Genomic DNA, 184,813 nt, shown 5'->3' on the forward strand with positions numbered 1-184,813 from the left:
TAGCCCAGGCTCAGCGCGATGGCCTGCATGCGTTGATTCATCTGGTGGGTGTCAATTCGAAAATTTCGAATGCCGGTTTGGTAGGCCGCGCTGATCAGATTTGAGAAGAAGAAGTGACTGAGATGTTGGCCGGCAAAGGCCTTACCCAGCGCGATCCGATGGATAGTGGCGTAGGGGTCCTGCTGGTTCTGCCAACCTGTGCCGCCGGTAATCTCGTGATAGTTGGCGTCGTCGCCGATGACCTGCGCGGCGGTGCCGGCCACCTGCCCATCGACCATGAGGACCCAACTCTGCTGGGCCATGATGTCTTGTTGGATGGCCGTTTCATCCGGGTAGCCGTCCTGCCACTGCGGACTCCCATCGGCCTTCAAGAGGGCCTTAGCGTCGGCGATAATCGCCATAATCGCGGGGACGTCCGCCCGGGTTGCGTGTCGTAAATAAACTAAGCTCATAAGCTAGCCTCCTGCCAGTAAATTTAACTTCTAGAATACCACTTTCCTACCGGGAGACGGTACTTATTTTACCATCGGCCGTCATCCCGGCACAGCAACGGGTAACGGGACTTTTACGCGAAATTTTGGTAAGGTTTGGGTAAACGAATAGGGTGAGGGTACCGTTATTTTAGGAAACGCTTACCTCAAAGGAGTGTTTAACTTGGTCAAAATTACGGCTTACGGCGTGCGGGAACTGGAGGAACCCTACTTCAATCGCCTGAATACCATGGGGTTCGAGCTGACCTACGTCCGCGACCTCTTAACGCATGAAAATGTGGATGCGGCGGCCGGGAGCGATGCCGTGCTGGTCCGGGGCAACTGCGTGGTCGACCGGCAAAATTTACAAGTCTTCGCGACTCAGGGTATCCGGGCGGTCTTCACCCGTTCGGTGGGCTTTAACCACCTTGACTTACAGGCGGCGGCCGACCTGGGCATCGCGCTGGCTCGGGTCCCCGGTTACTCGCCGTATGCGGTGGCCGAATTGGCCTTTACGCTAGGCATGACGCTGTTTCGCCACGTGAACCTGGCCCTTGACCAGACCCGTCAGGCCGATTTCACGGTGGGGAGCCAGTTGTTTAGCAAAGAAATTCACACGGCCACCGTGGGTATCGTGGGCGCTGGCCGAATCGGCTTGACGGAGGCCAAACTCTATCGCGGTTTGGGCGCCCGTGTCTTGGGATATGATCATCGGCCGTCCGCGGCGGCACAGGCCATCGTTGACTTGACGACCCTACCGGACCTATTGGCCCACAGCGATATTGTCTCGCTCCACGTGCCGTATTTTCCCGGCCAAAACGATAATTTAATGGACGCCGCATTTGTTGCCCAAATGAAGCCCGGCGCCGTCTTGATTAACACGGCGCGCGGGGAATTGGCGGACGTTGCGGCCATCCTTGCCGCCGTGGAGGCCGGCCAACTCGCCGGGTACGGCACCGATGTCGTGCGCGGAGAGACGGCGATTCTAGGGCAACGCTTCGCCAGCCGCGAGGCGATTCCCAACGCGGAGATTCGTCAGCTTCTGGCCGCCGGTCCCCGCGTCCTCGTCACGCCACACGTGGGGTCTTACACGGAACCGGCGCTGGAAGACATGATTCGAATTAGCTACCAGAATTTCCAGGACTTCTTCACGACCGGCCACACCGCCAACGCGATTACCCTGAAGTCGAACTAGTCCAGTCCGCCCCCAATTGCGGCTATCATCCGCTATACTTTCGCAAATCAAAAATACAGCCCATCCTGGCTTGAACCTGGATGGGCTGTATTTTTAGTCGTGACTGGATTCTAGTCTAAATTCAACTCGAAAGCTAGGCGCGAGGCATCGCGGGTCTGTTCGTCCACGTAGATGGTGCCGCGATGCTTGTAGCCGAAGCTTCTAGCGATCGCCTGCATCTGTTGGTTCTTGACGTGAGTGTCCATGCGGAAATTCCGAACGCCCTCGTGGTAGGCCTGGCTAATCAAGTTTGAGAAGAAGTAATGGCTCAGGTGCTGACCGCCAAATCCCGCGCCAATCGCAATCCGGTGGATGGTGGCGTAGGGGTCCTGGCTATTCTGCCACTGACCGTCTTCGATGTGCCGGTAGTTGGGGTCGTCACCGATGACCATGGTGGCCGTTCCAGCGACTTGGCCGTCTACCACCAGTAACCAGCACTGCTGAGCGTCTACGTCTCGTCTCAGCGCTGCGGCATCCGGATAGCCATCTTGCCATTGAGGGCTTTCGGCGGCCTTTAGCTGGGCCTTGGCGTGGTTAATAATGGCCATGATGGTGGGTAAGTCGCGCAACGTGGCGCGTTTGATGAAGATTAAGCTCATCGTGATGCCTCCTCAGAAGAAATTCCTAGAATCTAGAATACCACTTGCGCGGAGGGACTAGAAGGAATTCATGAAGCTAGAATAGTTACTTTGGATGAAGTTCACGATGGATCCCCCCACGATGCTTCCGGCGATGTAGGTGAAGATCAGAAAGGCAATTGCCAAAGCGGCTTCGGCCAGCAGTAACGTGTAGAATTTATCCAACCGGGGATGGTGGACATCGTGAATGATGATGAAGATGTAGCCCACATTTAGGATGACGCTGGTTGGAATCATGAAGAGAATCATGAGACTGTAACTGGAGAAGTTGGCCCCGCTGGTGATGAGGCTTAATAAGAAGGTGATGAGGTTGAAAATCAGAATCAGGTTGGTGATTCCGGCGAATTGATTGGTGAATTCCCAGAAGTTGACGGGCGCCTGGTCGTCAATCAGACGCCGGAAGCCATAGCTGAGGCTGACGTAGACGGCGGCCCCTAACAGGATGAGGCAGAAGACAATCAGTCCGAATTTAAATAAAATACCGTTGACGTTAATCATGTTGGCCACGGCCTGGCTGACATCGCTACTGTACAAGCCCATCAGTCGTTTGCCCAGAGACACCAGCATCAAGACGGTGAGCAGGTCTTCTAAGGCCAGCGCAATCACCCCAAAGGAGCGGTTGGCGTTGGGGATGACCTGACTCGGATGGCGGACCGTCGCGACCCACCAGCTGAAGAAGTTCCCGGAGAAACGTTTCACATCGTCAAATGAGTGATTGGTTGCGGTATCCGCACCTTCTGACGCGGCGGCCTGTTCGCGGGTCTGTGGCTGGTCAGCGGGTTGTTCGTCCGGCGTGGGGGTGGCGTCTAGTGCGTAGCCACACTTGGGGCAGAACCGCGCCTCAGGTTTAATCTCAGTCCCGCAGTGCGGGCAAAACTTTTTCGTGTTATCCATACTTAATCTCCTTAGTCGTCCGAATCTTCGTGGTAGTCGTTAACCTTTTGACTGCCGGAAATCTTGTTAATCTCATAGCTTTGCGAGGCGTTGTCGTCACTGGCCGGTTTCAACGTGGCAGTGTACTGGTAAGTCTGGATGTGATCGTAGTCGTCTAACGTAAAGTCATATTTAACCGTGTAAGTAACCAGGCTGGTTTCGTCAGGACCCGGCTTGACACTCTTGATGTCGGTACTCATCTCGATGTAGTTCAAGTCATCATCCTTGTAGTAGCCCTCGGCCATCTGTTTCAATTGCGCATACTCGGCATTGCTGCTCCCGTTGGCAAAGAAGTCGGCCATCGCATCGTCATTGTCGTCGGTCGCATCATCGATATCGCCTTGGTCGGACAGGTTCTGCACGGCCGTGAAGAGGTTGTCGAAGAAGTCATCGGCATCGCTCTGTTCAATCAGGCCGTTGTAGTCCAAGTCGACATCAGATTGATCGTCACTCTTGCGAATGTGAACGGATGGGGTGGTGGCCTTGCCGGCGCTAGATGAGTATTGGGCGTAGGCGGACATATCCGATGACCACGGCTCGTCATTTAGGGTGTACATGCCACTGTCGTCGGCGTTGCCAATCTTTTTACCATTCAGATAAATGGCGGAGGCGGGCACCGTGTTGAAGGTGACGGAGACGGTGGTCAGCTCCAAATCATAGATCTTGTTGGACGTGATGTGGTAGTCGCCACTGTTGGTGAGGTGGTGACTGCCAATTTTTCCGCTGGATTGCAGGTGGTATTCACCGGGGACCAGGGCGCCCAGCTTCTTGGTGTAATCGTCGCTGGTGGCCGTGGCAATCTTCTTGTTATTTAATTTAATCACGTTACCGGTATGGTTCGTGGTGACGGTCGGGTAGACCGGGCTCACGCTAATCTGATATTTCGGGAAGAAGAGCAGGTGGTTTCCAGTCTTCTTATATGTAAAGTTGCCGTCGTTGCTGGAACCGCTGGTATCCAGTTCGGTCTTCAACGTGGCGAGGTCTTTGGCGTGTTCGCCGTAGTAGCGGTTAACCGGCAGGAGCTTGGTCTTGCTGAGCTTGAGGTCAGAACTGCCACTGGTAAAGGTCGTGGTGAGGTGCTTGCCGGACTTGATGCTGGCCATCTCGCGGTCTAGCGTGGCCGCACGTGAGTAGTGGTGATTGCCCCACACGAAGAACAGAATCAATAGGACGAGGACGCCGCCGATGCTCCACCACTGAATCTTCTTGGCCTTGGTCATCGGTTGCCGCGGTCGGCGCGTGGGCTGGCTTGGCGTCGGCGCTTGCCGGGTGGGTTGTTCCTGAGCGTCGGTCGTGGCGCCAGCACCAGTGTTGGCCTTGGCGTTGACCGACTGCAGGTTATACCCACAGTTTTGGCAGAAGATGTCGTCCGGCGAGATGGGATGACCACAGTTCGGGCAGAAACGATTTTGGCCGCCGCCGGGTTGATTGTCGGCCGGGGCCATCAAGACTGATAAATGCATGAATTTTACCTCCAAATTTTAGTGTCGATTATCTGGGATTAAGGCTTCGCCAAACAGGCTGAGCTGACTGGGATTCGTGGGTTGGGGCTGAATGGTAATGCGGGCAGCACCGGCGTAATTCTTAGCCAGAAGCAGGGCGTAGAGGTGTTTCATCAGGTCCTCCCAGGCGGCCTTCTCACCGGCCTGCGGGGCCACATTACTTTCAGCAAAGATCAACCCGGCGCTACGATAACCCGTGGGTAGCTGCGTATCTGCGGTGACGATGAAGGTCTTGGTGAGGGCTACCTCATCCGGTGTGAGCTCCAGGTCGAAGAGGGGAAATGATTGGTCGGCGGCGTGGGGAATCAAGACGTATTCGTCCGCGGTTGACAGGGTGTTCCCGCACTTCAGGCAGAAGTTGGCATCCGCCGCGTTCTGGTTGCCGCATTGAGAACAGATGCGATAGTAAGTTTGTTTCATCATGATCGTCCTTTCAGTTAATCGTTGGTTTCGAATTTAGCGGTCTCGGGATTGTATTCACTGACGATATCGTGGCGCTGGTCGTAGCGAAAGGTCCCTTCGTGTTGGCCGGAAGGCTTGTCGTACGCTTTGATTTCTAGCATATAGTCCGCCGGAATGGTGACGGTGTAGGTGTTGTCGTCCACGTTGAAATCGTAGACATCGCTCGCTGCGTCAACGGCCGTCTGTTCTTGCGTGGACAGGGCGTCGGCCGATTGACCGGTGTGGTCGCTGGTATCGGTGACCTGGCTGCTATCGCTCGAGTCTTCATCGGTCGTGGTGTCGGGATCCGTGGCCGTGCTGGTGAGCAGGCTAATCTGCCGATGAACATCGTTATTTTTCATCAGATTGACCCGTGCGGTTGCCCGCGAACGGGTCCCGGAGAGCTTGAACGTGTAGTGACCCGGGAAGAGCGGCCCGGCCGTGTAGGTAAAGTGATCGTTCTTGGCCGTCACCAGTGGCTCCCCGTTGGCCTCGAGGGTCGCGTTGGCCACGTTGGTCGAAAGCACGGGATGCATGGTGCGCACGCGCAACTTATAAATGGGAAAAATCAACAGGGTGTGGCCGGCCGTTTCCAGCTTGAAGGTCTGGTCCCGCGTTTCCCCGGTGTTCAACAATTCTTGCTGGAACGTCTTGGTATAGCCGTGGTGTTGTCGAGCATACGTTAATAAGGGCTGGACGGTATCGCCGGTGATTTTAAGATTCGGATTATCGCTGACCAACACTTTGGCGAGGTCGTTGCTTTGGTTATTCGCAATCATATCGGCCATGTTCGCCACCTGTTGTTCCTTACCGGCCTGCTTATTATAAAAGGAATACCCCAGCGCACCGACGGCGACCACAGCCGCGGCTAGGATGCTCCACACGGCGCGATTTAGCCATTTCGTGTGTTTTGCCGGCTTATCGGTGGTGTGTCGGCGGTGTGGCTTAGCCGGGGCCTGGCGGAGGTCGAAGCCACAGTTTTCACAAAAGGTACTGCCAGGCGTCACGGGCTGGTGGCAGTGTGGACACTTCTGCATACGTTTTCACTCCTTGAAAATAGGACGATGTGGGCGCACGTTAAAAAACTTCAGCCACGGGTCGGCGCGGCCCAGATGAACTGAAGTCGATGGAAAATGATGATGAATTATGTATGGCCTTGCCGAAAGAAAGACTTGTGTGCGCGGGCCCGGCCCACTGTCGCCATATTAATTTTTTGTTATGTTTTTATTATACGCTAATATTAAGTTTGCCGACATAAAATTCGCTGAATTAATTGCCCCGGTATACGGATAGTTTCTCCGATGAATAGTTATCTGAAGGTTGAAAGTAAAACGCGGTAACGTCACTCGCCAAACAAAGACGGCCGTTAGTTTCACAGGGGTGGGGTCAACGTGCTAGTTTGAAGCTAAATTCGATGGGAGGTGGCGGCCATGTTTTTTAAATTTAACCGATATTTTTACCGGACGGTAGCCTTTTGGTTGGGAATTCTTTGCAGCATCGTCGAGCTGGGACTGTGGTCGGCAGATGGCGTGGCCTTACGCGCGTTGGGCTTGGGAACTAGCGCTTTCCTAATCCTAATTGGTCTGGGTTGGGATACGAAATAAAAAGGTTGCCGGACCAGGAGTTGGCCGACAACCTCGAAAATGATTTAGTTTTGTGCCGCGAAGTAGTCTCGACCGGCCGCCAGCATGTCCGCCGTCTGTTGATTCAACAGGGGTGGAAGTTGGTCGAACGGGAAGTATTGTAGGTCTAGGGTTTCATCCGTGGCCGTTTGCAGGGTGTGGCCGCCGACCGGTTTAACCAGATAGAGCCGCGAGATCACTTGGGTCTGGTCGCCGTTGGGGTACGTGGTGAAGCCCTGGTCGAACAACCCCAGTGGCTTGACGATTTCGACGTCTAATCCGGCGTCTTCCTTATACTCGCGAACGCAAGCCTGATCGAAGGTTTCGCCATATTCCAGGTAACCGCCGGGCAGGCTCCAGTTGTGGGTGTCCGTTCGCAGGTTGAGCAGAACTTCCTGCCGGTCGTTGACCAGAATGGCGCCCGCCGCGTTGAGAATAAGTGGCCGGTGACCCACGAGCCCTCGGATTTCTTGAATGTAATTTGCCATTAGCGCATGACCTACTTTCTCTTAGTTTAAGATCTAGTATGCCACAAAATGCCGAGCGCGCAAAAAAACTGGCCACCCGACGGCTTCAAAACCGTAGATGGCCAGTTCGTTTAACGCTAAGAACACACAACTGTAAGTTTGGCCGCCTTGCCGTTCGTCCAGGATGAGCTGGAACGCGGTGGGCGGACGTTCCGAGCCAAAGGGCGGTCTCGAAACTCGCTTGGAACCGCAGCCCACGTTTCCAAGACGCCATTCCCTAACCGGCGAGAACCAGCCGCTAAGGGAATCCCACGGCTGAGCTCATCCTGGCCTTCACTCTCGGCTACGGCAGTAACGTCCAAAAGCAATCGGCTAAATATGTGGTCTCAGCCAAGGCTTCGGATGGCCACGACGGGACTAGCTTTGAGTGACACTATCTCTGGCAGGTGCAGGCTCCTGTTTCCATCAATTTTAGTGGACAGCACACGGCCGTTACGGGAGTCAGCACGCTACTTCTTGATGCGTTGGTAGTTGGCGTCGAAGTACTTGCCGGCGCGGATGTCGTCGGGGAGGCCGGCGTAAGGCGCTTCGCTAATGACGTCCTCGTTGTTTTGGCCGGCATCGCCCATGTAGGTAATCTTGGCGAATTCGGGTACCACGAGCTTCGGGTAAGTGGCATACTTTTCGCGAGCGGCTTCCATCACGTCAATGTGCTCGTTTTGGTAAGTGACCGTGATTTCGGGATGATCCTGAACCCACTTTGGGAAGAAGATCGTGCCGTTTAACTTGCCTTCGTTAGGCACGAAGTCCAGAGCAACGTCGGTTCCGGTCGGTTCCGTCCAAGCGACCTTGTAGATGCCGGGAACTAGCATGACGATGTTGGCTTCCTGATCGGTGACCCACCGACCGGCGACCATGCCGCCGTGAATTCGATAATCAACGGTGTGGTCATTCTTAGCGTACCATTCGTATTCCCAGCCGTTGTCGTAAGTGTAAATAAAGTGGGTACCTAAAAAGTCATCTAAAGTTTTAAATTCTTTGGTCATCTTAATCGAGCTCCTTCTATTCTGCGATTGAACATGTAATTAATTACATGTTTTAATTTACTTGATTAGTGTAGTCGGTATTGAAATAATTGTCAACAACTTTTGCTTGAACTTTGCCGATGAAACTGGTTGAATGAAGGTAGCTAAACGGACGAGAATAAGGGGGATCAGCACCATCGGACAGCGAAATCGACTGCAATATATCATTTTAGGCTTGTTAAATCAGCGGCCACAGACCGGCTATGATTTGGCGAAGGCCTTTGAAAACGAGATTGGTGAGTTCTGGCAAGCCCAGCATAGCCAGATTTACCCGATGCTCAAGCGGCTGGAAGCGGCCGGCGAGATTACCCACGAGAATACGGTTGCCGGGGAGAAGCTTGCCAAGAAACAGTACACGCTGACGCCGGCCGGCCGGGAGAAATTGGTGGCGTGGGTCAGTGAACCCTCACCAGAATTGACGCCGAATAAGGACGAATTCATCTTGAAGCTGTACTTTATCAAGACCGCCGATGACCCGCGGATTCAGCCCATGTTGCGTGAACAATACCAGCTTCATCAGGCACAACTCCACCACCTGCAGCAGCGCTACGAGACGGTTTTCAACAATCAAGCCACGATTGATCAAGCTTACGGGCACTACCTGATTTTGGACCACGCGATTGAGCGGGAAGCCCACTACGTTGAGTGGTTAGCGCAGTATTTGGAAAAATAAAGCGGCACGACAAAAGCCCCGCCACAGCACGAAATCTTTGTGTGTGACGGGGCTTTTCATCTGTATTCTATTAACACGCTGCTTCCCGTAACGACGGTGTTCTGTCCACTAAAATTAGCGAAACCAGGAGCCTACGCCTGCCAAGGGTTCCGCCTGTTATGGGGGACACCTTCAGCCTGGGAAACGGGCTTCCGGTTCGCTTGGAAGTCTTGTAAAACCCACAAGTCTTCCAAGTCGCCCCACGCTGTAAGCTGAGAAAGAACCTCAGCTAACACCGTCGACACAGCCGGCTCCACCCCTGGCGATCTCCGGCAAGGTGGTGCTTACCAGCAACAGTAAGGTTTATCGGCAAATCAGTCGTTATGTCGAGTTAAGCCGTTGGTTGCTGGCCAGCACTCTCGTAGCCGTGAGTGAGCCAAATATGGGTTCAGCCGTGGGAGTTCCCTTAGTGGCACGGTTCACCGCCGCTTAGGGAACTGGCGTCTTTGAGACGTGATCTTTCGGCTCAAAGCGAGGCCGAGACCGCCTCTCAGGCTCGGTCCGGTCCGCCCACCGCGATCCAACCCATATTTGGCGAACGGTAAGGCGACCGCTTTCCGCTACGAAATTGCAAACAACTAATATTAATGCGATGACCATAGTCTTAGTCAATCTCTATCTTTCAACCTTAAGATGTATTTTTAGTTTACTTGAAGCGATAAACCTTGGTTTCGTATGGCCGTAGCGTGGTGCCCAGGTCATCGGTGTAGTTGCCGATTAGCTGTTCGTCCGCGTTGGCTTGCTGGTAGTCGCGGGTGACGGTCTGGTCGGTGAAGTTACTGATGACCAGCAGCGTCTGTCCCTGATAGTGCCGGCGGTAGGCGAAGACTTGGTCGTCATCGGGATCGAGCGCCTCGTAGGACCCGTGAACGATGAGATCGCTGTTGTGCCGCAATGCGATTAGCCGTTGATAATAGCTGAAGACCGAGTCTGGTTGGCCAATTTCGGCCGCCGCGTTAATCGTGGTGTAGTTGGGATTTAGGGCGAACCACGGCTTGGCCTGTGAGAAGCCGGCATTGGTTGAATTATCCCACTGCATTGGCGTCCGCGCATTGTCTCGTGAAATGTGGGACAGGTACTTCAGCATTTTTGGCCCGTCGACGATTTTCTCCTGTTCCACGAGTTGGTGGTAAGCGTTGATACTTTCCAAATCCTCGTACTGGTCGAGTTGGGTGTAGTGAACGTTGGTTTCGCCCAATTCTTCACCCTCGTAAATGTAGGGCGTTCCCTGCATCATGTGCAGGGTGGTGGCCAGCATCTTGGCAGACAATTCGCGGTACTGTGGCGAATCGTTGCCAAAACGGGAGACAACGCGGGGCTGGTCGTGGTTGTTCCAGTAGAGACTGTTCCACCCACGGCCATCCAAAGCCGTCTGCCATTGCGAGAGCGAGGCCTTGAGGTCCGTTAGTTTCACCGGCACATCGTTCCACTTGCCCAGGCGTTCGTCGGGGTTAGGCGTCAGCGAAACGTGCTGGAATTGGAAGACCATGTTGAGCTCGTGGGCGTCAAAACCGGTATAGTTCAGGGCGTCCTCCGGCGTCGAGCTTGGCATTTCACCCACGGTCATGATGTCGTAGTGGGAGAGAACTTGTTCATTCATTTCCTTGAGGTAATCGTTAAGCTTAGGTCCATCGGCAACCAGTGGTTCAACGTTGCCGTACAGGGCGCCTGGGGCCTTAGGACCGTCGGGGAGACCAGCTGGCTTCGAAATCAGGTTGATGACGTCCATGCGGAAACCGTCGACGCCCTTATCCAGCCAGAATTTCATGAGGCTGTAGACCTCTTGGCGAACCTGCGGATTTTCCCAATTGAGATCGGGTTGACCGGGGGCGAAGAGGTGCAGGTAGTATTGTTGCCGCTTGGGCTCAAAGGTCCACGCGGAGCCACTAAAGTAGGAGCCCCAGTTGTTAGGTTCGTGGCCGTCTACCGGGTCTCGCCAAATGTAGTAATCGGCGTAAGGATTGTCGCGGGATTGGCGACTCTGCTGGAACCAATCGTGTTGGTCCGAGGTGTGGTTAACGACCAGGTCCATCAGGAGTTTCAGCCCCTGTTGGTGAGCGCTAGCCAGCATGTGGTCGAATTCGGCCATGGTGCCGTAGACGGGTTGGATATTCCGATAATCACTGATATCGTAGCCGTTATCTTTATCGGGTGACTTGTAGATCGGGTTGAGCCAGATCACATCGGCGCCGAGTTGTTTAATATAAGGGAGCCGTTGCGTCAGACCGGCTAAGTCCCCGACACCATCGTTGTTGCTGTCCTGAAAACTTCGGGGATAGACCTGATAAACGACCGCATTTTTCCACCATTGTGTTGACATAAAGATAACCTCCCAGATTTTAGGGTACACGTGAGTTTCGGGTTACTTGAGCGGCGCCCGCGCAGGCGTTGATTGTTCAAGTAACCGCTTTCATTAACAAATACTAACACTTTACACAAACGTTCGCAATGTCTTTAAATAGGAACAGCAAACGTTTGTGTAAACTTAATAAATTCCGCCAGAGTTCGCTTTGTTATTTCAGACGGTTAACGGTAGAATGAAAGGGAAACCGTTAAGCGGTGAAAGGAGGGTATCCGGATGGCGGCAACGATTAAAGATATTGCGAAATTGGCCGGTGTGTCGCCCGGCACGGTCTCGCGGGTCCTTGCGCATAAGACGGCATTCTTCAGCGAAGAGACCGGGGCGAAGGTGCGGGCGGCCGCAGCACAATTGGGATATCGAAAGAATACGGCGGCGGCCGAGCTGGTGACGCGGCAGAGCAAGGTCATCGCGGCGATTGTCAATTCAACGAAGACGAATTTTGCCAGCCCGATTATTGAGGGCATTCAGGCGGAAGCCCACCGCCGCGATTTAAACGTGATCATCCTGTACGCCGGTGATGGGGACCCCGAGCAACAGCGGCGGGCCCTCACCACGGTGATTGAACGGCCGGTCCGTGCGATTCTGCTCTTGTCAGTGGACCTGGCGCCGGAGAATCTGCCCCTATTACAAGCGGCGAAGATTCCATTTTGCTTTCTCTCCATTTCCTTCGACGATGTCCGGGTGCCGTACGTCACTTCGGATGATTGGCAGGTAGGGTATCAAGCCACGCGGACGTTGCTAAAATGCGGGCATCGGCGGATTGGTCTGGCCGGAGTCGACCGTGACTTTCACACCGGCCGACAACGAGTGGCGGGTTACCGTCAAGCCCTGCAGGAGGCGGGGATGACACCACACGCCGACTGGATTCAGCTGGGCGACTACAGTTATGCCGCGGGGCAGGCGGCCATGCGGTCGTACGGCGCCCAGACCGACTTGACGGCCATCATCGGGGCCAGCGACATGGCGGCCGTGGGCGTGCTGAATCAGGCCAGAAGCTTGGGCCGCCGAGTGCCGGACGACCTTTCAATCTTAGCCATTGACGGCACGGCCATCTGTGAATTGGTTCAGCCGGCCCTGTCGAGTGTGTCCCAGAACTTCTATGAAATGGGTGTGGCGGGTGTTCAACAGTTAGTTAATGAAGGATCAACTACCCAAAAGATTACACCCATTAAGGTCGTCGAGCGTAGCAGTATTCGCCGGCTTAATCACTCTGAGAAATGATGGTTTTGGCGATTTTGATTTATTGGGGCTGGTCGCCTTACCGTTCGCCAAATTTGGCCTGGAACGCTGTGGGTAGGACGGAAAAAGCCAGAGCCCGGTCTTTTTCCTCGCTTTGAGCCGACGCCCCACGTCTCAAAGTCGCCATTTTCCCAAGCAGAACACTTGGGAAAATCCCACGGCTGAGGCCAAATTTGACTCACTCACGGCTACGTGGGGCCTACGATTGAATGAATCCGCTTTCTGGCAATGGTCGTGCAGATCAGTCTTGTGGTCTTCATCCGTCGTAACCGGATGTCGTCAAAGGCGGATGTAGCCGTGACAGTGCCGGGATCTTGGTGGCCGTAGGTGGTCAATAGCGTTTAATCTAAAGGCTTCAGGCTACAGCAGGCAGAACTGCTGGTAACATGATTAAATTAAGATGAAGGCGCTATCCTTAACCGTTGGGATAGCGCCTTTAAGCTAAAATCTAAAGAGTGAACGTAGATTTAACGCGCTGATGCCCGTAGCAACGGTGTTTTGGCCACTAAAATTAGTGAAACTAGGAGCCTGCGCCTGCCAGGGATTCCGCCCACCGCGATCCAACCCCAATTTGGCGAACGGTAAGGTGATCAATCTCCACTACGAAACTGTAAACAACTAAGATTAACGTCATGAATTGCACGATGACTATAGCTTTAGTTGAGCGTTATCTTTCAACCTGCAACTGGACTTTATGAGTGAGTTAGCATGGAAAACTAATAAAGTCCCCTAATGAGTGAATCCCATCAGTATCGGTTATGATTGGGGCAGTAACGAGGTTGGTTTGTCAATTTTGTCCAACAAATTTTGATTTGTGGACAAGGTGGTTAGAAAAGGTAAGTTGGAAGCCAAAAAGGGGGATTAACTGGGCGGACAGAAACCGGTATGCTATACATGTAAGCGGTTACAAGAAAGACGGTAAAATTTCATTGGGGGAGGGGTTCATCATGAGTAAAATGCAATTATGGAAACAGCGATTCTTCTACGGTGCAACTGACATGGCTGGTAACCTGATTTGGCAAATCGTCGGGCTCTACCTGTTGTTCTACTACACCACGGTTGTAGGCATTTCACCGGCGTTTGTGGGGACTTTGTTCTTCGTAGTTCGGATTATTGATGCTTTTGATGGCGTGGTCTATGGTTTCCTGATTGACCACACGCATTCTAAATACGGGAAGGCGCGGCCATACTTCTTATGGTTCGGGATTCCATTAGGGATTTTGACCATGTTACTGTTCTTCAATCCATCATTTGGGGGCAACAAAGCCTTTCAACTCGCTTGGATTTCCATTGTTTACACGCTATTCAGTTTAGTTTATTCTGGGGCCAACACGCCAATCACGGCGATCCTGCCTAGCTTGACCAAGGACCCGGACGAACGGACAAACTTAGCCAGTGCCCGGATGGTCATGACCAATATCGGGACGGCGGTCATCGGGGCGGTTTCACTGCCGATGGTTGCTAAGTTGGGTGGTAAGAATGCCGAAAAGGGCTGGATGATTTGGGGCTTCTTCATTGGTCTGGCGATTATCGCGTTGTTCCTGAGTTCATTTGCCAACCTGCGTGAAAAGGATGATATCGTTGACGACGTGGAAAATGCGCCGGAAATCAAGGGCCATTTATCTGTCAAGGAATCTCTGAAGGGGGCCGTTAAGAACAAGCCATGGGTCGCCCTGAGTGTTAGCTTTATCCTGCTACAAACTTTCTGGGTTATCCGGATGCAGACCGCCGTTTACTACCTGACTTACGTGTTCCGGCGGGCCGACTTGGTGGGGGCGTTCAACGGCTTGGTCATCGTCGCCGTTGCCGGGAACCTTTCCGTACCGTTGCTCAGCAAGTTCATGAAGCATCGGAACGTGATGATTCTGTCGTTAGTCACGTTTGGGATTGGTGAAGTCATCATGGCCGTCAAGAATATTCCAATGCTCTTTATCGGAAACATCGTGGCACTGGTTGCCATGGGGGCGGCCTTCTCCATTTCCTTCGTCATGATTGCCGATACCGTTGAATACTCACGGTCCGAACTGCATATTGATGAACCCGGTATTCTTTCTTCCGTCCCTATGGTTGGGGCGAAGTTAGGCATGGGCTTCGGGGGCTTAGTCTCCGGCTGGTTACTCTCCTGGGGTGGCTTCCAAGCCTCCGCTAAGATTCAGGGGGCCAAGGCGGTCACGGCCATCAGCACGAGCTTTGTCTGGTTACCGATTATCTTGGCCTTACTGATTGTTGGCATTCTCTACGTCTTCTATCAACTGGACGAAGACGAGATCACGTCGGCCAAGGTGGCTAAGGGGTCTGCCGAAAAAAAAGTCGAGAAAGCCGATAAATTAGACGATGAAGGTATCTAAATTTACCTGCGGGTTGTCGGCCTATCCCGTTCACGTCACGCTTTACCAACCGGCCGCCATCGCCGACTTTCCGTCGCAGCGGCGGCCGTTGGTGATTCTCTTGCCGGGAGGGGGCTACGCGTTTTATTCGGATCGGGAGGGTGAAATCATGGCCCTCCAGTACTTGGCCCAGGGGTTTGCGGTGGCCCAGGTCGCTTATCGGCTGCGCGACCAGCCACCGGTGTTACCCACGGCCCTGTATCAATTAGCCGGTGTGGTTCGCGAATTCCGCCAACACGCGCTGGCGTACGGAATTAGTGCCGAACACATTTTGCTGGTCGGGTTCTCCGCGGGCGGCCACGTTGCTGCCCTGTACGCCGACTTGTGGCCCAGCCTGGCCCACGACTTGAATTTACCGCCGATGTGTCTGGCAGTGAGTGCCCTGACGCTGGGGTATCCGGTCATCGGATTGCGGTTGGGTTGGCCAGCCACCCAGACGGAATGCCAAACCATTACCGGGAATTGGCGCGAGCATGAGGCGGATCGGCTGGTCACCCCGCAGAATCCACCGACCTTTATCTGGACCACCGCCGATGATGAACTGATTGCCGCGGAGAACACGCGGCGGTATGCCCAGGCTTTGCAGCAACAACGGGTTTCAACCGAAATGATAATTTACCCGCACGGCCCCCACGGACTGAGTCTAGCCCGAGCCGTGACGGCATTTCCAGTGAGCTTTGCTCCGGCAGATCCGGCCTTTGGGGAACGTTTTATCCGACCGGATGTGGCGGGCTGGTTCGACCGACAATTGCGTTGGCTAGATGACCTATGGGATCTTAAACGCTTTTGGCGGCAACAATGATTTCCACGAGAGGGGTAATGGATTATGTTGAATGATACGACAACGAAGCAGTCCTTGGGGTATGCGGACGAGCTTAAACGTTTAGCGAAGATGGATCCAACCGAAGTCGTCGACGGGGTCACAAAGTGGATTAAGGAACGCGACCCGGCTCACACCTACGAGCCGTTAGTTTGGGAAACGGTGGCCGAGATCGAAGAAGATCCCCAACTGCCAACGGACCTCTTTAGCCTCCGTCAGGGGACCGAAACGTCCGGGCAAAAGGACCTGACGACCGTTGACATGAAGATTGAGATGCAGCAGATTGTGGCGATGAATCGGCGGGTGCGGGTCATCCGGATTGCCCGGATGGACCATCTGACCGCGGACAAGGCCCTGATTTATTTCCACGGCGGCGCCTACTACGGCGGGACGCCCGAGGATGTCTTGCTGGCCCTGAAATACGTGGCGGAGCAAGCCAACTGCGTGGTCTACAACGTGGATTACGCGTTGGCCCCCGAGCAGCCTTATCCAGCGGGGATTCTGGATGGGTTGGCCGTGGTCGCCGCTATGACCAAGGACTACCACCACATTTCGGTTGGCGGGGACTCCGCCGGCGGCTCGATTGCGCTGGGCGTCAGTCAGCTCTGCCAGGCCATGGGCATTTGCACGATTGACTCGCATCTGCTGTTCTATCCGACCGTGATTCAGGGCTCGGACCTAGGCGGCTCCCTGTGGGACGATGATCAGATTGACATTGTTGACGAACAGCGCGATGCTTTACACAGAAGCTACCAGCTGTTCGAGCAACTGGATGAAATTATGAGTGGTTACTACGTGGCCGACCAACCGGTAGATTTGACGGCGCCGCTCCTGTCACCGCTGCTGGCCGATCCGCAAATCTTTAAGAAGACCACGCTGCTAGTGGGTGAGTACGATCCGTTCCGGCTGCAGGGTGAGGCGTTCATCGATCAAGTCGGCCGGGCCAACGGGGATGCGAACTACATCCGCTACGGCGGGATTAGCCACGCCTTCCTGAACTTTACCGGTAACGTGCCGGCGGTCCAAGATGCGTTACGTTCGGCGGCAAAATTAATCTAAGGTTTTAACTTAATTGGGGGAGATTATTGCGACTTTACGCGACTATCATTTGACGTTAAACGATGTTTCGGATCAACAACCAGAATATTTGGAAACGGTCTTTTCGCTGGGAAACGGGCACTTTGGCGTTCGCGCTAACGACCCCATCAGCGGTAATCCCATTACGGGAACCTTGATTAACGGGTTTTATGAAACCGCCCCCATTACGTATGGTGAAGCCGGCATCGGCTACGCCCAGCGGCATCAGACCATCTTGAATTTACCAGACTTGCGGCACGTCCACGTTTCCACGAGCAGTGGCCATCAGTTTACCCACAGCGAACGCACGGCGGTCGATTTGGACCTGGGTACCGGTACCCTAACGGAACGGTATCAGATTAAGACCGATCAAGGTGAAACGATTACGATGGATGTCGAATCCGTGATGGGGCAGAGCCAGACCAGCCTGTGGGGCATTGGCTACACCTTCACCGCGGGCAACTATGCCGGTGGCCTGCTGGTCAGCAAGTCGATTGCGGTGCCGGCCGAAGCCGAAGCCATTCCGTCGGCCGATCCGCGTAAGACCCGGATGGCGGGCCTGCCCATCTGTGAGACGGCCTTTATCGCCCAAGACCTACAGCGCTACCACGTGAAGACGCGGATTACCAAGCAGGCGGTGACCCTGTATCTGGGGATCCTGGTGGCCCACGGGCAGTTGTTGCAACAGCCGGTGGACCTGAGCGATGAGCAACCGCATACGTTGACCTATGAGGCCTACGTGGGCGAGGTGGGCCAGCAGAACACGATTGACCCGGCCGCGATGTTCATGGCCAGTTCGCTGTCGGCGTTGACGGTGGACAGCAGTGAGTTCTGGCAAGGCGTGTGGGACCGCAGTGAGGTCAGCGTGGGCGGTAATGATGAGCTGGACTTGGCGATTCACTACAATATTTTCCAGCTGAACCAGGCGGCCGGTCGCGATGGCCGAACGAACATTTCGGCCAAGGGACTCAGCGGTTCCGGCTACGAGGGCCACTACTTCTGGGATACGGAAATGTATATGTTGCCGTACTTCACCTATACCAATCAACAGATGGCCCGGCAGTTACTGCTCTACCGCTATCAAATCCTGCCGCAAGCCAGAGAACGGGCCCGGGCACTGGGGGTGGATCAGGGCGCGCTGTTTGCTTGGCGGACCATTAATGGTGAAGAGGCCTCGGCCTACTTCCCAGCTGGGACGGCCCAGTACCACATCGACGCCGATATCGCCTACGCCGTGGGGAAATATTTCGAGATTACCCGGGACCTGGACTTCATCATCCAATGTGGCTTTGAGATGGTCCTGGAGACGGCGCGCTTCTGGGAAAACTTCGGTTCCTGGCGGCAGGTTGGGAATGACTGCCGCTTTGAATTCCACACGGTAACTGGCCCCGACGAGTATACGGCCTTAGTCAACAACAATTACTACACCAACCGTTTGGCCAAGCACAACTTCGAATTGGTCGTTGAATTGGCTCATCAAATGATGAAGCGGTCGCCACAGTTACTGGCCAAGTTTGGCCTCAGTGAATCCGACCTCGACGTTTACCAGAACCTGGCTGATCACGTTTACCTGCCGTACAGTCGGGAACTCGGGATTAACGAGCAGGACGATAGTTTTCTGGATAAGCCGCGCTGGCCGGCGGAAAAATCAACCCCGGAAAACTTTCCATTACTGTTGCACTACCATCCGCTGACCATTTACCGCTATCAAGTGGCCAAGCAGGCTGATACCTTACTGGCCGACTATCTGTTCCCAGAGGATATGCCGCTGGATCAGCTGAAGCGGGAGTACAACTACTATGAAGGCGTGACGACCCACGACTCCTCGCTGTCCCGGTCAATCTTCAGCATCTTGGCGGCGCGGATGAACGACCCGGAAAAGGCCTACCGTTACTTCATGGATACGGCCCGGATGGATCTGGTTAATTTGCAAAAGAACACGGCGGATGGCCTGCATCTAGCGAACCTGGGCGGTAGCTGGTTAGCGCTGGTTGCTGGGTTCTCGGGCTTCTACGTTCAAGATGAAGTGGTCCATTTTGCCAACCATCTGCCGACCGAATTAACCCGGTTGACTTATCGGATGAAGATTGCTGAGAGCGTCTTGGAAATTGACCTCACCGCGGATAACCTGGATGTACGTGTTATCAGTGGGCCCATCCCAACCTACGGCGTCAGCGTGAATGGTAAATTGATTTCTTTAGTGAAGGTTAGCTAGCGGATTGGAAGCTGGCTAAAAATAGCGGCGTCACCACATCAATCGTTTCGGATTGGCGTGGTGGCGCCGCTTTAGTGTGAAAATTTCAAAGAATTCGCTTAAGATGCCGGCCGCTTAGGGCTATACTGAAAGCAAATCCAAACTGAGAGGAAGTTTTAATCGTGACCCTAACCATTAAACCCGCCGAACCACAAGATTTAGACCAGATTATGACCATTGAGAATGCCGGCTTTTCACCAGCGGAAGCGGCGACCCGCGCCAGCATGGCCGAGCGGATTCGGCAGATTGCCGATACCTTTTTGGTGGCCAAGCAGGGGGCAACCGTGGTGGGCTATATCGTGGGGCCGGCGTTTGATCAACGCTACCTAACCGATGGCTTGTTCGAAGCGGTCAGGCCAAACGCAGCGGGGGATGCCTACCAGACGGTTCTGAGTTTGGCCGTGAGCCCGGCACATCAAGGCGCGGGGATTGCCAGTCGACTCTTGACCGCGCTAGCTCAGGTGGCACGTGCCCAGCACCGTCAGGCCCTGACCCTCACCTGCCTACAACGTCTGGTGCCCTTCTACGAGCGCAACGGCTACGTCAACGAGGGTGTCTCCGACTCTACGCACGCCGGCGAGACCTGGTACAATCTGGTCTTGCCCTTAGCTGATGAGCTTCAGGCCCATGACGGCCACGAGAATGACGGCGACCCAGAGTAGTTTCCGCCAGTTCTTAGATTCGCCGAAGAAGAGCATGCCCGTGATGACGCCGCCCGCGGCACCGATCCCGGTCCAAACGGCATAGGCGGTCCCCATCGGCAAGGTTTGTAGGGCCAGGTCCAGGAAGCCAAAGCTCAGCCCGTAGCCCAGGATCATGGCGGCCCACAACGGCCAGGTTCTCCGGTGAATTGCCCAGTTCATGAAGGTGACGCCCAGCATTTCGCAGAGTCCTGCGATGATGAGAAAGATCCAAGCCATATTAGTTGCCCTCCTTAGTGGTGACGGTCTGTAGGCCGCCAATGCCGATGAGTAACAGGCCAATCAGGGCCACCTTGGCGAGACTAACGGGTTCGCCAAAGGCCAAGATGCCGACGATCGTGGTGCCCAGCGTTCCCAGCCCCACGAACACGGCGTACGCTGTCCCGGCTGGCAGGACTTCGCCGGCCTTGATTAAGAAATAAAAACTCAGATAAACGGCAAGGGCGGTGAGCCCCCATTCCCCAAGTGTGGCGGCGTGCTTGAAGCCCACGACCCAACCGACTTCGAAGAATGCGCCGTAAACCACGCGTAACCAGTGTTTAACCATCAAAATCTACCTCCTGTAGTCCCAAAAAAAGCCTGAGAAATGTTGTCGTGATGACAACATCTCCCAGGCTTTTTCCCTTCCGTGTCTACGGATAATCCCGTAGGTTCCCTCTCGGACCAGACCCGGCGGACCGGCGGAACCCTAGAGAACAAAATATGCGATTAATTCAATAGCGCTAGTCTAGCACGGATTGCTTGGTGAGGCAACTGTCGGGATTGAAAACGACAGGTAAAAGGTTTCACGCAACCCGTTTTTGGGACCGTAAGTGACCTTTTTCACTAAAAAACGGAATCGATTGCATTTCTGATATATCTTGATTTTGGCGACTTTTCTGAAAACTTTCGGGGCAAAAAAGTCCTTAAACTCGGTAATTGCGATGCTATACTGAAACCGATTTAAAAATGACTGGACTGGTCATTCATCGTTCAGTAATTAAGTGTCGCGGATCACGGCTCCGCGGCCACAGATGGAGGTCGCGACTATGCAACTCGGAAGTATTGAAGCGGGTGGAACCAAGTTTGTTTGTGCAATCGGTAACGAAGACTATCGCACGGATAACCGGGTTATCATTCCGACTACCACCCCGGAAGAAACGTTAAGTCAATGTATTGCGTACTTTAAACAGTATCCAGATTTAAAGGCAATTGGGATTTCATCCTTTGGCCCGATTGAATTACGACGCAACGCCCCAAAATACGGGTACGTTACGGATACGCCGAAGCCTCACTGGTCTAACACGGACTTTCTGGGGCGGTTGAAACAGGATTTAGACGTGCCCATGGCGTGGACCACGGATGTGAATGGATCGGCTTACGGCGAATACGTGGTTTCCACGTTGTTCAACGAAAAGATTCAGTCACTGGTCTACTTCACGATCGGTACGGGCGTTGGGGCCGGCGCCATCGTTGACGGTAAGTTTGTTGGGACGATGGGCCACCCCGAAATGGGGCACGTGCGGTTGAAACGCCATCCGGATGACCTGGACTTCAAGGGCATCTGCCCATTCCACGGCGATTGTCTGGAGGGCCTGGTCAGTGGGCCAACGTTTGAGGCTCGGCTGGGAAAACACGGCCATGAAGTGCCGTTGACTGACCACGTCTGGGACATCATGGCCTATTACGTGGCTCAGGCAGCCCTGCAAGAAACGCTAATGCTACGGCCCGACAAGATTGTCTTCGGCGGTGGCGTGGTCAGCGAGGCCTTCCTGGTGAAGGTGCGCGCCGAATTTACCAAACTATTAAATGGTTACGTGGACGTGGGTAACGTTGAAAACTACATCGTTATGCCGTCCGTCAAAGAGAATGGATCAGCCACGCTGGGCGACTTCGCCTTGGCGCTGAAAGAATACAACAAATAAGAGAGGGAGAAATTTAACTTATGAAAGCTTTAGTCCTAACGGGAACCAAGAAGATGGAGATCCAAGATTTACCTACGCCGGAGGTCAAGCCAAACGAAGTGTTAGTGAACACGGCCTACGCCGGAATTTGTGGGACTGACCGGGCCCTTTACGCTGGCCTCCCAGGTTCTGCCGATGCTGTGCCACCCATCGTTTTAGGGCATGAAAACTCCGGAATCGTTGCTGCCATTGGTAGCGAAGTCACCAACGTCAAGGTTGGCGATCGGGTAACCGTTGACCCGAACATCTACTGTGGCGAATGCGAATACTGCCGGACTGACCGCCCAGAACTCTGTGACAACCTGTCCGCCGTTGGGGTAACGCGTGACGGTGGTTTGGAACACGCCTTCACCGCACCGGCTTCCGTGGTTTATCCTTTGCCAGATAGCGTTTCTTTGAAGGCCGCTGCCACGACCGAACCCATCTCCTGCGCCGTCCACGGGGTTAAATTATTGGATTTGACGCCCTACCAAAAGGCTTTGGTCATCGGTGATGGCTTCATGGGGCAGATCTTCGTTCAATTATTGCAAGCTTACGGCGTTCACCAAGTGGATTTTGCCGGTTTAAACGATAAGAAGTTGGCCTTCAACAAGGAAAAGTTTGGCGTTACCAACACCTTCAACACCAAGCGTGAAAGCATTCCTGCCGACTACGATGTGGTCATCGAAGCCGTTGGGTTACCTCAAACCCAAGAACAAGCCGTTGAAGCGACTAAGAAGGGCGCTCAAGTCCTGATGTTTGGGGTCGGCAAGCCGGACCAAACTTTCTCCATGAACACGTATGAAGTTTACCAAAAGCAATTGAAGATTCAAGGAGCCTTCATCAACCCGTACGCCTTCGAAGACGCTATCGCTTTGTTAGCTAGCGGCCAATTGGATGTTGAATCACTCATCAGCCATGAAGTCAGCCTAGAACAAGTCGAAGATGTCTTGAACGGCAAGGTCGCAGGCGTCAGCAAGGCCGTTGTTAAAGTTAGTGACTAAGTAGAAGCTAAGTAAAGGTAAGGGATTATTGTGAAAGTTGAAGCAGAAACTGTTAACGAGGGGGCGCCGTCCGTGGAACTTGAAAGTGGCCGAACCATTTCGATGTCGAAGTCGATTGCCTACTTCGCCTTGTCGCTGGTGATTAACTCCGCCGGCAATGTGTTGACGCTGGTGACCAGCGCGAAGATTCACCCGTCCTTTCTGGGGGCGGCCTATTGGTCAGCGGCCGAAGCCAATTTGGGGACCGCATTTCACTGGAACCTCTTCTGGGCGTTCCTTATCATGGGATTCCTGACGGCGGTTCTAAACGCCATTCTAATCCATCATTGGGACTGGAAGCGGATTGCCGGGAACATGGTCTTCATGGTGCCGTTCTCCGCGTTGATTCAGGTCTTCGAGGACTTCTTTGATGGCAAATATCCGGCGCTCTTTGCTGGCTTGCCGGAAGCGCACAGTACGGGGATGGTGATTCTCTACGTGGCGCTGAACTTCTTAGGGGTGGCCTTTATTGCCACGGCGATTTCAATCTATCAGCGGGTCAACTTGGTCTTGCATCCGGCCGATGACTTGATGCAGATTCTCCGGTTCCGCTACTTTAAGGGGAACGCGGCCAAAGCCATGTGGGCTTCATACATTCCGCCAACCATTATGGCGATTATCGCCATCGTGATTACCCGGACGTTTACTAACTTTGGGTTGGGAACGATCTTTGCCTTCGTGGCCCAAGGTGGTATCACGGGAATCGCGGACAAAACGATCTTCCCTAAGTTAAAGCACCAAGCCGTCGATGTCGGTAAATAAGCTGGACAAGTCAAAAGGAGTAAATGAAATTATGGCAGTTCAAGATTTTATTACGGGAATTCAACACGTCGGGATTCCTTCTCGCGATTTAGATAAGACGATTGCGTTTTACAAGTCGATTGGCTTTGAACAAGCCGGGTTATTCCCTAACGGTGACAATCGCTGTGCCTTTATGCGGCTAGGAAACTTGACGATTGAAACCTGGGAGGGCGACCCAACTAATCCGGAAGCCGGGGCCATCAATCATATTTCGTTGAATACCACGGATATTGATCAGGCCTTCGCTGCGGCTAAGCAACAGGGATTAGATCTGGTTAACGATGAGATTCAATCCATTCCCACGTTCTGGGCTAAGGGGATTCGGTTCTTCAACATTTTAGGCCCCAACCACGAAACGATTGAATTTTGCCAAATCTTGGCTTAATTTAGGCTAGAGAGTAAAGAGAATTGCATGAGATGGAGACGCCGCGTTGGCAGAACGCGGCGTCTTTTTTTGGGGTGGCAACTGTGCTCGCGCTGGCCGTTGACTAACTGGGAGGTGATTAGAAGTGTGTGGTAAGCGCTTACACCAAGTGGCCAATGTTTGGAAGCTCCACCTAAGCTTTTCGTCAAATCGGCAGACTGAAAAGAATCACCGATTTACACCCGAAAAATACAATCGATTACATTTTGACTGTCACGCGGCTAATGACCGTTTTCTGAAAAAAGTCGTGGCGGAGAGGACCGTTAAGGGGGCGATTTCGATGGTATACTGAAAGCGCTTTAAAGGTGAACCAGCTAGTCATTCACAGCAATTATTAACCCTAGGTTATGACAACCCGTGATGGGATTTGGAGGCAGTAATCATGCAACTCGGAAGTATCGAAGCTGGGGGAACAAAATTCGTCTGTGCCATTGGTAATGAAGATTATCGGGTTCAAGACAAGGTGCGCATTCCAACCACGACCCCGGAAGAAACGTTAAGTAAAACCATCGCTTATTTCAAGAAGTTTCCGGATGTGAAAGCCATTGCGATTTCATCGTTTGGCCCCATCGAACTGCGGCATAATTCGCCGAAGTACGGTTACATTACGGATACGCCGAAAAAGGGCTGGGCGAACACGGATTTCGTGGGGCGGCTCAAACAAGACCTGGACGTGCCGATGTACTGGACGTCCGATGTCAATGGGTCGGCTTACGGCGAATACGTCATGTCGACGCTCTTCAATGAAAAGATCAACTCGTTGGTTTACTTTACGATTGGCACGGGCGTCGGCGCCGGGGCGATTATCGATGGCCATTTTCTCGGGAGCCGCGGTCACCCCGAAATGGGGCACGTGCGGTTGAAACGGCATCCGGATGATCTGAATTTTCCGGGCATCTGTCCGTTTCACGGCGATTGCTTGGAGGGCTTGGTCAGTGGCCCCACGTTTGAGGCGCGACTCGGAAAGCCCGGTAAAGACGTGCCTTTGACGGATCACGTCTGGGATATTATGGCGTACTACGTGGCCCAGGCGGCCCTGCAGGAAACGCTGATGTTGCGGCCAGATAAGATTGTCTTTGGTGGCGGCGTGGTGAGTGAGGCCTTCCTAGTCAAGGTTCGCGCCGAGTTTGATAAGCTGCTGAATCATTACGTGGCTGTCGGCAAGTTGGAAGATTACCTGGTGATGCCAACCGTGAAGAATAACGGGTCGGCTACCCTCGGGGACTTTGCCCTCGCGTTGAATGAATATAAAAAATAGAAAGGAAGAGCTCATTTATGAAAGCCTTAGTTTTAACGGGAACCAAACAGATGGAAATCAAGGATGTCAAGCGGCCAGAGGTTAAGCCCAATGAGGTCTTGGTCAACACGGCCTATGCCGGCATCTGTGGTACGGATCGGGCTCTGTATGCTGGTCTACCGGGATCCGCTAACGCCGTGCCACCGATTGTTCTGGGGCATGAGAACTCCGGGATTGTGGCGGCCGTTGGGCAAGATGTCACCAACGTTAAAGTCGGCGACCGGGTCACCGTCGATCCGAATATTTACTGTGGCCAATGCCAGTATTGCCGGACGGATCGGCCAGAACTCTGCGATCACTTGTCGGCCGTCGGGGTCACCCGTGACGGGGGTTTGGAAGAAGCCTTCACGGCCCCGGCTTCCGTTGTTTACCCGATTCCTGAAAGCGTTTCCTTAAAAGACGCGGCCACCGCGGAACCCATCTCTTGCGCAGTTCACGGCATGAGCCTGATCGACGTTAAGCCCTATCAAAAGGCGTTGGTCATTGGCGATGGGTTCATGGGTCAATTGTTCGTTCAATTACTTCAAGCCTATGGCGTTCACCAAGTGGATTTTGCCGGGATTATTGATGAGAAATTAGCCTTCAACAAGGAAAAATTCGGCGTGACAAATACGTACAACACCAAGCGGGACAGCATTCCAGCGGACTATGATGTGGTCATCGAAGCCGTTGGGTTGCCCGAAACCCAGGAACAAGCCGTGGAAGCCACGAAGAAGGGCGCGCAGGTCTTGATGTTTGGTGTGGGGAAGCCTAATCAGACCTTCTCCATGAACACCTACGAGGTCTACCAAAAACAATTGAAGATTCAAGGGGCCTTCATCAACCCGTACGCCTTCGAGGATGCCATTGCGCTGTTGGCTAGCGGCGAGTTGGACGTTGATTCCCTGATTAGCCATGAAGTCGGTTTGGAACAAGTTGAAGACGTGCTTAACGGCAAGGTTAAGGGCGTCAGCAAGGCGGTCGTCAAGGTTGGCAACTAGTAAAAAGTGAGGCAGAAAAACATGAGAGTTGAAGCAGTCGGTCATTTGAATGGTGACGATCAGCGGGCGGCGTTAACGGATGGTCGTACGCTGTCAATGTCCCAATCGCTCGGATTCTTTGCATTATCAATCGTCGTCAATTCGGTTGGAAACGTCTTGACTCTCGTGACGAGCGCTAAGATTCACCCGTCCTTTCTGGGGGCAGCGTACTGGTCGGCGGCCGAGGCCAACTTCGGTGCGGCCTTCCATTGGAATCTGTTTTGGGCGTTTCTGATTTTAGGATTTTTGACATCGGTCCTGAACGCCGTGCTGATTCACCATTGGGATTGGAAACGCGTTGCGGGAAACATGGCGTTTATGGTACCGTTCTCCGCGTTGATTCAAGTCTTTGCCGACTTTTTCAATGGAAAATACGCGATGTTTGCGGGACTCCCCGAGGCGCACGGTGCCGGGATGGTTACGCTCTACGTGGCGCTGAACTTTCTGGGCGTTGCGTTGATTGGCACGGCCATCTCCATTTATCAGCGGGTAAACCTGGTGCTCCATCCAGCCGATGATCTCATGCAGATTCTCCGCTTCCGTTACTTCAAGGGAGACGCGGCTAAGGCCATGTGGGCGTCGTATATTCCGCCGACCCTGGTGGCCATTGTCGCCTTGCTCATCACCCATTCGTTCGTGAACTTCGGCCTGGGCACAGTCTTCGCCTTTCTCGCCCAAGGTGGGATTACGGGTATCGCCGACCGGTTAGTCTTTCCTAAGCTACATCACCAACAAGTGGATGTCGGCAAGTAGCCGATAGAGGGATTCGGTTTCCGAGTATCCTGAAATCGGACCACGAGACCATTGAAATTTAGCAGATCTTAGCTTAAAAAATTCCTCGTCAGTGATGGCGAGGAATTTTTATTGGCCGCTTAATGAAATGCCCGATTTAGGGATGACGCGTGTCGACGGGGCGAGGAATGATGGTGGCGGCTAGTCGAAATTCTTGCGTGGGCAGTTGGTCGTCAGTCACACGGGCCAACAAGCGCTCCACGGAAATTTTTCCCAGCTCGGCAATGGGCTGTTTGGCGGTCACGATGGGTTGCGGGAGAAAGTCGAACCAGTCGTTATCGTCGAAGGCCCCCAACTGAAAATTCGTTAGATCTAGGTCGGGCAGTTTGCGCAGAACGCCCGTCATGATGGTATTGTCGGCCGCAAACAGCGCATCGCATTTCTGATTAACCAATAATTGCCGGGCCATCTGAGGGACGTTGCTACCATCGGTCCGGGCGGTGGCTTCGATTGCGGGGTCCGGGGTTAGGTGAGCGGCGGCTAATGCTTGATGATACCCGCGTAGCCGTTCCGTAGCGGTGGTTGAGACCGCGCTGTTGATGATACCAATGCGCTGGGCGCCGCGGCCAATCAGGCAATTGATGATGTCCTGTGTGCCCTGAACGTTGTCCACCAGTACCCGATCGTACTGTGAGACCACGGCGGCTGGCGGCATACGGTCAACGAAGACGGCTGGGGTGGCACCGAGCATCTTCGGGTAGTCCGTGGAGGCGCCAGCACTGGTGATAATTAAGCCGTCGACCTGCTTTTCAAGCATCAGGTTGATGGCCTTCGCTTCTTTTTGGAGGTGCTCATCCGTGTTGACGATGAGCACGTCATAGCCGGCTTGGCTGGCGGCGTCTTCGATGGCCCGGCTGAGTTGGGTGAAGAAGCCGTTGAGGATATCGGGGATGATCATGCCTAACGTGTGGCTCTTTTGGACGCGAATGCTCCGCGCCAGGCCGTTGGGCCGATATCCCAGATTACGCGCGATCTCTTGAATTTTTTGGCGCGTATCGGGCTTGACTTGCGGGCTGTCGTTGAGTGCCCGTGAAACGGTGGCTTCTGAGACTCCCGCCTGTTTGGCGACATCTTTAATGGTAATATGGTTGGACATTAGGATTCACTTCTTTATTATTAATAATTTAGTTATTAATTTTAATTTAGGCAATTCGATCTAGTAATTACTGTTCATAGAATGAGTTATGTTTATCGTAGCGGTTATAGCCGGCGGCCGTCAACTATTTATCCCAGCGATTGCAAAATATTTAAAAAAAGGGTTGCAATCACCTAGGGGTAGATGATAAAATTATTCTCTGTTGGGGTCAGTAACTATCCAACTTATTGGGCTATAGCCAAGTGGTAAGGCAACGGGTTTTGATCCCGTGATGCGCTGGTTCGAACCCAGCTAGCCCAATCGAATATTTTCTACGGTAACCGTCTTTGCGCCTGTTGGTGTAGGGGCGGTTTTTTTGATTCTTGATGGAAATGGATATGGTGTATCCGGTTTTATGATATTGGTTCTTTGGGTTCTATGATATTTGGTGTTGATGGAGAAATCCATCGACACCATTTTTATATAAAAAAGAGGCATACCACCTCTGTGCTACAATCAAGTCGACGAAAACCAATTGAAAGCGAGAAGAATGATATGGCCCAAGACCAGTCTACTAGATTTTTACTTCAAATTAAAGATGAAAATGTTACTGATTTCAGAGTTGACGATACATCTAAAGATGCTTTACGAATTTACGCCAATCTTTCTTACAATCTCGATGTCTGTCCGAATTGTGACGGCCATGATATCGTCAAAAATGGGTTTAAAACCGTAAGCATCCGAATCCCTAATATTAGTGAGCACGCGGCTTTACTGATTCTGCGGAAGCAACGTTTTCGTTGTAAATCCTGTGGACAAACTCAGATTGCCCAAACAACTCTAGTTGAAAAACAACATCAGATTTCAGTAAACACACTACACGCCATGATTGGCGCCCTATCAGAGGACCGGACAATGACTAGCATTGCCTCTCAATTCAACGTCTCGACTAATACCGTGTGCCGGCAACTAGAACGCCTTGGAGAACAGACTAGGCCGGCCTACAACGGCCTGCCCACCAGCCTTTGTATCGACGAATTCCGATCCACTGGTAAGCAGATGAGCTTTATCGCCACCAACGCTAAAAATCACGATATTATAACCATCTTACCTGGCCGACGTAACCAGGATATGAAGGACTTTTTCCTTACCCACTATTCGCTAAAAAACAGAGAAAAGGTCACGCGCGTGGTGATGGACTTCAATGCACAATACCAGTCTGTCATTGAACTGATTTTTCCTAACGCCAAGATAGTCGCGGATAACTTTCACTTAGTCCAAATGGCTTTGCGATCGCTTAACCAGACGAGGGTTCAGCTGATAAAACAATTTAACAAGAAGAGCAGACAATACCGTGTTTTTAAGTATCATTGGCGCTTGTTTTTGAAAAGTTACGAAGATTTGGAGAAAGACAAAACACAATGGTTCCCACACCTAAAAGACCGTTTAACGCAGGAACAAGTCGTCTGGGAAGGATTAGACCTTAGCGAGGAATTTCAGAATACCTATTTCTCCGCCCATGGATTAGTCGAATCCATTCGAAATCGTAATTATAAAGCGTTTATAGAGACTTTAGGACTCGTCGAGAACGTCAGTCCTCAACTCGAAGAAACGATTAAAACGTTCATTCGAAAGAAAACATTCATCCAAAATATGATGAGTTGCGCCTTGTCCAATGGTCCAATAGAGGGTATCAATCGCAGAATCAAGCAAATTAAGCGGACGGGCTATGGCTATAAAAACTGGACCCATTTTATCTACCGAATTCAGGTTGAATTCAAGATTAGAGTGAAGAAAAGGAACCCAATTCGAAAATGAATTTGAGTTCCCAATATCTCCTCATCAACACCGGTTGACAAAGAGCCGCTCTTTGTCAACAGTGTTGATGGGAAGGTATTTGAGAACTCGCCATTCAGTAAATAAAGTGATTTTTATGTCTAATTGTAAGGGTTCGGTTCGCTTCAATGTAGTGGTAGTATGCTTTTTTATACAAAAATAGTGTCAATGGATTTCTCCATCGACACCAAATATTATAGAACCAAGGATGAAAGATATGAACTATCAAAATTGAAATTTGTATCTAGCCGTGGGTTCATGTCATAATCTAAAGGTTGAAAGTTAAAAAGTACAGTAAAAGCCCGGTACGCCGGTCTTTTACTGTACAAAATAGACATGGATTGCTCCACGAGTATAATTGAGTCGTCTAAAACCAATATACAAGGAGAATTCATGTCCATATCTAATATACATCATTCAAGTACTGATTTTCACTATTCTTTTAAGCATTTTTCCAAATTAGTCCACTTACCAGCCATTTTACGCCGTTCTAATGTTCTGAAAACCAAGGGTGTTTCGGTATTGATTTTGCTGGAATGGCTTTTAGATACAGTTTTTCAGCGGTACTCTATCTTTCGGGCATTACCTGCTAAATTTTCTAAACGGACTGTTCGCAATTGTTTGAACGATCCTCGAACTAATTGGCAACGGTTAGTCGTTATCCTTGCCGTTCATCTTATCCAATACGTACAACACTTTACCGATGCTAGAAGGCGACAAGCTCTGATTATTGATGACTCCTTATTTAAACGCGAGTTTTCGAAGAAAACCGAACTACTATCTCGGGTCTTCGACCACGATAAGCAAGTCTATTTCAAAGGCTTTCGAGCTTTAACTCTAGGGTGGAGTGATGGTAATACCTTTTTGCCAGTTCACTTTGCACTAATTGTCTTCTCACAAACCACAAAATCAGCTAGGACTCTTCAAATCTTTCGATAATCGCTCCTTGGCAGCTCAACGTCGTGCCCAAGCCCAACGAAAAATGAATGATGTTGCTCTGGAGTTAGTGGACTCAGCACTAGACGCTGGGATTAAGGCCCACTATGTCTTGTTTGATAGCTGGTACACCTCTCCTCATATGTTCGCTGAATTACTGAAGCGTGGTCGGTATGGTATTGGTGTGTTGAAAAAATCTAAAAAGGTTTACTTTCGCTATCGTGGTCGCCAGATGGATGTCAAAACCTTGTATGACGTACTTCGCCGCAGTAAGTGGCCGACCAAAGGCCGCTACTTGCATAGTCCCATCGTTACGTTTGACGTTTCAGGTCAGATGATGCCCGTCAAATTGGTCTTTGTCACGAAAAGGGATCTGCCAACGACTATCTAGTTCTAGGCACCACCAAAATTGGCCTTCATCCGCAAGAGATTATTCAAATGTATGCGCGGCGCTGGCAGATTGAAGGTTACTTTAAAGTGGCTAAGCAGTACCTACAATTCGATCGAACACAAATTCAAAGCTATGATAGCCTTTGCGGTCACATGGCGGGCGTTATAGTAGGCTACGATATTTTATTGGCACAACGAGAAAACTCAGATGACCGAACGTATGGTGACCTATTCTATGATTATAGTCGGCCCTTACCAGATATAAAATTTGCTAATGCATTGAGTTGGTTGATGAAAACCTTAACTGGTATAGGTAAGAAGTTCGACATGAACGAAGAGATTATCAGCACCGTTTTCGATGAATTTATAAAAGCCTTGCCTAATAATCTGGTCAGATTATTAGGCAAGGCTCAATGACGCCAAATGACTATATTTATTAGCCTCAGTACAGCTTTATCAAGGGCTAAGGTCTATTTTCGTACTTTCAACCTTTAGTCATAATTCCAAATGACTGTGAGAGACTGCCACTGAGAATTTTTCTGAGGAATAATTTGTTCTTGGTTAGATTATGGTTTATGAACTACCTATTCATTGTAGAAGAATTTGAATGAATTAGAGACATTATTTCTTTTTCAGAGGCTAGGTTAAAATCGCCGTGCACGGTTAACTTATTTACACTATTTGCGATAGCAAAGTCCAATTGTTGTTGAGGCGCATAATGATGGATTAATCCATGCATTAGTCCGGCTGAAAATGCATCGCCAGCTGCTACGCCTTCAAGTACATGTATTTTATACTTGGAACTCTCAAAAAAAGTATTGTTTTCAAAAAGCAAAGCCATCCATTCGCTGGATTCTACTGAGTAAATGTTACGTAATACCGAGCCGAATATTTGAACGTTTGGATACTGTTTAGTTAGTTGAGTAATTGCTGTTTCAAATTGTTCTTTTTGACTAATTCCGTTTGTCATATCACCGTTGAAAGCCGGTATACCAAAAGAAGACTCGAAATCTTCATCATGTGCAAAACAAATTGAAACAAATGGCATTATTTTTCTTGAAAATGATTGTGCTTCCTGAGTTGACCACATTTTTCCACGATAGTTAGCATCATAAATTACGATTATTCCTTTTTTTTGACAATAAGCTACTGCTTCAAGGACAATGTGCTGAAGTTCTGTGGATATTGCTGGGGTAATACCTGAGACGTAAAAATAATCTGTATCTTTTAAAATTATGGACCAATCATAATCAGTGATCAGCGAGGTAGAAAAAGCACTATTTTTACGGTCGTATATAACATTGGTGTTTCGCACGCTTGCTCCACTTTCAAAGAAATAAATTCCGAGTCTGTTCCCTCCGCGAACGATTTGTGTGGTGTCAACACCTAGACCACGTAGTCGATATAACGCTGCGTTTCCCAATAGATTGTCTGGCAATTTTGTAACGTAAGATGTTTGATCACCTAATAAGCTCAATGAGACGGCTACATTTGATTCTGCGCCACCATATTGAACGTCAAAGTTAGTCGATTGGATGATACGGTTGGAGTTATTAGGCTGAAGGCGAAGCATGATTTCGCCAAAGGATGTAAGTTTCATAAAATCACTCCCAAATGTTTGCGCTTACATCAATTGTATATTAATATATCAATTTGTCAATGAAATATAAATGAGCCATTGACAAGAAACTGATATATTAATATACTTTAGTTGAATAAAAATGATGAGGGTGATTTTTTTGAAAAGATTAGAGATCTTGAGAGATATGCAGCAGGCAGGAATTATTGCAGTTGTTCGTAGTGAGACAACACAAGAAGCGTTAAAAACAGTGCATGCTATTGTGGCTGGTGGAGTGAAAGGAATTGAGTTAACGTTTACTGTTCCAGGAGCTGAAAGCGTTATCAGATCGTTAAGCAGTGAGTATAGAAGTACTGATACAGTGATTGGAGCGGGAACTGTACTGGATGCGCACACAGCGCGAATCGCAATTTTAGCTGGTGCAGAATTTATTGTAAGCCCTTCCTTTGATGCTGATGTGGCAAAAATTTCCAACTTATATCAGGTCCCGTATATTCCTGGAATTTTTACAAGTACAGAAGTTCAAACAGCATTGGAAGCTGGAGTTGATATTGTAAAACTCTTTCCGGGGAGTATTGCAGGACCTGATGCTATTCGTGAGATACATGGTCCCTTCCCATACGTCAGTATTATGCCGTCAGGCGGCATAAACAGTAAAAATCTCAACGAATGGAAGTCCGCAGGCGCATTACTCGTTGGTGTTGGTGGATCTTTAAGTGCACCTGCTAAAGAAGGTGACTTTGCAGAGGTTGAAAAGAACGCAAAAGAACTGGTGCAATGTTGGCAAAGTTAATTTATTTTTATAATGCTTGAGCTGCATACTACTCAATATTGTAAATATAAAAGTGCTGATAGACTCAATGCTTTTTGAAATTTATGATTAAAACGTGTAATTACTTTATGATCTAGTGGATATAAAATAATCGGGATATTTGGATAGTACCTCATCCTTTTCCGATAACATTAAGTCCAAGTGGTGTCCAACAAGCTTAACAGCTTGCTGGGCATCTCCAGTTTTTAATGCATGTACAATTGCTATGTGTTCTTCAACCAGTATGTCGAAGGAGAGATCCTTATCGCGCAGACGTAGGGCACGAAAACGGTTTAAGTCATAATTGAAGGTTAATAACCATTTCCATAGATTAGTCTTGTCAGCAAGCAAATAAATGGTTGCATGAAACTTTTCGTCAAGTTCGAAAAACCTTTTTGAGTTCATCTTTAGAATAGTTCTCTTTTGAGAATTAATTATTTGGATTAGTAAAAAGAGGTCGTCGGGATCTATATTGGCGCAGAGTTCAGCAATAATTGACTCTTCTAATACTTTACGTGCATATCGTGCATCAAGGGCTTTTTGCATGTCGATTTTGGTGATATAGGTTCCGCTCTGTGGGACGGAATGTAGAAGACCATTGCGAGTGAGTTGCATGAGTGCTTCTCTTACGGGAGTACGACTCATATCTAATTGCTTTTCAAAATCTTTATCGAAAACACGTTGACCTGGAAGTAGATCGAGTGAAATGATTTGCGTGAGAATAGTGGTATAAGCTTTTTCCTGTAAACTTTCCATAAATAAATGACCTTCCTTTGTACTTGACTAGTAATATATTAGCATTTTATAAAGCTAATAGGGTAGTAAATACGATGTGGATTAACATATTGCAAGAAAGATTGTATAATACAACCATAATTTTTGGAGGAGATTTCTAATATGTTGAAAATGGGATTTCGATGGTTTGGCGCGGAAGACGATCCAATTACTTTAAATGAGATACGTCAAATACCTGGAACGGATCAGGTAGTGGGAGCATTATATGATGTTCCTGTGGGTGAAGTGTGGCCAAAAGAAAAGATTGCTTCATTGGTGGATAAAGTTCACAAATCAGGGCTAAAAATGGAGGTAATTGAATCAGTTAATATTCATGATGATATTAAGATTGGGCTACCTTCACGTGATCAATACATCGAGAATTACAAGACAACAATAAAAAATCTATCAAGCTTTGGGATAAAAGTCATTTGTTATAATTTTATGCCGGTCTTTGATTGGCTCAGAACTGACTTACATGAACAGCTAGAAGACGGATCAAATGCCATGTCTTATGATCCATCAAAAATTGCAGAAGATCCTAATGAAATGATCTCACGAATTCAAAGTGATTCAAAAGGTTTTAAATTACCTGGATGGGAACCCGAAAGATTGAAAAGTATCAAATCACTGTTTGATGCATATAAAGGGATAGATACCGAAAAATTGACTGCGAACTTAAAGTATTTCCTAGATGCTATCATTCCTACGTGTGAGAAGTATGATGTTCGAATGGCAATGCACCCCGATGATCCGCCATTTCCACTCTTTGGACTACCTAGAATATATAAAAATAGAGAAGATATGGTTAAAATTGAACAATTATATGAGTCTCCTTATAATGCGTTTACTATTTGCACTGGTAGTCTGGGTGAAAATCCAAATAACAATTTGCCAGCTATTATCCGTGAATTTGTAAAAAAAGATCGTGCACCATTTATTCATGTGAGAAATATTAAATTTACCAATCCCGGAAAAACGCAATTTCATGAGTCAGCACACCTTTCGGCGGAAGGTTCAATTGATATGTATGGAATTATGGAAGCATTAATAGATACTGGGTTTGACGGGTATATCCGGCCAGATCATGGGCGAAATATTTGGGGAGAAAATGGTAGACCCGGATATGGGCTGTATGATCGTGCATTGGGTATTACGTATCTGCTTGGACTATGGGAAGCAATTTCAAAAGATCGTGAGGAATATGTCTAGATAATATATAAGTAATTCGAAAAGAATGAAACACGGGCCGAAATTGTCTTAAATGTTCCTACTAGAAATGTGCGTATCTACGAACATATTTCATTAAAACACTTTTTGATGGCTTAGAAGCTGTAGTCGGTTAAAACGGACGATTGTTAAGCCAACAAATTAATTTCTAGAATAGGAGCTGTTCCCATGAAAAAGATAATTATGGACTGTGACCCCGGTCACGATGACGCGCTGGCCATGATGCTGGCGTTGGCTAATCCCGAGATTGAGCTATTGGCGGTGACCACTTCCGCCGGGAACCAAACACCGGAGAAAACCTTAAACAATGCTATGCGCCTACTGACGCTTATGCACCATCAAGAAATTCCCGTGGCCGGTGGTAACCGGACGCCGCTCATGAAACCGTTGGAAACGGCGGGCAACGTTCACGGCAAGTCCGGACTGGACGGCGCCGACTTGCCCGACCCCGACTTCGCGGTTCAGAAACTGACGGCCATCGAGCTCATTGCGCAAACGCTCCGGGAGAGCACCGACCCCGTCACGCTGGTCGTTACCGGACCGATGACCAACATCGCCCTATTCTTACGGGTTTACCCCGAACTCAAGTCTAAGATTGACCGGATCGTCTTCATGGGTGGTGCCATGGGTCTGGGTAACTGGACGCCTTCCGTGGAATTCAACATTTACGTTGATCCCGAGGCCGCCAAGATTGTCCTCAATGCCGGCATTCCATTGACCATGGCCCCGTTGAATGTGACGCACAAAGCCCAGATTCTCAAGCCAGAAATCGCGGCGATTGGCGCCATCGACAATCCGGTGGCCCGCGCTTTCGAAGGACTCCTGAATTTCTTTGAGGTCTACCACGAGAATCCAAAATGGGGCTTCAAGGGCGCGCCACTCCACGACCCCTGCACCATCGCTTGGCTCCTCCATCCCGAAATGTTTGAGAGTGAGCTGATGAACGTGGATGTCGAGACGCAGGGAGAATTGGTTCGCGGCGAAACGGTTTGCGATTACTATGAATTGACCGGCAAACCGAAGAATACCGACGTCTTATTAGATATCGATCGCACGGCCTTCATTCAGTTGATTACGGATTCTTTAAAGACTTTTAAATAGCCAGCTAAACCCAGCCACAGCAACAACGCACGCCGTTGTCGCTGTGGCTTTTGGTCGCACTTAACCAAAACTCAAGCAATTTAGGCTACACTATTTGAACGCAGAAAGTTCAGAGAGGGGAATTGCATTGAGACAGACAACTTATCCCGTTTACGAGCAGTTACTGTTTGGCTGTGGCTTGGCCATGGTTGCGGGGGCGCTAGACGCTTACGCCTACTTGGAACACGGCGCCGTCTTCGTCGGATTACAGACCGGGAATCTCGTTTTACTCGGCGTCAGCCTGGGCCACTTTCAATTGGCTACCGTGGAGCGCTATCTCGCCGCGTTGGTGGCCTTTGTGGTCGGAGTTCTCATCGTTCGCGTTCTACAACATTTACTCGAGCGGTCGCGCGTGAGCTCACAGCTGGTGGTACTAGGCTACATGTTAGGTCTGCTACTGATCGTTTTCTTTCTAAATAACCACCTATCCAGTCCGATTGCGGTGGCCCTCTTGTCGTTGGTCGCCGCTGCCGAGCTACAGGAATTTCGGCAGACAAAGGGTGTCCCACTGATGATAACGGGCAACGTCCGGGAGCTTTTCAACGCGCTATCCACCCGTGACCGCGACGCACGGACCAAGGCTTGGGATGCCGGTGCCTTGCTATTGAGCTTTATCGCTGGCGCCATGATCGTCGCGGCCTTTACGTCCTTTATGGCCGCCTACACGCTGATCTTACCAATTGGCTTGGTGGTAGCATTATTGGTCTGGTTGTACCGGCAAAAGCGGCGTCGACGGTGGAAACATTAAAATTAGCGCAAGAAAAAATGCGGTCCCTTAGCGGATCGCATTTTTCAATAGCTTCAGTTATTTCGTTGCATCGAAAGTATAGGCGGAACTGTAGAACGGTACCCGGTAGGCCCGGTAAGCGTAAGCCTTGGATGACGCGTTCTTCATCGTCACGTTGAAGACCTGTTGACCACTCTTAGTGACTTCGATGATGTTACTCTGTTGACCACCTTTCTTGAAACCAAAGTCAATCAGAACGTTGCCGTTCGACTGCTTCTCGGCGTAGCCAATCACGCTGGTAAAGTTAGCCGCGCCCAACGTCTTCCCGTAAGACCAAGTTGAGGTAATGGTCATCTTTTTGGCGTTGACGTGATATTCGACGGCTTGCGAATACTTGCCGGAGGTCTTCTTATTCCCATTAGTGACATCGATATTGTTGTCATACAGCAGGAAGTTTTCGCTATTGGCCGAGTTCTTACCGCCGTTGTTTAACAGGTAGAGCCCGTGTTGACCACCCGTGACAATCGTGCCCTTGGTTGGCGTCAGCACGTATTTTTGATAAGCCTTTGGCCAGCTTGACTTCTTCTTACCACTGTAGAGCCACTTGATGTGACTGGTCTTGTAATCCAGCTTCATGATGAGGTCTTGGTTCCGATTAGATAGCACAATGGAGTTATCATTCTTGTCGTAATCCACGGCGTTGTTATGCAGCCAGTCGATCTTGCCATCGGTACCCTTCTTGTACTTTTCCCACATGGATTTCGGCAGGATCTTCTTGAGATCGATAACCTTAACAATCTTCCCGGTCTTGTGGGAAACTTCGATTAACGTATCTTCCTTGTATTTCGATCCGTCCGAAACGGTCGCTAAGAAGTTGTGATTAGGCAACTCGACCAGGTCATGGTGAATGACGGTCGTTTCAACGCCGCCATCGGTACTGCTGGTCTTGTTGGCAAAGCCGTATTCCTTGTACACCCGACCGAGATAATCCGTTTCAATCAGGTCGTTGTAGACGTCGGAGCTCTGGTTCTTCTTGGACAGAATCATGATGTGGCCGTTGGACCACTGCTCGATGGTGTGTTGGGAATAGTTGGTATCGTACCACCGAACGGCACCATCCGCATCGATCGCGAAGGGCTGCTTGGTCGTCCGGTTGATGATGGTCAGTTTGTTCTTACCAATGCTCATCTTGGACTTATCCACGTTCTTGGTGGTGATGGTGGCATTCTTAATGTATTTTGGCAGGGCACTGGTCTGCATCTTCAGCGTCTTGGTCTGAGTCTTGCCGTTCTTAGTCGTGGCGGTAATCTTAACCGTGTTATTGTCATCGGCGTACAGCCCAACGACTGGGACCTGGTGGCTCTTGGTGTAGCCGCCCTTGACCGTATTGGTGATGGAGGTCTTGTCCGACTTGCCGACCACGGTATAGGTAATCTTCTCGGCGGTGCTGGACTTAAACGTCACCAGTGCGGAGAGCGGGGAGGTACCGTAAGGATTGACCTTGACGTAAGGACTATCCAACGTGTATTGATCACTTTCGGCCGCGGCCTTGTACTTAGCGGTCGCGGATTTTTGTGCATCCTGACGCGTGGTAATCAGCTTGGTGTCTAGGTTCTTCTTAATCTGGGCATCGGTCAGTGCAACCTTATTGTTCTTGATTTTGTAACTGGAACTGCTACTTTTGCTGGTTGAACAGCCGGCCAGACCGACTGTCAGCAAAGCCAGGGAGGCGATTGCTAGAACCGCCATCCGGGGGTGTTTAAATTGCAAATGAGACATCTCCTTCATCAATTATGAAAAAAAGGGGGGACTAACCCGCAAGTTAGCTCCCCCGTATGTAACATCCTTAATATAGCACCGTTATAAAACAATTAGGTTACCGGGGCATGAATCTTTTTTGAAAAAAATGTGATCATCTTGTGAAAACGTGGGCTTGGTTTAGACGCGGAGAAACTTTAAAATTAGCCATTTTCGGTAGCTTCGTCCGAGCTGGCCGCCTTGCCGTTCGTCAAATTTGGTCTGGAACGCGGTGGGCAGGACGGGGAAAGCCAAAGAGCTGTCTTTCCCCTCGCTTTGAGCCGTCAGACCACGTCTCAAAGTCGCCAGTTTCCAAGAAGATCGCTTGGAAACTCCCACGGCTGAGACCAAATTTGACTCACTCACGGCTAGATGAGAGATTACCAATTATTTTAGATAAATGTGGCCATTCCAACAATATTCGCGTAAGTTTCGCAATGTAACCAGAGTCTTTGGCAGACGCAGATGGTTCATCAACGGCTAAATTAATGGATTTTGAACCGAACCAGTTGGGGATTTGTCACGGTCTTTAATTTTCGACCGTCGCTCAAAACATAAGAAAATCACAGAAAATGTTTAATTTAGCGTAAGGACGCTGCCGTTCGGCGGATGCTATAACTAGATTATGTTGTTGGCAACATCGCATGATTTATTGAAAGCAGAGAGGTGAGACCGTGGCCGAACGGAAAAAACGGCGGTATTTGCACGAGGTGGATCTCATGCGGGTCATTTTTATCGGTGGGGTTTTGCTCAATCACACCACGACCGCATTTGAAACGCGCCTCGTCGATACCTCGCACAGTCAATTGATTTTAGAAGCAACGCATTTAGCCTTACATTTTACGCGGATGGGCTTCATGTTCATGACCGGTCTCGTACTGGTCTTGAACTACTACCACCGTGATCATCAGTGGTTGAAGTTTTGGCAGAAACGCTACTTGGGGTCCGGCATTCCTTACATTGCGTGGAACGCCATCATCATGGTAGTGGCGACCCTCATCGCCAGCGGGGGCATCGATTGGTCTCAGTACTGGCCGCATCTGGGCAACGCTTTGCTCTACGGAAACGAATACTACATGTACTACATCGTGGTGACGTTCCAGCTGTATCTGTTATTCCCGTTGATCGTCTATCTTTTTAAACGGTTGCCCGACAAGCACTTGGTCATCATGGGATTCAGTGCCGTTATTCAACTCTTTTTGTTGGTGGGAATCAAGTACTGGCTGCCGCACGTGGATACCAGTCACTGGTGGTATTTATTCAAGGATTACGGCGTCAATGTCTTGGTCTACCAATTCTATTTCCTGGCGGGTGGGGCCGTAGCCATTCACTACGACACCTGCGTCGCCTGGGTTGAGCGTCATCACCGGCTCATCGGCTGGTCGACTGCCATTTTGGCGGCGGGTACCGTGTTACTCTACTTCGGTGACCGGGACGTTCTGCAGTTGAGTCGTAGCGGCATCTTCTCCGTGCACCAACCCTACATCTTCGTCTACGACATTTGCATGCTGGCTTTCGTCTTCTGGCTAGGTCTCCAATATGCTCGCGTTCGTCAGCACGGCTTGCCTGACTGGCTTGATCGGCTGGTGCGAGCCTTCTCCACGGTGTCGTTTGGTGTTTATCTGACCCAAAGCCTGCCGTTGTTCGCATTGGGCGGCATCCTCAGTCTCCTGAAGTTACCGGCCTGGGCCGTTCTAGCGCTTTTACCCGTGGGTTACCTGTTCGTGTTTGGCGGGGCCCTCGCGATTTCTTGGTTCTGTTACCGCGTGCCACCGTTTGGCGTCCTGATTGGGCGTCCCCAGTGGCACCTCTGGAAAGGAGTTTCAACTCATGTCAAAAATAACCTTAAAACTCACGCAACAACTGAAACAAGCGTCTCGTCAGAACGTCATTAAGGATGAGGACCGCGACCGGTGGTTTACCGGCAGCGAACTGGCCGCCGATGTGGACCAGCTGGAGGATCAATTGCGCGGCCTGCGCGTTGGTCACGGCGATCTGGTTTATGTTTGCCTACCAAATTCGGCGTTGTATCCCGTCCTGACGCAGGCCATCTGGAATATTGGAGCCATCATGCATCCGGTTGCGCCCAAGACGCCCGCCGCGGAAATGCAGGCGGAACTGGCGGAGCACGCCTATGCGGCAATCATTGTCGGGCCGCAGTTGCTGCCTGCCGCGCAGGCCGACCGGGATACCACGGCGGCGGTACTCCAGTTAGCGACCGCGCCAACGGTAACGCTATTGCGCGATGTCGCCGTGACCGGGCACGCGGCCGCTACGCCGACCGAAGCGGACCTGGCATTGATCCTGAACACTTCGGGCACCACGGGGAAGCCGAAACGTGTCGGCTTAACGCACGAACTCCTCCGCAACGGTGCCCAGCACGACATCGACAGTCACCGGATGACCCCCGCCGACACCACGTTGATTGTCATGCCACTCTTTCACATCAACGCGCAGGTGATGTCGTTGCTTTCGACGCGCCTGTCCGGTGGTCGCGTGGTCATCACACCCAAGTTCAGTGCCAGTCGCTTCTGGCCCCAGGTTCAGGACAACGAGGTGACCTGGGTCTCGGTGGTGCCCACCATCATCAACATTCTCCTCTTAAATGCGCACGCCCGGGCCGCGTATGATCAACAGCGCAGTCGGTTGCGGTTCGTGCGCTGCTCCTCTTTCTCGTTGCCACTGGAAAAGCTTACCCAATTTCAAGACGACTACCACACCCGTATCATGGAAGGGTATGGCATGACCGAGACGGCGAGTCAATGCACCCTGAATCCCTACGATGCGCCCAAGGTCGGGTCGGTCGGTAAGCCCGTCGGAACGGACGTGGCGATCGTGGTCGACGGGCAGTTCATTCCTAACGGTCACGAGGAGGGCGAGATTGCCGTTAAGGGCGATCACGTCATTCACGACTACCTGGATCCGCACCCCGATTCCTTTCAGGATGGCTGGTTTCTGACCGGTGATCTGGGCTACTTCGACGCTGAGGGTTACCTCTTCGTGAGTGGCCGCAAGAAGGACATCATCAGTGTCGGTGGTGAAAAGGTGGCACCGGCTTACGTTGAAAATGAGTTGAGCGAGTTGCCCTTCGTCAAAGAGGTCACGGTCATTGGCACGCCCGATGATTTGTACGGCGAAGCGGTGACGGCCGTCATCATTTCGCAACCCGGCGATCAGCGCCAGCAACGCCAAGCGGTGCTCGACCAAGCGGCCCGGACATTGGCACCATTCGAACGGCCCAAGCGGATCCTCTTCGTCCAGGATTATCCGCGCAACGCCACCGGCAAGGTTGTCCGTCCCAAGTTACGACAACAGCTGGTGGCCCGAGGGATCGGTGAAGGCGCATGAGTCAAACCAAACGGCGTTTTCTCAAATGGCTTGTGGGACTTATCGTGATCCTGTGGGCCGGGGTAGCCTTTTACGGCTATCGTCAAACTGATGCCAGTAGCCAGTCCAGCGGCCTCACAACCGTGACGGTGGGCTACCAGAAGGGTGATCCGGTCGATATTGCCCGCCAGCGTGGCGAACTGGTCAAGGAAATGAAGGCCAAGGGTTATAAAGTTGTTTATAAGCAGTTCCAAGATGGGACATCGTTGCTCCAAGCCTTGAAGTCCGGCAGTATCGACTATGCCAGAACCGGCGACACGCCGCCCGTGACCGCGCAGGCGGCCGGCACGAAGCTGACTTACATTGGCGCGGGCTCTGCCAAGCCGAACGGGTCCGGCATCGTGGTTAAGAAGGGCAGCGGCATCTCTTCCATCAAGGATCTGAAGGGTAAGAAGGTCGCCTACACGAAAGGGACGAGTTCGCAGTATCTGTTGCTTCAGGCCTTGAAGAAAGCCGGAATGTCGGCTTCCGATGTGACCTGGGTTAGCATGGACCAATCCGCGGCTAGCGTCGCCTTTGCCAAGGGTAAGGTGGCCGCTTGGGCGACTTGGGATCCGTACACCGCCCAGGCGCAGGTTAACCAGAATGCTAAGCTGTTGACGAACGGTGTCGGCTTGAGTAATAATCGGGACTTCCTGATTTCGACGCAAAGTTATGCCAAGGCGCACACCAAGACATCGCAGTATTTGGTGAAATACCTCGGTGAAGATATGCAGTGGGCCAATACGCATAAGTCGAAGTTGATTAAGATGATGAGTAAGTCGTTGAAATTATCCTCGGCCGTCGTCAAGAAGATGGTCATGCGCAGAAGTTACACGTTTGGCGCGATGACCAAGAGCATTACCAAGGAGCAACAAAAGATTGCGGATGTCTTTTATCAATCCGGTGTCTTGAAGACCGATGTGACGGTGGATAAGATCGTGACATATTTGAAAGAATGAGTTTAGAGAGCCTGGGACAAAAACTCCCAGGCTTATTTGCGTCAACCTTTACATAGCTGAAACGTGCGCCAAAAGGCAGCCGGTTCCGCTTAAAAGGGCTAACCAAACCATCCAAACCCGGGATTATTCGGTTAGTAGCCTTAATGCTCGCCGGTCCCACTCTCTTTTTGCGTTTAACGGCAGGAAATACGGTACAATTGAGGCAGATAACCCGGGAAATAAGATCCGTTGTCGCGCTGGTGTAAAAGCCGTGCGATGCCGTGTCTAAAGTCATGATACCGGCATTTTAGGCCGATATTTTCCCTGGAAATAATGGCGAAATTTTGAAAAAGACAGCTTAACGCTTGCTCGTTACGCCGCGTCATCCGGTATAACGAGAGTAGGAGGTGACAACCATGTCAAAACTAACGACCGGGGAACTGGCAAAGCAGGTGCACGTGTCCGTGCGCACGCTCCAATACTATGATCAGCGCGGCCTGCTACGGCCCACCGAGCTGAGCGCGGGTGGTCGTCGACTCTATTCGGATGCCGACCTGAAGCGGCTGAAATTGATTCTACTCCTCAAGGGGATGGGTCTGTCGTTGACGGCCATTCAGGAAATCTTGGCGAGCGACCAATCTAATCACGTCTTGGCGTTGCTCCTCGAGCAGCAGGAACAACAGCTACGTGCCGAACAGGCCGCCAATGCGGAGAAGTTGCGGACGGTGCGGCAGGTCCGCGATGGACTGAGCGACTTTGCAGTGATCCCGATCCAATCGATTGAAGACATGGAACGCATTATGACCAATAAACGAGGTTTACGTCGGATTCATCTAAATCTGTTGGGCTGGGGGCTCTTGATAGACGCTGTCGAACTGGCGGCGCTGATCTATGGGCTAGTCGTTGGCAACTGGTGGGTCTTCGGTGCGGCCATGGTGGTGGCCGTGATCTTTGCGACGGTTGCGGTCCGGCGCTATTTCACAGCCGTGGACTTCATCTGTCCGGCCTGTGGTAGTCAGTTTCGTCCCGACTTCAAGCAGGCATTTTGGTCGAGACATACGCCTAAGACCCGCAAGCTGACCTGTCCGGTATGCGGCGAGACCAACTACTGTGTGGAGGTCTTGCGGCACGAATCGGCTCAACACTAGGAGGGCTGGCTGGCGTTCATTAGTGATGGGGCCGTCTTACGCTGCCGAACCCCGTTACTTATTACTAATGTAAAAATTGGCGATTTGGTTGCACGTTTTAGCCAGAAAGACGATAATTTTCGTTTTAGCGAGGCAATGATGAAGGGGCGTCACTTCACGGACGAGCTGGTTCACCGGCTCATCGTCGTTTACCGGGGCTTTCGGTGTTGGCCAGCTGATCGGTTCACTTTGTAGCTTGTAAGCCTTCAAAGTCGTCCCACGCTAATCCCTCAGCTTATGCCAGCGACACAGCTGGGACCACCCCTGACGCTCTCCGATAGGGCGGTCGATTCTCGCAATGAAACTATAAACGACTACCGTTAACACTGGGAGTGGCCCGATGACCATAGCTTTAGTCGATTTCCATCTGTCAACCTTTTAGTCCACACAAAAACACACGCCCAAGTCAGCGGGGAAACCGACTTGGGCGTGTGTTTTTTAGAGGAGGAGTGGTGCTTGAAAAACATAGAGGGGTGAAGCGAATCTAAACTGTTTGCGGTTGGTCGTGGAGGATGGCGTCGAGGACGTCTTCGGCCACGGCCCCAACTTGCCGACCGTCTTGATGGTCGGTGGGGCCCGCTAGTTCAGTCTCATTCGTAGCGTGTTTCATGACCACGATGCGGTCGGCCATACGGGCTGCTTCGGTGACATCGTGGGTGACCAGAATGGTGGTGAGCTGTTGCTGGGCGCAGACCTTGAGGATGAGATCCTGCATTTTTCGTCGGGTCAGCGCATCTAGTGCGCCGAGGGGTTCATCGAGTAAGAGAACCTGGGGATGAGACATTAACGCGCGAGCCAGAGCCACCCGCTGCTTCTGACCACCGGACAGCTGGTTCGGGTAGTGATCGGCGTAATCGCCGAGTTCGACCAGATTGAGGAGTTGTCTGGCCGCCGTTTGGACTTGTTCGTCACCACTCTTAAACGACAGGTTTTCCAAGACGGTCATCCAGGGGAGCAGACGATCTTCTTGAAACATAACGCGAATCACGGTGTGGTTGCGGCTGTGTTGGTCAAATAAAACGTCGCCGCTAGTGGGGGATTCTAGCCCGGCGATGAGGCGCAGCAGGGTACTTTTGCCACCCCCACTCATGCCGACCAGCGCGAGGAATTCGCCACTGCGGATGGTGAGATTAACGTCTTGCAGTGCGGTGAGGGAGCCGTATTGTTTGGCGATTGAACGAATCGAGATTTCTGGTGCATCAGTCATTAACAGCGCTCCTTCCAGTCGTTTGCCAGTCTAAGAGTAAGCTCTCCAAGCCCTTAGCCACGAGATCGGACACCTTACCGAGGAGCGCGTAGATGACGATACACAAGATCACGGTCTGCATATCGACAAAGTCCTCGGCGTTGGTTGCCATGTAGCCAATCCCCGAGCTGGCGGAGATGGTCTCGGCCACAATCAACGTGGTCCACATGACCCCTAAGGCGTAGCGAATACCCACGAGAATCTGGGGCAATGCGGCCGGAAAAATAATTTTCCGAAAGAGCTGACTATTTGATAGATTGTAGGATCGGCCCATCTCGATCAGGTCGGGATCAACGGACCGAATCCCGTTGTAGGTATTGATGTAAACCGGGAAAAGCGTCCCGATGGCGACCAGTGAAATCTTCGCGGATTCACCAATTCCCAGCCAGAGGATGATGAGAGGAATCAGGGCCAGGTGGGGAATGTTGCGAAACATCTGGATGGATGAATCGAAGAGTAGCCGGCAGGTCTTGGACATGCCGTTGGTAAAGCCGAGGATGAACCCGAGACCGCCGCCAATCAGCAAGCCCATCGTCGCGCGATAGAGGCTAATGCTGAGATTTTTCGGCAGCTCGCCGGATTGGGTGAGGGTAATCCCGTCTTGGAAGACGGCCCAGGGTGAGGGGAGCACCGAACTGGGTAGCCAACCGGCGCTACTACTGAGCTGCCAGCCGGCGACTAGTAAGACGGGGATGACGAAGGGCAGGACTTGTTTAACGGGTGGCGACCACCGCCAGTTCCGGGGAGAAGCGGTGGGCGTGAGTGTCACAGATTTTTGCATGGCTTCAACCTCCTTGGGGGTAAAGGTAAGTGGCGATTGAGGCCAATTTTGGGGGGAGCCATCAATCGGCGTTGAGGGGTCGGACGTCTATGTAAGTCGCAAGTGACAGATGCCCATGACCATTCAACGAAGCTTAGTTTACAAGCAATTAGTCGAAGAAACTATCGGGTTACGATAAGTGTTTGGTAAGAAATTCTTAGAAAAGAGTGCGGAACCAGGCGGTTAGCCAGCGAGCATTAACGTCAATAGGCCGAAAAGCCCGGGCCTGGCTTTTGGGCCTATTGGGGTTAAGCGCAACTGGCTGCCTGGTTTCGCACATTTCGGCTAGGTGAAATGAGAAGGCAGAAAATCATTGACCAACAAAAAAGCACTGCTCAACAGTCCTGAGCAGTGCTTGCTTAATCACAGTCTTTAGTTAAATACCCGGGCAATTCCGGCAACGTTAGAGCGTTGACCATTCTTGATGGGTTGAACCATAATCCGTGGTGGCCAACTTTCGATGACTTTGCCCTTGCCTAAGTAAATTGCGACGTGCCAGATGGTATGGGTTCCAGGTTGGTAGTAGAAGACGAGGTCGCCACGTTTCTTGTGACCATAAGCCACGTGCTTAAACTTCTTGCTGGCCCAGAGATTCCGTGAGTTCCATTCGTTGCCAGGGTAAGCGTGATGGATGGCGCTGATCGGTTTAGGATTAATCCCACCGGCGTATAGTGCCTGCATCACCAAACCGGAGCAGTCCGTCCCATAACTTGGCTTGGATGAAGATCCCACTAAGTAAGGATTACCCTTGTACTTGTAGGCTTGCTTAATCATCGCTTCAATGTGAGCGGAGCGACCATTCCAGGCGTGAGCTCCCAGCGGTGCGACGTAGGCGTCAATGCTGGTCCAGCTGGATTTGGAGAAGCCTAACTTAACCCAGGTCTTCTCGTTCACATTCCCCGTGACCTTTAAGTGATGCTTTTTCTGGAAGTTACGAACGGCGTAGTAAGTTGCTGAGTTGTACTTGTTGTAGCCGTTGGCCGTGCCTAAGCGTCGCATAATTTTCCAAGTCTTGATACCTTCGTAGCCCCGTTTAACGGTGTAGCCGACCTTACCGTAGGGTTTAATCTGCTTGTAATTGACTTGGTAGTACTTCTTAGGATTCTGATAGCCGTTGGTTTTGGCCACGAAATTCTTATTAGCGGTAACGTATTTTCCAGTATTCGTCTTGAGAACTGGTGCGTGCCCCTTGGCGGTGACGACCTTGGAAATCTTAGCGTAGTGCCCCTTGTGGATCGTGGCGTAATGCTTCGTCTTAGCGGCGTCCTTATAGTAAGCCACCGTCTTCTTGACCCGGATGATGCCTGGGTTGGTCGTGTAGTAGGTGGATTTGGCTTGGGCAGTGGTGCTCATGCCGACTCCGATGAAGCTTGCCAACAGCGTTAGACTGATTAACCAATGTTTCTTCAAAATGTCTCCCCTTTTCCTAAATTATTTGCGAGATTGCTGATTAAATGAATCATCTCGCGGTGATTAATAACTTAATGCCCGGTAAGCATCGTGTTTACGATGCTGGTGTAGGTTGGCCAGCGTCATGCTGGTCTTCTTCTTGGTCCACGGATCGTTGTAGTACGCGCGGGTACTGCTATAGCCTGAGAGGGTAATGGCGTGATTGACGAAACCGTCGACACCAGCCACCCAGATGACCACCGGATGCCCCTTGTTGATTTGCTTCTTCATCTTCTTGAAGGAGGCGCCCGTCATGTCTTTAGCCGAACCCACGTGTTTTTTGACCGTCGACTTTAACCCCTTGGGATAGATCCACCAGCCAGATTTGGAATAGGGGCTACCGACGAATCCCTTATTAGGATTGGAACTCCGCGGCATCTCCTTGGCCAGAGAGAGCTTGGTCACCTTGGCGCCAGCGTATTTTAACATCATCGCTGTTGCCGTGATTTCACAGCCGGTTGGTAGTTGCGGGCGTTGCGCAATCAGTGGGACGTTGAGCCAACGGTAGGACTTAACCGTGCCGTTGCGGTGAATCCAGCCGGTCCGGGTGTGATTGTAAGTGAATTTTAGCCACGTGCCGTCCGCCATCTTTTCCTCACGCGTGATGTGGACCTTCTTGTTAGCAAATTTACGGCCGGTTGAAATGGCTTTCATATTTGTCGCGGAAGACTTGGCACCACCGGAGCGGTACACCTTGTAATTGTGTGACCGGTTGGCGTTGATCTTGGTGTAGTAGTTCACCTTTTTTAAGCTGGTTACTTGCCGATAGACCACTGGCTTGGGCTTCGGCTTAGCAGATGAGCTAGAACTGGCGCTGGAGTCCGAAGAGGATGTCGTACTTTCTGACGCGTCGGTTGTCGCGGTTGAACTGGTAGAGGTTGCGGTCGCTGACGAGGTCGCCGCATGACCATTAACGGGCTGACCGATTCCCAGCAGGAGACCACAACCGAGGGCAAAAAGCACCCCAGAGAATTTTTTCATAAAATTGCCACCTTAAACTATGTAATTAATCGATAATCCGCCAAAACAAGTGATGGATCATGAACTCATTATACACCGGAATAGTGCAGATCTAATATCAATTTTGGCAGAGGCTTAATGCGTGCGTCGCAGTTTCTGGAGCAGCCGTTCCGCATCAATCTTTCGCTGAGCCGCCCGGGCCACGATGAGTGCGCGGTGTTGGCGTACCAACGTCCGGATCCAAGTGGGTTTCGTTAAATACCGCAGTTTAACCTCGTGATCAAACGACTGAAGGAGTCGATTGTTCTCGATATTACTGAGGGTGCTAAAGCTCATTCCCAAGATGAGGGCGGCCTCCCGCAGCGTCAGCCCCAACGCCTTGCGTGCGGCCTTGATCTCTTCGGGCTGAAGGAGATTGAACTGCTCACGATAGGCGATCCAGTCCTGACGCATATTGTAGGTCGGATCGTCCTGGGGTGGTAGATAAGTCGTGGGATCGTTGAGATCAGCGGTTGGTAAGATCCAGTAGTGGTGCTGACTCGTCACTGGAATCTGAGCGACTAAGCTGGTCTCGGTAACCGCAATGACGCGATAGGTCGTCTGACCACCGGTTGGCGTGGACTGCGTGATCTGGGCAATGACTTCTGGCACGATTAAGTTCCCCTTCCAATCAAAAAATACCCGGCCCCACGAGCAACGTGTTGGGCCGGGTATTTCCGGTAATTTGCCGAGGAACTGATTATAGTTAATTGTATAACAGAACAGTTCATTGCGGTAATGTTTTATATAAGACGTTATACAAGCACTTCTACATGTCAGAGTACACGTCGAAAGGTTCAAGGGACGATGGTCGCACCCAGCGCCGTTTCGAAGTGATTCAACGCCCAGTCGTGGCCGGCGGGATTGAAGCTAGCGACCGCATCACGATGAATTACCAGTTGATAGCCCAGGTTGTAGGCGTCCACGGCCGTGTGCAGGACGCAGATATCCGTGCAGACGCCGGCTAAATGCAGGGTCGTAACGTGTCGTTCGCGGAGGCGTAGGTCCAAGTCGGTACCGGCAAAAGAACTGTAGCGGGTCTTGTCGAATTGCCAAACGTTGGCATCGGCCGCGTGGCGGTCGTACCAGTCCTTGACCGGCCCAAATAAGTCGCGACCCCAGGTGCCCCGGACGTTATGTGGGGGAAAGAGCTTGCTTTCGGGGTGGTAGGGATCGTGGGGCGTGTGGACGTCCGTGGGGAACAACACCCAATCGCCGGCCTGCTGGCAATTATCCGCTAGCGTGACGATGGTGGGAGCTAACGCCTGTCCAGGCTGTCCGCACGTCAACGCGCCGTTATCCGCCACAAAATCGTTGGTGTAATCGATGATCAGTAATGCTTCTTGGTTGGCCATAATGATCGCTCCTTACCTTGTTTGGGCTAGTATGCCGGGAGTGGTGGCGAATGTCAATCCACGTGTTGATTGAAAAATTAATAATCCAGGATAATTAATTAATAATTGTCGAGGCGGATGCCCGTCCGGATTGGCGGCAGTGGCGTCCGCTAATTTATAAAAAAGTTGTCGAGAAAAGATTGACAGGTCACCCGGTGTTTCGTATACTATTGATGAATTCATATTATATCACGTATAATATTGTGGGGAGGAAAGGATATGGCCATTCAGGTACCGACTGAACTCCTTGATGGTAGTGTGCTGGGGTTATTGACCCAGCAAGATTATTACGGGTACACCTTGACCCAGCAGGTTCGGCAACTTCTGCCAATCTCGGAATCAACCCTGTATCCCGTATTGCGGCGGCTGAAGAAAAACGGCTGGTTGGTCACTTATGACGAACCGTTTCAGGGCCGGAATCGCCGGTATTATCGGTTAACCGATAGCGGTCGCGACCGATTGCAGGAGATCCGAAGTGACTGGCAGGACTTTAGCCAGGCCGTGGCACAATTATTGGAGGGGAACACGCATGAATGATTACATTAGGGAAGTGGAGCGGCTGGTCGGCCAGCTGACCACCGGTGAACAACAGGACGTGGTGGAATACTACCGCGAATACTTAATGGATGCGGGAATCGAGACCTATCAGCAGGCGGTCGATGAACTGGGAACGCCCAAGTCTTTGGCGCGCAAGGTCTTAGCGGATTACTCCATCCGAATGAGTGAACAAGACCAACACGCCGCGGGCGGCTCGCGGACCGCGGCCCAGTCGGCGAAGGGCAACGTCAAAACCGTCTGGCTGATCATCTTGGCGCTATTGTCAACGCCCGTCACCATTCCAATTCTTATCATTGTGGTGGCCTTATTGTTTGCGCTGGTGGCCGTGTTGGGTAGCCTAATTGTGGCGGCATTTGCCATCTTCTTGAGCATCGTCGCGCTGGGCGTGGTGGCCGTGGTCGTCGGACTATGGGTCATTTGGCAGACGCCGTGGACTGGGTTATTTTATCTGGGAATGGGCTTGTTGGCCCTTGGCGGCAGTCTCCTGGCTTGGCTCGTGTTGAAATGGATTGGGAGTAAAGTGGTCTGGGCCCTGTCGTGGGCGGCGAAGGGGATTTATCGGCGCTTTATTCCACGTAGTCGGGCAGAACGGGGGCGGAAACTATGAAACGTAGCGTAAAGATCGGACTAACCTTGATGATTCTGGGCGCCATCTTATTGGGAATTGGCTGGATGAATCACGGGGACAAGTCCGTCGTTTGGGATAAGCAGACGCGAAGCTTTAGGACCATTCATCAGTTAAAACGGAGCTATCGACCGGCCGATTATCAACGAATCGTGGTGGCTTCCAAGGCGCCGGTGACGATTAAGGCCGGAAATACCAGCCGGGTGACGGTCAGTTACATCGATGGTTATCGGGGGTTACCACGAACGCGGGTATCCAAGGGGGCCCTCATCATTGAAGGCGGTCGGCCAGCCGATCGATTGGATATTTCCATCTTCGGAATTTCCGATCACGCTACCACGAATGGCGGCGTGCTGGTGACGGTACCGCGGGATAAACAGTTGACGAATTTAGAGGTTAAGCCGGGGAGTGGGCACATTTCGCTGCGCTCCCTGCACGCGCGTCAAATGACGTTGAAGAACAGTGACGACCTGAGCCTCATGGATTTGCGGGTCAAACGCGCGGTAACGATTCGCGCCACCGATGGGGATATCTGGGCCGATCAGATTCGGGCGCATAAGCTAGATATCAACACGGACGATGGCGATATCGGCATTTCGAACAGTCAGTTAGCCGCGACGGATAATCAATTCGTGACGGCCGACGGCGATATTCGCGTGTCCAACAGTCAACTGGGGGGTGGCCGCGCCAGCTCCGGTGATGGTGACGTTAATATAGAAGAGAATCACTTGGAGCGGACGTTTAAGGCCACTACCGATGATGGTGATATTCACGCCTACATCGGCAGGACGGCTGGTGCGCGGGTCAGTGCGCAAGACGCAGATACGGGCGATATCACGGTCCAAGGGGAGAACCGGAAGAGCGGCTACTGGTTGCGGCGGACGGCTAAGGCCCAGTACCAGCTCCGCACGAATGACGGCAGTATCCGGGTGGCAAACCGGCCGTAAATAGAGAAAATGAAGGGTGGTGTGTGGTGCACAACCCTTTTTGCTGGCTTCTGGCGGGAAACGTGGTAGAATGTAAGGACTGCGTTAACCGGAATAAACATCAAATACAAGTATTAGAGGAGATTTTATCGTGTCTGATTCATCATCTTATTGGCAAACTATTGCCCAACGTGCCCAGGCTGAAAACCGGCCCTTCTTCAGCTTAGCGCCAATGGAGGCCGTGACCAATGCGATCTTTCGCCGGGTCGTGGCGCGCGCGGCCGCTCCCGATGTCTTCTTCACCGAATTCACCAACGCCATCAGCGTGACGCATCCTAAGGCCAAATTTACCGTGCAGGGCCGACTTTACGTGGCGCCAGAGGAGGCGCACATGCCGGTGGCCCAGCTGTGGGGCAACGACGGCGAGGCTTTTGCGCGTGCGGCCGCTAACGTCAAGGAACGCGGGTATGAAGCCATTGATATTAACATGGGTTGCCCGGATTCTACGGTCATCAAGAATCACGGTGGGAGTGATCTCATTCGCAATTTCGATAGCGCCGCGGCGGTGATTGCCGGAGCGAAGACGGCGGGCTTACCGGTTAGTGTGAAGACGCGACTGGGCTATAGTCGCCTGGATGAGTGGCGCGACTGGCTGACCTTTTTGTTTCAACAGGATATTCCGTTACTGACGATTCACCTGCGGACCAAGAAGGAAATGAGCCGGGTGCCCGCCCATTATGAATTAATTGATGACATCGTGAAACTCCGCGATGAGGTAGCCCCGGAGACGTTGATCCAGTTAAATGGGGACATTGAAAATTACCAAGAGGGAGTCGCTCTAGCCCAAGCCCACCCTGGTGTGGACGGCATCATGATTGGGCGCGGGATTTTTACCAGCCCGTTTGCCTTTGAGCAGACGCCTCAACATCACGATATCAAGGAACTCCTGAGCCTGCTGAACTACCAGCTAGACCTCTACGACGACTTCGAAGCCCGTTTCGAGACGTCACGGTTTGCCTCGCTCAAGCGGTTCTTCAAGATTTACGTGCGTAGCGAACCCAACGCGGCCAGCCTGCGAAACGCCATGATGGAGACGCACAACACGAATGAGGTTCGGCAATTGTTGGCCGACTCCGATTTTACGAAGTAGGCGTTGTCCGAAATTTTATAGCAAATGAAAAGGCGCCAACTCAATCTCTGAGTTGGCGCCTTTAATCGTATCCCTCCAAGACCAGGACTATTCGGTGATCAGCCTTAATGCTTGCCAGCTGATCGTCGTTTGTCCCACTCTCGTTCTTTAAACCTTAATAGTTAGGCGTTACGGATAATTGACCGGTTGCGGCCGCTGCTTCGTCGTTGGCAGCCTTGACCAGCTTCCGTTGTGCAGCGGAAAGCTTGTCATTTTGTTGTTGGGTAGCAGTTGTCGTTTGTTCGTCAGAGGCTTGGGCGTTATTGGCACCTAAAGCGGCTGGAACGGCAATGGCAACGATGACCACAGCGATTAATGCAATCAATGACTTTGCGAGTTTGCTCTTAAACATCATGTATTTCTCCCTTATCTATGCCGAAATATTCGATACAACGTGTCTATCATACCGAAGTTAGTTTAGATAAACAACTATTAGTTTTGGCCCGTTAACTAGGCATTTTGCGCTGAATCCAATGATCAAAACAAAGGTATCGCTTCCAAAAGAAAAGTGATAAATTAGAGAAAAATAGAAAGTGCGGTGACTATTGTGCAATTGGCAGAAAAGATAATGGGAAACGTGTCGCGTTCGGTGAATCCCCATGGGTTGGAGCGGCGGCTGGCCCAGCAGATTGCGACGGTGCGGTCGCGCGGGCCGTATGCCGGAGCGAAGTGTGCCCTTATCCTAGGGGGCTCGGCCAGCTATGGTCTGGGCAGTCGGATTACCGCTGCCTTTGGCCAAGGTGCCACTACCATTTCGGTCGGTTACGCGCGGCCGCCACAGGACGATTTTCTCGGCGCGGCCGGCTGGTGGAATCAGGTGTATTTTAAGCGGGCGGCACAGCGGGCGGGGTTAATCGCCCAAAACTTCAATGCCAATGCCTTCTTAGCCAGCACGAAACGTCTGGTCATCGACTATGTTCGGCAGGAATTGAGCACGCCAATCGACTTACTGGTCTATTCAATTGCGGCCCCCAAGCGCGTCAATCCAACTAATCCAGATGAGGTGTGGCGCTCCGTGATCAAGCCGATTGGCCGTTCCGTGACGGATTTTTCACTGAATTTGGAACAAGAAAAATTGCTGGAACAAACGGTGGCCCCGGCCACACCGGCCGAGATTGCCGCCACGACCCACGTGATGGGGGGCGAGGACTGGGAACTGTGGGTCGAGACGCTGCGGGACGCGGGCGTGCTGGCGCCCAACTGCAAGACCATTCTGTTCTCCTACGAGGGGCCGCAAGCCACGGCAGCAATCTACCATGATGGCACGTTAGGACGGGCCAAACGTGCGGCGGAGGCCAGTGCCCACCGCCTCAATCACTTGTTGGCCCCCACGGGTGGCGAGGCGTTGGTCAGCGTGAACCGGTCCGCCGTCACGAAGGCTTCGGCGGTCATTCCCGGCTTCTCGCGCTACCTACTGGCGCTGTTGACGGCGGAACAACAACTGAAAAATCATGAAACGGTGATCGCCCATCAAGACCGCCTATTCCGCGAAATGGTTTATGGCCGGCAACGGGAGGTTGATGCGGCTGGTCGCCTGCGGCCGGATGCGCGTGAATTAGCACCGGCCACGCAACAGCTAGTGGCGCAATATTTACCGCGGATAACGTCAACGACCTTCACACCAACGATGCCTGGCTATCAAGCCTATCGCCGTGAGTTTCGGCAGCTCAGCGGTTTTGACGTTCCCGGGGTGGCCCCAGAATTTTCTATGACGGAGCTAGCCGGCTTGGATTATTAGAATCGAGTGTTAGTTAAGTCGCAGAACAGTGGACTCTAGTGGGGTAAAGGGGGCTATAAGTCGACTGTGATGCCTTTTGTGGACGTAGCTTATGTAAGCGGGGTCAATTAAAAGTTCCTGAGAGTCGCGTCTTTTTGCTAGGGAATCGTGGGAAAAAGGTCTATAATACTCAGCAGTCTATGGCAACCATCGAAGCCAGCGATGGGCTTGCTAAAGAATCTAAGCAGGACTTCAGTTCACCGTGTGACCACGCCACGGTGGCTTCGAGTCGTCTGCCATTAATTTAACGCTTAAAGTTTAAGGAGACCGCAGAACTTATGACACCCAGTATTCAAATTATTTTTGCGAGCATGTCTGGTCGCAATCAGGCCATTGCCGGCCATTTGCAAGCGCAGTTAGCCTCTAAAGCTCAAACCGTCATCACCGAGATCTCTCAGGCCGATGCTTTCGACCTGCCACAAAGTGATGCCGTCATCGTTGTGAGCTACACCTACCATGACGGTGATTTACCCGATGAAGCACAGGATTTCTTCGAGGATCTCAAGGAAGTCGATCTGGAACGCACTAAATTCGCCGTGCTGGGCTCTAGCTCTAAGCAGCACCTGCACTTTGGCCGGGCCGTGGACTATCTCACGATGCAGTTCAATTCCAGTAACGGCGACCAGGTCGCGGATTCCGTTAAAATCGACCAGGACCCCGACGAAGAAGATTGGTCGCGCGTGGATCAATTAGCCCAACGCGTCTTAGCCAGTGTGCTGTAATCGGAAAATTTAACGAGGTGAAACGAACATGTATTTACGTAAAGCAAAAGCAGAAGAAATCGACTTAGTCTGTGACATTATTGAAGACGGGAAAAAGCAATTGGCCGATGCCGGCATCGATCAGTGGCAGAATAACTATCCAAACCGCGCCGTCATCGAAGGCGACATCGAGGATGGGCGGGCCGTTATCTATAACAGTGACGACCACGAAACGTTGGGTGTCGCCGCGGTGATTGAATCCCCCGACCACGCCTACGACACCATGAAGGGCGAGTGGCTGAAGGAGACGACGAAATACGTGACGGTTCACCGGGTCGCCATCTTCTCCCACCATCAGGGAAACGGCTACGCCTCCCAACTGTTCCGGGATCTGTTCACCTACATCGATGAACACCACCCAGAAGCCCAGAGCATCCGCATTGATACGCACCGGGACAACCTTAAGATGCAACATCTGATTGAAAAATTTGGCTTTAAGAAGGTCGGCCAGATCGATGGGGTCTACCATCCTGCCGATGTTTGTTTCGTCTATGAAAAGTTGATTTAATCGGCTAGTCTGACCTTGAAAAATAAATTTAGGGAGAAGCCGTTACCGGCATAGCGCTGGCGGCGACTTCTTTTTTTATACATCGAGTTTGAATAAACGCCGTCGTTGCGGCATAATTGTGTATGGAATTTGTGGCCAACTTGGTAAAACAACAAAAAGAAGTTGCTTATTTACCGAGAACCAGGTAGCATATTCTCATATACTTTTAATCTAAAGACGGTCAGCTACCTGAATTTCCGGTATTTTGACGGTGGTAATGGGTCCTGATGAACCTCGTGGTAGGGCGCTGACCGTCTTTTAGCGTGAACTTAACTAACGAAATAATCCTTAAAGCAAGGATAGAAAGAAGGAATTAGATTGCAGAGAAGACTAAGCGCTCGCCAAATGCAGATGATTGCGTTAGGCGGTACGATCGGCGTTGGATTATTTATGGGGTCTGGTTCCACAATCAAGTGGACGGGGCCGTCCGTCCTTATCGCCTATATTATTTCTGGTATTTTTCTCTACTTAATTATGCGTGCACTGGGGGAAATGCTATACGTGCACCCCACAACCGGTTCGTTTTCCACCTTCGCTTCCGAATACATGCACCCGGTGTTTGGGTACCTCACGGCTTGGAGTAATATCTTCCAGTTCATTGTGGTGGGAATGAGTGAAATGATTGCCCTGGGCGGCTACTTTCGTTTTTGGTGGCCGAATCTGCCAGACTGGATTCCCGGGTTGGTCGCGATTACCTTCCTGTGTATTGCCAACTTAATTTCGGTAAAAATGTTTGGGGAGTTGGAGTTCTGGTTCGCTTTGATTAAAGTGGTCACCATTATCCTGATGATCATTGCCGGGCTGGGCGTCATTCTCTTTGGCTTTGGGAATCACGGCGTTGCGGTCGGCATCAGCAACCTCTGGACGCACGGCGGTTTCTTTACCGGCGGGGTTAAGGGCTTTATCTTCGCCCTTGCCATCGTCTTAGCCTCCTATCAGGGGATTGAGTTAATTGGGGTGACGGCCGGTGAAGCCGAGAACCCGCAGCACACGTTGGTTACGGCAATTCGGTCGACCGTTGCGCGGATTCTGATTTTCTACGTGGGTGCCATCTTCGTGATTGTCAGCATTTATCCGTGGAATCAGTTAAACCAGATCGGGTCTCCGTTCGTTCAAACCTTTGCTAAGATTGGGATTACCGCTGCCGCATCGATCATCAACTTCGTGGTGATTACGGCCGCGCTGTCCGGGTCTAATTCTGGTATTTACAGTGCTAGTCGGATGGCCTTCACGCTAGCGGAGAAGAAGCAGTTGCCGCGTAAGGTGACGCTGCTCAACCGTCATGGGGTGCCGGTTTACGCCGTTATCGCAATTTCTATTGGGATTGGGATTGGGGTCGTCTTAAATGTGGTCTTACCCATGTTCTTCAAGGATGCCAGCCAAATTTTCGTGATGGTGTACAGCTCGAGTGTCCTGCCCGGGATGGTGCCGTGGTTCGTGATTCTCATCAGTGAGATTGAATTCCGTAAGCAAAATCCGCATGAGATGGCAGAGCATCCGTTCAAGATGCCATTTGCGCCGTGGTCGAACTACATCACGTTGATTTTCCTGGCTGTGACGTTAATCTTCATGTTCTTGAACCCGGAAACGCGGGTGTCCATTCTGGTTGGGGTGGTCTTCCTGGCCGTGATGACGCTCATCTACTTCAAGAAGTATCAACCACGTGAAAACCAAGAAAAAACGCTGTAATTGAAAGTTAGCGATAAACAGTCGGTCACCTCGCTGCTAAGGGGAGGCCGGCTGTTTTTTGATAATCCTGTTTAGCCGCCTTACCGTTCGCCAAATAGGGGTTGGAACGGACCGAGCCTGAGAGGCGGTCTCGGCCTCGCTTTGAGCCGATAGCCCACGTCTCAAAGACGCCAGTTCCCTAACCGGCTAACCCCGCCGATAAGGGAACTCCCACGGCTGAACCCCTATTTGGCTCACTCACGTCTACGACAGTGCTGGCCAATAACCAGCGGCTTAACTCGACGTAACGGCTGATTTGCCGACAAACTTTGATGCTGCTGGTAAGTGCTATCCTGCCGGAGATCGTCAGGGGTGGAGCCCACAACAGGCGGAATCCCTGGCAGGCGCAGGCTTCTGGTTTCATTAGTTTAACGAGTAAACCGCTACCACAGGTATAGTAGCGGTTAGCCATTACAATTGCCAATCTGCTATAATGTTAAAGAGCATTTTTCGAAGGGTTCACGATTAAAAATGACAGTCGAATTTAAAAATTTTATCGCGGTGGCACTGGGCCACGCGGAAGGGTGGGACAGTAAATGAGTCGTCCGGGAAACTATGGTAAATCGAGTCGTCTCAAGCAGTTGCGGCAGATTAAACGCCGCAAACAACAGCACGCGAGCCGGACCATTGATTGGGACCAGGTGGAGGACTTCTTACTGGGCCGGTATCACTTGGTTCAGGGAAGTAAGCTACCGGCCGTGGTGGATGCGACCGTCCAGCGCTTCTTTAGTGAGTGGCTTCAAACGGCGTTGGCTCAGGGTGAAGACCAGGTTCAATGGGACGTGACCGCTCTCACCACGGCTACGCTACGGCGAATTGGCAACCAAGTGCCTTGGCAGTTTTACGGTCTGCTTGCCGGCCAAGCCGAGCGGTGGCAACGCTTCTTGCGGCGGGAGGGTCCAGCCGTCCCGTTAGCCACGCCCCGACAGATCATTCAGCCCCTGACGACCGCGGACTGGCAACGGATGATTGCCGATCAATTGGCCGTGAACTTATTAACGGTCAGCGCGGTTCCGGTCACCGCGAAACAGCGTACCCAGTTGGCCACGAGCTTCTTAGCGGCCGATCAACTCCAGTGGTCCGCGGTAGCGGCATTGTTTGCGCCGCTAGGGTTTCAGATTACACCGGGAACGGATGCCCAGACTACCCAGTGGCTTAACCGTTTAAAGGGCTTAACAGTGGGCGACTTCCATCAATAAATGGCTAGATACGAAAGGTCAGCGAAAAGCTGGCCTTTTTATTTACCAACAGGTATTATCTTCTAGTGAATCAAGCAAATGAGATTAAGCAGACACGATTTTGGCTAGACGGCTGGTGGACAAGGTGACCAGCATGGAACAATTTTGTCTGTAACGTTAAGCGGATGGCTTAGCCATTACTGGGGCCATTCGAGTTTGCTAAAACGGGTAATCGGGAGGTATGTATTAGCAACAATTGAGGAGTTGAGTATCATGACTCGAAAGTTAATGAAGACTGCCTTACTGAGTGGGGTAGCAATCTTGGCACTGGGATTGGGGATTGCCCCCGCTGCTGCGGCGACAAGCGATGCCTCTTCATCCAGTAGCAGTGCAAGTAGTGCGGGGCCAACCGCGCAAACCACGACGACCTCGGCTGATTTCGATATGAATCCAGATGCGGCCATCGCCTTGGATTCAGCACCCAACATCAGCTTTGGGACGAACATTACGCCTAACGGCAAGAGCGACATGTCGTATTCCGCAACGACCGCGGATAATCCAGTTGAAGTTGCCAATCCTGGCTTGGCTAGTGGGTGGAGCGTTCAAGTGAATAATTCGGCCTTTACGGATACGGCGGGCGATACCTTGAAGGGCGCAGTGCTCTCACTGGGTGAACCCGATGTGGCCGCTGCCAACGCTGATAACCCTTCAGCGGCACCAACCGCTGGTGCCATCAAGCTCGATGGTAGCGGCACTAACGCCGTTGCCTTCAATGCCGCTGCCAAGGGTGGTTTAGGTGTTTGGGATTCCGAATACGGTGTCGCGGAAATTGTCTTGGCCGTACCAGCTGGGCAATTACCGGGCACTTACACCTCAACCATGAACTGGCAGCTTAACGACACGCCACAATGAGGCCGATTTCGTTAGGCTGTTGATGACGGTGTGATTGCGTGAGGGGGCGTCAGTCATGAAACGAGGATGGAAAGTCTTACTGACTGTGAGTTTGGCGTTAGGGGCATTGCTGGGCGGTCTACCGGCGGTTCGGGCCGCCAAGACGCCGACCAACAATGTCGGGTATTCTGTGCGACCGATTCTGCCGGCTAACCAGCAAAGCAAGCAGATTTCGTATTTTGATTTACGGGCCAAGCCGGGTCAAGCGCAGGACCTGCAAGTTGTCGTTGCGAATACCAGCAATCGGTCGCAGAAGTTTCGCGTGAGCGTCAATCAGGCGGTCACGAATAACAACGGGGTCATTGATTACAGCCAACTCAAGCCTAAGCGGGATTCGTCGTTGAAGGTCGGGATTGCCGATATCTTCAAGCGGCATGCCGGTCGGACGATTACGGTTCCGGCCAATGCACAGAGACGAGTGACGGTCAGCTATAAGCTCCCGGCAAAGAAGTTTCGGGGCATTATTTTAGGTGGGATCTACGTGGCCCAGTTACAACCCAAGACCGTCAAGTCCAACAGTAAGATTATGATCAGAAACACGTTTGCGTATGCCATTGGCGTCTTGATCCAAGAAGGCAAGACCGTCAAGACCGATTTGAAACTAAATCGGATCGGTGCCACGCAAATCAACGCACGGAACTTGGTGGCGGCTAATCTGCAAAACTTCGAACCCGGAATCTTGCAGCATTTGACCGTCAACGCCCGTGTGACGCAGGCTGGCAATGACCAGACGGTGATTTCCCAGAAACAGACGCGAATGGGGATGGCACCGAATAGCAACTTTAACTTTGGCATTCCGTGGGGAAACCAGCAGTTGAAAGCCGGGACGTACACGCTGTATTTGACGGCGAAGTCCGGTGGCCAACAGTGGCGATTCGTTCGCGACTTTACGATTAACGCGCCGACCATTAAGCGCTTGGATCGTCACGCGTTAACCCCAACACGGCCAAACTATCTGTTGTATCTGGCATTGTTGCTCCTGATTGCGATTCTCTTTGCCGTGATTGGCTACCTCGTTTATCGCAACCGACACACACAAGACAACCCAAAGTAAGGAGGAATTTACGTTGTTCAAACGGTGGTTGAGCGCCGGCTTGATTCTGCTGGCAATGGCCCTGATGAGTGGTGGCATTGTTGCCCATGCCGATAATGAAGATTATGTCCATGCGTTGCAAACCGCACCGCAGGGAATTCTCTTGGATAAAGGGAGTGCTGTGATGACTTTGGGAACCGCCAGCATGAGCTCCGCCGCTATTGTGGACACCATGAATCCCGCCACACCGGACACGCAGGTTGCCTTGCTGACACATGGACCCAATCAGTTTGGATCGATTTGGTCGACGAATGATAACGACTTTAATTTGAAAAAGGACGAAACCGTCTCAATGTGGATGTACTTCGGTGATCAGGGGACCGGTGCCGGTGGCGGCATGGCCTTCGTGCTCCAAAACGACGATCGCGGGACCGCCGCCATGCCGACCTTCAAATTTCCGCTAGCGGAAACGTTAGGGGTCTGGGGTGTCGATAGTAACCCCCGCGAACAGAGTAGTATGGCCATTGCAAAGACGGCGATTCAAAACAGTTGGGCGTTGGAGTTCGACACGGAAACCAATGCCCAGAACAATGGCCACGCGCCAGGGAGTGCAAATTCCTTTGATCTGGGCTACCCGGGCAATCACATTGCCGCGGGGTATCCGGGGTTAGCCACGACCTACCATCAGTACGTGGATGAAGGATCGTGGTTTACCCTGACGCGGGATAAGTACTACTACGCCCTCAAACACTTTGGCTTGCTCGCCAACACGCAGGATCCGGGTTTCCTATCGAATGGGCAGTGGCATCACGTCAGCATTCACTGGAGTGCTTCGGCGCAGACCATGACCTATACGATTAACGACAAGAATCCGCAGACGGGTCAGCCACAGATAGGCGTCAGTCACACGGTGTTTCTTGATCCGCGGGTGGTCAATCCCGGGAACCGGTATCACGACAAGGTTCGGTGGGGCATCACCAGCGCCGTGGGTGGCAAGTGGAGTAATAACCTGGTCATCTTCGAGAATACGCCGGGTAACATCGATGCGGAAACCAGCGCCACGTTGACCGACCTGACGCTGAACCGGGAGATTAAAAATCACGGCGAGACGGTCGCTCGTGACCGCGTACGTCTGGATTATCATCTGGATTATCGTGATGGGCGGCAGTCCTGGTCGCAAGTGGTGGCTAACCTGAAGTTACCCAAGTTCATCGATTTTGAGGACGCGAAGATTACCTACAGTGGTGATCAGTCGTCGGAGACTTTGGACGTTAAAGACATTACGGACAATCAGCTACGCGCCAAGTTAGGTCAAGCGATGGATCACGCCAACCCCTCCGCGACCATCAGCCTGACCGGGCGAGTGGCGGCCGTGGCTAAGACGACCGAAGTGGCTCAAGAATCGAGTACCTTCTCGTCGACCGCCTTGATTAGAACGGCCGAGACGCCGGCGTTTACGATTACCCCCAGTGTCGACTTGAATCTGGCCGTTACCAGTGGGCAGGCGATCGATCTAAATCCGCAACAAGGCACCACGGTGAAGGGGAAGGTGACCGTCACCGGCGCGACGACCCAGCCAACGGTTAAGGTTAAGCCGACTTTGAATCGGCTGGACCTGCCGGCGGTTACGGTGCGCGACGACGGGTCATTTAACCTACCCCTAACGCCGGATATGCTTAACGCCGGGAAGAATACCCTGACGTTGCGCGCCACGACTGCGGATGGGAGTCAGTCTAATCTCGTCACGATCACGATTACCGTGGCGGGAGAATTGAAGTTTAGTTCGATTTCGTCAAATGAAAGTTTCGAACCCAGTGAATTGACTGGCCAAAACCAGTTGGTTCATCGGGAAGGTGATTGGCAATTAGTTGTTCAAGATACGCGGGGCATTGGGTCGCAGTGGACGCTATTGGCGCAGGCTGACCCCTTTGTGAATAGTGACGGAACCAAGTTGAGTGGTGGTCCCGTCTACGTCACACCGGACGGCATCACGCCGATTGGCACTACGCCCACGCCGGTATTAACCCACACGACCAACGCGATGAACTCGGACGGTAAATTCAACGTGGCGGCGCACTGGTCCCAGAAGACGGGCGTTTTGCTCGATGTGGATCAGGGCACGTTGCCTGGAAACTACGCTGGGAGCATCACGTGGACGCTGACGGATGCGCCGGAGTAGCCTGCACGACGCAATGAAGGTGGTCTCACGTCATCGATAAATAATCGTCAATCAATTTGGATGGTTAACCTGAATCATCCTACCAAGGAAGCAACTATTGGCGCAGCACCACCAACAACAATTCCAAGTTTCATCAAAGCCATGAAGTGACGTCTAGACGAGTTCTAGGCGCCATTTTGTTTGCTAAAGGTTAACGTGTTGATTATTGGCATGACGATGTTCTGGCGACTAAATTGGTGAAACTAGGAGCCTGCGCCTGCCAGAGACTCCGCCTGCTGTGGAGGCCACCTTCGGCCTGAGAAGCGGGCTTCCGGTTCGCTTGGAAACCTTGCCAAGCCCGCAAGTCTCCCAAGTCGCCCCACGCTGTAAGCTGAGAGAAAACCTCAGCTAACACCGTCGACACAGCTGGCTCCAACCTTGGCGATCTCCGGCAAGGTAGTGCTTACCAGCAACGCCAAAGTTTGTCGGCAAATCAGTGGTTACGTCGAGTTAAGCCGCTGGTTGCTGGCTAGTACCTTCGCAGCCGTGAGTGATCCAAATAGGGGTTCAGCCGTGGGCTTACGGCTCAAAGCGAGGTCGAGACCGCTTCTCAGGCCCGGTCCGGTCCGCCCACCGCGCTCCAACCCATATTTGGCGAACAGTAAGGCGACCGCTTTCCACTACGAAATTGCAACCGACTAGTGTTAACGCCAATAGTCGCATGATGATCATAATCCCAGTTGATTTCGGTCTTTCAGATGTTAGTTTTTTAAAAAATTGACGAAAAAGTGCAACAAATTCCGAAAAATTTACATTAGTAGTAAGTAGGGGATGTGCTCTGAAGGTCACGCAAAAAGGCCGTAACCGCGTGGGCAACACGCGGTCACAGCCTTAAATTAGCCTTGTCAGCACCCGTCTAACGACTTAGTGCAACAGTTCGGTAATCATTTGTTCGTAAATCGTGATGAATCGGTGGTACATGTCCAAATCGACGTACTCGTTTACCTGGTGCGCCGTGATGTTTCCCGGTCCAAAGACCACGACATCAATGTTTGGATTGGCCGCTAGGAAGGAGGAAGCGTCGGTGCCACCGGGAACCCCAATCAGAGGAAGCTTCTGGTCCAAGTTGGCTTCACCCACCCGTTTAGCCACCTTGACCAACTGCGTGTCTTCCATGGTGTGCATCGGTCGGAGGTCACTGAGGACGTCCAAAGACAGGTCGGCCCCGGCGGCGTTTAAGTCGGCGATGATTTCCTTAATGGCGACCAGCATGTCGGCGTTCGGTAGTTCGGGAATCGTCCGAATTTTGACGGACAGGTCGGCGCTGGCCGGAACCGTGTTAATCTGTTCACCACCGCGAACCATGGTGACGACGGGCGTCACGGGCCCCAGCACCGGATTCCGGTAGTTCTTGACGGAAGCGAAGTATTCCTCTTCCTTTTGGTAAAAGGCCATCAGTGGGGTGATGGCGTTCTTGCCAATCTCGGGCATTGAACTGTGCGCCGCCACCCCGTTGGAATGGACGGTGTAGGTCAACGACCCCTTGTGGGCGAGCTCGATGAAGTGTTGTTCGTCGGTCTGGTTAGCGTCGGCTAATTTCTGCGCGCCGGCTTGGTCGATCTGCAACATGTATTGAATCTGCTTTTGCATCAGTAAGGACTTCGCGGCCCCACTGGGTTCACCCACGATTAAGGTCTTCAAGTCCTGCGCGTAGCCGGCCTCGGCCAGTTGCTTGGCGCCATATTGACCGTATTCTTCGCCCACCGTGGCCATTAGCCGAACGGTTCCGTGTAGCGGTACCTGGTTGTCTTTCAAATGAATCAGGGCCCAGACGCCGGCCATCAAGCCGGACTTCATGTCGGAGGTTCCCCGCCCAATCATGAGATTATCCTTGATGGTCGCGGAGAGGGCATCGACCTTCCACTTGGCCGCATCGCCCAGGGCCACAATATCGGCGTGGCCATCGAAGCCGACGACGGGGCCGTTACCGTCACCAATCTCGGCAACGAGGCTGGCTCGACCGGGCGCGTATTCCACTAATTTACTTTCAATATCGTGCTTGGCGAGTAACGCGGCGATGTAGTCGGTTACTTGCTTCTCAGCACCATTAACGGTATTCATCTTGACGATATCGCTCAGTGCTTGAACAACTTCATCCATGTTCTTCCACCTCATTCTAGAAATAAACCACCTGTATGTAAATTGTCAGGTTGATAACTAACTTGATTACAGCACTTTTTGCGGGGGCGGTCAAGAAACTGGCGCGTTGAAGTGGCGGAATTGGACGGTCTTGGGTGAATCGGGCGGGGAGCTTTAAACTAACAAGTACGTTGCGACTGGTTTATAGGATTTGATATTGGAGACGTGCCCTTGCTGGTGAAATGTGGGTGTAGAAGTTAGGCTGAAATTGGCCGGATTAACGACTGAAGTTAGGCCGCCCAGTCGTGACGTCGGTCAGGCGACCAGTGTGAACAAGGTGACCGGTAATGGCCAATCAGGTGTTCAGATTAACTCGTCAATCACATCGCTAACTTTATAGGTGGCCACGTTACCCAGTGCCAAGAGAAAGTCGTTTAGTTCGCGCCGAGAATGAAAGGCCCCCTCGATTAAGTAGGGCATGTCGCCGGAAACGCGATAGTGGTGGCGAATGGCGTTGCGATAGTCTTTGATGAGCCGACGATAGGCCGTTCGCTGGTTGGCGTCTTTGACGGCGGCTTGAATAAAGATCTGGCGGTCATAGCCGAGCTTTTCGGTATCGACCTCAATCGTGTAACGCTTGATGACGCCGCTGTCTTCCAAGCGGTTGATCCGTGCCGTGACGGCCGGGGCCGTGAGGTGAACGCGCTGAGCGAGATGGTTCACCTTAATCCGGCAATTATGGGTGAGTTCTTTTAAGATCTGGCGGTCCGTTTGATCGAGCACAAGTAACACCTTACTTTATAAATATTTTGGGACGAAACACTTTAGTTTTAATCTTAACAGGTCTGTCAAAAAACGGTAAAGTAGAGGCTATTGTCGCTGGGGATTGGCGAGGCGTTTTTCTAGGTAATTTGGCTAAGATTAGTATAATTAAACATTACAGGGTACGTGAGAAAGCAAGAATTGATAGACATGGAGGTTGGCATGATACAGTTTAAAAATGTTAGTAAACAGTATGCGGATAATTTAGCGTTGGATCGGCTGAACTTGACGATTCCGAGTCGCGACTTCTTTGTCTTAGTCGGACCGAGCGGGAGTGGCAAGACCACCACCTTGAAGATGCTCAACCGGTTGATCGAACCAACCGATGGGGATATTTATTTTGATGATCAACGCATCATTGACTACGACTTGAAACAGTTACGGCTACAAATGGGGTACGTCCTACAAAATATTGCCCTGTTTCCCAATCTCAACATTCAAGAAAACATCGCCATTCAGGCGGAGTCCCTGGGCTGGGCGCGCAAGGATCGGGTCGCCCGGGCCCGGCAACTGTTGTCGCAGGTCGACCTCGATCCCGACCAGTACGCTACGCGGATGCCCAGCGAGCTGTCCGGAGGTGAGCAACAACGGGTTGGGATCATTCGCGCGCTGGCGATTAAGCCCAAGGTAGTCCTGATGGATGAGCCCTTTAGCGCCCTGGACCCGATTTCACGGAAACAACTCCAGGATCTCGTACTCCGGTTACATCGGGAGTTGAAGATGACGTTTGTCTTCGTCACCCACGACATGCACGAGGCGCTACGTCTGGGGCAACACATTGCCGTGATGCGCCTGGGCCACATTCAACAAGTGGGGACCGGAGATGAGATCATGCAGCATCCGGCCAACGATTTCGTGCGCGGCTTTTTCCAAAATGAACACGCGCCGCGACCAGAAGTTATTCAAGACCTATTAAACGAAGGCTATGGCCAGAGCACGACGGCTACCGCTACGTTGGCTGCTACGGCGCCGATGAGCGAGTTGGCTGCGGCCTTACAACGGGCGGATCAAGTGGTGGTCGGCACCGAGCATGGCGCGCGGTCGCTGAAGACACCGGATCTATTGGACTACTTAGCCACCAAGGAGGCGGACTAATTGCAAGCCATTGGGCACATTTTAAAGACGCAGGGCGATGACATTGTCCGCGCCATTGGCCAACACATTGGGTTATCGTTGATTTCATTGCTGATTGCGGCGGTCATTGCGATTCCCCTCGCCATTATTCTGATGAACCACCAACGCGGCGCCAAGGTCATGTTGCAGATTACCAGTGTCCTCCAGACGATTCCCAGCCTGGCCCTATTGGGAATTTTGATTCCCATCGTGGGGATTGGGACGGTGCCGTCGATTATCGCGCTGGTCATTTACGCGGTGATGCCGATCTTTCAAAATACGTATTCCGGGTTGACCACGATTGATCCCAACCTGGAAGAGGCGGCCACGGCCTTCGGTTTATCGCGGCGAATGAAATTATTCCGTATCGAGTTACCGTTGGCCATGCCGATGATTATCTCCGGAATCCGGATTGCCACGGTCATGATCATCGGAACCGCCACGCTGGCCGCCTTGATTGGGGCCGGTGGGTTAGGGACCTACATCCTGTTGGGAATCGAAACCAACAACAACGCGCTCTTGATTATTGGGGCGGTGCTCTCTGCCATTTTAGCGCTGGTCTTTGGGGCCGGTATCGACTGGTTAGGGAAGTTGTCCTTCAAGAAGGCCGGCATCGTGCTGGCCACGTTGGTCGTGCTAATCGGTGGCTTTGCGGGTTACCGCAAGCTGGCCAATCCACAGACTACGTTAACCGTGGCCGGTAAATTAGGGAGTGAACCCGAGATCCTCATCAACATGTATAAGGATTTAATTCAACACGATCACCCGAACATCAAGGTGACGACCAAGGCTAATTTTGGCGCCACGTCCTTCCTGTTCAAGGCGTTGCAGTCGGGTTCCGTTGACATTTACCCCGAGTTCACCGGGACGGTCTTAGAGTCGTTAGTCACCGGTGAGAAGTCGGCTAGTCATGATCCGGCTAAGACCTATCAGATTGCGAAGACGGCCCTAAAGACCCAGCATCAGATGGCTTACTTGAAGCCGATGAAGTATCAGAACGGCTATGACTTGGCCGTGACCCAGCAGTTCGCCAAGCGGTATCATCTCAAGACGGTTTCGGATTTGGTCGCCGTCGAAGATAAGGTCCACGCCGGGTTTGACCCCGATTTTCACCAGCAGAAGGATGGCTATCCCGGGCTGAGCAAGGCGTACGGTCTGAAATTCGCCAGCGTCAAGACCATGGAGCCGTCGATTCGCTACAAGGCCATCGCCAATGGCAAGGTCAACTTGGTCGATGGCTACACCACCGATCCGGAGGTGCAGGAGTACCACTTGGTCGTCTTGAAGGATGACAAGCGTTTCTTCCCACCGTACCAGGGGGCACCGTTGATGACGGAGAAATTGTTAACGGAACATCCCGAATTGCGGACGACGCTAAATAAGTTGGCCGGCAAGGTGACGACCACGGACATGCAAAAGATGAACTATCGCGTGTCGGTCAAGCACGAGAAGGCCGCCGTGGTGGCGCGGGAATACTTGAAGAGTCACGGTTTGTTAGATTAAAGGAGAAATGATGAGGATGCGTGCCATTATTGTCCGGAAGCTTTAGAATTGACGACCGTACCTAGGCCGCAAGCACAACCCGGTTGGTCGGTTATTCAGGTCAAGGGGCGTGGGATCGATCACTCGGAAGTGTTCACGTTCTCGATCTGATCGGACCCGCGACCGGTTAAGGAGTCGTTGGCTCACGTAACCGCTGGGGGCATCGTGAGCGCGACTGGACAGCTGGGTGGGCAATGGACGTTGGCAGACTTTGACCCAATCATGGCGATTCCTAACGACGCCTACCTCACGTCGTTTTATTCAGGCAGGCGCGGTTACAGGCTTTGCTAAACGTGATTGCGCGCCGCAAAATAGATGTTCGTCCGATTAAGACGTTTGCACTTGGCTAGCCAACATAGTTTTGGCAAGGTCGTGGTCCTCTTCTGAAATTAACCTTGACAGGCGGTAGTCAGAAGACTAAACTATCATTAATTTCTAATCGATTTGTCATAAAAGCTAGGAGAAGAGTAGCGGCGTCAGCCTTGTTCAGTGAGCCCGGTAAGTGAAAACGGGTCAGGGCTTAACCGTGAAGATGAGCTCCTAATAGCTATCAAGCAGTTCACGCTGCTTGATCGGTAGGAACCGTTAACTTTCCGGGTATCAATTGGTACCGTTGAGGCGAGGTCTGTGAAGGCCTGGTAAACTAGGGTGGTAAAACGACGCGTTCGTCCCTTGAACTAAGCAATTAGTTCGGGGATGAACGCTTTTTTTACGTCCGACGACAAATCACTAAAATCTAGGAGGAATTTACAAATGACAACAACGACTTTGAAAGCTTATCCTTACCGTTACGATGTTGTGGGCAGTCTCTTGCGGCCAGCCGATTTGAAAGCGGCCCGGGCAAAATTCGCGGCGGGCGAAATTTCCGCGGACGACTTGAAGGTGGTTCAACGCGCCGAAACTAAGCGCGTGGTCCAGGAACAAGTCGACCTGGGATTGAAGGCCGTCACCGATGGCGAGTTTAACCGGAGCTGGTGGCACTTGGACTTTCTGTGGGGACTCACCGGCGTGGGGCACTACGACTACAAGCAAAGTTATAAGTTCCACGGGAGCAAGACGCGGACCGACAACGCCGACTTAGTGGGAAAAATTGCGTTTAACCCGGATCACCCCTTCTTTGAAAGTTTCCAATATCTCCAAAGCTTGGTTCCGGAAGGTGTGGTGGTGAAGCAGACCATCCCGTCACCGACCATGTTATTCCGGGATAACCGAAGCGATAACTGGTCGCAATTCTACGAGACCTGGGACGCGTACTTAGACGATTTAGCCAAGGCCTACCATGAAACGATCGTCCACTTCTACGATCTGGGTTGCCGGTACTTACAATTAGACGATACGACCTGGGCCTTTCTGATCAGCAAGCTCAACGAGACGGCCGATGACCCAACCGCGCATCAAAAATACGTGGGCTTGGCCGAGGATGCGGTTCGCATCATCAATCAGCTGCTGGCGGGGTTACCGGAAGACTTGACGGTCACCACCCACATTTGTCGGGGGAACTTCAAGTCGACCTACCTCTTCTCTGGGGGTTATGACGATGTCGCCGACTACTTGGGTCAGTTGCACTACGATGGTTTATTCCTGGAATACGATAGTGACCGGGCCGGATCGTTTGCGCCACTGAAGAAGATTTGGAACGGCGATACCGGTAAGCGGTTGGTGCTCGGACTGATCACGTCCAAGTTCCCCGAATTGGAGGATGAGGCGGCCGTGAAAGCCCGGATTGACGAGGCGGCCAAACAGGTCCCCCTTGCCAATCTCGCGCTATCCACGCAATGTGGCTTTGCCTCCACTGAGGAAGGTAATCAGTTGACCGAGGACCAGCAGTGGGCCAAGTTGAAGCTGGTTAAACGCATTGCCGACAGCGTTTGGGGGTAATCACCGGCACCGATTAAAGATTAGCTGCAAAATAACGGTACGGAAAGGGCGGTTCGCTAGCTTGAGGGTTAGCGAACCGCCTTTCGTCTGGTTGATTTGAAAGATTTACAGAGTTTTTACCAAAAAGCCACACCCATTTTACAAGCCACGAGTAGACTAGAGGGGTAAATTAGGGTTCGTCCGCTGAGGCATAACATTAAGGAGTGATTGATCACGATGGCAACCACGGTCTTTGGTCACCGGGGATACCCGGCACGGTTTCCAGAAAATTCGTTGGCCGGGTTCGGCTATGCGCTGGATCACGGCATTGAAGGGTTGGAGTTTGACGTTCATCTCACGGCGGATCATGTGCCGGTCATCATGCACGATGAGCAGATCGATCGGACCACGGACGGTAGTGGGCGGATTGACCGCTACACCTTTGACCAATTGCGCCAGTTTCGGTTAACCAATGGCGAACCGATTCCGTCTTTGGCGGAGTTCCTCAAATTAGTGACGGACCGGGATGTCCAGTTGAACTTGGAATTGAAGACGGACAAGATTCAGTATCCGGGCATTGAGGCCATCGTGATGCGGATGGTGCATGCCACCTCATTGCGCCGGCCGGTCATCTTCTCTTCCTTCCACTTGCCCACGTTGAAAACCTGTCAGCAGATTGCCCCTAATGAGAGCTACTGCTGGTTGACCGACAAACCGGTCGCACAGCCAGCCACCCTGGTTGCGAAGGAACACTTGAGTGGCCTTCATTTGAGCCATTTTCAATCCGGTTTACCGGTGGCGGAACGGATCTGGACCGTCGATAATCCTACGGTAGCTGCCGACCTGATGCGCCAGCAGGTTGCCGGAATCTTCACCGATGACTTTGTGACGATGATGCAGGTTAAACAGCGGTTAGCGAATTAGGTCATTTAATGCCGGTCCACATGGTTAGAATGGCCTTGTTCGTAAAGTTTGGCTTAAAACTAATGATGAAAAAACGAGCCTGGGACAAAGCCTCCCAGGCTCGTTCGCGTCACCTTTACATAGCTGAAACGTTCGCTAAAAGGCAGCTGGCTCCGCTTAAACCTGATAACCCGACAATCTAAGATCAGGATTATTCGGTTATCAGTCTTAATGCTTGCCGACTAATCGCCCTCTATCACACGCACTTTCAAAGTTTAATGATGGTCACCAACTAAAGTAATGCGTTGACGGATGTAATGGCCATTTTCCAACAGGTCAATCATGCCAGTTGCGTAGTCGGCATAACTGATGTAACTGTCTTCGTCTTTGGTGGCCAAATAATCTTCGCCATCGACGTGGTATTGCCCCGTTTTCGCGCCGTTAGCATCGTAATTGAATGCGGGTGTGACGTAAGTCCAGGCCAGATTGGAATAGGAACGTAGGCGATTCAAGCTGGCGACTAAGACGTCGGCCAGTGGTAACCAGTCGGCCGGATAGTCGGCCCGGTCTTTCAGCATTTTCGTGTGCTCCGCGTTAATATACAACGTTCCAGCGCCGCCAACCTTAAGGTATCGGGTAGTCGTTCCGGTGAGCAACTGTGCTAAGTGGGAAATGCCGGTGGTGTGGACGGCGAAAGTTTCCGGCGTCCAGGCACTGACCGCATCAATCACGGCATCGACGCCGGCAAGGTCTTCCCGTGTGAGATCAAAGAGATCTTTGATGAGAAGTTGGTCGTACGCGAGTGACACTTCCGGGTGATCCCGGTGGGCAATAGCTAGAACGGTATGGCCGCGCTGCTTGGCCTCTTGAATAATGGCTTGTCCGGATTTACCAAACGCCCCAATAACAGCAATTTTCATAAATAACTTCCTTTCAATTTACAAGCTTAATAACGATCTTCACGCATGGATTGTGGCCAGTCCTTGATGGAATGACCACGGTCGAATTGGCGAAGACTAGCGATTTCATCTGGTGTCAGTGAAAAGTCGAGCGAAGCGAGATTAGCCGCAACGTGTTTAACGTTTGTGGACTTGGGAATGGTGACGATGCCTTGTTGGGTTAACCACCGTAGTAAAACTTGTGCCGATGTGACGTGGTGTTTTTCGGCTAACGCTTTTACGGCGGGAAGGTTCATCATTTCTCGACCGAAGTTTTCTCCCAATGGGGCCCAGGCCTCGTGAACAATTCCTTGAGCGGCTAGGTAGGGCCGTAGCTTGGTTTGTTGCCAGAAAAGGTGCGTTTCGACCTGATCGATAACCGGCTTAACGTGGCTGTTGGCCAATAAATCATCAATTTGGTTCGGATTGAAATTACTAAGGCCAATCGCTCTGACTTTTCCGGCCTGGTAGGCATCTTCCAAGGCACGGTAGGTTTCTAAACGATGTGCCGTGGGCCAGTGGATTAAGACGAGATCGTAATAATCGCTCCCTAGGCGGGTCAGCGACTCATCCAGCCCCTGTTTCGTGGCGGCATAACCGTCTGTCTGAGTCTTGGTCGTCACAAAGAATTGCTCACGATTGAGGTCGCTATTCGCGATAGCTTCACCGACCCCGGGTTCAGTGCCGTAGACTTGGGCCGTATCGATGCTACGGTAGCCAAGATTGATGGCATTCGTCACGTTTTCTGCGGTGATCGCGGGTGGGGTTTGGAACGTGCCGTAGCCTAAGATAGGCATTTGGACACCATTATTAAAAGTCACATTTTGCATAGAAGCCGACTTCCTTTCAGATTTGATTTAACATTAGAGGTTAGCCTACACGTTATTTGGAAGTTGGTAAAATGCTTAGTTTGAATGCCAATGATACGAAAAATGAATAATCCATGTTCTATGATAGAATTAATGGTAAATGTGCGATGAACATGGGAGGACGTATGAAATGGATCTACGTGTACTGGATTATTTTTTAGTGACGGCTAGGGAAGAAAATGTCACGCGAGCGGCAGCGTTACTGCACGTGACACAGCCGACGTTGTCTCGTCAGATCAAAGAGCTTGAGCAAGATCTAGGGGTTCTGTTGTTTCAGCGCCGTAATCACAGGATGACTTTGACGCGTGAGGGCTTATTGTTTCGTCAGCGGGCGCAAGATATGGTTAATTTAATGGCACGAGCGCGAACGGACTTGCAGGCAACGCAGGCATTGACTGGTTCGATTGCCATTGGTTGTAGTGAGTTACAGAGTATGGAAGAAGTCGCTGATTTAATGGATACCTTTCAGCAGGGCCATCCGCAAGTAAAGTTTGAGCTCCATAGTGGCAACACCGATGATATAAAGGCGTGGATTGATCAGGGAATTATCGACATGGGATTGTTAATCGAACCCATTGAATCGGGGCAGTATGATTTTGTCCGAATGACTAGTAAAGAAGAGTGGGGGATTCTGGCACACGAAGACTCCCAATTTGCTAGCTACGACGCGATTCGTCCGGGAGATCTCGTGGGAACGCCAGTCATTACGGTATTGGATAAAATTGGACACGATGAGTTGACCAATTGGTCGGGTAAATATGCGGCGCAGATGGGAAATTTGGCTCGGTATAATTTGCTTTATAATGCGGCCATGTTGGCTCAACATAACCATGGCGTTGTGGTGTGCCTAAAGTTGAACCAACATTTCGATCATCTTAAATTTATACCGTTAGTGCCCAAGCTAGAATTGCAATCGGCTTTAGTTTGGCGGTCTCAACAGTCGCGCTCACGAGCAGCGGCTGAGTTTGTTCGCTTTTTACGAGAAAAGAAGGGGCAAGTTAAATAGGCGTTATCAAAAAATGACCGCTCTCTCATGCGTAGAAAGAGCGGTCATCCTAGGTCTAAGGTTATTCACCGAGTAAGTGGCGGAACTCGGCGCCCATTTGTTGGGCATTGAACGCGTAAGGAGCCAGTGCCTGATCGGGGTCGATGAAGTGGCCCTGTTCGTCCAAGTCGGCGCTACGCAAGGTGAGTTGTAGGTTGTTGGTTAAGAGCCGCATTTTCAGTCCGCGAACCACCAGATACATGCCCTGAGCGGCCTGGAAGCCACCGTGACCGCCGTAGGAAACCAGGCTGACCGGCTTATGGGCCCACTCCTTGTAGAGGTAATCCAGTGCGTTCTTTAAGGGCGCGGGGTAGCCCCAGTTATACTGTGGAAAGAGCAGGACAAAGCCGTCGTAGCCCTGAATCAACTGGCTCCACTGTTGGGTGTGGGCCTTATGGTAAATGCCGGACGAGGGCTGTTCGACCTCATCTAACAAGGGGAGGTTGATTTGGGCGAGATCGATCAGGTCGAAGGTGAGATCGGGTTGCGCTAGGTTTGTTTGAAGCCAGGTAGCAATGCTGGGGCTGATTCGAGAGGGCCGCGTCGATCCTAAGATAATACCGATTTTATGCGTCATGAGATAAAAACACCTTTCAAATTAAAATTCATTCGTGCATCATGCACATATCTTAGCATCTTTCTGGTATACTAACAAGTATGGATAATGAAATTTTTGAAGCCCTATTCGAAATTGTGACGTTCTTCAACCAGCCGCAACAGGATCGGCATTTGCTCCAACAGGCGGACGTCCCCCTGGAACCGGCCGCACTGCCAATCGTCGTCCGGGTGGGTCGGCAACCGGGCATCAGCGTTGGCCAACTGGCCGATCAGATTGGCCGCAACCACTCTTCCATCAGTCGGCAGGTCGACAAGTTGGTGACTGCGGGTTGGCTCCAGGAAGCAGAACGCGATGATCAGCGGATCCGGCGCGTTGAATTGACGGCGCAGGGTCAACGCGGTCTCATGCAGATTAAGGTGGCCCGCGAGACGGCCTTTCGCGAGAAGTTAGCCGATTATTCCAACAATGATCGCGCCGAACTCGCCCGGGTCCTACAGCAGTTAGCCGATACGCTAACCGGCGAGAAGACCGCTTATCATGAATAGGCAATTAAACCAGAGGTTCGCACGTCATGGACGTTGCGGACTTTTTTGGGATGTCGTGGTGGGGGGGATGAGCCAAGTAGTGGTGTGATTTTGATATTTTTGCTAAGGTTAAGGGGAGAAATCGTTCAGAATTTAACACCATAACGGAGGATCTAGCGATGAAAAAACTGGGAATCTTGTTAATTAGTGTGCTTGTGCTAACGGGGTGTAGCGCTGGTCAGAAGAGTCAGGATAAAACCGCCGGCTCGGCGCAAACCAGCTCGAGTCAGACCACACGAGTTGCCGCGCCAACGAGCATTAAGGTATCGGTCACGGCCGCCATTAAGCAGTTCCATCGGCAGTTCGGTCAGGCGGTCGCCATCAGTGGACTCTCGTTGGAACGTGAGCATGGCCAGTACCAGTATGACGTTTCGGGATTGGATGCCAATCGGGAGTACGAGGCCACGGTTGATGCGCGGTCCGGTAAACTAGTCCATCATGAACAAGAAAAGTTGGACCAAGACGAGGCGAACGGCGTCGCCCAAAAACGGGATGCCATAGCGGTCAACCGGTTGAAGCCCCTGGCCGATATTTCTGCGGCCGCGGTGAAACGTGCTGGTGGTGGGACGGCCGTTGAATGGTCACTAGAACACGAGAACGACCAGGTCCAGTGGGAGGTCAAGGTTCGCGGAAAGAACCAGACCCACGAGGTGCCGGTCAATGCCTACACGGCTAAGGTTGTGACGGTTCAACAGGATGATGACGACGATGACGATTAATTAGGTCTGGGGTCAATGCTCAATGCGTATCGCCGTTAGCCAACTTAATTGTGAAAAAACGACAAAAAAATTAACCTCATTGAATCGAACTGGGATTTAGTCTGATTCAATGAGGCTAATATTTAATTTGGACAATGAATTGTTAAGGCATTTTCCGGGTACCTTAACAATTATTACCAAAAAAGCTTTAGTTTGTCGTCTGGTTGTTAAGCAATTGTTTTACGACATCTTTATAATAACAAAGAAATCAAGGGTTTTGGGCGATTCTCTCGATTTGTAATATTACAAATTCATGGAACCGCAATTATCCTGCAATCTGTTTGAAATTCCGAACGTTTGAGAAGGCAAATTTGACCGTAAATCGTCCAAGAAAGCGTATACTTATGATAGTTACTGAATAAATTGGAGGGTCAAATATGTCAGTTTTAACGGATACGTTTAGTTTGGCTAACGGCACGCAGATTCCACAAGTGGGTTTTGGTACCTGGCAGATTCCCGGTGGCGATACGGCTTACAACGCGGTTGCCGATGCGTTAAAAGCCGGTTATCGGCACATTGACACGGCGAAGGCTTACGCCAACGAATCCAGTGTGGGCAAGGCCATTCGCGATTCGGGGATTCCGCGCGAAGAGATCTTCGTCACGACCAAGTTGCCCGCAGAGATTAAGACCTATCAGGGCGCTCTGGACGCCTTTGAGACCAGCCTAAAGAACCTGGATATCGGGTACGTTGATCTCTACTTGGTTCACGCGCCGTGGCCTTGGTCCGAGATTGGTAAGGATTGTGACGCCGGTAACTTGGACGTTTGGCGGGCGATGGAGAAGATCTACGCTAGCGGCAAGGCCAAGGCCATTGGCGTCTCCAATTTTAATACACACGACCTGCAGAACGTGTTAAGTCACGCCAAAGTTGCCCCAATGGTCGATCAGATTCAGTACTACGTGGGCTACACGGAACCGAAGATTACGAAGTTCGCTCAGGAACATGACATGCTGGTGGAAGCCTACTCCCCGCTGGCAACCGGCGATATGCTGGAGAACGCCGATGTTCAGGAAATGGCCAACAAGTACCACGTTTCGCCCGCTCAGCTGGCGTTGCGGTTTGTCCTGGAAAATGGCGTCTTGCCACTGCCTAAGGCCACGAGTTCGACCCACATCACGGCTAATACACAACTCGATTTTTCCATCTCGGCGGCGGATATGGTGAAATTAAATGCACTCAGTGACACTGCCAAGAATCACGAACATAACGGGACCCAGGGGTAGGTTAATCAGGGGTCTTCTTCGTAAGTTAAATAAGTTTTAGGATTGCGAGGCTGGATGAAGTTCCGGCCTCTTTTTTGTGGTGCTGGGTTACGATTTTAGTTAAGCCCCTAACTCAATGTGCCAACAGGATACTTTTAACGAATAATAAATATATCGTTCGAGTTTTACGGTTTACTTGTTGAAATCAAAGCCGATTGTTATCATAAATATATTTATATTCCGACTTATTTTCAGAAAATGATTGTAAAAGTTCGGTTCTCTGCTAAAATTAGAAATGGTCAAAAGAGAGACTATTACATAACTGAGGAGTGAGCTAGATGCACCTGAGCAAGAAGGTAAGATGGCTTTTAGTTTTCACGGCGTTATTGGTATTACCGGCAACGTTGGCGGCCTGTGGGAAGACCACGGCGTCGACATCGGGGTCTAAGGGCTATGCGCCTAAGAAGCTGACGGTGGAATTCGTACCATCGTCTAATGCGGGAACCATTGAGGCGAAAGCTAAGCCGTTGGAAGGCCTATTGAAGAAGCAACTGGGGATTCCGGTGACGGTGAGCGTATCGACCGACTACAATACCATTGTGGAAGCGATGGGGTCCAAGAAAGTCGACGTCGGCTTCCTACCGCCTGACGCCTATGTTCTGGCGCACAAGCAATACCACGATAAGGTCTTACTTCAGGCGCAACGCTTCGGGGTCAGCGAGCCCGGTGATAAGCCGACAAGTCAGTTGGTCGATTACTACCGTTCCCAAATCCTGGTACGCAAGGACAGCGGTATCAAGTCGATCAAGGACTTGAAGGGTAAGAAGATCGCCGTTCAGGATACCACGTCTACGGCCGGTTGGATTTATCCGGCGGTGGAAATGCTAGACCACGGCGTTAACATCAATAAATCGGGGATTCAAACGGTCACGGTTAAGGGACATGACCAGGGGGTTCTCTCCGTCTACAACAAGAACACGGATGCCGCCTTTGTCTTCCAGGGCGCCCGGAACTTGGTGAAGAAGGATGAGAAGGACATCATGAGTAAGGTCGTGCCAATTTATACGACCGGCAAGATTCCTAACGATACCATCACGGTGCGTGGCGACATGACCAGCAAGTGGCAGAAGAAGATTGCGACGGCCTTTAAGCAAATTGCCAAGACCAAGAAGGGGCATGCCATCATCTCTAGCGTTTACTCGCATGAAGGCTACACTGATTCCAAGGACAGCAACTTCAATATTATTCGCCAGTACGACAAGAAGGCCAAGGCCCTCGATAAATAAAACTGAATTGACGTCATGAGCTGAGTAGCAGAGGGAGTAAGAATGAACATAACCTTTGCTACTCTTTTTATAGGGGGAACCAGACTGATGGAAGCAACACCGATTATTTCATTTAAGCACGTGAACAAAATTTATGAGAACGGCACAGTGGGGTTAAAGGACATTAACTTCGATATTCCGCGAGGAGAGTTCTTGGTCGTGGTTGGGCTTTCCGGTGCGGGAAAGAGTACCCTGCTGCGGACCATCAATCGCATGCACGAGATTACCTCGGGAGAGATCCGCATTGAAGACGAACCGATCGACCAGTACAAGGGTCGAGCGCTACGCTTACTTCGGCGGAAAATCGGGATGATCTTTCAGAACTTTAACTTGGTGAAACGCTCGAGCGTGGCCAAAAACGTTCTCTCCGGCCGGGTCAGCTACTACCCAACCTGGAAGAGCATTCTCGGACTCTTCAGCGCGGTTGACCGGCAAAAAGCGGTCCAATCCCTGCAACGCGTGAGTCTGGCCGAAAAATTCTATGCCCGGGCAGATGAGCTCTCTGGTGGTCAGCAACAGCGCGTGGCGATTGCCCGCACGCTCATGCAAGATCCCAAGATTATCTTGGCCGATGAGCCGATTGCCTCGCTCGACCCGCTGACGACCAAGACGGTGATGGATATTTTAAAACGACTGAATCAAGAGGATGGGATTACGGTCATCGTCAATCTTCATTCGGTGGCACTGGCCCGCGAATATGCGGATCGCATCGTGGGCTTACGCGCCGGCGAAGTGGTGTATGACCAGCAGATTGCTGACGTGACGGAGACGGACCTGAACCGGGTCTACCAAACGGTTTAAGGGGGAGAGTAGGTGATGATAACGCAAATTCCACGACGCCCTTGGACCCAGCGGTGGCACGTGAAGCCCATCGCGTGGACGATACTCATCGTTGTTTTGTTGGTGACCTCGTCGCACATGACAGGCGTCGATGTCGCCATGTTCTTCACGAATTTCGGCCAGTTTACCGACCTATTGATGCGCATGTCTCAGCCAGCTTGGGATTATCTGCCGGTCATCATTCGACCGCTCTACGAGACCATTCAGATGGCCATTCTCGGCACGACCATTGGGGCGGCTTTGGCCATTCCCTTTTCGGTGTTGGCCGCCAGTAACCTGGTGCACAATCGCTGGCTACGCGGGGGGATTCGTTTGGTCCTCGACCTGGTACGGACGTTGCCGGATTTACTGTTGGCCGCTATTTTCGTGGCAATCTTTGGCATTGGTTCCACGGCCGGGGTCGTGACGTTGGCCATCTTCTCATTTGGGATGGTCTCGAAGCTCTTCTATGAGGTGATCGAGACCATCGATATGGGCCCCTTGGAGGCACTGGAGTCGGCGGGGGCCAACCAGCTGACCATCATCTGGTACGCCGTCTTGCCCCAGATTCTCAACCAATTCGTGAGTTATTTCCTGTATACCCTAGAGATCAACGTACGGGCGTCTACCGTATTGGGCTATCTGGGAGCCGGCGGGATTGGGGTTTTTCTCCAACGCTCGCTGAACGAATTTAACTACAGTCAAACGGCCGTGATCATTCTGGCAACCCTCGTGGTCGTCATGGTCATCGATGGTGTCAGCAATCATCTAAGGAGGGTGTTACTTTAAGATGCAAACGACAATTTCGAAGAAGCCGCTGACGATGACGTTCTGGCATCGGTGGCGATGGCTATTGTGGCTCGTCGTGGTCGCGGTAATCTACCTCTGGGCGGTGACCGGCCTGCATTTCACCGGTCTGCAGGGATCCGCGGCGGCCGTATCCCGGTCGATCGTTCACGGCCTAGTCCAACCGGATTGGTCGTATGTCTATAACGGCAGCGGCGAGGACCTGGTTTCGCTTATTCTCCAAACGCTTGCCATTGCCTTTCTGGGGACCTTTATTTCGGCACTAATCAGTGTGCCCTTTGCCTTTTGGGCGGCACGAAGCCAGCACGACTGGCGTCACGTGCGGTCCGGCAGCGGCAAGGTGGTCCTGACCTTGATCCGAACGTTTCCGGAAATTGTGTTGGCAATTATGTTTATTAAGGCGGTGGGGCCGGGTTCCTACGCCGGGGTTTTGGCCGTCAGCATTCATTCGATTGGGATGCTGGGGAAGCTCTTCAGCGAGGCCATTGAGAATATGGACCGCGGCGCCGATGAAGCGGTCGTCAGCGCCGGCGGCAATGGGGCGCAGGTCTTTGTGCTGGCAACCCTACCCACAATTCTGCCCGAATTTATCTCCTACACCCTTTATCGCTTCGAGATTGCCGTGCGGTCTGCCTCGATTCTGGGGATGGTGGGGGCCGGCGGGATTGGGACCCCCATGATCTTTGCGATTCAGACGCGTAATTGGCCACGGGTGGGCATTATCTTATTAGGCATCGTCCTGATGGTTTTGTTGATTGATTCCCTCTCAGAGCAGCTCCGAAAGAGGTTAATTTAATGGTGAAGATTAGAATTCTCTCGACCAGTGACGTGCATGGCTACGTCTATCCGACCAAGTATCTCAGTGCGACCGACCAACAGCCCTTAGGCTTGTTGAAGGCGGCCACAATCATTGATGACATCCGGCAGAATGCGCTACCGGATGAGATCGTCATCGTCATTGAGAATGGTGACTGGATTCAGGGGTCGCCGTTCGCGACTTATCTGGCCAAGCATCCCGAGATGCCTAGCGAACAGCTCACGCAGTTGACGACGACCCTCCACTATGATGCCGGCGTGCTGGGAAATCATGAGTTCAATTATGGCTTGGATTACTTGCGGACGGCCGAAAGTGACCGCGATTACCCGCTGCTAGGCGCGAATATTACCGGTGGCGTGGCCCAGCGGATTGTTGACGCGCCGTACACGATTATCGAACGTCAGGGGATTCGAATTGCCGTTCTGGGCCTGACCACGGCGTACGTGCCAACTTGGGAAGCGGCCGATCACGTGAGTGGGTTGACGTTTGAATCCGCGGTGTCGACCGCCAAACAGTGGGTTCCGCGACTACGACAACAGGCCGATGTGGTGGTTGTGGCCTATCACGGCGGCTTTGAGGCTGATCCCGCTACTGGGCAACCCACGGAGCGGGCGACCGGTGAGAATGAAGGCTATCGCCTATTGGTGGAGGTGCCAGGGATCGATGCTCTGATTACTGGTCACCAGCACCGCCAGTTAGCCGATATTTACCACGGAGTTCCCACGACCCAACCCGGTGAAAAGGGCGTTGCGGTGGGACTCATTGATCTGACGTTGGATAAGAGTCGACGAATAATCGATCACGATGCCCGGCTCCTCACCACGGCGACCGCTCAGCCGGCCGACTGGCTGTCCGTATTGGCCGATGGGACGGAGGCTAAGGTCCAGCGTTGGTTGGATCAGCCCATTGGTCGGCTCACCGGGGCTAGCTTAACCATAACGGACCCGATGGCGGCCAGACAGCATCATCACCCCTACCTGCAGCTGGTTAATGCGGTTGAAATGGCAGTGGGGCAGACCGACATTGCGGTGACGAGCCTCTTCAACGATGACGTTCGGGGACTCGGCCCGCAGCCCACCATTCGCCAGCTCCTGAATAGTTACAGCTACCCCAACACGCTGGTCGTGGAGGAAGTGACCGGGCAGAATCTGCGCCAGGCCCTGGAACGGTGTGCCAGCTTCTTCGTTCGGCAGGCCGATGGCACGGTGGGCGTCGACCCGGCGTTTACCACACCTAAATTACAGCTGTACAATTACGACCTCTATAGTGGAATTGATTACACGTTTGACCTGCATCGACCGGTGGGGCAACGGGTGGTGCAACTGGACTATCACGGCCAGGCGGTTCAACCCGATCAGGTATTGACCGTAGCGTTGAACCAGTACCGTGGCAATGGTGGCGGCGATTATCCGATGTTTAATCCGCGCAAGATCATTCGTGAAGTCAACGTGGACTTACCAGAACTGATGATGACTTATTTCGCGGATCATCCCGTGGTGACGGGCGTCCAGCCGACGAATTTCAAATTGTTAGCCTGAAGCACCGTTCCTTAAAATTTAACGTTTAAATTAATCGTGCTATCCTTATGAGTGGGGGTAGCACTGTTTTTGACTAGAGCATTTACGGGGGCTGATTTAAACAGAAATTGAAAATTCAAAGTCGTGACCAACTTTTGGGCGGTGTGGTTTGAGCTTACTAAATTAGGGATTATTGACCACTTATGTCTGATTAGATACGCCGGTTAAGGCGGTTTAAATCACAAAGAAGACAGTGACATTACTGACCTGAATCGACTTGCCCTAAGCAATTAGCTAACAGCTCGGGTGGTTGTTACCCCTAAAGGACAATCCTATATATTAAATTTACATTGCAATCAACTGAAAGAGATGCAATTTTCATGAAAACTTGGTAAAATGAATTAACCAAAAATTAGACTTGGAGGTGGACGCCTTGCACGACCGGAAGACTGCACTGCCGATTCCTGACCGTTAAAATTTTTCATTTTAGAAAGGATGAACCTAATTATATGGCACAAGATCCAGAAGCAACTGTCACACCAACTGAAGTAGCAGAGAACACAGACCCTGGACCCAGCCAGCAGCCACCCATATGGCAGCAAACGACTGAGTCCTTACTTGTAGATTACGCCACGGATAGCGATGAAGGCCTGAGTACCGGTGAGGCGCAACAACGCCTACGGACCAATGGCCCCAACGAACTGACCGCTAAGAAGCAATCCAACCTGATTCGCTTCTTGAAGCAGTTTAACAACAGTATCATCTATATCCTGGCGGGCGCCGCCTTGCTCACGTTCTTTATGCACCATTACTCCGACTCAATCGTTATCGGATTGGTGATCATCGCGAACGCTTTTATCGGCTACTTTCAGGAAAAATCCGCGGATAATGCGTTGGACCGCATCAAGGCCCTCTTAGTCAGCGAAGCCGTGGTCATTCGCGACGGGCAGAAGATTACGCTGCCCGCTCGTGAATTGGTGGTCGGTGATATCGTTCAGTTGGAAGCCGGGGATACCGTTCCCGCCGACCTACGCTTAATCGATGCGGATAATTTAAAGATTCAAGAGTCGGCGTTGACCGGTGAGACCGATTCCGTGTTGAAGGGAGAAGATCCCCTCATGGCCGCCAACTTACCGCTGGCCGAACGCGCCAACCTGGCCTTCGCCTCCACCGCCGTGACTAACGGTTCCGGTCGTGGAATCGTCACAAAGACCGGGACGGATACCGAGATTGGCCATATCCAGCAGAACGTGGCCGAGGTTAAACAACAACGGACGCCACTGATGAAGAACTTGAACAGCCTAGGCTTGGGCTTGTCGATTGCGATCTTAGTCGTGGCGGCACTGCTCTTCATTTTAGGGATGATCACCCACGTCTATAGCTTGCCAACGCTGTTAATCGCCGTGATTACGATGGTTGTGGGGTCGATGCCGGAAGGGCTTCCCGCCAGCACCTCGGTGGTTCTCGCCATGGGAACCCAGGCGATGACGAAGCAAAACGTGATCGTGAAGACGTTGCCGGCCGTGGAAACCTTAGGAGCCGTGGACATCGTCAACACCGATAAGACCGGGACATTGACCAAAAACGAAATGACCGTGACGGACATTTTGACGGCGGCGGACACCTATACCGTTTCTGGAATTGGCTACGACGCTGCCGGTCAGATTGAAAATGACGAGGGTCAGACCGTGCCGTGGCAACACGACCGCGACCTCGAATGGCTGGTTCAGATTGCCGGCCAGACTTCCGATGCCGAATTCCACGAGGAAGACGGCCAGTGGGTCTTGACCGGAGAGCCGACCGATGGGGCGCTGACGGCGCTGTACCACAAGCTGGTGGGCACCGATCCCGCTCCAAAAGAGATTGATTCACTGCCGTTTGACTCCGCCATTCGTTACTCTGCCCGCCTGGTGGATCATGCCGGCCAACGGGTCTTGCTGGTCAAAGGGGCGCCGCAGACGCTGATGCATTTGATGGCGCAGCAGGGTCAGACAGTCGATCAAACCGCTTGGCAGGCCCGGCTCTCGCAGTTGACCCAGCAAGGAAAACGGGTCGTGGCCCTGGGGTATCAACCCGTGGCCGCGGACGTTACCGATGTGGCCGACGTCGTGATTGGTCGTGACTTTCATTTAGCCGGAATGGCGGGGATCATCGATCCGCCGCGTCCCGGCGTGGCCGATGCCGTGAAGCAATTGCGGTATGCCGGAATTAAGGTCAAGATGATTACCGGGGACGACCCCGAGACGGCCGCCGCAATCGCTCAGCAGTTGAACCTGTCCGAAAAGGCTCGCGCCATCACCGGACCGGAATTGGCCGAGCTAAGCGATGCCGAGTTGGCCGCTAAGATCGACCAATACACCGTGTTTGCCCGGACCACCCCCGCGGATAAGCTGCGGATTGTGAAGGCGCAGCAGGAGCGGGGCCACGTGGTCTCGATGACCGGGGACGGGGTCAACGATGCGCCGGCGCTGAAACAGGCCGATATTGGGGTGGCCATGGGGATTCGGGGAACCGACGTCGCCAAGGATTCCGCCGATATGGTACTGGCCGACGATGACTTCACCTCGATTCTTCGGGCCGTGCGGGAAGGACGTCACGTCTTCGATAATATTCGCAAGACGATTCGCTTCCTACTCCCGACGAGTTTTGCCGAAGGGTTGATCGTGGTGCTTAGTATCCTGATGGATCAGTCGTTACCGTTGTTCCCGACCCAACTGTTGTGGATCAACATGGTTTCGGCCCTGACGATTCAGTTCGCGTTTATCTTCGAACCGGCCGAAAGTGGCATTATGAAACGGGGTCCGCGAGACGTTACGCGTGGAATTCTATCCAAGCTGGATGTCTTTGAGGTCACCTACGTGTCGCTACTGATCTCCGGTCTGGGGATGTTTGCCTACGACTTTCTCACCAATCAAGGCCTGAACGCCGTGATTGGAAGTACCATGACGCTGAACGTGATTATCTTCGGGAAGGTCTTCTACCTGTTCAATCTCCAGAACGACCACCCGGTTCTGTCGAAATACTTCTTCAGAAACAAGATGAGTTTTGTGATTGTCGCGATTCTGCTGGTGCTCCAAGCCGGAATTATTTACTGGCCGGCCATGCAAAGCGTCTTCCACACTACGTCCGTCAACTTCTACTACGGTTGGTGGATTCCCATTATCGCTGGGTTTGTGGTCCTCGTGGTTACCGAGATTGCGAAGGCCATTCGGCACCGGATTGACCACCAGACGGTCACCCGGGAACAACGCAACTTCTAACGTTAAATTTAGTATGGCGTGGTCATCAACTACCACTGGTTGACGATCCCGACAAGCCCTCAAGGTCGATTCCTGACTTTGGGGGCTTTTTAGTCGCCATTTCGCCCGAATATGCGTATAATAGTCTCTAATTTATCGGGTGATTAACTAGTTGAGCCGTGAATTTGACCGTGATTAGAATAATTTTAATAAAAACCTAGCTCTAACCCCTTGATAATCCTATACTGGTAAGCAAAGGAGGCGGAACACTGTGAAGAAAAGTTCCGATTGTACCGAGATTTTAGTGGGCAAAGCCGCCAGTATGGACGGCTCCACGATTGTTGCGCGTAACGAGGATGGGTATGGGCCCATCAACCCGATTAAGTTCGTGGTGCATCCTGCCGCGGACCAGAAGCAGGCGACCTTTACGTCGGCCGTCACGGGAGTCGAGGTACCCTTACCCGACCACGCTTACCGCTACACTGGCACACCGCAGGCCGATCAAAGCGATGGCCAATACGAAGAAGCCGGCATCAATGAATTCAACGTGGGGATGAGTGCCACCGAGACCACGGCGACTAACGCCCGGGTCTTAGGATACGATCCGCTCGTTGATGATGGGATTAACGAAGAAGCGATGGTTACGCTGGTCTTGCCCTACGTTAAATCCGCCAAGGAAGGGGCCCAACGCCTGGGCGCTTTACTGGAAAAGTACGGAACGGGCGAGAGCAACAGTATTGCCTTTAACGACCAAGATGAAATCTGGTATTTGGAAACGGCCGGGGGTCACCACTGGGCGGCCATGCGGTTGCCGGAGGACAGCTACGCCATCGCGCCGAACCAGACGTTGATGCAAGAGGTCGATGTGGCGGATGACGCCAACTTCCTGGTCGCAACGGATCTGGTGGACTTCGTGAACCAGTACCACCTGAATCCTACGCCGGGCCACTTTAATTTCCGCGAAATCTTTGGCACCCACGGCGAGGACGATGCTTATTACAATACGCCACGGACGTGGTATGGTCAGAAGTTGTTTAATCCGGAAATCACCGACCAACAGCCAACGGATCAAGACATGCCGTTCACGCGGCAACCTAGCAAGAAGATTGCGATTGAAGACGTTGAATTCTTCCTGTCATCACACTATAACGGGACGCCCTACGATCCGTTTGGGACGTTTGCCTCGGGTTCCGCCGATGATCAGAAGAAATATCGGCCGATCGCCATGGACCGTAACCAGTGTTCATCTATTTTGCAGATTCGAAACGATGTAGACGCCGACCACGCGGCCATTCAGTGGATTGCCATGGGCTTTTTCGCCTATGCGCCGTACGTTCCGTTCTTCACCAATATCCAGGACACACCGGAAGACTACAAGAACACGACGACCGAGGTTTCCGTGGACAACGTTTACTGGTTGAACAAGACCCTGTCCGTGCTGATCGAACCGCACTTCCACGAGTTCGTCGACACGGTGAATGCCTTTCGCGAGGGCTGTCAATCCTATGGTCGGGCCAGAGTAGCCGCTACGGATGCCGCGATTAAGGCTGAAAAGGACGCCACGGACTTTCTGACTCGGAGTAATGCCGAGACGGCTGGGGAAGTCTCTCGTCGGACCCACGCGTTATTCGACGACTTGGTCAAGCAGGGCTTATTACTCTCTAAGACGGCCTGGGAAAAGGGGCAAAACCTTTAATCCGGATGGTTGAGGCAACAGTTGTGGGGCATCATTAGTCAAAGACGTTATTAAAGATAAGAGTAAGTTGAGGACAGACTAGGAGGAGCCATCATGAAATGGATGAAGTTGACATTAGCTAGCGCCTTGGGGATCGTGCTGTGGGGCGGATTGACGACGGCCCACGCGGCCAAGAAGGTTACGTTGCCGGCGTACCCGCAACAGCGAATTTTTACGTTTAAGACGGCGGGCACCAAGGTGTATAGCTACCCGCGGGCGGCTTACGCCCACAGCACGGTCTTGGGGACCGCGCGCAGTAAGCAGAAGTTGTGGACGGTGGACAAGGTGGTTACTGTTAAGGGGAAACGCTACGTGCGCCTGAACCAGGTAACGGCGACGCCCCTGAATCACGGGCAGGTGGTCGATACCCACGAGAAGGCCACCAGTAAGCTAGTGGGCGGCTACGTGGCGTTAAGTCACCTGAAGTTTCACCAGCAGATTAAGCAGTTGAAGTCGGTGAAGAAGACGGCTTACTGGACGCCAACCACGACCCATGATTTCTGGAATATGCCGAAGAAGACACTGGGAACCACGGCGGCCAACCATTATGGGACGACCTACGGCTACCGAACGATTTACGCCATTCAGGCGATAACGACCGCGACGAAGAAGCAGTATCTTTACTTTGAAACGGCCGCAGGGAAAGCGATTGGGTGGTTGCCAGTCAGCGCGGTGGTCAAGGGAAGTTATCCGAACGTCATGCAGCGTGAGTTGACGCGGGGCGGCTTAACGGCCACCAAGCAAGTGGCCACGTTGGATGCCAATGCTCACATTAAGATTGGGACGGCTATCAAGGCGGGGCAGATTCAGCGAACGGTCATGCTCAAACAGAATAGCCAGTCGATCATCTATGACTATCAGGCGGGTAAGGCCGTGCGGAAGACCACACGGAGTGCCACGGGCAAGCTATTGTCCAGTCAGGCCATTGCGCCGGTTGCCACGGTGAAGTTTAAGCTGGTTGCGGCCTTTGACTTGAACGGTCAGACCTACCAGGGAACGGTTGCACCCACGGGAAAGATCGACATTCCAGTCTACTCGGGCTGGATGGCTTAAGCGTTAACGCAAGGGAGCTTGGGATGCAAATCCCAAGCTCCTTTTCAAGCTCCTTTTTAAATCGCCGAAACGGGCTTCTGGTCCGCTCCCCCCCCGCAAGCCAACCCATATTTGACGAACAGCGAGGCGGCTGATTCTCGCCGGCTCGTCGTCTTTTATTCCCCGCCCTTTGACTTAAACTGGGGTTAAAGTGATAAGCTTAGGATGAGGTGAAAGTTGATGGCAAAATCTGAAATTGAAAAACTAGACGCGGGGGAACCCTATGACTTTTTGGATCCGGATGTGGCGGCGCAAAAGGCACGGGCGGCGCGGCTTTGCCAGGAATTTAATCAAATTCCCGCGACTAATCCGGACGCCCAAACGGCTAAGATCAAGGAAATCTTGGGTAGCCACGGCAAACGGGTCTCCGTTCAGGCCACGTTTAACTGTGATAACGGCCAGAACATTCATGTGGGTGAGGACTTCTTGAGTAATTACAATCTGACTATTCTAGATATTGCGCCGGTCACGATTGGCGCCCATGTGATGATTGGGCCGAATGTGGACATTTATACGGTCAACCATCCGCTGAAGGCGGCGGGGCGCCGGGGCTATTTGGCTCAGGCCAAGCCGGTGACGATCGGTCACGACGTCTGGATTGGCGGTAAGGTCGCGATCATGCCGGGGGTTACCATCGGCAATAATGTCGTGGTTGCCGCGGGCGCCATCGTGACGAAGGACGTTCCGGACAATGTCTTAGTGGGCGGTGTCCCGGCCAGAGTGATTAAACGCTTGCCGGCGGATGGCCCGCAGGACGTGGAAAATAAAGGGATTGCGCAAATGCTGCGTTGATTTTGAAGACAAAGCGGATCGAGACAGTGCGTCTCGGTCCGCTTGGTTATTGATCGATGATTGAGGTGAAAGAATTCAGATTCTTTGGATATGTATGGCCAACGGTGTACGATAGCTACAGGAAGTGTTACGCATGCAAACAAAAGCTAAGGCGACAGAAAGAATCAATGCCCGAATTAGTCCGGATGTCAAGGCACGGGCGCAAGCAGAGCTAGCTAAAAATGGATTAACCATTTCCGAGTACATGCGAATTGTCCTGACCGATGTGGCTAAGGATGGCTTACCTAGGTATTTTGGTCAACCTTCTGCGGAACTCACGGCTTCGATTAAAGAGATGATTGATATCTTTAACGGTGAAAAACTTCCAGACCATAGCGTCTCTAGTGTAGCGGAACTTAACCGGGACTTAGATTCATGAAGCATACTATTTAATATAGTTCTGAATTTAAGTCGCAGTTTAAACGCATTAAAAAGAATCCACGCTGGCAGCCAGTCTTCTCTGGGAAGGTTCCATTGATAAGGAAGAGCGTTCGCCCTGGGATTATGTGATGTCCTGCTTCATTGAGTGAAAACAGATTCCGGCATATTTTTATGTGCATCCGCTTCGTATTTCCAAGTCGTTGAAACAACAGATTAAACATCGTGTGCCGGCGTTGATGGGCGGTAAGTCTGAAGTTCAGGTATTGAAGCGACACTTTGATGGGCATAATGGGAATCACTTATTGGCTTACTACGATGATGAGGCTGTCACCTACTTGTTGAAGATTGGCACGCACAGCGACCTGTTTGGCTAAGATGGGTAAAAGAATAGTGAAAAAAGTCCCGAAATCTGGGACTTTTCTTTATATAGTTAGTAAATTTCGAAGGTTAATTAATCCGCCGCCGGAACGTTCTCACGGAGCACACGGGCAGGACTACCGGCAATAATCACGTTATCGCCGAAAGACTTGGTGACCGTGGAATTGGCGCCCACGACCACGTTATTTCCCAGCGTAACGCCGGGGAGGATGACGGAACCGCCGCCAATCCAGACGTGATCGCCAATCGTGACGGGCTTGCCCAATCCGGTAAAGGCATCGCGGGCCGCCGGGTCAAGCGGGTGGTAGGCCGAGTAGATCTGGACGTGGGGGGCCATCATGCAGTGGTCGCCAATCGTCACGGGAGCGACGTCCAAGATGACGTTGTCATAATTACAGATGAAGTAGTCTCCGACGTGGATGTTATATCCGAAGTCACAGCGGAAATTGGGTTGGACCCACGGACTCTTTCCGACTGAACCGAAAAGCTGGCGGATGACGTGGTCCTTCTGTTCGGTGGCGGTGTCGTCGAGTTCGTTCATGATTTTGCAGAGCCGCCGCGCCTTGGTTTCCTCCGCAGCCAACTCGGGATCCATAATATTATAGGGTTCGCCCGCCAGAAACTTTTCTTTTTCAGTCTTCATTGTGTAGCCTCCAGGTCTTTTTTGATTATTGTAGCATAGAAATGACGATTTGTACGGACTAATTGTAACCGCTAACATTTATCTGGCCAACAGCGGACCGTTGCGACCAAGTTCGTGGTTAACGCGATACTTGTGCCCCCCAGTAGTGAGGGACTTTAATTTCCTCGCTAAGCTAACCGGTCGACCTGGCACGAACTTTGGCCGGAAATGACCTAGAATGAATGCAAAGCCAGGGGTAGCTTGTCACCCCTGGTTTGTGCTCAGCTTAAAAATAACAACGGATCATGTCGGGCGACTACCATCAATTCGGCTGATTATAATTCGTGGCTGAGGTCAATGGGCTCTCGCGTTTGCGGGGGCCTATTTGGATAGCTGAAATTAAAACGGTTTCAAAAAATTAATCACCACGAGAGGTGTCAAATTTGCGAAATAACTTTGCTATAATGGATAGTGCTTGCTAATTATTAAGGAATAAGAGGGATTGAACATGAAGGAATTATGGGCAGCTGCTGAAGGGGAGTGGCACCGATGAACCGTCAACATCATTTACGCGGGATCTTACTCGCCAGTTTTGCCGCCATGCTGTGGGGCGTTTCGGGAGTGGCGGCCAGTTCGCTATTCACCTTCAATTCACAGGTCACCGCACTCTGGTTGACCCAGATCAGAATGATTAGCGCTGGCCTAATTCTGTTGGTCATCGCCCGGATGGTCGGGGCCCGGCCGTTCAAGATTTGGTACCAAAAGTCCTCGGCCATTCGAGTCGTCAGTTATGGTTTGCTGGGGATGATTCCAGTTCAGCTCTGTTACTTTGAGGCCGTGAAATATGGGAACGCGCCGATTGCGACCATTATTCAATTCTTAGGACCCTTTATTATCAGCCTTTACTTTTTAATCTTTAAACACATTACCCCCACGCGTCCAGAAGCGGTGGGCATGATTATGGCGTTCTTCGGTACGCTACTCATCGTGACTCACGGGCATTTGAACAGCCTGGCCATCTCGCCGGTCGTGCTCTTCTGGGGTGGCTTATCGGCCATCGGGGTCGCCACGAACACACTGTTACCACGCCCGTTGCTGCCGAAGTTCGGCGCCCTTTCGGTGACCGGCTGGGCCTTGCTAGTGGCCGGCCTCGCACTAAATGTTTTTGGCCCATTATGGCAGGCCAACGTCCACGTCAATTGGCTGGAGATTGGCTTGATTGCGTTTATCATCATCTTTGGGACGGTCTTCCCGTTCTTGATGTTTGCCCACGCTCTGGCGTATATCCTGCCCACCACCGCCAGCCTGCTGGACGCCTTCGAACCGCTGTCGGCAACGGTCTTCTCCGTAACGTTCTTAAGCGTTCAGCTGACCAGTTACGACCTATTCGGTGGCGCGATGATTATCCTTGCCGTCATGGTCCTGTCGCTCAACGGCCGGAAGATGATCAATTTCATCCGACGTTTGGGAACGAATGCCAGCTGATAAATTCTAAAACTAAGCCACCGGTTACGTCGTCAGTTACGGCGATGCCGGTGGCCTTTTGGTAAAGAAAGCTGGATTTCATTTCGGAATTTCTCAGATGGCGGTCAGAAAAATACCCATTAGTAAAAGCATTCCGGCTACTCGACAAGATGATTGACGGATTTCAATGTCGCTGTGAGTGAGCCAAATTTGGCCTCAGCCGTGGAATTTTCCCAAGTGGTTTGGAAAAATGGCGACTTTAAGACGTGGTCTGTCGGCTCAAAGCGAGGAGAAAGACCGGGTTTTGGTTCCTGCCCACCGCGTTCCAGACCAAATTTGGCGAACGGTAAGGCGGCCAGGTATCGTTGGATAATTTCGACCAATCTTGATTTCCAAGCAGGAATTCGGTATACTAATGAGCAATTCAGTCGATTGGCTGAACGCAAGGAGATGATCGACGATGATGGCATCGTTATTTGTACGGAAAAGTGTTGGCTGTTAGCGACACTTTTCTGCAAAGCCCTTTCAGAGAAGTGTCTGGTTTAAATCTGAAAGGAAGCAACATTTATGGAACCAACAATCACCGCTTACGAATATAGTTATATCACGCAACAAGTCAACGCGCTCGTCAGTGCCTATCTGGCCGTCAACGACCGCCGGATGCGCCGGGTCGTGCGCGACACGACCATTGCCAACATTGCGGCCCATTTGCCCGCAGATGAACCCGTGGCCCAGGCCTTCTTGGAACAGCTTAAGCCCGATCGGTTAACCCGTGAGGCGGCCGCCAAGCTACTGCCGACGATTGAGCCGTTAGTGATTCCGTTTCCCAGCTTGAGTCAGAAGCAGCTGGACAAGCTATTTCGTAAAGTGAAGAAGTTAAAGCAGCCCGAGTGGGGTAATCTCAATCTGCATGAATTGACCTACCTCGGTTGGAACGATGGGGGCAACCAGAAGAAATATCTGGTGGCACCTTATCAGGACCGGTTGATTGGGATTCAGGGCGATATGGGACCGAAGACGGTGAAGGGCGTGTGTGCGATTTGCCAGACGATTGGGAATGTGTCCCTATTCGTCTCCACGATCAAGAAATCCGGGTTGGGTACGTTTAAGCGTAACGGCAATTATATCTGCCGAGACAGCGCAAAATGCAATCGCCAACTGACCGATCCGCAGCCGCTCGCCGACTTCTTAGAAATTGTTCGACCAAAACGATAATGTAAAAAACGCACCGCAGCTTTCCCATTCAGGGAGGCGCGGTGCGTTTTCTGTTTTTTAAAGAGGAAGACCAACATTAAGCCACGTCTTTAATCTTCAGGGTCATGGCGTTGATGGCAACGATGATGGTGCTCAGCGACATGACGATCGCCCCAACCATGGGATCAAGCATGAAGCCAATAGGAGCTAACACGCCGGCGGCCAGTGGAATGGCAATCAGGTTGTAACCAGCCCCCCACCAGAGATTCTCGGTCATCTTGCGGTGAGTGGCGCGAGCCAAGTCTAGGAACTGAATGACATCGGCCGGATCGCTGGAAACTAGGATGATATCGGCGGATTCAATCGCGACATCCGTTCCGGAACCAATGGCCATGCCGATGTCGGCGCGGGCCAAGCTAGGTGCGTCGTTGACCCCGTCACCAATGAAGAGTACCTTGCCCTTGGCCTGGTACTGCTGAACCAGACGCTCCTTGTCTTCGGGCAACAGGCGAGCCTGGACGTCATCGATCCCCACGGCCGCGGCGACCTTGGCCGCCGTTTCCTGATTATCACCGGTCAACATGACGGGCGTAATGCCTTGTTGTTTCAGCGAGGCGACTAATTTGGCCGCCGCAGGCTTGATCTGATCGCCTTGAGCGACCAGTCCCAGCACTTGTTGACCACTGACCAGGTAACTGATGGAGTTGCCTTCACCGGCCAGGGATTTGAACTGCTCGTGGTCGTAAGCCAACTGTTTCTGTTCAAGGTAGTTTACTGAGACCACACCGTACGGGGTACCGGCGATGGTGCCGAATTGGCCCAGCCCGGTTTCTTGATGGGTATCCTCGGCGATTGCGGGTGTCAGGTGTTGCGCCTTAGCGGCCGTTAAAATGCCGGTGGCCAGGGGGTGGCTGGAGCCATTTTCCAAGCCAGCCATGAGGGTCAGAACCTCATCGTCGCTGTGGTCGGCGTCCAGGCTGATCAGGTGGTTGACCTTGAATTCACCTTGGGTCAGTGTCCCGGTCTTATCCATCAAGGCGTATTTTAACTGATTGACCTGTTCCATGGCCGTCCGGTTACGAATCAATAGGCCGTTTTGCGCGGCCAGAGCCGTACTCCGGGAAACGACCAGCGGTACTGCCAATCCCAAGGCATGCGGGCAGGCAATGACGAAGACCGCCACGGCCACGGGCAACGCCACGGCTAAGTCGGCCACGGTCAGCCAAACGATGAAGGCCAGAATTCCGGCAAATAGAGCGGCGTAGAAGAGCCAACCGGCCACGCGATCCGCCAGATTTTCCGACTTGGATTTCGCATTCTTGGCGTCCTTAATCAGCGCCATGACTTGGGCCAGGTAGCCGGATTCCCCGGTTCCCGTGACCTTAGCCGTAAAGGTGCCAGTTCCGTTGACGGACCCACCGATAACGGCGTCTCCCACGGCCTTGCGTACGGCCTTGGATTCTCCGGTGACCAGGGATTCGTTGACGTCAGAGCTTCCGGTCAGAATTGTGGCGTCCGCGGGAACTTGTTCACCGGCACGGATGACCACTGTTTGGCCGACTTGTAAGTCACTTAAGTTCACATCGGTTAGATTACCCTGTTCGTCGACCACGTGGGCTTCCTGGGGGAGTAACTTACCGAGTGCATCCACCGCGGACCCGGCGTTCATCACCGTATTCATTTCAATCCAGTGGCCGAGTAACATAATCACGATTAACGTGGACAGCTCCCAGAAGAAGTTATTGACCATGGGCGTCACGTGGAAGAGATTGTTAGCGATCACGGCGTAAATGCTGTAAACGTAGGCTACACCAATCCCCATGGCAATCAAGGTCATCATGGCGGGCTGCTTCATTTGGATTTCGGCTTTGGCCCCGCTAAAGAAGGGCGCGCCGCCGTAGAAGAAGAGGATCGTCCCAAGAACGGCCACGACCCAATCACTTCCCGGAAAGACGATTTGGAAGGGCAAGGTCATGCCCATCATCGGTGACATCAGGATGACGGGGATGGTGAGAATCAGGGAGACCCAGAACTTTCGTTTGAGATTCCCCATGTGCATCATGTGCCCGTCACCCATGTCCATATCCATATCGCTCATATCCATCTTACTCATGTCGTGATGGTTCATTTCGTGACCATCGGTGGTCATTTGGCTATGGTCCATGCCCTTCATATCGTGTTGCATGTTCATGTGGGTCATGCCCAGATGACGTTCAGATGCTTTCATCCTTAACAACTCCCTTCGTAACCTTCCGGCAGGCAATCACACGCGATGGTGGTGGGTGCCGTGGTTAATTTCTCTTGTAAATGCAGAATCAATTCTTGAATATCGGACTGGCTCAGTTCAGTCTGGTCGATAGCGTGAACGAACGCTTGGCCCCGGCACATCGCACACATCTGGTCGAGTTGTGCGGAGAGCGCCGTGTCCATGGCGGTCTGTTCCGGAATGAGTGGTGTGTAAATAAACTGACGGCCATTTTTGGTGGTGGCCAGCGCGCCCTTCTTGACTAGGCGCCCGATCAAGGTTTTAATGGTAGCAGCTTTCCAATCGTGCTGTTGGCTAACCAGGTCGATGATGGTATGGCTGTCGGCTTGGCCGAGTGTCCAGACAATCCGCATCACACACCATTCGGCGTCGGTAATCGTTTCGGTAATTTCAGTAGTTGGCACGGTGAGTCACTCCTCTTGTTTACATCTGTAATTCAATCAACAACTGTAGTTTACATCTGTAAACGCAAACTGTCAAGAAGAAGGTTCGAGTGGGTGGCATGTAACCAGCAGAAGACAGAGATTACAAATCAAATAATAAGAAGTTAAAATTTAAGCAAGAATCCAAGGAACCGTCATTTTACAGCGTATACTTTGTATAATTGAGAGATAAGTTTAGATTATGAAGGGAGCTTATGTGCTCGTGGTTCTTTTAAAACATTGGCTGCGTGCCCTTGCGGTAGTCGGGGTGGTACTGACCATCCTCGCACCGGGAACGGCGCAGGCGGCCACTACTGTCAGCAAGGTGCCCGCCCGCGCGGCGTACGTCATGGACGCCAATAGCGGCCAGGTCCTTTACCAACAAAATGCAGATAAACAATACCCCATTGCCTCATTATCCAAACTATTAACGGTTTACCTAACCGTTAAGGCAATTAACGAGGGAAAACTCAGCTGGGACGAGGAGTTCACGATGCCCCAGAATCTGATCAAGCTGAGTCACAGCTATGCCTATTCGTCGTTGCGCATGAAGTCCGGCGAGACGTTCACCGTACGCCAACTGGTCGCCGCGGCGATGATTGCCTCATCTAACAGTGCCGCCACCGAATTGGGTGAAATCGTGGCTGGAAGTAACGCCAAATTTGTGGCGCTCATGAATCAACAGAGTGCCGACTGGGGTTTAGAGGCGCATTTCATCAGTTCGTCCGGCTTGGACAATTCCGACCTGAAGGATTATGACTTGGTCTTGCCCGATACCGGAAAGAATGAACAAAATCTAGTTTCGGCCAAGGCCATCACCAAGGTAGCCCAACAACTCCTCAAGGCCGATCCGCAGATTACGGACATCGCCAGCAAGACCGAGGCCAGCATTAACGGCACCCAGATTTATAACGAGAATAGTTGTCTGCCAGGAAAGTTGCAGTATAAGAAGGCTAGCGGCATCGATGGTCTCAAGACCGGTTATACCGAGAACGCCAAACTCTGCTTCACTGCGACCTATACGGTTAACGGGCAACGTATGGTGGCCACGATTCTAGGTGGGGATACGACCTTTTCGGCCATGAACAAGTTGATTAAGCAATTGAAGGACAAGTATCGCCTCGAAACGACGCCGTTGACGGCGCAGCGGGTGTCGTTATCGAATGGATTGGCCACGCAGGTGATGGCCACGCCAACTGCCTCGCAAGCGGGCGTGTGGTATCAGGACAAGACGGCTAACCTGACCACTAAGGTAGAGACCAAGTTAACGCCGAACCAGTTACGCACGGGAACCGTTGATGCGGGTGATCCAGTGGCCCAGGCCACGGTTACCGATACCCAGACCGGGGCCCAGCAACAGGTGATGTACCGGGCCCAACAGACCACCACCCTGTTTGCAGAACGGGCAATCTTTGCGGCGAAGGGCAATGTCGATCAGCTGATTGCGGCGTTGCGACAGCCGGTGAATAGTTTGTTTTAGAGTAAAAGTCAATCATGCATGAGCAGTCCAGGGTCGAGACCAGTTCTCGGCCTTTTTGACGTACTGGGGAATTTAGAATGTGAAAATTTGGGCGAGATCTAACCACTAATAGTATGAAACAGTCTATTGAAAGCCCCCACTTAATGACTGGCCTTGAGCGTTTAGTAAATATATGATTGCTATCAGTAAAAATGTTACTCATATTTCGTGAGGTGGTATATCAGAACGAAAAACGGCCAAAATCTTGGATTTTAATGAAAACGCCAACATTTTTATTTTGAAATTTACGCATATTCACAAGAGCACGATAAACACTGACATGGTGGGGGATAAGACTTGATTAGTTGGTAGCGAATCGGCTACCAAATGTCATAAATCTTTTAATTTGAGGTTGAAAGCGATTTCTACACGTGGTACGCTGAACCTAACTTGTATATTAGTTGCAAGGGAGCGTTATCGGAAATACCCTAGCTAGGATTACCACTGCGTTCAGTTTTGCTCTTATTTTGCTCGTTTAGACTATATATTTTAGGAAGTGTCAGGTAAATTGGATAAAACACAAAAAACCATTACAATTGATGCCCAGCCTTTCAATATAAAAGACCGTCTCGGTTATATGTTTGGCGATATTGGGAATAACTTCTCATTCAACGTTATCAACTCGTTCTTAATGATTTTCTATACCAACGTCCTGGGGTTAACTGGGGCCCAAGTTGGTATCTTGTTCTTGACCGCACGGTTCGTTGATGCTTTTGCGGATATTATGGTTGGTCGGTTCGTCGATAATAGTAAGTTACATAAAAATGGTCGATTCCAGCCTTGGATGAACCGGATGAAGTACCCATTGATGATTGCCTTCATCCTGACGTTCGTTCCAATCGTTAAAGACTGGGCAATGCCAGCTCGGTTGGCTTATGTCTTCATCACGTACTTATCATGGGGGATCTTCTACTCCTCCGTCAACATCCCTTACGGTTCCATGGCTTCTGCTATTAGTGGGGACCCTAACGATAAGACTTCACTTTCAACTTTCCGGGCCATTGGTTCCGCCGTTGGTAGTGCGTTGACGAGTTACGTTTTGCCATTGATTATTTACGTGGGGGCTTCCCAAAAGATTTCTGGGAACCGGTTCTTCTGGGTCGTCGTTGGTTGTGCCATCGTCGCCTGGGCTTGCTACACGTTAACAACGGCTTTGACAACTGAACGTGTACGGACTGAAAAATCCGAAAAGGTGCCATTATCACGTTTGGTTAAGGGCTTGTTCGAAAACAAAGCCTTGGTTGTTTTAGTTCTGGTCGACATCTTAATCGTTATCAACCAAAACTTATCTGGGACGTTATTGACGTACCTGTTCAACGACTACTTCAAGGATACCAAGGCCTTGAGTATTGCGTTGGTCTTCAACTTCGCTACGGTTATTCTGTTGGCACCATTCAGTAACTGGATGACGCGGACATTTGGTCGTAAGGAATGTTCCATCGTTGCCTTATTCATCGGTGCCGCAATTTACGGTATCTTGATGGTTACGCGGACGCAAAGCGCAGGCTTCTACCTGGTTATGTTATTCTTCGGTTCCTTAGGTGCCGGGGTCTTCAACCTGATGGTCTGGGCCTTCATTACCGATGTTATTGATAATCACGAAGTCTTGACGGGTGTTCGTGAAGATGGGGTTGTTTACGGGGTTAACTCATTTGCTCGTAAGGTTGCCCAAGCGATCGCCGGTGGTTTCGGTGGTTTCATGTTGACTTTCATCGGTTACAAGTCTTCAACTGGTGGTGGTGCGGAACAAACGACTACGGTTATTAACCACATCTACACCTTAGCAACGGGTGTGCCAACCTTCTGTCTGTTACTGGCTGGTCTGGTCTTACTGTTCTTCTACCCATTGAGTAAGAAGCGCGTTAACGCCAACGCTGCCAAGTTAGCTGAAATTCACTCTGAAAACGCTGAAGAGGAAGAAGAAGCTAAGTAATCTGACATCTACTAAAATTGAATGCAAATTAAAAGGCTCTGTAGCAATCATGTCGATGATCGCTGCAGAGCCTTTGTATCGGTTGGTAGTATTTGCTTGGCGTTGTCAGTCCACCGACTTCAACGCATCCAGCATGTTAATTCGTTTGAGCTTGCGATGCATGAGCCACATGACCAGCAGGCTGAAGGCCAGCGTTAGCAGGGCCGAATAGACGTAGCTCAGGGGATGAATGCCCGGTGAGAACATCAGGCTATCCGTTTCGGCCGTGTTGAGAATGTAGCGGTGTAACCAATCCCCCATGAAACACCCAAGGAGAATGCCCATCACCGTGAGAATTAGATTTTCCCTAAAGATATACATCGTCACCTCGCCGTCGTAGAAGCCTAATACCTTAATGGTTGAGAGCTCGCGAATCCGTTCGGAAACGTTGATGTTGGTGAGGTTGTACAGGACGACCAACGCCAGTGCCCCGGCGGCCACCACGAAGATCACGACCACTAGATCCATGGTATCCAGCATTTGGAAGTTGTTATGCTTCTCCGTGCTGAGGAGGGTGACATTCAGCATGCCGGAGGTCTTGAGCAGGTCACTGGCAAATTGGTTCTGAGCCGACTTGCCGTGATGCGTGAACTGTACCAGATTGCCGTTGTAGACGGCGTGGTGATCAAAGATGCGGTGGTAGTAGGTTGGCGACAGGTAGATGAAGTGATTAACGTAGTTTTCTGCAATGGCGGCAATCCGAACGTGCTTCACCGGGTGATTGCCCAGCTTTACCGGTAGCGTATCGCCCACCTTAACGTGATAAAGCTTGGCTAGTTTTTCATCAATGATGGCGCCGTGATTATTGAGGGTATAGGCGCGGTGACTCTGCCGATTTCGCAAGACGACGAATTTCTTTAGGCGTTGCGGTCGCTGGGGGACGCTAAGGGTGGCCGCTTGGTTTGCGACATCCGCACGTTCAACGGTAACCTGCGATTGCTTGAGGAGCAGGTCGTTTTTGTACAGCGACTGACGATGCAGTGCCCGCCGTTGCGCCGCGGTCTGATTGCCGCTACGTACCACGATGGCATCGTAATGCCAGAGCTGATTGAACTGCTTCACGCTGATGTCGCCGATGGAATCCTTTAGGCCAAAGCCGGTAATCATCATCGCCATGCAGCCGGCGATCCCTAGCACCGTCATCAAGAGGCGCTGCTTGTAGCGAAAGAGATTGCGCAGGGTGACCTTATGATTGAAGCTTAGTCGGCGCCAGAGGCTGTGCCAGTGCTCCAACCAGAGCGTCTTACCGGCCTTGGGCGCCTTGGGTTGCATGAGCGTGGCGGGATTGCTGCGTAGGTCAACGCGCAAGACAATGGCGGCGCTTCCCATGGTGCAGGCCAGCGCGATGACCAGCGCGATAACGATGTCGGCCCAGAGGTACTGGACGTTGATGGCCGGCAGGTTGTACATGCTACCATACGCTTGGGCGATGAAGCGGGGGAAGAAATTGACCCCGAAGCCAACGCCTAGGAGCGTGCCCAGCAGGCTGGCGAGGCCGCCGTAAATCATAAACTCACTTCCAATGGCGAGATTGCTGTAGCCCAACGCCTTGAGCGTGCCCATCTGAATCCGCAACTCGGTCACCATCCGGGTCATGGTGGTCAGGCAGATCAACGCGGCAATGGCGATGAAGAAGAGCGGAAAGACCGTGGATAAGGCGACCACCCGTTGCGTGTTTTCATGGTATTCGCTGTAGCCTGGATTGGCGGCGCGACCGCTGTACAGGTAGGTGGGACGGTCAATCGCCGCAATCTTGGCCTGGGCGTGGCTGAGTTGGCGTTGTGCCTTGCGAAGGATGGGTGAATTAGCGGGAAGTTGTTGCGCCAGTTGGGCGACCTGTGCGGCCTGCGGGGCAAGTTGCTGGCGGGCCTGCCGTTGTAATTGGGCCTGGCGTGCGGCCGCCCGGGGCTTGAACCAGGCTTTCAGCCGCGTGGTATTGGCACGATTGATCCGTTTATATTTGGCGGTGTAGGGCGCCACGTGGGCCAGATTTTTGAACTGGATGTCCAGTCGGCTAGCCACCGATTGGTCCAGCGTCCCGGGTCGGACGAAGGCTAAATAATCCAGTGTCCCCTTGCCCACCGTGGTGACACCGCGCGTGGCTTTTTCAATGTAACGGGGTGAGTTGACGAAGCCCACCACCTTAAGCGTTCGGCGGTTAAACCGCTGATTACGTGCCTGAGTCGTGGCGATGTGGTAGGTTGAGCCGAGTTTCAAATGGGGTTGGAGCGTCCGGGCCTGCTGATCCAAAACTATCTCGTTGGCTCGGCGGGGCAGATGACCACTGACCACGGTTAGCCGATTAACCCGCTGCTTGGCCGGAAGCTCTGCCACCCGGACGGTTTGATTGTTGTTGAGTTGATTGATGTCTAAGTATTTCACCGCTTGATAGGTGACTTGGTCGCGGTGGCGGTGGAGAACGGCGCGGTCCTGCCTGGTGAGGCCGGCCGTGGACTGCACGCTATTCGTGGCCAGTTGCTGTTTCTGATAATAATCGCTGGCGGCCTGAAGCATGTCCGGTCCGGTTGCCCGGATACCAGTATAAAAGGCGACGCCCAGAAAGATAATCAACATGATGGAGAGAAAGCGGGCCTTGGAGCGCCGGATTTCTCGAAAAATCGTTTTAAAATAACTGTTTGTCATGGAACCACCTACCATTCAATCTCAGCGACTGGCGTGGGATGCGGATTGTGCCGGGTAGATTGGACCCGGGCATCGTTGATGTGGATGATCTGATCGCCCATTTTAGCAATCGCACTGTTGTGGGTAACGATGATCACGGTCATGTGGGTCCGGCGTGCCCCGTCCTGAATCACCTGGAGCACTTGTTTACCGGTCTGATAATCCAGCGCGCCCGTGGGTTCATCGCACAATAGAATCTTGGGGTTCTTGGCGATCGCGCGGGCAATCGCCACCCGCTGTTGTTCGCCGCCGGACAGCTGAGCGGGAAAGTTGCTGGCTCGGTCGGTCAGGCCCACCAACCCGAGCGTTTCACCGACATCGTGGGCGTCCGCGGTAATCTGCGAGGCGAGCTCGACATTTTCCCGCGCGGTCAGGTTGGGAACCAGATTGTAGAATTGAAAGACGAAACCCACGTCTTGTCGGCGGTAGGTCGTCAGTTGTTTAGCGGATAATTGGGCAATGTCTTGCCCGTCGATCAGCACCTGGCCGCTGGTGGGACTGTCCATGCCGCCCAGAATGTTGAGGAGAGTCGACTTCCCCGCGCCGCTGGGACCGAGGATCGTGACGATCTCGCCCTGCGCCACGCTAAAGGAAATATCCCGGTTGGCGATCGTAACTTGATTGCCCTGGGTGAATTGTCGTGTTTCATTGATAACGTCTATGTAGGCCATACGATGATGCTCCTTCGTTGAGAATAGCTCGTGTTTCGAGTGACCGGGCCCGCAAGCATGGGGATTGGCGGAGTCGGGTCTTAGGATTTGTTAGGTGACGATGCGTCGACAGTATTAAGTTAATTGTAGGCGGAAACGCGTGCGGGCGCAATGGAAACCGGTTCCAATTCGCTTGTAAATTGAAGGTATTTCGGTATACTGGGCGCATAGAGCCGTCCCCTGTGGACGTGTCGTGTAGAAAGGATGTTTTGTGGATGAAAGTCGTCATTATTGGTGGTGTGGCCGGTGGGATGTCGGCCGCGACTCGGCTCCGGCGATTGGATGAGCACGCCGAGATTGTGATCTTTGAGAAGGGACCGTACGTCTCATTTGCCAACTGCGGTCTCCCGTTTTATCTTTCCGGCGAGATTAGTGAGCGCTCGCAGCTCATCGTGCAGACGGCCGAAAAATTACAGCAACGCTTCAACCTGGACGTTCGGCCGAATCACGAGGTCGTGCAGATCCTTCCCGCCAAGCATGAGGTGGTGGTGCGCCACGCCGGTCAGCTGGTGCATGAAACCTATGACCGGCTGATCTTGTCGCCGGGGGCTCAGCCCATAATGCCCGAAATTCCGGGAATGGCCGAGGCAAAACGCGTGTACGCCCTGCGTAACATTCCCGACTTGGATCGCATCATGGCGGGGATTCAGGATGACGATGTCCGGCGAGTCTTAGTCGTGGGTGGCGGTTTCATCGGCCTGGAAGTGGCCGAAAATCTCAAACTCAGTGGGCTAGACGTCACCATCGTGGAACAGGCGCCGCACGTATTACCCCCACTAGATACCGAAATGGCGGCATTCGTGCGCAATGAGCTAGTGGCCAACGGCGTGAAGGTTCTCACCAACCAGGCGTTGACTGGCCTGGAAGATGCCGGCCAAACGGCGGTCCTAACGGATGGGACACGGCTCAAGACGGACCTGACCATTGTCGCGATAGGCGTCCGGCCCGCCAGTCGGCTGGCGCAAAAGGCTGGGCTGCAACTGGGCCTCAAGGGCGGTATCGTGGTGAACGACCGTTATCAGACTAGTGATCCCGACATCTATGCGGTGGGGGATGCCATCGTGGTGAAACAACAGTTGAACGGGCAGGATACCCTGATTCCGTTGGCCTCGCCGGCAAATCGGCAGGGTCGGCAGGTGGCGGATAACCTGGTCGGCCTGAACCATCCCAACCGTGGTAGCCTGGGCACGGCGATTGTCCGGGCCTTTAAATTAGCGGCCGCGGCCACCGGTTTCAGTGAGTTTCAGGCTCGCCAACTCGGCCTGAACTACCGCGTTGTCCACGTCCGCGGCACCAGTCACGCCGGTTATTTCCCGGGTGGCACGCCGCTGACGTTGAAGCTCATCTTTAATCCGGACTCCGGTAAAATTTACGGTGCTCAGGGCGTTGGCGAACAGGGCGTGGATAAACGGATCGATGTCTTGGCCACGGCGATTAAGGGAAATCTGACGATTGCGGACCTCCCCGAGTTAGAGTTGACCTACGCGCCACCGTTTGGGTCGGCCAAGGACCCCGTCAATCTGCTGGGCTACGTCGCCATGAACGTGGCGGAGGGGCTAAGTAAAACGATTCAGTGGTCGGCACTACCCGCCACACTGGCGGCCGGTCGGCGGTTGTTGGATGTCCGCGATCCGGATGAGCTCCGCGAGGGTCAATTTAAGGATGCGATCGCGATTCCGCTGGACCAGCTGCGTGACCGGCTAACCGAATTAGACGTCAACCAGCCATATGTAGTCAGCTGTTTTAGTGGCCAGCGTAGCTATCTGGCCGAACGGATCCTGCGGCAACACGGGTTTGACGTGGTCAACTTGGATGGGGCATTCGCGCTGTACCGGGCGGTTCGACCGCAGGACTTGATTTTACATTAAGAGACCGAGGCCTGAGTGGTTGCATGCCCAACGAATCCAGCGCTACCAGCACTTGGCGTTCTTGCGAAATTTTTCTATCCAAAAGCCAAACAAGTTGCTTGCCTTAGAGTAGGTCTAAGGGGCTAAGATGAATCCATCAGTTAAAAATGGAGGAATGAACATGCCAAAAATTACGGATTCGTTTACGTTAAACAATGGCTTAAAGATGCCTAAGGTCGGCTTCGGTACCTGGCAAACTCGCCCGGGCAAGGAAACCTACGATGCCGTCAGCAATGCCCTCAAGGCGGGGTATCGCTTCATCGATACGGCTAAGGCCTACAACAATGAACAGAGCGTCGGCGAAGCCCTGCGCGACAGTGCGGTGGCAAGAGAAGACGTCTTCGTTCAAACCAAGTTGCCGGCCGAATCGAAGTCCTACGACGCGGCCATGGCGGACTTTGACAGCAGTCTAGCGGCCCTGGACCTCGACTACGTGGATTCTTACATCATCCACGCGCCGTGGCCATGGATGCAGATGGGGTCGAACCACGATGCCGAAAACCGTGACGTTTGGCGCGCCATGCAGGATATTTATAATAGTGGACGGGCTAAATCGGTGGGGGTCTCCAACTTTAACTCCCATGACTTGGAGAACCTGTTGACCTGGGATGGCCTGACGGTGACGCCGGCAGTTGACCAGATTCAGTACTACGTCGGGCACACGCAAGATTCCATCGTGAAGACGGCGGAAGCCCACCAGATCACGGTTCAAGCTTACTCGCCATTGGCTACCGGAGGCTTGGTCGACAGTCCGGAGTTGGAACGCGTTGCCGGTAATTACGGCGTCTCAATTCCCCAATTAGCTTTGCGCTACATCGTGCAAAAGGGCGTGGCGCCGCTACCTAAGGGCCGGTCCATGGCTCACGTTCAGGCGAACACGGAACTTGATTTTGAGATTAATCCCAAGGACATGGCCTTTCTGGACCGGTTATCCGATCCGAACGGCTGGCATCCAGTGGGCGACTAATGCGTTAGCAGAATAGACGAGACGGTGACGGTGCTTTAATGGCGGTCACCGTCTTTTTTTGAAAAATTTTGATGAAACGTGCAACAAAATCGCGATTTTTTACATTAGTAATAAGTAGAGGCCGTTGTTCGAGTCGAAACTATGCTTGAATCGTATATTGACCTATTAACAATAAGTATTTGATATAGCTAACGAATGTCCCTGATGACTAGTTAGAAAAAATCCCAGACAGCCGGTTGTATGCGGTGCCTGGGAGAAGGTTTAGTTTTCAGCGGGCATTAATTCCGCGCGGACCTGCGCCAACAGGGCCTGTGCGGCCGGAGACAGGCGCTGGCCCTTGAGCCAAACGAGACTGGAACCCGAGGAGGTCCGGGGACTGAGGGGCACGAACGTCAGATCGGATTGGTTGGTGTTAATGATGCCATCTAGTCCCAGTGCACTGCCGACGCCCGCCGATACCAGTAGCGAGGCGTTGTAGAGCAGGTTGTACGTGGCCACCACGGTCAGATCCTCCCATTCCAGGCCGAAGAGATCGTGAATGCGCGCGGCCCCACCTTGTTGCGGTAGGATCAGCCGGGAATGCGCCACGTCTTCGAGTGAAACAGTCGCTTGGCGGGCCAGAGGGGAACTGTTTTGGACCAAGAGTCCCCAGCGGCTCTCGCCGGGAAGCCGCAGAAAGTCGTAGTCGTGCTTATCGGTGGGTTCCATAACGACGCCGAAATCAAAGACCCCGGAGCTGAGATTTTGGTGAATGTCGGCGGCGTCCATGCTGACGAGGTGGATCTGAACGTGGGGATGCCGATGATTCAGATGTCCAATGGCCTGCGCGACCGTGAGCATGCTGCGGGCCTCGGCGCTTCCCACGTAGACGGCGCCACTGACATCTTGTTCCTGATGAATGTTCGTCAAGGTCTTGTCTGTTAACGAGAGGATCTGACGTGCTTGGTTGGCAAAGTATTCACCGTCTGGGGTGAGTTGAATGGTCCGGTTGCCCCGTTCAAAGAGCGTGGTACCCAGTTCATTTTCCAGTTCCTTTAGCTGACGCGACACGGTCGGTTGCGACACATGTAGCCGCGCGGAGGCCTTACTAATGTTTTGTTCCTGTACGATCATGAGAAAGTAACGAAGGACGCGTAATTCCAAAACGACCATCTCCTATGACTAAAGTGTATAACTTTTGATTTAATCTAAGCATTAGACATAGTGAAAGTCAAGCCATAAGATAGAAAGTGAAGATTAACAGAAAGGAAGTTGGACAAATGTGGATTGATGAGTGGGGCGCTCGACAAAAAGTCCCCAGCAACGTGCGGTACCTGACACCACGGGGCTGGCGGATGACCGGACAATGACCCAATGGACACCCCAACGCTTGCATGGCTTCGCCACGGCCGATGATTTGCGGATTTCCCCGTTTTATAGCGACGGGCAGACTTACGGGACCCCAACGTGGATCTGGTCGGTCGTGGTCGATGGCCGATTGTACGTGCGGGCGTGGCACGGTCAGCAATCGTCGTGGTATCAATCCGCGGTGAGTCAGCGGGGCGGACGCATGTACCTTGCCGGGCGTAACTTCCGGATTACGTTTGTCCCGGTGGTCGCCGATTCGGCGTTAACGGCGCGGATCGATCGGGCCTATCGTCAGAAATACGCGACGAGCATCTACGTCCTATTGATGGTGCAGGCCGGTCCCCAAGCGGCCACGCTGGAGATTCGGCCGGCCGATATGAAGTCGGAACGGTAAGGCGGTCAGAACCGGCATTTAGTAAAAGGATGAAGAAAGGATCGCCAGGAAAGGTGGGATTCAGGATGAAGATTAACGAAGCGGCAAAACAGTTGCGCACCAGCGCCTGGACGCTGCGGTACTACGAACAAATCGGCGTGATTGCGCCGGTGACGCGGGTGAGTGGCATCCGCGACTACACACCGGCCGACATTGATCAGTTGCGCGAGGTGTTGACGTTGCGTGATTGTGGCGTCAAGTTGGCCGAGATTAAGCAGTTGCTAGCTCTAGAGCAAACGACGAATACGGCGGATATGCGTCGCCAGTTATTGCAGACGCGCGCCACCGAGTTGCGCCACGAGATTGACCGGCTTCAGACGTCCTTGACTCACCTGGATGCTAAGATAGCCACCATGGCCGGACCTAAGCACGAGCTCGTGGGCAACGGCAGTCACTAAGCGGCGATAAAAACTTTAAATTGATGGGATTTAAGAAAGAGAACAATTAAAGGAGCACAGAAATATGAAAGCATGGACCACAGCACAACTCACAGCCTTTGCCACCGCCGACGACATGCGAGTATCGCCGCTCTACGATGACGGCAAGACTTACGGCACGCCGACCTGGATCTGGTCGGTCGTGGTTGGCTCGCACCTGTATATCCGGGCCTGGAACGGGCAACACTCTCGCTGGTATCAATCGGCTAAGGCCCAGGGCGCCGGCCGGATACATCTCGCAGATCAAGATTTTGAGGTAGCTTACGTGCCCGTCACCACCGATGCAAAATTGACGGCGGCGATTAACCAGGCTTACCAGGCCAAGTACGCCGGTAGTCCTTATTTGCCACCGATGTTGGCGGCGGGACCGGTCAGCGCCACCGTTCGCTTGGATTTACGCTAAAGAAGACCACAATTGGAGGACTCATTCGATGACTAAAATTATGATTGTCGGCGCTCATGGCGCCATGGCCCGCTTACTGATGGACCGACTGTTAAATGAAACAACGGATACGTTGACCCTATTTCTCCGGGATGCCGCACGGCTGGCGCAATACGCGAATAATCCGCGGGTAACGTTAGTTGATGGGGACATCAAGGATACTGCACTGGTGGCGAAGACCATGCAGGATGCCGATATCGTCTACTCTAACCTGGGGGGGGCCGGATCTGGCGGAACAGACCCAGAGCGTCCTGACCGCCATGAAGCAGACGGGCAAGCAACGGTTCGTCTACATCAGCGCGTTGGGCGCTCATCACGAGGTCCCTGGTAAATTCGGCGAATGGAACGAACAAGCCATTGCGGCCTTTCTGCCGGGCTTCCGCAAGACGGCGCAACTGGTGGCCGATGCCGGCCTCACCTACACCGAGATTCGGCCGGCTTGGTTGACCGACAACGATGAGGTGGACTACGAAGAAACGCAACTGGGCGAAGACTTCCAGGGAACCGAGGTCTCGCGCAAGAGTGTGGCCGATTTCGCTTTGAAGGTCATCACGCATCCGGATACGTATCAGAACGCCAGCGTTGGCTTGGACAAGGCCGGTACCGCGGGCGATCAGCCCAGCTGGATCTAAGGAGTGAAGATGATGACTATTATTGATGTGTTTGCCCACGTGTTACCGCCGAAATTTCTAGCGAAAATGGACGCCATTCACCCCCAGATTCTGAATCAGTTTCCGTATATGCGAAACACCCTGCTGACGAATCTTGACCAGCACAAGGCGTCGCTGCCCGCGGGCCATCAGCAGGTTCTCTCAATGGTGACCCTCAATCCGGAAGACTTCGTGGATGCCGACCAAGCTGCGACGCTCTGCCGCTTCGGTAATACCGAGCTGGCCGAGCTCGTGCGGGATAACCGGGACGTCTTTCCGGCTGGCGTGGCGATGTTGCCGCTAAATAATGTGCCCGCGGCCCTAAAAATTATTGACGACCAGGTGGCCCACAGCGATGCGCTGGTGGGTGTGCAACTGTTCACGCAGGCCTTGGGCCGACCGATTACGGATTCGGCTTACGAACCAATCTTTGCCAAATTAGCGGCGATTGGCGCGCCCGTTTGGCTCCATCCGGTCTTCGATGTCCACAAAACAGCTAATAATTTAACGTTTAGCTGGGAGTACGAGCTGACCCAGGCCATGTACGGCATGGTTGCGGCGAAGTACTTCCGTAAGTATCCACAACTCAAGGTGATCGTTCATCACGCCGGCGCCATGGTCCCGTACTTCAGCCAACGCATCAAGTACATTCAGTCGGCCGAGGATTACGCCGATTTTCAGAAATTCTACGTGGATACGGCCATTTTAGGCAATCCCCGGGCGTTGGATCTGGCAGCCGACTTCTTTGGCGTCGACCACGTGTTGTTCGGGACGGACTCGCCCTTCGGCATTCCGCCGGTGGGACCGACCGCAGTGATTGAGCAGGCCGTCCGCAAGATGACGGTGACGGCCGATCAGAAGCAGGCCATTTTACACGGAAATTGGGAACGATTGATGGGGGCGTTGAACGCATGTTGACGAGAAATGAACAACGGTTACACGAGTGGTTGCCGGATGATCCCGACCTGGTGCGCATCGTTGCGCGGCTCATGGCGGATGTGGCGACCGCTCCAGAGGCGGTTGAACCGGGTGAGGCCAGTGTGATTGCGGTGGTCACCCTCACGGTGCAACACACGCCACGGCTGATTCCCCAACAGGTTGAACGGGCCTTACATCACGGAATTTCCGCGCAACACGTGTTGGAGGCAATCTATCAGCTGGTGCCGGTCGTGGGTTTACCCAAGGTGCTGGACGCGTTGCGGGCCGTGCACACGGTTCTGCCAACGGCCAAGCCAACTGCGGCTACGACGACCGAGACTGGGGCGGCGATTCAGCAGCAGTTGTATGGGACGGAAATTAAGACGTTGCTACAGGATTTGCCGGCCAACGCGGGTCATGACTTACCGGCCTGGTTGACGCAACATTTCTTCGAAGATTACTATGGTCGGGCCGGCTTGACGGTCGCTCAGCGGGAACGTTACGAATTGATGGCGCTAATCACGCTCAACGTGGACTTTCAGATCAAGGCCCATGCGCGCGGGAGCCTAAAGGCGGGCAACAGTGAGCCAACCTTGATTTGGTCGGCACTGCAACTCTTACCGTACGTGGGCTTTCCGTTGGTGATTAACAGCGTTCAACGCATTCATGCGGCGGCCGTAGATTTAGATAAATAAAAGGAAGCGTAAGAATGGATTATGTAAAATTAGGTCATACGGGGCTGGATGTCTCGCGGCTATGTCTGGGCACGATGGGCTTTGGTAACGCCTCGACGGGAATGTTTCCCTGGGCGGTTGGCGAAGAGCAGAGTGAACGGGTCATTAAGCAGGCGCTGGATCTCGGCATCAACTTCTTTGATACGGCGAATATTTACTCGCACGGCGACAGCGAACGTTTCGTGGGGCGGGCTCTGAAGAAACTGGCCAATCGCGATGAAATCGTGTTGGCCACGAAGGTCTTCTTCACGTCGGAAAAGGCGCCTAACGTGGCGGGGCTGTCGCGCAAGGCCATCTTTTCGCAGATCGACCGAAGCCTAAAGCGCCTGCAGACGGATTACGTCGATCTGTATGTGATTCATCGCTGGGACTATAACACGCCGATTGAAGAGACCATGTCGGCATTAATTGACTTGGTGAAGTCGGGCAAGGTCCGCTACATTGGCGCCTCGGCGATGTTTGCCTGGCAGTTTGAAAAGGCGCAGGCCGTGGCCGAACAGCACGGGTGGACCAAGTTCGTGTCGATGCAGAACCACCTGAACCTGTTGTACCGCGAGGAAGAACGGGAAATGTTGCCGCTGTGTGCCGATCAAGGCATTGCGGTGACGCCATACAGTCCACTGGCTTCGGGGCGGTTGACCCGCGACTGGGCCGGCGATACCAAGCGTTATGCGACCGATGACGTGGCGCGGTCGAAGTACGATGAGAGCCAGTCGTTGGATATGCCGATTATTCAGCGCGTCGGTGAGCTGGCCAAGAAATACGGCGTGGACCGTATCCAGATTGCGTTGGCTTGGTTGCTACAGGAGCCCACGGTTACGGCACCAATTATTGGCGCCACGAAGCCGGAGCACTTGCAGGGGGCGGTCAAGGCGTTGGACGTTCATTTGACGGCGGCCGATGTGCAGTATCTGGAGGACCCGTACCGCCCACATGAGGTCGTGGGACCCTTTACGGCGAGTCAAACGGATTATCAACGGTAAATTGTAGAGAGAACCGGCGTCATCCCCCTAAGCGGAGCGACGCCGGTTTTTGTCAGTTAGTTCGTGCTTTCTCGTCCATAGTCCTTCCCATCATCGGTTGACCCGATATGCTGATTAAAACTGGCAATGTCTCGAAGATCGTCATGCCAAATAGCTGGAAAATTGGGACCCCCGGTTGGTGTGAAGGGGAATTTGGTGGTTTTACTAATCTCAACGAGGAACATCTTAACGGCAGGGCTGGGGTCAAGTCCCATTTCAGCGGCTACCTTAGCGGTGTTTTTTGCTTTCTTTGTTTAGAAAAATCGTTAAAGTTGTGTCTTTGGACATTGTAATCACCTCTACAGCTAATGTAACTCACTAAGGAAACAATTACTGATTGCTTGCCTTGTCAGAAAATGTTACCCTTTTCTGAGGGTTACCAAAAGGGCGTTAGCGGAGGCGTCCTTTAAAGTATTTGACCAGGGGTTCAAATGCGAACGAATCATTCATTATAAACGGGGGTTACGACAAGTCATGGTCTTATCAATAAAGAATTATGTTTTCATTTTTTTTAGTATTTTTTTGCCCTTATTTTTCGGGCTTGGTCTACGGGAGTCACTAGGGGGGAAGCTCCTGATTACAGTGGGGCTGTTGGCCATGTCTTTATTATCAGTTACCTATGCCATCAAGTATCCTAAGAGAATGTGGACTGGAAAATATGGGGTCTACGCGAGCATCCTTCTGGGAGTCATCGGGTGGGGGATGTTCCTTTTCTTTTGGTCAGTATCGACTGCCTTGACCGGTTGGATGTACTGGATTTGGTTGATGGCGGGCGCACTCTGCTGTGGCATCGTCGTGGGCTTTGCGGCGATCGTACATGATCTGTTTATTGCGTGGCGCCACCCAAAGAAGTGATCAGGAATACAATAAGACGCAAAAACGGTGTCCCTCGTAATGGAGAGACACCGTTTTTAAAAATCATCATTTCAAGTACATCAGAGAGCCAGCTTACTTAAACGTCTGGTTCACATACGACTCAACCGTTCCGGTCTTGGCCGATTCGTTGACCCGGCCAGTCAGTTTGACTTGGTCCCCGGTCTTCATCAGCACGGCCTTCGGGTAGTCGGCGGTTCCGACCGTCCAAAGGGTATCGTTGCCCTTGACCGCAAATAACACGTTTTGGTTGTCACCGTTTGGAATCACCACGACCCGTTCCACGGTGCCCTTGAGCTTAACCGTCTTGGAATTGGTAGTGGAGCTGGCCGTTGAGCCGACCGTGGCGAGCTGAACCCGGTATTGGTCGAGCGCCTGGGTGGCCGTGGTAGCGTAGGCTTTCACGCTTTGATCGGCGGCCTTGATGTAGGCGTAGCTCCGGAAGGCCCCGGTGGAGTCTAGCAGCGAAACGACCCAGGTTGGCGTGCCGTCGATGTTGTACATGATTGGCATGGTAGCCGACCACTTCTGAGCGACGTATTCCTTTTCGGCAATCTTCTTGGCCCCATCACTGTCCATGACCCCGATGTTCTTCCCGGTGTAGTAGGTCAAGGTTCCCGTCCGGGCGTTAATCATGGAATAACCCATGGTCGAGTCGGCACTGGTCTTCGGTGAGGTGAAGTCGTTGAAGTAGGAAATGTTGCCGTGTTTATCGACGACGGGCGTCACACCATCTTCGGTCCCGTTACTGTTGGGGTCCTTGACGCCGGTCTTGTTGAAGTGGGCGTTAAAGTAGCCGTTGCCGTACCAGCCGAAGATTTCGTTCATCTCGGCGGCCGTTGAAGAGGCAATCGATTCATTAATAAATTTCGGTGCCCCAGCGGCCGTGTAGAGCTGGGTGTCCCCGGTCTTGGCGTTGAGGACGACCACGTGCAGACTCTTATAGTTAATCCGACTGGAGACCCCGCGGGCCTTGTAAACGGTTTGGATGAAGTAGGGTTCGCCAGAGTCCTTGATTTCGAGTTGCGGTTGGCCTTCCTGAACCCACCCCGGGAAGCGGTTGTAGATGACCCGTTGTGCGTCTTCGAAGAGGTAGGCGCTAGGCGTGTATTTCATGGATTGCTTGATAAAATGCGGCTCGGCATTGACGTTGGTGGCGTCAATCATGAAGTAACCGGGAGACCGCCGCGCCCGTTGCCAACGCCAGAAGCCATCGAATTCCACCGGTGCGATGTAAACGGTCTTACCCTTGACGACCTGCGTCTGTAGCGCTCCCAGCTTGTAGTAGGAGGTGTTCGGTACGGCACTCATGGCCTTGTTCATCTTGTTGCGGACGGTCTTGGGCGCGATGGCGATGGGCGTGGCGTCCTTGTCCAGTAGGGGCGCGGTCTTCATCGTCTTGATTTTCAAGGAGTTGTAAACCGGCTTGACGCCGAATTTGGTCTGCGCGGCCCCGAATAGACTGACCACGAAGAGCAGGGCGAGCAGACCCGCCGCCACGTTGAGCCCCTTATTGCGGCTGCGCACGCGGGGATGCTTGTCGCCGTTTTCCACCTCAACGTTGGGGCTGCTGAGGGCCAGAAACGGCAGGTACAGCACCCCACTGATGACGTTCATGATAATGAGGCTAAAGAGCGCCTTGCTGGGAAGAATAACGAAGACCACCCCAATGGCGATGAGGTAGTAAACGATGTAGATGCCCGCCAATAGGCGAAGATTCTGGGGGCGTTGTACGATGCCCATAATCGCCATGATGAAGGCGGATAGCGTACAGAAGAAAGCAACTAGTAACATTGAGATAAACCCTTTCCAATTATATCTAGAGAAGCCATCGACTGATTTCCCGGGGATTACAGTGATCCGGGAAATCAGTATATGTAAAAAATAATAACCTCCTCTAGTTTACCCTATTTAGCCACCCGACTAAAGGGGAATGCGTGAATTTATGGTAGCGCTTTTAGCGACGCGGTGGTGACTAGCATTGGTCAAAGGAGAGCTATCCGGTCATCGACAACATCTATTGCAAGGCAAAGCAAAACGAGTTTGGACCGGTTAGCCCAAGCTCGTTTTTCCTTTGTCCATTTTAGGTGATTGTGAACCGGATCGCGTCCGTAACCCCCAAGTTATAGGGTGCTGCTGATGGTGTGGGCCATCAGGGTAGACGGTGTGGTCTGGGCAGCTGTGACGGGCTTAGTGGTTCGTTGCCGGCACCCACCGAGAAGCGAAGCGGCCACCAGAATTCCGATAATCGTCGTCAGTTGTTTCATATGTAAACTCCCTAAAAATTTTAGTTTCATCCGGTCGGACGTGCCGCTTTAGTCGTGTGGCTCGGTGTGTTGGCTAATGACCCGCTTGACCCAACGTTGCGAGTAACCGTACTTGTTAGCGAGTTCCTTGGTGGATAGCTTAGGGTAGTGCGATTGAATCGCCGCAATGGTTCCGTCGCGGTCGTATAGCTTCATCGGTGGGTTCAACTGAGACCCCCGAAACTCATGGTAAAACTTTAGCATCTCTTCGGTCCCCAACAGATCATTTAGCTGTTTATATAGAGATTGTAGTGCATCCGTATCGACATCCAAGGCCGTCATCTCCCTTATTGTTGTGTTTCAGATAGAATCGTATCAAATTCTCCCGGCAGTTAAAAATACCCCGTACCAGGCAGAACTGCCTGCAACGGGGGTGCTAAGTTTACTTTAAAATTACCGATTGAGGTATTTGCGGACGGTTCGTTCGGCCAGATCGTACTTGATACTCAGTTGGTGAATCTTGAGACCGGCAGAAAAATCGGCGCGAACCTGTTGCTGTAAGACTTCGCGGCGCACCAAACGGAGGGGAAAATTAACCGTACTGCCGCGGAACTCCGTAAAGACCTTCTTGGTGTTCTGCTCCCCGATGATTTCCGCCAGTTCCTGATAGATTTGTTGCCACCGTTGGCTTTCTGCCATAAGTCTAACCCACTTTCCTCATGTTTATATTTGATACACCCAATCTTACACCTCCGATGCGAAAGGGCGAAAAAGAATGGTCTGCCGAAAAGAGAAATGTTGTGACGTTGCCCGCCGGTGATGCCCGTCCCCGTGCGCATAGAAAAGGACCAGCACAACTGGCTGGTCCACCTAAACTTTTTGGTCGAGGTGCGGTCATTAACGCTTAAACATGAAAATGCCCCGCACAATCTCTGCGCCGATTAAAACAATCATGAACGACCAGGTAACTAATGTTGCGACGCTCCCCATTTGAAAGACCTCCTCGGATTCACGCGACTTCTAACTAACTTCATTGTACGCTGGATGCCGGAGTGACACAATAGGAACCGCTTACATTTATATAATTAATTGCTAAAGATTGAAAGATAGAGATCGACTAAAACTCGTACAATTTATGGCGTTAATCTTAGTCGGTTACAGTTTCGCGGTGGAAAGCGGTCGCCTTACCGTTCGTCAAATAGGGGTTGGACGGGCCGAGCCACAGTGCGGTCTCGACACCTCGCTTTGAGCCGAGAAATCACGTCTCAAAGACGCCAGTTCCCTAAGCGGCATGAATCCGCGCCACTAAGGGAACTCCCACGGCTAAACCCATATTTGGCTCACTCATGGCTGCGAGAGTGCTGGCCAGCAACCAGCGGCTTAACCCCACGTAACAACCAGTTTATCGATAAACATTGGTGTTGCTGACAAACACCGTCCTACCGGAGATCGCCAGGGGTGGAGCCAGCTGTGTCGACGGTGTTAGCTGAGGGGGCTTCTCAGCTTACAGCGTGGGGCGACTTGGGAGACTTGCGGGCTTGGCAAGGCTTCCAAGCGAACCGGAAGCCCGTTTCTCAGGCTGGAGGTGTCCCCATAGCAGGCGGAACCCCTGGCAGGCGCAGGCTCCTGGTTTCACCAATTTTGTGGACCGAACACCGTTGTTATGGGAAGCGCCGCGTTAATTCTACTTTCAACCTTTAGATTAATTGCTTTAATTCGGCTAAAATCGCGTTATTCACTGGTCATTAGCGGTTCGTCACCGTAATCAAATCCGCGAAGGTCGCCGTGGTCATGCCCGGCGTAACCCGCAGGCGTGAGAGGTTGTAGCGGCCCTGTTTCAGCGTGGCGACGCCCTCCTGGGTAGTCAAAGCCAGCTGATAGCCGCTCTGTTTGGCCAGCCGATGGGTGGTTGCGTTGGCCCGCCCGGCCGGGTAGCACAGCATCTGCGTTCGTTGGTCGAGGTGGGTATCCAGCCAATGCTTGGAATTGACCAATTCCTGCTTCTGTTGGGTGGCCGTCAGCTCATCGAGGTTGAGGTGCTGGACGGTGTGACTGGCGAAATCCACGTGGCCGGTTGCCTTCATCCGCTTCATTTGCGCCAGCGAAAGGTGATTACGCTTGTGAGTAAAGCCGGTGATGACGTTGATGGTGGCGTGAAGATTGTATTTCTCCAGAACCGGGAGCCCATTGGTCAGGTTATCCTTGTAGGCATCATCCAACGTGATCCACACGACTTTCTTCTGCGGAACGGTGTTGGTGGTCAGCGCGCGAATGGCCTCAGCCGTGGTGAACGTCCGGTAGTGATGTTGCTTGAGGTAGGCCATCTCGCTAACAAACTGGTGCTTGGGCACGCGGAGTTGATTGCCACTAGAAATGCTATGGTACATTAGAATTGGTAGCTGCAACGGCTGTTTGAGCTTGATCCAGGGAGTGGCCTTGACCGTCTTTGCCGGTGGGGTGCTGACCGCCTGTTGCTTAATGCGGTTGTGCCGGGCCGGACGACTCAGAGTAGTGGGCCGGGATTGGCTCCACCAGAATCCGCCGCCTAACAAGGCGATTAAGACCAAACAGCCCCCCAAGAGCCCCCACTTTTTCTTCATGATTAATTCCCCCAATTTGTTCGTTTACTATTTAGTATAGGGGGTTCAGCGCTCGGGGGCACGGATTTAGTCCGCGCGCTGGGCCAATCGCCGATAATAGTCGATGGAATCGGGTTCCAGGTGAAGGGCCGCAACCGCTTCACGGTCGGATAGTTGGGGGTGGCGCCGCAGATAGTTAACTAAATAACCTTGGTACAGCACGGTCGGACTCAGGGTAAAGCCCACGATGGCCTCATCGGGTTTGAGATACTTGTGTAGGCCGGGCAGGGTGAGGTGCGGATCGGCCGCGGCCCGTTGCTTGAGGAACCAGTCGCTGGACTGGAAGCGTTGCTGGAGCGGTGCCAGGAAGGCCCGGAGTTCGGTCAAGAACCGTTGGGCCGCCGGAGACCAGTCGCGCGTCACCAGTTGTGCCGTAAAATGTGGCCGAAGGAAGGCCTGAACGGGATAGCCCTGAGCCACCAGGAGAAGCGTCAACCGGGTGTAAACGTGGAGGCGTTCGTCGGCCAACAGGCTGTCCAGTTCGTCCACCCAGCGGTAGTTCAGCGGTTGGGGTGCCTGCTTGGGTTTACTCTTCAGGTCCAGCGTGGGCAGGTAGGGCGTCCAGTTGTGGGAGAAGAGAAACTTGAAGTAAACGTTGAGGTGCGAGAGAATCTTGTTGTAGGTTTGATTTTGGATTTGGCGGGCGTCCACCAGCATGCCCAGGTACTGCTCAACGTCGGGCGTTTGAAGCTGGTTGACCCGGTGATCGCGCTGGTAGGTGGGATTGAAGTTCTCCAGGTATTTGAAAAAATCCGTGAGCGTGGCGTTGTACTCGTCCTGAGTGGCCTGGGCCATGGCCCGCTGCTGAAGTACCCGGTTGAAGGCGTCTTGATAGGGATAGGATTGGGACATGGACAACACTTCCTTTGCTAAAAATTACGTTAACTTAGCTAGTGTACCACGACCGTCAAGTCGTGATTGCAGGTGGGTTAGGCCGGATTGGAGGTCCGGGCCGCCAGCACCTTTTGGCGTAACTGTTCTTTTTGACTATCATTAATAAAGGCGGCGTCGATGGCGTTGAGCGTGAGGCGTTCGAGTAGCGACCAGTTCAGGCCAAACTGCTTGCGTAGCGTGATGAATTCATCGGTCAACGTCACGTTGGAAACGGTTCGGTCATCGGTGTTGACGGTGACCTTGAGACCGGCGCTGAGAAACTCCGAAAGGGGGAAGTCGTCCCAGCTCTGCACGGCCTTGGTCTGGATATTGCTGGTGGGGCAAATCTCGATGGTGGCGCCGGCCGCCTTGGTCTGCGCGATGGCCGCCGGGAAACCACTCATGTGGACGCCGTGACCAATGCGTTTCGCCCCCATCGTCAGCGCGACGACCACGTTATCCACGGGACCCGCTTCGCCAGCATGGAGGGTAAAGGGGAGACCTGTGGCCTCGCCCGCACGAATGGCATCCACGAGGTCAATCGTGGGGTGGTTAAATTCATCACCGGCGAAGTCCAAGCCGACCACGCCCTGGTCCTTGAACTCGGCCGCCGTTTGGAAGACGGTGATGCACTCGTCCAGTGGTCGGTCGCGCATGGCGCAGATAATGGCGTTGACCGGGATACCAAATTCTTCGGATCCGGCGTGCAGGCCGGCCAGCGTTGCCGCGATGGCTTCGCGGATGGACAAGCCCTTAGCCGTGAAGATGGCGGGGGCGAAGCGGGTTTCTAAGTAAATCAAACCGTCCTCAGCGGCGGTCTGAGCCATGTCGTAGCCGGCAATCTCCAGTTGTTCTTTAGTCTGCATGAGGTCGGTCACTACCTGGAATCGCTTTAAGTAGTCGATGAGGCTGACGGTGTCAATGGGTGCCGATACCAATGTCCGGAGCGCCGCGTCGCTGGCTGGCAACTCGGCACCGGTCACGGCCGCCATCTTCCGTAGCGCGGGTAGTGAAATCGACCCATCGAGGTGGCAGTGCAACTCAACTTTGGGGTACTGACGAACGGCGTCTGCGGTAAAAGGGTTAACTTGAGACATGGTAAGGTCCTCCTTTGGAATAATGGTGCTTCCTTAGATTATACCATGATAGCGCTTAACTAATCGACCGTCCGACCAATATTTCGGGTGGTTCACTATCCCTTTGCCATCAGTATTGCTTCCGGCTGCCAGGGGGTTCCACGGGGCTGGCCGCCTTACCGTTCGCCTAACTATGAGCTGGATCGCGGTGGGCGGACGTTCCGAGCCAAAGAGCGGTCTCGAAACTCGCTTGGAACCGCAAGCCCACATTTCCAAGGCGCCATGCCCTAACCGGCGAGAATCGTGCCGCTAAGGGCATCCCACGGCTGAGCTCATATTTAGGCTTCACTCTCGGCTACTAATGGGTGGCCAGTCAAGACGACTGCAAGTTGCGTCAGTTATTCAGTGACGCAGCCGCCATTGCGTTGGAACGCGGCTTGATTGGTTAACCGCGCTGGAGGAGGCCGGGGGTGGAGCCAGCTGTGTCGATGGTGTTGGCTGGCGTCCTCTGCCGTCCCCCACAGCAGGTGGAACCCCCGGCAGCCGGAAGCTATGAAGGGGGCAGCCATACACAATCAAATCGTTCCAACTTCCAATGGTTAGCGATTGTGAAAGGTAAGTCACTGAACAAATAGGCCGACTTTTCCCCCAGATTCTCGCATTTTCCGAAGGATTCGCGTGACGGTTGGATTGCAAATTTTACAATTACAAAATTTGCGTAAAAGTCATTGTTTCTCACAAGTAAACATTATAGAATTGATTTAATCATACGGGGTGTACGACCACCTACTGGGATGGTTGTCCAATGGCCCCTTAATTTTAAGTTTAAAGGTTAATAGGTTTAATCACGAAAGCCTACAAATAATATCGGGGGAGCAACGGTCACGTAAGAAGAGAAGGAGAAAAGTGCCATGAACCATTTTAATGCGGAGCTGACGCGCATGGGGTTGCGCCAGCAAAGAGCGGGCAAGCGCCGATACATTACCGGTTTTGACGGTATTCGGACGCTGGCCGTTCTAGGGGTTATCATCTATCATTTAGCCCCGTCGACCTTGCAAGGGGGGTACCTGGGTGTGCCCATCTTCTTTGTGGTCTCGGGCTACTTAATTACATATTTGCTGATTCAGGAGTTCGATACCACCAATAAAATCGATGTTTGGGGGTTCTACGAGCGCCGGGTCAAACGGTTGTATCCGGCCTTAGTGGCGATGATCTTAGGGACGACGGCGTACATTACGCTGTTTCAACGTAGCTTGTTAGCCAATATCCGAGGGACCGTCCTCACGAACCTCATTTACGGCTACAACTGGTTTGAGATTCACCACGGTCAGTCGTATTTCGACCGGTTCAGCGGCGAATCACCGTTTACCCACCTCTGGTCATTGTCCATCGAAGGCCAGTTCTATCTGGTCTGGCCGTTAGTCGTGCTAGGCCTGTTGTGGTTCGTTCACCGCAAGTCGCGTCGTCTGGCCATCTTGATGGCGGTCGCGGTGGCTTCGGCCGTGGCGATGGCGGTGCTCTATAATCCTAGCAATCCCAACCGGGCCTACTACGGGACCGACACCCGGATGTTTGCGATTCTGATTGGGGCGGGGATGGCCTTCGTTTGGCCGGCACATAAGTTAAGAGCCGACATTGGTCGGAGTCAGCGGCTGACACTGGATGCCGTGGGTGTTGGCTCGCTACTGGCCCTCATTTACCTGTTCTTTAACATGAGTGGGCAGGCCACGAGTACCTACCGCGGCGGAATGTTCTGGTTCACGGTCCTGTCCGGTATGTTGGTCGGAACGGTGGCCCATCCGGGTAGCGACATGAATCGCCTGTTGTCTAACCGGCTGTTTAGCTACATTGGAAAACGTAGCTACGGCATCTACCTGTACCAATTTCCAGTGATGATTTTTTACGAGGCCAAGGTCAACATCGGCAATCATCCGTTGCTAAATGCGGTGGTGGAGGTGGCCCTCATCATGGTGATTACGGAGCTGAGCTATCGTTGGATTGAAAATCCGATGCGTCACTACCACTACGGTCAACTGACCGGCGACGTGGTGCGCTACCTGCAGCAACCGCGGGCCCACCGATTCGTCAATACGTTTGGCGTTGTGGCGGCCTTGCTCTTCGGGTTAACGGCCGTGGGATTCGTGCAACAGCCCGCGGCGGCCAAACCCACGGCGCTCCAGAAGACCATTACGGCGCGTCAGGCGGCCACGCAAAAGCAGAATGCGGCGGCGCTCAAGAAGCAAAAGGCGTTGGCGGCCGCGGCTTCCAAGAAAAAGCATGACAAGGCCGTGGCGTTTTCGAAGTTGTCGAAGGCCGATCAAAAGCTGGCCAAATACTACTTTCTCTCGCCGGCAGAGGTGTTGAGCAGTAAGCAGACTTCGCTAACGGCGATTGGTGATTCCGTCTTGCTGGATGATTCCGGCGACCTGCAGGATGTTTTTCCCGGCGCAATCGTCAATGGGAAGGTCGGTCGGCAGGCGGCAGACATGCACGATGTGATTACCAGCATGGCACAGCAGGGGCAGCTGGCCCATAACGTCTTGATTAATATCGGGACTAACGGCTACGTGACGCCGGAACAGGCGGACGATATCGTTCACGCGATTGGCCCGGACCACCAGATCTTCTGGGTCACGGCCCACGTGCCGACGCGAGAATGGCAGAATTCCGTGAACAATCGGATTCATAAGACGGCGGATAGCTACCACAATGTCCACGTGATTGACTGGTACGCGGCGGCCAAGGATCATCCGAAATGGTTCGTGAGCGACCACGTCCACCCGAACAATTACGGGAACCGGTACTATACCTCGTTGATTGCCAAGGCCATCGCTCGGGAAAATAACTAATATAATGTTGAAATGAGAGTCACCGCGACTCGGCGCCCCTGGGGGTACCAGTACGCGGTGACTTTTTTGCGTGGCTGTGGGTGCTGTCAAAAGGCTAAACGGGTGAGTCGTTGGCTGGCTTCAGTAACCGCGTCAATATCGTAATAACCGCCCTAGAGGTTAGTTTCGTGAATTTACCGCCGACTGGAAGTTTCTGCGGATTTTAGTGAAAAAATGACGACTTTGAGCGGTCGTTTGGGCGGGTTCGTGCTAAGATACGTTCTGAGTTCAGGGATGAATTCGAAAATTTACTGGGGGGTAATGTTTATGATGAAAAAAGTTGCAATGATCGCGGCCGCCGCTGCTATGGTGTTGCCATTGGGGATGGGGGCCATTGCTCCCGCAAACGATGCCGTAACGGCGTTCGCTGCCGCTAAACCAGCGGCTAAAAAAGTAACGCACACGTTACTTAGTGCTAAGACTATCAAGAAGGCAGCCTACCACGTCAAGAGTGGTAAGCCAGCGCTGTACCGTGCCGCTTTTGCCGCCGATCAGGCCAAGGTTACCATGAGCAAGAAGGGCACCTTAGCGGGGGGCAAGACTTACTACGCCACCAAGAAGATTGTCGTCAAAATCAAGGCAACTAAGACCACTAAGGCGAAGAAAGTCACCTACGCTTACGTGAAGACGGCTAACGGCAAGATCGCTGGCTGGGTTGCACTTTCTAAGCTGACGGCTGGCAAGTTCATGGCGGCTGATGGTAACGCGGATGCGAAGAAGGCGGCGGATAAGGTTGCCAGCAAGACCTACACGCTGGTTAGTGCCAAGAACCTAAAGAAGACGGCGTTCCACTTCAAAGGCAACCAACCAGCCATCTACACCGGTAAATTTGCGGCGGACCGGGCCAAAGTCACGTTGACCAAGAAGGGCGTACTGCCAGAAAGCAAGACCTTCTACGCCACCAAGACTATCACGATTAAGAAAGCTAAGAAGAACGTGAAGTACGATTACGTGACGAGCGGCAAGACGAAGGGCTGGGTTCTGGCCTCTCAACTGACTGCTGGGAAATTCATGGCAGCTGATTAATCACGACTCCAGTATATTTGAAAAACGGATGGCTTGCGGGCCATCCGTTTTTTATAGAGCTCAAATGTCACGTAAGATGCGTGCAAAAGTCGTCAAAATCTGGACGTTTCGGTGTACTATCCCTTATACCCAAAGTTAGGAATCACATTCCACCGGTGACTTAACCAAGTGGCGGCCGCCTTAGGTTCCCGTGAGCGGGTGAAGATGCCCTTCTTGTTCCCCTGAACGCGGTTGATGCCGAACTTGGTTTGGAAGTCGGCGAAGTTCCAGAGTTGTTCGCCCACGAAGTTATCAATCTTGTCGAAGATCTTGGCGTTCATCTCGTAGTAGTTGACCTGGTATTCTTCGGAGAATGGCTCGTTGTAGGTGCTGTGGACGCCAGCCACCGTGTCGGCGCCGAATTCCGTGAACATAATCGGCTTATCCGGCCACTTTTCCTGCCACGTCCGGAGTTCGGCCTCTTCGGCTTGAGCGGCGGCTTTCAGGTCACCCGTTTGGAGATACCAGCCGTAGTAGCGGTTCAGCGTCAAAATGTCGGCAAGGTCGGAACAGTTGTCGCGGTCCGGGGTGGACATCATGATATTGATGTAGGTGCACGGCCGGTTCTGTGGATCGAGGCTACGGGCCAGCTTGAAGAGCGGCTCGAAGTAGTCGTGAGCGCCCGGTAGGAAGGTCGCCGGTTCATTAGCGATCGACCAGATGACTACGGAAGCGTGATTCTTATCGCGACCAATCATCTCTTCCAGCGCCTGTTTGTGCGCTTCTTGGGTCTTGATGGTGGACCAGAAGGGGTTGTCGGTATTCTTAAAGGCACTGGAGACGTCGAAGTTGAAGTCGGGCATCAACCCAACGGCAGGCACCTCGTCGATGACCACGATTCCCTCACGGTCGCACAGCCGCATCATTTCTTCGGAATAGGGATAGTGGGACGTCCGGAAGGAGTTGGCGCCCATCTTCTTTAAGAGGTTCAGGTCCAAGACGTTGACGGCCTCGTTCAGCCCCCGTCCGTTGACGTAGGAATCTTCGTGCTTGCCGAAGCCTTTGAAATAAAAGGGCTGGCCGTTAATCAGAAATTTTCCGGCTTCAATGGCCACGGTCCGCAGGCCAAAGGGTTCCGTGTAACTGTCGATGACGGTGTCGTCTTCGACCAGGTCAACGCGGGCCCGATACAGGTAGGCGTAAAGTGGTTGCCAGAGGTGGATGTTGTCCAGGTGAAGGCTGGTCGTGGCGCCAGTTGCCGTTGCCACCACCGCTTCGTCTTCGTCCAACAGGGTGACCTTGACCGTAGTGGCCGCGGTCGTCTGGACGTTGACGTTGACGGTCGCGGACTTAGCGGCCAAGTCAATTTCGGGCGTGATGGTGACGTCTTCCACCCGATTCCAAGGGGTGGCCAGGAGATTGACGTTCCGGTTTAGACCGGCATAGTTGAAGAAGTCAAAGTTTTCGTCGACGTGGGCGATGGTGTGGCCGTCCGCGTCCTGGGTTTCCGAGTAATTTCCCACAGGCAACGTGGTGTGGTCTAAAAGGTTGCTGAGCTTGACGGTCAGACGGTTGGTGCCGGCGTGAACCTGATCGTTAATCGGCAGTTCAAAGGGGGTGAATCCGCCCTTGTGGTGGCCCACCGCCTGGCCGTTAACGAAGACCCAGGCCTCGTGGGTGGCCGAACCGAAACGCAGGCTTAACCGTTGATCCATTAAGGCCGCGGGCACGGTGAAGTCGCGTTCGTACCAGAAGTAGCCGCTGTGTTGCCGGATTTCTGGATTCGCCGTCTGGTCGTTGAAGGAGGCGGGCACCACCATCACGTCGGTCGTATTCAGGGGAACGGCGGGGTCCACGGTTTCACCGGGTTCAGGTAACTTGAAGGACCAGATGCCGTTTAGGCTCAGGACGGAACGGGTGGCGGTCATTAATGGATATAACATTTAGAATCACTCCTCAGATTATTTCGATCGCTCTTGCAATCGCTTACAAGAAGAATAAACTAAAATTAACGCGTTGGCTTTAACAATATTGTGGTTTTCGACACAATCTTGACTTTAGCCGAAATTAATTTTCACGAAACGAGGAGGACTGATCAGATGCAGTGGACGGAAATCAAAACGCTCGCCGACGATTTGGCGCAAATCAGCGGGGTATCCGTACGGGTGTGTGATGGCGACTTAGCCACCATTCAGCTCAGTGGAGACGATGCGCCACTCCCCGTTTTTCGGACGTTGCCGACGACGCGCTGGCAGGTGGAACGCGCGATTACCGCGCAGGGGGACTTCTTGGCCCTGGGGATCTTCAGCGACCAACAGCTGACCGGTTACCTGATTGCGGGGCCGTGTGAGTCCGAGAGTCGCCGGCTAGCCCGGATTATGGGGCGCTGTGTGCTGGGCGCCACGCATCCCGTAACGATTCACGATGACCACATCAAGGTGCCGCGACTGACCGTGGATTTGGCGGCCACGGATAGCGATAACGATGCCGTGGTGGCCCGGCGCTATGCGACTCAGAATCGCCTCATGGTCACCATCACGCAGGGGGACACGGCGCGGTTGCCGGAGATGCTGGCGGCCACGTCTAAGCTGGATATTGAGGCCTTCTTCTCGCGGGTGCCTAATCGGCGGTTACGGTCGGCGAAGAACATCCTCTACGTCTTCAACACCATGTGTCGGATTGCGGCCGAGCGCGGTAATATCAGTCCGGTGGTTCTGGACCGCGTTTCAAGCCACTATGCCGTGGAGATTGAGCGAATGCCCTCCCTAGACCATCATCAGCGATTGACGGCTGAAATGGCAACCCAGTACTGTGAAATTGTGGCCGCCCGTCGTGACAATCACTACAGCCGCAAGGTAAATCAGGCCTTGCAATTCATTTATCGCCATTATCAGGCGGACCTGAGCCTAGCGGAGATTGCCAGTGCGGCCCAGGCCGCACCCACATACCTGTCACGGCGGTTCAAGCAGGAGACCGATGAGACCATCTTTGAATTCATCAACCGTTATCGCGTGCGGATGGCCCAGCAGGTTCTGCGGCACCGCCCCGAATCCGTGACGGACGTGGCTTTTCGGGTAGGCTTCAACAACGTAACCTACTTCAACCGCATGTTCAAACGGTACACGGGGATGACCCCACTGGCCTATCTGCGCGGGAGTGAGCCCACGGTGCCCCAATGATGATGGCCAGCAACCAATTGATGGTTAAAACGATAGTTCTAGGCACTGGCGGCCGGACGTGTTATGCTGAAACAGCATAACCGGCAGAAAGTGAGAGCCTTGACCATGACATAAGTGTGGGGGATGACGCCGACTGATTGTTGGAATTTGCCGCTAAGTTAGACTGTCAATTGGACAATTACAATTACAACACGCCCTGTCACAATGGCCGGTAGATTAAGGTTTCCTTGCGTTTCTTAGAAGTTGCTAATTAGTTCGTGTAAACGCTTTACAATGATTGACTAAGCAAGCATAATGGGAGATGTAAAGGGCTCAAAGAATCTACGGAGGTGTTTTTGATGGTTAAAACAAAAGCAGTAATGATCGGTGCCGGCCTGTCTAACATGGCCGCGGCGGTTTACCTGATTCAAGAAGGCCATTGGCGTGGTGAAAATATTACTTTTTACGGCGCCGATATGCACGGGGCCAACGATGGTGGCGAAACCAGTGACTTCAGCGATGAGTACTGGAACAAGGAACACCCGTTGGACAACCGCACGGGGTACGTTGCCCGTGGTGGCCGGATGCTGAATTACCGAACGTACGTTGATTTAATGGACTTACTCGACCGGATTCCTTCGGCGACCGAGGAAGGTATGACTGCGGCCGAAGATACCCGCGATTTCGACGCGCATCACCGGACGTATGACATTGCCCGGTTGATGGAAGGCGGCAAGGGTATCATCGACGGGGGCAAGCTGGGTCTGAACAACAAGGACCGGGTCTTACTTTCCAAGTTAGTCCTGATGCCGGACGAAGAAGAAACCAAGCTGGATAACGTGACGATTGCCGAGTTCTTCAAGGACGATCCGCACATCTTCCAGACCAACTTCTGGTACATGTGGGAAACCACGTTCGCTTTCCGGATTCAAAGCTCGGTGCAGGAGCTTCGGCGTTACATGCACCAAATGATTTATGAATTTACGCAAATTGAACACTTGGTTGGGGTTAACCGGACCCGTTACAACCAATTTGAAAGCATGATGCTCCCCCTGATTAATTACTTAAAGGACGAGGGCGTGACCTTCATTTCCAACCGGATTGTGACGGATTGGGAATTCGCCGACAGCGCCATGCAAGACGAGATTACGGTGACCGGCTTACACATCAAGAACGTGGAAGACGACACCGAAGAAGTCGTCAAGATTGATGACGATACGGCCGTTATCTTCACCAACGGGTCCATTACGGATTCGGCCACGATGGGGGATTACAATACGCCAGCGCCGGAGAACATGGAGTACGGCATTAGTGCCGCCCTCTGGAAGAAAGCCACGGAGCGGTTCTACAACTTAGGGACGCCGGACAAGTTCTTCGACGACCGGAAGAATTCCGAATGGGTCAGCTTCACGTTGACCACGAAGAATCACCTGTTGCTAAACGAAATCACACGGATTACCACGCAGGTTCCGGGGAACGCGCTGAACTCCTTTATTTCGACCACGCCAATCACCCCATTGGGGCAAAAAGACGTGAACATGTCGATTGTGGTGCACCACCAACCCCACTTTACGACCCAGAAGCCGAACGAATCGGTTATTTGGGGCTACTTCCTGTACCCACGGCGTCAGGGTGAATTTGTCCACAAACAATACATCAAGATGACCGGTAAGGAAATGGCTCAGGAATTGATTGGGCAGTTGTCCAAGGTTGATCCGGGTCCGAATAACATTAAGAACCATGAGGCTGAAATTCTTGACAGCATCATCAATAATATTCCGGTCTACATGCCATACGCTTCGGCCCTGTTCAACAACCGGGCCAAGAGCGATCGGCCGGAAGTCATCCCGGCCCACTCGACGAACTTGGCCTTTACCGGTGAATTCGTTGAACAGCCGTACCAGATGATCTTCACGGAACAAAGTGCCACCCGTTCCGGTGAGATTGCGGCCTTCCACTTCGCGGGCGTGCCAATGGATAACCTGGTGGACACTCCACGGTATGACAAGGATCCGAAGACTTTGATGCGGGCCACCAAGAAGATGTTTAGTTAAGTTGAATGCAGTGTGGGCAAGAAAAGCGGGCGTGAACCCGCTTTTCTTTTTGAAAGTTATGCATAGGAGAAAAGTTCCGTTAATTGGCAATCAGATTGATTCAGGGAAAATTTTTAACACATGTTTCAGTTACGTAAAATACCAAGGTATGTCACCTGCTATGAGAAAGCAGATATAACACACCTTGGTATTTCTGATTATTTAATTAAAAATAGTCGGTGATGCATGAAGTTTTTAACATCGAAAATTTTTTGGGCGGCGACCTGTCCAATCCTTCGAGGCTTCAAGTCAAAAGAATAAATATTTTTACGGTCTGGAAATCCATGAAGCAAATTGTTGAAAGTTACAATCGACAGAGGATGTTCCTCATGGAGAAAAGCCTGATAAGCGAATTCACCAATCTCATCTTGTGAGGCAACAATACCATCGATTCCGGTGAGATTATTTTGAATGGTTAACAAGGCTTGCCGAGGCTCTTTGAGATCTATGGCGAGAGGCTTAACTTGTTGTGTTGATGTCAAACTAGACTGTAATCCGGAAAGCCGCTCTTCTTCAAATTTCAACCGCCGCCGGGTTTCCAGAAAAAGAATATGGTTAGCAGGGCTCATAGTAATTAACTTTTGACCAGCGAGTTTGCCAAAAAATTGGTTATCGTTATCGATGAAAACACGTGAGACTTCAGGATCGTTACCAATAATAACGTAATCCAACTTGTTTTGGTCTAAATAGTCACGAACAGGATCTTCTTTTTCGAAATAAAGAAAGATGTACTTTGTAATATGGGCCTGATGCGCCATGGTTGCAACGATTTCCATGATTTGCTCTGTTGAGTCGGCGAGTGCAACTGTGGATACAAATCCTCGATGGTTTAATTCAGAACCAATTCCTGAAATTATTTCTAAATAAAACGGATTGGTTTGATATCGCTCATTGGAAGGAAAAATAATTCCAACTGAGCGAGAGCCACCAGTAGCTAAAGTTTTAGCATTAAAGTTTGTTTTGTAGTCAAGTTCATGTGCAATCTTCATAATTCGTGTTTTAGTTTCTTGCAGAATATGTGGATCATTATTAAGTGCACGTGACACAGTAGAGGTTGAAACACCGGCTTTTGTAGCGATATCTTTGATAGTTGCAGTCATGGGCAACGGGATCCCTTCGAACTTTATTTACCGAAATAGTCTGAGTTAACAAAGAAGACCGTAGCTGCACCAATCGCCATGCCAATACCGGCCACAATGATCATGGCAGTAAAAGAAGACCCAACTAATGGGAATAAGGCAAAACTTAACAGAGATGCGGCAATTTGTGGCACACAGATACTCCCGTTAAAGAGTCCCAGATAAGCTCCCATATTGTTCCCATCAATTGAGTTAGAAACCAGAGTAAAGGGAAATGTGTGCATTGAAGCCCAAGCTATTCCAATTAAAATAAATGATAACACAAGGGCATACTTATTATGAATAGTTGCAATTAAAATTAGTCCTAGAGCGCCAGCAACTAAACTTGATGAGTAAACACGTTTACTAGATTTATTGGTGACGCGAGTCAGGACTAGTGACCAGATTACTGCAGAGATTGCCTGAACGGCAGACATCACACCGTACCAATTACCAGCGGCTTGGAATCCACTTGAAGCGGCATTGCTGGTGTGCCAAATATTTTGTGCTAAAGCGCCGTTAGCGTAAGTCCAGAGATATTGAAAGCCAAACCAGGAGAAAAATTGAATAATGCAGACAATCCAGAAGATTTTTGGAGCTTCTTTAAGCAGTGTGAAAAAGCTCTTATGAACTTTTAAATCTTCCTTTGTGATATGATGATAGGCATTATATTCTTCTGGCGCATATTCGCGGACTCTAAGGATGGTCACGAGTGATGAAAGAATCAGGACGGTAGCGCCAATATAGAAAGCGATTTTAACAGATGCGGGAACTTCACCCTTAGGAGCAACATTTGCAATCCCTAAAGCGGTTAGGATGAATGGAATGACACTGGCTAAAATGGATCCTGAGTTAGAGAAAAAGCCTTGAATAGAATAAGCTAAGCCTCGCTGATCCTCCTCAACCATATCAGCAATCATCATCTTGTATGGTTGCATGGAAACGTTATTTGATAAATCTAGAAATGTAATAGCTAATGCGCCAAACCAAAGGGCCTGAATAAAGGTAAAACCGAAACTTCCTGCATTTGGTAATAGCAAAAGTACAGTAAAGGCGACCAAAATTCCGGCTATCAAATAGGGGATGCGTCTCCCTAGATGAGGAATCCAAGTTCTATCTGAAAATTTACCGATTAGAGGTTGAATGATCAATCCAGCTAATGGGGGAACAAGAAAGAAGAATCCCAAATTGTTGGGATTTGCTCCTAAAGTTTGAAAGATTCGACTCATATTTGAACTTTGAAGAGAGAAAGCCATTTGAACACCTAGAAAGCCAAAATTAATGAGCCAGATTTTACTGGCAGGTAGTTTGGGTAGGCTACTTTTTTCCATATTGATTCACTCCTATTATTCAAATTTTAATAATACAGCGCCCCAGGCATCCAGACTGATTTTGGATTGATTGCCTGTGATATAGCCATCGTTTTTTAGAATGACGTGATAGGGCTGTGAAGCTAAGTCTTGAGGAAGTGGATAATTGTAAGTTAAGTTAGAAAGATTAGTAATGATGAGCCAAGTTGCCTGAGTATCGAATCGGCGATAAACAATCAGGTCCTTTGCCCTTGTTTTTTCTAACATATACTGGCCATTTTGAAGGGTAATATCGGACTTTTTGATCGTGATCATTTGACGGTAGAAATTCAGAACGGAATTACTACTCTTCTCCTCAGACGCCACATTAATTGTCTTGTAGGAGTCCGCAACTTTAATCCAAGATGTGGTAGTAGAGAATCCAGCTAATGAGCCTGCTGTCCACTGCATGGGAGTCCGAGCATTATCTCTCCCTTTGAAAGCGATTTCGTGAAGCGCCATTTGAGTATTATAGCCGTCTTTAATTCTTTCTTGGTAGTGACGAAGACTGTCAATATCAGTTACCTCGTTGATAGATGTAATGTGATCGTTTATCATGCCAAGTTCTTGCCCTTGGTAGATGAAAGGGGTTCCTTTCATCATGAAATACATAAGACCTGCGGCTTTGGCAGAACGATTGCGATAAGCTGGTTCTTCGCTACCAAAGTAGGAGACTGCGCGTGGAAGATCGTGATTTTCGATGAAGAGTCCCAAGTTTCCTTGCTTAGCGGCAGCTATCTGCCAATCGGTTAGTTTTTTTCTAACAGTTGGTATTGACTTAGTAGCAAAGTCAAATTTGTGATTATCTCCAAAATTAACATGGTCAAATTGAAAGAGTAGATCCATGTAACCTTTTTGAGGGTCAACCCATTTAATAGCAGATTCTGGTGGTACTGCGCCAACTTCGCCGACTGTCATTACACCATAATGATCATAAATGTTCTTGAGTTCACGTAGAAAAACTTCAATTCCAGGAATATTGCGAGAGGCTTGATCAGGATTGTCGACGTTTTCGAAGGTCTGTAGTTTCTTTAGATGGGTGATTGCATCCAATCGAAAGCCATCCACGCCTTTTTTAATCCAAAACTTGATGATTTCGTGCATCTCATGACGGAGGTGAGGATTTTCCCAATTCAAGTCAGGCTGTTGTCGTGCGTACAGATGATAATAATATTCATCAGTAGCTCGGTTATATTCCCAAGCCGAACCACCAAATAAAGAAGTCCAATTATTGGGTGTACCACCATTTTTACCTTTCTTCCATATGTAATAGTCATGGTATGGACTATTGATATCCTGCTTGGCCTGAAGAAACCATTGATGTTGATCGGAGGAATGATTTAAAACCATATCCATAACAATTCTTATGTTATGGCGATGAAGCTCCTTTATTAAAGTATCCAGATCTTGCATCGTCCCGTATTGAGGGTCAACGCTACGATAATCAGCAATGTCATAGCCATTATCAATACCAGGGGATTTGTAGATTGGGCAAAGCCAAACGAAATCGACTCCTAACTTATCTAAATAATCAATTTTTTCTGTAATACCAGTTAGGTCACCTATTCCATCACCATTAGCGTCAAGAAAGCTTTTGGGATAGATTTGATAACCGACACCATGTTGCCACCAATTTGCTTGAGTCATACGGAACACCTCTGAATTATTATGGGAACGTTTCCATGGGAACGTTCCCATAATAATTCATCCTCAAATAATTTGCAACCCGCTTAGTGGAAAACGATTACAAAACATGGGCGACACTGTGCCTAAAATGCTGATGCATTGGTATTTATAAGCAAAAAAAGACGTCAAATTTTTTTGACGTCTTTTTTTCATGTTGGAGTTTAAGTGGTGAATTTGATTGCTTCAATCAGCTTGCCATATCATTAACATTCACGCGGTGTTGTTTGGTGCCTTGCCAGAACGGTACCTTCACCACGCCCATAATCTTCTGGGCGTCCACGTAGCCCCACGCCCGACCATCTTCGGAAATGCTGCGATGATCGCCGAGGACAAAGTAGTGCCCCTTCGGCACCGCGTTGCCCTGGTAGGCCCAGTGATGTTCCTTGGCGAGGCTGCTGAGTGTCCAGTTGCCCGTGCCGGTGGTTCGTTCGGATTTACTGATAAATGACTGATTAATCTTGCGGTTATTCACGTAGATGTAGCCATTCTTGCTGACGACCTTGTCGCCGGGCATTCCGATGACGCGCTTGACGTAGTTGGTATTCTTCGCGGCGTTCGGGTCCTCCCCGTAAGCGTCAAAGACGATGACGCTCAGGCGTTTTACCGTGAGGGGCTTGAGCACCATCATGCGTTCGCTGTCAGCCAGGTTGGGTTCCATGGACCCGCCGGAAACCTTCACGACCTCGAGACCGTACGTCCGAATCAGAAAGACCAGGACGGCGGCGACTAGGACGGGCACGACCCAGCTGAGTATACTTCGTAACATTTTCATTTTGACAACAGGCTCCCCTAGATCAATTTAATAGGTTTAAGTGTACCACGAGTCCGCGACGGAATTGGAAGTTTCATGAAAAGTTAAAGAAAATCCTAGAAATTTTGTGCAGATGGTAGCGCTTTCTTTGAAACTATGCCACAATTAAGGAGCACTAAAAGAGATATGCTAAGGAGGAAACACCATGGCAGAATTGGAAGAATTATTGCAAGTCGCAACCGACATGTTAGACCGGGCCTACACCCCGTACTCCCATTTTCACGTGGGCGCCGCGGTTGTGGGTGCCAGCGGTAAGATTTACGGGGGCTGTAACATTGAAAATGCCTCGTATGGTCTGACGAATTGTGCCGAACGGACGGCGATCTTCTCGGGTATCGCGGCGGGGGAAAAGAAATTCACCGCACTGTTGGTCACGGGAGATACGGAGCAGGCGATTGCCCCCTGTGGCGCTTGCCGGCAGGTTATTACCGAATTCTTCGATCAGGACGCGGTGATTTACCTGACCAACCAGAAGGGTGCACTGGCCGAGACCACGGTTGCCGGAATCTTGCCCGGAGCCTTTCTGGCGTTAAAATAGTAAATCGTTTTGGTACATACGGCGCGGGCATTTTTGCCGGGCGTCCGCTTCGATGCGAATCGTTTCGTGTGTAGGCCTGGGAAGTTATCCCGGGTCTTTTTTTCGGTCAAGTTTTCCAGTAAAATACTATTTCAGATAAATTACTTTGACACGCACAGTAGCATGTGATACATTAAGTGCATCGAAAACAGCGAAAGGAAGTGGCAACATGGCTGAGATGATCTCGAAAGATTTAATCCGGGGCCATACGGATACCATCGTTTTAAATATTTTGCAGCAAGGGGATAGCTACGGTTATCAGGTGGCCAAGCGGGTGCGTGAGCTCAGCCAGGGCCATTACGAATTGAATGAGGCGACGTTGTACACGGTGTTTCGCCGGCTGGAGAAGAACGGCGCGTTGACGGACTATTGGGGCGATGAGACCCAGGGCTCGCGGCGAAAATACTACCACGTGACGGCGACCGGTCAGGCGATGTTGGCCGAGAAGACGGCCGCCTGGCAATTCGCCAAGCCGATTATTGATGAATTAATCACGGGACAGATTACCGAGGAGGATTAGCATGGACGATATGACAATGGAAATTCGCACGCGGTTGGACGAACGGTTTCGGCAGTACCAACCATCCCGAGCATTAACGGAATTAAAAGAAGAGTTGGTCGGCGACCTCACCGAAGCCGTAACCGATAAGATTAATCAGGGCCTGGATGCCCAGCAGGCGGTCGATGAGGCCATGCAACAGCTGGGCGATATCGACAGTCTCCTCAAGGAAGTGGCCGCCGAGGATGCCGCTAAGGATGCCGATGAGTCGGCAGATTCCGCGGCCCATCACGACCAGTCCCACTCGCACGTTCAGATTGGCAAGCTCCACATCACCGACGATCAAGTCACTTGGGGCGACCACGTGATTGTCGATGGCGATGGCGACAAGGTTGATTTGGGCAAGTTGGTTCAGGTTGACGGTGACCACGTCTCGGTCGGCAACGGCTTCATTGATGTCGATGGCGATGACGTCAAGATTAACGGCGAGCGGCCGCAACGAGCCTATGTCGGGTCACTCAAGCTGGTCAATACCCAGGCCTTCGCGGTCACCGATCTCGATGAGGTAGTGGTTAATTACCCCGATGCCGCGGTCAAGATTGGCCAGGCCAGCGCTTCTGAAATTGTGGTCAACGAGTACATGAGCCGCGACAGCGAACGATTCTATCTGCGAGGAAAGCAGTACGGGTCCCGCCTGGAATTGAGTCAGGGCGATCGTCCGCGGCTGTGGCCCCTCCACGTCCGGACCGAAATTTTTGTGCCGAGCAACTTAAAGGGCCGCGTTCGTGTTCACGCCGGCAATGGGAGCCTGGAGGTCAGCGATTTACGGTCCAACGCCGATTTCGATATTCACGCCACCAACGGAGCCATTCGGGCGTTTAACAATCAACTGATGAACTTCACGATTCGTGCCACCAATGGGTCGGTTCGCGTTGACCAACTCTCCGCGCTGCATTACGACCTAACCAGTACCAACGGCAGCGTGACCCTGGCCAACGTTCAGGGAACGGGCAAGGTTGAATCGACCAACGGGGCCATTCGCGTGAACGACCACGAGGGTGATATTGGGCTAAATTCGCGTAATGGCGCGATTAGATTGAATCATGTGAGTGGACACGTGAATGCTTCGACGCGCAATGGCTCTCTACGCATGCAGGGGCTGAGCGGCAGTGGGCAGTTCCATTCCGGCAACGGCAAGATTAGTGTTGATGTGGTTAAGCTCGCCGGTGACGTCACCATCACGGGCAATGGTAGCGCCGATGTGACGGTCGTTCCGGGAACGGCCTACAACTTTGACGTCCGCAATGACGACGGCTCGCTGCGGGCTCCGCGGCTGGCACACCTGACCTTAGACGACAGTCACCATAAGATTGGGTCCCTGGGCGAAAATCCGGTCTACACGGTTAAAATGGACACGGTCCACGGCAGCGTTCGCCTCGCCTAACCAACAAAATCCCCCTAAGTCATTAGCGACTACTAATGATTTAGCGGGATTTTATTTTTTGGGGTAATATTTTCGATCACAAGCGGTTGAACCCCTTCAATGAATTATTCTATGCAAAATTCCAATTGTTACCAGCTGAGCCAAAATGGGCCATTTTTTGGGTGGCATGGCGCGGTATAATCAGAGGTGTTCTGCGACAACTTTTCTGGAGGAATCGCCTTAAAATTGGGAAGCTGGAAGGGGAAACAACGTAGAAAGGACAAGGGTTGGTGTAAATTGTAAATAAAATCCCAACAATTTGTTAAAAAAAGGTTTATTTTTTGGGCAATAGAGGCGATACTAGAGGGAGTTACCGAACGGGCGACTCGTAGAGATACCACCAAGATTGAAATTGGTGTAGTTGGACGTGGCTGATCTGTGTTAGGGGAATTTCACGTGAATGGCCGGCCGCTAGTCCAAGAAAGACCGTTGTCGGGGAAACGTAGTCCACAGTTCCCGTGTAGGTGACGTCCTGAATATTTATAGTTGTAATTTTGTTTTTTAAGTAAGCAGTTTGGAGTAGTGTCCTAATTTGGTGGCGAGCCTGGGTAAACATAAAAATCACGTCCTTGAGCTAAAGATTAAATCCATTATAGAACGTGTGTTCGATTTTGGAAAGGGCTAAAAAGAATTTCATTGGATAAGATGGTTTGATAGTAAAAAGTAAGCAGGGTTATCCACTTACATAATATTGACCGGTGACTTAACTGTTTTTTTCGGCTAAACTAAAGACCCGTGGGGTGTACCCAAATTAGGACGGCAATCGGCAGCGCCCGGCGCTGAAACTAGAAGGAGTAATGGATTTATAATGACAGAGACGACGAATGACAACGTAACGGAAGCAGAATTGAAGAAAGAGTTTGACGACTTATACATGCATATTTTTAAGTACATCGGTGATTTCGTTTCGATTCCGACGCAAAAATATAATCTGACCTTTGAAGCCTTCATGGTGATGGAAAACGTCGCCCGGAGTAAGAATGGCCAAACGCTGGTCGAACTTGCTAAACTGGAAGGTGTCTCCAAGAGCGCCATCGCTCGTCAGGTCAATGTATTACTTAAGGAAAACTACGTTATGCAAAAGGTAGATCCTAACGACCGTCGGGTAAAGTACATTACGTTAACGGCTGCGGGGAGTCGGGTTCAACGGAACTTGGCCCAAGCCACCGACGAACGGTTCCACCGCTGGTTAGGCTTCTTCGGTAAGGACGAAGCTGAGCATTTCATTAAGGTCCTTCACCGTGCCAATGACCGGGCCGTGGCGGCTGGTTTCGTTGGTTTCGATAGCTTACATGATAAGCGCCGCAACTCTAATCGCGGCCGGACACATGGCGGCCGGACGAGTGACTAATTTTATGGCAAATGAATAGGCAGCATGACACCGTGTAACGGGGGTCGTGCTGCCTTTTTTCATTTATGCTTAAATTGGTTTTTGCTGGTCGCCTTACCGTTCGCTCGATGGCCAAATGAACAGCGTTGAAGTCGCCTGCGGCTGCCAGCAATTCCGCCGCTGTGGGGATCGCCTGCAGCCAAGAAGCGGGCTTCCGGCTCGCTTGGAAGCCTCGCAAGGACCGCGAGTCTCCCAAGTCGTCCCACGGTCTAAGCTGGCCCAAGACGCCAGCTAACACCGTTGTCACGGCTGGCTCCATTACTGGCCTCCTCCGGCACGGTGAGCGCCGTTATGGTCATCGGGCATCTGATCAGGCTACTGGGTAATTGTTGACCACCGATCGTGGGTTAAACGTAGCGCCATTGATGACCGCTACCCTAGCCGAGAGTGAAGCGCAGAATGAGCTCAGCCGTGGGATTTCCAAGTGGGTCACTTGGAAATGGCGACTTGAAAACGCTGGTTTGGAGCGGTTTCAAGCGAGTCCCGAGACCGCTCTGTGGCTCGGGGCGTCCTGCCCACCGCGATCCAGCTCATTCTGCGCGAACGGCAAGGCAACCAGTTTCAACCAAAAATAATTGCTGACAGCCGCAGGCGACACGCTCAATCCATGCTAGGCGTCCCGGTTCGCCGGGGTAATCTTGGCTTGGAGCGTGCGTTCGTCGTAGAAGAGAAGAATCGCAAACATCACCACATACAGCGCCAGCGGCAACCACGCGTAGTTCATCGTAATCATGTGTTGGGTCGCCACGTTTTGATTGTGGTTGGCCGCGTAACCCGAGAGGTGGAAGAGCCCGGCGGTAATCAGTCCGCCCAGCCCCAGCCCCACGTTGACGCCGAAGTCATCGGTTGAGGCCAGAATCCCCTCGGCCTGAATGCCCAACGCCATGCCATAACGGATGGTGTCGGCAATCATGATCGAGACCAGCCCGATGATGAGGCCGTTGCCCACGGAATTCAGCAGGATACCGCCAAAGATAATTGGCAAGCGGTTGCTGAGGACGCCGACACTGAGAATCAGCTGCCCCATAGCGGCGATGGCAATGCCGCTGAGCATCGTGCGCTTCTTGCCCCACTGAGTCGCGGAGTGGACGATCAGTAAGACACCGATCAGCGCTGCAAAGGTGAAGCCATTGGCGTAGGGAACCAGCGCTTCGCTGTGTTGGATGTATTTGAAATAATAAATGGTCGTCTGGTTCTTAATCGCCGTGGTCAGCCAGTACAGCAGGATTACCACGGAAATGATCAGCCACGGCTTATTTTGCCGCAGCATGTGTCCTACCGCGCGCCAGGATTGGTGGGACTGTTCGGGATTGCTGAAGCGCTCGTGGACGTGAAAGAAAGTATTCCAGATGAGGGCCAGTGAAATCGCGCCGAACAGGATAATCGTCAGTAAGAAGCCCTGGCGTTGGTTGCCGTGACCGAACAGGGCGACCAGCGGCAGGGTGAAGACGGCCACGACGATTTGGACGGAACTGCCGCAGAATTGGCGAATCACGCCGAGGACCGTCTGCTCCCGGTCGTTTTGCGTGAGCGTGGGCAGAATCGAGGTGATCGGCAGATTGACCGCCGTGTAGAAGAAGCCCAGGCCCAGGTAGGTGACGTAGGCCCAGATCAATTTTCCGGTAGCGCCAAACGGGGGCGTGACAAAGGTTAACACGGCAAAAATCACGTAGGGTAGGGCGTACCACAGAAAGAACGGGCGACTCTTGCCCCATTTCGAATGGGTTCGGTCAATCATGAGGCCGATAATCAGACTTTCCACGACATCGGCGAGGCGGGCGACCACGAATAGGATGGCCGCGGCACTGGCGGTAAGGCCGTAGACGTCGGTGTAAAAGAAGAGCAGATAGGTGGTCATCATCTGGAAGACGAGGTTGTCGGCGGCATCGCTAAGCCCGTAGCTCAAGCGTTCCGGCCATTTGGTTTGCCAAGCGTTCATGCGAGACACCATCTCCATTTAAAAAATTGTGGCGAGTTACTGCCGTTTCTCGGCGACTAAGCGACGGTAGACTTCCGCGCCGACCAGGTCGTTGGTGACCATCCAGGCGATGTGGCCCAGGGCTTCGGAGACGTGTTCCTCGCCGGGTTGGTCCTTAGCGGCGGGGACGGTGCCCATGGCCGGCATCAGGCCGAGGTGAAAGGCCATCCAGATGGCGAGGCCGAACCAGGTGCCGGCGTCCTTCTTGATGGCGGGGAGCTTCTCGCCGATGATTTGGTAGAGCACGGCAAACGTGGTGGAGAAGCCGAAGTGAATCACGTAGCTGACCCAGGGAAGTTGGTGGCCGGAGTACGTGTAGGTGGCGTGGGTCACCTTAGCTGGCACGCCGAATTGTTCCAGCAAGGTCTGCGGGGGATTGGTGGCGTCGCGTTCCTCAGTCCGCGGTGGCAGGACATTCTCCCAGCCGAGTTTGACGAGACCGGAGACGATGCCGGCCGCGCCACCGGCAATTAAGGCAGCGGGTAAATCAATAGGATGCTTTTTAAATAAAGACAACATCAAATTCCTCCTTAAATGAATTCTAATCACAATTTTGAGTATAGTCGTTTTGAACGAAAGTTTGGGAAATTTTGCTTGCGGGTCGACGAACTCGTGCGCAAATTTAGAGTGTGTTAAGCTGGTTGGGTAGGTGTTTGAGCAGAGAAATGAAGGGAGTTAGGTATGCCATCAACTTTTGAACAAGGCTATATTGATATTCAAGATGCCACGCAGAATAATTTACACCACGTGAATTTACGCGTGCCGAAGTACCGGACCACGGTGTTTGTCGGGTTGTCGGGCTCGGGGAAATCTTCGCTGGTATTCGATACGATTGCGGCGGCCTCTCGGCGGGAACTGAACGAGACCTTCCCAAGCTTCACGCAGCAGTATTTGCCGAAATACGGGCAACCCCACGTCGGCCATATCGACCACTTGCCGGTGGCCATCGTGATTGCCCAGCAACGCTTGGGGAAGAATGCACGGTCCACGCTGGCCACGTATACCGGGATTTATTCGCTGTTGCGCTTGCTGTTCTCGCGGATTGGCAAGCCGTTTATCGGCTATTCCGATACCTTTTCGTTTAACCTGCCGCAGGGGATGTGTCCGGCCTGTCAGGGCCTCGGTTACGTCGACGATATCGACGAGCAACAGCTGATTGACCCGGAAAAGTCGCTAAACCAAGGGGCCATTACCTTCGTGAGCTTCGGGCCGGATACCTGGCGTTGGCGGCGGTACGCAACCAGTGGGCTCTTCGATGACGATAAGCCCATCAAGGATTACACGCCCGAGGAATACGAGTTATTAATGCACGCGCCTCAGCAAAAACTCAAGCATCCCGGCGAGGGCTTCCCCCGTACGGCGTTGTACGAGGGTGTGGTGCCGCGGATTCGGCGGTCGGTGATTGGGAAGAAAGAGGCGGCCCACCACCGCGAGGCTATCGCGAAAATTGTGACGCGCAAGCCTTGCCCGGTGTGCCACGGGACGCGACTGAAGCCGGAGGTCTTGACCAACCACATCAATGGGCAAAACATCGCGGACGTTTCCGCCATGGACCTGCGCCACGTGCTGGCCTTCCTGCAGGCAATCACGGCGCCCCTGGCCACCGACGTCGTGCGGGAGCTGACCACGAAGATTCAGTCGCTGGTCGACATCGGCTTGGGTTATCTGACCCTGAACCGGGGAACCAGCACGCTGTCCGGCGGCGAGGCCCAGCGGATTAAGATTGCCAAATACCTGACTAGTGCGCTGGTCGATATGGTCTACATTCTGGATGAACCCAGCGTGGGCCTGCACCCGCACGATATTCAGCTGATTAAGCAGGCGCTGACCAAGCTCAAGGAGAAGGGCAACACGGTGTTGGTGGTCGAACACAACCCGGCGATGATTTCGTTTGCCGATTACGTGGTCGAGATGGGACCGCTGGCCGGCCAAGCCGGGGGAACGGTGACCTTTACCGGAACCTATCCCGAGCTGCTGGCCTCCGACACCCTGACCGGTAAATGGTTGCGGCGACCGCACACCTGGGGTCTTAATCGCCAGCCAACGGGGACCTTGCCGCTGCACCACATTACCGAAAATAACTTACAGGACGTTAGTGTGGACGTACCGCTGGGCGTGATGACGGTGATCTCCGGGGTCGCAGGCTCCGGGAAGTCCTCGTTGGTCACGGCCCTCAAGCAGCACCTCACCGAGGACTACATCGACCTGGCGCAGACGCCCGTGGGCATCAACATTCGTTCCACGCCGGCGACCTACCTGGGCATTTTAGATGAGATTCGCAAGCTGTTCAGTCAGGCGAACGGCCGCGTGGGAACCAGTATGTTTAGCTACAACGGAAAGGGCGCTTGTCCCCGGTGTAAGGGCAAGGGCGTGACGATTACCAACATGGCCTTCATGGACCCGGTCGTCCAGACCTGCGAGCTCTGTCACGGCAAGCGGTATAGCGAGGAAGCCCTGCAATATCACTATCAGGACAAGACCATTGCGGAAGTCCTGCAGCTGTCCGTCAAGGCGGCCGCGGACTTCTTCGGCGACATGCCCAAGCTCGCCAGCCAGCTGGGAAATTTGGATCGCGTGGGCCTGGGCTATCTGACGTTGGCCCAACCCCTGACCACGTTGTCCGGTGGGGAGCTGCAACGCTTGAAGTTGGCGGTCGAACTGGGCAAACAGGGGACGGTTTATCTGTTGGACGAACCCACGGCCGGCCTGCATTTGAAGGATACGGATCGCCTGATGAAGTTGTTCAACGACCTAGTCGCGGCTGGGAATTCGTTGATTATTATCGAGCACAATCTGGCGGTGATTAGCCAGGCGGACTGGTTGATTGACGTGGGGCCGGATGCCGGGCGTTACGGCGGTCACATCCAGTTCAGCGGAACCCCACGGGCAGCCACCCAGCACGCCGAGTCACGGACGGGCGTGGCATTGAAGGCGTGGATGGCGGAATAAGCATTTTAGAATATTGATGGCGAGATGAAACCTGGGATGGTTGGTCCCGGGTTTTTTTGGTGAATTGTCAAAAAGTTGATAAATGTCAATTCTTTGATTGCCGATTGCGGGTACACTAGGTCTTGTCGTTAGGGGATGCGCCAACCGATGTGTTGATTAACATAACCACCAATACCAAGGCGGACTGGAGCTTTGGTAACGGTGAGGCACAGTTCATGAACGGTAAGCTCTAAACTAAAACTATGGCCATCGCGCAACTCATAGCGTTAAATATTAGTCGGTTACAGTTACGCAGTGGAAAGCGGTCGCCTTACCATTCGCCAAATAGGGGTTGGATCGCGGTGGGCGGACCGGGCCGAGCCTGAGAAGCGGTCTCGGCCTCGCTTTGAGCCGACAGCCCATGTCTCAAAGACGCCAGTTCCCTAAGCGGCATGAACCGTGCCACTAAGGGAACTCCCACGGCTGAACCCCTATTTGGCTCACTCACGGCTGCGAGAGTGCTGGCCAGCAACCAGTGGCTTAACCCAGGATAACAATTGATCTGTCGACAAACTTTGATACTGCTGGTAAGCACTACCTCGCCGGAGATCGCCAGGGGTGGAGCCAGCTGTGTCGACGGTGTTAGCTGAGGTTTTTTCTCAGCTTACAGCGTGGGGCGACTTGGGAGACTTGCGGGTTTGGCAAGGCTTCCAAGCGAACCGGAAGCCCGCCTCTCAGGCTGGAGGTGTCCCCCGTAGCAGGCAGAACCCCTGGCAGGCGTAGGCTCCTGGGTTCACCAACTTTAGTGGACAGAGCACTTCCGCCACGGGAATCAGCGCGTTTATTCCACCTTCAACCTTTAGATGGTAAGCTCTAAATTAAAACGAATGAAAGCGTTGGGCGATGACCCAGCGCTTTTTGCGTGGATTGTCCAAAACTTAAAAGGCGGGGAAAACCGATCATTTCGTTATTGACAGCGCTTTCAATACTGGCGTACGATTAATTTTAACGAAGCAAGAAACTAGGTGAGCGGCATGAACATCGTCATTGGCCTGATGCCAGCGCTGTTCTGGGGAATCCTGCCGATTTGGATGCAGGGGCGAACGGGCGGTAATTGGACGGAACAACTGTTAGGAACCAGCGTGGGGGGCGTGTTCAGCGCGATTGTGCTGACGTTAATTTTTCACTACCAAGTCGGCCTCACGGATTTTTTACTGTACTTCTGTTCGGGCGTCTGCTGGAGCATCGGTCAGGGCGGCCAGTACTGGGGGTACGTGCCGCTGGGTGTGAACAACGCGGTGCCCTTTTCCACGGCGCTACAAATTATCGGGAATTCCCTGATTGGCGGCTGGGTCTTTGGCGAATGGGTCGGTTGGCACGACAGTGTGCTGGGTGTGATTGCGCTGGTGATTATCCTGGCCGGTGTCATGATTAGTAACGGCGCTATTCACGTGTCACGCCAAGATATCGGAGCGTACGTCCTCTTGACGGTGACCTGCGTGGGTTACTGGGGGTATTCCGGGTTCCCCCACTATGCGGTGGCCAAGGGGTTGAACGGCTTCTTGCCGCAAACGTTGGGGATGATGGCTGGGGCACTGACCATTTACCTCTTCGGGCGGAAGAAGATTCCGGGCCAGGACCCTTGGGGCTTGCGCAACATCACGTCGGGCTTCATCTTCGCCGTGGCGGCTGGGACTTACCTGATGTCGCTGAACTTAAACGGCTTGGTCAACGGTTTCGTTTTGACCCAGCTTAACGTGGTGGTGGCCACGCTACTAGGCGTTGTCGTCCTGAAGGAAGCTAACCTTAAACAGTTGATTCCTAAGGCGATTGGTCTGGCGATTTTGATTGGCGGGGCCGTGATGATGGTTCATATTTGATAAGAGGAGAAAAGAGAGTGGAACCGGCTGCCTTTTGGCACACGTTTCAGCTATGTAAAAGTGAAGCGAAACGAGCCTGAGAGGTTTTGTCTCAGGCTCGTTTTTTATGACCGTTAAAAAAACGTACGTTCCCCAATCGGAGCCGTTGTGGTATGCTTAGACAATGACTTTTGACGATAGAAAGGACGAGATTTCTGATGGCAACCACGCTCCTCACACCGGCGCAGAACCGGTTTCTTCAACTCACCCAACCGGCCCTGGAACTGCCCGCGTTAACGCGGGTGCTTCCGGTCTTGCGGGACCACCCCACGGTCAAGGATACCAGCGACTTTTTGACGCGTTCAACGCGAGAACTCATTCAAGAACAGCGGGTCGATTGGCTGGTGACCGGGAGTCTGGCGTGGAAATTGTTGGCCCGGCTACCTTACGCCATTAATGCCAGCGATCGGCGGGTGGACTGGCACCACTGTGCGTTGTGCCACAAGCCGGTCCGCTACGAATACCACGTGGTTCTGCGGGCCACTGGGCGAGAGATTCTGGTGGGGTCCGAGTGCGTGAAGAAGTTCATGAGCGATGAAATGCAGTATCTGATGGCCATCACGACCGAGGATAACTTCCATGCCGTGGCCCAGTACGATGCCTTGACCGACCGGTATCCTGTGGTGCCGGAGATTCTCTGGACGAAGGATGCCTTGCTGCACCTGCCCCAGGATCACCGTCAACGCCAACGCTGGGTCCGTAACGGAACGAAAACTACGGTGACGGGGTATTTACGGCGAAAAACGCAGACGTTGCCAGAGATGCAGTTATCGCCGTATTTGACGGCATACGATCGCTTGCAAGCGGTGGAAAGGACGGCGGTGGCGGCGGCCCAGCAACAGGCTCAGGCCCAGCAGCAACAAGCCCAGGACTTGGCCACCCGAGAAGCTCAAGCGGCTTGGGAGGCGGCCAACGCGGCTCAGACCACGGCGGAACGCCAGCTGCGGGCGTCGACGGCCTACCGCCAGTACCTGGCGGCGGTGGCCGACCTGTTGACGCAACACCTCGCGCTGGGTGAGTTTAAAGAAAGATTAGCCAGCATCGCGATGCCAGCGCCCCTGCACCGTCTGGTCAACTCTTATCAGCTGGGGGTTATGGCAACCGAATTCGCGCGAACCGGGCAGATCAAGGCGGCCCGACTCCAGATTGTTCCCCGCTATCTGGTGGCCGATCTCAATCGCGTGACACGGCGACTGGCCGCGCAACGGCAACGGGACTGGGACGATGACGTCTTCAATGCCGCCGTGGGGTTCGACTGGTCGGCCGAACAACGGCGAACGCAACTCGACTTGCTCAGTCAGAGCTGGGAGGGGCAGCAGGTGCCCGCCAGCGTTTATTCAGAGTTGGTGACGCTCAGAACGCGACTGGACCAGGGGGCGACCTTACCAACGGTCTGGCCAGAGCGGTTGCGGCAGGCCTTTCAACAACGGTTAGCCGCGCAACCGGCCACGGGATGGGTGCCCGCCCGTAAGAATCACGTGACGCCGGCTCAGTTGCGTCAACTCGTTCAGGGACGAAACGACTTTAACGAGGTCAAAGCGGCCTATCAGCGCCTGTACGCCCTTACGCCACAGGCGGAGGCGGTCACGCTGTCGGCACTCCACCGTTATGACTTAATGGTGCGGGATCGGCAGGCCAACCGCTTATCGGCGACCCAACGGCTAGTGGAGCAGTTGTTAAAGGACTAGAATTGAAGCAAAGGACCTCTTTAACGAGAGGTCCTTTTTCACTGTCGTGGTGAATATTTAGCTACTTTGATGGCCAATGGGCATGATTCATTATCACCTGACTAATTTTTAGCCACATTTGCTTAAATGCTGACAAGTTAAGCCAAAAATAAATTATCTTTACGAACCTGTAACCGATAACAGATCCTAATATAACAGTATTTATACCAAATTTCGAAATTTTTAAAAAAAGTTTCATTTTTTAGGCGAAAAACTATTTACAGGCAGACCTTCTCACGCTATAATGAACTTGTTACATATTTAGTAAAGCGTAACGACCGACTAGGGAGGAAGTTACGAAAGGATTCCCCATCAACTACGCGAAGCCAGTCTTTGCGGTGACTAGTAGTTAAGGGGCAATCGGAACTTATTAAATATCAGTTGAGCTACTTTGAGGGAATAAACAAAAATAGAGGGGTGCTTATATCATGAAGAAGACTTTAAGCAGTATCGTATTAGCAAGTGCATTATTATTAGGGGCTATCGCTCCAGTTACGGCAAACGCGGCAGAAACGGATACTAATACAGGACTCAGTGGGGTTACGAATAGTACGGTAAACTTCACTAAGCCTGATTCAACGACGACACCAGTTGACCCAACGGATCCAACGAAGCCAGTTGACCCAACTGATCCAGACGATCCAAACGGTGGGACAACGCCTAGTGGTGATTTGACCTTCCTGTATGTTTCTGACAGTATCGCCTTTGGTTCTAAGGATGATCCAATTCAGTCACAAACCAGCGGTATTCAGAACGTCTTCAATGGTAGTGCCAATGGGGTTGATGCTGATAGTAATGCTAAAACCGCTAATGTAGCCGTAACAAATAATGGGATTAATACAAACAAAACCTTACTTACTGAAGTTTCCGATACGCGTGGGACTAACAATGGTTGGGTAGTTAGCGTTGGTAGTTCTGTGTTGCAGGGTAAGGATTCTAGTGGTCAAAGCATTGGAAACCTTGAAGGTGCCGCCTTTAACCTGAAAGGGTCAACCGCGTCTATCTTGAATTCTGGAACTGGGACGACACCGGTAACGTCAGGTATTACTGGTGAAGATACTAACAATACTAATGAAAATGGGACAGTGGGGATGGCCGCAGATGGTACGACCACGCATGCCATTTACACTGCAACTAAGGGCAATGGTGCTGGTGCAACTTCAATGCAATTGGATCCTTCAAACGTTGTCTTGAGTGTCCCAGCTAACGTCAAGACTGGTACTTACACGGGGACTTTGAACTGGACTCTGGCTGACACCCCAGTTAAGTAATTATCAAAATGTGATGAAAGGTGTCCATTCAGTGCGAATGAACACCTTTTTGCTTAGGAATGTAGTATCATGAGGGTATTGCAGAGAGCTGCATTTAACTAGGGTAAGGCAGAGGTGTAAGGATGCTAGGATTTAAGCGAGTTCGGTTATTTTTGCTCATGTTTATTGGCGTGATTTGTAGCGGACTATTTTCTTTGAGTGGCAATGTTAAGGCCGCTACGAACAATGTTGGTTATAATGTATCTGCCAAGATACCAAGTAATCAGATTGATAAACAGAATTCGTTTTTCGATTTAAGAATGAATTCTGATAAGACTCAAAAGTTACAAGTTCGAGTTTTTAATACAACGAACCAGGAAATTAAAGTAAAAACTGCGATTCATACGGCTTGGACCAATGACGCTGGTTCGATTGAGTATGTCAACCCAGCTAAGTCATATGACCCATCGTTACGTTATAAGATGAGTGATATTACTAAGATTCAAGGGAATAAGACATTGACAATTCCTTCAAAGGGATTCAAAGTGGTTACGGCAATAGTTAAAATTCCCAAGACCGATTTCACGGGTGTTATTCTCGGAGGTTGGTATTTCCAGCGTGTCGACAGTAAGGTTACGGGGAATGTTAAAGGTGCCGGTAACATGCAGAGTCGCTACTCGTACGTCATTGGTATGAAATATACGATGAAGCAGGCGGCAACTCCAGATATGAAACTGGGTAAGGTTGGCGCCGGCTTGAGTAATTATCATCGTGGAATTATTGCAGATATCCGGAATACGAGTGCGGTGATTATTCCCAATCTAAAGACAACCACGAAGATTACCAACCGTGATGGTGGTAAGGTTGTTCGGAATGCCAAGCAAGAAAACGTACAAATGGCGCCGAACACTACGTATAAGTATCCAATGCTCTACGGTAAGACACCGTTGGCAGCGGGACACTATCACTTACACATGGTTGTAAAGAATACGGATCACGAGTGGGTGTTCGACCGTAACTTCACGATTACTAAGACGCAGGCCGATAAGTATAATAATGACTCTGTTGATAATAGCGGTGTTAATATTTGGCTACTAGTTGCTCTAGGCGCCTTGGGTATGTTAATCTTAGTTCTTCTGATTTTGTTGATTATTTACCTCATTCGGCGCAAACGGCGTAAGGATGATGAAGAGGAAGAGAAGTAAGGCAGTCTCGAAAGGAGGCGGCGGTCATGAAAAGGATCATTAGGCGACTTGTGGCGGTAGTGGCGGTGGCTCTGGGCTTAGGCTTTGGAACCACGGCATTCGCTGAATCTACCGACAGTGGAACCTCTCCCAGCACGCAGATTGGCATTACGATTGTGAATAACAATTCGTCTGGTGGTGGAAGCGGTGCAATCGTTGACACCGGTGGTGATGGCGATGAAGTTTCGCCATCCGATAATGGTGGTACGGTGACTACTGGCGGCGATGGCGATACCATCGACGGCGACATTCCCAGCGGCCACAATCCCACGACCAGCGTGACCAGCGCGCACCATTCGGCGACGAATAAGCCGGCCGGTGCGGTGGCCAGCGTCGTGCATGCCGGAACGGCCGACTTGGTCGCAGGGCGGTTGCCACAAACGGGTGAGTCTCAGGTCTTTTTAGCCAGCGTCTTTGGCCTATTCCTGCTACTCGCAATCGTTCTGTTGGCCGTCGTTCGGTGGCAGGCCCGGTTGTTACGGGAACATCGATAATTTTAAAGGTTAAACGTAAGTGGTGTGGCCAATTGGCGCACCGCTTTTTTTGCAACGAAAAGGGACCACCCCATCAGGCAGTCCCGCTATCGTGATTAAAATGATGACCTACGCCTTAGCTAGCGCCATGACGGCCTCTGCCAGCATCCCCACGGCCATACCGTACATCGCCAGCATATCCTGATGGGCAATGACCAGCAGTAAGACCGCGGCGTAGAAGACGACCATGATTAGCCGCCAGATTTTCCGCCGCATTAGAGCGCCACGATCTTGCCCACGGCGATAGGCAGTGTCACGTGCGTGGAGTAGTGGCCGACCGCGCCGGCAACCGTGTCTGGTAGGTCCACATCATCGGTCACGCCGTGAATGTAGATGACCCGCTTGTCCAGTTCGAGGTCGCTATCGTTGAAGGTTTCCTTGAACTTGGCCTCGAGAGCGGCAAGGGGTACGACCTTCGTGTAGGCGAAGTAGCCGTTGTCATCGGCGACCGGGTAGTTGTCGTTTGGCACGTTCATCTCGTGGGGAGCGGCGTCAAACGGTACCATGGTCGTTCCGGAAACGGCACCGGTTTCGGGTAAGTCCACGAAGCCATCGTGATTGACGTCTTGGGCCGCCGTGGCGATTTCTGCCGGCTGACCATCCGGAAAGCCGTGGAAATGTTCCCAGTGTTGTAAGTTGGCTGGGGTGTCGAACATCTCGATGTTGATGGTCAACTGGTCACCGTTGAGGGTGAACAGGGCCGTGCCATGGGCGGCGGTTCCGATGGCGTCCGCGTTCAGGGGTACGATGCTTGCTTGATAGATTTTCATAGTCAAATGACCTCCTTGAATTGATAACTTTAGTGTATAATAGGAGCCACAATAAAAACTTGATAATTATCAAGAAAAGGAGAAAAAGATGACCCACGACCCATTTAAATGTGTTCAAAATGCGCCGATCTTCAAGGGACTGGCCGATGCCGACATTGCCGAGCTCACGAAAATTTCCGTACATCAGCAGGAATTCAAGCGCGGCAGCATTCTCTACGATCCGACCAAACCGCTCGACCGCATGCTGATCGTAGACGAGGGGCGCGTCAAGGTCTATCAACTCAACGAAAACGGCAAGGAGAAGGTCCTCTACATGCTGCGCAGTGGTGCGATTGATAGCGAGGCCGCGCTCTTCAGTCAACGGCCCCATTTTAACTACGCCGAGGCAGTGGAGGATACCAAGATTTGTTCGATTGGCCGCGCGGATTTTCAAAATCTGCTGCACCGGGTGCCGACCGTGGCGTTTAATCTATTAAATATCCTGGGCGACCGGCTGACGGCGCTGGAATCCGTGAGCGCGCTGACCGGTAATCTCAAGGCCAAGAATCGTGTGCTGACGTACCTCCAACAAGTCGGTCAGGCCCAACAGGCTACCCACTTTACCTTGCCGGAAAAGAAGAAGGAGTTGGCCAGCTTCCTGGGGATCACGCCGGAGACCCTGAGCCGCCAGTTGAAGCAACTGGTGGCCGATGGCCTGCTGGCGATTGACGGCCGAGAGATTACGTTGTTGTCGGACTAAGAAGAGGTTTGGGGGGACCGGTCGCAGAAAGATTAGTCGATGAAGCTGGTGCTAAACTTTCTGTAGGACTTAAATCAGTTTGAAAAGTCATCTTGGGTCATCATGTTTATGGTTCGCTTGCCAATTGACTGGCGCGTTGTTTTACCCTTAATTTGGGGTTTGTTGGTTGGGGTGCCATAATTCTTGCAATCTATTTAGGTTATGCGACCTATTTTAAATAATCCACTCGAAATCAAGTGCCTATCTTGTCAGCCTATCTGATGAGATGGGCATTTTGCGTAGGGGCCTATCCCTCTTTTTAACCACTTAGCCGGAGAAATTTACCCGGGTCGGTTGCCAAAAAGCCAATCGAATGCTATAGTGTACTAGTAAAATATAACACTAGGGAGGCGGCCGCACGTGCAGTTTGACGATAAGGTCCCGATTTACTATCAAATCAAAAATTATCTCTATCACGAGATGCTGACCGGTCAGCTCACGCCTGGTGCCAAGCTCCCGGCCATCCGGCAACTGGCAGTGGACTTGACGGTGAACGTCAACACGGTTCAGCGGGCACTGGGAGAAATGATTACGGCGGGGATCGTCACGTCCAAGCGGGGCAAGGGCAACTTTGTCACCACGGACACGGCACGACTCGCGCAACTAAAGGAGCAATTAACCATGGAACAATTGGAACGGGCTTACGAGCAGTTACACGCCTTGAATTTAACGGACGATGAAATTATCGCGGGATTAAAACAATACATTGCACAGAGGGGGCAACAGCATGACTAACGTTTTGGCCATTCAACACGTGGGGTACAAACACAACTTTAAAACGATTCTTCACGATGTTGATCTGACTTTAGCGACCGGTAAAATCGTGGGACTTCTGGGTGAAAACGGCGCGGGGAAGACCACGCTGATGCGCTTGCTTACCGGCAGTGCCAAGGGTTCCGGCACAATTACCGTTTGTGGGGACACCCAGCCGGCCCATCATCGCAGCCACGTCAGCTTTACCGAGCAACTCCGGGGATTTAGCGGCAACACGCGGGTTGAACAGGTCGCGAGCTTCTACCGGACGGTGTATCCCGACTTTGACGGCGCACGCTTCGAGGAACTGGTGACCTTCCTCCAGATTGACACCAGCCTCAAGCTGGCCGCGTTGTCTAAGGGGATGAAGGAAAAGGTCATCATCGCCTTGACGCTGGCCCGGCAGGTGAACCTGTACCTGCTGGACGAGCCCTTCAGTGGCATTGACAGCATGAGTCGCAAGCGGATTATCAGTAGTATTATCAAATGGAAGCCGGACGACGCGACCATGGTGATTAGCGATCATTACGTGTCCGAGATTGCCCCGATCCTCGATGAGATCGTGGTGGTCAAGGACCAAACGGTAGCCGTACATAAGGCTAGCGATGCCGTGCGCGAGGAATTTGGTCTGGGGATTGCAGACTACTACGAAAGTCTTTATGAGGGGAGTGCTCAGCGTGACTAGTTTTGGGGCCATCTTTAAAGTATTGGGGCGCAGTCGTTTCCGACTGATGAACTGGCTAATCCTGGCGGAACTGGCCGTGATGGCGGCAACGCTCCTGTGGCGCTTTGCTACCGCGGGGGTTCAGGGCGGCGAAACCTTCTGGTCGGTGTTGTCCTGGTCCGTCTTGGGGTTCATCGTGGCGTTCGTTCTCTTGTCGATTCAGACGGAGCGGGTCTATACCCGCGATACCTACCGGCTTTTACCGTTGGGCGAAACCAAGCTTTACCTAACCGACTTGCTGACCTCGCTGGTGATGTTCGTGTACTTTGGCGTGATTCAGGTCGTCTTCTACGCGGTGGCCGAAGTCTTCGACAATCGGTATTTGACGGCGTGGTTAAAAGCGGCTAGCGGGCCGACCTACTCCAGTGAGCAGTCGTTGAAGGCGCTGGTTGGGATAGCCGCTGTGGGTCTCGCGCTGGCCATTCTGGGCTGGACCACGGTATCCTTCATTCATCTGGTCGTCAGCGTCACCAACAACTTCTTACCCGTCACGAGCCGCCGATTGATCAACATCATTCTCTATCTGGTGATGATTGTACTGGTCGTCTGGATCGCCGGTTACCTGGTCGACGCCGCCAACCACGTGGGCGACTTGCTGACCGGGGGCACTGGCTTTCTGGTGAACATCGTGGCCTTTCTGGTGGTTGCGGCCATTGAGGCGGGACTCAATATCGTTTTTCTTAAGAAGTGGGTCGAAACGGTGCCGAACTAAACGCAACACAGCAGTGAATAGAAGCTAGAACCAGGTTCTCCATCGCGATGAGGTGGGCAGCCTGGTTTTGTCTTGCGGTCGACTATTCGGCTTGCGTTCCGGCCGCGGGGGCAGGCTCATTGCGCCGATAAAGATAAGGGTGCCCAGGAAGAATTGCCCCAAGAAGCTGAGTCCACCGAATCCGTCTAAATCGAGCATGGCCAGTAGCCAACCCGCGATTTTAAAGCAGATAAACAGGCCGAACCACTGGAAAAGGGTAGCGATGTTGAATCGTAATTTCATGGGCGTTCCTCCGAATTTAGTCTGTTAGCCAACTTTACCAGAGCGGCTGGCTAAAGTAAATTAGGACGCACTATAAATTAAATTATAAGCGAACTAAAACGCCCGGGGGCCAATTCCCTGGGCGTTTTGTCGTGAATTTTAGATTAATTGTCCCGTGCCGCTTGCTTCTTGGCGTGGTCAATACGTAATGATCGGATGTTACCGAGCGAAATGAACAGCGAAACCAAGACGAGCGGCCAGCTTAGACCATAGAAATACAGGCTAAAATCGGTCGTGTCGCTGGGTTTAAAGAAATTAAGGAGCGGCACCTTGGCGACCGCGCTAACGGCCACCAGCAGGCCAAACATGACCAATTGGCAGAGCAGGCCGCCATAGGTCGAGAACCGGTATTTATGGATAATGGCACTGTCCGCATCGATGCTATCGAGGCTGTAGAGGGTCTCGTTGATAGTGGGATTGTCGTAACCGACGTAGAGGGTGATGAGTAGCAGGCCCACGAGGTAGCTACCGACCCAGGGCACTAGCAGGAGTAGCTGACCCACCAGCAGACTGACGAGGCTGGCCTTACGAGCCGCTGCGGGACGGTGGTGGCCCACTAGGTTAAAGACGGTGTAGCCGGTCTCAAACCCCAGCAGATAGACGGCAAAGACGGCGTACATGCCGACCGTCCCCAGATAGAAGTAGGCCAGGAAACTGTTAAATAACAGCACGAGGCTGACCAGAAACCCCCGGTTCAGCAGGCGCATCTTATAGTTGGGGAGAACGTGCCAGTCGGCGATGAGCTCGATGATTAAGATCACGAGGGCCACCACGATGATGGCCAGCGTGACCCAGCTGGGCAGGTTGACGGTGGCCTTCCGCAACGTGGTCAAAACGGCGATGACCGCAAAGAAGACGAGGGACAATCCCCAACGCCAAGCCTGCGAGAGGCCGTGAACCTGCCGCGGTTTAGCCCGGTAGAAGTCGCTGGTGAAGTTGCTTAGTAGCAGGCCACCGGGCAACGCTGCGAGGTAGAGCAGTCCCAGCAGGATAAAGGTCAACGTGTAGTCGAACTTGGCTAGCACATCGGCGCCGACGATCACCGCCAGACCGGCGAAGATGAGCCAGTAGAGTCGTTTCATTTTAAAATTCGCCGTGTGCGTCAGGTGGAGCTTGACCGTCAAGAAGTACGGCCAAATGGTGGCGGCGCTGTAGCCCCATAGGAGTCCACCGATGATCAGCCAGCCCAGGTGAGCCATCGCCGCGAAGAGCAGGCTACCGGCTGCGCCCAATGTTAGGCTGAGAATTAGGTAGGTGCTGGACTTGAGATTCAGGCGCTTGGTGTAGAAGATGCTGGCGGCCCGCGAGATGTAGAAGGCCACCAGGGCGATCAGATACGTTTCGCTTTGCGTCTGCTGCCACTTGGCCAGAATCAACACGTAGGGCAGGATAATGCCGACATTTGCTAAGAAATTAAGCGTCCCGACGGAAAAGTCGATGGCGACTTGATGAAGTCGTTTCACGAAGAGTGCTCCCCTTTGAATAGAGTTAGTGGGTGGGGCTAGAAGTCCTTAAAGTCGTTGCCACACATGGCGCCCCACCACAGGCCGGTAGCTATGGCCGCGTAGTCACTACCACCACCGCCACCGGTGCCGAAGAAGCGATGCCGCGGCTTGCGCATGTGACCAGGGTTGATGGTACTAGGGCTGCAGGCAGCGCTGATGATGGCCTGCGTCCAGCGGATGTCGTCCGCGATGGTTTTACCGAATCTATCCCGATCGCGGTACATTGCTCTTAGAATCTCATCGTAGGTGTACATAGAACTGTCTAGAAAGTAAAAGGGCTTAAAGCGCTCTCGGTCGGCGGGCTTGAGTTGCCACGTCATATCGTTTTGCCCGATGAGGAGTAGCCGGTCGTAATCAATCGTCAGCTTATCGCGCGTATCCTGAGCCTGGTAAAGCATCTTTAAGCTGCCGTAATTAATGGGATCAACGTAAGTAACACCGTATTGTTCGATATATAGCGGATTCAACAACGGTTCCTGTGCCATGACGGCATCCCTTCTTTCAGCTCAAGTATACCAAACTTCCCAGAGATGAGCGGCGTCAAGGTCCCCGGCCAAAGCAAAAAGAGAGTGAAACAAAAGGCGATTAGCCGGCGAGCATTAAGGCTGATAACCGGATAAGCCTGGTCTTGGATTGTTTGGTTATCAGTTTTAAGCGGAGCCGGTTGCCTTTTGGCGCACGTTTAAGCCATGTAAAGGTGACACGAACGAACCTGGGAGGTTTTGTCCCAGGCTGCAAGCAAAAAGGGCTGGCAGTAAACTGCCAACCCTTTGAAATCAAGTGTGTGCTGATGGTTTTGCCCCTCGGCGTCTAGTAACGTAGCCAGGCGAGAGGAACCTACTGACGGCAAGTGCACAGCTGGCTAAGCGTCAGTCATGACGGTCGATCAAAGTACAGTTGTGTAGCCGTAGGTGGTCAGGGGTGGAGCCAGCCGTGAGGGTGAAGTTAGCTGGTGTTTTTTAACCAGCTTACTTCACCGGACGACCTTGAAGACTCGCGGGTTTTGCGTGGCTTCAAGGCGAGGCAAGAGACCGCACTGTGGCTCTTGCCGGTCCCCACAGCAGGCGGAACCCCTGGCAGCCGCAGGCGAAGCAACTGGTAAGGCGGATCTTTGAGCGAATGTTGCGGTAGTCCCTTAGTTTTCCGAGGAAGTCTTGGGCGTCAAACGCTTTTCGATGAAGGAGAGGACCAAGTCGGTGATGATTGCCATCAACGCCGTCGGCAACGCCCCGGCCAAGATGATGGCGCCCCCATTGGTCGCGTTGGTCCCACGGACGATAATATCGCCCAGACCACCGGACCCAATGAAGGACCCAATCACGGTAATCCCAATTCCCAGCACTAAGGCGTTACGAATCCCAGCGATAATCACAGACAGTGACAGCGGAATCCGAATGGTTTTCATGATTTGGAAACGGGTCATCCCCATGCCCTTACCGGCATCCAAGACGTCCTGGTCCACGCTCAGCATCCCCGTGTAGGTGTTCTTCACGATGGGTAGCAGGGAGTAGAGGAAGACGGTGGCAATCACGGTGTTTTGCCCCAGGCCTAAGCCCAGCATCAAGATGGACAGCATCGCCAGTGAAGGGATGGTTTGAATCACGTTGGCAATCCCGATGATAATCGGCGAGAGCTTCCGGTTTTGCGAGATCCAAATCCCAATGGGAATCCCCACGATGGCGCCAAACAAGACCCCATAGATGGAGACGAGGAACGTCTGGTTAAATTGACTGAGGACGTACATCCCGTTATGCGAGAAGTAGTAAATCAGTTGACTGAATAAGCCCATGTCTTTCATGCCTAGTTCCCCCCTTCAAAGTAGTGGTGTTGCTTCAAGAAATCATTGGCCACGGTTTGTGGTTCTTCCAGTTGGTCATCGACCTTGTAGTTCAGATTCTGCATGGTCTTCAGTGAAATCTTGCCGACCAACCGGTTCAAGACACCCTTTAATTCCGGATGTTTCTTCAGGATGGCGTCGGTGGCAACCGGACTCCCATCGTATGGTGGGAAGAAGTTCCGGTCGTCCTTCAAGAGGGTCAGATCGTAACTGCCAACCCGGCCGTCGGTGGAGTATCCCAGAATGGCGTCCATTTTGCCAGCGGAAAGCGCGTCGTAGAGCAGACCAACCTGCATGGGGTAGACCGTGCCGAAGCTAAAGCCGTAATCCTTCTGGAAGGCGGGGTAACCGTCACCCTGACGGTTTTGCCAAATTTGGTCAATTCCGACACGCATGTTCGGCGCTAATTTCTTCAAATCACTGACCGTCTTTAAGTGGTGCTTCTTGGCGTAGCTCTTCTTGACCATCCACGCGTAGGTATCGGCGAATCCGTAAGACTTAAAGTAAGTCATGTGGTAGCGGTTCTGGAATTCGCGGACCACGGTCGAGTTGACCTTGGCCGGGTCGCGTTCGAACTTTTCGTTTAAGATGGTGGTCAGGTCGGTCCCGTTGAATCGAATGGAGGAAATGTCGGCGTTATCGTTCTTTAAGGCGTTAAAACTAACATTTCCGGAACCGAGGTTATTAACAATCGTTGAATCGAGGTCGGTGTAGTGGCTGATCATGCCCTGAATCATGTAGGCCATAATCTGCTGTTCCGTGGTGTTCTGCGAGGCAATCCGTACGGTGTTATCGCCGGAGCCACTCAGACCGGGTAAGCTACACCCACCAATGGGTAAGAGTACGATGACTAACAGAAGTCCGGCTAGCCATTGACGTAAATGTTTTCGCATGACGGACCTCCTATCGTAACTGCCGTGGTGTCACGGCGTTTTCTAATTTACCTAACAAATAATCGACGAGTAGGGCCAGCAAAATAACGGGAATCGACCCGCCCAGAATCAAATCGGAGCGGTAGAGGTTTAACCCGTTGAAGATGAAGTCCCCCAGACCACCGGCACCAATGTAGGAAGCCAGGGTGGCCCATGCGATGACGTAGGTCGCCGACAGTCGAATCCCGGACATAATCACCGGGGCGGCGAGGGGAATCTCGGCCCGTAGCATGGATTGCCACCAGGTCATCCCCATGCCTTTCGCGACATCCCGCACGGTCGGCGAGACGCCCTCCATCCCCAGGTAGGTGTTCCGTAAGATGGGGAGTAGAGAATAGATGAATAGGGCAACGATGGCCGGCGTGGACCCAATCCCGAAGATGGGGATCATGATGGCCAGTAACGCCATGGCGGGGATGGTCTGCAGAACACCGGCCAGAGTGATGATGGCGTTGGCACCGCGTTTCATCCGCGTCAGGAGAATGCCTAAGGGAACCGCGACGATAATGCCGAGAAGCAACGCGGCCGCAGAAATATAGAGGTGTTGGCCGGTCTTATCGATCAGCTGCATCCCGTAGACTTGTAAGAAGTGAATCATTGTGATGATTCGCCCCCTTCATGTGTTGCGGCAGCGTGAATATCCGCGTTGATTGGTGAGGCCGGTTCTTCATCGGTAGCCGGTGCGCCACGCAAGGCATCGTAGACAATGTCAACCAATGCGGTTCTCGTGACGATTCCGACCAGGTGTTTCTTGGCGTCAACAACCGGAACGTTTTTAACCCCCTGTTTTAGAATCCGGTCAACGGTATCCCCGATGAGGGCGCTGGCCTGAACGTAGAAGACTTCGTGGTTGGTGAAGCGGCTAACTGGCGTGGTGGCATCGGTAATCCGGTTGATGTCGTCCAAATCGACGTAGCCTTGGAGCACGCCGGATGCGTCCGTGACCAGCAGCGTATCCACTCGCCGGTCATGCATCAGATCGATGGCGTCATCCAACGTCTTGTCTGGTGTGATGGCGGCCGGGTTCTTCAGCATGATCTGGCTAACGGAGAGAATGTTTGGTTGCGCTCTGATCAGCCGTTCCTCACCGATTAAGTTGGTGACGAACTCGTTGGCCGGGTGCCGCAGAATATTTTCGGGCGTGTCGACCTGCACCTGCTTGCCGTGGCTCATGATGACCACGCGCGTCGAAAGGTGGAGGGCTTCGTCCATATCGTGGGTAACGAAGATAAAGGTCTTACCCAAGTCTTCTTGTAAGTGCTTGACCAAGTCCTGCAGCGACTCACGGGTGATGGGGTCCAACGCACCAAAGGGTTCATCCATCAGAATAATTTCTTGGTCGGCGGCCAGGGCCCGGACAACCCCGATCCGTTGCTGCTGCCCACCGGAGAGTTCGCCGGGGTAGCGTTTGAGCATTTCTTCTGGCAGTTGGGCCAGGTTGATCATTTTTTTAGCCTGCTCGGCCCGTTTTTCCTTGGACCAGCCGAGTAGTTTCGGGACGATCTCAATATTTTCTTGGATCGTCATGTGCGGCATGAGCCCGATGTTTTGAATCACGTAGCCAATGGAGCGCCGAAGCTTGACGGGGTCCATCTTAGAAATATCCTTGCCATCAATCTTGATGGTTCCCGAGGTCTGGTGCAGCATGCGATTGATCATCCGCATGGTCGTGGTCTTCCCCGAACCAGACGTCCCGATAAAGGAGATAAATTCCCCGCGGTCGACTTGTAAGTTAAAGTCGTCAACGGCAACTTTACCATTGGGATATTCCTTACGTAGATGTTCCATTGAAAGTAGCATAGATTAACCTCCTGTGTAGTGATGTCACACTTCTGGAAAAACGCCAGAAATATAAAAGAACGATCGGCATGCCAAAGTGGCACACGCGAAGCGAAGCAACTTGGAATCCGGTCGTATTTGGTTAGGTGGGCACTTATGAATATAGCTATTGTACACGAGTCTGACACGTTTTCCAAAAGATAACTATTGCGCGTGTTGATAATGGGCGGGTGTGAAACAGCTTTCCTGCCCGTTAAAACCCCGGAATAGCGCCGTTTGCCTTTTTTTCGGCCTTCCACCAATTTAATCATAACATACCTAAAGTAGTTTTTAATAAGAGACGCCTTATTGAAAGTGTGGATTTTCCCATAATTTCTCATCAATTTTTTTATAAAAAGGGCTTGCCTTCGACCTACTCTAACCCCGTATAATCTGACTCATCAGTTATGAGGAAAGGGAGTTACAAACTTGAAACGAATCTTAATTGCGGGTCCGTTAGACCTGACCAGTCAGGCGTTTGTCCGCCAACTCAGTGAGAATATGACGCTTGAGGTAACGGTTTATACCCCTAGTCAAGTGGCGCTGCCCGCAGGTGTGACCGGCCTCACGGGAGAAACAATGGATGAGGGCGGCTTGAGCGCGGCCATGCTGGACCAGGATATGGTGGTGGCCCTGGCGCCGACCATTCACCTGGTCGATACGGTCAAGACGGTCATCACGGCCGCTTCAGCCGTGGCCGTTCCGCGGGTGTTGGTGAGCCGTACGGATGACATCGAAGACTTGCCGGGCGACCTGCGCACCGCCCAACAACAGTTGTTGCGAGCGGGGATGACCACGGACCTGGTCGAGGGCTTCGGTAGCCTCGGCGCGCTCCTCGGCGTGGCCCCGGCCCCGGTGCCGGCCGAACCACGCTTTGACACGCGTTTCGCCGGATAACGTAAACACCACGACCCAGATAAAGATGGTGTCGTGGTGTGAATTGAAAGTTTAATGTGGATGAAACTGGCCGCCTTACCGTTCGCCAAATCTGGGCTGGAACGCTGGGGGAGGACGCCCTGAGCCTGAAGGAACGGTCTCAGGACTCGCTTGGAACCGCCAAAAATCGGCGTTTCCAAGTCGCCCATTTATGGCAAGACCGGCCATAAATGCCCCGGCTGAGCCCAGATTTGACTCACTCACGGCTACGCTGGTGTGAACGAGCTTCAGCCGCCTCGCCAGGTTATGAAGCGTTGTGCGTCAATCAACGAGACGGTGCCGCCATTCGTGGGTCGTCCGGCGATCTCAGCCGGAGGCGACTGGTTTAACCCAATCTAGTCGGAAGTCGCCGGTCGCTGGCGAATTTCCGGCGCGAACCACCAGAGCAAGGCGAGGTTGATGAGCATCAGGATGGCCGTTGAGAAGAAGACGGCGTTGTAGTTGAAGATCCCGGCGAGCCACCCACCCAGCAAGGCCCCCAACATGTTGCCAATCGATTGAAACGACTGGTTCCAGCTGAAGACGGTGGACGTCAACGTAACCGGCGTGTTTTTGGTCAGCAGGGTCTGAATCTCGGGGAACAGGGCCCCGTCGGAAATCCCAATCATGAACCGCAGAATTCCCAGCATCCAGACGCTGGTGACGAATCCCTGCGGAAAGTACATGACCGTGGCGAAGATGTAACCGAAGAGCAGGACGCGGCCGGACCCGTGGTGGTCGCCGTACCGACCCAAGCGGGGCGCGGCGATGATGTTAGAGATACCGGGTAGCGCGGCGAGAATGCCGGCAACCACGGTAATCGGGCCCACGTTGTGCATGAGTTCCTTGACGTACAGGCTAATGATGGGCGAGATGGACGTGTTCCCAAACTGCACGAACATGGTGGAACTCAGGAGAAGAATGATTAATTTTAAATTAGGCACGGCGGCCAAGCGATTGGACCGTTTTTCCGTTTTCGGCCGACGGGGAGCCGGCTTGAAGTTTTCCTTGACCAACACCCAGCTGAGCACGAAGGTGATGAGCAGTAGCGAAGCCGTCACGAAGAAGGTCATGCGAATGGAGAAGAGCTGGGCGAGCACCCCACCGATGATCGGACCCAGCAGGTTACCGCTGGTACCGCCAGTGGTCAGCGTACCCAAGGCCGCACCCGAGTATTTTCGCGGTGTCTGGGCGGCGATGAGGGCCTGGGCGTTGGGGATGTAGCCGGCAAAGACCCCCTGTAAGGAACGCAGGGCGACCAGCTGCCAGACATTGGTCGCTAGCCCCATGAGGCCCATGGCCACGGCAATCCCCAGGGAGGTTCGCAGTAACATCAGTTTGCGGCCCTTGCGATCGGCGACCATGCCCCAGAGTGGTGCGGCGATGGCCCCCACGAAAAAGTCGGCGGCGTAGACCAGCCCACTGTACATGGTGACCTGCGCCTTGGTGTAGTGCCCGAGACTGCTAACATATAAAGACAAAAAGGGCATGATTTCACTAAAGGCCATACCCACGATAAACGAACAGAACCACAGAATGTGGAGGTTCCGCCGCCAGAGATCTTGATTCTCCTCGGCTTCATCCACGATGGTCAACTCCTTAAGCCATTAAAAAATTGCTGATATTGTCATTAACATACCGCGCAAACCGCGAAACGTCAATGACTATCAGCAATTTTTTTGCGCTCGCACGAATTGAGCTGATTAGGCCAAATGGGGTGAGCTGGTTTAAACTTTTCTGACAACCTCAGTCGTTAGCAACCTGAATCTGGGGTTTCCGAATTTCGGGGATTAACCACCACACGATGGCGAGGTTAATCAGCATCAGGATGGCCGTTGAGATGAAGACGGCATTATAATTGAAGATACCGGCAATCCAACCACCGAGAAGCGACCCCAGCATGTTACCGATCGACTGGAAGGACTGGTTCCAGCTAAAGACGGTCGAGGTAAGTTCGACCGGCGAGTTCTTGGTCAGCAGCGTCTGAATTTCGGGGAAGAGGGCCCCATCGGAAATCCCGATCATGAACCGTAAAATCCCAAGCATCCACACGCTGGTGACGAAGCCTTGCGGCAGGTACATGACGGTGGCGAAGATGTAGCCGAAGAGTAGAACCTTACCGGACCCGTGATGGTCACCGTAACGGCCCAACCGTGGGGCAGCGATGATGTTTGAAATCCCGGGGAGCGCGGCGATAATGCCGGCGACCACGGTAATCGGCCCCACGTTGTGCATGAGTTCCTTCACGTACAGACTGATGATGGGCGAAATGGAAATGTTGCCGAATTGAACGATCAGCGTGGAGGACAGCAGGACCAGAATTAATTTAGGATTGGGAAATGCGGCCAGCGGATTGTGGCTGTGCTGAGCGTTGGGCTGGTGAACGACCGGCTTGAACTGCTCCTCGACGAAGATCCAGCTCAGAAAGAACGTCAGCAGGAGCAGGCCCGCCGTGATGAAGAAGGTGAGGCGAATCGAGAAGAGTTGCGCCAGCACCCCGCCGATGACGGGGCCCAGTAACATTCCGCTGGTGACCCCGGTCATCAGGGTGCTGAGGGAGGCCCCGGAATGTTTCCGTGGGGTCTGTGAGGCCACGAGGGCTTGGGCGTTAGAGATGAAGCCCGCGAAGACCCCTTGTAGGGCCCGCAATGCGACTAACTGCCAAACGCTGGTCGCAAACCCCATCAGGCCCATGGCCACGGCCATTCCCAGCGAGGAACGGAGCAACATGAGCTTGCGGCCCTTGCGATCGGCGACCATGCCCCAGAGTGGGGAGGCAATCGCGCTGACGAAGAAATCCGCGGCGTAGACGAGCCCACTATACATGGTGACCTGTGATTTGGTGTAATTTCCCAAACTACTAATATATAACGACAAAAACGGCATGATTTCACTGAAAGCCATACCGGCAACGAACGTACAGAACCAGAGAACACGGAGATTACGACGCCACGGTCCCCGTTCTCTTTCGGCTTCGTCCAAAACGAGTCAACTCCTTAGGGTCTAGATTGATTGGTGAGATTACCCCAGGTAACGCAAACCAATCGGCATTAAATTCTTGATAACAACCCCACTAAGATACCCTCATAACGGCGAAAGGTCAACGTAAGCGACTTACTTGTATGCGCTCGCAATGGTTTAATACCGGACTCACACCGCGATTTTAAAATATTTCTGACATTGGGATCGGGTTAGTGGGCAAACAACACAGAAAAACCGCCCACAGTGGGTCATCACTGGTGGCGGTTCGGCTGACGACTATTCTACGGGAAATAATTCACCCTCGGCAATGCGCGCCAGCATTAACCGTGAAGGGATGAAGAAGACGTTCCCGGTAATTGGGGTACTGAAGTCCAGGAGCCGGTCGCTCTTAGTAAACATGTTCTGCAGCATCCGTTGCGTGACGGTGAAGTGGCGGGCGTATCCGATGAAGTAGGTGCCCACGATGCCTTCGCCGGGCTTGGCGTAGGGCACGTTCATCCGCACAATCTTGTGTTCGATGCCGTTGGCGTTGTCCTGGGAAGCCAGGTTGTGGGCGTTGGGAAGTTTTTCCTCATCGTCCAACTCCCGGTCGGTGAACTTATGGCGGCCGATTGCCTTTTCCTGGCTTTCGGTTTGGAGAGCATTCCAGGCGTCCATGTTATGCGTGTATTTCTGCGCAAAGGCGTAGGAGCCATTCACGAACTCGGGGTCCTCGTCACCGATGAGGGCGTACTGGGTCGCGTCATTGCTGGCGGGATTCTCGGTGCCGTCGACAAAGCCGATGATGGCCCGCCCCTCGAAGTAACGAAAGCCTTGAGTCTCGTCCACGACCGTGGTCCAGTCCCGCAGGAATTCTCGCGCTTGGTCCATGACCTCGAAGACCACGGCTTGATCCTTGGCGCGCACGTGCATGAATAGGTCGCCTGGCGTGGCCGGCGCGGTGTAACGCGGTCCCTTGATTGGCGTGAAGTCGACGAGCTCCTTGGGCTGGCTAGCGGTCGGAAAGAGTAGCCGCCAGGCCGTTGCCCCGAAGCCAAAGGCGACTTTGAGGTGGGCGTCCGGGTAGCGAATGACCATGCTCCGTTGAATGGCGGCCAGGCGATCAGCAAACTCGGCTAGGGCGCGGCGGTCCTTTTCGATATCGGTGCGGTCGATGAGATAGGTTGTGAATTGAATGTTATCGCCGGCATCGCGGTAAACGTCTTGTGCAGCTTCGGGATTCATCATCGTCATGGTAGGTTCCTCCTCGTGATTTTCTGGGAAACATCTTTAATATCAAGTATAGCAAGGGGCCGCCGAAAACCGGTCGGGCGTGCTTGTGAATCCGCGAAAAGTTATGTGGGTTGCAAAACGGCCAGAACGTTGGGTGACGGTTAGGAATTTAGGGACTGGTGGTTAAAGAAAAGGGTTTGGGGGAAAGTCCTCAAACCCTGATACACCGATATTAGATGGTCGAAACGTACACCCTAAAGGCAACTGATTTCGCTTAAAACGGTTAAGCCCAACCATCCAAGACCGGAGCTCTGCGGCTAATCGCCTTTTGACGTATTGTATTATTTATGCTTTTTGAAAGTCGCGTACGCCGGTGACGAGACGGTCGAGACCGTCCTGCAGGCGTTCGGCCGGGCAGGCCACGTTGATGCGGACGAAGTCGTGACCGTCGCCGCCGTAGACGGAACCGGCCGAGATAAACAGACCGGTCTTTTGACGGATGAAGTCACACAGCGCCGTGGTATCGGTGGTCACCGCGGTGCAGTCGATCCACACGAGGTAGGTGGCGTGACCGATGATGACGTGCAATTCGGGCAATTCTTTTGCGACGAGTTGGGTCAGGGCTTGCTTGTTGGCCGTGACCTGGGCGTTCATCTCGTGAACCCACTCCGCACCGGTTGTGTAAGCGGCAATACTACCGTCGATGGCAAAGGCGTTGGGTTCGGCCAGCTCGTCGGTGTTGATACCGCGGTCCACGATGTTGCGCAGGTTTTCGTTGGGAATAATGAGCGTGGCGGCGTGGAGGGCAGCCACATTAAAGGTTTTGCTTGGTGAGACAGCCGTAACGCTATTGTTGGCGCAAACGTCACCGGCCGAAGCGAACGGCGTATAGCCGTAGCCCGTTTCGGTGATGTCGCCGTGAATCTCGTCGGCAAAGACGACCACGTGGTTTTGGGCGGCTAGTTCACCGATCCGCCGCAGTTCGTCGACCGTCCAGATTTTGCCAACGGGGTTGTGCGGATTGCAGAGAATCATCATGGTGGTCAGCGGTTCCGCCATCTTGGCCGCTAAGTCGTCCCAATCAATGGTGTATTCGCCATCGTGGTACTGCAGGTCGCTGGAGAGAACGTGGCGCCCATTGTTAACGATCGAGTTGTAGAAAATGTTGTAAACGGGTGCTTGGACTAAGACGTTATCGCCCACGTGACTGACCCGGCGCACGGCCGAGGAGATGGCCGGGACCACGCCGGTCACAAAGCGCATCCAGTCGGTGTTGGGTGCCCAGTCGTGTTCGGTGGCATACCAGTGTTGAACGGCCTCAAAGTAGGCCGCGGGGACCTCTTCGTAACCGAAGATCCCGGTGTCGGCCTTGCGTTTGATGGCATCGACGATTCCCGGTGCGGTCCGGAAATCCATGTCGGCCACCCACATGGGCAGTTCGTTGGCGCCCACGTCCCATTTAACGGAATTCGTGTTGCGCCGATTAATCATTTCTGAAAAGTTATAACGCATTATGCGGAAGCCTCCTGAGTCGTTGAGATGATGGTCCGATGGGCATCGATGGCGGGATCGTCAAAGATCACCTGGCCAATTGCCGGTGCCGTGATGCGGCCATTAATAGGGTTCTTGACACTATCAATGGTTGTATTAATTGTAGCATCAATGTCGGAACAATATTCGAAGGACAGATCGGTATTGATGAGCGAACAGTTCTTCATGGTCAGATGGTCGACGTAACAGAGGCCTTGGTCGCTTTCCAGCCAACAGTTGACGAAGGTAATGTTCTTGGTGTTCCAGGAGAGGTATTCGCCGATAATGGTGGAATCATAAATCGTGACGTTATCACAGTTCCAGAAGGCATCGTGGGTGATGAAGGTAGAGTTGTGAACCTCGACGTTCTTACTGCCATCGAAGGCATAGTTGCCGTTGACCTTCAGGTTGTTGGCCACGACATTTTCGCTGTTCATGCCGAAATAATCCCCGGTCGCCGTGACGTTGTCGAGGGTGATGTCCTTGCACCACCACAGGGTTTCTCCAGCGTTGGCGAAGGTGACGTCATCCAGATGAATGTTCTGGGCATGCCGGAAGGTCTTGGTGGCGCGGACCATGCTATGTTTCAGGGTCAGATCGCGCGTATACCAGATGCCGGCGTGGGCGTCCGGTTGCCACGTGGTGTGGTCGAGCGTGGCGTGATTGGTGTACCACAGGGGATATTTCCATTTAAAAATGGTGTGGTCGATGGCCACGTTTTGACTGTGTTTTAGTGGCGATTCGCCGTCTACGAACGTGCTATTGGTAATGTGGAGGTCGTGGCCTTGGAACAAGGCGCGCTCCCCGGTTAAAGTTTGTTGGTTGATTTCTTTCAAATTATTTGCTCCTTTTGTTGCGTTCAGGTCAATGAAATATGGGCAAATTTGCCTATGGTTCCATTCTAGTACCTTAGAGCGACTCGAAGGCAAGTCGTTTGACTGTTTTTTTAGATTCGGCGACGGTACCAGTAGAAGCGGTCGATAATCACCAGGCCACCGAGCCAGATGGCGCCCACAATCAACCAGAGCTTGCTCAACGTCAACATCGGACCGTAGCTGTGCTGGTCGATGAAGAAGCGCAGGTACTGGTGGGGATGCGTGGTGAGTGGCTGTGGCAGTAAGGCGTAGTTGGCGGGGGCCGTGACTAACGCCTGAGGTTTTCGCCGGGTTGCCGTAATCGTCAGCCGGTAGTGACCGGCCGGGAAGAGCGGCAGGCGTTGGTCCAGGGCTAACTGCTTGCCTTGTGTTTCCCAGACGTGAGTTCCGCGACTATCGCGAATCGTTAGCCGACCCGTAAAGGCCTCGCCGTTGTTGATGAGTAGGTGATCGAACGGCAATTTAGCGGTGAATGGCTGGGTGAGCGATTGGCCGCGAGCCAGCTTGACCTTGTGGTTCTGGTAGTAGCGGCCCTCATTTTGACTGATGACGCTGATAGGGTGGTCTTTAGGGCGCGTGATCAGGTCGTAGTTCTGCCAAGCCCCGAGGCCGAGCATGGCCGTGAAGGCGATTGCCATCCCCAGCGGCAACCATCGGGACCGTTGTGACCACTGCAACAGGTTCACTGGCTGACGGTAACCCGCGGCGGTGCCGGCAATTAACAGTGGCAGGATTGGCAGGGCGTAGCGTTCCTCCGTTTCCCAGAAGATGACGTGAAAACAGATTAGCCCAATGATGAAGGTGCCGGCGAGCAAGTAGGCTGCGCTTAATTTACGACGGCGAATCTGCTGGATTCCCCAGCCGCAGGTCACAATCAGGAGGGCCAGGTAATTGATTTGGCACCAATTGGCCAGTAACCAGTCCGTGGTGTTGCGGTGCTGGCGATACCAGGTCGGTGCGCGATCGAAGGCCGGTGAAATCTGAAAGCTGTCAAAGGTCCCGGTGGCCAGGAAGAGGCGCGCTTTGCGATACAGGTGATGGACGACACCGATGGGCCCCATTTCCTGCAAATAATGGTGGAGGTTGGCCTGGGCACGCTGCTGCTTGGCTGCAACCGTGGGGAGCTTAATGATCGGTGCGACATCGGCACGATTGTATTCGCCGTGGTTCTCGGGATTCCAACTCATAGCAATCCAGCTCATGGCGGGCAGCGATTGATTGAGCCGGGCCTGATAACCGGCCGCCCGTTCGCCGGCCTGGGTCGCCAGGACGCCCCCTAGCAAAAGCGCGAGGATTACCAGGGTAATGCCGCTACGCGTGATGAGGGGGTGTGGCGTGGGGTTCGGCAATAGCCAGAGAATCAGGAGAACGGCAATGATTAAGACGATGAAGTTGGCCTTCAATAGGTAGGCAAACGTCAATAGGAGGCCCAAACCGACCGTCCGGGGCGCGATTTGCCGCCAAGTCTTAGCTCGAAGTAATCCACGCATTAAGACCACAATGACGAGGCCGATGGGCAAGACATAGGTGTCACTATAGGTGTTTAACGCGTAGGCGTAAAACGGCACGGTGCCGATTACCAGCGTTAAAAAGAGGTGTCCGCGCGCCGGGTTACGGCGGTGAAGCGCCCACCAGGCCACGAGTAGGCCGAGGTCCAGCCACGCAAATTGAAAGAGGTTGAGCCAAACACCGGTCTGGCCCCCCAGCAATCCGTGGCCGACCTTTAACAGGCCGCTCAACAAAATGGTGAAGCCGACGTTGTTGGGATAGGTGTAAAAGTATGGGGCCCAGTGATGACTGCCATTCAGAAGCGCCAACGCTTGTTGATGCACAAAGTACAGGTCGGCGCGCGGGGCGGACACCCAGTTGAACGCCACATAAAGTTGAATGACTAAGAGCAACCCCCACAGCATGCCGGTGAGCCACCGGTGCTGTGAACGGCTGAGCCGGTGAAACCACCGGAAGGCTAGGCCAATACCGCCCACGTAGACTCCCGTGCCTAGGAGGATCAGCAGTGGCGACAGCCAATCATGATCGACCCGAAAGGTAACGGGCGCTAGCGTTGCCAATAGGCCGGTAGCGAAGATGGTGAAACTAATGAGGCCACACAGTCCCATGGCCAAACGCTTGCGAATCGACATGAGTTTCCTCCTTACTTAACGGATTGGTGGTCAAAGCGAAATTCGGCCACGACCGGCTTCGTCTTGGAAAACGCCGGTGTGAAAGTGTCCGTTTGAATAATGAAGCGGGGCCGGTGTTTGGCTTCCGTAAAGGACCGCCCGACGTATTCGCCGATGATGCTAATGGCCACCAACTGGAACCCCCCGAGGAACCATAGCGACAACATGATCGAACTCCAGCCGGTGACGACCACGCCTCGAAAGTGTTGAATGAAAATCCACAGTAACATGACAAATGCCCCAATACAGATGGCGGTTCCGGCGTATAGAACGGCGCGAATGGGTGCCACGGAAAAGGAGAAGAGGCCATCGAGGGCAAAGCGAATCATCTTACGCAGTGGGTATTTCGAGGTGCCAGCCTTTCGCGGCGCGCGCTTGTAGTACAGCCGCGTGCTAGGAAATCCTAGTTGGGGGATGATTCCCCGAATGAAGGGCCGGGATTCCCGAAACTGCATTAAAGCGGCGATGGCCCGTCGACTCATCAGGCGAAAGTCGGAATGGTTGGGTACCAACTCAACCCCCATTTTTCGCATGAACCAGTAAAAGCTTTGCGCGGTGGTTCGCTTGAACCACGTGTCGGTAGTCCGGTCGTTGCGTACCCCGTAGACGATATCAAAGCCGGCGTGAGCCTTCTCGACCATCTTGAAGATGAGCTGTGGGTCGTCCTGAAGGTCGGCATCGATGGTGATGATGAGATCGGAGTAGCGGTGTGCGACCTGCATGCCGGCCATTAAGGCGGCTTCCTGACCGTAGTTTCGACTGAATTTTAAGCCTGTGAAGAGCGATTGGTCGTGACGGAGCTGTGTGATCAGGTCCCAGGTCCGATCCTGGCTACCGTCGTCGACGAATAGAATCTTACTATCTTGGGTAATCTGATGTTGGGTGATTAATTTTGCCATAATTCCGCCTAAGACGCGAGCGCTGGTCGGCAACATGGGTTCCTCGTTGTAACACGGAACGACCAGCGTCAGGCGCGGCGTGGTGACTGCATTTTTCATTCTCAATTCCCCCCAAAGAATATGAACTACTTCGGCTTAAATTATAAACCGTTGGTGGGGGCAAGTAGGACATCGAGCACCTGATTTAAGGCACTTTTAAGTAACTTATTCGGTCATTTAAGCAATTAACCGTTTAAACGACAACTGGCGTAAAAATTGGCCCAGGTCACCGTGGTGAGCCTGAGCCAATCATACGGCGCGAATTAGTGGCGGAAATGCCGGTTACCCGTGAAGATGAGGGCCACGCCCAGTTCGTTGGCCTTGGCAATGGAGTCGGCGTCGCGAATGCTACCTCCGGGTTCGGCAATGGCGCGAATTCCCTGTTCAGCCGCATAGGTGACGCAGTCATCCATTGGGAAGAAGGCATCGGAGACGAGCACGGCCTGATCAAAATTGGGCTTTTCTTTTGCCTTGGCGACCGCAATCTTGACGGCATCGATTCGGTTCATTTGCCCAGGGCCAATTCCCAAGGTCTGATCGAGCGTGTTCACCACGATGGCGTTACTCTTGACGAACTTGACCGCTTTGAGGCCAAAGGAAATGGCAGCCAACTGGTCGGCGGTGGGTTGAACGGTGCTGACGGTCTGGAAGTCGGCCGGATCATCACGGACCTGGTCACGTTCCTGGCGCAGAAGGCCACCACGAACGGAGATTAATTCATCGGCCTCAGGGGCTTGGGCGGTGGTGAAGTCCACGGTCATCAGCCGGAGATTTTTCTTCTTGGCCAGCACATCATAAGCCTCATCGTCAAAGGCGGGGGCGATGATAATTTCTAAGAAGAGCCGGTGCATTTTGGTTGCAGTGGCCAAATCGACCGGCCGGTTCAAGACGATAATGCCGCCAAAAATCGACATGGAATCGGCGGCGTAACACTTGTCCCAGGCCGCTTCCAGCGTGGTGGCCGAGCCAATGCCGCAGGGATTCATGTGTTTGAGGGCCACTACGGTTGGGTCGCCGAATTCTCGGATCAAGCCCAGGGCGGCATCGGCGTCCTTGATGTTGTTAAAGGACAGCGGTTTGCCGTGCAATTGCTTGGCCGCCGCAATTGAAAACGGCGTGGGTTGACAGTCGGCGTAAAACGTTGCCGTTTGCTGGGGATTTTCACCGTAACGCAGGGCTTGTTGCCGTTGGTAGGTCAGCGTCAACGTGTCCGGCTTGGCCTCGTCCGTCAAGTAATTGGCGATGACAGCATCGTAGTGGGCGGTGTGGTGGAAGACCTTGGCCGCCAAATGCTTGCGGAAACGCAGGTCATCGTCGGGCGTATCCAAAGCCAAGCCCACCTGATCGTAATCGGCGGCATCACAAATCACGAGTACGTCGCGGTAGTTCTTGGCTGCCGCGCGAATGAGCGAGGGACCGCCGATATCGATCTGTTCCACGGCCGCCGCCAGCGTGACGTCGGGATCGCTAATCGTTTTAGCGAAGGGGTAGAGGTTGACGCAAACTAAATCGATGGGTGTGATGGCGTGTTCGGTGAGCGTCTGCAGGTGGTGCGGGTCTTCGCGGCGTGCTAGAATGCCCCCGAAGATTCGCGGATTGAGTGTCTTCACCCGGCCGTCTAACATTTCGGGAAAGTGGGTGACGTCTTCGATGGGCGTCACGGCAATTCCGGCGGCGTTCAAGGCAGCTTGCGTACCACCGGTCGAGACGATTTCAAAGTGATGAGCAATCAGAGTCCGGGCAAATTCAACAATGCCGGTTTTATCGGAAACGCTAAGTAAGGCACGGCGCATGGATGAGACCTCCTAGGTTTAATTTAGAGTAGCTCCATCATACGTGATTCCTGACGAATATTCAACGGGAACAAAATATAAATATTCGCATATTTCGTCAAAACCGACCCAATTCAAAATTCAGTAATTCACACAAAAATTAGCAATGATTTCGCTCATTAATCAATATGAGTAGCAACCAAGTTAACGAACAACCATGATTGATAATTCGATAAAAACCGAACTTTTCTTGAATCGACGAAGCAGGCCGTCATCGTCGATCACCACGTACACCTTGACCCGCTTGTGAATCTTACGCGGCCAAAATTCAATTGACCCTACGAATGTTTATTGGGCCGATAAGTGCTGACTATCGTTGATTTAACGGCGTCGTTGTAATAAATATAATTGTAAAGTCCGGTAACGCAACTGCAATCCATCTGTTATCGAATGCACATTTAATTCCGGTACTGTTAAGGAGGATTTGTAAATGAGGTGGTGAGTGGTCAAAAAAATAAGGGGAAGCGTTCGGGGACACGACACGCTTTGTTAGGAGTAGGCACACCAATTTTTAAGTAGGGAAGTGCCAAGTTATGTTGAGTAAGCAACGTTGGGTCAAACGGTTAACGCAAGCCGTAGTGGCCGCCAGTGCCCTGATTGGGATTGCATGGGGTGGTGGCCAGACCGTTGCCAATGCCAGTACGCTGGCCATTCCGGATATTTCCGAATGGCAGGGCAAGTTAACGGCCAGTCAGGTGTCGAATTTAAAGAGTCAGGTCTCCTTCGTCATTAATCGGCGGCAGTATGGGTCGTCCTACCAAGATTTATACGCGACCAACAACACCGCGCTATACGTGAAGTATGGGATTCCGTTTGGGGAATACGACTACGCTCGGTTTACCAGCGCGGCAAGTGCCAAACAGGAAGCCAAGGATTTCTACAATCGTTCCAATAAGAACGCGTCCTTCTATGCCTTGGACTTTGAGGAAAATGATGTGACCTCGGGAACCACAAATGCCGCGGTTAAAGCATGGTACGACGAGATGCGGTCGTTGACGGGAAAGAATCTGGTGTTCTATTCCTACCAATCATTCGCCACGAGCTATGCCAACACGGCGAGAAAGAACTTCGATGCGCAGTGGATTGCCAATTATTCCTACACGCCAACCATTTCCTACGCATTGTGGCAGTACACCGATCATAATTATTTATCTGCCTTGGATGAATATACAGATAACAGTAAGGCCGTCACCTCCGTGCACCCTATTAGTTGGTGGACGGATAGCGTCTCCACGGCCTTAGCGAGCGTCAACTACGCCTACAGTAGCTATAAGGCGGGTCAGCATATTTACTTACATAGTAATGCATCCAAATATGCCGATGGCACTAAGATTGCGACCAGCGACCGCCAGAAATTCTACAAGATTTCTAAGGTGAAGAGCCTAACCCAGTCGCGGTCTAAGCAGGCCCTGTACATCAGTGATCTGGGTAAATGGGTGCTGTCGCAAGACGGAACCGGTTACTACGTGGGTCAGCACGGGTCCTACACGTTGAAGCACAAGTTGAATCTGTACTCGGATTCTAGCTTATCGAAGAAGACGGGGAGCTACTACGTCTCTGGCGATACCGTCGCGGGTAAGTTGGTTAAGGCCCCGAGCGGCAAGTCCTACCGGATTAAGACCAAACTGGGGTATCTGTCCGCCAACACGCAATTCGTGACGCCGGCGTACTATGAATCCCTGAATTCGGCTAAAACGATTACCACCAAAAAGAAGATTTACGAATACAAGAAGTCTTCATTTACCAAGGCCAACCGGTCGACTGCGGTGAAGAAGGGAACCAAACTGAAGGTAACGGCCGTTAAGAAGCGTTCCACGGGGTCACGGTACTTTGTCCTGAGCAACGGCAAGAACGTCACGGCCTTGAAGAGCTACGTGACGCGGTAGATGAGAAGAGGAGTTGAATAAATATGCAACGAAAAACAAAGATCATTACGGCAGTGACCGCGGCGTTAGCCCTCGTGACGTTGGGATCGGGCACGGCTTTGCAAATGCACGCCGCCAATGACGTGAGCACGGTGAGTCAGACGGTGGCGCCCAGCTCGGTTAAGGCCGACAGCAGTCAGTTGACGGCCGATAGCACGAGCGGCACCAAGCAAAACTACACGGTGAAGTATGCGGATAAACAGACGGCCGATCAGTCGGCCACGCTGCAGAAAAAGACGTATGGCTCCAGCAATAGTGCCGCTAAACAGGTGGATTACGTGGGCTCGAACACGGAAGGCACCACGGTTAAATTGAACAAGTCCACTAAGGCCGTCGTCCAGGGGGTCATGGGCCACACCTACGTCCACTGGAACAAGGGCGATTGGTCGGTCACGGCCGTTGCCAGCAACGCGGATGCTACCGGGACACCAACGCAATTTGCCAAGCAGGTCAACAAGCAGGTTTCCTCAGCGTCTCTGCCTAAGGGCGCGGACACCGGGGCCATCACGGTGTACAGCGGAACCCAGAGCGAGGAGGCCAACTCGGTTACCTGGCAGAAGGGGAAGCAGCTCTACACGGTCAGCGGCAAGACGGCCGACACCACGGTTCAACTGGCCCAAGACGCCAAGTAGTCAAATTGCTATGTTGCTTTCGTCCGCTAGGCCCCGCCTTACCGTTCGCCAAGACCGCCTCGCCTGCCAGGGATTCCGCCTGCTGTGAGGACCGGTAAAAGCCTGAGAAGCGGTCTTTTACCTCGTTGGGAAGCCGAAAATCACGTCTTCCCAACGTCCGGTGACGTAACCTGGCTGAAGACGCCAGCTAACGTTACACTCACGGCTGGCTCCATCCCAGGCCGTCTTCAGCTAGGCGACTTGACGACTTAGACAGAACCGGGAAGCTGTGGTGAGGGCAAGGTTGCCATGGCGTAGAGTTGAAGCCGTGAGTGAGCCAAATCTGGGCTCAGCCGGGGCATCCCTGACTGGTGATTTGCCAGTCAGAGATGGGCACTTGAAAACGCTGATTTTTAGCGGTTTCAAGCGAGAACTGAGACCGCTTCTCAGGCTCAGTTCGGTCCTACCCCCAGCGTTCCAGCCCAGATTTGGCGAACGGTAAGGCGGACAGTCTACGCCAAAGCACAGTTCAAAAGCGGCTTCACCCGAGCAAGCACCCGGGTGAAGCCGTTTTTGTCGTCAGTCAGCCATGAATTTACCGCAGAAGCCGAGCTTCCAGACTAGTCAACGGCGCCGTTCAGCCGTACACTAGGAGAGAAGTCAAAACTGGGAGGGGTCGGATTGAAAAATTTGCGTCAGCCGGAATCGGGATTTTCCTGGTTCTACCAACGGTTTTTGAATAATCATATTACGATTCTGCTATTAAATATTTTTCTGTTACTGTTAGTCATCAACGAAATTGTCCAGAATGCGGGGCTACTCGATCCCATCTGGAAATTCGCCAGCATCACCATGCCGGCCATTGTGGTGGCAGGGATTCTGTTCTACGTCCTCGATCCGTTTGTCCACCTGATGGAGCGACGGTTACATATGCGGCAAGGCTTTGCGATTGCCGTGGCCATGTTGATTGCGGTCGGAGTCATTGTTTTGATTTTCCTCAATCTGATTCCATTTCTGGCTAAGCAGGCGACCGGCGCCATCAGCACGCTACCGCAGTTTGCCAACGATATGCTGGCTAAGCTCAACCACCTGAATCAGGAACACCACTGGATTTCCAATCAGAATCTAGACGATGTGAATCAGCGAGTCAGCACCTACTTCTCGAAGCGCGGGCTGAACCTATTGACCGGGACGTTGACGTCTCTAGGCAACGTGGTCACCACGGTCAGCGACTGGGTGATCACGATTATCACGGCGCCGCTCGTCCTGTTCTTCATGCTCAAGGACGGCACGCGCTTTCCCCATTACGTGAGTCAAGTCGTGCCCACGGCCTACCGCGAACGTTTCATCGTGATGCTGGACCAGATGAACGTGAAGGTTAGTTCGTACGTCCGTGGCCAATTGACGGTGGCGCTGTGTGTGTTGATTATCTTTACCACTGGCTATTCCATCATCGGCCTGCGTTACGCGCTCCTGATTGGGCTGTTGGCCGGGCCGCTGAATCTGATTCCTTACTTCGGATCGGCCATCGCTTTGATTCCGGCGCTAATCATCGGGGCCATCACGAGTCCATCGATGCTGCTGGGCGTCGTGATTGTCTACCTGATTGAATGGGTCTTGGAAACGCAGGTCCTGTCGCCGCTCATCATGGGTAACAGCCTGGCTATGCACCCGATTACCATCGTCTTTGTCTTGCTAGCGGCCGGCAAGATGTTTGGCCTGGTGGGCGTCATCTTCGGGGTTCCGGGGTTTGCGGTGCTCAAGGTCTTGGTCACCACCGCCTTTCAGTGGTACCAGGAATATTCGGCACTCTACCCCGACGTCTTCCCACCCGAGGATAAATTGGGTGAGTCTTAACGGTTTATTAACGGCATTAAGTTTAACTGAATCGCATTTAAACGGCGTTGTCTCGCGGGATGACGCCATTTTTGTGTAAAAAACTGGCGCGAAGTTCTCCGGGATTTTAGGTTAGCGATAAGTCCGGTTTGGCATAATCGTTAGCATGTTATGAATGGAGGCGACTCGAATGAATTTTTTCAAACGGGCCTGGTTAAACGTGTGGGCGAAGAAAGGCCGGTCAGTCTTACTGATTCTGGTCTCGTCCGCAATCTTAATGTTTGTGTTAGCCGGTCTACTGATTAGGAGTGCGGCGGTGAAGGCGACCGAGACGGCCAAGAACGATGCCGGCGCCACAATCACCCTGTCGGCGAACCGACAGTCCGCATTTAAGAAGATGCGCAGTCAGAGTTCCAGTAGCACCTCGAAGACTAGCCGGCCCAAGCTGACGCTGACGCCGGTCAAACTGAGTGATGCGCAGAAGATTGCCAAGCTCAGTAACATCAAGAGCTACAACGTGACCAGCAGCACTACGGCCAACGCGAAGTCCTACGATACGGTCTCGACCAGTACGGGGATGGGCGGCAACAGTGGGGGTCCCGGCGGCATGAAGTCTAGCAGTTCGTCCGGTGATACCCAGATCGATGGGGTCACGGCCACGTCACTGACCACGGACTTTACCAGTAAGCAAAGCAAGATTACCAAGGGCCGTGGTATTCAGGCGTCCGATAAGGGAACCAATCATGTGGTGATCGAAAAGGAATTGGCCAGTCAAAATAATTTGACGGTCGGCGATACCATGACGATCAAGGAGACGACCGGTTCCAAGAGTACCCTGAAGGTCAAAATTGTGGGGATTTATAAGGCCAGTTCGACCAGTTCGGCGAGTGCCGGGCCGATGAGTACAGACCCGTCCAACACAATTTACGCGTCATACACGCTGGCCAACACCATTAAGGGCAGTAAGTATGCCAAAACGGCGGATTCGGTGACGTTTAACGTCAACAATCCCGCGAAGGTCAGCGCCACCAAGAAGGCGGGTAATCAGATTATCAGCAGTAAATACTCGCTGAGTACGGACGATGCAACCTATCAGTCCGTCAAGACGTCGATGAACAGTGTGGCCAGCTTTGCCAACAAGATTGTTTGGCTGGTGGCGATTGCCGGCACGATTATCTTGGCGCTGATCGTCATCCTGATGATTCGGGAACGCCGCTTCGAGATTGGTGTGCTCCTGTCGCTGGGTGAGGCGCGCTGGAAGATTGTCGCTCAGTTCTTTACGGAAATGTTGATGGTCATCGTGATCGCCTTGGCCATTGCGGGCGTCGGTGGAAAATTTGTCGGTAACCAGCTAGGGTCCCAGTTGGTTTCGCAAAGCGCCACGACCACGCAGACAACCAGTAGTTCGACGGGGCAACCCGGTGGTCGGCCTGGTGGTAGCGGCAATAGCGGAACACGTGGCGGCGCCGGTGGACCGGGTCAGTCAACGACTGCAACCGCGGCGAAGAAGGCCGAGCTGGACATTAGCGTGAGTGCCGTTGATTTGGCGGAACTCGGTGGCTTTGGCTTAGCCATTACATTCCTGTCGATTATGATTGCTTCCGGCGGGATTTTACGCTTAGAACCGAAGAAAGTCCTGATTTCGTAAGGAGGAACGCGGATGTTAAGAACTGAAGACCTGGGCTATTGGTACCAGAGTAAGGACCAACCGCTCTTTCAACAAGTCAACTTGGAATTCGAGGAGGGCCAATCCTACGCGATTCTTGGCCATAGTGGAACCGGAAAAACGACCTTTTTATCTCTGATTGCGGGGCTCGATAAGCCGCGGGAGGGCGATATTTTCTTAAACGATCGGTCCCTCAAGAAGATTGGACTCACAAACTTTCGGCGACATGATGTGGCAATAGTCTTTCAGGCGTATAACCTGTTTACCTACATGTCACCGTTGGATAATCTGTTGACGGCGATGGCCATTACCGGGGCGACCCACGCCGGCGATAAGGGCTATGCCCAGCGGATTTTGAACGACCTGGGCATTGGCGATGACCTGATTACCCGCAACGTGCAGCGCCTCTCCGGTGGTCAGCAGCAGCGAGTCGCGATCGCTCGAACCATGTGTTGTGATGCGCGACTGGTCGTGGCCGACGAACCCACGGGAAATCTGGACGAGGACAACACCCGCGCGGTGATTGACCAGTTCCAGCAGATTGCCCACGCCCAGAAGAAATGCGTGATTATCGTGACGCATGAGCCGGACGTGGCCGAACAGTGTGACCATCAGTACCGGTTGGAAAATAAGCAGTTTGTGCGATTGGGATAGGTAATTGCAAAAGAGAATGGGATAAAAGGCCAGCTGCCTTTTGACGCACGTTTCAGCTATGTAAGGTAACGCGAAAGAGCCTGGATAAAATTCCAGGCTCTTTTGTTCGCCTTCAAAGGCATTTTCACGCTAAAATCAAAGCGTCTTCGCCAGCAAAAAATCCGTCTGGTGGTCCGCACCCAGGTCAAAGGTGTGGGCACCGTAGCGGTGGTAGCCCATGACCTGATAGAAGGCCCGGGCGTTATCGTTGTGTTCCCAGACCCCTAGGATAATCTTGGGTAGCTGATGTTGCCGGGCAACTTGTTCGGCAAATTCTAAGAACTTGCGGCCCAGTCCCTGGTGTTGGAAGGCTTGGCGCACGTAGACCCGTTGAATTTCCAGGTCGGCGTCATGGAACAATAGCTTGCCGTAGCCGGTGAGTCGGCCGTCTTGTTCGATGAAAAAGAACCGGGCAGCCGGGTCGGCGATCTCTTGGCGTAGTTGGTCGCGACTTAAATCGTGTTCCAGGTAAGCAGCCAAGTTTTCCGGCGTATTGTCGGCGCCGAACGTGGCGGTAAAGGTTTCCACGCTAATGTCGTGAAGCGTGGAGAGATCGGTCAGTGTGACTGGTGTCATGGTCGTTGTCATAAATAAAGTCCTTTCAATAATCGCGGTGATGGCCGCATTTGACGTTAATCCAATCGGTATTGATGTTGCCTTCTACCCGTTTCAGGTAGCTGGCGAGTTGGTCGCGTTCAGCGGGTGTGAATCCCTGCAAGGCCACCTCGTTGGAGTAAATATTCTCCCGTTTGATGGTCGGGTAGAGGGCTTCACCCTTGGCCGTGAGAAAAATTTGTTTCTGTTTCTTGTCGGTGGGACTCGGACGGCGTTCCAAGATGCCGTTTTTTTCCAGCTTTTGGATGGCCCGAGCCGCCGTGGTCTTGTCGACCTTCAGGATTGCCGCCAGGCGTTCCAGGATGATGCCGGGCGTTTCGGCCACGCGCACCAAATAAAGATATTGACCGCGGTTAAGCTCGAGCGCCTTGAATTCGATGTTGCTGATGCCGTCGAGGGCCCGGGCCACGGCGCCGATGGATCGCAGAACTTCTGCCAAATTGATCGCCTCATTTCTCGATAATCAGCAGTATAGAATACTTTAGTTGCAATTGCAACCAAAATTAAGTCGTGGTTCCAGTTAATAGGGACGTTTCCTGTTAAACTAATCAATGAGTTAATTCGAAAATAAAAGAGGTCTTTGTGATGACGGTGTTCAGTGCGTATTCTGACAGTGATATCTTGGCTTATTTGAAAGCGCAAGTGGTGGACGGGACCGTGGCGACGGATGAAGCCACGTTGCGAAAGCAGTCGTTCAATCCCAACGCCACGGGCGGTGAAACGGGGTTGGCCCGCGCGTTTGTTTCGGTGGCAAGTGTGGCCGACATTCAGGGTGTTTTGCGAACGGCGCGAAAGTTCCATATTGCGGTGATTCCCCAGACCACCTTTAGCAGCACGGTGATTGGATCCGATGGGATTACCGGGGCCATTATCTTGTCCACCCGCAAGATGAACCAGATTTTGGAGATCAGCAAGGAAGATTCCGTCGCCGTGGTTCAGCCCGGCGTGGTCAATGGCGATCTGGACAAGGAAGCCCGGAAACAAGGTCTGTTCTACGCGCCAGATCCCGGGTCCAAGCCGTTTTCTTCCATCGGCGGGAACGTCTCGACCAATGCCGGTGGGATGAGCACCGTGCGTTACGGGGCCACGAAGGATAATGTGTTGGGCCTCAAGGCGGTTCTGGCGGACGGCCGGACTGTCAAGCTCGGTGGGCGGACGCTGAAACAAGCCTTTGGTTACGATCTGACCCAGTTGTTCGTGGGGTCTGAGGGGACCCTGGGGATTATCTACGAGGTCACGGTGAAATTAATGCCGATTCCTCTCGGTCAATCCGTCATGGGCGTGGCTTTCTTTGAGAATATGACGGCCCTGGCGCAGGGGGTCACGGCCATTCGCATGTCCGGCGTCTATCCCACGATGCTTGAAGCCCTGGACGGCAATACTGTGATTGCCCTGGATAAGTACGAGAAGACCCACTACGCCGATAACAGCGGCGCCATGTTGATTTTCCGGTTGGAAGGCGGCAGTCCCGAGAACGTGCGGGTGGTTCGCGAGCTTCTCGATAAGTATCACGGGCAAAACGTGACGGTCACCACGGATGAAACGGAACAGGCCGACCTGGAGCAGTTGCGCCGGGACATGTTGCCGGCCGTCTTTGCCGGGCGCAATCACCTGATGGAAGACATGGCGATGCCACTGTCTAAGTTAGCGCCCATGATGGACTATCTCCAGGAGTTGGGCAAGAAGTTAAACATCACCATTTACACGGCCGGACACGCCGGCGACGGGAACGTTCACCCGACCTTCGTCTGGGATAAGGACGTGGACGAGGTGCCCGCCGTGATCATCGAAGCGCTACGGCAGACGTTCTGGAAGACGCTGGAACTGGGCGGCACCATTTCTGGCGAACACGCCGTGGGGATGCTGAAAAATCAGTGGAACAACCCCGAATTGGGAGAAACGGTCGATCAGCTCCAGCATCAGATTAAGACGCTGTTTGACCCCATGAATCTCTTGAACCCTAAGCGTAAGATTGACTAAACTAGGCCATTTGTCAGCTTAAAATCAGAGTCCGTTGACCGATTTAATCGTCGGTCGGCGGACTTTTTTAAATTAGGCATAAAGCTTGCAAAAGCCGTCAATAACCCTGATAATTATTGGTACAATGAAAGCGAATGCAGGGCGGCTTATCGCAGCTGCAATCGGTGAGTTAAGCTTAGTTAGGGAAGGAAGACAGTCATGGGCGGCGCAGATTGGTGGCAACACGCAGTCGGATATCAGATTTATCCGCAAAGTTTTTTAGATACGAATCACGATGGGATTGGTGATCTGGCTGGTATTCAGCGAAAGATTGCCTACCTCAAAACTTTACGGGTTGACTTTGTCTGGATCTCGTCATTTTATCCGTCCGGCGGCGTCGATAACGGCTACGATGTCACCCAATATCGTGGGGTGGCCCCGCAGTTCGGCACGCTGGCGGAATTCGATCAATTGGTGGTGGCCCTGCATGCGGCCGACATCAAAGTGGTGATTGATCTGGCGTTGAACCACACGTCTAGTGATCATCCTTGGTTCCAAAAGGCCTTGGCCGACCCGACTGGTCCCTACCATGACTATTATATCTGGCAACCCGCAACGGCCGAAACGGCGCCCAACAACTGGGCGTCGGTCTTCGGTGGCTCGGCCTGGACCTACCATCCGGCGAGTCATGCGGCCTATCTGCACACCTTTGCCCGCAAGCAACCGGATCTAAACTGGGAGAACCCGGCGGTGCAACGGGAGATGGCGGCGATTATCCAGTGGTGGGCCGACAGAGGTGTCGATGGCTTCCGGTTGGACGGGGTCACACACCTGAAGAAACGGGCAGACTTTGCCGATGTCAGCGACCCGAGGACGGGGTATTACCAAGACTTGGCGGAGGTCACCCCCTATCTTTCGGCGTTAAAGCCGGTCCTGCAACGCAATCATTTGTTAGCCATTGGCGAAGCTGGGGGCATTGATATGGCAACAGCGCAGCGGTGGTTGGATCCTGAGACGGGGTACTTTGACCTCCTCTTGGAATTCGATCACGTGCACTTCTGGGAGGATGCCGAGCCCAAGCTTCCCGTGGCCGCGTTACGCGAGAATTTGACGAAATGGCAGTTGGCACTGGCCGATAAGGGTTGGAACGCCTTGTTCATTGAAAATCATGATCTCCCCCGAGCCGTTTCGTATTACGGCAATCCCGTTGACTATCGCCGGCGTTCGGCTAAGGCGTTAGGGTTGTGGTACTTGTTGATGAAAGGTACGCCGTTTATCTATCAAGGCCAAGAACTCGGTTTACCTAACGCCCAGTTCGATAAGCTAACTGACTATCGTGATTTGGATAGTCGCTTGTATTATCGCCGGCAACTGGCCAAGGGAGTCCCCGAAAAGACCATTCTGGCGCAGTTGGCCGCGAAGAGTCGGGACAACGCGCGCACGCCGTTTCCTTGGAACGACGAGGCTTACGGCGGTTTTTCAGACCATCAGCCCTGGATTCAACCGGTCCAATCGGTGGAACGTGTGAACGTAGAACGTGAAAGTCACGACCCTTATTCGGTTTTCACGTTTTACCGTCAATTGATTCAATTGAAAAAAACAGTGCCAACGCTTCAGAAGGGCCGTTACGAATTGATTGACACGCACGACGACCAGCTGTATGTTTATCGGCGGACCTACAACGGTGATAACTGGTTAATCGTGGTGAACATGAGCGATGAAACCGCGACAACTCAGGAATTCGACCTGAATCCGAGCGAGATGATTGTCACCAATATGCGGGTGGATGCCGCTTCTGACGAAACGCAACTACAACCGTGGGAAGCCCGGTTATATCATTTACGGAAATTTGAATAAATTTGAAAGCGGGGCGGTCCGGGTGAAAACGCGACCCGCCTTTTTTATACACCGAGAGGAATGCAGTCCATTTAGACGTGAAATGATGAACTAAAATCGGTACGGGAGTAGTTTAAACCATAAACTTTTTGACAAATTAGTGAAATTCTATTGCATTTCGCTAGATTGTTCTTTATTATTAAATGTATAGATATTTCTATGGGGTCAACCATTTTGCATATTGCTAATCATGTTAATTATATTAGTGGTTGGTAGATTGTAAAATTAATCCGAACGCTGTTCGGACAAAAAAGATCAGCTTCCTTTAAAATGGTGTTTACCACAAACCCATTTTTTAGGAG

At 52.5% G+C, this 184,813-nt stretch carries 163 protein-coding genes, 1 tRNA gene, 3 pseudogenes and 1 riboswitch (1 of these 168 cut by a window edge); of the genes and pseudogenes, 100 read left to right on the top strand and 67 right to left on the bottom strand.

The window, feature by feature from the left end:
* On the bottom strand, positions 1 to 452 hold the 5' portion of the coding sequence (locus V8I28_RS05995; protein ID WP_341779220.1) for a GNAT family N-acetyltransferase. Its footprint begins 79 nt before the window's first position; only the first 452 of its 531 coding nucleotides appear in the window; its start codon is at positions 450 to 452; the stop codon falls past the left edge of the window.
* A 202-nt stretch (positions 453 to 654) separates the two neighbouring features.
* Between V8I28_RS05995 and V8I28_RS06000 the strand changes: the two genes are divergently transcribed.
* Complete coding sequence (locus V8I28_RS06000) at positions 655 to 1,665, top strand: NAD(P)-dependent oxidoreductase (RefSeq protein WP_341779221.1); 1,011 nt, start codon at positions 655 to 657, stop codon at positions 1,663 to 1,665.
* Positions 1,666 to 1,775: 110 nt separating this feature from the next.
* On the opposite strand, the gene V8I28_RS06005 is transcribed toward V8I28_RS06000, so the two are convergent.
* The 5 genes from V8I28_RS06005 to V8I28_RS06025 are packed head-to-tail and all read right to left on the bottom strand — an operon-like array spanning position 1,776 to position 6,255.
* On the bottom strand, positions 1,776 to 2,303 hold the full coding sequence (locus V8I28_RS06005) for a GNAT family N-acetyltransferase (RefSeq protein ID WP_341779222.1): 528 nt from the start codon (positions 2,301 to 2,303) through the stop codon (positions 1,776 to 1,778).
* A gap of 57 nt (positions 2,304 to 2,360) precedes the next feature.
* Entirely contained in the window at positions 2,361 to 3,236 is an 876-nt protein-coding gene (locus tag V8I28_RS06010; protein ID WP_341779223.1) for a zinc-ribbon domain-containing protein, read from the bottom strand.
* An 11-nt stretch (positions 3,237 to 3,247) separates the two neighbouring features.
* Positions 3,248 to 4,738 carry a zinc ribbon domain-containing protein gene (locus tag V8I28_RS06015; RefSeq protein WP_341779224.1) on the bottom strand — a complete coding sequence of 497 codons (1,491 nt, stop codon included), beginning with the start codon at positions 4,736 to 4,738 and terminating at the stop codon, positions 3,248 to 3,250.
* 18 nt (positions 4,739 to 4,756) lie between these two features.
* The gene (locus V8I28_RS06020; protein ID WP_341779225.1) at positions 4,757 to 5,197 is read right to left on the bottom strand and encodes a zinc ribbon domain-containing protein; all 441 of its coding nucleotides are present in this window, start codon (positions 5,195 to 5,197) and stop codon (positions 4,757 to 4,759) included.
* 17 nt (positions 5,198 to 5,214) lie between these two features.
* On the bottom strand, positions 5,215 to 6,255 hold the full coding sequence (locus tag V8I28_RS06025; RefSeq protein WP_341779226.1) for a TcaA second domain-containing protein: 1,041 nt from the start codon (positions 6,253 to 6,255) through the stop codon (positions 5,215 to 5,217).
* A gap of 393 nt (positions 6,256 to 6,648) precedes the next feature.
* On the opposite strand from V8I28_RS06025, the gene V8I28_RS06030 reads away from it, so the two are divergent.
* A complete protein-coding gene (locus V8I28_RS06030) occupies positions 6,649 to 6,822 on the top strand; it encodes a hypothetical protein (RefSeq protein WP_341779227.1) in 174 nt (57 codons plus the stop codon).
* Between the two features lie 44 nt (positions 6,823 to 6,866).
* Here the strand turns inward: V8I28_RS06030 and V8I28_RS06035 are convergent, their stop codons facing one another.
* Together V8I28_RS06035 and V8I28_RS06040 are read right to left on the bottom strand one after the other, a co-directional pair.
* Positions 6,867 to 7,328 carry an NUDIX hydrolase gene (locus V8I28_RS06035; RefSeq protein WP_341779228.1) on the bottom strand — a complete coding sequence of 154 codons (462 nt, stop codon included), beginning with the start codon at positions 7,326 to 7,328 and terminating at the stop codon, positions 6,867 to 6,869.
* A gap of 488 nt (positions 7,329 to 7,816) precedes the next feature.
* Complete coding sequence (locus V8I28_RS06040; protein WP_341779229.1) at positions 7,817 to 8,353, bottom strand: phenolic acid decarboxylase; 537 nt, start codon at positions 8,351 to 8,353, stop codon at positions 7,817 to 7,819.
* 175 nt (positions 8,354 to 8,528) lie between these two features.
* Here V8I28_RS06040 and V8I28_RS06045 point away from each other — a divergent pair, with 175 nt between their 5' ends.
* Positions 8,529 to 9,065, top strand: coding sequence for a PadR family transcriptional regulator (locus V8I28_RS06045; protein WP_341779376.1), 537 nt, complete (start codon positions 8,529 to 8,531; stop codon positions 9,063 to 9,065).
* A gap of 685 nt (positions 9,066 to 9,750) precedes the next feature.
* On the opposite strand, the gene V8I28_RS06050 is transcribed toward V8I28_RS06045, so the two are convergent.
* On the bottom strand, positions 9,751 to 11,424 hold the full coding sequence (locus V8I28_RS06050) for a glycoside hydrolase family 13 protein (protein ID WP_341779230.1): 1,674 nt from the start codon (positions 11,422 to 11,424) through the stop codon (positions 9,751 to 9,753).
* A 258-nt stretch (positions 11,425 to 11,682) separates the two neighbouring features.
* Between V8I28_RS06050 and V8I28_RS06055 the strand changes: the two genes are divergently transcribed.
* The 6 genes from V8I28_RS06055 (at position 11,683) to V8I28_RS06080 (ending at position 19,905) form a co-directional block, all read left to right on the top strand.
* A complete protein-coding gene (locus V8I28_RS06055; RefSeq protein ID WP_341779231.1) occupies positions 11,683 to 12,687 on the top strand; it encodes a LacI family DNA-binding transcriptional regulator in 1,005 nt (334 codons plus the stop codon).
* Between the two features lie 965 nt (positions 12,688 to 13,652).
* Positions 13,653 to 15,053 (top strand): MFS transporter, encoded by a 1,401-nt coding sequence (locus V8I28_RS06060; protein ID WP_341779232.1) that lies wholly within the window; start codon positions 13,653 to 13,655, stop codon positions 15,051 to 15,053.
* A complete protein-coding gene (locus V8I28_RS06065) occupies positions 15,040 to 15,894 on the top strand; it encodes an alpha/beta hydrolase (RefSeq protein WP_341779233.1) in 855 nt (284 codons plus the stop codon). Before V8I28_RS06060 ends, V8I28_RS06065 begins: the two co-directional genes overlap by 14 nt.
* Before the next feature lie 24 nt (positions 15,895 to 15,918).
* The gene (locus V8I28_RS06070) at positions 15,919 to 16,971 is read left to right on the top strand and encodes an alpha/beta hydrolase fold domain-containing protein (RefSeq protein WP_341779234.1); all 1,053 of its coding nucleotides are present in this window, start codon (positions 15,919 to 15,921) and stop codon (positions 16,969 to 16,971) included.
* Positions 16,972 to 16,984: 13 nt separating this feature from the next.
* Positions 16,985 to 19,204 (top strand): glycoside hydrolase family 65 protein, encoded by a 2,220-nt coding sequence (locus tag V8I28_RS06075; RefSeq protein WP_341779235.1) that lies wholly within the window; start codon positions 16,985 to 16,987, stop codon positions 19,202 to 19,204.
* Positions 19,205 to 19,365: 161 nt separating this feature from the next.
* Positions 19,366 to 19,905, top strand: a complete 540-nt coding sequence (locus tag V8I28_RS06080; RefSeq protein WP_445928186.1) for a GNAT family N-acetyltransferase — start codon at positions 19,366 to 19,368, stop codon at positions 19,903 to 19,905.
* Here the strand turns inward: V8I28_RS06080 and V8I28_RS06085 are convergent.
* Both V8I28_RS06085 and V8I28_RS06090 read right to left on the bottom strand, forming a co-directional pair.
* Positions 19,849 to 20,163 carry a DMT family transporter gene (locus V8I28_RS06085; protein ID WP_341779236.1) on the bottom strand — a complete coding sequence of 105 codons (315 nt, stop codon included), beginning with the start codon at positions 20,161 to 20,163 and terminating at the stop codon, positions 19,849 to 19,851. The genes V8I28_RS06080 and V8I28_RS06085 overlap by 57 nt on opposite strands.
* Position 20,164: 1 nt before the next feature.
* The gene (locus V8I28_RS06090; RefSeq protein ID WP_341779237.1) at positions 20,165 to 20,491 is read right to left on the bottom strand and encodes a DMT family transporter; all 327 of its coding nucleotides are present in this window, start codon (positions 20,489 to 20,491) and stop codon (positions 20,165 to 20,167) included.
* A 58-nt stretch (positions 20,492 to 20,549) separates the two neighbouring features.
* A riboswitch (guanidine-I (ykkC/yxkD leader) is annotated at positions 20,550 to 20,647 on the bottom strand.
* A 325-nt stretch (positions 20,648 to 20,972) separates the two neighbouring features.
* On the opposite strand from V8I28_RS06090, the gene scrK (V8I28_RS06095) reads away from it, so the two are divergent.
* From scrK (V8I28_RS06095) to V8I28_RS06125, 7 genes are all read left to right on the top strand, one after another.
* A complete protein-coding gene (gene scrK / locus V8I28_RS06095; protein WP_341779238.1) occupies positions 20,973 to 21,848 on the top strand; it encodes a fructokinase ScrK in 876 nt (291 codons plus the stop codon).
* Positions 21,849 to 21,868: 20 nt separating this feature from the next.
* A complete protein-coding gene (locus V8I28_RS06100; RefSeq protein WP_341779239.1) occupies positions 21,869 to 22,870 on the top strand; it encodes a zinc-dependent alcohol dehydrogenase family protein in 1,002 nt (333 codons plus the stop codon).
* Positions 22,871 to 22,972: 102 nt separating this feature from the next.
* Entirely contained in the window at positions 22,973 to 23,671 is a 699-nt protein-coding gene (locus tag V8I28_RS06105; RefSeq protein ID WP_341779378.1) for a fructose permease, read from the top strand.
* Between the two features lie 31 nt (positions 23,672 to 23,702).
* Positions 23,703 to 24,095: a VOC family protein gene (locus V8I28_RS06110; protein ID WP_341779240.1), complete on the top strand. Its 393-nt coding sequence runs from the start codon at positions 23,703 to 23,705 to the stop codon at positions 24,093 to 24,095.
* 421 nt (positions 24,096 to 24,516) lie between these two features.
* Positions 24,517 to 25,392 carry a fructokinase ScrK gene (gene scrK, locus V8I28_RS06115; RefSeq protein ID WP_341779241.1) on the top strand — a complete coding sequence of 292 codons (876 nt, stop codon included), beginning with the start codon at positions 24,517 to 24,519 and terminating at the stop codon, positions 25,390 to 25,392.
* 17 nt (positions 25,393 to 25,409) lie between these two features.
* Positions 25,410 to 26,411, top strand: coding sequence for a zinc-dependent alcohol dehydrogenase family protein (locus V8I28_RS06120; RefSeq protein ID WP_341779242.1), 1,002 nt, complete (start codon positions 25,410 to 25,412; stop codon positions 26,409 to 26,411).
* A 96-nt stretch (positions 26,412 to 26,507) separates the two neighbouring features.
* Positions 26,508 to 27,203, top strand: coding sequence for a fructose permease (locus V8I28_RS06125; protein WP_341779379.1), 696 nt, complete (start codon positions 26,508 to 26,510; stop codon positions 27,201 to 27,203).
* Positions 27,204 to 27,339: 136 nt separating this feature from the next.
* Here V8I28_RS06125 and V8I28_RS06130 read toward each other — a convergent pair whose 3' ends face one another.
* Complete coding sequence (locus V8I28_RS06130) at positions 27,340 to 28,338, bottom strand: LacI family DNA-binding transcriptional regulator (protein ID WP_341779243.1); 999 nt, start codon at positions 28,336 to 28,338, stop codon at positions 27,340 to 27,342.
* 228 nt (positions 28,339 to 28,566) lie between these two features.
* Between V8I28_RS06130 and V8I28_RS06135 the strand changes: the two genes are divergently transcribed.
* The 5 genes from V8I28_RS06135 (at position 28,567) to V8I28_RS13125 (ending at position 31,896) form a co-directional block, all read left to right on the top strand.
* Positions 28,567 to 28,638, top strand: a tRNA-Gln gene (locus tag V8I28_RS06135).
* 234 nt (positions 28,639 to 28,872) lie between these two features.
* Positions 28,873 to 30,135, top strand: coding sequence for an ISL3 family transposase (locus V8I28_RS06140; RefSeq protein WP_341779380.1), 1,263 nt, complete (start codon positions 28,873 to 28,875; stop codon positions 30,133 to 30,135).
* 411 nt (positions 30,136 to 30,546) lie between these two features.
* Positions 30,547 to 31,092 (top strand): transposase, encoded by a 546-nt coding sequence (locus tag V8I28_RS13115; RefSeq protein ID WP_445928187.1) that lies wholly within the window; start codon positions 30,547 to 30,549, stop codon positions 31,090 to 31,092.
* 43 nt (positions 31,093 to 31,135) lie between these two features.
* Positions 31,136 to 31,480 carry a transposase gene (locus V8I28_RS13120; RefSeq protein WP_445928188.1) on the top strand — a complete coding sequence of 115 codons (345 nt, stop codon included), beginning with the start codon at positions 31,136 to 31,138 and terminating at the stop codon, positions 31,478 to 31,480.
* Positions 31,481 to 31,497: 17 nt separating this feature from the next.
* Positions 31,498 to 31,896, top strand: a complete 399-nt coding sequence (locus tag V8I28_RS13125) for a transposase (protein WP_445928192.1) — start codon at positions 31,498 to 31,500, stop codon at positions 31,894 to 31,896.
* A gap of 163 nt (positions 31,897 to 32,059) precedes the next feature.
* On the opposite strand, the gene V8I28_RS06150 is transcribed toward V8I28_RS13125, so the two are convergent.
* Complete coding sequence (locus tag V8I28_RS06150) at positions 32,060 to 33,079, bottom strand: sugar kinase (RefSeq protein ID WP_341779244.1); 1,020 nt, start codon at positions 33,077 to 33,079, stop codon at positions 32,060 to 32,062.
* Positions 33,080 to 33,218: 139 nt separating this feature from the next.
* Here V8I28_RS06150 and V8I28_RS06155 point away from each other — a divergent pair, with 139 nt between their 5' ends.
* Entirely contained in the window at positions 33,219 to 33,851 is a 633-nt protein-coding gene (locus V8I28_RS06155; RefSeq protein WP_341779245.1) for a bifunctional 2-keto-4-hydroxyglutarate aldolase/2-keto-3-deoxy-6-phosphogluconate aldolase, read from the top strand.
* Between the two features lie 105 nt (positions 33,852 to 33,956).
* On the opposite strand, the gene V8I28_RS06160 is transcribed toward V8I28_RS06155, so the two are convergent.
* Entirely contained in the window at positions 33,957 to 34,625 is a 669-nt protein-coding gene (locus V8I28_RS06160; protein WP_341779246.1) for a GntR family transcriptional regulator, read from the bottom strand.
* Positions 34,626 to 34,766: 141 nt separating this feature from the next.
* Between V8I28_RS06160 and uxuA the strand changes: the two genes are divergently transcribed.
* The 3 genes from uxuA (at position 34,767) to V8I28_RS06175 (ending at position 37,761) form a co-directional block, all read left to right on the top strand.
* Positions 34,767 to 35,855, top strand: coding sequence for a mannonate dehydratase (gene uxuA, locus V8I28_RS06165; RefSeq protein WP_445928189.1), 1,089 nt, complete (start codon positions 34,767 to 34,769; stop codon positions 35,853 to 35,855).
* Positions 35,856 to 36,041: 186 nt separating this feature from the next.
* On the top strand, positions 36,042 to 36,974 hold the full coding sequence (gene rihA, locus V8I28_RS06170; protein ID WP_341779247.1) for a pyrimidine-specific ribonucleoside hydrolase RihA: 933 nt from the start codon (positions 36,042 to 36,044) through the stop codon (positions 36,972 to 36,974).
* Positions 36,975 to 37,101: 127 nt separating this feature from the next.
* Complete coding sequence (locus tag V8I28_RS06175; RefSeq protein WP_341779248.1) at positions 37,102 to 37,761, top strand: YoaK family protein; 660 nt, start codon at positions 37,102 to 37,104, stop codon at positions 37,759 to 37,761.
* 57 nt (positions 37,762 to 37,818) lie between these two features.
* On the opposite strand, the gene V8I28_RS06180 is transcribed toward V8I28_RS06175, so the two are convergent.
* Entirely contained in the window at positions 37,819 to 39,519 is a 1,701-nt protein-coding gene (locus tag V8I28_RS06180) for an aryl-sulfate sulfotransferase (protein WP_341779382.1), read from the bottom strand.
* 692 nt (positions 39,520 to 40,211) lie between these two features.
* On the opposite strand from V8I28_RS06180, the gene V8I28_RS06185 reads away from it, so the two are divergent.
* The 4 genes from V8I28_RS06185 (at position 40,212) to V8I28_RS06200 (ending at position 44,992) form a co-directional block, all read left to right on the top strand.
* Positions 40,212 to 41,432: an acyltransferase gene (locus tag V8I28_RS06185; RefSeq protein ID WP_341779249.1), complete on the top strand. Its 1,221-nt coding sequence runs from the start codon at positions 40,212 to 40,214 to the stop codon at positions 41,430 to 41,432.
* The gene (locus V8I28_RS06190; RefSeq protein WP_341779250.1) at positions 41,368 to 42,885 is read left to right on the top strand and encodes an AMP-binding protein; all 1,518 of its coding nucleotides are present in this window, start codon (positions 41,368 to 41,370) and stop codon (positions 42,883 to 42,885) included. Before V8I28_RS06185 ends, V8I28_RS06190 begins: the two co-directional genes overlap by 65 nt.
* Positions 42,882 to 43,865 (top strand): aliphatic sulfonate ABC transporter substrate-binding protein, encoded by a 984-nt coding sequence (locus V8I28_RS06195; protein ID WP_341779251.1) that lies wholly within the window; start codon positions 42,882 to 42,884, stop codon positions 43,863 to 43,865. Before V8I28_RS06190 ends, V8I28_RS06195 begins: the two co-directional genes overlap by 4 nt.
* 395 nt (positions 43,866 to 44,260) lie before the next feature.
* Positions 44,261 to 44,992, top strand: a complete 732-nt coding sequence (locus V8I28_RS06200) for a MerR family transcriptional regulator (RefSeq protein WP_341779252.1) — start codon at positions 44,261 to 44,263, stop codon at positions 44,990 to 44,992.
* A gap of 523 nt (positions 44,993 to 45,515) precedes the next feature.
* Here the strand turns inward: V8I28_RS06200 and V8I28_RS06205 are convergent.
* The 6 genes and pseudogenes from V8I28_RS06205 to V8I28_RS06230 all read right to left on the bottom strand — a co-directional run.
* A pseudogene (locus V8I28_RS06205) lies at positions 45,516 to 46,151 on the bottom strand (ABC transporter ATP-binding protein); the annotation flags it as partial.
* A gap of 79 nt (positions 46,152 to 46,230) precedes the next feature.
* Positions 46,231 to 47,058: an ABC transporter permease subunit gene (locus V8I28_RS06210; protein ID WP_341779254.1), complete on the bottom strand. Its 828-nt coding sequence runs from the start codon at positions 47,056 to 47,058 to the stop codon at positions 46,231 to 46,233.
* Between the two features lie 411 nt (positions 47,059 to 47,469).
* Positions 47,470 to 48,450, bottom strand: coding sequence for a DUF5776 domain-containing protein (locus tag V8I28_RS06215; RefSeq protein ID WP_445928193.1), 981 nt, complete (start codon positions 48,448 to 48,450; stop codon positions 47,470 to 47,472).
* Between the two features lie 120 nt (positions 48,451 to 48,570).
* Positions 48,571 to 49,527, bottom strand: coding sequence for a C39 family peptidase (locus tag V8I28_RS06220; protein WP_341779256.1), 957 nt, complete (start codon positions 49,525 to 49,527; stop codon positions 48,571 to 48,573).
* Positions 49,528 to 49,641: 114 nt separating this feature from the next.
* Positions 49,642 to 50,157, bottom strand: a complete 516-nt coding sequence (locus tag V8I28_RS06225; protein WP_341779258.1) for a helix-turn-helix domain-containing protein — start codon at positions 50,155 to 50,157, stop codon at positions 49,642 to 49,644.
* Between the two features lie 185 nt (positions 50,158 to 50,342).
* Positions 50,343 to 50,900 (bottom strand): cysteine hydrolase family protein, encoded by a 558-nt coding sequence (locus V8I28_RS06230; RefSeq protein WP_341779259.1) that lies wholly within the window; start codon positions 50,898 to 50,900, stop codon positions 50,343 to 50,345.
* A gap of 258 nt (positions 50,901 to 51,158) precedes the next feature.
* Between V8I28_RS06230 and V8I28_RS06235 the strand changes: the two genes are divergently transcribed.
* The 4 genes from V8I28_RS06235 to V8I28_RS06250 all read left to right on the top strand — a co-directional run bounded on the left by V8I28_RS06235 (position 51,159) and on the right by V8I28_RS06250 (position 54,198).
* Positions 51,159 to 51,476 carry a PadR family transcriptional regulator gene (locus tag V8I28_RS06235; RefSeq protein ID WP_341779260.1) on the top strand — a complete coding sequence of 106 codons (318 nt, stop codon included), beginning with the start codon at positions 51,159 to 51,161 and terminating at the stop codon, positions 51,474 to 51,476.
* Positions 51,469 to 52,104 carry a DUF1700 domain-containing protein gene (locus V8I28_RS06240; RefSeq protein ID WP_341779261.1) on the top strand — a complete coding sequence of 212 codons (636 nt, stop codon included), beginning with the start codon at positions 51,469 to 51,471 and terminating at the stop codon, positions 52,102 to 52,104. Before V8I28_RS06235 ends, V8I28_RS06240 begins: the two co-directional genes overlap by 8 nt.
* A complete protein-coding gene (locus V8I28_RS06245) occupies positions 52,101 to 53,069 on the top strand; it encodes a DUF4097 family beta strand repeat-containing protein (RefSeq protein ID WP_341779262.1) in 969 nt (322 codons plus the stop codon). Before V8I28_RS06240 ends, V8I28_RS06245 begins: the two co-directional genes overlap by 4 nt.
* A gap of 130 nt (positions 53,070 to 53,199) precedes the next feature.
* Positions 53,200 to 54,198, top strand: a complete 999-nt coding sequence (locus tag V8I28_RS06250) for a tRNA dihydrouridine synthase (RefSeq protein WP_341779263.1) — start codon at positions 53,200 to 53,202, stop codon at positions 54,196 to 54,198.
* A 154-nt stretch (positions 54,199 to 54,352) separates the two neighbouring features.
* Here the strand turns inward: V8I28_RS06250 and V8I28_RS06255 are convergent, their stop codons facing one another.
* Positions 54,353 to 54,589, bottom strand: coding sequence for a hypothetical protein (locus V8I28_RS06255; protein WP_341779264.1), 237 nt, complete (start codon positions 54,587 to 54,589; stop codon positions 54,353 to 54,355).
* 195 nt (positions 54,590 to 54,784) lie between these two features.
* Between V8I28_RS06255 and fabV the strand changes: the two genes are divergently transcribed.
* From fabV to V8I28_RS06295, 8 genes are all read left to right on the top strand, one after another.
* A complete protein-coding gene (gene fabV / locus V8I28_RS06260; protein ID WP_341779383.1) occupies positions 54,785 to 55,975 on the top strand; it encodes an enoyl-[acyl-carrier-protein] reductase FabV in 1,191 nt (396 codons plus the stop codon).
* Between the two features lie 317 nt (positions 55,976 to 56,292).
* Positions 56,293 to 56,736, top strand: a complete 444-nt coding sequence (locus V8I28_RS06265; protein ID WP_341779265.1) for a flavodoxin domain-containing protein — start codon at positions 56,293 to 56,295, stop codon at positions 56,734 to 56,736.
* A gap of 28 nt (positions 56,737 to 56,764) precedes the next feature.
* Complete coding sequence (locus V8I28_RS06270; RefSeq protein WP_341779266.1) at positions 56,765 to 57,283, top strand: GNAT family N-acetyltransferase; 519 nt, start codon at positions 56,765 to 56,767, stop codon at positions 57,281 to 57,283.
* Positions 57,284 to 57,640: 357 nt separating this feature from the next.
* On the top strand, positions 57,641 to 59,011 hold the full coding sequence (locus V8I28_RS06275) for an amino acid permease (protein ID WP_341779267.1): 1,371 nt from the start codon (positions 57,641 to 57,643) through the stop codon (positions 59,009 to 59,011).
* Positions 59,012 to 59,586: 575 nt separating this feature from the next.
* A complete protein-coding gene (locus V8I28_RS06280; RefSeq protein ID WP_341779268.1) occupies positions 59,587 to 60,249 on the top strand; it encodes a hypothetical protein in 663 nt (220 codons plus the stop codon).
* 252 nt (positions 60,250 to 60,501) lie between these two features.
* On the top strand, positions 60,502 to 61,140 hold the full coding sequence (locus tag V8I28_RS06285; protein WP_341779269.1) for a WxL domain-containing protein: 639 nt from the start codon (positions 60,502 to 60,504) through the stop codon (positions 61,138 to 61,140).
* Positions 61,141 to 61,195: 55 nt separating this feature from the next.
* Entirely contained in the window at positions 61,196 to 62,233 is a 1,038-nt protein-coding gene (locus V8I28_RS06290) for a DUF916 and DUF3324 domain-containing protein (RefSeq protein ID WP_341779270.1), read from the top strand.
* Between the two features lie 13 nt (positions 62,234 to 62,246).
* Positions 62,247 to 64,391 (top strand): lectin-like domain-containing protein, encoded by a 2,145-nt coding sequence (locus V8I28_RS06295; RefSeq protein ID WP_341779271.1) that lies wholly within the window; start codon positions 62,247 to 62,249, stop codon positions 64,389 to 64,391.
* A 903-nt stretch (positions 64,392 to 65,294) separates the two neighbouring features.
* On the opposite strand, the gene V8I28_RS06300 is transcribed toward V8I28_RS06295, so the two are convergent.
* Together V8I28_RS06300 and V8I28_RS06305 are read right to left on the bottom strand one after the other, a co-directional pair.
* On the bottom strand, positions 65,295 to 66,530 hold the full coding sequence (locus V8I28_RS06300; protein ID WP_341779272.1) for an ArgE/DapE family deacylase: 1,236 nt from the start codon (positions 66,528 to 66,530) through the stop codon (positions 65,295 to 65,297).
* A gap of 342 nt (positions 66,531 to 66,872) precedes the next feature.
* Positions 66,873 to 67,292, bottom strand: a complete 420-nt coding sequence (locus V8I28_RS06305) for an Lrp/AsnC family transcriptional regulator (protein ID WP_341779273.1) — start codon at positions 67,290 to 67,292, stop codon at positions 66,873 to 66,875.
* A gap of 201 nt (positions 67,293 to 67,493) precedes the next feature.
* On the opposite strand from V8I28_RS06305, the gene V8I28_RS06310 reads away from it, so the two are divergent.
* The 4 genes from V8I28_RS06310 (at position 67,494) to V8I28_RS06325 (ending at position 72,767) form a co-directional block, all read left to right on the top strand.
* Positions 67,494 to 68,426, top strand: a complete 933-nt coding sequence (locus V8I28_RS06310) for an ABC transporter ATP-binding protein (RefSeq protein WP_341779274.1) — start codon at positions 67,494 to 67,496, stop codon at positions 68,424 to 68,426.
* Complete coding sequence (locus tag V8I28_RS06315) at positions 68,427 to 69,947, top strand: ABC transporter permease/substrate-binding protein (RefSeq protein WP_341779275.1); 1,521 nt, start codon at positions 68,427 to 68,429, stop codon at positions 69,945 to 69,947.
* A 792-nt stretch (positions 69,948 to 70,739) separates the two neighbouring features.
* The gene (locus V8I28_RS06320; RefSeq protein ID WP_341779276.1) at positions 70,740 to 71,864 is read left to right on the top strand and encodes a vitamin B12 independent methionine synthase; all 1,125 of its coding nucleotides are present in this window, start codon (positions 70,740 to 70,742) and stop codon (positions 71,862 to 71,864) included.
* A 210-nt stretch (positions 71,865 to 72,074) separates the two neighbouring features.
* Entirely contained in the window at positions 72,075 to 72,767 is a 693-nt protein-coding gene (locus tag V8I28_RS06325; RefSeq protein WP_445928194.1) for a glycerophosphodiester phosphodiesterase, read from the top strand.
* Positions 72,768 to 73,021: 254 nt separating this feature from the next.
* Here the strand turns inward: V8I28_RS06325 and V8I28_RS06330 are convergent, their stop codons facing one another.
* Together V8I28_RS06330 and V8I28_RS06335 are read right to left on the bottom strand one after the other, a co-directional pair.
* Positions 73,022 to 73,666: an NAD(P)-dependent oxidoreductase gene (locus tag V8I28_RS06330; RefSeq protein WP_341779278.1), complete on the bottom strand. Its 645-nt coding sequence runs from the start codon at positions 73,664 to 73,666 to the stop codon at positions 73,022 to 73,024.
* A 26-nt stretch (positions 73,667 to 73,692) separates the two neighbouring features.
* Positions 73,693 to 74,514 (bottom strand): aldo/keto reductase, encoded by an 822-nt coding sequence (locus tag V8I28_RS06335; protein WP_341779279.1) that lies wholly within the window; start codon positions 74,512 to 74,514, stop codon positions 73,693 to 73,695.
* A gap of 169 nt (positions 74,515 to 74,683) precedes the next feature.
* Here V8I28_RS06335 and V8I28_RS06340 point away from each other — a divergent pair, with 169 nt between their 5' ends.
* The gene (locus tag V8I28_RS06340; protein ID WP_341779280.1) at positions 74,684 to 75,559 is read left to right on the top strand and encodes a LysR family transcriptional regulator; all 876 of its coding nucleotides are present in this window, start codon (positions 74,684 to 74,686) and stop codon (positions 75,557 to 75,559) included.
* Positions 75,560 to 75,620: 61 nt separating this feature from the next.
* Here the strand turns inward: V8I28_RS06340 and V8I28_RS06345 are convergent, their stop codons facing one another.
* Complete coding sequence (locus V8I28_RS06345; RefSeq protein WP_341779281.1) at positions 75,621 to 76,175, bottom strand: NADPH-dependent FMN reductase; 555 nt, start codon at positions 76,173 to 76,175, stop codon at positions 75,621 to 75,623.
* 80 nt (positions 76,176 to 76,255) lie between these two features.
* Here V8I28_RS06345 and V8I28_RS06350 point away from each other — a divergent pair, with 80 nt between their 5' ends.
* From V8I28_RS06350 to V8I28_RS06415, 14 genes are all read left to right on the top strand, one after another.
* Positions 76,256 to 76,702 carry a MarR family winged helix-turn-helix transcriptional regulator gene (locus V8I28_RS06350; protein ID WP_341779282.1) on the top strand — a complete coding sequence of 149 codons (447 nt, stop codon included), beginning with the start codon at positions 76,256 to 76,258 and terminating at the stop codon, positions 76,700 to 76,702.
* Between the two features lie 158 nt (positions 76,703 to 76,860).
* Positions 76,861 to 77,460, top strand: coding sequence for a PepSY domain-containing protein (locus tag V8I28_RS06355; RefSeq protein ID WP_341779283.1), 600 nt, complete (start codon positions 76,861 to 76,863; stop codon positions 77,458 to 77,460).
* Positions 77,461 to 77,876: 416 nt separating this feature from the next.
* Positions 77,877 to 78,725 carry an aldo/keto reductase gene (locus tag V8I28_RS06360; protein WP_341779285.1) on the top strand — a complete coding sequence of 283 codons (849 nt, stop codon included), beginning with the start codon at positions 77,877 to 77,879 and terminating at the stop codon, positions 78,723 to 78,725.
* 317 nt (positions 78,726 to 79,042) lie between these two features.
* Positions 79,043 to 79,990: a phosphate/phosphite/phosphonate ABC transporter substrate-binding protein gene (locus tag V8I28_RS06365; RefSeq protein ID WP_341779286.1), complete on the top strand. Its 948-nt coding sequence runs from the start codon at positions 79,043 to 79,045 to the stop codon at positions 79,988 to 79,990.
* A gap of 87 nt (positions 79,991 to 80,077) precedes the next feature.
* On the top strand, positions 80,078 to 80,830 hold the full coding sequence (gene phnC / locus V8I28_RS06370) for a phosphonate ABC transporter ATP-binding protein (RefSeq protein ID WP_341779287.1): 753 nt from the start codon (positions 80,078 to 80,080) through the stop codon (positions 80,828 to 80,830).
* Positions 80,831 to 80,845: 15 nt separating this feature from the next.
* A complete protein-coding gene (gene phnE, locus V8I28_RS06375) occupies positions 80,846 to 81,637 on the top strand; it encodes a phosphonate ABC transporter, permease protein PhnE (protein WP_341779288.1) in 792 nt (263 codons plus the stop codon).
* Position 81,638: 1 nt separating this feature from the next.
* Positions 81,639 to 82,451: a phosphonate ABC transporter, permease protein PhnE gene (gene phnE / locus V8I28_RS06380; protein ID WP_341779289.1), complete on the top strand. Its 813-nt coding sequence runs from the start codon at positions 81,639 to 81,641 to the stop codon at positions 82,449 to 82,451.
* 2 nt (positions 82,452 to 82,453) lie between these two features.
* A complete protein-coding gene (locus V8I28_RS06385; protein ID WP_445928195.1) occupies positions 82,454 to 84,010 on the top strand; it encodes a bifunctional metallophosphatase/5'-nucleotidase in 1,557 nt (518 codons plus the stop codon).
* Positions 84,011 to 84,498: 488 nt separating this feature from the next.
* Entirely contained in the window at positions 84,499 to 87,249 is a 2,751-nt protein-coding gene (locus tag V8I28_RS06390) for an HAD-IC family P-type ATPase (protein WP_341779291.1), read from the top strand.
* Between the two features lie 250 nt (positions 87,250 to 87,499).
* Complete coding sequence (locus tag V8I28_RS06395) at positions 87,500 to 88,924, top strand: C69 family dipeptidase (protein WP_341779292.1); 1,425 nt, start codon at positions 87,500 to 87,502, stop codon at positions 88,922 to 88,924.
* A gap of 93 nt (positions 88,925 to 89,017) precedes the next feature.
* Complete coding sequence (locus V8I28_RS06400; protein ID WP_341779293.1) at positions 89,018 to 90,016, top strand: GW dipeptide domain-containing protein; 999 nt, start codon at positions 89,018 to 89,020, stop codon at positions 90,014 to 90,016.
* Between the two features lie 219 nt (positions 90,017 to 90,235).
* On the top strand, positions 90,236 to 90,847 hold the full coding sequence (locus V8I28_RS06405) for a sugar O-acetyltransferase (RefSeq protein ID WP_341779294.1): 612 nt from the start codon (positions 90,236 to 90,238) through the stop codon (positions 90,845 to 90,847).
* A gap of 133 nt (positions 90,848 to 90,980) precedes the next feature.
* Positions 90,981 to 91,265, top strand: a complete 285-nt coding sequence (locus tag V8I28_RS06410) for a type II toxin-antitoxin system RelB/DinJ family antitoxin (RefSeq protein WP_341779295.1) — start codon at positions 90,981 to 90,983, stop codon at positions 91,263 to 91,265.
* 202 nt (positions 91,266 to 91,467) lie between these two features.
* Positions 91,468 to 91,641, top strand: coding sequence for a hypothetical protein (locus V8I28_RS06415; RefSeq protein WP_341779296.1), 174 nt, complete (start codon positions 91,468 to 91,470; stop codon positions 91,639 to 91,641).
* A 77-nt stretch (positions 91,642 to 91,718) separates the two neighbouring features.
* On the opposite strand, the gene V8I28_RS06420 is transcribed toward V8I28_RS06415, so the two are convergent.
* Positions 91,719 to 92,288: a sugar O-acetyltransferase gene (locus tag V8I28_RS06420; RefSeq protein ID WP_341779297.1), complete on the bottom strand. Its 570-nt coding sequence runs from the start codon at positions 92,286 to 92,288 to the stop codon at positions 91,719 to 91,721.
* Between the two features lie 528 nt (positions 92,289 to 92,816).
* Between V8I28_RS06420 and V8I28_RS06425 the strand changes: the two genes are divergently transcribed.
* A complete protein-coding gene (locus tag V8I28_RS06425; protein ID WP_341779298.1) occupies positions 92,817 to 93,752 on the top strand; it encodes a DMT family transporter in 936 nt (311 codons plus the stop codon).
* Positions 93,753 to 94,298: 546 nt separating this feature from the next.
* Positions 94,299 to 94,946 carry a FusB/FusC family EF-G-binding protein gene (locus V8I28_RS06430; RefSeq protein WP_341779299.1) on the top strand — a complete coding sequence of 216 codons (648 nt, stop codon included), beginning with the start codon at positions 94,299 to 94,301 and terminating at the stop codon, positions 94,944 to 94,946.
* A 76-nt stretch (positions 94,947 to 95,022) separates the two neighbouring features.
* Here V8I28_RS06430 and V8I28_RS06435 read toward each other — a convergent pair whose 3' ends face one another.
* Both V8I28_RS06435 and V8I28_RS06440 read right to left on the bottom strand, forming a co-directional pair.
* The gene (locus V8I28_RS06435) at positions 95,023 to 97,110 is read right to left on the bottom strand and encodes a heavy metal translocating P-type ATPase (protein WP_445928196.1); all 2,088 of its coding nucleotides are present in this window, start codon (positions 97,108 to 97,110) and stop codon (positions 95,023 to 95,025) included.
* A 44-nt stretch (positions 97,111 to 97,154) separates the two neighbouring features.
* Positions 97,155 to 97,595 carry a CopY/TcrY family copper transport repressor gene (locus tag V8I28_RS06440; protein WP_341779301.1) on the bottom strand — a complete coding sequence of 147 codons (441 nt, stop codon included), beginning with the start codon at positions 97,593 to 97,595 and terminating at the stop codon, positions 97,155 to 97,157.
* A gap of 220 nt (positions 97,596 to 97,815) precedes the next feature.
* On the opposite strand from V8I28_RS06440, the gene V8I28_RS06445 reads away from it, so the two are divergent.
* Positions 97,816 to 99,093 (top strand): D-alanyl-D-alanine carboxypeptidase family protein, encoded by a 1,278-nt coding sequence (locus V8I28_RS06445; protein WP_341779302.1) that lies wholly within the window; start codon positions 97,816 to 97,818, stop codon positions 99,091 to 99,093.
* 547 nt (positions 99,094 to 99,640) lie between these two features.
* On the top strand, positions 99,641 to 101,065 hold the full coding sequence (locus V8I28_RS06450; protein ID WP_341779303.1) for an MFS transporter: 1,425 nt from the start codon (positions 99,641 to 99,643) through the stop codon (positions 101,063 to 101,065).
* Between the two features lie 105 nt (positions 101,066 to 101,170).
* Here V8I28_RS06450 and V8I28_RS06455 read toward each other — a convergent pair whose 3' ends face one another.
* Together V8I28_RS06455 and V8I28_RS06460 are read right to left on the bottom strand one after the other, a co-directional pair.
* The gene (locus V8I28_RS06455; protein WP_445928190.1) at positions 101,171 to 103,762 is read right to left on the bottom strand and encodes an ABC transporter permease; all 2,592 of its coding nucleotides are present in this window, start codon (positions 103,760 to 103,762) and stop codon (positions 101,171 to 101,173) included.
* The gene (locus V8I28_RS06460) at positions 103,756 to 104,457 is read right to left on the bottom strand and encodes an ABC transporter ATP-binding protein (RefSeq protein ID WP_341779305.1); all 702 of its coding nucleotides are present in this window, start codon (positions 104,455 to 104,457) and stop codon (positions 103,756 to 103,758) included. The genes V8I28_RS06455 and V8I28_RS06460 overlap by 7 nt, the downstream gene beginning before the upstream one ends.
* A 254-nt stretch (positions 104,458 to 104,711) precedes the next feature.
* Here V8I28_RS06460 and V8I28_RS06465 point away from each other — a divergent pair, with 254 nt between their 5' ends.
* The gene (locus V8I28_RS06465; protein ID WP_341779306.1) at positions 104,712 to 106,364 is read left to right on the top strand and encodes an FAD-dependent oxidoreductase; all 1,653 of its coding nucleotides are present in this window, start codon (positions 104,712 to 104,714) and stop codon (positions 106,362 to 106,364) included.
* Positions 106,365 to 106,524: 160 nt separating this feature from the next.
* Complete coding sequence (locus V8I28_RS06470) at positions 106,525 to 107,370, top strand: aldo/keto reductase family protein (RefSeq protein ID WP_341779307.1); 846 nt, start codon at positions 106,525 to 106,527, stop codon at positions 107,368 to 107,370.
* Between the two features lie 261 nt (positions 107,371 to 107,631).
* On the opposite strand, the gene V8I28_RS06475 is transcribed toward V8I28_RS06470, so the two are convergent.
* A complete protein-coding gene (locus V8I28_RS06475; RefSeq protein WP_341779308.1) occupies positions 107,632 to 108,513 on the bottom strand; it encodes a LysR family transcriptional regulator in 882 nt (293 codons plus the stop codon).
* 202 nt (positions 108,514 to 108,715) lie between these two features.
* Between V8I28_RS06475 and V8I28_RS06480 the strand changes: the two genes are divergently transcribed.
* The 7 genes and pseudogenes from V8I28_RS06480 (at position 108,716) to V8I28_RS06510 (ending at position 113,314) form a co-directional block, all read left to right on the top strand.
* Positions 108,716 to 109,111, top strand: a complete 396-nt coding sequence (locus V8I28_RS06480; RefSeq protein ID WP_341779309.1) for a DUF2255 family protein — start codon at positions 108,716 to 108,718, stop codon at positions 109,109 to 109,111.
* Between the two features lie 65 nt (positions 109,112 to 109,176).
* Positions 109,177 to 109,548 (top strand): MerR family transcriptional regulator, encoded by a 372-nt coding sequence (locus V8I28_RS06485; RefSeq protein WP_341779310.1) that lies wholly within the window; start codon positions 109,177 to 109,179, stop codon positions 109,546 to 109,548.
* Between the two features lie 64 nt (positions 109,549 to 109,612).
* On the top strand, positions 109,613 to 109,990 hold the full coding sequence (locus V8I28_RS06490; protein WP_341779311.1) for a DUF2255 family protein: 378 nt from the start codon (positions 109,613 to 109,615) through the stop codon (positions 109,988 to 109,990).
* 28 nt (positions 109,991 to 110,018) lie between these two features.
* Positions 110,019 to 110,661: pseudogene (locus tag V8I28_RS06495) on the top strand (NAD(P)H-binding protein).
* A 12-nt stretch (positions 110,662 to 110,673) separates the two neighbouring features.
* On the top strand, positions 110,674 to 111,597 hold the full coding sequence (locus V8I28_RS06500) for an amidohydrolase family protein (RefSeq protein ID WP_341779312.1): 924 nt from the start codon (positions 110,674 to 110,676) through the stop codon (positions 111,595 to 111,597).
* Complete coding sequence (locus V8I28_RS06505) at positions 111,591 to 112,292, top strand: carboxymuconolactone decarboxylase family protein (protein WP_341779313.1); 702 nt, start codon at positions 111,591 to 111,593, stop codon at positions 112,290 to 112,292. Before V8I28_RS06500 ends, V8I28_RS06505 begins: the two co-directional genes overlap by 7 nt.
* A 14-nt stretch (positions 112,293 to 112,306) precedes the next feature.
* Positions 112,307 to 113,314, top strand: a complete 1,008-nt coding sequence (locus V8I28_RS06510) for an aldo/keto reductase (protein WP_341779314.1) — start codon at positions 112,307 to 112,309, stop codon at positions 113,312 to 113,314.
* Between the two features lie 56 nt (positions 113,315 to 113,370).
* Here the strand turns inward: V8I28_RS06510 and V8I28_RS13130 are convergent.
* A pseudogene (locus V8I28_RS13130) lies at positions 113,371 to 113,580 on the bottom strand (hypothetical protein); the annotation flags it as partial.
* A 370-nt stretch (positions 113,581 to 113,950) separates the two neighbouring features.
* Here V8I28_RS13130 and V8I28_RS06515 point away from each other — a divergent pair.
* Entirely contained in the window at positions 113,951 to 114,208 is a 258-nt protein-coding gene (locus V8I28_RS06515) for a hypothetical protein (RefSeq protein WP_341779315.1), read from the top strand.
* A gap of 93 nt (positions 114,209 to 114,301) precedes the next feature.
* Here the strand turns inward: V8I28_RS06515 and V8I28_RS06520 are convergent, their stop codons facing one another.
* The 7 genes from V8I28_RS06520 to add form a co-directional block, all read right to left on the bottom strand.
* The gene (locus V8I28_RS06520) at positions 114,302 to 116,020 is read right to left on the bottom strand and encodes a hypothetical protein (protein WP_341779316.1); all 1,719 of its coding nucleotides are present in this window, start codon (positions 116,018 to 116,020) and stop codon (positions 114,302 to 114,304) included.
* A gap of 329 nt (positions 116,021 to 116,349) precedes the next feature.
* Positions 116,350 to 116,493: a hypothetical protein gene (locus V8I28_RS06525; RefSeq protein ID WP_341779317.1), complete on the bottom strand. Its 144-nt coding sequence runs from the start codon at positions 116,491 to 116,493 to the stop codon at positions 116,350 to 116,352.
* 48 nt (positions 116,494 to 116,541) lie between these two features.
* Positions 116,542 to 116,805 (bottom strand): hypothetical protein, encoded by a 264-nt coding sequence (locus V8I28_RS06530; protein ID WP_341779318.1) that lies wholly within the window; start codon positions 116,803 to 116,805, stop codon positions 116,542 to 116,544.
* A 120-nt stretch (positions 116,806 to 116,925) separates the two neighbouring features.
* Positions 116,926 to 117,171, bottom strand: a complete 246-nt coding sequence (locus tag V8I28_RS06535) for a Mor transcription activator family protein (protein WP_341779319.1) — start codon at positions 117,169 to 117,171, stop codon at positions 116,926 to 116,928.
* Positions 117,172 to 118,217: 1,046 nt separating this feature from the next.
* A complete protein-coding gene (locus V8I28_RS06540) occupies positions 118,218 to 119,072 on the bottom strand; it encodes a polysaccharide deacetylase family protein (protein WP_341779320.1) in 855 nt (284 codons plus the stop codon).
* Between the two features lie 66 nt (positions 119,073 to 119,138).
* Positions 119,139 to 119,963 carry a site-specific integrase gene (locus V8I28_RS06545; protein ID WP_341779321.1) on the bottom strand — a complete coding sequence of 275 codons (825 nt, stop codon included), beginning with the start codon at positions 119,961 to 119,963 and terminating at the stop codon, positions 119,139 to 119,141.
* A gap of 77 nt (positions 119,964 to 120,040) precedes the next feature.
* Positions 120,041 to 121,081 carry an adenosine deaminase gene (gene add / locus V8I28_RS06550; protein WP_341779322.1) on the bottom strand — a complete coding sequence of 347 codons (1,041 nt, stop codon included), beginning with the start codon at positions 121,079 to 121,081 and terminating at the stop codon, positions 120,041 to 120,043.
* Positions 121,082 to 121,971: 890 nt separating this feature from the next.
* Between add and V8I28_RS06555 the strand changes: the two genes are divergently transcribed.
* On the top strand, positions 121,972 to 123,909 hold the full coding sequence (locus V8I28_RS06555; RefSeq protein WP_341779323.1) for an acyltransferase family protein: 1,938 nt from the start codon (positions 121,972 to 121,974) through the stop codon (positions 123,907 to 123,909).
* Positions 123,910 to 124,215: 306 nt separating this feature from the next.
* Positions 124,216 to 124,974 (top strand): hypothetical protein, encoded by a 759-nt coding sequence (locus tag V8I28_RS06560; protein WP_341779324.1) that lies wholly within the window; start codon positions 124,216 to 124,218, stop codon positions 124,972 to 124,974.
* 116 nt (positions 124,975 to 125,090) lie between these two features.
* On the opposite strand, the gene uidA is transcribed toward V8I28_RS06560, so the two are convergent.
* The gene (uidA, locus tag V8I28_RS06565) at positions 125,091 to 126,896 is read right to left on the bottom strand and encodes a beta-glucuronidase (RefSeq protein ID WP_341779325.1); all 1,806 of its coding nucleotides are present in this window, start codon (positions 126,894 to 126,896) and stop codon (positions 125,091 to 125,093) included.
* A 156-nt stretch (positions 126,897 to 127,052) separates the two neighbouring features.
* On the opposite strand from uidA, the gene V8I28_RS06570 reads away from it, so the two are divergent.
* The gene (locus tag V8I28_RS06570; protein WP_341779326.1) at positions 127,053 to 128,132 is read left to right on the top strand and encodes an AraC family transcriptional regulator; all 1,080 of its coding nucleotides are present in this window, start codon (positions 127,053 to 127,055) and stop codon (positions 128,130 to 128,132) included.
* 338 nt (positions 128,133 to 128,470) lie between these two features.
* Positions 128,471 to 130,165, top strand: coding sequence for an oleate hydratase (locus V8I28_RS06575; RefSeq protein WP_341779327.1), 1,695 nt, complete (start codon positions 128,471 to 128,473; stop codon positions 130,163 to 130,165).
* A gap of 197 nt (positions 130,166 to 130,362) precedes the next feature.
* Here the strand turns inward: V8I28_RS06575 and V8I28_RS06580 are convergent, their stop codons facing one another.
* The 4 genes from V8I28_RS06580 to lepB all read right to left on the bottom strand — a co-directional run bounded on the left by V8I28_RS06580 (position 130,363) and on the right by lepB (position 135,129).
* Complete coding sequence (locus V8I28_RS06580; RefSeq protein WP_341779328.1) at positions 130,363 to 131,304, bottom strand: LacI family DNA-binding transcriptional regulator; 942 nt, start codon at positions 131,302 to 131,304, stop codon at positions 130,363 to 130,365.
* 23 nt (positions 131,305 to 131,327) lie between these two features.
* Positions 131,328 to 132,653: an SLC45 family MFS transporter gene (locus tag V8I28_RS06585; protein WP_341779329.1), complete on the bottom strand. Its 1,326-nt coding sequence runs from the start codon at positions 132,651 to 132,653 to the stop codon at positions 131,328 to 131,330.
* Positions 132,654 to 132,668: 15 nt separating this feature from the next.
* Complete coding sequence (locus tag V8I28_RS06590) at positions 132,669 to 134,369, bottom strand: alpha-glucosidase (RefSeq protein ID WP_341779330.1); 1,701 nt, start codon at positions 134,367 to 134,369, stop codon at positions 132,669 to 132,671.
* Positions 134,370 to 134,544: 175 nt separating this feature from the next.
* The gene (gene lepB / locus V8I28_RS06595) at positions 134,545 to 135,129 is read right to left on the bottom strand and encodes a signal peptidase I (RefSeq protein WP_341779331.1); all 585 of its coding nucleotides are present in this window, start codon (positions 135,127 to 135,129) and stop codon (positions 134,545 to 134,547) included.
* A 184-nt stretch (positions 135,130 to 135,313) separates the two neighbouring features.
* On the opposite strand from lepB, the gene V8I28_RS06600 reads away from it, so the two are divergent.
* From V8I28_RS06600 to V8I28_RS06615, 4 genes are all read left to right on the top strand, one after another.
* Positions 135,314 to 135,706, top strand: coding sequence for a cytidine deaminase (locus V8I28_RS06600; protein ID WP_341779332.1), 393 nt, complete (start codon positions 135,314 to 135,316; stop codon positions 135,704 to 135,706).
* A gap of 208 nt (positions 135,707 to 135,914) precedes the next feature.
* Positions 135,915 to 136,265 (top strand): PadR family transcriptional regulator, encoded by a 351-nt coding sequence (locus tag V8I28_RS06605; RefSeq protein WP_341779333.1) that lies wholly within the window; start codon positions 135,915 to 135,917, stop codon positions 136,263 to 136,265.
* A gap of 1 nt (position 136,266) precedes the next feature.
* Positions 136,267 to 137,688: a DUF4097 family beta strand repeat-containing protein gene (locus V8I28_RS06610; protein WP_341779334.1), complete on the top strand. Its 1,422-nt coding sequence runs from the start codon at positions 136,267 to 136,269 to the stop codon at positions 137,686 to 137,688.
* A gap of 847 nt (positions 137,689 to 138,535) precedes the next feature.
* Positions 138,536 to 139,078, top strand: coding sequence for a MarR family winged helix-turn-helix transcriptional regulator (locus V8I28_RS06615; RefSeq protein WP_057734679.1), 543 nt, complete (start codon positions 138,536 to 138,538; stop codon positions 139,076 to 139,078).
* Positions 139,079 to 139,727: 649 nt separating this feature from the next.
* Here the strand turns inward: V8I28_RS06615 and V8I28_RS06620 are convergent.
* Both V8I28_RS06620 and V8I28_RS06625 read right to left on the bottom strand, forming a co-directional pair.
* Positions 139,728 to 141,056 (bottom strand): MFS transporter, encoded by a 1,329-nt coding sequence (locus V8I28_RS06620; protein ID WP_341779335.1) that lies wholly within the window; start codon positions 141,054 to 141,056, stop codon positions 139,728 to 139,730.
* Between the two features lie 36 nt (positions 141,057 to 141,092).
* Complete coding sequence (locus V8I28_RS06625; RefSeq protein ID WP_341779336.1) at positions 141,093 to 141,611, bottom strand: DUF1440 domain-containing protein; 519 nt, start codon at positions 141,609 to 141,611, stop codon at positions 141,093 to 141,095.
* Positions 141,612 to 141,776: 165 nt separating this feature from the next.
* On the opposite strand from V8I28_RS06625, the gene V8I28_RS06630 reads away from it, so the two are divergent.
* The 6 genes from V8I28_RS06630 to V8I28_RS06655 all read left to right on the top strand — a co-directional run bounded on the left by V8I28_RS06630 (position 141,777) and on the right by V8I28_RS06655 (position 150,657).
* Complete coding sequence (locus V8I28_RS06630) at positions 141,777 to 144,044, top strand: excinuclease ABC subunit UvrA (RefSeq protein ID WP_341779337.1); 2,268 nt, start codon at positions 141,777 to 141,779, stop codon at positions 144,042 to 144,044.
* A 1,013-nt stretch (positions 144,045 to 145,057) separates the two neighbouring features.
* Complete coding sequence (locus V8I28_RS06635) at positions 145,058 to 145,903, top strand: GRP family sugar transporter (protein ID WP_341779338.1); 846 nt, start codon at positions 145,058 to 145,060, stop codon at positions 145,901 to 145,903.
* A gap of 197 nt (positions 145,904 to 146,100) precedes the next feature.
* Complete coding sequence (locus tag V8I28_RS06640; RefSeq protein ID WP_341779339.1) at positions 146,101 to 147,630, top strand: hypothetical protein; 1,530 nt, start codon at positions 146,101 to 146,103, stop codon at positions 147,628 to 147,630.
* Between the two features lie 467 nt (positions 147,631 to 148,097).
* On the top strand, positions 148,098 to 148,940 hold the full coding sequence (locus V8I28_RS06645; protein WP_341779340.1) for a WxL domain-containing protein: 843 nt from the start codon (positions 148,098 to 148,100) through the stop codon (positions 148,938 to 148,940).
* 158 nt (positions 148,941 to 149,098) lie between these two features.
* A complete protein-coding gene (locus V8I28_RS06650; RefSeq protein WP_341779384.1) occupies positions 149,099 to 150,124 on the top strand; it encodes a DUF916 and DUF3324 domain-containing protein in 1,026 nt (341 codons plus the stop codon).
* Between the two features lie 26 nt (positions 150,125 to 150,150).
* The gene (locus tag V8I28_RS06655; protein WP_341779341.1) at positions 150,151 to 150,657 is read left to right on the top strand and encodes an LPXTG cell wall anchor domain-containing protein; all 507 of its coding nucleotides are present in this window, start codon (positions 150,151 to 150,153) and stop codon (positions 150,655 to 150,657) included.
* Positions 150,658 to 150,765: 108 nt separating this feature from the next.
* Here V8I28_RS06655 and V8I28_RS06660 read toward each other — a convergent pair whose 3' ends face one another.
* Complete coding sequence (locus tag V8I28_RS06660) at positions 150,766 to 150,912, bottom strand: hypothetical protein (protein WP_341779342.1); 147 nt, start codon at positions 150,910 to 150,912, stop codon at positions 150,766 to 150,768.
* Complete coding sequence (locus V8I28_RS06665) at positions 150,912 to 151,466, bottom strand: hypothetical protein (RefSeq protein WP_341779343.1); 555 nt, start codon at positions 151,464 to 151,466, stop codon at positions 150,912 to 150,914. The genes V8I28_RS06660 and V8I28_RS06665 overlap by 1 nt, the downstream gene beginning before the upstream one ends.
* An 88-nt stretch (positions 151,467 to 151,554) precedes the next feature.
* Between V8I28_RS06665 and V8I28_RS06670 the strand changes: the two genes are divergently transcribed.
* The 4 genes from V8I28_RS06670 to V8I28_RS06685 all read left to right on the top strand — a co-directional run bounded on the left by V8I28_RS06670 (position 151,555) and on the right by V8I28_RS06685 (position 154,433).
* A complete protein-coding gene (locus V8I28_RS06670) occupies positions 151,555 to 152,205 on the top strand; it encodes a Crp/Fnr family transcriptional regulator (RefSeq protein WP_341779344.1) in 651 nt (216 codons plus the stop codon).
* A 399-nt stretch (positions 152,206 to 152,604) separates the two neighbouring features.
* Positions 152,605 to 152,979: a GntR family transcriptional regulator gene (locus tag V8I28_RS06675; protein WP_341779345.1), complete on the top strand. Its 375-nt coding sequence runs from the start codon at positions 152,605 to 152,607 to the stop codon at positions 152,977 to 152,979.
* Positions 152,972 to 153,682, top strand: a complete 711-nt coding sequence (locus V8I28_RS06680) for an ABC transporter ATP-binding protein (protein ID WP_341779346.1) — start codon at positions 152,972 to 152,974, stop codon at positions 153,680 to 153,682. The genes V8I28_RS06675 and V8I28_RS06680 overlap by 8 nt, the downstream gene beginning before the upstream one ends.
* Positions 153,675 to 154,433 carry an ABC transporter permease gene (locus V8I28_RS06685; protein WP_341779348.1) on the top strand — a complete coding sequence of 253 codons (759 nt, stop codon included), beginning with the start codon at positions 153,675 to 153,677 and terminating at the stop codon, positions 154,431 to 154,433. The genes V8I28_RS06680 and V8I28_RS06685 overlap by 8 nt, the downstream gene beginning before the upstream one ends.
* 24 nt (positions 154,434 to 154,457) lie before the next feature.
* Here V8I28_RS06685 and V8I28_RS06690 read toward each other — a convergent pair whose 3' ends face one another.
* From V8I28_RS06690 to V8I28_RS06720, 7 genes are all read right to left on the bottom strand, one after another.
* Positions 154,458 to 154,715: a hypothetical protein gene (locus V8I28_RS06690; RefSeq protein WP_341779349.1), complete on the bottom strand. Its 258-nt coding sequence runs from the start codon at positions 154,713 to 154,715 to the stop codon at positions 154,458 to 154,460.
* 143 nt (positions 154,716 to 154,858) lie between these two features.
* A complete protein-coding gene (locus tag V8I28_RS06695) occupies positions 154,859 to 156,217 on the bottom strand; it encodes a hypothetical protein (RefSeq protein WP_341779350.1) in 1,359 nt (452 codons plus the stop codon).
* Between the two features lie 38 nt (positions 156,218 to 156,255).
* Positions 156,256 to 156,744, bottom strand: a complete 489-nt coding sequence (locus V8I28_RS06700) for a hypothetical protein (protein WP_341779351.1) — start codon at positions 156,742 to 156,744, stop codon at positions 156,256 to 156,258.
* Between the two features lie 650 nt (positions 156,745 to 157,394).
* Complete coding sequence (locus V8I28_RS06705) at positions 157,395 to 158,057, bottom strand: ABC transporter permease (protein WP_341779352.1); 663 nt, start codon at positions 158,055 to 158,057, stop codon at positions 157,395 to 157,397.
* A gap of 2 nt (positions 158,058 to 158,059) precedes the next feature.
* Positions 158,060 to 158,989: an osmoprotectant ABC transporter substrate-binding protein gene (locus tag V8I28_RS06710; RefSeq protein WP_341779353.1), complete on the bottom strand. Its 930-nt coding sequence runs from the start codon at positions 158,987 to 158,989 to the stop codon at positions 158,060 to 158,062.
* A 10-nt stretch (positions 158,990 to 158,999) separates the two neighbouring features.
* Positions 159,000 to 159,626 carry an ABC transporter permease gene (locus V8I28_RS06715; protein WP_341779354.1) on the bottom strand — a complete coding sequence of 209 codons (627 nt, stop codon included), beginning with the start codon at positions 159,624 to 159,626 and terminating at the stop codon, positions 159,000 to 159,002.
* Positions 159,623 to 160,828: an ABC transporter ATP-binding protein gene (locus tag V8I28_RS06720; protein ID WP_341779355.1), complete on the bottom strand. Its 1,206-nt coding sequence runs from the start codon at positions 160,826 to 160,828 to the stop codon at positions 159,623 to 159,625. The genes V8I28_RS06715 and V8I28_RS06720 overlap by 4 nt, the downstream gene beginning before the upstream one ends.
* Positions 160,829 to 161,275: 447 nt before the next feature.
* On the opposite strand from V8I28_RS06720, the gene V8I28_RS06725 reads away from it, so the two are divergent.
* Entirely contained in the window at positions 161,276 to 161,743 is a 468-nt protein-coding gene (locus V8I28_RS06725; protein WP_341779356.1) for an NAD(P)H-binding protein, read from the top strand.
* A gap of 374 nt (positions 161,744 to 162,117) precedes the next feature.
* On the opposite strand, the gene V8I28_RS06730 is transcribed toward V8I28_RS06725, so the two are convergent.
* From V8I28_RS06730 to purH, 8 genes are all read right to left on the bottom strand, one after another.
* Complete coding sequence (locus tag V8I28_RS06730) at positions 162,118 to 163,347, bottom strand: MFS transporter (RefSeq protein WP_341779357.1); 1,230 nt, start codon at positions 163,345 to 163,347, stop codon at positions 162,118 to 162,120.
* Positions 163,348 to 163,507: 160 nt separating this feature from the next.
* The gene (locus V8I28_RS06735) at positions 163,508 to 164,743 is read right to left on the bottom strand and encodes an MFS transporter (RefSeq protein WP_341779358.1); all 1,236 of its coding nucleotides are present in this window, start codon (positions 164,741 to 164,743) and stop codon (positions 163,508 to 163,510) included.
* A gap of 276 nt (positions 164,744 to 165,019) precedes the next feature.
* Positions 165,020 to 165,976, bottom strand: coding sequence for a Dyp-type peroxidase (locus V8I28_RS06740; protein WP_341779359.1), 957 nt, complete (start codon positions 165,974 to 165,976; stop codon positions 165,020 to 165,022).
* Between the two features lie 324 nt (positions 165,977 to 166,300).
* On the bottom strand, positions 166,301 to 167,467 hold the full coding sequence (locus V8I28_RS06745) for a MalY/PatB family protein (protein ID WP_341779360.1): 1,167 nt from the start codon (positions 167,465 to 167,467) through the stop codon (positions 166,301 to 166,303).
* Complete coding sequence (locus V8I28_RS06750; RefSeq protein WP_341779361.1) at positions 167,467 to 168,321, bottom strand: DUF3737 family protein; 855 nt, start codon at positions 168,319 to 168,321, stop codon at positions 167,467 to 167,469. The genes V8I28_RS06745 and V8I28_RS06750 overlap by 1 nt, the downstream gene beginning before the upstream one ends.
* Positions 168,322 to 168,431: 110 nt before the next feature.
* Entirely contained in the window at positions 168,432 to 170,501 is a 2,070-nt protein-coding gene (locus tag V8I28_RS06755) for a hypothetical protein (protein WP_341779362.1), read from the bottom strand.
* An 11-nt stretch (positions 170,502 to 170,512) separates the two neighbouring features.
* Entirely contained in the window at positions 170,513 to 171,538 is a 1,026-nt protein-coding gene (locus V8I28_RS06760; protein ID WP_341779363.1) for a glycosyltransferase family 2 protein, read from the bottom strand.
* A 203-nt stretch (positions 171,539 to 171,741) separates the two neighbouring features.
* A complete protein-coding gene (gene purH, locus V8I28_RS06765) occupies positions 171,742 to 173,271 on the bottom strand; it encodes a bifunctional phosphoribosylaminoimidazolecarboxamide formyltransferase/IMP cyclohydrolase (RefSeq protein ID WP_341779364.1) in 1,530 nt (509 codons plus the stop codon).
* Between the two features lie 572 nt (positions 173,272 to 173,843).
* Here purH and V8I28_RS06770 point away from each other — a divergent pair.
* The 5 genes from V8I28_RS06770 to V8I28_RS06790 all read left to right on the top strand — a co-directional run bounded on the left by V8I28_RS06770 (position 173,844) and on the right by V8I28_RS06790 (position 180,002).
* Positions 173,844 to 175,196 carry a GH25 family lysozyme gene (locus tag V8I28_RS06770; RefSeq protein ID WP_341779365.1) on the top strand — a complete coding sequence of 451 codons (1,353 nt, stop codon included), beginning with the start codon at positions 173,844 to 173,846 and terminating at the stop codon, positions 175,194 to 175,196.
* Positions 175,197 to 175,219: 23 nt separating this feature from the next.
* Complete coding sequence (locus V8I28_RS06775) at positions 175,220 to 175,867, top strand: hypothetical protein (RefSeq protein WP_341779366.1); 648 nt, start codon at positions 175,220 to 175,222, stop codon at positions 175,865 to 175,867.
* Between the two features lie 660 nt (positions 175,868 to 176,527).
* On the top strand, positions 176,528 to 177,703 hold the full coding sequence (locus V8I28_RS06780; RefSeq protein WP_341779367.1) for an AI-2E family transporter: 1,176 nt from the start codon (positions 176,528 to 176,530) through the stop codon (positions 177,701 to 177,703).
* Between the two features lie 169 nt (positions 177,704 to 177,872).
* Entirely contained in the window at positions 177,873 to 179,330 is a 1,458-nt protein-coding gene (locus tag V8I28_RS06785; protein ID WP_341779368.1) for an ABC transporter permease, read from the top strand.
* A 12-nt stretch (positions 179,331 to 179,342) separates the two neighbouring features.
* The gene (locus V8I28_RS06790) at positions 179,343 to 180,002 is read left to right on the top strand and encodes an ABC transporter ATP-binding protein (RefSeq protein WP_341779369.1); all 660 of its coding nucleotides are present in this window, start codon (positions 179,343 to 179,345) and stop codon (positions 180,000 to 180,002) included.
* A 135-nt stretch (positions 180,003 to 180,137) separates the two neighbouring features.
* Here V8I28_RS06790 and V8I28_RS06795 read toward each other — a convergent pair whose 3' ends face one another.
* Together V8I28_RS06795 and V8I28_RS06800 are read right to left on the bottom strand one after the other, a co-directional pair.
* Entirely contained in the window at positions 180,138 to 180,629 is a 492-nt protein-coding gene (locus V8I28_RS06795; RefSeq protein WP_341779370.1) for a GNAT family N-acetyltransferase, read from the bottom strand.
* 13 nt (positions 180,630 to 180,642) lie between these two features.
* Positions 180,643 to 181,095 (bottom strand): MarR family winged helix-turn-helix transcriptional regulator, encoded by a 453-nt coding sequence (locus tag V8I28_RS06800; RefSeq protein ID WP_341779371.1) that lies wholly within the window; start codon positions 181,093 to 181,095, stop codon positions 180,643 to 180,645.
* A gap of 146 nt (positions 181,096 to 181,241) precedes the next feature.
* On the opposite strand from V8I28_RS06800, the gene V8I28_RS06805 reads away from it, so the two are divergent.
* Both V8I28_RS06805 and V8I28_RS06810 read left to right on the top strand, forming a co-directional pair.
* Positions 181,242 to 182,636 (top strand): FAD-binding oxidoreductase, encoded by a 1,395-nt coding sequence (locus tag V8I28_RS06805; protein WP_341779372.1) that lies wholly within the window; start codon positions 181,242 to 181,244, stop codon positions 182,634 to 182,636.
* 198 nt (positions 182,637 to 182,834) lie between these two features.
* Positions 182,835 to 184,472: an alpha-glucosidase gene (locus tag V8I28_RS06810; RefSeq protein ID WP_341779373.1), complete on the top strand. Its 1,638-nt coding sequence runs from the start codon at positions 182,835 to 182,837 to the stop codon at positions 184,470 to 184,472.
* Positions 184,473 to 184,813 lie beyond the last annotated feature (341 nt).

Origin of the sequence: Levilactobacillus sp. HBUAS70063, assembly GCF_038374745.1 — a bacterium.
Taxonomy (GTDB): Bacteria; Bacillota; Bacilli; order Lactobacillales; family Lactobacillaceae; genus Levilactobacillus.

Coding starts and splice junctions, on each gene's coding strand:
- V8I28_RS06710 (WP_341779353.1), bottom strand. CDS start 158,989: ATGCGAAAACATTTACGTCAATGGCTAGCCGGACTTCTGTTAGTCATC.
- V8I28_RS06465 (WP_341779306.1), top strand. CDS start 104,712: ATGAAAGTCGTCATTATTGGTGGTGTGGCCGGTGGGATGTCGGCCGCG.
- V8I28_RS06805 (WP_341779372.1), top strand. CDS start 181,242: ATGACGGTGTTCAGTGCGTATTCTGACAGTGATATCTTGGCTTATTTG.
- V8I28_RS06010 (WP_341779223.1), bottom strand. CDS start 3,236: ATGGATAACACGAAAAAGTTTTGCCCGCACTGCGGGACTGAGATTAAA.
- V8I28_RS06130 (WP_341779243.1), bottom strand. CDS start 28,338: ATGTCCAACCATATTACCATTAAAGATGTCGCCAAACAGGCGGGAGTC.
- V8I28_RS06445 (WP_341779302.1), top strand. CDS start 97,816: ATGAAGGGAGCTTATGTGCTCGTGGTTCTTTTAAAACATTGGCTGCGT.
- phnE (WP_341779289.1), top strand. CDS start 81,639: ATGCAAACGACAATTTCGAAGAAGCCGCTGACGATGACGTTCTGGCAT.
- V8I28_RS06810 (WP_341779373.1), top strand. CDS start 182,835: ATGGGCGGCGCAGATTGGTGGCAACACGCAGTCGGATATCAGATTTAT.
- purH (WP_341779364.1), bottom strand. CDS start 173,271: ATGCGCCGTGCCTTACTTAGCGTTTCCGATAAAACCGGCATTGTTGAA.
- V8I28_RS06060 (WP_341779232.1), top strand. CDS start 13,653: ATGAGTAAAATGCAATTATGGAAACAGCGATTCTTCTACGGTGCAACT.
- V8I28_RS06255 (WP_341779264.1), bottom strand. CDS start 54,589: ATGTTTAAGAGCAAACTCGCAAAGTCATTGATTGCATTAATCGCTGTG.
- V8I28_RS06575 (WP_341779327.1), top strand. CDS start 128,471: ATGGTTAAAACAAAAGCAGTAATGATCGGTGCCGGCCTGTCTAACATG.
- V8I28_RS06520 (WP_341779316.1), bottom strand. CDS start 116,020: ATGTTACTAGTTGCTTTCTTCTGTACGCTATCCGCCTTCATCATGGCG.
- V8I28_RS06795 (WP_341779370.1), bottom strand. CDS start 180,629: ATGACAACGACCATGACACCAGTCACACTGACCGATCTCTCCACGCTT.
- phnE (WP_341779288.1), top strand. CDS start 80,846: ATGATAACGCAAATTCCACGACGCCCTTGGACCCAGCGGTGGCACGTG.
- V8I28_RS06525 (WP_341779317.1), bottom strand. CDS start 116,493: ATGAAACAACTGACGACGATTATCGGAATTCTGGTGGCCGCTTCGCTT.
- V8I28_RS06200 (WP_341779252.1), top strand. CDS start 44,261: ATGTCAAAACTAACGACCGGGGAACTGGCAAAGCAGGTGCACGTGTCC.
- V8I28_RS06555 (WP_341779323.1), top strand. CDS start 121,972: ATGAACCATTTTAATGCGGAGCTGACGCGCATGGGGTTGCGCCAGCAA.
- V8I28_RS06740 (WP_341779359.1), bottom strand. CDS start 165,976: ATGACGATGATGAATCCCGAAGCTGCACAAGACGTTTACCGCGATGCC.
- V8I28_RS06040 (WP_341779229.1), bottom strand. CDS start 8,353: ATGACCAAAGAATTTAAAACTTTAGATGACTTTTTAGGTACCCACTTT.
- V8I28_RS06320 (WP_341779276.1), top strand. CDS start 70,740: ATGACAACAACGACTTTGAAAGCTTATCCTTACCGTTACGATGTTGTG.
- V8I28_RS06050 (WP_341779230.1), bottom strand. CDS start 11,424: ATGTCAACACAATGGTGGAAAAATGCGGTCGTTTATCAGGTCTATCCC.
- V8I28_RS06760 (WP_341779363.1), bottom strand. CDS start 171,538: ATGAAAAATGCAGTCACCACGCCGCGCCTGACGCTGGTCGTTCCGTGT.
- V8I28_RS06365 (WP_341779286.1), top strand. CDS start 79,043: ATGCACCTGAGCAAGAAGGTAAGATGGCTTTTAGTTTTCACGGCGTTA.
- V8I28_RS06715 (WP_341779354.1), bottom strand. CDS start 159,626: ATGATTCACTTCTTACAAGTCTACGGGATGCAGCTGATCGATAAGACC.
- V8I28_RS06065 (WP_341779233.1), top strand. CDS start 15,040: ATGAAGGTATCTAAATTTACCTGCGGGTTGTCGGCCTATCCCGTTCAC.
- V8I28_RS06605 (WP_341779333.1), top strand. CDS start 135,915: ATGGCTGAGATGATCTCGAAAGATTTAATCCGGGGCCATACGGATACC.
- V8I28_RS06120 (WP_341779242.1), top strand. CDS start 25,410: ATGAAAGCCTTAGTTTTAACGGGAACCAAACAGATGGAAATCAAGGAT.
- V8I28_RS06020 (WP_341779225.1), bottom strand. CDS start 5,197: ATGAAACAAACTTACTATCGCATCTGTTCTCAATGCGGCAACCAGAAC.
- V8I28_RS06455 (WP_445928190.1), bottom strand. CDS start 103,762: ATGGTAGGTGGTTCCATGACAAACAGTTATTTTAAAACGATTTTTCGA.
- V8I28_RS06345 (WP_341779281.1), bottom strand. CDS start 76,175: ATGACGCATAAAATCGGTATTATCTTAGGATCGACGCGGCCCTCTCGA.
- V8I28_RS06560 (WP_341779324.1), top strand. CDS start 124,216: ATGATGAAAAAAGTTGCAATGATCGCGGCCGCCGCTGCTATGGTGTTG.
- V8I28_RS06230 (WP_341779259.1), bottom strand. CDS start 50,900: ATGGCCAACCAAGAAGCATTACTGATCATCGATTACACCAACGATTTT.
- V8I28_RS06655 (WP_341779341.1), top strand. CDS start 150,151: ATGAAAAGGATCATTAGGCGACTTGTGGCGGTAGTGGCGGTGGCTCTG.
- V8I28_RS06350 (WP_341779282.1), top strand. CDS start 76,256: ATGGATAATGAAATTTTTGAAGCCCTATTCGAAATTGTGACGTTCTTC.
- V8I28_RS06335 (WP_341779279.1), bottom strand. CDS start 74,514: ATGCAAAATGTGACTTTTAATAATGGTGTCCAAATGCCTATCTTAGGC.
- V8I28_RS06770 (WP_341779365.1), top strand. CDS start 173,844: ATGTTGAGTAAGCAACGTTGGGTCAAACGGTTAACGCAAGCCGTAGTG.
- V8I28_RS06775 (WP_341779366.1), top strand. CDS start 175,220: ATGCAACGAAAAACAAAGATCATTACGGCAGTGACCGCGGCGTTAGCC.
- V8I28_RS06410 (WP_341779295.1), top strand. CDS start 90,981: ATGCAAACAAAAGCTAAGGCGACAGAAAGAATCAATGCCCGAATTAGT.
- V8I28_RS06700 (WP_341779351.1), bottom strand. CDS start 156,744: ATGGCACAGGAACCGTTGTTGAATCCGCTATATATCGAACAATACGGT.
- V8I28_RS06680 (WP_341779346.1), top strand. CDS start 152,972: ATGACTAACGTTTTGGCCATTCAACACGTGGGGTACAAACACAACTTT.
- V8I28_RS06285 (WP_341779269.1), top strand. CDS start 60,502: ATGACTCGAAAGTTAATGAAGACTGCCTTACTGAGTGGGGTAGCAATC.
- V8I28_RS06360 (WP_341779285.1), top strand. CDS start 77,877: ATGTCAGTTTTAACGGATACGTTTAGTTTGGCTAACGGCACGCAGATT.
- V8I28_RS06015 (WP_341779224.1), bottom strand. CDS start 4,738: ATGCATTTATCAGTCTTGATGGCCCCGGCCGACAATCAACCCGGCGGC.
- V8I28_RS06240 (WP_341779261.1), top strand. CDS start 51,469: ATGAATGATTACATTAGGGAAGTGGAGCGGCTGGTCGGCCAGCTGACC.
- V8I28_RS06580 (WP_341779328.1), bottom strand. CDS start 131,304: ATGACTGCAACTATCAAAGATATCGCTACAAAAGCCGGTGTTTCAACC.
- V8I28_RS06720 (WP_341779355.1), bottom strand. CDS start 160,828: ATGCTACTTTCAATGGAACATCTACGTAAGGAATATCCCAATGGTAAA.
- V8I28_RS06510 (WP_341779314.1), top strand. CDS start 112,307: ATGGATTATGTAAAATTAGGTCATACGGGGCTGGATGTCTCGCGGCTA.
- V8I28_RS06070 (WP_341779234.1), top strand. CDS start 15,919: ATGTTGAATGATACGACAACGAAGCAGTCCTTGGGGTATGCGGACGAG.
- V8I28_RS06270 (WP_341779266.1), top strand. CDS start 56,765: ATGTATTTACGTAAAGCAAAAGCAGAAGAAATCGACTTAGTCTGTGAC.
- V8I28_RS06545 (WP_341779321.1), bottom strand. CDS start 119,963: ATGTCCCAATCCTATCCCTATCAAGACGCCTTCAACCGGGTACTTCAG.
- V8I28_RS06650 (WP_341779384.1), top strand. CDS start 149,099: ATGTTTATTGGCGTGATTTGTAGCGGACTATTTTCTTTGAGTGGCAAT.
- V8I28_RS06635 (WP_341779338.1), top strand. CDS start 145,058: ATGAACATCGTCATTGGCCTGATGCCAGCGCTGTTCTGGGGAATCCTG.
- V8I28_RS06745 (WP_341779360.1), bottom strand. CDS start 167,467: ATGCGTTATAACTTTTCAGAAATGATTAATCGGCGCAACACGAATTCC.
- V8I28_RS06470 (WP_341779307.1), top strand. CDS start 106,525: ATGCCAAAAATTACGGATTCGTTTACGTTAAACAATGGCTTAAAGATG.
- V8I28_RS06125 (WP_341779379.1), top strand. CDS start 26,508: ATGTCCCAATCGCTCGGATTCTTTGCATTATCAATCGTCGTCAATTCG.
- V8I28_RS06490 (WP_341779311.1), top strand. CDS start 109,613: ATGAAAGCATGGACCACAGCACAACTCACAGCCTTTGCCACCGCCGAC.
- V8I28_RS06585 (WP_341779329.1), bottom strand. CDS start 132,653: ATGGAAAAAAGTAGCCTACCCAAACTACCTGCCAGTAAAATCTGGCTC.
- V8I28_RS06085 (WP_341779236.1), bottom strand. CDS start 20,163: ATGGCTTGGATCTTTCTCATCATCGCAGGACTCTGCGAAATGCTGGGC.
- V8I28_RS06540 (WP_341779320.1), bottom strand. CDS start 119,072: ATGAAGAAAAAGTGGGGGCTCTTGGGGGGCTGTTTGGTCTTAATCGCC.
- V8I28_RS06755 (WP_341779362.1), bottom strand. CDS start 170,501: ATGTCGATTCGCAAGCGTTTGGCCATGGGACTGTGTGGCCTCATTAGT.
- V8I28_RS06620 (WP_341779335.1), bottom strand. CDS start 141,056: ATGAACGCTTGGCAAACCAAATGGCCGGAACGCTTGAGCTACGGGCTT.
- V8I28_RS06460 (WP_341779305.1), bottom strand. CDS start 104,457: ATGGCCTACATAGACGTTATCAATGAAACACGACAATTCACCCAGGGC.
- V8I28_RS06430 (WP_341779299.1), top strand. CDS start 94,299: ATGGAACCAACAATCACCGCTTACGAATATAGTTATATCACGCAACAA.
- V8I28_RS06790 (WP_341779369.1), top strand. CDS start 179,343: ATGTTAAGAACTGAAGACCTGGGCTATTGGTACCAGAGTAAGGACCAA.
- V8I28_RS06245 (WP_341779262.1), top strand. CDS start 52,101: ATGAAACGTAGCGTAAAGATCGGACTAACCTTGATGATTCTGGGCGCC.
- V8I28_RS06215 (WP_445928193.1), bottom strand. CDS start 48,450: ATGAGCACCACTGCCCAAGCCAAATCCACCTACTACACGACCAACCCA.
- V8I28_RS06300 (WP_341779272.1), bottom strand. CDS start 66,530: ATGGATGAAGTTGTTCAAGCACTGAGCGATATCGTCAAGATGAATACC.
- V8I28_RS06310 (WP_341779274.1), top strand. CDS start 67,494: ATGATACAGTTTAAAAATGTTAGTAAACAGTATGCGGATAATTTAGCG.
- V8I28_RS06030 (WP_341779227.1), top strand. CDS start 6,649: ATGTTTTTTAAATTTAACCGATATTTTTACCGGACGGTAGCCTTTTGG.
- V8I28_RS06105 (WP_341779378.1), top strand. CDS start 22,973: ATGTCGAAGTCGATTGCCTACTTCGCCTTGTCGCTGGTGATTAACTCC.
- V8I28_RS06340 (WP_341779280.1), top strand. CDS start 74,684: ATGGATCTACGTGTACTGGATTATTTTTTAGTGACGGCTAGGGAAGAA.
- rihA (WP_341779247.1), top strand. CDS start 36,042: ATGAAAAAGATAATTATGGACTGTGACCCCGGTCACGATGACGCGCTG.
- V8I28_RS06055 (WP_341779231.1), top strand. CDS start 11,683: ATGGCGGCAACGATTAAAGATATTGCGAAATTGGCCGGTGTGTCGCCC.
- V8I28_RS06670 (WP_341779344.1), top strand. CDS start 151,555: ATGACCCACGACCCATTTAAATGTGTTCAAAATGCGCCGATCTTCAAG.
- V8I28_RS06220 (WP_341779256.1), bottom strand. CDS start 49,527: ATGAAAAAATTCTCTGGGGTGCTTTTTGCCCTCGGTTGTGGTCTCCTG.
- uidA (WP_341779325.1), bottom strand. CDS start 126,896: ATGTTATATCCATTAATGACCGCCACCCGTTCCGTCCTGAGCCTAAAC.
- V8I28_RS06535 (WP_341779319.1), bottom strand. CDS start 117,171: ATGGCAGAAAGCCAACGGTGGCAACAAATCTATCAGGAACTGGCGGAA.
- V8I28_RS06690 (WP_341779349.1), bottom strand. CDS start 154,715: ATGAAATTACGATTCAACATCGCTACCCTTTTCCAGTGGTTCGGCCTG.
- V8I28_RS06435 (WP_445928196.1), bottom strand. CDS start 97,110: ATGCAACACGATATGAAGGGCATGGACCATAGCCAAATGACCACCGAT.
- lepB (WP_341779331.1), bottom strand. CDS start 135,129: ATGAAAATGTTACGAAGTATACTCAGCTGGGTCGTGCCCGTCCTAGTC.
- V8I28_RS13120 (WP_445928188.1), top strand. CDS start 31,136: ATGAATGATGTTGCTCTGGAGTTAGTGGACTCAGCACTAGACGCTGGG.
- V8I28_RS13115 (WP_445928187.1), top strand. CDS start 30,547: ATGTCCATATCTAATATACATCATTCAAGTACTGATTTTCACTATTCT.
- V8I28_RS06280 (WP_341779268.1), top strand. CDS start 59,587: ATGAGTCGTCCGGGAAACTATGGTAAATCGAGTCGTCTCAAGCAGTTG.
- V8I28_RS06390 (WP_341779291.1), top strand. CDS start 84,499: ATGGCACAAGATCCAGAAGCAACTGTCACACCAACTGAAGTAGCAGAG.
- V8I28_RS06665 (WP_341779343.1), bottom strand. CDS start 151,466: ATGAAAATCTATCAAGCAAGCATCGTACCCCTGAACGCGGACGCCATC.
- V8I28_RS06180 (WP_341779382.1), bottom strand. CDS start 39,519: ATGTCTCATTTGCAATTTAAACACCCCCGGATGGCGGTTCTAGCAATC.
- V8I28_RS06630 (WP_341779337.1), top strand. CDS start 141,777: ATGCCATCAACTTTTGAACAAGGCTATATTGATATTCAAGATGCCACG.
- V8I28_RS06140 (WP_341779380.1), top strand. CDS start 28,873: ATGGCCCAAGACCAGTCTACTAGATTTTTACTTCAAATTAAAGATGAA.
- V8I28_RS06600 (WP_341779332.1), top strand. CDS start 135,314: ATGGCAGAATTGGAAGAATTATTGCAAGTCGCAACCGACATGTTAGAC.
- scrK (WP_341779241.1), top strand. CDS start 24,517: ATGCAACTCGGAAGTATCGAAGCTGGGGGAACAAAATTCGTCTGTGCC.
- V8I28_RS06485 (WP_341779310.1), top strand. CDS start 109,177: ATGAAGATTAACGAAGCGGCAAAACAGTTGCGCACCAGCGCCTGGACG.
- V8I28_RS06505 (WP_341779313.1), top strand. CDS start 111,591: ATGTTGACGAGAAATGAACAACGGTTACACGAGTGGTTGCCGGATGAT.
- V8I28_RS06420 (WP_341779297.1), bottom strand. CDS start 92,288: ATGAAGACTGAAAAAGAAAAGTTTCTGGCGGGCGAACCCTATAATATT.
- V8I28_RS06330 (WP_341779278.1), bottom strand. CDS start 73,666: ATGAAAATTGCTGTTATTGGGGCGTTTGGTAAATCCGGACAAGCCATT.
- V8I28_RS06400 (WP_341779293.1), top strand. CDS start 89,018: ATGAAATGGATGAAGTTGACATTAGCTAGCGCCTTGGGGATCGTGCTG.
- V8I28_RS06640 (WP_341779339.1), top strand. CDS start 146,101: ATGGCAACCACGCTCCTCACACCGGCGCAGAACCGGTTTCTTCAACTC.
- add (WP_341779322.1), bottom strand. CDS start 121,081: ATGTCTCAAGTTAACCCTTTTACCGCAGACGCCGTTCGTCAGTACCCC.
- V8I28_RS06500 (WP_341779312.1), top strand. CDS start 110,674: ATGACTATTATTGATGTGTTTGCCCACGTGTTACCGCCGAAATTTCTA.
- V8I28_RS06570 (WP_341779326.1), top strand. CDS start 127,053: ATGCAGTGGACGGAAATCAAAACGCTCGCCGACGATTTGGCGCAAATC.
- V8I28_RS06025 (WP_341779226.1), bottom strand. CDS start 6,255: ATGCAGAAGTGTCCACACTGCCACCAGCCCGTGACGCCTGGCAGTACC.
- V8I28_RS06160 (WP_341779246.1), bottom strand. CDS start 34,625: ATGGAAAGTTTACAGGAAAAAGCTTATACCACTATTCTCACGCAAATC.
- V8I28_RS06190 (WP_341779250.1), top strand. CDS start 41,368: ATGTCAAAAATAACCTTAAAACTCACGCAACAACTGAAACAAGCGTCT.
- V8I28_RS06090 (WP_341779237.1), bottom strand. CDS start 20,491: ATGGTTAAACACTGGTTACGCGTGGTTTACGGCGCATTCTTCGAAGTC.
- V8I28_RS06405 (WP_341779294.1), top strand. CDS start 90,236: ATGGCAAAATCTGAAATTGAAAAACTAGACGCGGGGGAACCCTATGAC.
- phnC (WP_341779287.1), top strand. CDS start 80,078: ATGGAAGCAACACCGATTATTTCATTTAAGCACGTGAACAAAATTTAT.
- V8I28_RS06645 (WP_341779340.1), top strand. CDS start 148,098: ATGAAGAAGACTTTAAGCAGTATCGTATTAGCAAGTGCATTATTATTA.
- V8I28_RS06590 (WP_341779330.1), bottom strand. CDS start 134,369: ATGGGAACGTTCCCATGGAAACGTTCCCATAATAATTCAGAGGTGTTC.
- V8I28_RS06425 (WP_341779298.1), top strand. CDS start 92,817: ATGAACCGTCAACATCATTTACGCGGGATCTTACTCGCCAGTTTTGCC.
- V8I28_RS06035 (WP_341779228.1), bottom strand. CDS start 7,328: ATGGCAAATTACATTCAAGAAATCCGAGGGCTCGTGGGTCACCGGCCA.
- V8I28_RS06705 (WP_341779352.1), bottom strand. CDS start 158,057: ATGAAAGACATGGGCTTATTCAGTCAACTGATTTACTACTTCTCGCAT.
- V8I28_RS06235 (WP_341779260.1), top strand. CDS start 51,159: ATGGCCATTCAGGTACCGACTGAACTCCTTGATGGTAGTGTGCTGGGG.
- V8I28_RS06660 (WP_341779342.1), bottom strand. CDS start 150,912: ATGCGGCGGAAAATCTGGCGGCTAATCATGGTCGTCTTCTACGCCGCG.
- scrK (WP_341779238.1), top strand. CDS start 20,973: ATGCAACTCGGAAGTATTGAAGCGGGTGGAACCAAGTTTGTTTGTGCA.
- V8I28_RS06005 (WP_341779222.1), bottom strand. CDS start 2,303: ATGAGCTTAATCTTCATCAAACGCGCCACGTTGCGCGACTTACCCACC.
- V8I28_RS06480 (WP_341779309.1), top strand. CDS start 108,716: ATGACCCAATGGACACCCCAACGCTTGCATGGCTTCGCCACGGCCGAT.
- V8I28_RS06515 (WP_341779315.1), top strand. CDS start 113,951: ATGTCTTTATTATCAGTTACCTATGCCATCAAGTATCCTAAGAGAATG.
- V8I28_RS06610 (WP_341779334.1), top strand. CDS start 136,267: ATGGACGATATGACAATGGAAATTCGCACGCGGTTGGACGAACGGTTT.
- V8I28_RS06615 (WP_057734679.1), top strand. CDS start 138,536: ATGACAGAGACGACGAATGACAACGTAACGGAAGCAGAATTGAAGAAA.
- V8I28_RS06785 (WP_341779368.1), top strand. CDS start 177,873: ATGAATTTTTTCAAACGGGCCTGGTTAAACGTGTGGGCGAAGAAAGGC.
- V8I28_RS06265 (WP_341779265.1), top strand. CDS start 56,293: ATGACACCCAGTATTCAAATTATTTTTGCGAGCATGTCTGGTCGCAAT.
- V8I28_RS06100 (WP_341779239.1), top strand. CDS start 21,869: ATGAAAGCTTTAGTCCTAACGGGAACCAAGAAGATGGAGATCCAAGAT.
- V8I28_RS06195 (WP_341779251.1), top strand. CDS start 42,882: ATGAGTCAAACCAAACGGCGTTTTCTCAAATGGCTTGTGGGACTTATC.
- V8I28_RS06210 (WP_341779254.1), bottom strand. CDS start 47,058: ATGCAAAAATCTGTGACACTCACGCCCACCGCTTCTCCCCGGAACTGG.
- uxuA (WP_445928189.1), top strand. CDS start 34,767: ATGTTGAAAATGGGATTTCGATGGTTTGGCGCGGAAGACGATCCAATT.
- V8I28_RS06150 (WP_341779244.1), bottom strand. CDS start 33,079: ATGAAACTTACATCCTTTGGCGAAATCATGCTTCGCCTTCAGCCTAAT.
- V8I28_RS06110 (WP_341779240.1), top strand. CDS start 23,703: ATGGCAGTTCAAGATTTTATTACGGGAATTCAACACGTCGGGATTCCT.
- V8I28_RS06290 (WP_341779270.1), top strand. CDS start 61,196: ATGAAACGAGGATGGAAAGTCTTACTGACTGTGAGTTTGGCGTTAGGG.
- V8I28_RS06355 (WP_341779283.1), top strand. CDS start 76,861: ATGAAAAAACTGGGAATCTTGTTAATTAGTGTGCTTGTGCTAACGGGG.